Below are 230,686 nucleotides of genomic sequence, written 5' to 3' on the forward strand. Positions count from 1 at the left end.
ATAGAAGACATATTAATTATACTTCCTGTTTTTTGATCCGCCATTTGTACGGCAACTTTCTGTGTCAAATAAAAATAACTATTTAACTGCCAATCAATATTTTGCTTCCAAGAATCAAGAACAATATTCTCAAACTTTGTTCCCCAATCTTTAGTTCTTGGATAGGCATTATTAACAAGTCCATCTATTCTTTTATATTTTAATAGCACAATTTCTAGTGCTTTATCAATTGATGCACTATCTGTTATATCACAATATACATGGGATAAATCCTCGTTTGTTTCGTGATTGATTTCAAAATTGATACAAAATGCGCCTTCCAAAACAAGTCGATTAACAATTGCTCTTCCTAAAAGTCCATTACCCCCAGTTATTATTATTATTTTATTTTCTAGCCTACTATTCATCTTTGTAATACAATTTTTAATATTTCAATTGACTCTTTTAAAGAGTTTATTGGCATTTTATTTTCTCTTAAACAATCAATAAAATATCTTAATTGATAGATATAAGTTTCTTTTATCTCAAAATTATGTGCTTCAAAAATAGTCTTTTCATTATCATCTTTAACACAATTATTTATTAAATCAACTTTTAGGGTACCGTCATTAAGCACAAGCTCAATTGTTCTTTTAGGTCTTTTCCTATAATAGTTTAAAACAATATTTGTGGTAAAATTATCATATTGCAATATATAATTAGCATAATCAACGGCATCAATTTTTAAACTGGAAACATTTCTCAATGTTGAAGAGCTTTTGAATGGCATTCCAAATAACCAAATAACGTAATCTAGTTCGTGAAACAGATCTAAATGTACTCCTCCTCCCATTGCTGCATTAGCACTATATATTTGTCGAAAATCTTTTCCAGGCCGCCAATCGGGAAGATAAGATCCACAATACACATTAACTTCATTGATTATTAAGTTTTGATTGTGTATTTTATTTTTCAAGAATTCAATACAAGGATGAAATCTTAAATTACAAGCTACGTAAGTAACCAATTGTTTTTTTTCTACAATGTCTACAATTTTCTCTACACTTTCTAAAGTATGTACTGCAGGTTTTTCAATAAACAATGGAATATCATTATTTGATAATTTCTCAATAAACTCATAATGTAAATGAGTCGGATTTGAAATAATTGCAAAATCAAAAGAAACATTTACATTTTCAAGATTATAAAGGTTTTCTATTCCCTCTTCATATTGTGCATCTGGATTTGATCGCAATGCATAAATTTTTCCATAAATTTTCAAACTATGTAAAGCATCAATATGTTTTTTTGCAATAGATCCTAAACCAACAATCAGAATGTTCATAATTCGAAATCAAGTTTGTTATTTTTCAACAGGTATTCCATAAACAAAAAATCAATAGGGTGATCCAAATCAAAACAAACATGATCCATAGCATATATTAAAGATTTATCCGTAATGGTAGTCTTCAATCCAGATTCAAAAAAAGATCGTCGATACCAGTAGAATGATGCATTCAGGTCATATACTTTTGGTGCTGATTGACGGGTCATAATACTTCCGTCTGGATTTGTTTTAACTAGAGAATAAAAACCATTAGAATTTTCTTCAACCATATTAAAATAAGGATTTCTGGCTGCTTGATTTACGGAAAACAAATTCAAGGCTTCGGGATTTGCAACCATTAAATCTAATCCTTTTTCTATATCTTCCAAAGTTCGTAATGGAGATGTGACATCTAAATCCAAAACAAAATCATAATTCCCATTTATAAGGGACTCTTCATACAAAAGTAAATCTCTAATTGTATCTATTTTACCAGCAGTATCAGTGGCTAAATAATCTGGCCTTACATAATTTGTATTAACACCAAATTTTTCTGCAGTTCTTTTAATCAACTCATCATCTGTTGACAATCCTACTTTTGCATTAAACTTTGAACTTATTTTTTCTATCAAATCTATAGAATATGCTATAAGAGGTTTTCCATTTATAAGTTTGATATTTTTACCCGGTATTCCTTTAGACCCTCCACGGGCACAAATAGTTATTAATATATTCATTTTTTAAAATTTTATATTATGAATATCTATATGTGCCTTTTCAAAATCTTCATGTTTCCCAACATCCAACCAATATCCTGAAAAAGGAAACGAAATTACTTTTAGATTGTTTTTTAACAACACTTCCATTAAATCTGTTGCATTAAAAAAAGTGTTTTTTGGGATAAAATTCAACATTTCTTTTTTCATTAAATAAATACCTCCATTTGAATAATAGGTATAAATTGGTTTTTCTTTAAAACTTTTTACAGTTCCATTATCTGTTTCCAATACAGCATACGGAATATTCACTTGATAAGGAATTGTCAATACAGCAAAATCAGCTTTTTGTTTTATAAATTCAAGAAAAAACTGTTCATAGTCTATATTTGTGAGCAAATCAGAATTAGTTACAAGAACATAATTATGTTCAAAATTTTGAATTTGAGAAATAGCTCCAATAGTACCTAAGGGCTCTTTCTCCCAGACATACTCAATTTTAACATTTTTTTCATGTCCATTACCAAAATGATTTTCAATTTGTTCTCCTAAGTACTTTACAGAAATCCAAAAGTCATCTATTCCAAATAAAGCTAATCGATCAAGATTATGTTCTATAATGGCCTTATCTCCAACTTTTAAAAGAGGCTTGGGAATTGTATTAGTTAAAGGCTGCAATCTTTGTCCTCTTCCACCTGCCATGATTACTGCATCAATTGGTAAATATGATTTAATATTTCTAAAATTAATGACATTAACTACTCTATGATTTTCATCTACTATTGGTAAAATTCTAAAATCACCTTCACGATATTCAATAATTTTGCTTAAATTATTCTCTCCTTTAGTTATATATCTCGGATTCTCTTGGATAATTTCATTAATAATACTATCAATTGTAAATCCTTTTAATAATCCACGTCTTACATCACCGTCAGTAAGCGCACCAATTAATTTATCCTCTGCATCTACTACAAAAAGAATTGCGTCTTGAGATAATTCATTCAATACAAGTAGAGCTTCTTTTACTTTACTTCCTGAAAGAATTAAATGATCTTTATAAATTCTCATAAAAATTCTTTTACGATTTTAATTATATTATTGGCTGAATTATCTTTGATATATATATTTTCACCTTCGAAATCATCTAATTTAATTGCTCGATCAACAGCTAAAATAATAGCTGATTCTTCAAATGAACAATTTATAATATTTTTGCTTTGTGCTCTGCCTTTTTGTCTATTCCCAACATTTATAACGTATTTACCGAAAGAAGCCGCTTCTAATATACCACTTGAGGTGTTTCCAATTAAAATTTTAGAATAGTACATCGCAGAAAAATAATTAGTCTTACCAAAGTTTTCGATCAACAGTATTCGATTAGGCATTTCATTTTTTAACTTTTGAATCTCTTCCCTGTATATTGATCCTTGCGTATCTGCATTAGGCATTGTAATAATTACAAATATTTTTTCTGAAACTGTAGCCAATGCATTTTTCATCGCTTCAGCATATTGAACATTGTCTTGAGCTGAAACAGTTTCAGGATGAAAAGTGACCAAAGCATATTCTTCATTTGGGATTTTAAATTTGCTATAAAAACCTTTCTTTTCCAGAGGAGTAAAGCTTTTAATATCATTTAGGCTTAAAGACCCTACAGAAAAAACATTGTTAGATGTACCTGTTAACGATTCTACTTTTTCGCTAAAAGTATCTGTTGCAGTAAAATGCAAAAATGAAGCTAAAGTAATTTGATGGCGATAAATATTATCAATAGCTCCTAATGTAGTTTCCCCTCCGTGTATATGAGCAAACTTAACACCAAAAGGGATTCCTGCTTGTACTGCAGCACTCATTTCAAAACGGTCTCCTAAACAAAACACTAAATTATATGTGTTATTTTCCCAAAAATTTGCGAACTTCAAAACAGTCAAACCATAAGATGATGCTATCGATTGCTCATCATCATTTGAGATTAAAGAAGAAATTTTGTGAATACAATTATATCTATCTTTATTTATATCATTTAATGTATACCCATGTAATCTTGATAAATGAGATCCAAAGGCAATAATCTCAATTTCAAAAAAAGAATCATTTTTCATTTTTTGAAGTAAAGGAAGATATATCCCGTAATCTGCTCTTGAACTAGTTAGTACACCAATTTTCATTCAATATCAGAAAATAATAATTTATCAAATTTATTCTTATCAACAGTCAATTTTTTTCCTATTATATTTTCCCATTCCATTGGAGAAATCCCGTCTCCAGGCCTTAATGGAATAATATCATTATCAGTAATAGTACATCCTTTTAATAAATTTTTATTGATAAAAATGCTTTTCCTGGCAATCGCAATATTTTTAGTTTCACTTTCACTAGGTATTTTTTTTCCATCACCACTAATCGCTAGTTCGATATTGCGAATCGCTTTTACCATTTCTTTTAATTCATCTGGTTCTAATGAAGCTATATGATCAGGACCTGGTAACGTTCGATCTAAAGTAAAATGCTTTTCTATTATTCTAGCTCCCATTGCAACTGCTGCTATGGGTACTTCAATACCTAAAGTATGATCCGAATATCCTATTTGCACATCAAAAGTCTTTTTAATAGTCAACATTGCCTTAAGGTTAACATCCTTCATAGGAGTTGGATATTCTGTGTTACAATGCAGAATAGAAATTATTTCTTTTCTTAATCCAAATTTAATTAATACATCTAAAGCACTTTTGATTTCTCTTTCTGAACACATCCCCGTTGACATAACAACTGGTTTTCCACATAAAGCAACAGCTTTCAAGTAAGGATAATTTGTTATTTCACCGCTTGGAATTTTAAAAAAGGAAAGCCCCAAATCGTTTAAATAATTTACACCTTCTACATCAAATGCTGTCGAGAAAAATTTGATATTTCTTTCTGAGCAATAAGACATTAATTCTAAATGATCTTCATGACTTAATTCCAGATTTTTTAGCATAGTATACTGAGAATCGTCATCATTATGAATATTAATTCTCTGGTATTCAGCTTTTTTGGCTGATTTACTAACCAAATTATCTGCTTTAAATGTCTGAAATTTAACATAATCTACACCTGCTTGTACTGCAGCATCAACTAACTTTTTTGCCACATGAATCTTTCCATTATGATTAACACCAGCCTCTGCTATTATAATTACTTTATCCATATTTAGATTATTCTTCCTGGGTTTCCAACAACTTTTTTTCCATCAGGTATATCCCTTATTATAACTGAGCCTGCTCCTATAACAACATCTTTTCCTATAACAACGCCCTGTTTTATTACCGAATTGGCTCCTACAAAACTTCTTTCACCAATATTAACATTACCCGCCAAAACTGCACCAGGTGCTATATGAACTGCATCTCGCAATACACATCCATGTTCAATAATACAACCTGTATTTAAAATGACATTTTTACCAACTCTTGCAAAGGAGTTTACTGAAACATTTTTATTAATAAAACTGCCATTACCTATAACTGCATTCTTTGAAACATGAGCCGTTTTATGAATTATCGTTTGAACAGTTTTTCCCTTATCTTCAATTAAATTAGCAATATTTTGTCGTAATTTATTATTGCCTATACCGAGAACAAAAGAAAAATCATTTACCCATCCTACAAAATTTTCATTATTTTCAAATCCTAAATATTTGAGATTATAAGGGTTTGAAATTGCCTTTTCTTTGTCAGAATAACCTACAATATCAAAACCATTCTCTAAAATAGTTTCCGTTATAACATAGGCATGTCCTGAATATCCAATAAGAATTATTTTTTTATCTGACACTACTTGGAATATTTACAATTCGCTCTTCTAAAAATTTCGCATTGACTTGTTGATCTCTCTGACAATGTGTATACATCGGTAACCGATACATCAATTGCCAAATTGGTCTTGTCATTACATTATTGGAATTAGTCGTTTCCAAAAATAAATCTCGCTCAGTCTTATTTTCTAATTCAACACACATTAACCAATAATTGGCTTTTGTTTCAGGAGTTTCAGTTCTAAATTTCATACCATTGGTTGCAAAAAAAGATTCGTATTCTTTCGCTAATTTCCTTTTATTTTCTAAAAAACCATTTAATTGCTCTAATTGTGCACATGCTAAAGCGGCATTTAGATTAGGCATTCTAAAATTATATCCCATTTCATTATGTACATATTCATAAGGATGTGGAATTTTAGCTGTAGTTGTTAAATATTTTCCTTTTTCTCCTAATTTGATATCATTACTAACAATAGCTCCACCACCACCGCACGTCACTATCTTATTTCCATTGAATGAAAAAACTGCTAACTTTCCAAAACTTCCTGTTGGTTTTCCTTTGTATTCACTGCCTAATGATTCAGCAGCATCTTCAATTAATGGAATTTTCCAATTATTACAAACTGTTAATAATTCATCTAAATGAACTGGAAATCCAAATGTATGCATTGGTAAACAAGCGCTTATTTTTTTGCCAGTTTTTTTATTATAACATCCATCTTCCCGCAATTCTCCAAATTCCTCTAAAAATACAGCTACAGCTTTGGGAGAAAGTCCCATAGTATCCAAATCAACGTCTAAAAAAACAGGAGTGGCACTTTGATATGCTATAGCATTTGCAGTAGCAACAAAAGTTAATGCTTGTGTCAATACTTCATCACCTGCTTTTACGCCTATTAATCGCAAAGCTACCTGAATTCCGGCAGTACCATTAACAACAGCTACAGCTTTTTGTGTTTGTGTTATATGTTGCATCATTATTTCAAATTGATCTACATAAGCACCAACAGAAGACACAAAAGTAGAGTCAATAGTTTCTATTAGATATTTTTTTTCGTTACCTCCAAAATGAGGAATATGAAGTGGTATAAAATTTTCTGTTTTAAACTGCTCTTTTATAAAAGATATGGTTGAATTAATAGCGCTCATAATTACATTTTTGAATCTAAATATTTACCAGTCTCCTTATGTCCAAAATTTGGAATCATTATATGAAACAAATCAATTATTTCTTCTTTATCCCACTTTTTAACAGATTTCATAAATGTTATTTTAGTAGAAAATTCTTCCAGCTTTTCAGCTTGAAAATTAGGTTCATTTTTTACTACACCTAAATTTTCAAATCGATCCATGTCTAAAACTTCACTATCGGTAAAAAATTCTTCAAAATCTTTTTCTCCTGTAGTGTCACTTCCTGTAAACAAACAAGGCCATTTTTTTTGTTTAATTAAGTCTTCAACACTATTTCTGGCCTCTTCTTCTGAATCACATAAATAAGGTTGAAAACCAATTTCGTCTAAATATTTAATTGCTATATCAGCAAAAGATATCAAATGTAAGTTCTCGCTTAGTTTAGGGAAAAATATATCCCTGTTATCTCCAAATATGCAAGACATCAAACAAAGTTCACCCGATTCTTTTGGAGTGACAAAATATCGCTTAATATCATTTGGCGCCACAATTGGTTGCTTCTTAATGATTCGTTGATTAAAGCCATGTAAGAGAGAACCATCAGAAAAGGCCACATTTGCAAAACGAGCTGTAGATATTTTTATTTCCTTACTCTTACGCATTAAATACATCTCCATGATTCTTTTAGAGGCTCCCATCATATTGACTGGATTTGCAGCTTTATCTGTAGAAACACAAAAATATTTTTTTGTATTATTTTCTATTGCTTGCTGTAAAGTTTTTTCCGTATTAAAAATATTTACATCTATCATTCTCATTAATGTAAAAGGATCTTTTTCGCTGCGGACATGTTTTAGAGCTGAAAGATTTAATACATAATCATACTTTCCATCAGATTTAATAAATGCATCATATTCTACAGAACCAATATCTAAAGCAAAAGTCTGAAAGTCTCCATCAATATATCCATAAGAGCTACGTAAATCCCGAACCAATTCTACCATGTTGTTTTCACTGATGTCAACAACGTGTAATTTAGCAGGATTACGTTTAAATATTTCTTTAGTTACAGCCTGACCAATGGATCCAGCTCCGCCAATAACTAAAAAAGAAGATGTGGTAACAATTTTAGACAATTGATTTTCATACTTAAAAATATCTTTTTCAAATATTTCTTCTTCCCTACCTATCAATTTTAGAATATTCATTTAAATATATAGTTTTTTAGAGATCATTATTGAATTGACTTTATTAATTTTTTAATTATTAAAAAAATAATTATTAAAAAACCTGCCAAAAACCCTCCGATAATCAAGCCTTTTGCTTTACCAAATCGTTCTTTGGATAACGGCAAAATAGGCCTGTCAATAATTTGTATTAAAGGAGTTTCTTTACGTAAGGTAACTTTAGCTAACTCTGTCTGTTTAACTAATTCTGTTAAGATTGCTGTGTTTGCCTGAACATCAACTTGCCTTCTTACTGATGGTGTTCTTCGAACATTAAGAGCAGGATTTAAATTGAATGTATTATCATTCGCAACAGCAACTCCAGTAATTGCGCCATTAAGTTCTCCGCGAATAGAATCTGTTTGACGTTGTAAAATTGCCATATTCATTCTTGCTTTTTTACTTTTAGTAGCTACATAAAAATCAGATACTTGTTTAGCCAAAGCTTCGCAAAAATACTTTGCGAAAAGTTCATTTTGAGAAGTAACATCAATACTAATAATTGAAATTTTTTTATCTTTTTGAGCTACTACCAAACCTCCATTTGACAAACTTTCATACATCTTTCCCATAATGCTATCCTGAACGCGGGTATATAATTCCCTATTTGCATTTGGTAAAAATTCTAAACCTACAAGTTTCGGATTATCATTCCAGCTTTTACGCCACTTATTATTCTGAATATACATTTCAGCCAAAGAAATTGTCTTTCCTTCTACTATAACTGGAGACAATAATGTTTTTTCTACCATTGTACGGGATTTAAACAATTCCGTAAGATTTGATCCAGTAAAAATGCTTCCTCCGCTTCCTCCTAAATCAATGCCAAATGAACTAGCTAATCCAAGTGCTCCCCCCAATCCGCTACCGCCTTTTTCATCTTCTAAAGCAAAAGATAGTGTTGCTTTGTATATTGGTTTTTTACTATATGAATAAGCAAGTCCCAAAGCAGCACCAATTATACCTGCTGTCAAAATAATTTTCCATTTTGAAAGTAAATAGCTCCACCACTCTTTTCCTTTTTGCAATAATTCTTTCAACGAAATTTCATCACTTTTAATTGGCAAATTATTCTCCATATAGAATTTTACTTAAATGCTGTTACAATTAATAATGCTAAACTAGTCAAAACACTACCTATACTTACCCACTCTCCAGTACTCATTTTCTTCGTTTCCGGTTTTTCAGGTACCACAATTTGAGAATCAGGTGTAACTTTAGGATATGACCTAAAAAATAAAAACGAACCAGTTACAGAAGCCTTACCATTAGGGTAAATGATATATGCTTTTTTCTTCCATCCTTTACTATCAACTCCTCCAACAGCATTTATATAATATTTAAAGCCCTTACCACTTCTATATGGAATTTCAGAATTAAGCAATACATTTCCTGTAACTTTAACTCCTTCATTAAATGTGGATACTTCTATTTCATCATCGGGAAATAAAGTAACATTCGAATAATGTTCTTTGTCTTTTACTATTTTTTTCCAATCTAATGGAATAGTAGCATATTTTATTTCCTCTTTTAACTTTTTAGCAAGATCTTCTTTTAATGTATCATTTTTAGACAAATTCAAATCAATGCTTTCTAATTGATCTATTTGTTCTTGTTTGATTGGTCTTTTTATTCTCATCCCCTCTAAATTAGCAACAGATGTTAATCCTCCTGCACGCATAACCACGTTATAAACTGATTCTTTTTTATTAGCTAATACATATTTTCCCGGATAGGCAACTGCTCCACTAATTTTAACCATTTGTGGTTTTTCGTAAACAGCCATCCTTCTAATATTAATAACATCAAAAGGCTTTAAGACAAAGTTTTTAACTTGTTCATTATTATCTGCTGTTATTTCCAATTCCACTAATTCGATACGCTTTGGATTTGCGTCATCAATTTCGTCAGACTTAATCATTCTGGCAATTTCAACTCTTTTGGAAGCGGAACCAGTTAATCCTCCTACCTGAACCACTAAATCATTTAAGGTCAAATTTTCATAAAATTCATATTGGCCAGGATTTTTTACTTCTCCATCAATAGTAACTTTATATTCTTCTCTGAAATCAAGAATAGAATATACTGTCACTTCATCTTCTCTTTTTAATTCAATATCAGCGTCTAAATTTCCTGACAATGCACTTGCCAGATCAACATTAACTATTTCTGTAGTTAAATCAGATTTTAAACGAATAATTCTTGCCCTTTTAGTATAAGCATCTTCCTTAAGTCCTTCAGCTCTGGCAATAAGATCTGAAACTCTCATTCCTTCATTATAAGAATAATAATCCGGCCTAAAAACTGCTCCTTCTATTTTAATACGATTTTCAAATCGGTTCAAAATTTTAGTCACTTTAAAAACATCACCTGATTGTGGTTCATAAGAATCAAAATCACTTTCATTAATGTCATGAACTTTAAACTCTTTTCCTGTTTTTTGTAAAACCTTTACTGATGCAGTATAAGCAAATTCATTAAACCCAGAAGCGAAATTTAATAAATCTGTAAATTTTTCCCCTTTTTTCATTTCAAAAATACCAGGTCTCTTTACTTCTCCTTCAACTGTAACTCTTTGGGTATAAACCGGAATTCGGATTACATCGTTTTCTTTTAGACTTACATTGTCTGACTGATCACCTTTCACTAAGAAACGATAAATATCAATATTTTTATAAACTTTATTATTTCTAATTAATTCAATATTTCTATAACTCCCATTTTTTCCTGGTCCGCCAGCTAAATGCAATGCATTATACACAGTCGCTAAAGATGATATAGAATAATTACCAGGTTGTTTCCCTCCAACAATAGTAATTTTAATAGTTCTAATCCGACTTAAACTAACACTTACCTGAGACTGACCTGATCTTACAGTACTATAAACCTTTGCAATTGCTGCTTTAATTTTTTGAGTTGCTGCTTCAATTGAGATTCCTGAAACAGAAATTTGTCCTACATATTGAATGGATATCTTTCCTTCAACACTCACAGGAATACTCGCATTATATTCCTGTACTCCATAAACACTTACTTGCAGTTCATCTCCTGGCCCTAAAATATAATTCATTGGAGTTGCAAGATTTGAATCTGGTTCAAAATTTAAAGTTGGATTATCAAACAATTCCGAACCAAATATTAAAGCATTTACAGAGTCTTTAACTTTGTTATTTACAATTTTTTCCTGAGTTCGTCCTGAATCTTTTTTATTTGCATTAGTTCCTTCAGTATTTTTTTTTATTAAAGAACTTTCTGATTTCTCATTTACTCTTACTTTTAATTTTGCAAATTCTGCAGCACTCATACCTTTTGATAAAGCCATAGGTTCAGCTTGCTCAATAGTCATATTATTGCTTTGCAGTTGTGTTCTTATTTTAGCAATATCACTATCAGATAAATAATCGACTTTTACTGTACTCAAATCACTCGATTTCATTAAATCCTGAGCATTCCCCTGATACGAAAATAATATAAGAGTAAAAAACAATAAAAGAACAGTTGTTATTTTTTTCATATTTAATGATTTTTAATCTCGATTAAAAAATTAATTGGAAATAGAATTTATTATTTAAGAATATTGTTTTTTATAATAGTCTTTATAAGAACCTGAAGTTACATTTTTTAACCATTCTTCATTATTCAGATACCAGTTAATTGTTTTCTCCAAACCTTCTTCAAAAGTTACAGATGGTTTCCATCCCAACTCTTTATTAATTTTAGAGGCGTCAATTGCATAACGCAAATCATGTCCTGGCCTATCTTTGACGTAAGTGATTAATTCTTGAGATTTACCTTTTTCCCTTCCTAGTTTCTCATCCATAACCTGGCATAATAATTTAACCAAATCAATATTTTTCCATTCATTAAAACCACCAATATTATAAGTTTCATGGTTTTTTCCTTTATGAAAAACTAAATCAATCGCAATCGCGTGATCTTCTACAAATAACCAATCACGAGTGTAATTACCATCTCCATAAACTGGCAGTGGTTTATTATTAATAATATTATTGATAAAAAGTGGAATTAATTTTTCGGGAAAATGATAAGAACCATAGTTGTTAGAGCAGTTTGTTAAAACATACGGCAATCCATACGTTTCACCATAAGCACGTACAAAATGATCTGAACTTGCTTTTGAAGCAGAATAAGGAGAATTTGGATCATAAGGAGTGTCTTCTGTAAAAAACCCTTCTGCTCCTAAAGAGCCATACACCTCATCTGTACTAATATGATAGAATCTTTTGCCTTCAAAATTATCTTTCCATTGTTTTTTAGCAGCATTAAGTAAATTCATTGTACCAATAACATTTGTTTTCACAAAAGCTAAAGGGTCTTCAATTGAACGATCAACATGTGATTCCGCAGCTAAATGTAATACACCATCAAAATTATGGATTGAGAAAAGTTCATTTATAAAAACTTCATTTACAATATCTCCTTTGATAAAATTATAATTGGTTTTATTTTCAATATCCTTAATATTTTCCAAATTCCCTGCATATGTCAAAGCGTCTAAATTATAAATTTGATATTCCGGATATTTATTCACAAAACGCCTCACAACATGTGATCCAATGAAGCCCGCACCACCAGTTATAAGTACTTTTTTCATTTTTTTTAATTTAATAATTCTGAATTTTGTCTTTCTAACTCACAATATATATCTTTTACATCTTGTGAGCTTTCTTTTTGCAAAATCAAATTAGCTGTATCTGTATAAACAAAGATTGTATTTTTCAATCCCAAGAAAGTAGTGTGTTTATCACAGCCTATAACCATATTACCATTCTTATCGATTGGATGTCCTTTAGAAACTAAATAATCATAAACTGATTCAAACGATCCTAAATCAGACCAGGAAAATGATGCAGGAACAACTTTAATTTTCTTACTGCGCTCCATTACAGCATAATCAATACTAATCGATGGGATTTCTAAAGATGCTTCTAAATCCAAAAAACCTCCTTTGTTTGATTCCCAAACTATTTTAGATTTTTCATAAACTTCTGGCTGAAACTGTTTTAATTCATCCAGAAGTACACTGGCTTTAAAACAAAACATTCCACTATTCCATAAAAAGTTACCTTTAGCAATAAAATCTTTAGCTGTTGTTTCGTTTGGTTTTTCCCTGAATGAAAGTACTTTATCTCCCTTTGATTCTATATAACCATAACCTGTTTCTGGTTTGGTTGGAATAATTCCGAAGGTCACAATAAAACCTTCCTGAGCTCTTATAACTGCCTGACTTATAGCGCCATTATAATCTTCCATTTTATCAATAATATGATCTGATGGCGTTATTATCAATATATCATCCGGATTTGAAGCAAATGCAGCAAATGCAATTGCAGCAGCAGTATTTCTAGGAGTAGACTCAACGATATTGATGTATGAGGTTTTAGATTTCTCCATCACTTTACCGCTTAAGTGATGGTTGTCAACATTACCAACTACCATTACCTTATTTGCTAAATGACTGTTACGATTTACAGTAATCTCAAACAAAGATTTACCTTCAAATATTTCTAAATATTGTTTAGGCTGGCTTTTACGAGAAAGTGGCCATAATCTGCTGCCTACACCTCCAGTTAAAATAACATGAGTAATTGAATTATTTATTTCCATTTTTTTTAAAATAAAAAAAGGGTTTAAAAAAACTATAATCTATTATTGGCTATAGTTCCTAAAACTCCTTTTACATCATAAATTAAACTATTTATTTTTTGAATACTTAGAAAATCTAACTTTAAAAATTCAGAATGTGCTACACCTAAAACTATAGCATCAAATTTTTCTTTTGGAAGAACATTTATTGTTGTTAATCCGTATTCTTTTTTAACCTCTTTAATATCTGCTATTGGATCAAATATTGTAACAGAAATACCGTATTCTTTTAGTGCTCTGATAACATCTACAATTTTAGTATTGCGGACATCAGGGCAGTTTTCTTTAAAAGTTATTCCAAGCATTAAAAGTTCAGCATGGTTTACTGAAATTCCTTTTTTAATCATTAATTTGACTACTTGTGATGCTATATATTCGCCCATACTGTCATTTAAACGACGTCCTGCCAAAATTATTTCAGGATGATAACCAAATTCCTGTGCCCGTTGGGCTAAATAATAAGGGTCTACACCTATACAATGCCCTCCTACTAAACCTGGTTTAAATGGAAGAAAATTCCATTTTGTCGCTGCTGCTGCCAATACTTCCTGAGTATCAATATTCATTAAATTGAATATTTTAGCAAGTTCATTCACAAAAGCAATATTAATGTCCCGCTGTGAATTTTCTATAACTTTGGCTGCTTCTGCAACTTTAATGGTAGGTGCCAAATAAGTTCCGGCAGTAATAACAGATTTATAAAGTTCATCTACTTTTAGCCCTGTATCAGGAGTAGATCCTGAGGTAATTTTCAGAATTTTCTCTACTGTGTGTTCTTTATCTCCCGGGTTAATTCTTTCAGGTGAATATCCGGCAAAAAAATCTACATTAAATAGTAAACCTGATACTTTTTCCAGAACAGGTACGCATTGTTCTTCTGTAACTCCCGGATAAACAGTTGATTCATAAATTACAATATCATCTTTTTTTAATACTTTACCTACTGCTTCACTCGCTTTATATAAAGGAGTCAAATCAGGACGATTATTTTTATCAACCGGAGTTGGAACAGTTATAATAAAATAGTTACATGCTGCAATATCTTTAACATCTGAAGTACAATACAACCCTTTTGTTTGCAAGGGTCTATCAATTAATACTTTTTGCAAAATTTCATCTTCAACCTCTAATGTCGTATCAGTACCCAATTTTAAACTAGTAACTCTTGATTCATTAATATCAAAACCTACTACAGGATATTTTGTAGCAAATAAACGAGCCAAAGGCAAACCTACATAACCTAAGCCTATAACAGCTATTTGTATGTTATTATTCATATTTTTCCTTAATTTCGTCTATTATAAAGTATGGCTTCGCCATTCAAAGTCACATATTTTGACATGAATAATCCGGGAATTAGATTTCGGCAAATATAGAACAATATGTCAATTTAATCAACCCTCAAAATTTATAAATCAAAAAAAACAAATCTAAAATCCTGCAAGAAAATTCAAACACTTATAGCTCAACAAATAATAAAATTTTTTATATATAAAAAAAACAAAAAATCACTAAAATTAGTGACTTTCCGTTTTTGTAAGTTAAGCAAATTTTTTAATTTTATTATTATAAATCATGTATCTCTTTTTTATATTTCACCTTCAAAACACACCCTAACGATTCTAAAACCAATATATAATGTGTATTTGTCACTTCCTGAACAATTGCATCATGATTACTGAATATTCCGGTTTCTAATTTTATCTTATCCCCTTTTTTATAGGGAATTATTAAAACATCAGAGATATTTGTATTAGAAAGGCTCTTTTTTATTACTGCAATTTCATCATCACGAACAACAGCAGGTTTCCCCAACCAAAATAAATACCTAACTACTCCGGCTATTTGAAATACAGAATTTCTTTGTGCATCCGGCAATTGAACAAAAACATAAGAATTAAAAAGAGGGACTTCAACTTTTTTCTTTCTGTCAGACCATTGTTTTATCTGAGTAATTAAAGGACAATAGCATTCAATTCCTATTTCATTTAACTTTCCAGCTACTTTTTTTTCCCATTTAGGTTTTGTATAAACAACATACCAATTCATGTGATTTGTTTTTTTTTAAGAACCTATTCCATTGTAAATAAAACCAATTGACTTTAATTCTTTTGCATTTAGGATATTTCTTCCATCAAAAACAAAGGCTGGTTTATGCATAGAATCATATATTTTTTGCCAATCATATTTTATAAACTCATCCCATTCTGTAAGTATTGCAACAGCATGAGCTCCTTTGCAAGCTTCATAAGCATCTTCAAATGTGAGAACAGCATTTGTATTATCTGAAGGTTTTCTTGTTTCTAAATAATCTAAGTCGCTTAAAATTTTATTTCGTGATACTTTCGGATCATAAACTGAAATTTTTGCTTGTTCATTAATTAAATCATCTGCCACATATATTGCAGCAGATTCACGGGTATCATTAGTATCTTTTTTAAATGCCCATCCTAAAAAAGTTATTTTTTTATCGGCAACAGTATTATACAATGTCTGAACAATCTTATTTGAAAACCTTCTTTTTTGATAATCATTCATAATTATCACTTGCTCCCAATAATCAGCAACTTCATTTAGCCCATAAGACTTTGCTATGTAAACTAAATTTAAAATATCTTTTTGAAAACAAGAGCCTCCGAATCCAACTGATGCTTTTAAAAATTTCGAACCAATACGGCTATCCATTCCAATAGCACGAGCTACTTCATTTACATCAGCACCTGTTTTTTCACATAAATCAGACATTGCATTGATTGACGAAATACGTTGTGCCAAAAATGCATTTGCAGTAAGCTTAGACAATTCAGATGACCAAATGTTTGTCGTTAAAATTTTATCTTTACTTACCCAATTAGCATAAACATCAACCAGAGCTTTAATTGCTGTTTCACCATCAGGAGTTGAATCACCGCCAATCAAAATTCTATCCGGATTTAATAAATCCGTAACTGCTGTTCCTTCTGCTAAAAATTCAGGATTAGAAAGAATTTGAAACTGAACCCCATTTCCTGTATTATCCAAAATACTTTTTATCGCTTCAGCAGTCCGAACTGGTAAAGTTGATTTTTCGACTACAATTTTATTATCTTTAGAAACTTTAGCTATCTGTCTGGCACATAATTCAATATATTTTAAATCAGCAGCCATTCCTTTACCTTTACCGTAAGTTTTGGTAGGTGTATTTACTGAAATAAAAACCACCTGAGCCTCGTCAATTGCTTTTTCTACATTAGTTGAGAAAAAAAGATTTCTACCTCTTGCCTCAGCGACAATTTCTGAAAGACCAGGCTCATAAATGGGAATATTATCTGTATTTGGATCATTCCAATCTTTGATTCTTTGTTCATTCAAATCTACCACAGTTACTTTAATATGTGGACATTTTTGAGCAATTACAGCCATAGTAGGCCCTCCAACGTAACCAGCACCTATGCAACAAATTTTTGTAATTTTCATGTGTTCTATATTATCTTAATCTTTATTTTAAATTATCCCAATACCAGGCAATAGCTTCTTTTAATCCTTCTTCTAATGAATATTTTGGATTATATCCTAACATATTCTTAGCTTTGTTTATACTTGCCAATGAATGCGGAATATCACCAGCTCTGTTTTCCCCATATATGATTGGCACATCAGCTATTTTTGAATCAAATTCTGTTAAATATTTTTTTAAATATCCAACTAAATCATTTAGGGTATTTCTATCACCAAATGCAGTATTGTAAACTGTATTAATTGCATTAGGGTCATTAGATGAAATGGCCAAAGCATTCATCTGAATCACATTATCTATATAAGTAAAATCTCTTGAATAATTGCCATCTCCATTAATTACAGGACTTTCATAATTCATTAATTGCATTACAAACTTTGGAATTACTGCTGCATAAGCTCCTTCAGGATCCTGTTTTCTTCCAAATACATTAAAATAACGTAATCCGATAGTTTCCAGTCCGTATGTTTTACTGAAAATTTCAGCGTATAATTCATTTATATATTTAGTAATTGCATAAGGAGATAATGGCTTCCCAATTACATCCTCAACTTTTGGCAGTCCTTCAGAATCTCCATATGTAGAAGAGCTGGCGGCATAAATAAACCGTTTTACTTTTGCATCACGTGCTGATATCAGCATATTTAAAAACCCTGAAACATTAACGTCATTTGTAGTTATTGGATCATTTATTGATCTTGGCACAGAACCTAGTGCTGCTTGGTGCAATACATAATCTACACCTGAAATTGCTAAATTACAATCAATTATATTTCGAATATCGCCTTCAATTAATTTAAAATTCGGATTGGTTATAAAATCCTTTATATTATGATGATGACCAGTTGAAAAGTTATCCAGACAAATTACTTTTTGCCCTGAATTTAAAAAATATTCGCATAAATTAGAACCTATAAAACCAGCTCCTCCTGTTATTAAAATAGTATTTTGAAAGTCTGTTTTCATCTATTTTAATTATTTTTTATTGAATTTATTGAAAATACTTTTTAATAAACCTACTTTTTCTTCTTCTCCATAATATCCATTTGAATATGCTCCATAACCAGAGCCATAACCATATCCAGAACCATATTTTGCTTTATTTTCAAAACCATTCAATACGATACTCACATTATTCAACTCCCCTCTTTTAACACGGTTATTCAACAAAGTAATCATTTCCTTTCTTGTATAATTTTGTCTTACCACATATAAGGTAACATCACTAAATTGTACCAATTCAAATGCATCCGAAACAAGTCCAACAGGTGGCGTATCAAGTATAATATAGTCATACTTTTCTTTAAGCTCCTCAATTAACTCACCCATAGCTTCGCTTATAATTAACTCAGAAGGATTTGGAGGTATTGGTCCGGACAGAATTACGTCAAGACATGGAATTTGGGTTTTATTTACTATTTCGTCTAGGTTTTTTTGTTTAATTAGATAATTCACCACACCATTTGGATTTACAAGATTAAACTCTTCAGCTAATCTTGGTTTTCGCAAGTCCAACCCTATTATTACTGTTTTTTTCTCACTTAAAGCAAATACAGTCGCGATATTTATGGAACAGAATGTTTTTCCTTCACCACTAATAGAAGAAGTAATCATTAATGTTTTTGCTCCACCCAACTGCTTTTTTTTATATAAAAATTGCAACGACGAACGAATTCCTCTAAAAGCTTCGGATAGTGCTGATTTTGGTTTATGAAAAACAGCTAAACTGGTATTTTCTTTACTAATGCCTACAACCCCTATCAATGGAATTTGTGTCTGTTTGCTTATGTCTTCCGTGTTTTGAATAGAATTATTAACAAAGAAAAGTATAGAAATAACAATTAAAGGCATTAAAAGCCCTAAAAACAAAGCCAATATATAGTTAACAGAAGTCTTTGGCCCAATCAATCCTCCTCCAATATCTTTTGCCGGGTCAATAAAATGAATATCAGAAAGGTTAGATGCTTTTACAATATCTGCTTCATTTCTCTTTTGAAGAAAAGTACTATAAATGTTATCGTTTAAATCATATTTTCTTTTGATTTTTAATAACTCCTGTTGTTCTTCAGGAAGTCTTCTGATAGTGTTTTCTGCCTGACCTAATTTATTATTTACTAATGCTAAATCATATTGCAGAGACGATTTGGCACTAGCTATATTTTCAAGCAAAACATTTTTTACAGCCATCATCTGATTGTCAAAATCTTTAAAAATTTTATCACTTTTAACAGCATATGACATTTCAGAACGCTGAGTAGACAAAGCAATAAGCTTGGAAACATTTGTAACAATATTAGGATCTTCTATCCCAGCCACTGATGGTGCAGGTAATTTAGAATAATCAACACTGTTTTTTAAATATGCTTTTAAAGAATTATAATAGGCAATTTTTCTGGTCACAGCATCTTTTTCAACATCAAAATCTAAAATTTTATCTGAAAACTTTTCTCCACCTTGTTCTATTTCATATATATTTTTATCCTTTCTGAAAGATTTAAGCTCGTTCCCGTTTTCTTTCAGCATTGATTCCATAGCTACAAGTGTACTATCAATAAAACTTATTGTATTGGTTGCAAACTGATTTTTACCATCTAACTGAATCTTAATTAGCATTTTTACTGTCGAGTTCAAATACTCAACCATTCTGGCCTTATTTGTACCCTGCATAGATAATGTAAGAATCGAACCTGCTTTTTCATCTGTATCAATATTAATCCCACGGTAGCGAGATACTGTAGCATCAAAATCATTAAATCTTACAAAATATTCTTTCCCTTTATAAAATCCCGGATTATCAATTATTTCAAGTTTCCAATTTAAAAATGGTAAATTAACTTGTTCACCGACCTTATATTTTTTAATAAATTCAACGGGCTGAACTGCGGTAGTACTATAAGTATTATTAGAATAAGTAAATAAGGAAACTGAATTATTCTCAAATGGGATTCTGATTTCGTATTCATTTGGGCTTAAAAACTTAAGTTTGATTAATGAACCAACTAATTGAGGTTTTTTTTTATCAATATTAACATAAAAAGGAACTGCACCATAAACATCAATCATGTTATACTTGCCTTGTTCAAGGTAATCTATATAATACTGTAATTTATCTATTACCAGTTCATTATGTGATCTGGATTGCAAAATAGTAGAAATACCATTTACTTGATCCGATATTCCTCCCCAATTAAAAACCAAACTGGTATTAGAGGTAAAAAAAGGATTACTCTCTTCTTTAATCGAAATCAAAGTCTGCATTGAGTAGATCTTTTCCTTACGAATATTGACTTGGTAGGCAATAGTGAATGAAATAATTAAACTCACTAAAAACAATTTCCAATAACTTGCTATTTTTAACAAAAACCCTTTAAAATCAAAACTTGGATGATTTTCAAAAATCGAAAAATCTTTTATATCTAACATTTCTTGTATTTAGTTTAATTTTTCGACAATAAGTAAATTGTTGTTGCCAAAGATAACAAAGTTACAATTGAGCCTATAGATTGTATCCCTGTTTGGCCTGTACCCCAAGTTTTTTGCTTTAGTGGTTTTACATACACATAATCATTAGGCTGTAAGTAATAATAAGGAGATTTCATAACATTTACATCAGTGAGGTCAATATCATTAATTTGCACTCCTGTAGGGGTCTGACGTATTACGGTTACTGCCTTTCGATTACCAACAGTAGTAATATCTCCTGCATTTGCTATAGCTTCCATTATATTTACATGCTCCATATACAAGGTTTTAGTCCCTGTATTTCCTACTTCTCCATTTATTGTATATCTAAACCCTGCTAATTTTACGGTAACAAAAATATTTGCTTCAGCCTTAAAATATTCTTCCTGCAATTTTTTTTCAATTTTAAGGCGTACTTCTTCCAGTGTATAACCAATCACATTTATTTCACCCAAAATTGGCATTCTTATATTTCCGTGATCATCAACAGTAAATCCATTAAAATACAATCCTGATTCAGATTTATCACCATTCCCCCCTGCACCCTCTGAAGGTTTAAAAATAGAAACTAATTTAGGGTCTATTGCTTTAATATCTACACTCAGAACATCATTTACTTGTAACCTGTAAGGTTTTGATTCAACTGCTGAAACTGTAGTTTCATTTTCTGAAGCTCCCTTGTCTTGTAAATACACTAAATCTTTTACAGGAATGCATGACGTAAAAAGTGCACTAGTCAAGAGTAATATATAAAAACAGTTTTTTGTCATTTTTTAAATTTTATAAACAAATATAGCCATTCCTTTAATCTTCAGGAAATCTTACTTCATTTGTATTTATTAATTGTTTTTGAATGTTTTTTCGAAAGGCACACGATACAAAATACTTCTGCCAAGTGTTACTTCGTCTGCATATTCTAATTCATCACCTACTGAAATCCCTCGTGCTATTGTAGAAATTATGATTTCAGCATTAGCAATTTGTTTATAAATATAAAAATTTGTAGTATCGCCCTCCATAGTAGAACTTAAAGCAAAAATAATTTCAATAACTCTACCCAACTTTACTTTTTCGACCAAAGTTGTTATATTTAACTGACTTGGCCCAACTCCTTCAATTGGAGAAATCTTACCTCCTAAAACATGATAAATACCTTTATATTGTCCGGTATTTTCTATAGCCATCACATCTCTGATATCTTCAACAACACAAATAGTTTGATGGTTTCTTGATGAATTGTTACAAATTTCACAAATTTTTGTATCCGAAATATTGTGGCAATTTTCACAAAATTTAATATCCTCTCGCACATTCAGTAGTGCCTCGGATAAAAAAACTGTTTGTTCTTTGGGTTGTTTTAATAAATGCAAAACTAAACGTAAAGCTGTACGTTTACCTATTCCGGGTAATTGTGAAATTTCGCCAACTGCTTTTTCTATTAATTTTGATGAAAATTCCATAGGAATAAAAAGTACTATATTTTTAAATTTTCTGTTACTTTTGAATCATAAAACCAAGTTTTATCTTACAAGTATTTTCTTGAGAATTATTTTAGTCCCAGATAGAAACGACATTTATTTCTTTAAACATTAAAGACAAAGTATATAGCTGGAAACAGCTCCTTAAAAACTAATATTGATTTGTCGCCAACAAAACCAATGTACAGGCTGTCTCGAATTTGATATTATTAAGTTCCAGCAATTGATATAACTCAGGATTTTCTGTTCCCGGATTAAAAACTACACGTTTTGGTTGCGCTTCGATTATATAATTATAGTAATCACGCTGACGTGTTGGATTTAAATATAAAGTTACGGTATCTATATTTTTAACAGGAATGGCTTTAGTATAAATTTTTACTCCCGCAACTTCTCCCGTATTTTGTCCTATTGCCAGAACAGTATGCCCTTTTTGAGTTAACATATTTATTGCTTTAAAAGCGTAACGATCAGGTTTTGTTGTTGCTCCCAGAACCAAGGTTTTTTTATTTTTCATTGTTTTTAAATATATTACAAAAGTAATTAAAAAACTATGAATTCCTGTGCAATATTGATTTAGAGATAAAAAGAAAAAGCAATGTAGTAATATATACAAATTTGTAGTGAAATCTTAAAAATTGATTATTTTTACTGTATTAATCTAATCAATATGGATTTATTTATCTATTTATTTGCTGCTCTTTTTTCTGTCCTGAATCCAATTGGTACTGTACCTATTTTTGTTGGGTTAACTCATGATGATTCTCAAAAAGAACGCGACAGAATTTCGTTATGGACCGCTATAAATGTTTTCATTATTCTAATTGTCTCTTATTTTATTGGCCAATATGTATTGACCTTTTTTGGAATCAGTATTGATGCACTCCGAATTGCCGGTGGTCTTGTAATCTTAAATTCAGGATTTTCATTGTTATCTGGAAAAATAAGTAAAAAAAGAGGAATTAATAAAAAGGTAGAAAATGATGCACAAAAGAGAAATGATATTGCATTAACCCCATTAGCAATTCCAATGCTGGCTGGTCCGGGATCTATTTCTTTGTTAATTGCTTTTTATCAGGAACATCATGAAATGAAAGAAATAATAATTTCAGGTTTAGCTATTTTGGCAATAGCAATTACCATTTTTGTCATCTTAAAAAGCGCACATTATTTAGCTCGCATATTAGGAGCGTCTGGTATTGTTGCTATTTCGAGAATAATTGGTTTCATTGTAATCGCAATAGGAATTCAATATATTGTGAGTTCTATAGTTAATATCGTTAAGGGGAATTTGATGTAAATAGTTCATCAAAAAACACAAAGGGATAAAATATACAATTTTGTCCCTTTTTATTTCAAAAAAAATGATTTCTTAATTTCTTGGCAAGAAAACTTCCGCCATCATGCATCTCGCACTTCCACCACCGCAAGCTTCAATAGTATCTAAACTTGAACTTAAAATTTCAGCATGACTCTCTAATTGTGCAATTTGTTTTGCCGTTAAGCTTTGGTGTGCCGATGTACTCATAACAATATATTTTTTGTCATTTGTTCCCCGGACTTCTAACATATTACCGGCAAAATTATTGACTTGTGCTTCTGTTATTAAAATAACGTCTTTTTTATCTGCTTTTAAATTTTCTAAAACCATTTTACGCTCTTTTTTGTCATCTATACTATCCGCACAAATAACTGCAAAAGTTTCTCCCAAACACATCATCACATTGGTATGATAAATTAATTTTCTCTCACCATCAACAGTTTGAAAGGCTTCAAAAATAACCGGGGCATAATCAAAATCTTCGCAAAACTCTATAAACAGTTCTTCATCAGCACGAGGCGATAAAGCACAATATGCTTTCCCATTGGCTCTGTCTAAAAGCAGACTACCTGTTCCTTCCAAAAAAATGCCATCTTCTTCCGCCGAAGTATAATCTATTATATTATTAATTTCAAAACCCTTATCTTCTAAAATATCTAAAATATCTTCACGGCGTTCCTGACGACGATTTTCGGCAAACATAGGATACAAGGTAACATCCCCATTTTCATGAAATGAAATCCAGTTATTTGGAAAAATACTATCCGGTGTATCAGTGTCAATATTATCATCAATAACAGTCACATCTACTCCTGCGGCTCTTAGTTTTTCTACAAAAGCATCAAATTCTTGTTGTGCCTTTGCATTTACCGTACTTGGCAAGAGTCCATCTAATACTTTTTGATAATAATTATTTATTGCCGTTTGCTCATTCATTCGAAATGCAACCGGACGAATCATCACAATTGAATTTGTCGTTTGTTTCATATTTTTAATGTAAAATTAATCTCTGATTAAAGGCAAAGTAGAGCATCTCAGCAACCCTTCCTGCTTCGCAATTTCAGCATATGGAATTTCTTCAACTGTAAAACCGTTTGTTCGCAACCAGTTATTCAATCTGGTAAAGTTTTTTTCTGAAACTACTATGTTTTCATCAATTGAAAACACATTTGAGAACATATTGTACATTTCATTTCTTTCGATATGAAATAAATTTTCCTTTCCAAAAAGATTTACCAAATACATATAATCAGCTTCTTCACGGAAACCTCTTTTATAAATAATTCCTTTATCTTTTCCTACGGGTTGAAAACAGCAATCTAAGTGCAAAGCATTATCTCTGGCTTCAATTTTAGATTTAACCAAATCGAATTCTTTGACAATTTTATTTGGGAACAAATTTTTAATATAATTTACTCCCTCCATATTAGTCCTTGCTGTTATATAATCTTTATAATCACTTCCTTTATAAGTTCCTATAAAAATATGATCATTCCAAAGCATAACATCACCGCCTTCAATATGAACTTCTTCTGGCGGACGAACCACTTTTAAAGGGTTTATTTGATCAATTACATATTGAATTGCATCTAGTTCACGTTCCCTGTCTGGTAAAATATTTGATTTTATAAAGACATCATCAATTACAAAACCAATATCTCTGGCAAAAATTTGATTGTAATTCTCTATCATTTCCGGACGATAAACTTTTACATCATATTTTTGAAAAACGGCATTAAAAGCATCCATTTCAGCAACCATATCTTTTTCGAGAGGATACGTTCCTGCTTTAATATGTTCCAATGATTTGGGATCATAAGCCTCCTCTATAGATGGTGTTGGCCCATTATGAACGGCAGAACCCAAGACTACAGCGCGTAATCTTGATGTTTCGTTCTTTATATTTAATTGCAACATAAGTGTTAGATTTTGTTGCAAATATAAAAAAAGCTTCACAGTTAAGTGAAGCTTTCATTTTATTTATTTGACTTAAAATCTCTCAATGGATGACCAGTGTAAATTTGTCTTGGTCTTCCAATCGGCTCTTTATTTTCTCGCATTTCTTTCCATTGTGCAATCCAGCCTGGTAATCTTCCAATAGCAAACATTACTGTGAACATGTCTGTAGGAATACCTAAAGCTCTGTAAATAATTCCGGAATAGAAATCTACATTTGGATATAAATTTCTTGATTTGAAATATTCGTCTTCAAGAGCGGCTGATTCTAATTTTTTAGCAATTTCCAGAATCGGGTCTTCAACTCCTAATGTTTCTAATACTTCTTTAGCTGCTTTTTTTATAATTTTTGCTCTTGGATCAAAGTTTTTATAAACTCTATGACCAAATCCCATTAATCTAAACGGGTCGTTTTTATCTTTTGCTTTTGCTAAAAACTTATCCGTATCTCCTCCATCTTTATTGATGTCCTCTAACATTTCAAGAACTGCCTGATTTGCACCACCGTGAAGTGGTCCCCAAAGAGCAGAAACTCCTGCAGAAATAGAAGCAAATAAACCAGCATGGGATGAACCAACCATTCTTACTGTTGAAGTAGAACAGTTTTGCTCGTGGTCTGCATGAAGAATAAACAATTTATCCAACGCATCCACAACAACCGGATTAGCTTTGTAAGGCCCTGTAGGCAATTGAAACATCAATTGCATAAAATTCTCTACATATCCCTTTGTATTATCATAATAATTTAATGGATAACCCATTGATTTTCTATATGTCCAGGTAGCAATTACAAGAAACTTAGCCATTGTTTTACAAATGGCCTCATACATTTCTTTTTCATTATCTACATTAACAGCTTTTGGATTAAATGCCGTTAAAGCACTTGTCAATGCAGACAAGACGCCCATTGGATGTGCTGTTTTTGGAAAACCGTCAATGATATTTTTCATTTCTTCGTTTACCAAAGTATGCTTTTTAATATCATTTTCGAATTGCTCTAATTGTTGAGCCGTTGGCAATTCTCCAAAAATCAATAGGTAAGAAACTTCAAGGAAATTTGCTTTTTCAGCTAAGTCTTCAATTGAATATCCTCTGTAACGCAGAATTCCTAATTCTCCGTCTAAGAAAGTGATTTCACTTTTGCAGGAACCTGAGTTTTTATAACCAGGATCAAGAGTAATAATACCAGTTAAATCACGTAATTTGTTAATATCGATAGCCGATTCATTTTCGCTTCCTGTGATTACCGGAAGTTCAATTTTCTTACCATCTACTTCTAATGTAGCTATTTTTGACATAATATATCTGAAATAATTCTTTAAAATAATAATTTATCAAATCTAAGGAATTTAAGACTAATTAAAAAAGGAATAATGCCATGAATTTGTTAAAACTCCAAAAAAAAACCATTCGTTTATCACGAATGGTTTAAATCTACAATATAAGACTTACAATTATTTGATTTTAAAAGCATTTAGCCCTGGAAAATAAGCAGTGCTTCCTAATTCTTCTTCGATTCTTAATAATTGATTGTATTTTGCCATACGATCAGAACGAGAAGCGGAGCCTGTTTTAATTTGTCCGCAGTTTAAAGCTACCGCTAAATCTGCAATTGTATTATCTTCTGTTTCTCCTGAACGGTGAGACATAACTGAAGTATACCCTGCATTTTTAGCCATATTTACAGCTGCAATTGTCTCAGTCAAAGTACCAATTTGGTTTACTTTTACTAAAATTGAATTTGCAATTCCTTTTTCAATACCTGTAGATAAACGCTCAACATTAGTAACAAATAAATCATCTCCAACTAATTGAACTTTATGTCCAATTTTTTCAGTAAGTAATTTCCAACCATCCCAGTCATTTTCATCCATTCCATCTTCAATAGATATAATTGGATATTTAGCTACTAGTTCAGCTAAATACTCAACTTGTTCAGCGGATGATCTAACTTTACCTGTTTCTCCTTCAAATTTAGAATAATCGTATTTACCGTTTACATAAAATTCAGCAGAAGCACAGTCTAATGCGATCATAATTTCGTCTCCAAAAGTATATCCTGCATTTTCAACTGCTTTTTTGATTGTATCTAAAGCATCTTCAGTACCACCAGCTAAATTTGGAGCAAAACCACCTTCGTCACCTACAGCAGTACTTAAACCTCTATCGTGCAATACTTTTTTCAAGCTATGAAAAATTTCAGTTCCCATTTGCATAGCATGTGTAAATGAAGTTGCCTTTACAGGAAAAATCATAAACTCCTGAAATGCAATAGGCGCATCTGAGTGAGAACCACCATTGATGATATTCATCATTGGCACAGGTAATGTATTAGCAGAAACTCCACCAACATATCTGTATAATGGCAATCCAAGTTCATTAGCAGCAGCTTTTGCAGCAGCCAAAGAAACTCCTAAAATAGCATTAGCTCCTAATTTAGATTTATTTGGAGTTCCATCTAAATCAATCATTAATTGGTCAATCGTGTTTTGTTCAAAAACGGAAGTACCAACTAATTCTTCAGCAATAACAGTATTTACATTATTCACTGCATTCAAAACTCCTTTTCCTAAGAATGCTTTCCCTCCGTCACGTAGTTCAACAGCCTCATGTTCTCCAGTTGAAGCTCCAGATGGAACAGCAGCTCTTCCTAAAACTCCATTCTCTGTAACTACATCAACTTCAATGGTAGGATTTCCTCTGGAATCAAAAATTTGTCTTGCGTGAACTTTAATTATAATACTCATTATTTTTGTTTTTTATTAGTAAATTATATTTTTTTTTCGAAATTATAAAAATATTTAATATTAAAAACGTATTTTCAATATTAAATACCTTTATTTATTAACTATATCGTTTTAGCGGTAGCCTGCTTTATATTCTCTACAAACTGATCGAACAAATACGATGAATCATGCGGTCCTGGACTAGCTTCCGGATGATATTGTACTGAAAAACAATTCTTATTTTTCATACGCATTCCCGCAACTGTATCATCATTTAGATGTATATGTGTAATCTCTAATTCCGGATGATCTTCTAAAGCTTCTCTTTTTACAGCAAATCCGTGATTTTGAGAAGTTATTTCACCTCTGCCAGTAATAATATTTTTTACCGGATGATTAATTCCACGATGACCACCAAACATTTTATATGTTTTAACTCCATTAGCCAGAGCTATAACCTGATGACCCAAACAAATTCCGAATAATGGTTTATCATCTGCTATAATTTCTTTAGCAACTTGTATAGCACCAAATAAAGGATCTGGATCTCCAGGGCCATTTGACAAAAAGTATCCATCAGGATTAAACTCCGACAAATCTTTATATGTTGAATTATAAGGAAAGACTTTAATGTAACAATCTCTTTTTGCAAGGTTTCTCAAAATATTCTTTTTGATTCCAAGATCTAAGGCAGATATTTTATAAGTAGCATTTTCATCACCAAAAAAATAAGGTTCAGTAGTTGAAACTTTTGATGCCAACTCTAAACCTTCCATGTTTGGCACATTAGCCAATTCTTTTTTCAACTCTTCAATCGAAGTTCCGTCTGTACAAATAACAGCATTCATAGCTCCGTTATCACGAATATAGCTTACAAGAGCTCTTGTATCAACATCAGAAATACAGATTAAATTTTGTTTTATAAAATAATCCTCTAAACTTCCCGAAGCATCTTCTCTTGAATAATTAAAGCTGAAGTTTTTACAAACTAAACCAGCAATTTTAACGCTATCGGATTCAATTTCTAAATCATTAACACCATAATTTCCAATGTGTGCATTAGTAGCCACCAATATTTGTCCAAAATACGAAGGATCTGTAAAGATCTCCTGATATCCGGTCATTCCTGTATTAAAACAAACTTCACCAAAAGTTTTACCGCTAATCCCGATAGATTTTCCATGAAAAATAGTTCCATCACTTAGTAATAAAATGGCGCTTTGTCGTGTCGTGTATTTCATTCTTTAATTGTGTTGTTTTTTATCGTCTCCTAAACAAGCTGTAGCTGTTTATTTGTAATTAGATATTTTGCAAATTTACTTTTTTAAAAGAGTGCCTCCAAGATTTTTTAAAAATTTCATTAATAAAAATAAAACCTAAACTCTTAAATAAGTTAAATTCTGCTTTTTTTTTCTAAAAAAAATCAAAAAAAAAGGATAAACTAAAATTAGCTTATCCTTGGTTTCTATAGAATCATTACTTTCATAACTATTCAGAAGCTTCAGTAGTCGTTTCTGATTCAGCAGCAGGAGCTTCAGAAGTTGTCTCCTCAGCTTTTTTAGCTTTACCACCACGACGGCTTTTTGCTTTTTTAACTTCTTTTTTACCTCCATTGTAAAGTTCATTGAAATCTACAAGTTCGATCATTGCCATATCAGCATTATCCCCCAAACGATTTCCGACTTTAATGATACGAGTGTATCCACCTGGACGGTCTCCAACTTTAGCAGCTACGTCTCTGAATAAATCAGTTACCGCATATTTACTACGTAAGTAAGCAAAAACAATACGACGATTGTGAGTCGTATCTTCTTTTGATTTTGTGATTAAAGGCTCAACGAATTGTTTAAGCGCTTTAGCCTTAGCAACAGTAGTATTAATACGTTTGTGCTCGATAAGAGAACAAGCCATATTAGCCAACATAGCTTTTCTATGTCCAGTCTGTCTGCTTAAGTGATTGAATTTTTTTCCGTGTCTCATTGCTATTTTAAATTTAATCCCGCAAGCGGGATTGAATTATTCTTTATCTAATTTGTATTTAGCTAAATCCATTCCGAAAGTTAAATTTTTAACTGCTACAAGTTCATCTAGCTCTGTTAAAGATTTTTTACCAAAATTACGGAATTTCATCAGGTCATTTTTATTGAACGATACTAAATCACCAAGTGTATCAACTTCAGCCGCTTTCAAGCAATTTAATGCTCTAACAGATAAATCCATATCAACAAGCTTAGTTTTAAGCAATTGTCTCATATGCAATGACTCTTCATCATAAGATTCTGTTTGTGCAATTTCGTCAGCCTCGAGTGTAATTCTTTCGTCAGAAAACAACATGAAGTGGTGAATTAAAACTTTAGCAGCTTCAGTAAGTGCATCTTTTGGATTGATTGATCCATCAGTTTTAATTTCAAAAACTAACTTTTCATAATCTGTTTTTTGCTCTACACGGAAGTTTTCAATTGCATATTTTACATTTTTTACCGGAGTAAAAATTGAATCTGTAAAAATAGTACCAATTGCCGCATTTTGTTTTTTGTTCTCCTCAGCAGGAACATATCCTCTACCTTTTTCGATTGTTAAATCGAAGTTCAATTTGATTTTAGAATCTAAATTACAGATAACAAGGTCTGGATTCAGAACTTGGAAACCTGAGATAAATTTTTGAAAATCACCTGCTGTTAATTGATCTTTACCAGAAACAGAAATTGTAACTGCTTCATTATCGATATCTTCAATTTGACGTTTGAAACGTACTTGCTTTAGATTAAGGATAATTTCGGTAACATCTTCAACAACACCTGAAATAGTAGAAAACTCATGATCTACACCCTCGATACGAACAGATGTAATTGCATAACCTTCTAATGCTGAAAGCAAAACTCTTCTAAGTGCATTACCAACTGTCAATCCATAACCAGGTTCTAAAGGTCTAAATTCGAATTTACCTTCAAAATCGGTTGAATCGATCATGATAACTTTATCGGGCTTTTGAAAATTAAATATTGCCATAAATTTCGACTAAGTCAATTATTATTTGTTGTACAACTCTACGATTAATTGTTCTTTAATGTTTTCTGGAATTTGAAGTCTTGCAGGTACAGAAACGAAAGTTCCTTCTTTAAGATCTTGATTCCAAGTAATCCATTCATAAACATGACTTGAATTTGATAAAGAACGTTCGATAGCTTCTAAAGATTTAGATTTTTCACGAACAGCAACTTTATCACCAGGCTTAAGGTGATAAGAAGGAATATTTACAACTTCACCATTTACAGTAACGTGTCTGTGAGAAACTAATTGTCTAGCACCTCTTCTTGAAGGAGCAATACCCATTCTAAAAACAACGTTATCTAATCTTGCTTCACATAGTTGCAAAAGAACTTCACCAGTAACACCTTTAGTAGCTGATGCTTTTTTAAATAAACCTCTGAATTGTTTTTCTAAAATTCCATAAGAATATTTAGCTTTTTGCTTTTCCATTAACTGAACTGCATACTCAGATTTTTTACCTCTTTTTTTAGCCATCCCGTGTTGTCCAGGTGGGTAATTTCTTTTTTCGAAAGATTTGTCATCTCCGAAGATTGCTTCGCCAAATTTACGAGCAATTCTAGTTTTAGGACCAGTATATCTTGCCATTTCTAAAAATTAAATTTAAGGTAGAGATTATGAATTCAGGTCATATCCTTCGATAATCGTTTATTCTACCTTGTTATACTTAAATATATTATTAAACTCTACGTCTTTTTGGAGGACGACATCCATTGTGAGGCATTGGAGTAACGTCGATAATCTCTGTAACTTCAATTCCACCGTTATGAATAGAACGGATAGCAGACTCACGTCCATTTCCTGGTCCTTTTACATAAACCTTAACTTTTTTAAGTCCTGCCTCAAGAGCTACTTTACTACAATCTTCTGCTGCCATTTGAGCTGCGTACGGAGTGTTCTTTTTAGAACCTCTGAAACCCATTTTACCAGCTGAAGACCAAGAAATAACTTCACCTTTCTTGTTAGTCAAAGAAATAATGATGTTGTTGAAAGTGGCAGAAATATGAGCTTCACCCGTTGATTCAACGATAACTTTACGTTTTTTTGCAGTTGCTTTAGCCATATTACTTATTATTTAGTTGCTTTTTTCTTGTTAGCAACAGTTTTTCTTTTACCTTTTCTTGTTCTAGAGTTGTTTTTAGTTCTTTGCCCTCTTAAAGGAAGACCAGATCTATGACGGATACCTCTATAACATCCAATATCCATTAAACGTTTGATGTTCAAAGAAACTTCAGAACGTAATTCTCCTTCAATTTTGTAAAACCCAACTGCATCACGAATTGCTCCGATCTCGTCATCATTCCAATCTTGAACTTTTTTATCTTGGCTAACTTGAGCTTTCTCTAAAATCTCAATTGCTCTACTTCTTCCTAATCCGAAGATATAGGTAAGTGCTATAACACCTCTCTTATTTTTTGGGATATCTACCCCTGCTATTCTTGCCATAATTATCCTTGTCTTTGTTTAAATCTAGGATTCTTTTTGTTTATTACGTACAATCTCCCTTTTCTACGCACAATTATGCACTCGGGACTTCTCTTTTTTACTGATGCTCTAACTTTCATAGTGAATATCCTTTAATATCGATAAGTAATTCTTGCTTTTGACAAGTCATAAGGGCTCATTTCTAGTTTCACTTTATCACCAGGTAATAATTTGATGTAATGCATACGCATTTTTCCAGAAATATGAGCAATTACAATATGTCCATTTTCTAACTCTACACGGAACATCGCATTTGACAATGCTTCAATGATTGATCCGTCTTGTTCTATTGCTGATTGTTTTGCCATAAATATATTAAGCTACTGCTTTTCTATTTTTACCAGTCTTCATTAAACCATCATAATGTTTGTTTAACAAGTATGAATTGATTTGTTGAATAGTATCTATTGCAACTCCAACCATAATTATTAATGAGGTACCTCCAAAAAACATTGCCCAAGATTGTTGTACATCCATAATACTTACAACAATAGCCGGGAACACAGCAATCAAAGCAAGGAATAAAGATCCTGGGAAAGTTATTAAAGACATCACTTTATCAAGGAAGTCTGAAGTTTCAGCTCCTGGACGAACTCCAGGAATAAAACCACCACTTCTTTTTAAATCATCAGCCATTTTATTAGTAGGCACAGTAATCGCAGTATAAAAGAATGTGAATACAATAATTAAAGTTGCAAATACAAAATTATACCAAAAACCAAACATATTACTAAATGCACCAACAATAGATTGTGATGTATCTGATTTAGACAATCCAGCTACAGCAGCAGGAATAAACATAATTGCCTGAGCAAAAATGATTGGCATAACCCCAGAAGCATTAAGCTTAAGTGGAATCCATTGTCTATTACCACCAGCTAAATCTTGCTCGTAATCTCCTGTTGTTGTACGACGAGCATACTGAACCGGAATTCTACGTACTGCCATAGTAAGCAATACACAAGCAATAATAACTAACAACCATACAATAATTTCAATAACCAACAACATCGGACCACCGTTGTTATTCGTAACTCTGGTTGTAAATTCTTGTATAAAAGCTTGCGGTAGACGAGCTAAGATACCAACCATAATCAATAATGAAATTCCATTTCCAATACCTTTATCAGTAATTTTTTCTCCAAGCCACATAGCAAATATTGTACCTGTAACTAAGATAATAACAGAAGAAAACAAAAACTCAGGAGAGTTGAACCCTAGCAAAAATGCATTGCCAGGTAATGTTCTGTATAAATTGTAGATATAAGTTGGACCTTGAACCAATGTAATAGCAATAGTTAACCAACGTGTAATTTGATTAATTTTTTTTCTACCGCTTTCTCCATCGTTTTGAAGTTTTTGCAAATATGGAATCGCAATTCCCATTAACTGAACAACAATAGACGCAGAAATGTAAGGCATAATACCTAAAGCAAAAACTGAAGCTTTAGAGAAAGCACCTCCGGTGAACATGTCAAGGATAGATCCTAAACCATTTTTTGTTTGTCCCGCTAAACCAGTCAATTGAGTTGCGTCAATTCCAGGAAGCGTAACGTGTGCTCCAAAACGATATACTAAAAGCAAACCTAATGTAATCAGGATTCTGTTTTTCAGTTCTTCGATTTTCCAAACATTACTTATTGATTCAATAAATTTCTTCATACAATAGAAAAATTATATTGTTACGGCCTCTCCACCAGCAGCTTCAATAGCAGCTTTTGCAGTAGCAGTAAATTTGTGAGCAGTTACTTTTAATTTTGCTTTCAATTCTCCTCTACCCAAAATCTTAACGATTTCGTTTTTGGTAGCCAGACGGTTTGCTACGAAATCTGTCATTGAAACAGAATCAGTAATTACACCATTATCTACTAATAATTGAAGCGTATCTAAATTAACACCTTCGTATTCTTTACGGTTGATGTTTGTGAAACCAAACTTAGGCACACGTCTTTGAAGCGGCATTTGTCCTCCCTCAAAACCAATCTTTTTAGAATAACCAGAACGAGATTTTGCTCCTTTGTGACCTCTTGCAGAAGTACCACCTTTTCCAGAACCTTCTCCTCTACCTAATCTTTTATTTTGATTGTGTGTTGACCCTTCAGCTGGTTGTAAGTTACTTAAATTCATAACAGTATTTGTTATTTAGCTTCTTCGACAGAAACTAAGTGTTTAACTTTGTTTATCATCCCAAGGATAGCAGGGTTTGAATCATGCTCTACAACTTGTCCCATTTTACGTAGACCCAAAGCTTCCAAACCTCTCTTTTGAGAAAGAGGACAGTTGATTTTGCTTCTTACTTGTTTTACTAATAATTTAGCCATAATTTCCTTGAATTAACCTTTAAAAACTTTTTCTAAAGAAACACCTCTTTGTTTTGCAACAGTATAAGCGCTTCTCATTTGTAATAAAGCATCAAAAGTTGCTTTAACCACGTTATGAGGATTTGATGATCCTTGAGATTTAGATAATACATCGTGAATACCTACTGATTCAAGAACTGAACGAACAGCTCCACCAGCAATAACTCCTGTACCATGAGAAGCAGGAATTAAGAATACACGTGCACCACCAAATTTACCTTTTTGTTCGTGAGGAACAGATTGTCCATTCAAAGGAATTTTTACTAAATTTTTCTTAGCATCTTCTACTGCTTTCGCAATTGCTTCAGAAACGTCTTTAGATTTTCCTAATCCGTGACCAACTACTCCGTTTTCATCACCTACAACTACAATAGCAGAAAAACCGAAAGCTCTACCACCCTTTGTAACTTTAGTAACACGATTAACACTTACCAGACGATCTTTAAGTTCAAGACCACTTGGTTTTACCAATTCTACATTTTTGTATTTAGACATAATATATTAGAATTTAAGTCCAGCCGCTCTTGCGCCTTCTGCTAATGATTTAATACGACCGTGATATAAATATCCACCTCTATCAAAAGTGATGGTATCAATCCCGGCTTTTAACGCTTTCTCTGCAACTAATTTTCCAACAGCAGCAGCGATTTCAACGTTAGTACCTTTTCCTATTTCTTTTTCTCTTGAAGATGCAGCTAATAAAGTAACCCCATTTACGTCATCAATAAGTTGAGCATAAATTTCTTTGTTACTTCTAAATACAGATAGTCTTGGGTTAGTAGCAGTACCACTAATCGATTTTCTAATTCTGAATCTAATTCTCTGTCTTCTATCAGATTTTGTTAATGACATAATCTTATTTTTTAAGCTGATTTACCTGCTTTTCTTCTTAATACTTCACCCACAAATTTAACACCTTTTCCTTTATATGGCTCAGGCTTACGGAAACCTCTAATTTTCGCAGCAACCTGACCTAAAAGTTGTTTATCAAATGATGTTAATTTTACGATAGGGTTTTTACCTTTTTCAGATATTGTTTCAACAACTACTTCAGCAGCAACTTCTAAAACAATATTGTGAGAATATCCAAGAGCTAAATCTAATTTTTGACCCTGGTTTGAAGCTCTGTAACCAACTCCAACTAATTCAAGTTCTTTTGTAAAACCTTCAGATACACCAATGATCATGTTATTGATTAATGATCTGTATAATCCGTGTTTTGCTCTTTGGTCTTTATGATCAGACGATCTTTCTAATAGAACCTGATCGCCTTCAACTTTTACAGTAATGTCCGAAAACTCCTGAGTTAGTTGACCTTTTTTTCCTTTTACTGTAATGATACCGTCTTTAACTTCTACAGTTACACCGGCAGGGACTACAACTGGGCTTTTACCTATTCTTGACATCTTATTTAGTCTTTAAAATTAGTATACGTAACAAATTACTTCACCACCTACATTTAATTGTTTTGCTTGTTTTCCAGTCATAAGACCTTTAGAAGTTGAAACAATTGCAATTCCTAATCCGTTAAGGATTCTTGGTAATTTGGCAGCACCTGCGTATTTACGTAAACCAGGTTTACTAATTCTTTGGATATCTTTAATCACAGGCTCTTTAGTATCTTTGTCATACTTCAAAGCGATCTTGATTGAACCCTGAACAGAGTTGTCTTCAAATTTGTAACTCAAGATATAACCTTGATCAAATAAGATCTTAGTTATTTCTTTTTTTAGATTAGAAGCCGGAATTTCAACAACTTTGTGGTTTGCAGCCACAGCGTTACGAACTCTAGTCAAATAATCTGCAATAGGATCTGTATACATATGTATTTGATTGCGATTATGGTTTTCGGGAGATACTCATCTCCCGAACCTTTAATCAATTAAAATTATTTTTTGGTTTGCAAAAGTACTAACTTATTGCGAGATTACCAAGACGCTTTTTTAACTCCAGGAATTAACCCATTATTAGCCATCTCACGGAAAGTTACACGTGAAATACCGAATTGACGGATATAACCTCTTGGTCTGCCTGTTAACTTACAACGATTGTGCAAACGAACTGGTGAAGCATTTTTAGGTAATTTTTGTAAACCTTCAAAATCTCCGGCTTCTTTCAAAGCTTTTCTTTTCTCAGCATACTTTGCTACCGTTTTCTCTCTTTTCACCTCACGGGCTTTCATTGATTCTTTAGCCATGTCTTAATTCTTTTTAAAAGGTAATCCTAATTCAGCCAATAATGACTTTGCTTCCTTGTCTGTTTTTGCAGTAGTAACAAATGTAATATCCATTCCTGAAATTTTGTTTACTTTGTCAATATCAATTTCAGGGAAAATGATTTGCTCCAAAACTCCAAGGTTGTAGTTACCTCTTCCATCGAAACCAGTAGCTTTAATACCACTAAAATCTCTAACGCGTGGCAAAGCAGAAGTAACAAGTCTGTCTAAAAACTCATACATTCTTTCTCCACGTAAAGTAACTTTTGCTCCAATAGGCATACCTTTTCTCAATTTGAAAGACGCAACGTCTTTCTTTGAAATTGTAGATACTGCTTTTTGTCCAGTGATCTTTGTTAACTCATCAACTGCATAGTCAATAAGTTTTTTATCAGATACAGCTGCACCAACTCCACGGCTCAAAACGATTTTTTCAAGTTTTGGAACTTGCATCACGTTTGTATATCCGAATTCCTCTTTAAGAGCAGAGATTACTCTACTCTTATATTCTTCTTTTAGTCTAGGTGTATATGCCATTACTATAGTACTTGATTAGATTTTTTTGAAAATCTTACTTTCTTATCTCCCTCTACTCTAATACCAACTCTAGTTGTTTCCTTAGTTTTAGGATCAATTAGTGAAATGTTAGATATTTGTATAGAAGCTTCTTTCTTAACGATACCACCTTGAGGGTTTTTAGCACTTGGTTTTGTATGTTTCGAAACCATGTTTACACCTTCAACTATCGCTTTGTTTTTCTCACGGTAAACACGTAAAACTTTACCTTCAGCACCTTTATGGTCTCCAGCAATAACTCTTACGATATCTCCTGATTTTATTTTTAGCTTTATCATCTTAAAACGAATTAAAGCACTTCTGGTGCTAATGATACAATTTTCATGAATTGTTTTTCACGAAGTTCTCTTGCTACCGGACCAAAAACACGAGTTCCTCTCATTTCCCCTGCAGCGTTCAAAAGAACACAAGCATTATCATCGAAACGGATATAAGAACCATCAGCTCTTCTCACTTCTTTTTTGGTACGTACAACAACTGCAGTTGAAACAGCTCCTTTTTTAACGTTACCGTTAGGAGTTGCATCTTTAATAGATACTACAATCTTGTCACCAACAGAGGCATACCTTCTTTTGGTACCTCCTAAAACACGGATAGTTAAAACTTCTTTTGCTCCCGTGTTATCTGCTACTTTTAGTCTTGATTCCTGTTGTACCATAATTATTTAGCTCTTTCTAAGATTTCAACTAATCTCCAACATTTTGTTTTACTTAAAGGACGCGTTTCGCTAATTCTTACAGTATCTCCAATGTTACAGTCGTTTGTTTCGTCGTGTGCAACGTATTTCTTTGTTTTCAACACGAACTTACCGTATAATGGGTGTTTTACTTTTCTTACTTCAGCAATAACAATAGATTTATCCATTTTATTTGAAGTAACAACACCTATTCTTTCTTTTCTTAAATTTCTTTTTTCTTCCATCTTTCAGCAGAATACAATTATTGTAACTCTCTTTTAGTTAACTCTGTAGCTAATCTTGCAACTGTTCTTCTTACACTTCTAATTTGAAGCGGGTTCTCAATTGGAGAAATAGCGTGAGCCATTTTTAGGTCAGCATATACTTTCTTAGTTTGACTAAGTTTTTCTTGCAACTCCGCTGCAGAAAGATCTTTTATTTCTGATTGTTTCATAATATAAATTTAATTATGCTTCGAAATCTCTAGCAACGACGAACTTAGTTTTTACTGGAAGCTTTTGAGCCGCAAGACGTAAAGCCTCTTTTGCAACTGATAAAGGAACTCCTCCAACTTCAAACATAATTCTTCCGGGTTTAACAACGGCAGCCCAATATTCAACGGCACCTTTACCTTTACCCATACGTACCTCAAGAGGTTTCTTAGTAATTGGTTTGTCTGGAAATATTTTGATCCATAATTGTCCTTCTCTCTTCATAAAACGAGTTGCAGCAATACGCGCAGCTTCGATTTGACGAGACGTTAAGAACATTCCATCTTCATGTACAGATTTAATACCAAACATTCCATTAGAAAGTTCATGCCCTCTTTGAGAGTTACCTTTCATTTTACCTTTTTGTACCTTACGGTATTTTGTTCTTTTAGGCTGTAACATTTTTCTTTAGTTTAAAAATTTACTTTCTTTTACGAGCGTCTGGTTTTCCACCTTTATTAAAAGGCTTTCTGTCTCCTCTCGGAGAATCGCCACCTTTACCACCACCAGTTCCGGATTGTTTTTTATCCATTCCTGCAAGTGGAGAAAGATCTCTCTTTCCATAAACTTCACCTTTCATGATCCATACTTTGATACCCATTCTACCGTAAGTAGTATGAGCTTCAGCCAAAGCATAATCAATATCAGCTCTGAAAGTTGATAGAGGAATTCTACCTTCTTTGAAACCTTCTGAACGTGCCATCTCAGCACCATTCAAACGACCAGAAATCAAAACTTTGATACCTTCAGCGTTCATACGCATAGAAGCAGCAATAGCCATTTTGATTGCACGTCTGTAAGAGATACGGCTTTCGATTTGACGAGCGATGCTTGTCGCCACAAGATAAGCATCTAATTCAGGTCTTTTGATTTCAAAGATGTTGATTTGAACCTCTTTGTCAGTAACTTTCTTAAGTTCTTCTTTTAACTTGTCTACCTCTTGTCCGCCTTTTCCGATAATGATACCAGGTCTTGCAGTAGTGATAGTAACGGTTACAAGTTTCAAAGTTCTCTCGATGATTACTTTTGATACACTAGCTTTTGATAAACGAGCGTGGATATACTTTCTGATTTTGTGATCTTCGGCAAGTTTATCACCGTAATCATTTCCACCATACCAGTTTGAGTCCCACCCTCTGATGATACCAAGTCTATTTCCAATTGGATTTGTCTTTTGTCCCATGCTGCTTAAGAATTGCTTTGTGTGTTATTGATAGCTCCAAGCACGATTGTTACGTGGTTAGAACGTTTTCTTATTCTGTGTGCACGACCTTGTGGAGCTGGACGAAGTCTTTTCAACATCATTCCACCATCTACTCTGATCTCTTTAACAAATAACCCAGCTTCTTCTAAATTACCTTCACTATTTTTTTGCTCCCAATTGTTGATTGCAGATAATAATAGTTTTTCTAATTTTCTTGAAGCTTCTTTAGAACTGAATCTTAAGATGTTAAGTGCTCTTTCTACCTTCTGACCTCTTACCAAGTCCGCTACTAAGCGCATTTTTCTAGGTGAAGTAGGGCAGTTATTCAATTTTGCGAAAGCAATAGACTTATTAGCCTCTTTTCTCGCATCTGCTGTTTCTCTTTTACGAACTCCCATTGCTTCTTATTTTTTACCTTTATTTTTTGCTCCAGCATGACCTCTAAAAGATCTAGTTGGTGAAAATTCTCCTAATTTGTGACCTACCATGTTTTCTGTTACGTAAACTGGTACAAATTGACGACCGTTATGAACTGCGATAGTCTGTCCAACAAAGTCTGGAGTAATCATAGAAGCTCTAGACCAAGTCTTTACCACTCCTTTATTTCCGTTTTCAATGTTTTCCTGAACTTTCTTGTCTAACTTATAATGAACGAAAGGTCCTTTTTTTAATGAACGTGCCATATCTTATTATTTCTTTCTACGTTCTACGATATACTTGTTACTCGGGTTTTTCTTAGAACGAGTTCTATAACCTTTTGCTGGTATTCCATTTCTTGAACGTGGATGTCCACCAGAAGAACGTCCTTCTCCACCACCCATTGGGTGATCAACAGGGTTCATTGCAACAGGTCTTGTTCTAGGTCTTCTTCCTAACCATCTTGTTCTACCAGCTTTTCCTGACACAACTAATTGGTGGTCTGAATTAGAAACAGCTCCAATTGTAGCCGAACAAGTTAACAAGATCAATCTTGTTTCACCAGATGGCATTTTAATTGTAGCATATTTTCCATCTCTTGCCATTAATTGAGCAAATGTACCAGCTGAACGAGCGATTACCGCTCCCTGACCTGGACGTAACTCAATACAAGAGATTACAGTTCCTAAAGGAATTCTGCTTAAAGGCAATGTGTTACCAATTTCAGGTTGAGATTCCGGACCAGAAACTAATTTCTGACCAACTTTCAATCCGTTTTGTGCGATAACATAAGTTTTCTCACCATCAGCATAAGCTAATAAAGCGATAAATGCAGTACGATTTGGATCGTATTCGATTGATTTCACAGTAGCCGGAATTCCTTCTTTTGTACGTTTGAAATCAATAATACGATATCTCTGCTTGTGACCACCACCCGTATAACGCATGGTCATCTTTCCTTGACTATTTCTACCACCAGAGTTTTTTATCGGCGCTATCAAAGAGCGTTCCGGCTTATCAGTTGTAATGGCGTCATAACCATTCACAACTCTAAATCGCTGACCTGGGGTAATAGGTTTTAATTTTCTTACTGACATTTTATCTTAGATATTGTTGTAAAAATCAATTGTTTCTCCTTCTTGTACTTGCACAATTGCTTTTTTGATAGCATTTGTCTTTCCACTGATCAAACCACTTTTAGTGTATTTTGTAGTTCTGTCCGGTCTTACGTTCATCGTGTTAACTGAAACGATAGTTACTCCATAAGCAGCTTCGATAGCTTTCTTAATCTGAACTTTGTTTGCTTTTTTGTCAACAACGAATCCGAAGCGGTTTAAAACTTCACTTTCTTTGGTTACTTTTTCTGTTACTATAGGTCTAATTATGATGCTCATATTCCTATTATTTGCTTAAATTTTCTTCAATTAACTCCAAAGAACCTTCTAAAAGCACTAAATTATTAGTGTTTAAAATAGCGTAAGTGCTTAATTCAGAGCTAGTTACGACATTAGAAGCCTTTAAATTGCGTGACGACAAATATACATTTTTATTCGCTTCACCCAACACAAATAGAGATTTTTTATTTTCTAACCCTAAAGCTTTCAAAACGTTAATGAAATTTTTAGTGTTTGGAGCTTCAAATCCAAAGTCTTCAAGAACGATAATATTCGACTCTTTTGCTTTGATTGAGAACGCTGATTTTCTTGCCAATCTTTTCAAGCCTTTATTCAATTTGAATGAATAACTTCTTGGTCTTGGCCCAAAAATAGTTCCACCACCTTTAAACAATGGATTTTTAATACTTCCCGCACGAGCTGTACCAGTTCCTTTTTGTTTTTTAATCTTACGTGTACTTCCTGTCACTTCAGCTCTTTCTTTAGCTTTGTGAGTTCCTTGTCTTTGATTAGCAAGATATTGCTTAACATCAAGGTATACAGCGTGATTGTTTGGTTCAATTGCGAATACTGAATCAGAAAGTTGAACTTTTCTTCCAGTATCTTTTCCGTTGAAATCTAATACTTTTACTTCCATTACTTCTGAATGATTACATAAGAGTTTTTATGTCCAGGAACACATCCTTTAATAACAAGCAGGTTCTTTTCAGCCACTACTTTTAAAACTCTAAGGTTTTGAACTTTTACATTGTCTCCTCCCATTCTTCCAGCCATACGCATTCCTTTGAATACTCTAGATGGATAAGAAGAAGCTCCCACAGAACCTGGCGCTCTTAAACGGTTGTGTTGACCGTGAGTTGCTTGTCCAACACCACCAAATCCGTGACGTTTAACAACCCCTTGAAAACCTTTACCTTTAGATACACCTTGTACATCTACAAATTCTCCTTCAGCAAAAATAGAAACATCAATAAGATCTCCTAATTTTTGTTCAGTTGCAAAATCTTGAAATTCAACGACTTTTTTCTTAGCAACAGTTCCAGCTTTTTTAAAGTGACCTAAAGCCGCTTTAGTGGAATGTTTCTCGTTTTTGTCATCGAAACCAAGTTGCAACGCTTCGTACCCGTCAACACCTTTGGTTCTGACTTGGGTAACAACACACGGCCCAGCCTCGATTACTGTACAAGGAATGTTTTTCCCGTTTTCGTCGAAAATACTAGTCATGCCGATTTTTTTACCAATTAACCCAGACATAAATATTAATTATTAATTACTAAAATTCCCTTCAATTTGAAAACAACATAAATTTCCAAACAGGGAGTGCAAAAGTAGATATTAAAATTGAATATACCAAACAGTTACAAAAATTAAATGGCTCATTATCAAAATTCAAGAAACAAACTTATCCCTAATCCTATTTGATTTATTCAAAATAGCAGATTTCATATTTTTAACTTAGAACGATATCAGCCTTAACAATTCCTTAATCAACAAAATAAAAAACTTCCGCAACCGCCTAAATAAAAGACATTTCAACAAAAAAGAACATAATTGATTAAAAAGAAAACACTTCAACAATCACAAAAACAAAACTTTGCACAAACAAAAAAAAGCGAAACATTTCTGCCTCGCTTTTTTTATAAAATATAATAAAAAAATTATACTTTTATTTCTACTTCAACTCCACTTGGCAATTCAAGTTTCATTAATGCATCAATAGTTTTAGATGAAGATGAGTAAATATCAATCAATCTCTTGTATGACATTACTTCAAATTGCTCTCTCGCTTTTTTGTTAACGTGCGGAGAACGTAATACAGTGAAAAGTTTTTTGTGAGTTGGTAACGGAATTGGACCTGTTACAACTGCTCCAGTAGTTTTTACTGTTTTTACGATCTTTTCAGCAGATTTATCCACCAACATGTGATCGTAAGATTTTAGTTTTATTCTGATTTTTTGACTCATTTTCTTAAGAATTACGCGTTACCTTTTGCTTTTTTAATTACAGCTTCTGAAATATTAGAAGGTGTTTCTGCATAATGTGAAAACTCCATTGTTGAAGTAGCTCTACCAGAAGATAATGTTCTTAATGTTGTTACATATCCAAACATTTCTGACAAAGGCACATCAGCTTTAATAGTTTTAGCACCATTTCTGTCACCCATGTCATTAACCTGACCTCTACGACGGTTGATATCACCAACGATATCTCCCATGTTTTCCTCAGGAGTAATAACTTCCATTTTCATGATTGGTTCCAAAATAATTGCTCCAGCAGCTTTTGCTACTTCTCTATAACCCATTCTAGCTGCTAATTCAAAAGAAAGCGCATCAGAATCGACAGGATGGAAAGATCCGTCTGTCAAAGTTACTTTCAAACTATCCACTTGATAACCAGCCAAAGGACCAGTTTTCATAGCTTCACGGAAACCTTTTTCTACAGATGGAATATATTCTTTAGGAACGTTACCACCTTTTACCGCATTAACAAATTGCAATCCTACAGGAACTTTACCGTCAACTTCATCAGCCGGCTCAAGTGTAAATACGATATCACCGAATTTACCACGACCTCCAGATTGTTTCTTGTAAGTCTCTCTGTGCGTTGCACTTCTTGTAAACGCTTCTTTATATTCAACTTGAGGTTCACCTTGGTTTACTTCAACTTTAAATTCACGTTTCATACGATCCACTAAGATATCTAAGTGAAGCTCACCCATACCAGATATAATTGTTTGCCCTGAAGCCTCATCTGTTCTAACAGTAAATGTTGGATCTTCTTCAGCTAATTTAGCCAAAGCCATACCCATTTTATCAACGTCAGCTTTAGTTTTAGGTTCAATTGCAATACCAATTACCGGCGCAGGGAATTTCATAGACTCAAGAATAATTGGATGTTTTTCATCACACAATGTATCTCCAGTTTTAATATCTTTAAATCCAACGGCAGCTCCAATATCTCCAGCTTCAATATAATCGATTGGATTTTGTTTGTTAGCGTGCATTTGGTAGATACGAGAAATTCTTTCTTTATTTCCCGAACGAGTATTCAAAACATAAGAACCAGCATCTAAACGTCCAGAGTAAGCACGGAAGAAAGCTAAACGACCTACGAATGGGTCAGTAGCAATTTTAAATGCCAAAGCAGCGAACGGCTCTTTTACATCTGGCTTACGCAAGATTTTAGTTTGATCTTCTTCTAATAATTCAGCATCATCAGGATGAATCCCTTCGATACCTTCCTTATCCATTGGAGAAGGCAAATATTTACAAACTGCATCTAACATGAATTGAACTCCTTTGTTTTTGAAAGAAGAACCAGCAATCATAGGAATGATAGCCATATCCATAGTAGCAGCTCTTAAAGCTTTGTTGATTTCTTCCTCTGTAATAGAGTTTTCATCTTCCATGAATTTCTCTAAAAGATTTTCATCATAATCAGCAACTGCTTCAATAAGAATAGATCTGTATTCTTTAACTTCAGCTAACATATCCTCAGGAATTGGCACAATATCAAAAGTCGCTCCTTGAGTAGCATCATGCCAGATGATAGCTTGATTTTTTACTAAATCCACAACACCTTTGAAATCATTTTCTTCACCAATTGGCAAAGTAATTGCAACTGCATTTGATTTTAACATATCACGAACCTGTTGACAAACTGCCAAAAAGTTAGATCCTTGACGGTCCATTTTGTTTACGAATCCCATACGCGGAACCCTGTATTGATCTGCAAGTCTCCAGTTAGTTTCTGATTGAGGCTCAACACCATCAACAGCACTAAATAAGAAAACTAATCCATCAAGTACACGTAAAGAACGGTTTACCTCTACAGTAAAGTCAACGTGTCCAGGAGTATCAATAATATTAAAGTGATATGGCAAAGATTCAGGCAAAATTTTACCTTGCTCAGTTGGAAAATTCCATTCACAAGTTGTTGCAGCTGAAGTAATTGTAATACCTCTTTCTTGTTCTTGAGCCATCCAGTCCATTGTTGCAGCACCATCGTGTACTTCACCAATTTTATGTGATTTTCCAGTATAAAAAAGAATACGCTCAGTTGTTGTTGTTTTACCAGCATCAATGTGAGCAGCAATTCCGATATTTCTTGTATATTTTAAATCTCTAGCCATTTCTTACGAATTAAAATCTAAAGTGAGAGAAAGCTTTATTAGCTTCTGCCATCTTGTGAGTATCCATTCTTTTCTTAACCGCAGCACCTTCTTCTTTAGCAGCAGCTAAACATTCTGACGCTAAACGTTGTGCCATAGATTTTTCATTTCTTCTTCTTGAATAAAGTATTAACCACTTCATTGCCATAGAAATTTTTCTGTCTGGTCTAATTTGCATTGGAATTTGAAATGTAGCTCCACCCACTCTACGACTACGTACTTCTACGTGAGGCATAACGTTTGTTAAAGCATCTTTCCAAATTTCTAATGAAGATTTTTCTGAATCCTGCTTTTTAGACTCAATGATGTCAATTGCATCATAAAATACTTTGAAAGCTGTAGATTTCTTACCATCCCACATTAAGTTGTTCACAAAACGTGTTACCAATTGATCGTTAAATCTTGGATCTGGTAAAAGTGGTCTTTTCTTTGCCGCTCTTTTTCTCATGTCTTTTTTTTAATAAAAAGTTATAGGTCATCCGTTAAATGTTATGTTGTTACAGACTTCTACCAAAGTTTCAATCCCTAACCCTTAACTCCTAACCTCCAACTCTTAACGTTTTAAATTACTTTTTTGCTTCTTTTGGGCGTTTAGCACCGTACTTAGATCTTCTTTGCGTTCTTCCTGCAACCCCTGACGTGTCAAGCGCTCCACGAACGATATGATATCTAACACCTGGTAAATCTTTTACCCTTCCACCTCGCACTAATACTATCGAGTGCTCTTGTAGATTGTGTCCTTCTCCAGGGATGTAAGCATTCACTTCATTACCATTTGTCAAACGTACACGCGCAACTTTACGCATTGCAGAGTTTGGTTTTTTTGGTGTAGTAGTGTAAACACGCGTACAAACCCCTCTTCTTTGAGGACAAGAATCTAAAGCAACCGATTTACTCTTCTTAGTGATCTGAGTTCTTCCTGTTCTTACTAATTGTTGAATTGTTGGCATAATTAATACTAAAAATTTATTATGTATATTAAATTCCCGCTTTTTACGGGGTTGCAAATGTATAAAATATTTTTCACTATACAAATGTTAATCCATTAATTTTCAATAACATTATTTAAACTTATGATTTTCCAAACAAACAACAGATATTTGCAATATATTTAATAAATGCAATATTTAAAATTGAAACTATCTTTTTACATATTTATTTTTTTTCTTAGCGTCAACTGCCATGCGCAAAATTTTGAATTAAAAATTACTGGGATTAACACAAGAGAAAACCAAACAATTGATTCCTTAAATTACGCGACAACACATCCAAACATAAAATCCCTGATTGAAGAAAGCAACAACACTATACAAAAGCTTCATAAAAAAGGTTTTTTAGAAACTAAATTATTAGAAAACACCAAAATAAACGACTCCTCTTACAACTATAAACTGTCACTTGGACATAGAGTAAAATACACCTATATATATATAGGTAGGAATAACTCTTTTTTTGATCCATCTGAAACAAAAAATGACACTATAATTATTCCATATGAAGAAACCGAAAACTATATAAATCGAAAGATTTTAGAAGCCGAAAAACAAGGATTTGCCTTAACAAAAATAAAACTCAAAAATATCCAGAGAAAGAATATGATAATTTATGCGGATTTAAATTTTAATTCTGAAAAAAAACGCAGAGTAAATTCCATTATTATAAATTACATAAACAACAATTGGACAGATTATTTTCCCAAAGGGCATTTAAAACAACTTAATAAAAAATACATTAATAAGACTTTTAACCAAGAGGCAATTCAGGAACTTTATAGCGATATAAATAATTTCGAATTTGTAAATCAAACAAAGTATCCCGAAATATTATTCACGAGTGATTCAACAAAAATTTACACTTATCTGGAAAAAAGAAAAGCGAATACATTTGATGGATATATAGGATTTTCAAACAATGAGAATAAAAAATTAAATCTAAATGGCTATCTCGACATTTCACTACTTAACACTCTTCATGCCGGTGAGCAATTTTCGTTATATTGGAAAAGTGATGGTAATCAGCAAAAAACTTTTAACACTAAACTAGAAATTCCATACATTTTCAAATCATCTTTAGGAGTAAAAGCTCAATTAAATATATTTAAACAAGACAGTACTTTTCAAAATACTAAAACCGTAATTGATTTAGGTTACTATATCAATTATAATTCAAAAATATATTTTGGTTATCAATCTACTGAATCAAGTGATATTCAAAATGCTAATAACGCAACAATAAGCGATTTTAAGAATTCATATATTACTTCCAGTTATGATTATAAAAGACCCGACAATAATAACAATCTCTTTCCCAGGAAAATATTTTTAAACTGCACAATTGGATACGGAAAAAGAAACACTAATAATGAATCGGGAACACTTGAATCTAACAAACAACTTTTTACGTCGCTAAATTTATCTTATAATTTTAAGCTCAATGACAAGAGCTTTATTTACATCAATACACAAAATTATTTCTTGAAAAGCAGAAACTATATAACAAATGAATTATTTAGATTTGGCGGTTTAAATTCAATTAGAGGTTTTTCAGAAAACAGTTTGCAGGCAAACAATTCTCACTTACTTATAACAGAATACAGATATCTTACTACTTCGAATTTATATATTCACAGTATACTTGATTATGGAATATATCAGGATCCAACAACAATTACAAATACTAAAAAAGTAAGAAATTTACTATCTTTTGGTGCAGGATTAGGACTGTTGACAAAAAATGGTATTTTAAAAATACAAATAGCCAATGGCAGTACAAATAAAGGGGAAATAAAATTTTATAACAGTATATTAAATATTTGTTATAATGTTAAATTTTAACTGCTCATACAAAATCTTTAAGAAAAAACTTGGAATATTAACTAATTATTATGAGATTAGTGACACTAATTCAAAATATTTATTAATATGAAACCAATGTTTAATGGATTTTTAGTACTGTTATTAGTACTAATGGCGCAAATAACTCTTGCGCAAGAAAGAACTGTCTCGGGAATTGTTACCGATGATGCAGGCATGCCTTTACCGGGCGTAAGTGTATTAATTAAAGGTACAAAGACCGGAACACAAACAGATTTTGATGGTAAATATTCCATCAAAGTATCACCAAGTCAAGTTTTAATCTTTAGCTACATTGGTATGAGATCACAAGAAGTTGCAGCAAGCTCAGCCCAGGTTAATGCTAAATTATCAGGAGACACAATGCAACTTGAGGGAGTTGTTGTTACAGCATTAGGGATATCAAGAGAAAAAAAATCTCTAGGATATGCAACACAAGAAGTAAAAGGTGAAAGCCTGGCCGCAGTAAAGAGTGACAACTTTGTAAACTCTATTTCCGGTAAAGTTTCTGGTGTACAAGTAAAAAGAACAACAAATTTTGGCGGATCTACTAATATTGTAATTAGAGGAAATGCATCATTAACAGGAAACAATCAGGCCTTATTTGTGATTGATGGGGTTCCGGTAAGCAACAACAATTCCAACTCCAGAGATCAGGAACAATCAGGGGCTGGTTACGATTACGGAAATGCTGCATCTGACATTAACCCAGAAGACATTGAATCAATAAATGTACTTAAAGGATCAGCCGCCAGTGCATTATATGGATCCAGGGCAGCTAATGGTGTTGTAGTAATTACAACAAAAAAGGGAAATAAAAAAGGAAAAGGATATTCTATAACAGTAAATTCCGGAGTTAGCATGGGCTCTGTAGATAAAAGTACTTTTATAAAATATCAAAAACAATATGGCGCAGGATATGGCCCTTATTATGGACCGGATGAAGATTCTTACCTTGATCATAGAGATATTAATGGAGATGGCATTTTAGACAATGTAACACCATTAACAGAGGATGCTTCGTACGGACAAGCATTTGATCCAAATTTATTAGTGTATCAATGGGATGCTTTCTACCCGGAATCTCCAAATTACATGAAAGCAACTCCATGGATTAATGCAAAAAATGGCCCTATAACATTTTTTGAAAATCCTGTAGCCCTAACAAATTCTGTTTCGATAGATAAAGGTCTTGAAAATGGATATTTAAGGTTAGGAATTAATAATCTTGATCAAAAAGGACTTATGCCCAACAGTTCATTAAAAAGAAACACTGTTACCTTAAATGCATCAACCTTAATAAATGATAAGTTAACTGTAGCGGGATATGGTAACTTCACAAGAACAAGTACAATAGGCAGAAATACCACAGGGTACAATGACAATATTGCGGGTAATTTTAGACAATGGTGGCAAACAAACGTTGACATAAAAGATTTAAAGCAGGCTTATGAACTTACGGGAAGAAACGTAACATGGAATCCTAATGCCTATAACGACCCCAGACCAATATTCTGGGACAATCCTTATTTCCAACGCTATGAAAATTATGAATCAGACAGCAGAAGCAGGTTCATAGGTAATGCTTCTTTAAACTATAAAATTGCAAGCTGGTTAGATGCATATGGCAGGGTGTCTGTAGATACTTATGATGAATTACAAGAAGAAAGAAGAGCAGTTGGGAGTGTACCTTCAAATTTTGGTATCGGAACTGGCGGAGGTGATGGTAGTCTTAACAGAAACCCAGCTCCCTCAGGTTACTCAAGAAGAAATATTGGCTTCAGCGAATATAATTATGATTTCATGTTAAACTACAATACAAATTTAACAGAAAAATTAAACCTGAAAGGAGTTGTTGGTCTAAACGTTAGAAGAAGTTATTACAGCTCTATATGGGCTGCAACAAATGGCGGACTTGCTATACCTGGCCTGTATGCTTTACAAAATACAGCAGCTCCTATGCTGGCTCCAATAGAAAGGGACGAATCAATAGGAGTAGATGGTGTTTATGGAAGTGCTTCTTTAGGATATGATGATTATCTATACTTGGAAGGAACAATAAGAAGAGATCATTCTTCAACTCTTCCAGAAGCTAACAGCTCATACTACTACCCTTCTGTATCATCAAGTTTTGTATTTTCCAAATTTGTAAAAGCAGATTGGTTATCGTTCGGTAAAGTAAGACTTAACTACGCCGAAGTTGGAAACAGCCCTGGATTCGACAGAATCTTAGACACTTATGCCGTAAACACAGCTATAGGAGCCGGTTCTGCATCTGTAAAAGATACTAAAAATAATCCAAATCTAAAACCAGAAAAAACTAAAAGCTACGAGGCAGGTATAGAGCTGTCATTCTTTAAAAAGAGATTAGGATTAGACGTTTCGTATTACAAATCTAACTCAATCGACCAAATCATTCCTTTAAGACTAACATCTTCAACTGGTTACCTATACGAATTAATTAATGCAGGAGAAATAGAAAATAAGGGTATAGAGGTTTCTTTAAATGGAACACCAATCAAAACAGATAATTTCTCATGGGATGTTAATTTAAACTGGGCCAGAAACAGAAATAAAGTATTGAATCTTTTAGACGGTATCGACAATCTACAATTAGGTTCTTTTCAGGGAGGTGTTACAATAAATGCAGCAGTTGGCCAGCCTTATGGAGTAATCTATGGGACTCAATACACTTATTTAAATGGACAAAGAGTAGTCGATCCTGCTAACGGTCAATATATCAAAACTTCAACTTCTGATAACCCAATTGGAAATGCAAATCCAGAATGGACTGGAGGTTTAAACAATAAATTCACATACAAAAATTTCTCACTCGAGTTTTTAATAGATATGCAAAAAGGCGGGCAAATATTTTCATTAGACCGCTATTATGGTTTAGCAACAGGTTTACCAGACGATACAGCATTTATAAATGAACTTGGAAATCCTGTTAGAGATCCATTAACATCAGGAAGTGATAGCGGAGGATTTATTAATCCTGGTGTAAACCCTAATGGAAATGTAAACACAACCAGAATTGTAGCAAGTCGTTTTGGAGCTCAGGGATACAGAAGAGGATTACCAGATGAAGCATTTGTATATGATGCCAGCTATATTAAATTAAGACAAACTGCAATTTCTTATTCTCTTTCAGAAAAAGTTTTAAGAAATACATTCATGAACGGAATGACTTTAAGTGTTGTCGGAACTAACCTTTGGATTATTCACAAAAACTTACCAGATGCAGATCCGGAATCAGGATTAGGAGCAGGTAATTTACAAGGCTACTCAACAGGATCTTTACCATCTACAAGAGACATTAGCTTTAACATTAAAATCCAATTTTAAAATTAGAAATCATGAAAAAAATATTCTTTATTCTCTTCACGGCAACAATATTAGCATCTTGTTCCGATGATTTAGAGAAATTAAACGTAAACGTAAAAGACCCTGCGAATGTACCTGGAGAAGTTTTATTTACAAGTGCTCAAAAAAGTTTGGTAGATCAAATGATGAGTACTAATGTAAATGACAATATTTTTAGATTACTAAATCAATATTGGACAGAAACAGTGTATACAGATGAAAGTAATTACGATTTAGTTACCAGAACTATACCAGAACAGCACTGGCAGTATTTATACAAAGATGTACTAAAGGATTTAGATCAAAGTGCAAAAAATATTACTAATACCCCACTTGGATTAACCGAAAATCCATTGAATAAGTCAAACAAACTTGCTATAATCGAGGTTTTAAATGTCTATACTTACGCAATATTAGTAGAAACTTTTGGAGATGTACCATATTCACAGGCATTAAATTTAACTTATAAAACGCCTAAATATGACGATGGCTTAACAATCTACAAAGATTTAATAGTAAGATTAAACAAAGCTATAACAAACCTCAATACTGCAGGCGAAAGCTTTGGTGGTAATGACAGAATCTATGCTGGTGATGTTAGCAAGTGGATTAAGTTTGCAAACACACTAAAATTAAGATTAGGCATTATGATCTCAGACATACCATCTGAAGCGGCTCTTGCGCAAGCCACTGTATCTAGTGCAGCTCCACTTGTTTTTTCATCTAATCTTGACAATGCTGATTTCAAATACTTAACAGCGACTCCAAATACAAATCCTTTATATGTTGACCTTGTTGCGAGCGGTCGTTCAGATTTTGTTCCGGCAAACACATTAGTAGACGTTATGAATGATTTAAATGATCCAAGACGCTCTAAATATTTCGACAAGAATGTGGACGATCCGACCACTCCGGAAGTAGAATATATTGGCGGTACAAACGGAGGAAGCAATTCATTTCCGAATTTTACACATATTTCACCTACTCTTCAGGCGCCAGATTTCCCTGGAACTATTTTGGATTATGCAGAAGCTGAGTTTTTATTAGCAGAAGCAGCAGAAAGAAATCTATATGGTACTCCGGCAACAGCTGCTGCACATTATAATGCGGCTATTACGGCATCGATTTTAGATTGGGGCGGCACTGAAACAGAAGCAGTGGCTTATCTCGCAACACCAAATGTTGCATACGCTACAGCTCCGGGTACGTGGAAACAAAAAATAGGTACTCAAAGCTGGATAGCATATTACAACAATCCATTTGAAGGCTGGTCTACTTATAGAAGACTGGATTATCCAGTTTTAGTTGCTCCGGCAGATGCAGTTTCTGCAATTCCGGTTCGCTATACTTATCCAATTATAGAACAATCATTAAACAAAAGCAGTTATACTGCAGCAAGCCAGGCAATTGGCGGTGATAATGTCGAAACCAAATTATTTTGGGATAAATTTTAGAGAATATATTAAATTAAAGGTAAAAAGCCGCCTCTTTAGGTGGCTTTTTCTGTATTAAAAGTTATAAAAAAAACAATTGATGATGTTATTCTATATAATTTAACATTTACCAAAGTTCCAGTATATTTCATTATTATCATATTTGAAGCGATAAATTACGAATATTGAATTTGAACATGTTTATTAACACTAAAAAAACAATATCCTATTGTAAAATCATAATTTAACTAAAAAAAAAGCTTTTTATATTAGGATAGTTAACAAATTATTAAGAGTTTTGCGATACTAATTCAAAATATTAAAAAATGAAACTAAAGTTCAATGGATTCCTAGTACTTTTGTTAGTACTAGTAGCGCAACTTACTTTTGCGCAGGAAAGAGCTGTTTCAGGTATAGTTACCGACAATGCGGGAATGCCTTTGCCTGGCGTTAGTGTATTGCTGAAGGGAACAAAATCTGGAACACAAACTGATTTTGATGGTAAATTTACTATCAAAGTATCACCAAGCCAAGTTTTGGTATTTAGCTACATTGGGATGAAAACCCAAGAGATAGCTGCAACTTCTTCTGTAGTTAATGTGAAATTAGCAGATGCTGGTGCACAAGAACTTGAAGGCGTTGTTGTAACTGCATTTGGTATCAAAAGAGAGAAAAAATCTCTTGGTTATGCAACAACAACTCTTAAATCTGAACAGATTACTGCCGTAGTTAATACAAACCCATTTGAGACACTTTCTGGTAAAATCGCCGGTGTTGACATTACTGCTCCATCTCAACCAGGAGCTTCAACAAAAGTCATTATACGTGGTTTAAATACCATTACAGGAAACACTGGTCCACTTTACATTGTTGATGGCACTCCAATTAACAATAGTGCAACAGGTAGTGGTAATGATGGAGTTGCAACTACAACAAGATCTTATGATGCTGGTAGCGGTATTAGTGACCTTGACCCAAATAACATTGAAAGTATGACAGTTCTTAAAGGAGCTGCTGCATCTGCACTATACGGCTCAAGAGCTGGAGGCGGGGTAATCATCATCACAACTAAAAAAGGTAAATCAAACTCAGGAATTAAAGTTGACTTATTAGCTTCAACAGAATTCAGTCAAGTTGCAAGAGTTCCTCACTTACAAAATCAATTTGGACAAGGATGGAATGGTGTAGGATTTTCAGGATCTAACTCTTACAGTAATGAAAATGGTTCTTGGGGACCAGCATTCAATGGAGAAGTTAGACCTTGGGGAACAATATACAACAACAGTCAACAAATTAAACCTTATGTAGCATTAAATGACAACGTGAGAGATTTTTACAAAACTGGATCATTAGCAACACAATCTGTAACCCTTAGTGGTGGTGGTGATACGTCAGATTTCTCATTAGTGTTCTCTAATGTAAACAGTGATGGAGTTGTACCAACTGACGCTGATTTATATAAAAAACAATCTTTAGGATTTAACGGTGGCTTGAAATCAAACAAATTCACATTAAGAACATCTATCAATTATGTTTACAAAGACCAAGGTGTTGTAAATACAGGGCAAGGAGATGATGCTGGTCAAGGTTCAACTTTACAACAAGAATTATTACAAATTCCTAGAGATGTAAGTATTGTTGATTTAGCAGATTACAAAAACAATGTTTTTAATAATAATAGCTATTATTTTACTCCTTATGCTGGAAATCCTTATTTCGCAATAAACGAAAACAGTACAAAAGTATTAGGAAACAACATTTTTGGGAACGTAAATTTAAGTTATAAAATTACTGATAAAATTACAGCTACATGGCAAATTGGTGGTAATATCAGAAATGAAAGATTTAAAAGTTATGGAGCTATTGTAGATTATGAGCCAGGAAGCCCTCAAGACGGTAATAAAAACGTAATAGTTGGTGGAGTTACAGAAGGAAGATCAGAATATAGTGAATTTGACACTTTTTTTAATCTTAATTACAATACTAATTTAAGCGAAGACTGGACTCTAAATTTATTAGGAGGTTTCAATTATAACAAGAGAGAGACTGATGAACTATTCAATACAATTACCGGTTTAGGTATTAAAAATTACTATGAACTTTCTAACTCAGCATCAAGACCTGTAATCTTTCAGAATAACTCTTTAAGAAAAACAGGTGCTGTTTATGCATCTGCTGAATTTGCTTTCAAAAACAGGTATTTTGCTACTATTACAGGTAGAGAAGATGTAACTTCTACTTTACCAATTGGTAACAATGCTTACTTTTACCCTGCATTATCTCTTGGAGCCATTGTTATTGACAACGGAAGTACTTTCTTAAAATTAAGAGGCGCCGCTTCTAAAATTGCAAATGACACAGAACCTTATAATACAGAAAATGCATATGTACCTGGATCAGCAGCAGCAAATTTTGGTGTAATATCTTCTCCAATTGGAGGGGTAAGTTATTACGAAGCATCTTCAAGACTAGGAAACTCAGAATTGAAACCAGAAAGCACAGTTGAATATGAAGTTGGAGCAGAAGGATCTTTCTTCAAAAACAGAATTAGCTATGATATTGCATTATATCATAAAACAACTTCTGATGTAATCGTATACCTACCTTTAGATCCATCAACAGGATTTACATCTAAAGCTATCAACGCTGCAGATATTGTTAATAAAGGTATTGAATTATCTCTTACTGGAAGTCCAATCAAAAACCAAAACTTCACTTGGAATATTACCTACACGTTCACAAAAAACATGAACGAAGTTACTGAGATAGCTGAAGGATTTAACACTATTGATTTAGCAACTGGTTACTCAGTAACATACAGAGCTACTAAAGGACAGCCAATGGGTACCTATTACGCTTATGTCCCAAAAACAAATGCAGCGGGTCAAACTATTGTAAATGCATCTACTGGAATGTACGAACTTAGCGACGATATTCAACGTGTTGGAGACTCTCAACGTGATTTTGTAATGGGTCTGCAAAATACTTTTAAGTATAAAAATTTTAATTTAGGATTTTCATTAGACTGGAAAGAAGGTGGAGAAATGTATTCTTATACAAAAAGACTTGCTCATTTTACAGGAAATGGTATTGAAACTGCATATAACGACAGAAATACATTTATTGTTCCTAACTCTGTTAATGAACATGTAGATACAGCAACCGGTGCTGTAACTTATACGGAAAACATGACTCCTGTCACATTTGCAAAAATAAATTCATTTTATAATACTCAGGACAATCCAGCTTACGAAAATAACCACGTAATAGACAAAACTTTTGTTAGGCTAAGAGAGGTTACTTTTAACTATGATTTCCCTTCTTCATTAAGCAAAAACATGGGATTAAACAAAATTACACTGGGAGTTTACGCCAGAAATCTTTTTATGTGGACGCCAGGAGACAATCCTTATGTAGATCCGGAAGTATCAACATACGGAGCAACACGTTCAATTTCAGATTTCGGAGAATTTGGATCTAACCCATCACAAAGATCAGTAGGTGGGGTTTTAAAATTATCATTCTAAAATAAAATATAGAAAAATGAAAAAAATAGCAACATTAATAACAGCTCTTTTCTTATTAGTGTCATGTGACGAAACATTTGACATTAATAGAGATCCGGACTTATTGCCAGCGGGACAGGCTTACTCCACCATTCTTCCTGCCGGTATTGCAGGGGTTGCAGGAGCCCAAGGTTCTTATTATGCGATTATAGGAGGCTTTTGGTCACAATTCTGGACACAAAATACTACCTCAAATCAATACAAAGACGTAGATCAATACAGTATTGGAACAAATGATTATCAAGTTGGCTGGACAGCAATGTACGATGCTTTAAACGACATTAGAGTTGTAAAAGCAAAAGCATTAGCTGAAGGTAACTGGAACTACTTTTTGATAGCTACTGTACTTGAAGTACAAGCTTCACAAGTAATGACCGATTTGTATGATGATATTCCTTATGCTGAAGCTAACAATGTAAACATTTTACAACCAAAATTCAATACAGGAAAACAAACTTATGATTTAATGATAGCTGACCTAAAGTTAGCATTATCAAAAAATCTAAGTGCATCTGTAGGTGAAGTTCCTGCTAAAGATGATTTCCTCTTTAACGGAGATATGACAAATTGGACAAAATATGGTAATACACTATTATTAAAATTACATTTAAGATTAACTCAAGTAAATCCAGCACTTGCTGAATCGGGAGTTAAGGCTTTAATTGATTCAGGTGCTAAATTCTTGGATGTTGATGCTTCAATGCATAACTTCGAAAATGCTGACAGTAGAAGTAATCCTTTGTTTGAATCAGACAGAAGACAATTGAATACTACTTTAAATCTTAAAGCTAGTAAAACAATGTACTCTTTCTTAGACGAAAATGAAGACCCTCGTATAGCTAAATATTACGAAAATGGAGGAACTTCCACAGGAAAAGCTAACAATCAGGGTGACTTCTTAAACAATGCTACAGGTCTTTCTACAGTAATTTTAGCCGCTACAACTCCCGTATACTTCATTAGTGCCGAAGAAAGCTATTTTTTACAAGCAGAGGCTCTTACAAGATATTACGGCGGAGCTGGTGCTAAAGCAGCTTATGATTTAGGTGTTACTGCAAATTTCAGCAAATATTCACTTAATGCGTCTGCTTTTATAAATGCTGGAGGAAATTACGAATTCCCAGCAACAGGAACTGATGCTCAAATTGAAGCAATTATTACACAAAAATGGATTTCAAGTTTCCCTGGAAACGGCTACGAATCTTTCATTGAGCAAAACAGAACAGGCTACCCAAAAGTATCCAGTGTTCCTCAAACTAGTGCAAGCTATATTCCTGGACAATTTGCTGTGTCTGTACAAAGTGTACTTGACGATAACTTATTCCCTAAAAGAATTGTTTTACCAAATACGGTAAAATCGAGAAATCCAAATGCTCCAGCTTTAAAAGCAATAACTCTTCCGGTATGGTGGGACGTTAACTAAAAAACTAACTGATGAAAAAAATATTTATACAATTAATGGTGTTTAGCGGTCTGCTATTTACATCATGCTCAACGGATACTGACAATGTTTCAAAAGTCACAAACTATCCAGTTATTACCCTTAATGGTGACGCTACAGTATTTGTACCACTAGGTGGAACTTTTACTGACCCAGGCGTTGTTGCCCTAGAGGGAGGCGCTGAAATACCAACTGTAGTATCTTATGTAGGAAATTATAGAAAAGCCACAACACTTGATATTAACCAAGCAGATGAGTATACTCAGACCTATACTGCAGTAAATAAAGATGGTTTTAAAGCAACTTTAACCAGAAAAGTAATTGTTTACAAAACTGGCAACCTAATTAACAGTATTGAAGGCGTTTATCTTTCTACAACTAGAAGAAATGGTACATTACTACCTGCATCTCAAGGAAGTTCAGTAGACCAGAAATATGTCTATATCTGGAAAAATACTGATGGTACTTATGGAGTATCAGATGCTTTTGGTGGCTGGTATAGTATAGGAAGAAATATTGGCTTAACTTCTGCAACTCAAGGCGGAACAATTACTGGTAATATTGCAACTAATACGTTTACTTTTCCAGGGAACCCATTAGGGAATGCATACTTTGGAGGAGTTGCCAACATAACTGGATTAACTGTTAATGCTGCAACCAAAACACTTGTACTATCAACTTCTTGGGCTGCTTCTGCGACTACTAATTATAGCTTTGTTTCAACATTAACACAAGTACAACTTTAAAATTATTACAATGAAAAAATTAAAACTAAATATAAGACTTGTACTTGTAGCAATACTTGTACTTACTTCATTTACATCTTGTGATGAAGTAGGAGATACTGATCCGGGAGGAACCTCTGTCGAGTCAATGGCTGGAGATTGGTATATAACACTTACTGATTCTGATGGAGAGGTAGTAACGGATCATGCCCTACATTCAACATACAATACTGCAGCAAACGACAACACAATGTGGATTGACGATGCTAAAACCGGATATGTGATTAAATGTAAAGTTACTGTTGATGTCAAGTCTGAAACTTTTACCGCTACATCTGCAGAAAATGTACTGGACCCAGGTTCCACAGTAACTATTACTGAAGGAAAAATAGAAAAAGGAGCAGCGACTTCTAAAGGCGGACACAAAGTTGACAAGATATCTTTCAGAGCTCATTTTAGCTACGATGCCGCAGGCTATGACATTCTTTATGACGGTCACAAGAGAACTGGTTTCAAAGAAGATGAATATTAGATTTTAATTATAAAAAACTAAAACCACTCTGTTCATCCAGAGTGGTTTTTTTTTATAAAAACATTATACCTATATTTGCACCATGGAAAAAGAACATCAAATATTTGGAATCAGAGCCATTATAGAAGCGATTCAGGCAGGAAAAGAAGTAGACAAAGTATTTATACAAAAAGAAATTTCCGGAGAATTAATGAAGGATTTAATGAAGGTGATGAAACGCGCCAACATAAACTTCTCGTATGTTCCTGTAGAAAAGTTAAATCGTCTGACTCCAAATAATCATCAGGGTGCCGTAGCAACCATTTCACCAATTGGTTTTATTGATTTAGAACATTTAGTCGAATCAACTATTGAATCCGGAGCAAAACCATTGTTCTTAATATTAGATCAGATTTCTGATGCCAGAAATTTTGGTGCGATCATCAGAACTGCAGAATGTACAGGTGTAAACGGAATTATTGTTCAAAAAGCGGGTTCTGCTCCTGTAAATGGAGATACTGTTAAAACATCCGCCGGAGCCGTTTTTAATGTGCCTATTTGTAAAGTTGAACATATTAAAGATGCCATATTTTATCTTCAGGGTTCAGGAATCAAAACTGTTGCTGCAACCGAAAAAACTGAACAAAATATTTATGATCTTTCATTAAACGAGCCTGTAGCAATTATAATGGGTTCTGAAGATCGTGGAATAAACCCTTCGGTTCTTAAAATTGTAGATGAAAAAGCAAAACTTCCAATGTTTGGAACAATTGGATCGTTGAATGTTTCTGTTGCTTGTGGTGCTTTTTTATATGAAGCAGTCCGTCAGAGAACTTAATTACAATACGTTTTAAATTGACAATGAAATAATTTATCATATAAAGCAAATTCTTTTTATTTGCCTTCAATTGATAAAAAATATTTTACTGGTTTTCATGACAATGCTAAATAGTTTTTGTCATGAAATAACAGTATGTAAATCTTCTTCTATTTCTAAGATTATAAATCATAAACATAATTCTAAATAACAAAATCGACTATAAAATTTCGTCGTTTTTGTCAGTTTTACGAATGGTATAATTAACATGGAGATCAGAATTAAAATAAGTAGAAAGATTTTCTATTTCTTCATCTTCCACTTCCGTATTAACAAAATTACCTGTTTCATCAAAGTGTTTCATAAAAACATCATCTTGCGGATTAAAATCCGGTTTTTGCCAATCATAAACAATTGGTTTAGCATAATCAGGCGTTTTATAAAAAAGAGTTAGTACAAAACCGGCAATAAAACCAGCCAAATGTCCTTCCCACGAAATCGTATTGTCAATTTCCGGAAAAACATACCAAATCATTCCGCCATAAAGTAATACAACAGAAAAGGAAAGCGCTACTAATCGATAATAACCTGTTTGGATTCCTTTAAAAAAGATGAAACTTACTAAAACATAAATCAATCCACTGGCTCCGATATGATAATTTTCACGGCCAATAACCCAAGTAATTAAACCCGAAAATATAATTCCATAACCTATAACCGCAATAGACTGCTTTGAATAAAAAAATTGCAGAGCAGCTAACAATACTAAAAGCGGAATAGAGTTATTATACAAATGACTCAGATTCTCATGTATAAAAGGACTAAAAATAATTCCTTGTAAACCTGAAAAATCACGAGGGTATATTCCGTTTTGGTAAAAATCAAAATCAAAACGAATTTGAAACCAATATACAATCCAAAGAAAAAGGACAAAAAATACGGGAAGTCCAATAACAGCATTTGAGAATTTAAAATGATCGTCGTTCATAAGCTATAAGAATCTGTTCGTTAAATAAATATCAAAAAACTATCCAAATATAATTTACTGATAATTTGTCAGCTAACGCAAAATATTCTTAGATACGGATTTAGCCCTGATGGGAGCGGCATCCTTTTCCGGCTTCTTTTGCCGGGAAAAGATACAGCGGACAGCAGGTAAATAGCTCCTGAAAATTATAAAATTAAAATTGAAAATGGTAATTTTACAAAATGGAAGCACCTTTAGCAGAGCGTATTCGCCCACAAAAACTAGAAGACTACATTAGTCAAAGTCATTTGGTTGGACCAAATGGCTCTTTGACGCAACAAATTTCAAAAGGAATTATTCCGTCATTAATATTTTGGGGTCCACCGGGAACAGGAAAAACAACCTTAGCACAAATTATTGCCCAGGAATCAAAACGTCCATTTTATATTCTGAGTGCAATAAATTCAGGTGTAAAAGACATTCGTGATGTAATCGAAAAAGCAAAACAAAGCGGTGGTTTATTTACCACTAAAAACCCTATTTTGTTTATTGATGAGATTCACCGATTTAGCAAATCACAACAAGATTCTCTTTTGGCAGCAGTCGAAAAAGGCTGGATCACTCTTATTGGTGCTACGACTGAAAATCCAAGTTTTGAAGTCATTCCCGCATTATTATCACGTTGTCAAGTTTATATCTTGAATGCTTTTACAAAAGCCGATTTAGAAGCTTTATTGCAGCGCGCAATAAAAACAGATACAGAGTTAGCTTCAAAAAACATCGTTTTAAAAGAGACCGAAGCTTTGCTAAGGCTTTCGGGAGGTGATGGCCGAAAATTATTGAATATATTCGAGCTTGTCGTTAATGCTTCAGCAGATGAAGAAGTTATTATTACAAACGATCGTGTTTTTGAACTGGTACAACAAAACACTGTTTTGTATGACAAAAGTGGTGAACAACATTACGATATTGTTTCAGCTTTTATCAAATCGATTCGTGGAAGTGACCCTAACGGAGCCGTATATTGGCTAGCCCGAATGATTGAAGGCGGTGAAGATGTAAAATTCATCGCAAGAAGAATGCTGATTTTATCAAGCGAAGACATTGGAAATGCGAATCCTACTGCATTTATTATGGCCAACAATACATTTCAGGCTGTTGCAACAATTGGCTATCCCGAAAGCCGCATTATATTAAGTCAATGTGCCATTTATTTAGCAACATCTCCTAAAAGCAATGCTTCATATATGGCGATTGGAAATGCCCAGCAATTGGTAAAACAAACGGGCGATTTACCGGTCCCTATTCATTTACGAAATGCTCCGACCAAACTTATGAAAGAATTAGGTTATGGGGACGAATATAAGTATTCGCATGATTATGCCAATAATTTTGCTGAACAGGAATTTTTACCAGAGGCGATAAAAGAAACGGTTCTTTATAATCCGGGAAACAATTCCCGAGAGAACAGTAACCGCGAATTTTTAAAGAACCGCTGGAAAGATAAATATGGTTATTAAACTATATTTTATATTTAGAATTTAACTGACACTTTTTCAGATATCAATTTATCATTTTGGTAATATTCAAAAAACCACTGATTGTCTTTTGCATTTAAAGATCCCTGAATACCATCTTTTATTGCAATGAAAGAATCAGGTCGCGAAGTTTTAAGCAATTTCATAATCACTTTTGGGGTTTTATCAATTAATTGATATCCGTTTTCTGTTGGTTGCGCATACAGTAAATTCGGATCAGAAACATCAGCTACAGGGGCAGCAACTACAGTTGTAGTTACCACCGGAGTTGTTGCAACTGCTGTTGACATTTTTGAAGAAGTAACATTTGTTTTCCCATTGTATTTATACTTCAGCTTATTTATGGATACAAATGCGAAATCTAAGGATTCTCTGTAAGCAGTTTCATATTCTTTATCTTTACTTTTTCCTACTTCGGAAGTATAAACCACTTTACCAAAGCAGTCTTTAAATTCAACAAAAAGCTTTGTGATTAAAAAACCATTATCTTTTTTTACATCAGCATATAAAAGTTCACATCTATCCAGATATTCCGCCGGAAGCTGTTCATTTTCATAAAAAGCCTGAAAACCGGCTTTTATCAAATTTGATTTGGTCATTGTTGATAATCTATACGGATTTATACCTTTTGCAAAATCAAATTTTATAGGTACAATAACAGCTTTATAATCGTTAACCGACTGTGAAAAACCAAGAGCAGAAATAAAAAGTGTTATCAAAAAAAGCTTAATTTTCATAATTATAAATATTTTTTAAGTTCTAATAAATGATTTATTTGTTTAATATTTTCAGGGGCCTCAATTTTTTTATCATTAAAAAAAATAGCATCCAAGCCAGCATTTAATGCTCCGTTAACATCTGCATCCAAACAATCGCCAATCATTAGGCAATTTTTTTTTGGTGCCTGAGCCAAACGAGCAGCATAATCAAAGATAATACTATTTGGTTTTTTTACGCCAGCCAGTTCAGAATTTGTTATAGTATTAAAATATCCTGAAAGTGCCGCATTATTTATTTTTTTATTCTGCACATTTGCAAAACCATTCGTAATAATATGTAATTTATATTTTGGTTTTAAATACTCCAAAACTTCAATTGCCCCATCAAAAAGATGATTATTATCTGTTAGAAATTCTATATAATCATTTGCAATCTGATTAATATCATCATCTGAAATAACTATATTAAGAGCATCAAAAGAAAACCTGAGCCTGTTATAACGTAATTCCAAATGGGTAATTTTATCGTTTTGATATAATTTCCAGCAAGCCTGGTTTATAGGAACATATTTTTCAATAAAATCATTACAATTGATCCCGGAAAATCTATCCTTAAAAATGCGATTAAATGCCATTTCTGAATTTTTATCAAAATCCCAAAGTGTATGATCTAAATCAAAAAAAACATCTGTAATATTGGTATTCATAATTTAAAAAATTCCTTTATCTACAAAACTATAATATTTTGTTTCAGTAATAATCAAATGATCTAAAACTTTAACATCTAAACTATCTCCTGCCAGCTTTAATTTTTTTGTAATCTGTTTATCAGCCTCACTGGGCGCTAAATTTCCTGACGGATGATTATGACACAAAATCAAGCTTGTAGCACCTATTTCGAGTGCTAATTTAAAAACCAAACGAACATCGACAATAGTCCCTGAAATCCCGCCTTTACTTAATTGAGACTTTAAAATTACTTTATTTGAATTATTCAGAAAAAGCACCCAAAATTCCTCATGAGGAAGCTCACCAATAATAGGCTGCATGATTTCGAAAACTAATTTACTTGAAGTGATTTTTACCAATTCAACAGTGTCTTCGGCTCTTCGACGGCGGCCTAATTCAAGGGCAGCAATAATTGCAATAGCTTTCGCCTCCCCTATTCCTTTAAAATTCATCAATTGCGAGATCGACATTTTTCCTAGGGAATTTAGGCTATCTGCACCTGCCAAAATACGTTTACTTAAATCAACTGCAGATTCATTTCTGCTTCCGGAACTGATTAAAATTGCAATCAACTCAGCATCACTTAAAGCACTTTTGCCTTTGAGCATCAATTTCTCGCGTGGCCTGTCATCATCAGACCAGTTTCTGATAGGGAAATGTGTTGGTTCCATTGTCATAAAATTTAAATAATAGATTTACTCATACAGACACTATTCAACAAACCGACATAAGGCTCATAATTTTCTACAATTTTAAAACCTGCTTTTTGATATAAATTAATAGCTTCAGTTTGTTTGTATAAAGTTTCTAATATCAAAACTTCGAAACCTTGATTTTTTGCCTCTAATTCTAATTCCTTAATCACTAGCTGAGCCAGGCCTAAACCTCTTGCTTCGGGTAAAACAAACATACGTTTCAGCTCAACAGATTCTTTATTATATTTTTTGAAACAACCGCAGGCAACAGGTTTTTCATCTAAATAAACAATCAATACATTTTCATTAAACTCAATTAAATTATTACCCCAATAATCCTTTTTCAGCTCTGGATAGCGATCCCATAAATAAGCATCAAAAGTTTCTGTTAAAAATATAAAATCAGAGTTTTCACTGGTTGTTTTCTCAACTTTAATCTTTGCATTCATATAAAAATATCTTGTTTGGCTAAACTACATAAAAAAGAAGAAATTTCAGTCAAATTAAATTTAAATCCTATCTTAAATATGTTTAATTTTAAACAAAAAACGATGAAACGTATTTGTATCCTGTTAATGGTAGTGTTGTTTTATTCATGCAGTCAAAAAGGAAAAAATAAAACTTTATCATTCGCCCCTACACAAACAGTCAATACGTTTGAGGAAAAATTATCTAATGCTGCAATATCTATAATTAATCCTTCAATCGATTATGATCCTGCCTATTTTTCTATAAAATATCCAAATGGTGATATTCCGGAAAATAAGGGAGTTTGTACCGATGTAATTATTCGCTCCTATAGAAAATTAAATATTGATTTACAAAAAGAAGTACACGAAGATATGGCCGCTAATTTTTCTGAGTATCCAAATTTAAAAAAATGGGGAATGACAAAAACTGATACAAATATCAACCATCGAAGAGTTCCTAATTTAGAAGTTTTCTTTGAAAGAAGAGGAACAAAATTACCTGTTTCTGAAGATGTAAAAGATTATAAAACAGGAGAAATTGTAACCTGGATGATTAACGGGAAGTTGCCTCATATTGGAATTATCACCAATAAAAAATCAGAAGATGGTAAACGAAATCTTATTGTCCATAATGTTGGCGGCGGACAAGTTTTGGAAGATTGTTTGTTTGAATATAAAATTGTGGGGCATTATAGCTATACAAATTCCAAAACATAAATTCCAGATTCCAAAAACAAAAAAAATGCCAACCACAATAGTGATTGGCACATTATCTAATTTTCTAATTGACAAATTATCTAATTAATCAAACCCTTTACCTCATCAAAATTCAAACCTCCATAATTACCTGAACTCATCAAAAGCAATGCAGAGTTATCAAGATTTAACTTGAATAAATACTCTTTAAATTCTGCTGGGTTCGTATAAATAATCAAATCTTTTCTATTGAATGAACTTGCAATTTGTTCATAAGTAACTTCTTCCAATTGTTTAATTTTTACTGCATCCGGCGAATAGAAAACAACGGCAACATCTGCATATTCAAGAGCACCTTCATATTCTTTTAAAAATTCGGCATTTAAGCTGCTGTAAGTATGCAATTCCAAACATGCTACCAAAGTTCTGTTCGGATATTGCTCTTTTACAGCTTTGGTTGTTGCGGCTACTTTACTTGGAGAATGTGCAAAATCTTTATAAGCTACTTTTCCTTTACCTTCTGCAATTTTTTCTAATCTTTTCGAAGCTCCTTTAAAACTTGCAATTGCTTCATAAAAATCGGCTTCGTCCACACCCATGTTTTGGCAGATCCATTTGGCTCCGGCTAAATTATTCAGGTTATGTGCTCCAAAAACCTCGATTGGCATATCTCCTTCCGGTGTTTTTAATAAAGTAACACCATCACTAACGGTATATTCAGGTGTATGATATGCCAATTTACGAATCGGGTTTGTAGCAGCTTCAGAAACACGCTTCACTTCAGGATCATTTTCGTTATAAACCAAAATTCCGCCATTCGTAATTTTAGCAATAAAAATTTCAAACTGCTCAACATAATTCTCATACGTTGGAAACACATTAATGTGATCCCAGGCAATTCCTGAAATTAACGCTATATTAGGTTGATATAAGTGAAATTTTGGGCGTCTATCTATCGGAGAAGATAAATACTCGTCTCCTTCAAGAACCATAAAATCATTTTCCTCAGTAAGATGTACCATAGTATCAAAACCTTCCAATTGTGCGCCAACCATATAATCAACTTCGATATTATGATAATGCATTACATGCAGAATCATCGAAGTAATAGTTGTTTTTCCATGAGAACCACCAATAACAACACGGGTTTTATTTTTAGATTGCTCATACAAAAATTCCGGATATGAATAGATTTTTAATCCTAACTCCTGTGCTTTTAATAATTCCGGATTATCTGCTTTTGCATGCATTCCTAAAATTACGGCTTCAAGATCTGCAGTTATTTTTTCAGGAAACCAACCTAATTCAGCAGGTAAAATTCCTTTTTTTTCTAATCTCGATTTTGATGGTTCAAAGATTGCGTCGTCACTTCCTGTAACCTGATATCCTTTGTTATGTAATGCTAATGCTAAATTGTGCATAGCGCTTCCGCCGATGGCGATGAAATGTGTTTTCATTTAAAATTCCAATTTTTAAGTTCCAAATTCCGTTATTTCTCAGAATTTAGATTATTTGAGATTTGATTATTATGAGTCAAATTTTCTTTTTAATTCCTGTGCTTTTTTAGCATCTTTTAATTTGTTCAAATATAAATTATATAATTTTTGAAACGTAGTTTTTGATTTACCAATTTCATTCGCTTTTATATAATATTTTTCAGCTGCGGAGTATCTTTTAAAATATTCTTCAATTTTACCTCTTGACAGATATCCATCAACAGCCGATAACTGCAATAATTCATTTGAATATAAAATTGCCTTAGATTCGCTGCCGCCAAAAATCCCCGGTAAATTCAAATAATATTCCACTAATCCCCAACGGGCCTGAATATGCTTTGGATTTAGTTTGATTGCTTTTTCGAATGATTCTTTTACTTCATCTGCCATTCCCAAAGCTTTAAATTTATTTACTTCTGAAGCCCGCATTCCTAAAGCGCCCCCGTATTTAAAGAAATAATTTGCCTCAGTGGGCTTTAATTCCTTAAGTTTTTTATAATATTCTACTGCGTCTTTCCAGTTTTTATTATGAGAAGCAATATCTCCTAAATACTCTATTGATTTCACATCTGAAGGTTTGGATTTTAAAACCTCTTTAAAAGCAGTTTGTGCTTCATCAAACTTTTTTGCATGAAATAATTTTTCTCCTTTTTCGAAATTCGATTGTGACCATATTAAAATTGGCATAAGTAAAAATAGAAACAGGAGCTTTTTCATATCTCAAAAATAAGGAAATATTAAAGCGAACATTTGATTTTGAAGACAAATTACTAATTTGTACGAAAATTATTTTAATACTTCCCCAACCTTTTCTTCAAAATCGCCATCTATATATTAAAACTTTGCTATGAAAAATACATTACTTGCTTTCCTCTTACTTTCTTCATCTCTGTTTGGGCAACAAACTGATAAAAAATGGGACAAAGTTATAGCCCTGAAAATGAAGGTAAAATAAAATCTGCAAGTAAAATCGTTGATCAAATTTACAAGAAAGCCGTTTCAAAAAGAGATGAAGTACAAATGATAAAATGTTTTTTTTATCAATCAAAATATCTTCAGGTACTTGAGGAAAATGCAAAAAGCAAAATTGTAATTAATCTCAAGACTGATATTAATCGTGTTTCAATTCCATCCAAAGCAATTTTGAATTTAATTTATGCAAAATACCTAAAAGATTATTCGAATTATGATGAAGCATATGCAAATGTTGATAGTACTGCTGTTGCAGTTGATGATGCAGCTGCGGTAGTTGATAGTGCTGCAGTATTGATTGACAAGGCAGCTGCTACAATTGACACAGCGCTTGCAGTTATTGATACTGCCAATGTTGAATTTTCAGCTATTGATTCTGTAGCTGTTCCTAAATCAGATTATATACCACTGGAGATTACATCTGAAAATGATGTAGTACTTGCTTTTGAAAAAACATTAGAAAATGAAGAAATTCTAAAAACGACTCCATTACTTAATTATAAAGCTATTTTTGATTTTTCATTCTTAGAAAAGTTCAAAAAAGAAACTTTATATGATTATTTGCTGAAAGAAAACATTGCTTTTTATACCGAAAAAATACAATCTTGGAAAATTCAAGACAATGATTTCATTGATCATAAAGATAAACTCTTAGGCAATTCTGAATTATTTTTAAAACTCAATCTTAGTTTTGTTTCAGAAGAAAATGCTAAAAAAGTTTTATCTCAAAAACTGGAAGTAAGTAATCCATCATTTCAGAATCAATTTGAACGTGCAAAATTTTGCTATAGTCATTTGCTAAAATCTGATGAAACTTTCAAAATTTTTTTAGACAGATTAGAAAAAGAAATTCTGGATAAATATCTTATTCAAAATATAAAACTGCAAAAAGCAAATATCTTAATCGAAAAAGCTTCCAAGGAATTATATCCAAACAATAATATTGAAGCCCTTTCAATAATTGATGAGATTATAAAAATAAATGATCAGTCAAATGCATCAAAACTTGCTTCTTTTAAAAAGCAAGAAATTCTTTCAAAATTTCTATCTATCCAACTTCAAAAAAACAGTTATCAAAATGAAAACACCAGAGCCTACATTCGCTATAAAAATGTAAATCAATTAACGGTTTCTTTTTATAAAATTGATTTGTCTAAAAGCGTCAAATTCCACCAATTATCTGAACCTGGAAAAGACAGTTTAGTAAATTCAATTATTCATAAACAAAATAAAGTTAGTTCTGAAAATTATAATCTGATTAATAAGAACAATTATTATGCATGTTCTACAGAAGTACTATTACCAAAACTGCAAACAGGAAATTATTTGGTTTATTTTGAAAGTGATTCAGATCTAAAAGAACAAAAAGCACATGGCCATGAAATCATTACCATTTCGAATATTTCAGTACTTGTGTCAAAAAAGGATCAAACAGAAACTTATCAGGTTTTTGATCGAAAAACGGGAAAACCTCTCGAAAATGTTACCATAGAATTTGCAGATAAAATTTCTAAAACAGATTCAAACGGACAAGCATCTTTCCTAATTAAAAATGACGATTACTATTACAGACCAATTAAATTTTCTCATACGAATGACACTATTATTCTTCATAAAAATTATATCCCATATACTCAGAACTACAAAACCCCTGACAATGAAAAACTAAATGCAAAAGTTGAATTTTACTTAGATCGCGCCATTTACAGGCCAGGTCAGATTGTATATTTTAAAGGAATTGCATTTCAAAAAAATAAAAATAAAACATGTGTTATAACGAATACTTTATATAAAATTATTGTATCTGATGTAAACTATCAAAACATAAAAGAATTTGAAGTAAAAACAAATGAATATGGTTCTTTTTCTGGTGAATTTATTCTGCCTAAAACCGAATTGACTGGTAATTATCATATAAAAGCACATAGGCCAGATAACATCTCGGCAAACGAAATAGCATTTTGGAATAATACCGATTTTGAAAACTCTGCACATTATTTTACCGTCGAAGAATACAAGCGCCCAAAATTCGAAGTGACTTTTGAACCTAAAAAAGAAAGTTTTCAGATTAATAAGTACGTTAAAATAAAAGGAAATGCTAAGGCTTTTGCAGGAAGTAATATTTCTGATGCAAGTGTAAAATATACAGTAACAAGATATACGACTTATTTTAGAAATTATTATGGCCGTGAGAAAAATGAAGTTTTAGCTACAGGAGAAACAAAAACGGATGCTTCAGGAAAATTTACTATTGATTTCACAGCACTACCATCAAAAAACAATTCAAAAGAACAATTACCTATTTTTAATTATGAAATTGAAGCCACAATTACAGATATTAAGGAATTAGAAAAAATCACTTCTAAAAATAAATTAAAAACAGGAGATTTAGTTACTGTCAGATTAATTATTTCATCCAAAGAAGATATGGAATTTGTGCACTTAAAAGATATGAGAGCTTCTTGTTTTGAGCCTGTAAATTTACTTTCGGAATATCAATATAAGGATGGTTTAGGATATTACATGAGTACGAAAGACGCTGCAACACATTTCTTTTTTGACAAAATTGACAAAGGAACTTATGCATTGGAATATGATATTCGGGTAAATAACAGCGGTGAATTTTCAAACGGAATTACCACAATTGAGAGTATGTATGCTCCGGAATTTTCAAGTCATACTAAAGGAATTCGGATAAAAGTTAATTGATACTTTTAATCTAAAAAAAACATCCTCTTTTGTCAGGCTGAACGGAGTCGAAGGCCTTTTGAATCTTAGAGCCTTCGACTCCGTTCAGCCTGACAATCTTTTATATACAAATATAATATAAACCAAAAAACCCGACAATCTTAATTGTCGGGTTTACTTTTATGATAAAAATCAAATTATTTTACAATTGTCATTTCATCAATAATATTTTTAGCTCCGGCGTATTTGTCAATAATCCAAAGTACATAACGAATATCTACATTGATTGTTCTTTGTAATTTCGGATCAAAAATAACGTCTCCGGCCATCGCTTCGATATTTCCATCAAAGGCAACCCCGATTAATTCTCCTTTTCCATTGAGAACCGGTGAACCGGAATTTCCTCCTGTAATATCATTATCTGTTAGGAAATTAATTGGCATATATCCTGCTTTATCAGCATACTGACCGTAATCTTTTGCTTTGTTTAATTCTAATAAACGTGCTGGCAAATCAAATTCCTGATCTCCGGCTTTATACTTTTTCACCATACTTTCCATGGTTGTGTAGTTGTTTATTTTTGCATCATTGCGTGGGTCTGCAGGCAAAGCGCGAACTTTTCCATAAGTCAGTCTCAAAGTTGAGTTTGCATCAGGATATTTTATTGTGTTTAATTTTGATTCTCTCAAACCTTCAACCAATTTACGGTAAGCAGTTGCAAAACCATCATCAGCTTTTGCCTGATCATCGGTTTTAGCACGATATTTAGTAAGCAAATCATTCGAAATAATATACAAAGGATCAAGCGGAAGTGCAGCCGGCCTTGGATTTGCTATATACTCTAAAACTTTTTCTTTAGATGTAAAAAAACTGGTTTCAGTTGCTTTTGCTATATCAGCAGTAAAATCACCATTATTGACTGATTTCATTTTAGCAATTTGTGGAGCTAAACCATATTCAGCCGCTTTAGAAGCATACAAATTCAATTGTGCTGTTAATACGTCTTTTTCCAATGGAGCATAAAATTCACCATAAATACTTTCAACCATCGCATTGATTTTAGGCAACATTTCGGCTTTTTTTGCATCATTTTCCTTAGAGTACGCAATTAATGCGTTTCCTAAATTTGCCGGACCTGTTGCGTAAGCTGAAGTTCGTAAAAGCTGCATTAAGTAATTATCATGACGCGCTCTTAAATTCGTTTCTCTGTAATAATCATTAATAGTCGGAATTACATTTTCATACTTTTCTTTATTAGCCGGTTTACTTGCCCATTCGTAGAATTTATCTTCCTGTGCCGTTTTAACATCAACTGTCCCTGCTTTTGTCAATGCATCAATCATACCCTGACGGTTTTTCCAGTAATTTGCTGTAGAAGCATACTTAGACGCATATTGCAAACGAACTGTTGCGTCTTTGTCCATGTACTTTTTCATTTGGTCCATTCCGGTTTTTGCACCTTCAACCCAAGCAGGATAAGCAAATTTTATGTTTTGCTCGATTCCGCCAGCCGGCATCCAACGGTTTGTTCTTCCCGGATAACCTAAAATCATTGCAAAATCATTTTCTTTAACTCCTTTAATGCTTACAGGCAAATAATGTTTTGGCTTTAAAGGAACATTATCTTTAGAATAAGCTGCAGGATTTCCGTCTTTGTCCGCGTAAACTCTAAACATAGAGAAATCCCCGGTTTGACGAGGCCATTCCCAGTTGTCAGTATCTCCACCAAATTTACCAACGCTTTCCGGTGGTGTACCTACTAAACGAACGTCTGTATAATCCTGGTATACGAAATAATAGTACTCATTTCCCTGAAAGAAAGGACGAACTGAAACCGTATATTTTCCGCCTTCGTTATTTTCTTTTTCGATCAAAGCAATTTCCTGCTGAATGATTTTGTTTCTTTCTGTCTCTGTCATTGTATCATTTACTTTTGACAAAATTCTTTTGGAAACATCATCCATACGAACGAAAAAACGAACGTATAAAGATTTTGGTTTCATCTCAGCACTTTTTTCTTTTGCCCAAAAACCATCTTTCAAATAGTTCTGTTCAGCAGATGAAAGCTCAGCGATTGCATTATAGCCACAATGATGATTTGTTAGAACCAAACCTTCTTTAGAAACAATTTCAGCCGTACAGCCTCCGTTAAATTGTACAATAGCATCTTTTAAACTATGGTGATTAATACTGTAAATTTCTTCGGCCGTTAATTGCAAACCCATTTTTTGCATATCTCTATGGTTCAGTCTTTCGATAAACATCAAGAACCACATTCCTTCGTCAGCTCTTACGGGAAATGCCATCAGGCACATCGTAAAAAATAAGATTATTTTTTTCATATAATAATTGAATTAGTTTTGCGAAGATAATTCATTTTCATAATTATATCACCACATTAACCCTTAAAATTAAACATATAGCTTAATTTTTAATCATTTTTTACGAATTCAATATTTACAAAAACAAAAAGGTGTTCTGAAAACAGAACACCTTTTTAAAAAAAATTATTATTTTTAATCATTTAGCATTTTCCATAGCTTATCTTTTAAATCTGTCAGACCTTGTTGTGCTACGGAAGAAATAAACATATAAGGAATATCTTTAAAAGCAACATCTAATTCAACTTTTAATTCGGCTTTGAGTTCATCGTCCAGCATATCACATTTTGAGATAACTAAAAGACGTTCCTTATCCAGCATTTCAGGATTGTATTTTGTCAATTCGTTAACCAAAATATCATATTCTCCTTTAATGTCCGGCGTGTCAACGGGAACTAAAAATAATAAGGTTGAATTACGCTCAATGTGGCGAAGGAAATAATGTCCTAAACCTTTTCCTTCTGCGGCACCTTCAATAATTCCTGGAATATCCGCAATTACGAAAGATTGATAATCCCTGTATGCAACAATTCCTAAGTTTGGTTTTAAAGTTGTAAAAGGATAATCGGCAATTTTTGGCTTTGCAGAAGTTAATACAGACAATAAAGTTGATTTTCCTGCATTAGGAAAACCTACCAGACCAACATCTGCCAAAACTTTAAGTTCCAGAATAACATCCATTTCTACTCCGGGCAAACCTGGCTGTGCATATCTTGGTGTTTGATTGGTTGAACTTCTAAAATGCCAGTTTCCTAAACCACCTTTTCCTCCTTTTGAAAGGATTCTTTTTTCACCGTCTTCTGTAATTTCGAATAAGGTTTCTCCGGTTTCTTTATCTTTTACGACAGTTCCTAAAGGTACTTCGATAAATTTATCATCTCCGTCTGCACCTGTACTACGGTCACCTCCACCGTCTCCGCCATGTCCGGCTTTTACGTGACGGGCAAATTTTAAGTGAAACAATGTCCAAAGACTTTTATTTCCAACTAAATATACGTGTCCACCGCGACCACCATCACCTCCGTCCGGGCCTCCTTTTTCAATAAATTTCTCTCTATGTAAATGTGTAGATCCTTTTCCTCCCTTTCCGGAAGAAACATATATCTTAACATAATCTACAAAATTTCCTTCTGTCATTTTCTTTAATTTCAGAATTTAGATTTTAGATTTCAGATTGCTCCAAATCATATCCTAACTTCTATTGTTTTTACTCTTTTAGTGCTTTTATCAACACTTTATCAATCTTTACACCATCCATATCGATGACCTCCAACACAAATTTCTGCCAAATTAATTTCTCTCCTTCTTTTGGAATATGTGAAAGCTCGGTCATAATCATTCCGCTTACGGTGTTTACTTCGTAATCGTTTGTTAATTCATCTAACTCAAAATAGGTTAGAAAATCATGTAACGAATAATGTCCGTCTACCAGCCATGAACCGTCTTCTCTTTCGACAAGCTGAAATTCATCCTTATAAAAATCAGAGGCATCTCCCACTAAAGCTTCCAGAATATCATTTAAGGTTATAATTCCCTGAAAAACACCATATTCATCTGAAACCAAAGCATAGTGAACGCCTGTTCTTTTAAAATTTTCCAATGCTTTGTAAGCTGTGGTCTGTTCCATTAAATAAGGAGGATCTGTCATTATTGCCGATAAATCGAAATGGTCGCTTTCGATGTTGGCGAATATGTTTTTAAGCGTTACGATTCCGACAATGTCATCGTAGTTGTCATTGTAAACCGGATAAACAGTATGCAAATCCATCAAAACCAATTCTTTAATTTTTGATTTATCCGCATCCAAAGGCAGCATATCTACCGATTTTCGGTGAGTCATTAATGAATTTACTTTTCGATCACCAATATGGAAAACGCGTTCTACGATATCCTGTTCGATTTCCTGAACTTCTCCTCCTTCGGTTCCTTCTTTTATGATCGCTTTAATCTCTTCTTCGGTAACTTTACCATCTGCTGAGGGTTTTATCTGCAAAACATTCAATAAAAACTCTGTTGAAGTTGTCAATAACCAAATAAACGGTGCTGTGACTATTGAAACAATTTTCATTGGCAGTGCAACTGCTTTTGCTATCGCTTCAGGATAGTTCAGACCGATTCGCTTTGGCAATAATTCTCCCAAAACTAAAGAGAAAAATGTTAGAATGACAACCACAATCCCAACTGCCACCGAATGTGCATAAGGTTTTAAAATGGCAAACCCACCAACAAAAACTTCAACATCCATCGTGATTTTATCACCACTGTAAATACCTGTTAAAATTCCGATTAAGGTAATTCCGATTTGTACTGTTGATAAAAACTTGTTAGGAGAATTGGCTAAATCGAGCGCAATTCTGGCGCTTTTATTCCCTTTTTTTGCAGCTGTTTCCAATCTGGTTTTTCTGGCCGAAATCAGTGCGATTTCAGACATAGAGAAAACTCCGTTTAATAGTATTAGAAAAAATATTATTAGTATTTCCAATTTGTAGTTAATTCGTTATTGAATAGTCGTTAATATGTAATTTGTAACCTAAATGTTTATAGCCCTGATGGAAGAGAAAAGCCCGGAGCTAAAAAAACTAATTTTTCCTGCCAGAAAACAGCGACCGGCGGAAGCTCGTTTTATGGTGTGGAAAAATAGTTTTTTTAGCGAGGACTTGAAACGTACAGCTGGAAAAAGCTTCTACAAATTATCTATAACTGACGTTAATCGCTCTGTAATTTGTTCGACGGTGCCTATACCATCTACAGCATAAAACTTATTTTGATTTTTATAATATCCAATAAGCGGCGCTGTTTTTTCATTATATTCCTGATATCTTACACGAATTTTTTCTTCATCCTGATCATCAACTCTTCCACTTGTTTTTCCTCTTTCCAACAAACGTTTTATCAGGATTTCATCATCAGCCTCTAATGCAATTGTCGCTGTAACGCTTGAACCAATTGTTGGTAAAAATTTATCTAAAGCTTCTGCCTGCTCTAAAGTTCTTGGATAACCGTCGAATAAAAATCCTGCAGTATCCGGGTGTTTTTTTACTTCTTCAATCAACATTCCAGTTGTTACTTCGCAAGGCACCAACTCTCCATTATCCATAAAAACCCTTGCTTTTTTTCCTAAATCTGTATCATTTTTTAAATTAAAACGAAATATATCTCCAGTTGAAAGATGTGTTAATTTGTACTTTTCTTTTAAAAATTCTGCCTGAGTTCCTTTTCCTGCTCCCGGTTTTCCAAATAAAACAATGTTAATCATAATGCGAGTTGTTGTGTTGTTACTTCTTGATTATAAAGAAGTTTAAAGTGAATATATAGTTATGTGTGTTTTAATTATTCTGCTAATTTATATACTTCAGATAAATTTCTTCCTAAGCCATCGTAATCTAAACCGTAACCAACGATGAATTTATTTGGAATTCTGATTCCGACATAATCAATCTTAATATCTTTTTTATAGGCTTCAGGCTTAAAGAATAAAGTTGCAATTTTGAAATGCTTTACGTTTTGTGCCTTAAACATTGCTTTTAATTCTTCGATTGTGTTGCCGGTATCGATAATATCCTCAATAATAATCACGCTTCTGCCTGACAAATCCTGATTGATTCCAATTAATTCTTTAACGGTATTGGTAGATTCTGTTCCTTCATAAGAAGCCATTTTGATAAATGAAACCTCACATGGGCTTTTATATTTTTTCAAAAAATCGGCAACAACCATAAAAGCACCATTCAAAACACCAATAAAAATTGGAGTATCATCTCTAAAATCATCTTCTACTTGTGCAACTATTTTCGTTAAAGCAAAATCAATTTCTTTTGCTGAAATAAACGGAACAAATTGTTTATCGTGAAGTTGTATCATTATTTTTATGTTTAAAATAATGCGCAAAGATACAGAATTACAACCAAATGCAGGCATCAAAATATATCGTGAGTTATTTTTTTTCAGAATGTTAAATATCACTTAATATTTACAAAATTTCACTTTGAAATATTTTTTATTTTATTAAATTGTTGTTAGTTAAACCATTAACCCAAAACCACAATGAAAACAGTGACACAAATATTTTCAATATTGCTATTAACTTTAATGACAGCTTGTAACGGACAAGTCAAAAAAGAAGAAAAAGAGACTTTGGCAAAACAGCCCGGCAATATCGTAAAAACTGCTATTGGAGAAATTACCTTGCCTCCGCCGTACGCAACCGAATCTAAAACAAACAACAGCCGTGTGCTAAAATGGCCAGACGGTAAAACTCCAAAAGCTCCTGAAGGTTTTACGGTAACAAAATTTGCTGATGGTTTAGAAAATCCGCGTTGGACTTATATCGCTCCAAATAATGATATTTTTGTGGTTGAAAGCGGCACCAGAGCCAGTAAAAATCAAATTACTGTTTTTCGTGATGCGGATAAGGATGGGAAATTTGAGACCCGTAATGTTTTTATTTCAAACCTCAACCGCCCTTTTGGAATGCTTGTCCTGAAAGACTTTTTCTACATTGCAAATACAGACGGGCTTTACCGTTATCCTTATAAAAACAATCCTTTGAAACTGGAAACGCAAGGCACAAAAATCCTTGAACTTCCTGCCGGCGGCTACAACAATCACTGGACAAGAAATATAATTACAAATACTGACGGATCAAAAATCTATGTTTCTGTCGGATCCGGAAGCAATGTTGCAGAACACGGAATAGATAAGGAAATAAGACGCGCCGCTATTCTTGAAATTAATCCGGACGGAACAGGTGAAAAAATTTACGCATCAGGACTTAGAAATCCTGTTGGAATGGATTGGAATCCTGTTAATGGTGAACTTTGGACTGCCGTTAATGAGCGCGATGAATTGGGCGATGACCTGGTTCCTGATTATGTTACTAGCGTTAAAAAAGATGGTTTTTATGGCTGGCCTTATTCCTATTTTGGAAATATTTTGGACCCGAGAATGAAAGGCGAACGCAAAGATTTAGCTGCAAAAGCAATTGTTCCGGATGTTCCTGTTGGTCCTCATACTGCCTCTTTGGGTTTGGCTTTTTATGATAAAGACGCGTTTCCTAAAAAGTATAAAAACGGAATTTTTGTAGGTCAGCATGGTTCCTGGAACCGGGCAAAAATATCAGGTTACAAAGTTGTTTTTATTCCGTTTGCCAATGGAAAACCTTCCGGAAAACCCGAAGATTTTTTAACCGGATTTATTGCAGATGAAGCAAAAGCTGAAGTTTACGGCCGCCCTGTTGCTGTTACCGTTATGAATAATGGGTCACTTTTGGTTAATGACGACAGCGGAAATACGATTTGGAAAGTGACAGCAAACAAGTAAATTCAAAATTCCTAACTTTGCAATTATTCGAACACATAGAAACATAGATTTTTGTATTAAAAAGGTAATTTTAAAAAAACATGTTTTCACACATAGCTATGTATATTGCAGCAAGTGAAACGCCTTTATGCATAAACCAAAACTATGTCTCTATGTGTTAAAATTTGAGCCAACAGCTAAACCAAATCCTTTTATGCTTTTAAAAAAATATTGCTTTTTTCTTCTTTTAATTATTTTTCAAAACACTTTTGCGCAAGAAAAAAGTAAATCTATTGATACTGTAAAAACAGAAAAGCTGGAAGAAGTTATTATCAGTTCCTTTCATATTAATAAAGATTTACAAAATGCTCCGGCTTCTATTGGCATTTTATCCAAGAAAGATCTGCTGCAAAACAACACTACCGATATTAGCACGGTAATTAATACAATTCCGGGAGTTTTTATGCAGTCAGCAAATTTTACGACAACCCGAATTTCGATTCGCGGAATTGGCGCAAGAACTCCTTATGGCACGAATAAAATCAGGGCATTTTATGGCAGTATTCCGCTGACTTCAGGAAATAGCGAAACAGTGATTGACGATATTGATTTGGAGAATCTCAGCCAGATTGAAATTATCAAAGGACCACTCTCAAGCGTTTATGGCGCAGGATTGGGCGGTGCGATTTTAATTTCTCCACAACTTTCAAAAAAAGAAGGATCAAACGCAGGAATTAGTTCTGTTTTTGGCTCTTATGGTTTATTAAAAAACAGTTTGAATTATAGTTTGAATGAGAAGCAAGCCAGCTTAAATTTAAGTTACCACAAGCTGGAAACAGACGGCTGGAGACAAAACAGTGCTTATAAACGGGAAGGAATTACATTGGCAGGAGAATTGTTTAAGAAGCAAAACAGCAAGCTGACTTATTTTTCGAATTACACATATCTTAAAGCTTTTATTCCAAGCTCGATTAATAAAGCAATGTTTGAAAACAGTCCACAATCCGGTGCACCAACCTGGGTTGCTTCAAAAGGATTTAAAGAATACAAATCGACTTTAGCCGGATTGGCTTATGATTTTAAAATTAATGAAAACCTGAGTAGCTCTACATCGATTTTTATCAATTATAAAGACAGCAACGAACCAAGGCCTTTTGATGTTCTTCGCCAATATACTTTCGCAAGTGGAGCAAGAACTCAGTTTTCAGGAAATTTCGAAATTGGAGAACTGAAGAATCAATTTATTCTCGGAATGGAATATTTTACAGACAGTTACAATGGAAATACTTTTGAAAATTTATACAAACAAAACAACGGACAAGGCAGTTTACAAGGAAATCAACTGACTGAAACGGATCAAAAAAGGCATTTTTACAATATTTTTTCACAAATCAGATCGTTGCTTTCTGAAAAATTCGAACTTCAATTTGGTTTAAATTATAACAAAACACATTTTGAACTGACAAACTTCCTCCCGCAAAAAAATTCAACTGAAAAATACAGTTACGATGGAATTTTTTCGCCACAATTTTCTTTATTATTCAAACCCAATCAGCAAAAAACATTATATTTTTCAGCCAGCCGTGGATTTTCTTTACCGGCTACAGAAGAAACACTTACGAGCAACGGCACCATTAATCCTGATATAAAACCTGAAAGTGGTTATAACTTTGAAGTCGGCGGGAAACTCTATTTTTTCAATAAAAAACTTTATACAGAATTCGCTGTTTACAGAATGGAAATAAAAGATTTATTAGTTGCAAAACGAGTTGGTGATGATCAATATGTTGGTGTGAATGCCGGAAAAACATTTCATGAAGGAATTGAAATTACATTAAAACACAATTGGCAAATCAATAGCTTTTTCACTCTCAGCTCTTACATTGGAGCTTCTGTCGGAAAATATGAGTTCAAAGAATTTATTGATTACGAAAATGATTATTCGGGAAATAAATTAACTGGAGTTCCCTCAAATAAGGTGAATGCAGGTTTGTTTTTAAATACTCGCTTAGGAATTTATTTGAATGCTGATTATCAGTTTGTGGATGAAATTCCGATGAATGATGCCAATTCGATTTACTCTGATTCGTATTCTATTATCAATTTGAAAACAGGTTATCGCTTTGAAATCTTACCCGGTTTAACTACAAATCTTGCTGCCGGAATAAATAATATTGCCAACGAAAAATATGCTTCGTTAATTTTGCCAAATGCGGTTGCTATCGGAAATGCAACTCCAAGATATTATTATCCGGGACTTCCCGTAAATTATTACGGAACTGTTTCTTTAAATTATTTATTTTAGTTTCCCGTAATTAAATAGAATTATAAAGATGCCATCTGAACTGCAAATCAAACTGGATTACGTAAACGCCTACAGGGAAAATCGTCTGAAAGTTGCTCAGGAAGTTTTAGAAAATAAAGATTTATTTGAAGAATTAGCCTCGATTTGTTTTTCGCCGTCAGACAAAAACAACCATAAAGCCTGTTGGATTTTAGAATTTGTATCTTATGAAGAATTGATTTGGCTTCAGCCACATTTGGATTTTTTCTTCTCAAATCTGAAAGTTTTAAAAGATGAAAGTGCCATTCGACCAATTGCAAAAGTTACTCAGCTTTTAGTAAAATCTCATTATAAAAAAGATAGGAATTGCATTTTACTTTCCGAAGAAAATCTTCAGGATTGTATCGAGGCATCCTTTGACTGGTTGATAAATGATGTAAAAGTGGCCACAAAAGCCTATTCCATAAGAACTTTATATCTTTTAGGAAATCATTATGACTGGATTCATCCTGAACTGAAAATTATTCTGGACAAAGATTATGGCGATCATTCGGCAGCATATAAAGCGGTTGCAAAGGAAGTTTTGAAGAAAATAAAATAGCCACAGATTAAAAAGATTTGAATGATTTTTTAAAAAGTTTGCCACGAATTGCGCTAATTTTCTCTAATTATATTGTCTGTAGAGTGAAAGCTTGAAAAAATTCGTGAAATTCGTGAAATTCGTGGCAAAAAAAAGATTAAAAAGTATCTTTGCAAAAACACACAACAATGAATTATTTTTCTTCTGATTTTAAATTAGGAATATTAGGTGGCGGACAATTAGGCAAAATGCTATTATCTGACACCCGAAAATTTGACATTCAAACTTATGTTTTAGATCCAAGTGACGAAGCTCCGAGTAAAATTGCCTGTAATAAATTCTTCAAAGGCGATTTAATGGATTATGAAACGGTTTACAATTTTGGAAAACAAGTTGATGTTTTAACTTTCGAAATTGAATTAGTTAATCTTGAAGCTTTAACGCAATTAGAAAACGAAGGCGTAAAAGTGTACCCGTCCCCAAAAACCTTAAAAGGAATTCAGAATAAAGGAATCCAAAAACAATTTTACGCAGACAATACTATTCCGACAGCACCTTTTGAAAGATTTGAAAATTTAGACCATCTAAAATCTAAAATCAACGATATAAAATTGCCTTTTGTATGGAAATGTACAGAGTTTGGATACGACGGAAATGGCGTAAAAGTGATTCGTCAGACTTCTGATTTAGACAGTTTACCAAATGTAGAATGTATTGCAGAAACGATGATTCCGTTCAAAAATGAACTGGCCGTTATCGTTTGCAGAAATCCGTCTGGAGAAATTAAAACCTATCCGGTTGTTGAAATGGAATTTCACCCGGAAGCCAACCAAGTTGAATATGTAATCTGTCCGGCAAGAATCGACGAAAAAGTAGCCGAAAAAGCCAGAGCAATTGCTTTGAATGTTTCGGAGAAATTTAATCACGTTGGCCTTTTGGCTGTTGAAATGTTCCAAACCAATAACGATGAAATCTTGGTAAACGAAGTCGCTCCCCGCCCACACAATTCGGGTCATTATTCTATCGAAGCAAGTTATACTTCACAATTCGAAAATCATTTACGCGCGATTCTGGATCTTCCTTTAGGAAACACAGACAGCAAAGTTGCCGGAGTTATGGTAAATTTAGTGGGTGCCGAAGGTTTTTCCGGAGATGTAGTGTACGAAAACATCGAAACCATTTTAGGTTGGAATGGTGTTACACCCCATATTTACGGTAAAAAACAAACAAGACCTTTCAGAAAAATGGGTCACGTTACGATTGTAAATGAAGATATGGTTGAGGCGAGACGAATTGCAGAGGAAGTTAAGAATACGATTAAGGTAATTAGTATATAGTTTTCAGTCGCAGTTCACAACCTGAAACCTGAAACAAAACAAACAGTTTTAAACAAACAACAAAACACATGAGCAAAGTAGCCATCATCATGGGAAGTATCTCAGACATGCCAGTCATGCAGGATGCCATCGATATATTAAAACAATTTAATATTGAAGTTGAAGTAGATATTGTTTCAGCACACAGAACGCCGGAAAAATTATTCGATTTCAGTAAAAATGCACATACACGCGGCATTTCGGTTATTATTGCCGGAGCTGGCGGTGCAGCACATTTACCTGGAATGGTAGCTTCGATGTCGCCTCTTCCTGTAATTGGAGTTCCGGTAAAATCAAGCAATTCTATTGATGGCTGGGATTCTGTTTTATCTATTTTGCAAATGCCGGGTGGTGTGCCGGTTGCAACAGTTGCTTTGAACGGAGCAAAAAATGCGGGAATTCTGGCAGCTCAAATTATCGGAAGCCACGATAAAAAAGTATTGGACACTATTATTTCATACAAAGAAGAATTGAAAGCAGCAGTTAATAAAGCTGCCGAAGGATTGAAAAAATAAGATTATTTCGCAGAGATACACCAAGATAAAAACACAAAGATTCACTAAGATTTTTTCACATTTTTTATTGAGGAAAAACTTTGTGAATCTCTTTTATTTCTTAGCGAATCTTTGTGAAAAAACACACCTTAAACAACAAAGGCTTCACGTATTGTGAAGCCTTTTGGTTATAGTTTCATAATAAAGTTATGCCTCATTTTCAATTTCCTCCAATACAGATTCAAATTCATATTCAGTGATATCTTCTTTATTTATCCAGTTTTCTGACGTTACCAGATTATAATTAACATCGTCTTCTGTTGTCAATTCCCAAATAATACTATCGGCTTCAGGAAACGGAACGTTTTGCGACATTTGATCTTCAAATAATCTTTTAATCAGATTTCTGTCAGACAGGCCATTATTCAATAACTTCAAGATACTTTCTGCCGTTAGTTTTTGTACTTCTCCATCAGTTGGTGTCATAGAGAAATGAACAACAGACGCTTTTGCATTTGGAAACTTCCCATTGTAAGCCTTAAAAAGCAATTGATTGACATGAAATAATCTGCCTTGCATATGTATTTCCGGATATTCCTCACAGACTTTATCAATTAACATATTATTCGATATCTGTTCGATTTGTCCGGCACTTAATTCATCTCCCAATTTATATTCTAATACAATTTGTGCAGCTTCGTTAGGTTCGTAATCCGAAATTGCCATTTCTAATAACTCCGGCAAACTGCTTTTCTCGGCTGTAGCCCCATCCGGATAATTGAATCTTTGTAATAGCGTAACTAAATCCTCATCTGACCAATATCCTTCAACTTCATTCACCGTATCGATATTCTTTATTACAACTTGATAATTCATCGTTTTTATTTTTTACAATTATGACTAGCATTTTATAATGCTAAATACTATTTTTTCAATTTACGCTTTTAATATCTCCTACGGCAATAAATAACATATCTATAACACAATTTAAGAGGATTTTATGCCAAGAATCAATTTCATATAACCGATTAAATTTTTATAAATTACTATCTTTGGAATTCAAAATTTTGACTTCAATTAATAAAAAATAGTATATCATAATGAGTGTTTTACTTTCAAAATTCAATACCAAACATAACACAGCACCTTTTTCGCAAATTAAAATCGAAGATTATATTCCATCTTTTCAGGAAGGAATTGCTTTGGCTAAAGCCGAAATTGATGCCATCGTAAACAATCCCGAAGCGCCTACTTTTGAAAATACCGTTGTGGCAATGGATTATGCCGGAGATGTTTTAGATCGTCTTTCGAGTATTTTCTTTAATCTGAACTCGGCAGAAACGAGTGATGAGATGCAGAAAATTGCTCAGGAAGTTTCGCCTTTATTGTCTGAATTCGGAAATGACATTACGTTAAACGCCGCTTTATTTGCAAAGATAAAAGCCGTTTACGAGCAAAAAGAAAAGCTGAACTTAACACCGGAACAAACAACGCTTTTAGATAAAAAATATAAAAGTTTCTCCAGAAACGGAGCCAATTTGCCAGAAGACAAAAAGAATCAATTAAGAGAAATTGATAAGGAATTATCTAAATTAAGCTTACAATTTGGCGAAAATGTTTTGGCAGAAACCAATGTTTTTGAATTGCATTTAACAGATGAAAAAGATTTAGCCGGTTTACCGGAAGGTACAATTGAAGCCGCCAGATTATTAGCTAAAGAAAGAGAAAAAGAAGGCTGGATTTTCACTTTAGATCATCCAAGTTATGTTCCGTTTTTGACTTATGCAGATAATCGCGAATTGCGTAAAAAAATGGCGATTGCTTTTGGCGCAAGATCGTTTCAGAATAACGAATTCGACAATCAGGAGAATGTCCTTAAAATTGCCAAACTTCGTTTTGAAAAAGCCAATTTATTAGGATATAAAACACACGCACATTTTGTTTTGGAAGAAAGAATGGCGCAAAGTCCTGAGAAAGTTTTCTCTTTCCTAAATGATTTACTGGCAAAAGCAAAACCTGCAGCTCAAAAAGAATTTGCCGAATTAACTGCTTTCGCAAAAAAATTAGACGGAATCGAACAATTAGAAAAATGGGACGGTGCTTATTATTCTGAAAAATTAAAACAACAGCTTTTCAACTTAGACGATGAAAAACTGAAGCCTTATTTTCAGTTAGAAAAAGTTTTGGACGGAGCATTTACTGTTGCCCAAAAACTATATGGATTAACATTTACCGAAGTTTTTGACATCGATAAATACCACGAAGAAGTTACTACTTATGAAGTTAGAGATACTGAAAACAATTTAGTTTCCATCTTCTATGCTGATTTCTTCCCAAGAAAAGGAAAACGAAACGGTGCCTGGATGACTTCATTCAAATCACAATATGTAAAAGACGGTGTGAACGAAAGACCACATATTTCGAACGTTTGCAACTTTACAAAACCAACAGAAACAAAGCCATCCTTATTGACTTTTAATGAAGTAACGACTTTATTCCACGAATTTGGCCACGGTTTACATGGAATGCTGGCAAACACAACATATCCTAGTTTATCGGGAACTTCTGTTTTTTGGGATTTTGTAGAATTGCCAAGTCAGATTATGGAAAACTGGTGTTACGAACCGGAAGCTTTGGCTTTGTTTGCGAATCACTACAAAACAGGAGAAATTATTCCGATTGAATACGTTCAGAAAATCAAAGAAAGTGCAAGTTTTCAGGAAGGAATGGCAACGTTGCGCCAGTTGAGTTTTGGACTTTTAGATATGGTATGGCACGGACAAGATCCGACAAGCATTACCGATTTAAAATCTTTTGAAATCGAGCAATTTGCCAATACGCAATTATATCCTGACGTAAAAGAAAACGCTATGAGTACGGCTTTTTCACATATTTTTCAGGGCGGATATTCTTCGGGATATTACAGTTATAAATGGGCGGAAGTCCTGGATGCTGATGCTTTTGAATATTTTCAGGAAAAAGGAATTTTCAATAAGGAAGTAGCAACAAAGTTCAAAGAAAATGTACTTTCAAAAGGAGGAACAGAACACCCAATGATTTTGTACAAACGTTTTAGAGGTCAGGAACCAAAACCGGAAGCTTTATTGAAAAGAGCGGGACTTCTTTAAGATTCTTAAATATTCGACTTCAGATTATTAGATATGGAAACCGAGGTAGAAACGCCTCGGTTTTTTTATTTCAATTGATTAAAACACTACAAATAAATTTAACTATCTTCACAGCTTTCTTACTTTAATCTTACAGAATATAACTTGAAAAAACACTTAAAAATACTCGTTTATCCTTGTCTGATCGGATTAGTGGCTATCATTTCTGTGAATGGATATGTAAAGACCTCAACTAAAGAACACATTCATCATTCATTAAAAAGATTTCCAAAAAATGATATCGGAATTATTTTCGGTGCGGGAATCAGAGGAAACCAACCAACCAAGTATTTAAAAGACCGACTTGACGCCGGAATCTTATTATACAAAGCAAAAAGAATCAATAAAATTTTGCTTTCGGGAGATAACGGCCGTGAAGAATATGATGAATTGACCGTAATGAAAAATTACTGTTTTAATCATGGAGTTGATACAACCAAAATATTCATAGATTATGCTGGTTTTGACACATACTCAACGATGTATCGCGCTAAACATATTTTTAAAATCAAAAAAGCTACTTTAATCTCTCAGGAGTATCATCTAAACAGAGCGATTTATATCGGACAGCAACTTGGAATTAAATCGGTTGGATATTCGGCCAATAAAGGAGAATATGGAAGATATAAATATGTTTGTTTTAGAGAATACGGTTCGATTTTTAAATCTTTTTTGGATGTTTTGAGAAATCGAAAACCTCGTTTTTCAGGAAATCCAATTGACATTAATGGTCAATCAAATTATTCTAAGGAGGATAAACGATAAAAAATCCGAGGTAAAATTTACTTCGGATTTTTTCTTTATACTAATAATTTCAATTAATTATGCCCATTTAATAGTGTAAAGCTCAGCAATATTTTTTGGCCGTGTTTCTTTTCCATCAGCCGTTTCTTTGGTTTTAGAAGTGCTGGTTGTATTTATAATTGTCGTCGAACTTTTATCTCCCATTAAAATAGTCTTATCAACTGAAAATTCTAATCCATGATCGTGTTTAAGAAAAATATCTTGTTCTACAGTACTTACATGATCTCCCTGGATTGTTCCTGTTCCGGATGGTTTTCTATTTGCAGCATCAGGATCAACCTTAGCACCTTTGTTCCATGCTCTGCTGAAATATCCTCGCATATCGATAAGCATAGAATTTCCATTTTGTCCCCTCCCAAATCTATTATTAATCACAGAATTTAATCTGGAATAATCATTACTTAGTTCTGTTGGAGCCTGGCATAAAGACAATTCTTCGGCTGGAGGATTTTCGGTACCAATATATTGTTTGCGTTCTCCTATAATACCTTGCACAATACATGGTAAGTTTTCTAAAGCAATTAAACCCACATTCCCGTATACTTTTGAAACAGTAATCACAATCGATGGCGCCGCTGAACTAATTTTTATCCAAACAGATTTAGACGCCTTATTGACTTTTAATTGTACTTCAACTTCAAAATCTCCTATACCATTTTTCACAATAGTACTGGAATCAATACCATCTGAAAGTGTTATGCTTACATCTCCGGCAATATTTAGATTCAAAATTACTTTAACTGAAACTACTTTTTCCAAAAGCATTTCTTTCCAGCGGGGGAATTCATGAAGAGCTTGTTTAAAAATCATTAAGCTAGTATCTCCGCTTTTCTTAATAATGCAACGTTCTGTATTTTTATCAAAATTAATACTCCCATTTGCTCCCTGATCTTCATAACACCAACCATCAGGAATTCCGTAATTAAATTCAATTTGATTACTGAAATATCTGAAATCATAATTATATACAAGATTTCGTTGTTGCATGGCATACAACTGCTGCTCTATGGATCTGTTATTATCGAATGTTTCCATAAGGTTTTTAATTTTAAAAAAAGAGCCACTTAATATGTGGCCCTTTTAATACTTCTAAAGTTTTCCAGGGGTAACTAACCAGTCTCCTGTAGCTGTCAAAGTAATGGTTACCGCTAAGTTTTTAAAATCACTTAATGCAACTTTTGCAGACTTTCTCGAAATTGTTGCAATATCAGCAAGCTCATAATTTGTAAAAGAACCAGTAGCGATATAAAATGAAAACTTTGGTGTAATTGTATGGTCATCATTTGGAGATGGAGACCAGGTAACTCCTAAAAATCCATTTTGTGTCTGGATACCAAAGCTCATGTTACTATACCACTCTCCATTTTCATTTATCGTCTTGTTAAAATCATTAGACAATATACCAATAGTATTGTCTGGACTTTTTTGACCTTGCACAAGATTCAATTCCGGCCCTTTAGGAGGTGGGATAGTGGAGTATTTCGCTTCCCAAGTTTGTTTTAATTCAGCTTTTCTAATAATACTCGTATCAATTTGTACACCCAGATCTACCGCTTGGTTTGATGCACCAGCTCCCAATGAGTATTGAACAGGAATGACAAACTTATTTGTTCCTCCATAATTTGGCGCTACATTTAGAGTCGCAGATGAATTTGCAAAAACGGCGCTATCTGGCACACCAATTGGTTTTTCTAAAAAACACCAGAAATTTTTTGGATCACTACCTTCATTTTTTAAATAAATAGTATAATTGGTTACGGAATTTAATGCTTCTATACTTAACATAATTTATATTTTTTGGTATTTGTCCCTACTCATAGGCTTTTCGGGTTCCGCCTTGCATTATTTCCTGAATGCGGACAGTTCGATTTTTTAAGTGGTTATTCTTCCACTAAAATGGATTAACATTTTACTTCCCTTGAACTAGTATATCACATAATCCTTAACAATATCAGCTAAACAGATTATTTGCATCTTTTAGTTCTAAACCCGATATTAGACAATGATTTGGATTTCCTGGTATTGGAGCCTTCAAAACCCTTCCGCCTTTTTGTATTATCTTTTCGGCTGTTGATGTACGAGTTCCAAAAGCATGCATTGCCGGATCCATTCCTACCATAATTGCTGCAATATTGTTTGAGCCTTCAATGCTATTTACACTAGCATCTAATAATCGACCATGTTGGTCTACTTCTTCACTGGAAAAAGGTTTATGATTGGCATTTTTTAAGCCTCTAATTACGGTTCCTTTTTTAATATCTGCCATAATAATTCGTTTAATACTATTATAAGCTTCATGCTTACAAAGTTTTTACTAGCCACTAGACTCTCTAGTTGTTTTTAGCTATAATATCGAATAGATTTTTTAAACAAACTGTATCAATCAAACTGTACTTCTATTTTTTTGGAATAAAAATCCCATTTACATTGTTGAAAAGATTATTTTTTTCTACTCATGATTTAGTCATTTCCTAATCTGCAGTATCAGTCCATGATTTTTTTAGGTTTCAATTTGTACAAATTCCTGAATTCTAATAAATCAAAATTATAAGTTTATTCCTTCTTCATCTTGTACAGAATAAGCTACTTTTTATCAATTTGAATCATAGTTGTTTTCTTAATAAATCAACAAAAGGAAATAAAATGAAAGTATCCCTATATTTACTGGGAGAGCAGTCAAAACTTTGTTTGAAGGCATGAGAAAAATGGGCGGTATCAAAAAAACCTGCAAGAGATGCTGCTTCAGTAATTGATTTTTTTTCTAGTATTAGTAGCTCTGTAGCGTATTGAAGTCTTATATCACGTATCAGTCGTATGGCAGGGAATCCAAATAATGATTTCGTTTTTCGATTAAGATTTGATGAACTCATAAAAAGTTTATTGGATAAAATCTCAATAGAGAAAGCTTCGTTATCAAGATTATCAATGACAATAACCAGCAACTTTGCCAACCATATATATTCACTTTTTAATTGAATGAGTTTATTAAAGCATTTATTGCTTAAAGGAATTTTCCAATCATCTGGTTTAAATCCCGTAATTAATACATTTTGGCGATATACAGATGGGGAAACACCAAACTCTTGCTTGAATTTACGGCTAAAATTAGTTATGCCACTAAAACCGCAATGAAGAGCCGTTTCTTCGATGGAAAACTTATTTGCTTCCAAAATTTGCTTTGCCAGCTCCATCCTATAATGCAAAATGAGTTTCCCGGGTGAGAAACTCATTTGGTTTTGTATTTTCCGATTAAGTTGAGCTTTACTGATTTTTAATTGATCAGCTAGTTGTGAAACACCAAATGAAAGGTCTGTTTTTTTTCTTGTATAATTGCATCAATTTGCTTTAAAAAATCTGCATCAGAAAAATAGCCGCCTAAATTAAACATATTTTTTTCGCTTTCGAATTCTTTCATAATTAGTAGGTTTTTGGAGCAATAATTATAAAGAGAGATCTACAAAAGCTGAAAGTTTCATTAAAAAGCTTCTCTAAAAAATTTAGATATATCTTAATAAAAACCTTTGCTATGTATTTCTTATCTATCTCAAAAATAATATTAATCCAGTTTTTTTTGGTAGAAAAATGCTACAAAACAGACATAAACGGGTATAAGAAGCCGCTTAAAATGTTGCAAGATTTGCCGATAATTTAATAAAAGCCCATATTGCTATTTTTCATAAACAAACTTTCATTTATTTTTGAAAGTTTAAAAACTTTTACTTACATTTGCTTCATGACAATGAGCATTTATGCGATTTGCATTTGACCGTTTGAAAACAATAAAATCGACAAATGAAATTCAAAGAAGCAAAAAATAAGTTTGTACAAACCTGGGGAGCCTTAGGTTCTCAATGGGGAATTAATAAAACCATGGCACAAATTCATGCTTTGTTAATGATCTCGAACGAAGCTGTTTCGATGGAAGACATTATGGAGGAATTGCAGATTTCGCGTGGAAATACCAGCATGAATTTAAAAGCTTTAATGGATTGGGGAATTGTATATAAAGAATACAAAGCCGGAGAACGAAGAGAGTTTTTTACTGCCGAAAAAGATCTGGACGAATTAGCGGTAAAGATTGCCCGGGAAAGAAGCAAAAGAGAAATTAAACCTGCTCTCAAAATATTGAAAGAAGTTTCTACAATTGACGCGAGTAATTCGGCTGAAGAAAAACATTTTGTAGATCAGACTTCTAAACTGTATGATTTTGTTTTAAAGGCAGATAATATGTTAGACAAAATGACAGAATTTAATGAAAACTGGTTGGGACGTTTGGTTTTAAAAATCATGAAGTAAAAAAATTTAATCAAAACTTTCATTTTTTTCTGAAAGTTTAAAATAATCAATAACTATGAAAACATCTTTTAAAATAGTCGAAATCATAAATATCATTGCATTACTATTTCTATTACTTGGAGGATACGGATTAGCCATTACAGGAACATTACAGGTTATAGCTGCCATTTTCTTCTTGACAATCTTTCCAAAAAACAAATTAATTTATGTTTATTTCGGGTTGGTAATTCTCTTCTTTCTAATTTGGGATCGTCAAAGTATGGACTGGTTATTTGCATTACCAATAGCATTAATATTTTTTTTAACCTTCATTATTTACAATCAAAAAAAGAAATCATGAACATGACTATACCAAATTGGCTAATAATTCTAAGTGGAATTGGTCAAATATTTACAGCTCTTATCTATCCTTATATCCGTCACAATGTTTTTGACTGGTACAATGATGTAAAACAACTTAAACCTCTAAATCAGGAAATCGCCAAAACCTACGGAAGATATATTCAGGGATTAAATTTTTGTTTTGGATTAATAGCCATTGTTTTTACAACTGAATTAAAAGAACAATCTGCCTTGGCTGTTGCTTTGACCGGATTAATCGCTTTGTATTGGGTTGGCAAAGTTGCCACTCAAATAGCCTATTATCCAATGTACCAGATTCCGCAAAAATTGATATTTAAAGTTGGCAGCTATTGTATGAATGCTCTTTTTGTACTTTTTGCTTTAATTAATACTGCATTGTTTCTTTACAATTTAACCGGTCATTATAAATTATTATAATCATGAACCTCAACATCCCCGGGTATTTCATTTATCTCAGCATTACGATTTTTATTATTCTGAAAGTTGGAAAAGTATGCTACAACAACGGAAATATTTATGTCGCAGAATTAATTCCAAACCATGCAGACATCTGTCAAATAATCAATCAGGTTTTGCTTTTGGGATATTATCTTCTAAATATTGGCTATTGTGCGATGACTTTGATTTCCTGGCAGGAAATAGTATCGTTCCCACAATTGACCGAAATCATCTGCGAAAAAACGGCTGTCATTATTTTTATTATATCAGTATTGCATTATCTCAATATTATAATTATAACAAAATACATTCATAAATTAATTAAATAACAACAAAAATCAAATATCATGGAAACTACAAAAATCTTAATCGGTTACGGCATCTATTTACCAATCGCTTTATTCCTGACTTACTATGTTTCTAAAACACTTTTCAAAAACGGAAAAATATTTATGCTCGACATTTTTAAAGGAAGGGAAGATATTGCCGAGGCCACAAACAGACTTTTCGAAACCGGATTTTATCTTTTAAATATTGGTTTTGCCTTAATGATTCTGGAAATGAATTTATATGACAACAATTATCAGGAATTAATTGAGAAACTGAGCTACAAAATCGGCGGGTTTTCTATTTATCTTGGCATGATGTTATTCTTCAATTTATATTTCTTTTTTAGAGGAAAAAGAAAAGCGAAAGAAACGCAACAGGAAGAAAGATTGGTTTTTAAAGCGTAATTATGTACTCCAGAAACCTGGCAGGTTTTAAGAAACTGTCAGGTTAAAACCTCAACCCACATACAATGAAAAAACTCATCATCGCAGCCGGAACCGGATTCTTAGGAAAGGTTTTAGTCAATCATTTCAAAGATAAATTTGAAGAGATTGTAATTCTGACAAGAGGAAAATCTCAAACAATTGACGAAATAAAATATGTAAACTGGAATGCCAAAAATTTCTCTGGTTGGGAAAATGAACTCGAAAATGCAACCATTCTAATTAATCTTGCAGGAAAATCTGTTGATTGCCGTTATACAGAAAAGAATAAAAAAGAAATTTTATCGTCCAGAATTGAGAGCACAAAGATTTTGAATAAAGCGGTTTTAAATTGTAAAAATCCACCAAAACACTGGCTGAATTCATCAACGGCAACTATTTATCGTTTTTCTTTGGACAAACAAATGGACGAAGTTAATGGTGAAATTGGAAATGACTTTTCGATAAATGTGGCGCTTTCATGGGAAAAGGCATTTTTTAAAACTGAAACTCCAACTACTTTAAAACAGCTTTGCGAACTTCAATTGTTTTAGGTAAAAATGGCGGTGCTTTTATTCCGTTGAAGACTTTGGCCCAAACTGGCTTTGGTGGAAAACAAGGAAAAGGAAATCAATTTGTAAGCTGGATCCACGAAGAAGATTTTGCGAATGCGGTTGATTTTATTATCGAAAAGGAAATGACCGGAGTTATAAATGTTGTTTCTCCCGAACCAATTCCGAACTCAGATTTTATGATGAAACTACGAAAAGCAGTTGCCTTTCCTTTTGGAATTCCGATGAATCAATTCTTATTGGAAATTGGATCTTTCTTCATTCAAACAGAAACCGAATTGGTTTTGAAAAGTAGAAATGTAATTCCGAAAAGACTTTTAGAAAACGGTTTTAAGTTTAAATTTGACAATATTGATAATGTTTTTAAAAATTTATTAAGCAAATGACAACCATAAACCTCACCACAAAAATAAACGCATCGCAAAAAACTGTTTTTGATGCCTCAAGAAATATCGACATTCACCAACAATCAGCCAGTAAATCAAATGAAGTGGCAATTGCCGGTGTGACATCAGGACTAATCAATTTAAACGAGACCGTAACCTGGCGCGGAAAACATTTTGGGTTTTATCTTACCCATAAAAGCCGAATTACAGCAATGGATCTGTATGACTATTTTGTGGATGAAATGGAAGAAGGAAAATTCAAAGCCTTCAAACACGAACATTTTTTTGAAGAAAAAAACGGAGTTATCATAATGACAGATAAACTGCAATATGACACTCCGTTTGGCATTATTGGAAAATTATTCGATACTTTGTTTTTAAAAAATCATATGATCCATTTTCTTCTGGAAAGAAATAAAATTCTTAAAGAAGTTTCTGAAAACAATACAATCATATGATAATAAAATTGCTTTAGAGAAGCATTTAACAAAAAAAGATCATCTTGTACAGATGATCTTCCTAAATAAACAAACTCTTATTTTTTATTTATAACTCTATTCCCCAAAATAGAATTTCAATTAAGAATTTTACTTTATACTAATTCTTCCTGCAAATTTTTTGCTGCAGCAACCGGTACATTTTCAACTTGGTGTTGGTAATAAGAAAAACCTCCAGTCCCGTTCCATGCATTGTCGATTGCTAAATGAGCATCAAAATTAGCTAAAAAAGCACCAATTGCCGGTGGAGGGAAAGACTGAACATATTCACCTTGAAGACTAACTACTTTTGTGTATTGTCCAAATCCGGTTGCATATATTTTTCCTTTTACCTGAACAACTATATGACTATCCGGACCGTTTACGGCTTGTGTAATTACAACTGTACCTGATACAGAATTTTGTGATGGTACAACTACTAAGCTAAAATTTGCGATTGGAGCACCTGGCATTCCAACATTTCCGATTGTGCCTTTTGCTAAATAAGCTCCTGCTAATAAATTTTCCATGGTTGTGTTTTTTGTTTTTTTTCTTACTCGTAAGGCTTTTCAGAACCGCCTCGTTTTTTTAAGTGGGTTCTGCTCCACTCATTTTACTTACCATTCTATCTCTAAATAGAAACAGTATTTATTTTCTATACCAAAACTATATCAGATATTTAGCTTTAAATGAAAAAATGTTATGAAATGGAAATTCTTAGTTATGAAAGAGGCAAAAATGTTACAGCAATAGTATTATGATTATTGTTGACGAATGGAAGAAATAAGATTCAAAACTTTCAAACCCAAAACAATTAAGGCTATTCAAAAAATGAATAGCCCCATTATTATACAAATTGTCTGTTAAAATTAATTAACGTTAATGAAAGGGTCCCACATAAAATAACCAATAATAGCTCCGTTAGAATTATTTACCAAAGTAAAAGATAAAGTATATTGAATTTGTAAGCCAATTTTTAAAATTGTTCCAGATACTGTACTAACCTGATTTACAAATTTTGTTGGAGTGGTGGCTGGTGGATTACCAGTAGCTAAAAAAGCATAAGCTTGCCCTGAAGCATATGACAAAGGCGTATTAATAGATGCTGCCGGATTAAAATTTCCAGAATACAAATAAGGAGTTTGATCAAAATTATTATCAAATGTTGTTATTGCCCACTCTACAGTATCTCCGCCATTAGCAGAAATTTGCAACTCTGATTGTCCTTCAGTTCCATTAGATACTGAGCTATTAGGAGCAATCATGGAAATATAAACATTAGATGACGAATAAGATCCTAAATTAGTTGGTGATTGTAGCGTTCCTGCACTAAGTTTGCCATCAGCTACTTGTGAAGCAAGTGAAGCTCCATCTACTGCAATTAAAATATTAATTGTTGCCATGATATTATTTTTAATTTATTCCTACTCATAAGGCTTTTCAGATCCGCCTTCGCTTTTTACTGTGCGAAACAGTTCGTTTTTTTTAAGTGGGTTCTGCTCCACCTTTTTTTATTTGCTGTTTTAACTAAAGTTCCAGAATTAGTGTTTACAAAAAACACATAAAGACCTGAAAATCAAATTAAACAAATTGAAAATAAATATTGCTAGCTTTTATTTCTGATTCAAATTTATATCAGAGTTAAAAAAAATATGAGAAAAATGTTACAAGACAAGGATTCTTGGTTATAAGAAAGGAAAAAAAGAGTCTATTTGAAAATTAACTTATTAAAAAGAAGGAAAAATCAACACTTTAAGTAATATCAAAAAAATGGTAGTGAATAATCTAATTACAAAAAAACAATCATCAGCCACCAAAGAATCGGTACACTTTCGACCCAAAAAGAAGTATAATATTTAGATCGGTTTGGATTGGCAAACAATATAAATAACATCAGCATGATCACCATAATAAGATTAATGATGAGTTCATGAAGACTAAAAGTCAATATACCCACAATCCAAAACGGAACCAGAAGTGCAAACCCTAAAATTTTAGTACGCTTTACGCCGATAGTTTGCGGAACAGTTTGCAAATGTGGATCATCATTGGCCAAATCAATAATTTCGAAAACCAAAATCAATACAAAAACCAACACAAAACGTTGAATACATTTGATAAAAAAATTAGCTGTAAATGGAATTTCAGCATTTATTACAGGTAAAACCAAAGTCGCTCCTACCCAGCAAAGGGCCACGATATAAATTTTCACTCCTGCCCAGTTTCTGGCATTTCTACGATTTGGAAAAAACGGAAGTGTATAAAGTGCCGTTATGGCAAAAATTGCAACAGATACAATTTGGGTAATTCGTTTAAGATGGAAAAAATAATAACCAACCAAAATCACGGAAATAAAACTTAAAACAGCAATAATTTTTAACTGATTCCCAATCGGATTTTTTTTCACCCGAACCAGGGCATCATATTTAACAAAATTATACCCCACAATTGTTCCGAAAAAAACAAATAACGCCATCTGTTCATCATACTGAATATGAAATACATGAAACGTAATCCGTACTAAAGCATAACACGATAAAGCCACGTGGATACTGCTATTTAGGTAAAAATTGAATATCTGTTTCAATAGTTTCATCACTTAAATCTAATCAATTGTTAACAAATCAACTCATTAGTTGAAAAATTCATAAAAATTGAAGTTAAAAATACCCATTAAATTATTAATAATACTTAATTTTGCGCCACAAAAAAACAACACATTTACTATAAAATGTAATAAACCTGGTATACTTACTTTGCAAATTACATTCTTTTTAAAAAATAGATAGCTACAAATGAAAACAGATGCTTTTGCTTTAAGACACATTGGCCCAAGAGAAACAGATCTTCAACACATGTTAAAGACTATTGGAGTGGAATCGATTGAACAACTTGTTTATGAAACCCTTCCGGATGATATTCGTTTAAAAGCACCTTTAAACTTAGATCCCGCAATGACAGAATATGAGTTTGCCAACCATATTCAGGAACTGGGAAATAAAAATAAAGTATTCAAATCCTATATTGGTTTGGGTTATCATCCAACTATCGTTCCGGCTCCAATTCAAAGAAATATCTTCGAAAATCCAGGATGGTATACAGCTTACACACCTTATCAGGCAGAAATTGCTCAAGGTCGTCTCGAAGCTATTTTAAACTTCCAAACTACTGTTATTGAGTTAACGGGAATGGAAATTGCAAATGCTTCTTTACTTGACGAAGGTACAGCCGCTGCTGAAGCTATGGCTTTATTATTTGACGTTCGTACACGTGATCAAAAGAAAAACAATACAAACAAATTCTTCGTTTCTGAAGAAATTTTACCGCAAACTTTATCGATCCTGCAAACACGTTCAACTCCGGTTGGAATTGAATTAGTTGTCGGAAACCACGAAACCTTCGATTTTTCAAATGAGTTCTTCGGAGCCATTTTACAATATCCGGGAAAATATGGTCAGGTAAACGATTATACTGCTTTTGTTGCTAAAGCAAAAGAAAACGAAATCAAAGTAGCTTTTGCTGCCGATATTTTATCATTAGCTACCTTAACGTCTCCGGGAGAAATGGGAGCTGCAGTAGTTGTTGGAACGACTCAGCGTTTTGGTGTACCAATGGGTTATGGTGGTCCTCACGCTGCATTTTTTGCTACAAAAGACGAATACAAACGCTCTATGCCAGGTCGTATCATTGGAGTTTCTATCGATGTAAACGGAAATCGCGCTTTACGTATGGCATTAGGAACTCGTGAGCAGCACATTAAACGTGAAAAAGCAACTTCAAATATTTGTACTGCTCAGGTTTTATTAGCGGTTATGGCCGGCATGTATGCTGTTTACCACGGGCCAAAAGGATTACAATACATTGCAAATAAAGTTCACGCATCGGCGGTTACTGCTGCTGAAGCTTTAAATAAATTAGGCGTTTACCAAACCAACACGGCTTACTTTGATACTATTTTGTTAAAAGCAGATGCTCAAAAAGTAAAAGCAGTAGCAGAGAAAAACGAAGTAAACTTTTTCTATGTTGATGCCGATACCATTTCGATATCATTCAACGAAACAACTTCAATTGGCGATATCAACCAAATTATTGCCATTTTTGCCGAAGCTTTAGGAAAAGAAACTTTTACCGTTTCTGAATTAACTACTGCAAGTCAATTACCAGCTTCATTAGAAAGAACGTCGCCTTTCTTAACGCATGATGTATTCAACAATCATCATTCAGAAAGTCAGATAATGCGTTACATCAAAAAATTAGAGCGTAAAGATTTATCGTTGAATCATTCGATGATTTCATTAGGTTCTTGTACGATGAAATTAAACGCAGCTTCTGAAATGCTGCCTTTATCAATGCCAAACTGGAACAGCATTCACCCTTTTGCACCAGTTGAGCAAGCTGAAGGTTATATCACAATGCTTAAAAAACTAGAGGAGCAATTAAATGTAATTACGGGATTTGCCGGGACAACATTACAGCCTAACTCAGGAGCTCAGGGAGAATATGCTGGTTTAATGGCTATTCGTGCTTACCATTTGTCAAGAAACGAAGGTCATCGTAATGTATGTTTAATTCCTTCATCTGCTCACGGAACCAATCCTGCTTCTGCAGCAATGGCCGGAATGAAAATCATCGTTACTAAAACTACTCCGGAAGGAAACATTGATGTAGAAGATTTGAGAGAAAAAGCTATTGAACATAAAGACGATTTATCTTGTTTAATGGTAACGTATCCATCTACCCACGGAGTTTTTGAATCTTCAATTATTGAAATCACGAAACTAATCCACGACAATGGCGGATTAGTATATATGGATGGTGCCAATATGAACGCGCAAGTTGGATTAACAAATCCTGCTACAATTGGTGCTGACGTTTGTCACTTAAACTTACACAAAACATTTGCTATTCCTCACGGTGGTGGCGGACCTGGAGTTGGACCAATTTGTGTGAACGAAAAACTGGTTCCGTTTTTGCCAACAAACCCAATCCTAAAAGTAGGCGGTGAACAAGCGATTACAGCTATTTCATCTGCACCTTACGGATCAGCTTTAGTATGTTTAATCTCTTATGGTTACATCACCATGATGGGTGCCGAAGGATTAAAAAGTGCTACAGAACATGCTATTTTGAATGCTAATTATATGAAAGCCCGTTTCGAAGGACACTATCCAATTCTTTATACCGGAGAATGCGGAAGAGCGGCTCACGAAATGATTTTAGATTGTCGTGCATTTAAAGAAAACGGCATTGAAGTAGGTGATATCGCGAAGCGTTTGATGGATTATGGTTTCCATGCTCCTACTGTTTCCTTCCCTGTAGCAGGAACTTTAATGATCGAACCAACTGAATCTGAAGATTTAGCAGAATTAGATCGTTTTTGTGATGCTCTTATTTCAATTAGAAAAGAGATTGAAGCTGCTACAGCTGATGACAAAAATAATGTATTAAAAAATGCGCCTCACACATTGGCAATGTTAACTACTGACAACTGGGATTTCCCTTACTCAAGAGAAAAGGCAGCTTACCCATTAGAGTATATTGCTGAAAATAAATTCTGGCCATCTGTTCGTCGTGTAGATGACGCTTATGGTGACAGAAATTTAATTTGCAGCTGTGCTCCTATTGAAGCTTACATGGAAAACTAAAAATAAGTTTTATATAACATTAACCCCGACAAGTTTTAAAGCTTGTCGGGGTTTTGTTTTTTTTACCTTATGTTAAAACCTGAAACTTGAAACTTTTTTAACACGGCTTTCCCATTTCAATCGTTTGAAATCTCGGCAAAATATAAATTTCATTAAAAAATAAACAATATTTACAGTTAAAAATTATTATTTGACAATTATATGCATGCATAGTAATTTTTATGGTTGTAATTATTTTTTTATTTATAAATTAGCGTAAAATTTTTGGAAAAGGACTAATGAAAATAAAAATTATAGGCATCGGAAGTTATATTCCGCAGAAGGAAGTTAAGAATACTGATTTTGACAAACATATTTTTTTAAATGAAGATGGTACCCCTTTTGGATATCCAAACGAAGTTGTAATTAAAAAGTTTAAAGGAATAACCGGCATCGAAAACCGCCGTTATGCCGAAGATAATTATATCACTTCAGATTTGGCTTTTTTTGCTGCCGAAAAGGCAATTGCGAATGCCAATATTGACAAAGAGTCATTAGATTATATCATTTTTGCCCACAATTTCGGCGATGTAAAATCTGGTACTCATCAGTCGGATATGATTCCGAGTTTAGCGACCCGTGTCAAAAACAAACTGGATATTAAAAACCCAAAATGTGTGGCGTACGATATCCTTTTTGGATGTCCGGGCTGGATTGAAGGTGTATTGCAGGCCAATGCTTTCATCAAATCCGGAATGGCAAAAAGAGTCTTGGTGATTGGAGCCGAAACTTTATCAAGAGTGGTTGACGATCATGATCGTGATTCGATGATTTATTCTGATGGTGCAGGTGCTTCAATCTTAGAAGCTTCAGATGGCGAAACAGGTTTATTATCATACGAAAGTGCCACTTTTGCCAATGAAGAAGCTGGTTTTTTATACTTTGGTAAATCATATAATTTAGACTTGGATCCAGACATTAAATATATCAAAATGTATGGCCGTAAGATTTATGAATTTGCATTAAGCCAGGTTCCTTGTGCCATGAAAAGCTGTTTAGATAAAAGCGGAATTCCTATTGATGGGGTCAAAAAAATCCTGATTCATCAGGCTAATGAAAAAATGGACGAAGCCATTATTACCCGTTTTTACAAATTATACGACAAAACGCCGCCTGAAAACATTATGCCAATGAGTATCCATGATTTAGGAAACAGCAGTGTCGCAACCGTTCCTACTTTGTACGATTTATTAATTCAGGGAAAATTAGAAAACCACGAAATCAACAAAGGTGATGTAGTTATTTTTGCTTCAGTTGGAGCAGGAATGAATGTTAATGCATTTGTTTATCGATATTAAAAGAATATATTCAACAATATTAGATTAAGTTTTTTTTATGTAGTTGACATTTTACGCAAAGACGCGAAGTCGCAAAGTTTGAATTTAGTTACTTTGCGACTTCGCGTCTTTGCGAAAGATTTACTTTGCATTTTCTTATAACAAGTCCGCATTTTAAATGTAGACTTTTCATTTTCATTCAAATTAAAAAACACAAAAAAGAAGATAACTTTGTATATTTGCGACCTAATATAAAATCAAGAACGAGAGATTGCTTCGTTCCTCGCAATGACTATGTACGAAAAAACGTTTCCAAATAAAAGATTCAAACTTACTTTAGAATTTTTACAAAAGCATATCAAAACTTCTGAAACAATCCTTGACTTAGGAGTTGAAAATCCGTTTTCTAAAATCATGAAAGAAGCTGGTTTTTCAGTAAAAAACACCACCGGCGAAGATTTAGATTTAGATCAAAATGTATTGAAAACCGAAAAATCAGATGTAGTAACTGCTTTCGAAATCTTCGAGCATTTACTTAATCCGTTTACGATTTTAAACGAAATTCAATCAGACAAACTCTTGATTTCGATTCCGATGCGTTTGTGGTTTTCCCCGGCATATCGTTCCAAAACAGATATGTGGGACAGACATTACCATGAATTTGAAGACTGGCAATTAGACTGGCTTTTAGAAAAAACCGGCTGGAAAATAATCGACAGACAAAAATGGGCAAATCCCGTAAAAAAATTTGGCTTAAGACCGTTTTTACGCAGTTTTACCAATCGTTATTATATTGTTTACGCGGAAAAAGCCTAACGGCAAATTCCAAAGAATAAAATTCATGAAGTACTATATTGTTATACCAGCTCATAACGAACAGGATTTAATTGGCCTGACTTTACAATCTTTGGTTTCGCAAACGGTTTTGCCTTCAAAAATTGTGGTTGTAAACGACAATTCTACAGATAAAACAGAAGAAGTCGTTTTGCGATTTGCCAAAGACAATCCATATATTTCTGTTGTAAATAAAACCTCAGATGCGATTCATATGCCGGGAAGCAAAGTAATTCAGGCTTTTCAGAAAGGTTTTGAAACTCTGGATTCGGAATATGATATTATTGTAAAAATAGATGGCGATTTAATCTTTCCTCCTAACTATTTCGAAACAATTATCAAACACTTTCAATCCGATCCAAAAATTGGAATGGCGGGCGGATTTTGTTACATCGAAAAAAACGGCGATTGGATTTTAGAAAACCTAACTGATAAAGATCACATTCGTGGTGCACTAAAAGCCTACAGGGCAGCAACTTTTCAGCAAATTGGAGGTTTAAAACCTGCTATGGGCTGGGATACGGTAGATGAATTGCTTTGCAAATATTACGGCTGGAAAATAGTTACAGATCCTTCTTTACATGTAAAACACCTTAAACCAACAGGTGCCAATTACAACAAAACAGCACGTTACAAGCAAGGAGAAGCCTTTTTTACATTAGGATACGGTTTCTGGATTACAGCAATTGCATCAGCCAAATTAGCCCTGATGAAGAAAAAACCACTTCTTTTTTTTGATTACATAAAAGGTTTTTGGAAAGCAAAAAATGCTAAAACTCCTTTATTAGTTACCCCCGAACAGGCAAAATTCATTAGAAATTATCGTTTTCAGAAAATGAAACAGAAGCTTTTTTAGTTGCAAAACTTAAAAAACTGCAAACTCAAACTATTAACTGTAAACTAATCCTTAATTTAGCCAATATTTGTAAAAACTATGATGCTAATTCGTTATTTATCCCAATTAGGAAGATATTTTTTAATGTTGAAAGAAATTTTTAACAAACAGACCAAATGGTCTGTGATGAAAAAATTAATTTTCAAAGAAATCGATGATTTAATTATCGACTCTCTTGGTATCGTTTGTTTTATTTCTTTTTTTATTGGAGGAGTTGTGGCCATTCAAACCGCACTAAATTTAACTAATCCTTTAATTCCAAAATATTTAATTGGTTTTGCCACTCGTCAATCTGTGATTTTGGAATTTGCTCCTACTTTTATTTCGGTTATTATGGCGGGTAAAATGGGATCTTACATCACTTCCAGTATTGGAACAATGCGTGTTACGGAACAAATTGATGCTTTAGAAGTTATGGGTGTTAATTCATTAAACTATCTTGTCTTTCCAAAAATAGTAGCTTTATTGATGTATCCGTTTGTAATTGGAATCAGTATGTTTTTGGGTGTTTTTGGCGGATGGCTTGCTTGTGCGTATGGCGGATTTTCAACCAGTCAGGACTTTATTCAGGGAGCTCAAATGGAATTTATTCCGTTTCATATTACTTATGCTTTTATTAAAACTTTAATTTTTGCCATGCTATTGGCGACAATTCCCTCATTTCACGGATATTACATGAAAGGCGGTGCATTAGAAGTTGGTAAAGCAAGTACGGTATCGTTTGTCTGGACATCTGTTTGTATTATTCTTTTTAATTATATATTAACTCAATTATTATTAGGATAATGATAGAAGTAAAAAACATAGAAAAATCATTTGGTGACAGTAAAGTTTTAAAAGGCGTTTCAACAGTTTTTGAAACTGGAAAAACCAACCTCATCATTGGACAAAGTGGATCCGGTAAGACAGTTTTATTAAAGAGTCTATTAGGAATTCATACGCCGGACTCCGGAACTATTGAGTTTGACGGACGTGTGTATTCTGATTTAAATCCTGACGAAAAAAGAGAATTAAGAACCGAAATCGGAATGGTTTTTCAGGGAAGTGCTTTATTCGATTCGATGACCGTTGCTGAAAATGTAGCTTTCCCTTTAAGAATGTTCACCAATGACAACAGAGCAAAAATCAAAGAACGTGTTGATTTTGTTTTAGAACGAGTAAACTTGGTTGATGCACATACAAAATTACCATCAGAAATATCAGGAGGGATGCAAAAACGTGTGGCTATTGCCCGCGCCATTGTTAATAATCCAAAATACCTATTTTGCGATGAGCCTAACTCTGGTTTAGACCCCAATACATCTACTTTAATCGATAATTTGATTCAGGAAATTACAAAAGAATACAACATTACAACCGTAATCAACACACATGACATGAACTCTGTGATGGAAATTGGCGAGAACATCGTATTCTTAAAAAAAGGGTTAAAAGCCTGGCAGGGAACCAAAGAAGAAATCTTTAGAACAGATAACAAGGACATTGTGAAATTTGTATACTCTTCTAATCTGTTTAAAAAAGTAAGAGAAGCTTATTTGAAAGGATAAACCTTTAAATTCGACATCAAAAATCCCAAATTCTAATTGTCAAAACTGGAATTTGGGATTTTTAATTGTTACCCGGTAATAATTCTACCTCAGCATTTGGATTGAAAAGATAGGTTCTGCCTGAACTGATTTCAATACATTCGAAACGTTTGGTCCTAACCGCAATTTTCTTAAATATCTTACCATTCTGAATTCTGAAAACACTACCGTAGGGAATTTCAAAAATGTAATTTTTGTCGTTTTCTTTATCATATTGTTTTAAAGCCAATGACAAAGTTGTATCTGTATCGCTGCTTGCTGTGGGATTCTTAAAATGCCTCGCCAATAATGGTAACAAATGGGGTGGAAAAATCTCGGGACGAATAAAAGGAATCATCAATCTTTGAAAAGAATATTTCCATTCGTTTCCGTGAGGTTTTATATGTCGCCCGAATTTTTCGAAAGCAACCAAATGAGAAATCTCATGAATCAAAGTAATCAGAAACTTATATTTATTGAGACTTGCATTTACCGTAATTTCATGTTTCCCGCTCAATCCTTTTCTGTAATCGCCATGACGTGTCTGACGTTCATTAACGATTTTCAGATGAACCTGATTGGCAACAATCAATTCAAAAACGGGCTTTACAGCATGTTCCGGTATATATCTTGCGAGCGTTTCGTTCAATGTAATTATGAATTATGAAATATATTTTTGAATCAAATGAAATATTAAAGGACTTGGGCTCCGCTCAGCCTGACAACTAATATTTTAATTAACTAAGGATTCGTCGAAGAAACTTCCAAAACTTTTCCATTAAAATATTTATTTCCGTTAAGTGTAAAATCATAAATATAATTGGCCATTCCTTCAGCTGAAATTGGTGCCTGATATCCCGGGAAAGCTTCATTCAGCATTTCAGTCTGAACTGACCCTAGAGCTAGGACATTAAACGAAATTCCTCTTTCCTTATATTCTTCTGCTAACAATTCCGTTAAGGTAATTACTGCTCCTTTACTTGAACTGTAAGCGGCTAAACCTGCAAATTTCAGGCTTCCTCTCACCCCTCCAATCGAACTGATAGTTACGACATGGCTTCCTTTTTGAAGATAAGGCAAACAAATTCTGGTAAGATTCGCAACAGCAAAAACATTCACTTTGTAAATACTTTCAAAATCTGCCTGCGTTGTTTCAGCAAATGGTTTTAAAAGTAAAGCACCTGCATTATGCACAACAGCGTCTACTTTTTTCCATGCAGATGAAAGAAAATCCTCTACAGCATCTAATGCAGATTCATCAGCCAGATCAACAGAAAGACAAGTAACATTTTGATGTTCTAAAAGTGCCTGAGGAATTTTTCTTGAAATAGCCAGGACCTGATTTCCGGCATTTGCAAACTGTAAAGCTAATTCATAACCAATTCCTCTGCTCGTTCCGGTAATTATAATATTTTTCATGAAGCAAAAATAATCAAATCTTATAAAAGGTACGACTATTTATTCATTGTAATTTCTTGCGTAGAAGATGTTGTGATCTGTGTGACAGCAGGAAGGAACTCCTGAATAAAATTGGCCATATGTGGAATATCCATCACTTTAAATTCATCTGACGGATGATGGTAAAATTCGAAATTCTCAAAATCAAAAGTACTTATAGATTGACAAGGCTTTTTGAATGCTTCATAAAAAGAGTAATTATCTGACCTGTAAAACAATTGATATTCAGCTTCTTTTGGTAAAAACCCAATTGTGTTTTTACCAGTATATTCATTTATTTTCTGAGCCATATTCGATTTATCAAAGCCTGTAATATAGGCTAAGTAATCCCGTTTCATTGGCACACCGATCATTTCGATATTCAGCTGGGCATATAAATTAAAATCTTGCTTTTTAAGTTTTTGAACCAAACTTTTAGATCCTAACAATCCTTTTTCTTCTCCTGTAAAAAACACAACAAGAATACTTCGTTTATTTGATTTCATTTTGCTGAAATATTTAGCTATTTCCGCAACTGCCGTAACACCTGAAGCATCATCATTAGCTCCGTTATTTATTAGATCCGCTTGACCTTTGATCTTATCCAGACCAATATGATCATAGTGGGCACTTAAGACTACATATTCTTTTTTAAGAACAGGATCTGTGCCTTCCAGAACGCCAACAATATTAAAAGCAGGTGTTTTAAAGTTCGTAAGGGTATCACGATAAGAAGAAAAATAAGGTTTGACATTATTTTTCTTAAGAAAATCTTCAAGAAAAACAGCCGCCTTTTCAATTCCCTTTGTTCCGGTTTCACGGCCTTCCAATTCATCGGAAGAAAGATATTTTAAAAAACCTGAAACATCATTTTGCTCCACTTTATAAGCAACTTCAATAGATTCTGATGTTGATTTTGAGCTTTTTTCAGGTATGACAGAAACAGTAGATTTACAACCTAATAAAATAAATGGCAGAAGAAAATATATTTTTTTCATAAAGAATTGCATTAAATTACTGCATCTTAAACAATTAGCAGTATGGTTCAACATAAACTTCTGAAAAGTAAAAAAAATAATTGTAAAAAAACCCTTTCAAAGCTAAAAAAACTGAAAGGGTTGTATAAAAATCAAACTCTAATTATCCAGCAATAACAGATCTGGAAATTACAATTTTCTGAATCTCTGAAGTTCCCTCATAAATCTGGGTAATTTTAGCATCTCGCATAAAACGTTCTACGTGATATTCTTTTACGTAGCCGTTTCCACCATGAATCTGAACTGCTTCAACAGCCGTATCCATTGCCACTTGCGAAGCAAACAATTTAGCCATCGCTCCACTTACATCATAATTTTTATGCTGGTCTTTATCCCAGGCTGCTTTCATACATAAATGACGGGCCGCTTCGATATTAACAGCCATATCTGCCAATTTAAAAGCAATTGCCTGATGATTGCAGATTTCAGTTCCGAAAGCTTTACGTTCTTTTGAATATTTCAAAGCCAGTTCATAAGCTCCTGAAGCGATTCCTAAAGCCTGGGAAGCAATACCAATACGGCCTCCTGCAAGCGTTTTCATGGCAAATTTAAATCCGAAACCGTCTTCTCCAATTCTGTTTTCTTTAGGAACTTTTACATCACTAAACATTAATGAGTGTGTGTCTGAACCGCGAATTCCCATCTTTTGTTCTTTTGGTCCAATAGAAAATCCCGGCATATCTTTGGTCATAATCAAAACATTTATCCCTTTATGTTTCAATTCTGAGTGTGTTTGTGCAATTACCAAATATACTGAGGCTGTATTTCCATTAGTAATCCAGTTTTTTGTTCCGTTTACCAAATAATGGTCTCCCATATCTGTTGCAGTAGTTTTTTGTGAGGTTGCATCACTCCCTGCCTCTGGTTCACTTAAACAAAAAGCGCCATGAATTTCTCCAGAAGCCAAACCCGGTAAATACTTTTGTTTTTGCTCTTCGGTTCCAAATTCCTGTAATCCCCAGCAAACTAATGAATTATTTACAGACATTACCACAGAAGCTGAAGCATCAACTTTCGAAATTTCTTCCATAGCAATTACATACGAAATCGTATCCAAACCACTTCCTCCGTATTTAGGATCAACCATCATTCCCATGAATCCTAATTGCCCCATTTTTTTTACTTGTTCAGTCGGAAAAATTTGTTTTTCATCTCTTTCTATTACACCGGGCAACAATTCGTTTTGAGCAAAATCTCTTGCGGCTTGTTGAATCATTAAATGTTCTTCGGTAAGATTAAAATCCATAATCGTGTTTTTAGTTTTATTAAGTCTCTCTTTTTCTTCCTGTTTAGTGTAAAAAAAAGCTTTTCAAAGATAAATTTTAAATATGAATCAACAATGCGTGCATAATATTTTAAGCTTTAATCAAAAAATACTATAACGTTTTCGTGATAATTTTGAATTTTAAACTAAGAAAGGGAAATTATAATATATATTCTTTAAAAATTAAGATTAAAATTATCGATAAAAAAAATTAAGATTAAAAGCTTTAAGTAATCTATACTATAGAAAAAACCAACGGACATAAATATACGTATATAGAGGTAAATTAACTCCTACTATTTTGATTATTAAAGTAATAGATTTAAAATAAAAGAAAAACATATCACATTATTGCTTAAAATTTACAAATTAAGAGTACTTTTGCAAAAAAAACAAAACCACTAAGACACTATGAAAAAGATTTTACTATTACTCACATTCCTTTTAAGTTTACAATTTTTAAATGCGCAAAAAAGTTTAGAAGTAAACGGAGTAAATATACCAAGAACACTTGATTTTAAAGGAGAAACCCTAACTTTAAATGGTGTTGGGCAACGTTCAAAAATGTTTACTGATTTATATGTACAGGCATTGTATCTGTCCGTATTAACACAGGATCCTAAACTTATTTTAGACAGCGATACCGAAATGGCTATCAGAATACACATAACCTCATCATTAGTTACCTCGAAAAAGCTATCAAAAGCATTGGCAAAAGGAATGGAAAAATCTGTTGGTGAAGAAGGAATACTAAAATTGACCAAAGAAGTGCAGCAGCTTGAAGACTTAATAGGTAAAGAAATTACAAAAGCCGGTGATTTTTTTAACTTAGTATATAATCCTTTTGACAAATCATTGTGGATTTATAAAAACGACAGATACGAAGGAAAAATTGAGAGTTTTGAATTTAAAAAAGCATTTTTTGGTATCTGGCTTTCAGAGAATCCGGTTGATAAAGATTTAAAAGAAGAGTTATTGGGCAAAAACAACTAAATACATCTTTCATACATTTCTTCAATAATAGAGTATTCGCATTAATCTATTCTATATATTTGCCAAAAATAAACATATCTCATTAAAATGAAAGATTTATTGCAGCAATTTGAAAATAAGGAGCCGGAAATTGTTTTTAACTGGAAAGATTCTGAAACAGAAGCCGAAGGTTGGACCGTAATTAATTCACTTCGTGGAGGAGCTGCGGGTGGAGGTACCAGAATGAGAAAAGGCCTTGATATGAATGAAGTTTTATCACTTGCCAAAACCATGGAAGTCAAGTTCTCTGTTTCAGGCCCTGCAATTGGCGGTGCTAAATCCGGAATTAATTTTGACCCCAATGATCCTCGTAAAAAAGGTGTTTTACAACGCTGGTACAAAGCCGTTTCGCCTTTACTGAAAAGTTATTATGGAACAGGCGGTGACTTGAATGTAGATGAAATTCACGAAGTAATTCCGATGACGGAAGAGTGTGGAGTGTGGCACCCGCAGGAAGGTGTTTTCAACGGACATTTTAAACCAACTGAAGCTGATAAAATTAACAGAATCGGACAATTACGTCAGGGCGTTATCAAAGTAATTGAAAATCCTAAATTTTCACCTGATGTAACCCGCAAATATACTGTTGCCGATATGATTACCGGTTTTGGTGTTGCTGAAGCTGTTCGTCATTTTTATGCAACTTACGGTGGCGAGATAAAAGGCAAAAAAGCAATAGTTCAGGGTTTTGGAAATGTAGGCTCCGCTGCTGCTTTTTATCTGGCAGAAATGGGTGCAAAAGTAATTGGAATTATTGATCGTGATGGCGGATTAATCAAAGAAGAGGGCTTTTCGTTTGAAGAAATCAGGGCTTTATTTTTAGCTAAGGACGGAAACAAATTAGTTGCCGACAATATGATTCCGTTTGAAGAAATCAATTCAAAAATATGGACAATTGGTGCTGAGATTTTTACGCCATGTGCCGCTTCAAGATTGGTTACTCAAACTCAGATTGACAGTTTAATTGCAAACGGATTAGAAGTGATTTCTTGTGGGGCTAATGTCCCTTTCGCCGATAAAGAAATCTTTTTTGGATCTATCATGGAAGAAGTAGACCGCAAAGTCAGCCTGATTCCTGATTTTATATCGAACTGTGGAATGGCGAGAGTTTTTGCTTATTTCATGGAGAAAAAAGTTCAAATGACAGATGAGGCTATTTTTAACGATACTTCAGACATTATAAAAAATGCGATTGTAAAAGCACATACTTTGAATTCGTCTAAAACAAATATCAGTGCAACTGCTTTTGAAATTGCACTAAAACAATTAGTATAATTTTTTTATACTTCATTCTAAACGAGTCAAATCAGGTTTATAAATCTGTTTGGCTCGTTTTTTTATTTCTAAAATTTAATCTTTCAGGAGAAATAATATATTATTCTTTTTAGAAAATTTCCATTCTGCTTTTCTTAATACAAATCTTCTTTTAACCATAGCATCCTCATTATTAGATCTTTTTGTTTCATAATACATCATTTCTGTTATGAAATGCCGGATTTGTGGCATTTCCCTTTTGAGTATTCAAGTACTTTTATCAAAACCTTTTTATTGTTTGTTAATAGTTATCACTATTCGTAGTATCTAGCTAACTGCTTTAAATTGTTTTTATTACTAATCTATATAACCACAAAAATTATGAAAAAATTGAATTTATTATTCTTAACACTGACTTGTGCATTAGGAATTGCATCCTGCTCAGAAAATCAGCCATCTTCTGTAGTAGAAGAAAAGCTAACCAGCATGACCCATAAAGCTGCAGCTGCCCCCTGGGTAAAACAATTTGAAGAAACATTCAATGCAGGTTCTAATCTGTCCCAATGGACAAAAGAACAGCGGTCGGATTATAATTCCTGGTATTGCGATTATAACAGTTCTGTACCTACAACGCAATGGAGAGACGGAAAGCAATGTTTAGAAATTAAGACTACAAAATTAAGTGCCTATAAATACCAGTCCGGTTTTATCACTTCAAATTATCAATACAAGCCGGAAAACAACACAGAGTATATGCTTTCTGCTAATATTAAATTATTGGCGATGAATGGAACTACATACAAATCCTTTACTGATACTTATGGTGCCTGGCCTGCTTTTTGGTCTGTACAGGGAAATGCCTGGCCAACTCAGGGAGAAATTGACATTATGGAAGCGTACTCTTTTGCCCCAAATGCAAGCCGTTATACTTCAAATCTTTTTTACGGAACCTCTGCAGGCACCAATTTATTAGGAAACGCTGCAGAAAGAAATTACCCTGGCACATTTAATATTAACGGCAACAACGGCTGGCATTTATATGAATCATTTTGGAAAATAGTTAATAATGTTGCGACAGTAACTATAAAAGTGGATAATGTAACTATTGCCACCTATACAAACAATACTGTTTCTAATCTTAATCTGAACAATTTTGGGATGCATCGTATTACTTTAAATATGAACGTTGGATCAAAAGATTCTAATTTTATAGATCCTAACAAAATAAACTTATTTACCAGTGCAATCATGTGGGTTGATGATGTGACTGTATACAAAAGACCCATTTAAGTCTTTAAATCTCACTTTTTTGCTTTATGCAAAATAAATAAACTACAATTCCTTAACCACGAATTTTACAAATTTCAAGCATCAATTCTTTTCAGCCTTAGAAATGAACTCGCAAAAATTTGTAAAATTCGTGGCTTTTATTGTTCAAATTTATTATTGCTATAAGTAAGTTTATTAATTTATTTTACTCCAAAAGCTTTCAAGTAATAAACATTACCCATTAATAGTTTTAGGAGCAATTTTTACTTCTAACAATTTTTAGTACTTTTAAACGTTTTTTATTAATACAATTACAAATTCAGAATCAAAATGACTTCTACGGATTCTTCAGATAAAAAGAAATCACTATTAATCTCCACAGCAATTTATGGTGCCTTATTATTGCTGTTATTTCTTATACGTTTTTGGCCCCCATATAATCCGGAAAATAACGTAGCTCTGGCTTCTGGTGGCGGAGGCGGTGGAGTAACCGTAAATTTTGGAGACAGTGATTTGGGTTCTGGGGCGAATTATAAAAGTGAAGTTTTAGAAGTTAAAAACCAAGCCAAACAAGCACCTGCAAAAGTAAAAGCAACTCCTGACGAATCAATTATTACACAGGAAAACACAGCAACTGATAAAACAGACGTAGTGATTCCAACGAAAGAAAAACCTAAAAAGAACACTCCTGTTGTAAAACCGGAAGTAAAACCTGTTCCTCAAAAACCTAAAGTTTCCAATTCTACAAATGATGCTTTATCGAGCATTTTAAAAGGTTCCAATAAAGGTGGTGATGGTGATGATAAAGTTGCAGGTAATAAAGGAAAAGCTAACGGAAGTTTAGGATCCAACGGTTATTATGGAACCGGAGGTTCTGGTGGCGGGACTGGCGGAGGTAACGGTACTGGAAATGGTATCGGCACCGGAAGTGGTTACGGAGCGGGAAGTGGCGGAGGTTCCGGCGGTGGCTCAGGATACTCTTTAGGAAACCGTAAAGCATTATCTAAACCGGCACCTAAATATACTTGTAATGAAGAAGGAAAAGTGGTTGTAGAAGTTACAGTGGATCAAAATGGAAAAACAATAGGTGCAACGCCCGGAATAAAAGGAACAACCAATACGGCAAGTTGTTTACTGGAACAGGCCAAAATTGCGGCAATGAATACCAAATGGGCTCCGGACAGCAATGCTCCGGTAAAACAAACAGGGAAAATTATTTATAATTTCAGTTTGAATTAAAAGACTAATTTACTAATTGACACGGAAATTAGTTATGTGAAAAAGGTTTTCTGAAATATTCAGAAAACCTTTTTTTATTTGCTTTTTTGTCATTTCGACGAAGGAGAAATCACACTAGTAGCTCCGTTCCTAAAGTTGCCAATCTTTGTAGAATTACAAGTGTGATTTCTCCTCCGTTAAAATGACAATATTGAGAGAAGAACCAATATGTTTTTTTTTGCGTGAGGGATAGCAGCTGGCTACCGAAGTAGCGCGGATAGCCCGACCGGAATAAAAAAATGGGCCTATCAACATCCTGCTGATTAGCCCATTTTGTTTATTGTGGTCACGTCCAAATGATCATTTTACTTCGGATTTGTGGCGATTACAAATTTCAGATTGTTCTTTACTCCTATTTGTAATACATCAACCAAATCCTGTACTTGCAAATTAAACGGAATACGAACTACAACCGTCTGTTCTTTATTGTCTCCAATTTTAGACATCAGACTTGCTTCTAATTCTTCGAACTCGACTGGCTGTTTGTCGATGTAGAATTTTTTATCCTCGGTAACAGATAAACTAATTAATTGTTTATTCGTTTTTTCGTTAGATTTCGCTTTTGGCAAAGTCATCTTTATAACATTCGGATTTGCAAGTGTTGAGATAATAAGAAAAAACAACAGCAGGAAAAACATGATGTCACTCAATGATGAGGTCGCCACTTCGGCATGAAATCTTCTTTTTCTCTTAATAGACATACCTTATGCTCTTTGAATTATATTGACAAAAGCTAATATTTGTTTTTGGATTTTTAAGGCAAAATCATCAATTTTACCATTTAGAATATGATAAGCGCTATAGGCAATAATACCAACAATAAGCCCTGCTCCACTACTGATCATTTTCTCATACAATCCTCCGGAAATGTTTCCGATACTAATATTTTCTGTTACAGAAATACTGTAAAAAATCTTAATTACACCCGAAATAGTTCCAACAAATCCAAGGGTTGGCGCGATACCGGCAATAAGTCCGAGGTGCCCTAAACGGCTTTCCATTTCACCAATTTCGATATCGGCGGCGCGGTCCATGTTGGCTTCGATTTCGGCAATTGGCCTACCAATTACCAAAACGCCTTCTTTTAAAATGTTCGAAGCTGCAGTATCACTTCTTTCTACGATTGTTCTGGCCAATTCTATATTTCCGGCATTCAGTTTATCACCTACATCCTGCATCAGTCTATTATCAATTTTTGAAGCTTTTGCGATGTATAAATAACGTTCAATAATCACATAAAAAGTATAAAATAATAAAATGGCAATTGGTATTAAGAAAAAACCTCCTTTTAAAATAAATCCTAAAACTGAGATTTCGGTATTTGGTGCAATTTTTTCGATAACTACGTTAGATGCAGCATTTGCGATGGTATCTGTTTGTAATTGAATGAAGCTAAACATATATTAATTCTGGTTTATAATAATTAATTCTAAAAAATATTTCAAATTTGCAATAAAGATAATTTTCACTGTAATATTAAACTAATAAAATTGAAAATTATTTCAATTAACCCCTATTTTATTCGAAATGAACTATCAGGAAACCACAAATTGGATGTTTAATCAATTACCGATGTATCAGCTTCAGGGCGCTTCGGCATACAAGGAAGACTTGACCAATATAAAATTACTGGCGGCTCATCTTGATAATCCTCAAAACAGCTTAAAATGCATTCATGTAGCGGGAACCAACGGCAAAGGATCGACTTCTCATATGCTGGCTTCGATATTGCAGGAAGGAGGATATAAAGTTGGATTGTACACTTCGCCACATTTAAAAGATTTCAGGGAAAGAATAAAAATTAACGGTAAGGACATTTCAGAAGATTTTGTTGTTGAATTTATTGCTAAACACAAAACTTTTTTTGAGGCAAACGACATGAGTTTTTTCGAAATGTCTGTTGGTCTGGCATTCGATTATTTTGCTTCTGAAAAAGTTGATATTGCCATTATTGAAGTTGGTTTGGGAGGAAGATTAGACGCTACAAATATTATCACACCGCTGGTTTCGGTAATTACTAACATTGATTTAGATCATATGCAGTTTTTAGGAAATACGCCAAGAGAAATTGCGGGTGAAAAAGCCGGTATTATTAAACCAAATGTTCCGGTTGTGATTGGTGAATACACTCCGGAAACACAGCCTGTTTTTTTAGCTAAAGCCGAAGAAAACAATGCCCCGATTTATTTTGCATCCGATTTAATTTCAGAAGTTTTTCCTTCGGATTTAATTGGGGATTATCAATTTCATAATAAAAAAACAGTTCAGCAGACTATCGCGGTTTTAAATGCTCAAAATGAATTTAAGATTTCCATTGAGAATTTAAAAACGGGTTTACTAAATGTTTTCAAAAACACAGGCTTGCAAGGAAGATGGCAGCAATTAGGGAAAAATCCGAAAATAATCTGCGACACGGCACACAACAAACACGGCCTGGCAATTGTGATGAACCAGATTCAGAAAGAAAGTTTTGAAAACCTTCATATTGTTTTGGGAGTTGTAAATGATAAAGACCTGGATTCGATTTTGCCCCTTTTCCCTAAAAAAGCCCAATATTATTTCTGCAGACCGGAATCTTCAAGAGGCTTATCTACTGAAATACTCAAAGAAGCCGCTAAAAAATATGATTTGATTGGAGAAAAATACGATTCTGTTGAAGAGGCTTTTAATGCAGCCAAAAAGAATGCGGGACAAAATGATTTTATTTATGTTGGCGGAAGCACTTTTGTTGTTGCCGAATTGCCCTTGAACCAAGCAAATTCAAATTAGCATAAAAATGTTCAAAAAAAATACTTTTATAACAAATTCAATTCCAGTAAAATATAAATTTTAGTGCAAATAATATGAATTATTAATGCATTTTCTTTGGAGAAATGAAAAACTAACGTATATTTGCACTCGCAATAACGCAAGACATTGCAACCCGAAAGGGCGATTAGCTCAGCTGGTTCAGAGCACCTCGTTTACACCGAGGGGGTCGGGGGTTCGAACCCCTCATCGCCCACAGATTTAGAAATTCCTTAAGAAATTAAGGAATTTTTTTATGCTTTATGTTTTCTTGTGACTCACTGATACGGGCAGTCTTGCTGCTTAGGGATCAACACAATACCTGTCGAAGTATTCTTTTTTTGTGTCGTATTGTAAAACTTTATCATACATAATGTAACGGGTATATACAAATTAGCAGCAATGGCAGCACGACACCGTCAAAGGCGAATTATACCCCTACTATCTTTTTTCGGTGAGCTATACCCCAATCAGTAAGATTGCTGATTATGGTTTGTAGCGTATTGCCGTGTTCCGTAAGTTCATATTGAACTGTTATAGGTTGTGTATCTAAAACGGTTCGTTTTACCAACTGGTTTGTTTCTAATTCCTTTAATTCTTTGCTCAACATTCTGTTGGAAATTCCTTCTATATCATTCAAAATATCTGAAAATCGCCTTTTACCGTAACAGCAAATAGACGTAATAATAGCAATCTTCCATTTCCCATTCAGCACATCCATTGAATCCTGAACGGATCTCATTCTTTTCTTCTGTTCCTGTTTAAACTCTTCTATTTTACATCCCATAATGTTACTTAGTTACCTCTGTGTTACTGTTATTTTTAAGCACAAAGTTACTAAAAGTAACTTTAGCGATCTAACTTTGCCGTCAATCATTAAAAAATAAAAATGAATAGATTAAAAAACAAAGTAGCGGTTATTACAGGTGGTAATAGTGGCATTGGATTTGGCATTGCCCAAGAATTTAAAAATGAAGGTGCTGTAGGTGCTATTGTGGGCAGAAATCAGGAAACTTTAGATAGTTCTTTGGCGCAGCTTGGAGATAATTTTATAGCCATAAATGCCGATGTAACTAATCTTGCCGACCTGAAAAGAGTGTTTAAAGAAACATCTGTAAAATTTGGTAAAATAGACGTGGTTGTAGCCAATGCGGGTGGTGGAACTGTAGGAACTGTGGCAGATATTGGCGAAGCCGACTATGACAAGACAATGGATTTAAATCTAAAAAGTGTTTACTTCACTGTTCATAAGGCACTGCCTTATATGAATGATGGTGGTTCTATTATTCTTATAGGGTCAAATGCAGCACATCGGGCATATCCGTCTTTTACGCTTTATGGTGCTGCAAAAGCAGCTGTAATCTATTTTGCAAAAGGATTTTCAAGCGACCTTTTGGGCAGAAAAATTAGAGCAAATGTAATAACACCAGGTACAACAGATACACCGGCATTTGAAAAGTTTGTTCCCGCAGAACAAATTAAAGCTATAAAAAAACACTTTGCGGATGGAATGCCGATAGGCAGGATTGGGCAACCCTCTGACATTGGTAAAACAGCAGTTTTCCTGGCTTCTGATGATTCTTCGTTTATGCTTGGTGCTGAACTCCTTATTGATGGAGGCCTAACCTATTTGTCTAAATAATAATCCTAAATCGATTTGAATAATGAGTAAATTAAAAAACAAAGTAGCCGTAGTTACAGGTGCTTCAAAAGGAATAGGTGCATCTATCGCAAAACACTTTGCAGCAGAAGGCGCAAAGGTGGTTGTGAATTATGCCTCAAGCAAAGAAGGAGCAGATAGTGTGGTTAAGGAGATAATAAACAATGGGGGCATAGCCATTGCAGTACAGGGAGATGTATCAAAAGAAGCCGATGTAACCAGGCTGTTTGAAGAAACAAAGAAGGTTTTCGGTACATTGGATATTTTGGTAAACAACGCTGTATTCCAGCAATTTTTACCTATTGAACAGGCATCAGCAGAAGCTTTTTTTCATCAGCATTTTAACGTCAATGTCTTGGGTCCAATACTTACTATCCAGGCATCTTTGAAACTGTTTGGCGATAAGGGTGGCAATATCATCAATATCAGTTCAGGCGCAAGCAAATCACCGATGGCAGGAGTCTCTTTGTACTCTTCAACCAAAGCGGCATTAGATGCCATAACGATTTCTTTATCGAAAGAACTGGGTACAAAAAACGTTCGTATAAATTCTATTTTGCCGGGAGCTACAGAAACAGAAGGTGCAACTAATGCGGGTGTCACTGCTGGCAGTGAGTATGAAAAAATATTTGTTGCCAATACACCGCTTGGTCGTAGAGGTCAGCCCGAAGATATTGCTAAAGCTGTCGTATTTCTTGCTTCCGATGATGCAGCCTGGATTACGGGAGAACAAATTTCCGTTTCAGGTGGTATGTATGGTTTTTAAATTCAAAAACTCAAAAAGAATTAAAGACAATTGAACATCATTATTGGTTGACGGTGGTTTATATCAACTGCGCAAAATAAATCAGCAATAACCGCTACTTAGCACTAAAAGCCACGAATAACTCGTGTATCTGTGACTTTTTGATTTCGGACAAGAGCGTTAAATTACGGATGAAGAACCACTGCCGACGACAGCTGTTTTAACATCCCTCTTATTTTACCAATTATTCCTTTATATTTTCTAAAAACACCAAAATTGGTATTAAGTGTTCGATTGCTGTCCCTGACAGCCCGCCAAATAAAGCTTCAATGAAAATTGAGGCTTTTTTTTATGCTGTATAGCCCCATAAATACTAACTCCCCCAGTTTTATTGAGAATTTTAAGTTCGGAATTCTCAAATCATAATTACATACCAAAAAAATGATTTTCCATCAATTCCTTTACAGCTTTTGGAATATCATTTCTTTACACTATTTTTTAATTATTCATCATTAGAGTGTTTGATTGAACCCTGACATTCCATCGAAAAACAAATAAAATTTAACTTTAATAAAACTCTTGAGCTTTTATATTGTATTTCTTTGAACATTGCTGGGCATTTTAGAAAACGTGAGCATTAATTGACTATACAATTTCTAGAATTATAAGCTTTACCAGCTACAATTCTACTTCATTAATCTCTCAGCGTCATTCAATCTTTGCGCTACATTATTCCAATTTATAATATTAAATAAAGCATCAACAAAATCGGTACGTTTGTTTTTGTATTTCAAATAATAAGCATGTTCCCAAACATCGATTACCAGTATTGGAATTGCTCCCCATTGAGTTAGCTTTTCATGATTTTCACATTGTAAAACAACGAGGCTGTCGCTATAGGGTTGATAAGCTAAAATGCCCCAGCCATTGCCATCCACATTCTTTGAGGTTGCTGCAATTAATACTTTTAATTTATCGAAGCTTCCAAAGTTTTTTTCAATACGTTTTAGAAGATTACCAGTTGGTAAATTGCTTTTATTGGTCAGGTTTGTCCAAAAAATGGAATGTAATATATGAGAGGAAAAATGATACGATAATTTTTTAGTCCAGAAATCAACAGTTTCCAAATTGTTCTCATCCAAAGCTTTCCTGATCATCTGTAAATCCTTATTAGCACCTTTTACGGCACCGCCATGATGAAAAGTATAATGCAGGTGAAGTGTTTCTGCATCCATGTAAGGTTCCAGGAAATTTTCGTTATACGGAAGAGTCTGTTGAATATAATTACCATTAGCGTCTACTAATTTATCAATATTGTTATCAGCTAAATTTTTTGAAAAAGCATTAGTTGTGGGAAGCACCAATGCTGCTGCACCAAAAAGCGTACCCGATTTTAAAAAGTCTTTTCTGTTCATATTATTACTGATTTTATAATTACACCTAAAATAGCGGCTATAAGAATAATATAAGGTTCCTGAACTTTCTTTATATAAAGTAAAGCAAAAATACTTAGAAAAGCTATAAGCACAGTTGGGATATCTATAATGCTTCTTTTCGCTATTACGATGACTGATCCAACTAATGCTCCTACGACCGCAGCAGTAATACCATCTACAAACGCTTTGACTGGTTTATTTTGTGCAATTTTTTTAAATGACGGTGCCATTGCAATCGTAAAGATATAACAGGGTAAAAATGTTGCCAGTGCAGCGACTAAAGCTCCAAGGAATCCATTAACCAGATAGCCTATAAATCCTACTGTTATCACGACAGGGCCTGGCGTTATCATGGCTACAGCAACAGAATCTAAAAATTGCTGCTCTGTGAGCCATTGGTTTTCAACGACTACTCCTGAATGCAGAAACGGAACAATTGCAAGTCCACTGCCAAAAACAAATGTTCCGGCTTTAGCAAAGAAAAAGGCAATTTTTGTGAGCGTTGTACTTTCATAATTCCAAAAAGCAACCTGCAATAAAATTATTGAATTTACCGTTTTTCCATTCCACCATTTAGGCGGTGCTTTGACAATCATATATAAAATTCCCGTAGCTATAAATAATAGGACCTGCTCTTGTTCAGTCAGGAATGTGATGATTACAGCCAGGAAGAAAAATAGCCATAACAACCATTTTGATTTGAAAGATTCCAGATTGAATTTACCAATGGATTTTAACGTGAGTTTATAGGAACTTAAGGCAATAATTCCAATAACGGCGGCTCCTACACCATAGAAAACAGCTTGTATCCATGATAGTCCTCCATATAATTTATATACAATCCCCAGTAAAACTACCATTATAAAAGAGGGCATTACAAATGCAAATCCTACCAAAGTAGCTCCAAGAATTCGGTAATGTACAAATCCAAGATAGATTCCCAATTGTGCTGCCAAGGGACCGGGAGCCAACTGAGCCAGTGCCAGACCTTCTTTGTATTCTTCTTCTGAAATCCATTTTCGATCTTCTACCAGATCTTTGTGCATATAACCCACCAAGGCAACAGGACCACCAAAGCCAATGGCGCCTAATTTTAAGAAATAAAGCACTAGTGATCTTAAGCTATATTTTTGACTTTCTTCCATTACATGATTTTTTAAAAAGCAATTCCAAATTGTAAACCAACAGTAAATGTTGCCGGATGATCATTTCCAAAACGCACAGGCAGAGGCATAGCTACGAAGTAGCTGCTGTTTTTATTTTTTATTACAGTTTTGTTGATAACGGGTGTAAAACCATATCTGCCTGCACTTTCAAAAGCCATTCTTCCGGCAAAAGTATAGCCTTTTCCCAAAGCGACTAAAACGCCGGGATGAAATACTATATTAGTCACTTTGTCACTGTCACCCTGAGCCCTAATATTGGGAACGATTTCAAATGAAAAAAACCTATTTTGGAACTTTTCCAGATATTTATTCCGGTTGGAAAGCCCACCGCATAATAATCCCTAAAATTTAAATTGGTCTGTTCACTGGAAGTGGTAACTATGGGATGATAAATTCCAAAATATCCTGTAATTTTAGGATAGGTGTCTTGTGAAAAAGCTGATCTGCTTAAAAAAAGCAACATAAAAAGTACAATATGTTTCATAGGATTGGTATAGTTTAATTTCAATGAACAAAATTATATAGACTAAACCTATAGAAATAGAAGGTTATTTACTTTTTGTATCTGGATTACTTTTTTTGTGTTTTTTTTCGGTATGAAGATGGATTTTTACCAGTCTGAAGTTTAAAAATTCTTGTAAAATGACTCTGATCTGAAAAACCGGTCATATAGGCTATTTCAGTGAGTGTATAAGATGAATTTTCAATAAGTTTCACCGCTTTCTCAATTCTCAATTTCCTAATATAATCACCAAAATTGAGGTCTTCAAAATACTTGGAAAATTCTCTGGACAAATAAGACGGGTTTAATTCAAGATCATTTGAAATTTGTTTTAAATCGAAAGTAAACTGAGTGTCAATCTGATCCTGAATGATTTCTTTAAGTTCCTGTACCCACGAAGGTGTTTTTTTGTTTGATTTTTTTTCGGTTAAAATTTTTTTGTAAACCTCATGCAGGAGATTCTCAAAAGGACTGTTTTGAAGATGATTTTGCTTATGCAAATGCGTTGCCCAGCTATATAATGCATCATATATGACCATTCCGCTTTCCAATAGTTTATAATCATTGGTAATATTATAAGAAAGTCCGGCTGAAATCGCCCAAAGCCCGGCTGACTCTTTTGCAATATCATGTTTGTCCGTGTCGGCACCACGAACAATTTCTGCAATAATTTGTATGGCAGGATCTTCAATTTTATACTTTTTAACAATATAATCAAAAGTGCAATGCTCATTATAATGGGTAAATTCAACATCCGGAATGTCGAACGGAATGGCTTCAAGTTTTTTCGCTTTCATTAAGACCTCCGCAAAAGGCACATAAATAAATTCAGCCTCCTTGTCTACGAATTTCCTGATCAGCCAGGGACAGGCAATTCGATCTATTTTAGGTCTTTCTCTTGTAATCCACTTCATGTTGTAATAAATTTAAAAACTATAGATCAAATATATTCAATGGATTGTTTAAACTGAATTAATAATCTAATTTTATATTTGTAAATCTAATTAAACCCAAAATGGAATTTGTATTTATTCTTTTGGTAATATTCTTATGTACCTAATTATTTGTTTAAAAGGAATTTTCACTAGTAATAAACATAAATTCCACGGATAAACTTCTAAAAACTCTATAATAATTTTTTACTATATTTGACATGAACATTGGTGTGCTTGTTGAATTTAATATGCTTTATATTAGAATATTGACTAATGTTTGATTGCCTTTTATCAAACCCAAATTTTAAAAATGAAACAAAAACTAATAACTCTTTTATTTGTATTTACTGTTATAAATATATTTGGGCAAACGCCAATCATATCCGAAACTGGCAAAACTAATTCTTCTAATAATGAAGTTTTACCGCTGAATGATATAGTCACTAATAAAGTCATAAAGCCTCTTGCAAAAGTTCCATTAGATGAAGCTTTAATCCTAATTTATGATTATGACGGCAATCTTTTCGCATATGATTTAGAATCTGAACAAATTGCCTGGACTGTAAAAGCTACTGATGCCTTTACTGAAATGTGCGCAAATGCAGTGACACTACATGATGGAGTTGTGTATATTCCGTTTATTAATGGTGAAATTTTCGCAATTGATAACCAAACCGGTGCTGTTTTTTGGAAATCAAGATTAGGTAATAGTACAGATCAAATTATACTAAAAAATCAAGTTCCAATCATAAATGATGGAAAATTGTATATAACAGCTCAAAATAGTAACATTTATGCTCTTGATATAAAAGATGGCAGTTTAATATGGAAATACAAGCTGGATTCGGCAAATAATGATATTCCGGTTCTCTTTTTTGATAACAAAGTTTTTACCCGGAGCGGATCCAATTTCTACAGTTTTGAAGCAGATACAGGAAAGGTTCTTTATCAAAAAAGTTTTGAAGAACCTATATACGGAAAGCCTGTAACAGATGGCGAAAATGTATTTATAACAAATGAAAAAAATGTGCTTTTTGCCTTAAGTCCTAATACTTTGGATATTTTATGGCAATTTAAATTAGATGAAAACCAATATAATGTCAAGGAACGTATATTTTGCAAAGACAAAAAAGTATATTTTGCAGCGCAAGGCCCGGAAGTTTCTTCTATGTATGCTGTGGATTCAAAAACTGGAACCCAGATTTGGAAAACTGATTTTAAAGATGACAATATCGAATACATCATTGAGGAAAGCGATAATGTTTGGGGATATACCCGTAAGGGAAAACTTTTTCAATTAGACATAAATAATGGCGAAATAGCATTCGAAACAAAATTAACAACATTGCCTATTTCAAATCTTGAATTTCCCAATGATGATAATTTATTATATTATTATTGTGATGCCGGTTTAATCCAATTTGATTTAAAAGAAAAAGACGAAAACGTATATTATATGCGAACTTCTATTAAGGACAACATCTATAGCGCATATCTAAAAATAATTCGATAAAAAACTGTTTCAGTATTTAGACCGCTTCTTTTTTTGATATCTACTGGTTCTCCCATAAGTATTTCTCTATATCAAACTGGATACCAACTGATTATAAGCACTAATTACTCGATTAATTTAATAGCCTGGGCAGAATTCGAACTATTAAGGAATCTACTTTTAAGTTATCAAAAAAACAACTGATATCAAGTGTTCTGATATCCTACCAAAAACTCCTTAAAAAATTAGGGAGTTTTCTATGTTCAGTTATATTTCGGAAATTTTATTCCGAATCAATCCCCGCCACATCCTCCACAGGAACTCCCACAAGAGCTGCTACACGAACTTCCGCAAGAACTCCCGCAGCCAGATCCTCCGTTAGAACCTGCATTTCTGTTTATATAACCTGTTAATGGAATAAAAGAACTCACCAATATTACTTCTCCGTAAAGGAAATAATTCCATTGCCAGTCTTTTTCAGCTTCCATACTGATTTTCCCGTCTACAAAAGATAACGGAATTGCATTGCTAAACAGGTAATTTATTATTTTGTTTAAATAAAAATTGGATATTATTATTAAAGCAAAAAGTACAAGGACCAAATAGGTGATTGATTTATCTCTGGAAATTCCAGAAATAAGCCTGCTAAAACCAATGCTTAAAATTAATCCTAAAACCAGCATTGCAATTTTTATAATTTGCATGAATTGCTTAGAATCTGTAATTTTTTGCCTAATTCGAACAACTGCTTTTTCCAGCTGTTCGAATATTGGTTTTTGTGCTACTATTTTAAATAATTGAGGATACGGCATTGGTTCGTATTCTTTCATAATTTCAATGACACAATTTTCATATTTATTGTCAGTTAAATTTTCATCAATCAGGTTTAACCTATTATTACCTAAGACCTCGATTTTCTTATTGCTTATTAAATTATTTACAACTCCATGAATAACAAATTCCAGTTTATTATTTTGAAGAAAAACGAGTTCAAAAGGACTAAGATTTACTAAAATGAAATTTGATTTTATACTTTCAAAAAGTGAATTGAAAGCTGTTTTTACAAAACGCATTAACAAAACAATTATCGCCACAAACAATAAAATATAAAAAATCAAAAAATCAGGATTCTGAATTTGAATTAGAATGGGTTTGATAATATAATAAATTGGAAAAATGAAAACTGCAAATAATCCTAAAAACACTTTTTTGAGTGTACCCATTTCAATCTTGCTTTCATCCAAATGGAAAGAATCAAGTTCATTTGAATACTCCCAAATTTCTTTTGGCTGTTTTCCAAAATCCTGTTCATATAATTCTTTTATCTTTTCTTTAGCTTTATGGAATTTTTCTGCTTCAGATCGGTTATGAGTTGACGGAATATGTTCAATCCTTTTAGATAAAAGAGTGCAAAAATCAGAATAGGAAGTGGTAAAAATCAAGTGTTGATGCCAGACAATATCAACAATTTCTGAAGGTGAAACCATCTCATTTGAAATAGATGCCAGATACATGAATTTTTTATACTCAAGAATTGCTGTTTCAGTAAAATATATTGTCCATTTATTTTCAAATGCCAATCTTGTCAAAAATCCATACTCGTTATTAGGATTATCTAATTCAAATTTTAAAACTTCTTCCCAAAGTACTGCATTCATCAATATTGCTTTTTTTGGTTAATCTATTCAATTCTTTCAGCAAGTTGGACTCCAATAACGGTTTATAACTCCCTTTTAATAAACCTTCAATCGTTGATACAAACAACTATCTAAACCACTTTTTTCATCATCTAAAGTTATTAGTCAGCTTTTATTCAGCGCTAATATATAATTAATTCTACTACAAAAATTAATTACTTTTTTACACATTCCGCAAATTATTTTTATTGAAATTTTTCTTTGAATCATCAAAAAAATATTTCAGAAACAGGTTCATAAAGAATACAAACAGATCATTGGTCAAACAGAAAATTTAAAAATATTTGCACAACTTGTTTATATGTTTTCAGACCCACAATAACATCTATTAAACTAATTCGATATATTTGAGTCTATTAACAATTTAATGGCTAACAAATTATGAGAAAAAACAACGATTTAGGATTATTGATACTCCGTATCACAATTAGCGTATTAATGCTTTTACATGGTATTCCAAAATTAAGTGCCGGTTTAGAATTCATTAAAACGATGCTTACCGAAAAAGGGCTTCCTGATTTTCTTGCTTATGGTGTTTTTGTTGGTGAAATCCTTGCTCCAATTGCTATTTTAATTGGTTACAGAACCCGAATAGCAGCAGCTATATATGCTTTCAATTGTTTGGTCGCTATTTTAATGGTACATAGCTCAGAAATATTTTCTATGGGAGAACATGGAGGATGGGCTATAGAATTAATTGGCCTGTATTTCTTTGGTGCTTTGACTTTATTCTTTACAGGAGGAGGTAACATAGCCGTTTCAAAAAACAATAAGTGGGATTAATTTTTCCTAAAAATATAAAACGACAAAATTTATTACTTTAAAATAAATCATATTAGACACAATTACTAACCTTTAAACTTACCTGAATTTGCAGGTTTTCTTTTAAAAGTGATGTTTAGAGTACAAAAAAGCTCCATTATAAATGGAGCTTTTTACATAAATTTTTATTTTAGTTATTTATATTTTATCAAGTGTTATTTTCATCTCTTTGCTGTCTAATATCAATTTATCATTTGTTATCGTACTTTCATTAGGATATGGTGTACCTGTTTCGTCTTTGATTACTAAACTTTTCCCTCCTTTTGTTAGAATATACGTTCCATCTGTAATTTCTCCCTGTAAATAACCTGTTACATGTCCGTCTTCAGTAAATGTTAGAGTTCCATTTTTTAAAATTACATTTTTAACAGAATCCGAAAGTGGTACTTTTGCTTCTACGGTGGTAACTTTCCAGGAATTCACCAATTTGTTACGCCCTTTGTGACATGAAACCATTAATGTTGCTAATAATACAATCGCATAGACAAACAAGTTAGACTTTTTCATGATTTTTAGATTTAGGTTAAACATGAAACAAGTTACAAAAAAAATAAATTCAAAATACTAAAAATCAATTGTTTATAAAACTAAGCTTGCAAAAACATTCCAAATAAGCATTCCTTCTTTGGCGAAAAAGAGAATTTAATTCAACTTAAAAACATCTTCATATTTCACATAGTCTTTTCTGCTGATTGTATAAACAGGATTTCCATTTTCATCCTTAATGATTCCCATGCTTTCATCATCTGATTTTGGAAAATTAATTTGATAATTTCTTCCATCAGCTAATTGGATTCCGTAAGTAGAAACAGAATTTTCAATTTGCACAGAATTCTGACTGTACTCAAATTTTTCTTTTTTTCCGAAACTGTTCCTAACGATGAAATCTTTGGCATTAAAAACCAATTCAAATTTTGCACCATTGGAATCTGTAGCTTTCCAGGAACCACGATAGGTTTCCGAGCCACTGCATCCAAATAAAATTACTGCTAAAATTCCCAACAATGCGATACTTGTCTTTTTCATTTTTATAAGTTAATTAATTTAGATTTTAAAATTTATGTTTTGAGGTATTAACTAGTTTTAACTTTCAACACACTCACTTCCTCCAATTCTTTATCCCCAAATGTTTTTAGCACAATATAATACCATTTTTTATCAGCAACATCAACCTTAAAAACATCATTTTGTTTATGATTCCTGACCGCATTTTCGAAATCAGGAATCATCATTCCTTCTGAAAACCAACCAAGATCCCCGTCAGGGCTACTATCCATAGTGTGTTTTTTAGCTAAAACAGCAAATGAACTCCCCCTATTATATTCCTCTATAATCTTCGTTCTCGACTTTTCAATTTCTTTTAGCGAAAGTTTACTTCCATCCAAATAAATATAGCTCACTCGAAAAACTCGAACATTTTTTGCAGCAATTATTTTGTATGTAAATTCAATATCTGAAAAAACATCTCCTGGTTTCACATTAGAAAGTTTTGCAGAAAATTCGTCTGTATATATTCCTGGGATTATATTCATAAGTTGTGCTTCAAGATTTTGATTTTCCAGTACAAAATTCCTCGCATCGTCGATTGTGACTATTGGCTTTAATTTCTCTTTTATATTTTGTGCAAAGATTACCGATCCCATTAAAAAAGCAATAACTGTAAATGTTTTTATCATCTGGTACATTTTTGTATTTCTCTACTCAACTTGAAGCTTATCATTTTAAAACATCAAAAGAAGACCCCACGTAACTTAAAATTTCAACTTTATGTGTGCCGTCTAATCCGCTTTTATCTCTTTGTTCCTGAAAAGATTTAAAAGACGGAATGTTGAGGATTTGTTTTTGTATTTCTTCATTTTTGTAAGTTGAAAAATGAAGAAAAGTTATTCCGTCGTCCTGCAAATAAACATTATATCGAAATTCGGATGGATTTAATTTTTTGAAGTCTCTTAGAAACTTATTAATATTCTCTTTGTTTACTTCCACAAACTCAGGTTTTACTGTGTAGGATACTTTTACCGTTATCATATATATATTCTATTTTGTATGTCAGTTTTTTATTATTCATGCTAATATAATATTATTTTTATTACAAATTCTAAAAGTAAACCCAACCTTCTAAAAGTAAACTCAACCCAAAATTTGTTATGAAAACTGCTTTGCATGAGGGATGGAAATGGCATCGCCCAATTTAGAAAAACAAGGCTTTTTTGCCTTAGTTTTTCTAAATCGGGAATATAATGAACAGCCCGACCCTTGTGGTCATGCACAAATTTTAAACCCAATCAAAACTTAATTCCATAAAAAAAACTCCATCAGGTAATGGAGCTTTGTGTATTTTAATTTGTATCGGGAACAACTTCCGTTTCTTCCTCATCTCCTTTTTTACGCCAATAATTCGCAAGCAAAGAACCCGAAACATTCATCCACGGACTAAATACAGCTGAAGCCAATCCTAATGTGGCCAGTTTTCCCATCGAGCCTGCTAATCCAGAGGCCATTCCTCCGTTTTGGAGCCCCACTTCGAAAGCGATGGTCTGACTGCTTTTTTTGTCGAGACCGCTTAATCTGCTGAGCCAGTAGCCAAAAAAGTAACCCGCTCCGTTGTGCAGAACCGAAGCCAGGAAAAGCAAAAATCCAATCTGAATTAAATTATCCCTTCCGGCGGCTGTGGTCACCAACGTAAAATAAATGATTCCAAACATTGAGAAATACGGCATGATTGCATCAATTTTTGGATATGCTTTGTAAAGCCAATGGTATAATACACCTACGATAAAAGCACCACAAGTGAAATTGATGATTTCTAAAATATGTGAAGCGGTAGTGTCTTCGGCAATTGCGAATGCATCGCCGAAGAAAATAACGACAGCCAGCCAAAGTATTGAGATCGCAGTCAGAATATAGATTCTTGTTTTGGTGACAGCTCCATAATTTTTTAGAATATCGTGAATCATAGCTGCTGCCAAAGGCACAAGAACGATTTTAATGATTTCCATCATCATGTTGAATAAATGGACCTCAACCATAGTTCCAGCAAATATTTTCATTAAAAACGGCGTCATAATCGGCGCAGCCAATGTAGACATGGCCGTTACAGTAACAGATAAAACCAAATTCCCTTTAGCAATGTACGTCATCACATTAGACGCCAAGCCGCTGCTGCAGGAACCAATCAGTATAATTCCCGCAGCTATTTCAGGTTCGAAACCAAATGTTTTGGCAATGATAAAACCCATAATTGGCATAATGGTAAAGTGTCCCAATAAACCAATCAGTACGCCTTTTCCTGATTTTCGGATGCCTGTAAAATCCTCAATGCTCATTTGAGTTCCCATTCCAAACATTACCATTTGAATGATAATCAGAATGAGCCATTTGTTGCGCATATCGAAACTGCCCACGTGCAGGAAAAAGTCAGGATAGATTAGTCCGGCACAAACCGCAGTGATTATCCAAAACGTATATTGATACCCGCTTACTACTTTCAGATGTCCTACCCCAATGGCAATATTTGAAAATCCAAAGATTAATCCCAATTTCCAAAGTATCTCTATTTGCTGTAACCAGCCTAAACCGGCAACGATGAAAAATAGTGGGGCAGCCCAAAGAAAATATTTACGCATACAATTTGTTATAACTGTTATTAAAATTAAAAATAAAGCTCTGCCAGTTTTTTTATGGCAATGGCGGGACTTGCCAAAGTAGGCACTAATTTTTCTTCGGCACTCAAACCGTCGACAACTCTTGCCATTGAGGCTTGTGCCAAAACAATTACGTCCACTTCTTCCATTAATTCTTTTAATGCTTTGGCTACCATCTCGTCATGTCTGGCTGCGTCTCCACTCATTAAGGCTTCGAAAGCGCCTTCGCATAATTTAGAAGTAATCGTTGCATTTTTACCTGCCAATTCTGCTCTTCTTCTAACCAAATCGCTGGTTGGTTCCAAAGTGGTTGGCAAGGTTGCAATAACACCAATTTTATTGCCGATTTGAACTGCTTCATCTGCCATTGCCTGATCTACACGAATTACCGGAACTGTTGCCAATGTTGCAGCTGTTTCAATCGCTACACCAATAGACGAGCAGGTTACCAGAATTATATCGGCACCTGCGGATTCAGCAAGCTTGACATGGCTCACCACTCTGGAAGCCGTATTGGGCATTAATTTTCCTTTTTTGATTACGTCTTTTATCAGGCTGTCGTCGACTATATTGAATGTTTCAATTCCCTCTAAAAACTCATTACTCAATTGCTGAAACAACGGAACCAATGTTGCTGATGTATGTACGAAACCTAAAACTTTTGCACTCATAATTTTTCTCCTTTTAATACTTTTATAAAATAATCGGCAGTACCAACCTGACCGCCTTTAAAATTCATTTCTATTCCATTAACCCATTCATTGTCCGAAACTGCCTTGCAAAGCGGTGCTCCCGGTGCTATCGGCGCAATCATTTCCAGTGCCAGAATATCTAATTCTGAAGCAGCATAACTTGATGTATCGCCACCGGCAAAAAGGATTCTTTTAATTTTGACAGCCTTTAGCACCTCTTTGGTTATTTGTCCCAAAACACTTCCGTAAACCGTACTGCATTGTTTCTGAATGTCGTTTTCCAATACTCCTTGTGTTCTGAAATACGATTCGGTTTCAGCAATGCGCGGATCTTTTGAACCTGTGCTCGTGTGCAAAATCGTGCTTTTTCCCTGATTGAAATTGTCAACAATACGGGAAACGGTATTTTTTATAATTTCTGCCTGATTTTGCACATCAACAGCTTTGCTTGCTAATGCTATTTCCAAAAATCCGTTTTCGAGAGCGTATTCAATTTGACTTGATGTTACTGGAGAACAGCTTCCCGATAAAACAAGTATAGGCGAAACTTCTCCAGCCGATTCAAATGTTATTTCTTTTCCTATTATTTTTTGTGCTGCCCAATCCAATCCCAAAGCCATTTCGATTCCGGATGAACCTACTGAAAACAATGTCTTTTCGGTTGCCAATTGATTAAAAACACTTCCAATGGTTTTTAGATGTTCCAAATTGAATCCGTCAAAAAACAGGATTTCTGCTTTGTTGTTTTCTACCGATTCCAGAACTGCTGATGCGCCATTTTCAATTGTCGTTAAATTGACAAGATTGATGGATTTCTCCGTTTGCTTTGCTAAATGAATCGTCAAATCGCCTTCCAAAGCAGGTGTAACGGGATGTTTGCTCATGGATGGATGACGATCGATACGGTAAATTTCTCCGTTTCCGATCGTTCCCATTCGGGCAAACAGATTTCCAAAAACACAAAACCGTCCCAAATGTGGTGCTGAAGGTGAAACCAAAACTGTTTTTTGATTGAAGACTTCGCTTCCTATTTCGATTGCTTTTCCAATATTTCCGACGTGTGGCGCCGAATCGAAAGTGGAACAGACTTTATAATGAAAATGTGCGGGTTCAAAACTTTTCAGATTTTCAAAAGCACTATAAAGTTCTGTGCCCATTTCTGATAGTGACATCGACCTACTTTTTCCCGCCAGACCAATTGCCTGAATTCCCGGAAAACGATCTAAATCCTTTTGTGCGGGTTTTCGAAGAAAGAGAACCGTTTTCACTCCGGCCAATGTCAGGAATTCCAAGGCATCCGTAGAGCCCGTGAAATCGTCGCCATAATAGGCCAATAGCAATTTATCGTTCTTCATTATTTCGAAAATTTCTTTACCGATTCGGCAAATTCTGGATATTTTAAAGCCGTTTCTTCCACAGACAATCCGTCAACGGCTCCTGTCCATGCTTGCTGTAACGCGTTTACCCCGGCTTTTGGTCCCATTGGATGTGCCAAAATTCCGCCACCAGCCATATACAGCAAATCGGTACTTTGCGTTCTTCGGTAGGTTTCTACGGCTTGTCCTCCCCATTGTCCTGAAGACACGACGGGCAATATTTCGTATCCGCCCAAAAAGGGTTTCAAACAGGATTTTATCGAGGTCACCACCGAATCATCGGATTCCCAAAATTTATTCTGAATACCGTTGACGTGCAATTGATCAACTCCTGCCAGACGCTGTATTTTTTGATAGGCCGGAAATTCTATTCCCAATAAAGGATGTCGATTAAGCATTCCCCAGCCGTTTCTGTGACCGTGAATAACGAGTTCGCCCTGATCACAAATTTTCTTTGTTCCCGAAAGCCCTACACTGTTGATGCTGATCATCGCACAGCTTCCTTCTTCTTTTTTGATCAAATCATATTTGCGTTGCATCTCGTCAATTTCATCACTGATATTGAACGCATACATTACTTTTTTACCTGTTTTTTGCTCGTTGTCACGAATGACTTTCATAATCGCTTTCACCCTTTCGTCAAAAGGAGAATTCGCGGCTGAACCCATTAATTCGTCGTCTTTGATAAAATCGATTCCGGCATCAATCAATGATTTTACCAAAGCGACGGTTTCCTCCACGCTCATTCCGATGCTTGGTTTTATAATGGTTCCAATCATGGGTCTGTCGGTTACACCACAGGATAATTTAGAGCCTTTGATTCCGAATTTTGGTCCTTTAAAATGAGTTGCGAAAGAATCCGGCACTTCGAAATCCATTAATTTCAAACCCGTAAATTGCGTGATTTCGTATAGATTTCCCTGTAAAGTGCTAATCAGAACCGGCAGATTATAGCCAAAGTTCTCAATCGACCAACTTACTTTTACTCTTGCTTTTTGGTATTTTTTCCCGGGAATACTTCCGCCCGGAATAGAAGGTTCGTCTGCCAAATCCAATAACTGAATATCCTCCACTCGCGCCGCAAAGCGTTTTTTCAATTCTTCAGTTTCGCCCGGAACAGACACAAAAGTTCCCGAGGACTGCTCGCCCGCCAAAACCGCCGAAGCCTGTTCTACATCATAAGGGGTTTCTATAAGATATTCTGCAAACACTCTTTCCATTCTAATTTATTTTAAGATTCTAAATTAAAGGATTTTAAGGAAAGTAACTGTCCTGCTATGTGCTGGTTGAGGAGGGATTATTTTGAATGAGACAACAATAAATTTCTTTACTTTTATGACAAAACCTGTTAAACCCGCAAAATCTTTTCCATTTTTTTGCCTTTTGCCAGTTCATCTGCTAATTTATCTAAGTAACGTACCTGACGCATCAGCGTATTCTCGATTTCCTCAATGCGGTACCCACAAATTACACCCGTAATGAGCGAGGCATTAGGATTGAGATTGGCTTTTTCAAAAAAGTCTTTAAAGGTTATTTTTTCATCAATCAGTTCTTTTAATTTCTTTTCGTCATATCCTGTCAGCCATTCGATTACCTGATGCAATTCAGCTATGGTTCTGCCTTTTTTCTCCACTTTAGCAACATAATGTGGATAAACCGAAGCAAATGTCATTTGGGCTACACGTTCATTTTGTTTGTCGTTAGGTGTCATGGTACTCTTTGAATTTCAATTAATCTGATTACAATACGAATATACTAGTTTCTACTTAAATATTTATTCTGACAATATTTACTTTTTGTGCTGTTAACAAAGTTAAGATACTGCAACTTAATTATAATTTCTTTAGCACACATTACAAAATCAGATGGAAAAACAATTATCCCCGTTGCGTTTGAATTCGTATATTCGGCCATTATTTTGAAAAAAGAAAATGATTGCAAAATTGAATGAAAAAAAATCCTATCCATGGATTGTTGTTGGCTTGTTGTGGTTTGTCGCTTTATTGAATTATTTAGACCGACAAATGTTGTCAACTATGAAATCAGCGATGATGGATGACATTCCTGAATTGGCTAAAGCAGAAAATTTCGGTCTCTTGATGGCTATTTTCCTTTGGATATATGCACTTATGAGCCCCGTTTCCGGAATTATAGCCGATCGATTTAACCGAAAAAGAATAATCATAGCAAGTCTTTTTATTTGGTCCGGGGTTACTATGGCGATGGGTTATGCCACAACCTTCAATCAGATTTATATTTTGCGCGGCATTATGGGTTTCAGTGAAGCTTTTTATATTCCGGCTGCATTATCCTTAATTGCAGATTACCATCAGGAAAAAACACGCTCTTTTGCTATTGCCATTCATACCACCGGAATTTATTTAGGACAGGCGCTGGGCGGTTTTGGAGCCACTATTTCCAAACATTTTTCGTGGCATTTCAGCTTTCACTCCGTAGGTTTACTTGGGGTACTTTACAGTTTAGTACTGATCTTTTTTTTACAGGAAAAGAAAACTTACTTTTTTGATTCTGCAAAAAAGTCATCTATCCGTTATGAGTTCAGGCAAATGTTCAAAGGATTGGGAATGTTATTCGGTAATATTTCCTTTTGGGTTATACTCTTTTATTTCTCTGCACCAAGTTTACCGGGCTGGGCGGCCAAAAACTGGTTACCTACCTTATTTACTGAAACCTTACATTTAGACATGTCTCTGGCGGGACCCATTGCAACGGTAACCATTTCGATGTCTTCCTTTTTTGGTGTTTTAATTGGCGGTGCCATTTCAGACAGATGGGTGATGAAACATCTTAAAGGAAGAATTTACACCAGCGCTATTGGATTGTTTCTTACCATTCCGGCCTTGTTTTTATTTGGCTACTGCTGTGACACAGCAGCTATTATTTTGGGCGCTATTCTTTTTGGACTTGGATTTGGAATATACGACACCAATAATATGCCTATTCTTTGTCAGTTTGTTGCGCCTCGCTACCGTGCTACCGGATATGGAATTATGAATTTTACAGGTATTTCGGCCGGGGCAGTTATCACTGAGTTTTTAGGAAAAGCCGCTGATAATGGAGGAATGAGACACGTTTTTGTACTGCTGTTATTTGTAGTTGTGACTGCCATCGTTTTACAACTGGTTAGCCTGCATCCAAAAACTATAGATATGACTGAGGGAAATGAGGTTTGAGGTATTAAAAAAACCTGAAATTTTTTTTGACTTTTGATTATTTGAGTTTTTTATAGAGTAACTGCTTATTGATTGTTTTTCAAATGGTTTAATAATTTTTCTGGCTCCTGTCGATTATCCCAAAAACCCGTAATTATTATTTTTGAATGGTATTTTTGATAAAGGATACTATAATGACCAAGAGAAACTGCTCTGGTATTCTTAACCTCTGTTTTCTTTCCAAGATCAGGATTTAGTTTTAGTAAATCGGTTCGTTCCTTTATTTTTTGATTTAGCTTTTTAGCATACGTATTGCTTTTGTTTCTTTCAATCCAATATTCAAAAATGTGATTTCTTTGACGAATTGCAGTTTCAGTCCAAAATATATTTAACTGAGCCATTCCGAATCGCGTTTGTTCAGCTCAGATTCAGAAATGAATTTTCCGGTTTGAATGTCTTCTTCGCTCATTAACAACATTTCAATTTGTTCTGATGATAAAGAAATAATCTCTTCGGATTGTGTTGAATCAAAAATGCTATTTATGGCTTCCAACAATCTTTCGTTTTTAGTTGCTAAAATTCTGTCTATCAAACTATTTTTTATATTATCTAAAGCATTCATAGTTTCTTATTTTTTGTAAAGTTCGATATTTATTGTAAATTTTCCAAAGAACATTTTGGATGACTATGAATTTAGAATTATTTACTCCAATGATCAATTCGGGTGCTAACCAAAACGGAGTCGGAGTTGAAATTTACAATAAATGTTTTGGTTTCTACGGGATCAATATCTGTTCCGAAATCAGTATAAATTTCATATTCAAGCTGGATTGAATCTTCTGAACGTTCATTATAATTTCTTCCAAGTAATTTTTTTACATCATTGTATTTTATGCCTGGTTTTAAATAATTCTGTTTTAAATCCTGAATCATAAGCTCACGATGATTATAGTCTATATCATTACGAATTTTCCATTTTTTTTCTTCAAATTTTACCTGCTTTTGTTCGCAGGAAATCAAAAGAACTGAAATTATAAAAATTATTGTATGAAATTGTTTCATCATTATTTTATTGTCTTGCATTTATGAGCAGAAATAGATTCAATTTGAAAGATTACACAGCAAGGTAATTTTTGATTTGATTGTGTTCACGAGTGGGACGATCGCGCCAGCTTGCGAAAGTTTAATACAATTTCAAATGTCCTTCCAAACCCAATTCAACTATTTTTTGTAATGTTGAGAACAGGCTTACATTATTAGAAAATAGTGTCAACATTGAACTGGAAACACAATTATTTTAGATACATTTTCAACCAAAATTTACTATTACAAAATGTATGAAAATTATCTTGATAGTCAATCTCTTTCTGTTTTTGTTTTGGTTTAATATGTCTTTCACGTATAGAAATCTGCCTTATTTCAGGAACAATATTAAGATCATAAACACGGTTTAATGTAGAAATAACATATTCCGCAAAACATTTGCCTGCATTCAATTGTTTTGTTACATTATTATCTCCTTTTTTCAGCTCAATCAATAAAATATACAAATTGTTATTGTGCTCAGAAAAAATCATATAATCACAAAACAAAGTAACTTTTGCTTCTCCTCTATTAAAAAAAGGAAATAGTCCTTTTGGATAATCTTTTGCTGGTAGTGGTTTGTCAAAAGAAAAAGATAAATATTTCTTTTTATCACTAACAAACTCTATTTCCATTTTTTCTTGAAGTTCTTGAAGTTTTGTTATTTTATCTTCTTTAAAAAAATCATCTAAAATATTTGAGATATAGACTAATTTACTCATCTTCTCCACCATATTTTAATGTATAAAACAACTCTTCAGCAATCTTGTTCTGTTGTTCAATTGTTACATCTACAGATGGTATTTCGAAACCACTATCATCAATTTCTAAAGACTCAACTATAACTTGTTTATTGCTTCGTGATTTTAACGGATAATTAAAATAATGAACAGCAATATCTTCTTTTTGAATAAACTCATCTGCTGTATAACCATAAGATTTTTTAAGTGATTCTATTTCTGGCTTATCCGAAGAAAGCATAATTAAATTATTTAATTCTCTAACTACATAATCGCTATGTGTACTAATTAACAATCGGAATCCCTTATTGATTAAACGAGCAAATAATTTTGTTAAGATAATTTGATTATCAGGATGCAAATTAATTTCTGGTTCATCAATAATAATTAAATCATTATTTTGGGCAATGTGTTTTAAATATACTACTAAACTTGATAATGATTTTATTATAGAAGCTGTCATATGAATTGGTAAAACTCTCTTTGGAGCTTTATCCGCCTTAAACTGAATTTCTCCTTCACTAGTAATTTGTACTTTGCCGTGAAGTAATTCGTTTTCAATTTCCAAAGCAAAATCAAAAAACTTACTTGTTGTTTTTTTAGTTTCTGCTAAATCATCGGCAATCATTAAACCATCTTTTATAGGTAGCGGATATCTATTTGTTTTTTTAAATAACAAATCAAATCTATCAATCTTATTTTTTCCTGTCATAGCGTGAAAATGATCAACAGCTTCTTGTTTGCTTATAGAAAGTTCTTTACTAAATGTAAAAATAGAGTTTCTTTCAACTGGAAGAATATAGGTTGAGCCGATAGGATGTGTTGCTAACAGTGACAAAATAGATGAAAATAGAAAGAAATTTAAAGTATCAATATCTTTATTAGAAATTGTTTTCTCTTGAATCTCTAATACTAAAAAATCAGTACCTTTTGTTTTGCTAACTTCAATATCTATTTTTCGAATTGAAATTATAGCCTGAAATTCACAGTCAATAATTTGCTGTTTGAATTCTTCATTTGTTTCTCCAAAAGATATTTCAGTTTTTTCAAAATATTGCTTTGCTAAATCTACTCCAATGCCAAATAAACTATCAAAATTATCTTTAAAATTATCAATGATGCTTTTTCTATATGCATTTATAGCTTTAAAATTTATAATGTAATTGGTTTTTCTCTTTTCAATTAACTCCTTAGCCAAAGCTTCATCAGAACCAATATGTATTTGAGATTTCAGCAAACCATAAATCGCATAGGCCATGTATGTTTTTCCTGTTCCATTTGGTCCGCAAAAAACATTCAACTTTTTTGAAAGGTCAATTGTTCCTTCTTTTACTGCGCCTAATTCTTTTATATTTATTTTCATTTTCTTTCTCTTTGACATATTTATCAATAACACAAAAGTAGTAAATTTATGTTTGCTAATATTTCTTTACTCATAACAGAAAATATCCCACAAAAAAACTCCATTATCGCTAATGGAGTTTTCAATACAAATTATTTTCTAAAGTACTTATTCTACTTTTACAATTACTGTACTTGACATTCCGTTTACAGAAGAAGCCGTTAACTGAATATTTTCTTTCTTACCATTCGACTGAATGATGGCGATGCATTTACCATTGTATACTTTATAGGATGACGCTTTAAAAGAATCCAGATTAGCCTGATAACCGTTGTCGAGTCCAACCAGTTTTCCTCCTCCGGTTACTTCAAAATCGATTTTATGATCGGCATTCGGGATTAGGTTTCCATCTTTATCTGTGATGGAAACGGTTACGTAAACCAAATCGTAAGTATCGTTTTTTACGGTTGCTTTATCGGCTTTCAAATCTATTTTGGAAGCTTCTCCGGCGGTATGGATTTCCTTTTCCAAAACTACTTTTCCGTTCTTTCTGGAAATGGCTCTTAGGGTTCCCGGTTCAAATTTTACGCGCCACGAAATATGCAGATCGTCATTTTGTTTGGCTTTTTTGCCTAATGATTTTCCATTCATGAACAATTCTACTTCATCGGCATTGTTGTAATAGGCCCAAACATCGACTTCCTGATCTTTTTGCCAGTTCCAGTGCGGAAAAATATGCAAAACAGATTTCTTCGACCATTCGCTTTGGTACATATAGTAAACGTCTTTTGGAAAGCCTGCCAAATCTACGATTCCGAAATACGAACTTCTTGCGGGATACGGATACGGATCGGGTTCGCCCAGATAATCGAAGCCAGTCCAGATGAAAGTTCCAGCCATAAAATCCTGTTTTTTGATCGTTTTCCAATTTTCTTCGTGCGTTGCACCCCAATACGACTTCACCTGATCATAAGCCGAAACGGTCCAGTCAGCATTTCCGTCAAAAGGCGCGCCGTGTTTTGGTGGCCAGGCCTTAATTCCGTCCGAAGGAAAATCGTAATGTCCACGGGTTTCAAGTGCCGAAACACTTTCGGAAGCTAATATTTTTTTCCCTTTGAAACGAACCGGAAAGTCTTTATAATCTTCGTGTTTGTAATTGAATCCCAACAAATCCAAAGCGCCCGACTGGTAAATGAAATTTTTCTCGATAACATTCTCGGTCAAAGCACTCGTAACGGGACGAATGGTGTCAAGCGATTTTACGATTTGAGCCAATTCTCTGGTAATCGCAATTCCGGTGCTGTCAAATTGTTCACGGATTTCGTTTCCGATACTCCACATAATTACCGAAGGATGATTTCGGTCTCTTTTGATGAAATCTTCCAGATCCTGTTTGTGCCACGCATCCCAGTCTTTATGGTAATCGTTGGTCACTTTTTTCTTTTTCCAGACATCGGTAAACTCATCCTGAACAATAAATCCCATTTCGTCACACAACTGCATCATCTCCAAAGAATGCGGATTATGTGCCATTCGAATAGCATTAGCCCCCATTTCTTTCATGATTTTCAGTTTTCTTTTAACAGCGTGAATGTTCTCCACAGCTCCCAAAGCACCGTTGTCGTGATGCAGGCAAACACCTAATATTTTGGTTGGTTTTCCGTTTAATGAAAAGCCTTTTTCAGCATCGAAATTGAAAAATCGAAATCCTAAAGGCGTTTCGTAATTATCGACAGCTTTTGAATTTTCGTAAATCGTAGTAACAATTTTATACAGATTCGGATTTTCGGTATCCCACAATTTTGGCTGGTTTACGTTTAGATTGTGAATCTTTTTTGAGTTTGTATTGGCTCCGATTTTTTCTGTTGTTTTGGCATTCGCGACTTCTTTATTATTCGCATCCAAAATAGAAGTTACCAATTGGAATTCTTTTTCAGAATTTGTTTTATTTTCGATGGTTACCTCCAAATGTACCGATGCTTTTTCAGCCGAAACTTCAGGTGTTGTTACATACGTTCCCCATTTCGCAACATGCAGTTTTTCGCTCGCCACCAATCGTACGTTTCTGTAAATTCCGGAACCTGTGTACCATCTGGAATTGGGCTGTGCATCGTTATCGACTTTTACGGCAATGATATTTTCCTTTCCAAAATTTAAATATTGCGACAATTCATAGGTGAATGAAATGTATCCGTTCGGGCGTATTCCTAACGAATGTCCGTTAATGAATACTTCACTATTTTTGAAAACGCCGTCAAATTCTATCGAAACCGATTTGTTTGCCCAATCCGCAGGAACGGTAAAAGTTTTGCGGTACCAGCCTTTTCCAGCCGGCAAAAATGCCTGTGCCTGTTTGGTTTTACTGTCTTTATCGAAATTACCTTCGATGCTCCAGTCGTGCGGCAATTGCAAAGTTCTCCAATCGGCAGTATTGAAATTGGACTCGATTGCCGTTGGATAATCGCCTAATTTGAAGTTCCAGTTTTGATTGAAATCCTCGACGATTCTCGCATTTTTACTTTTTGATGCACAGGCAACTAAAAGCGATAATGCCAATACAATTGCTGTTTTTTGTAAAACGTTTTGATATTTTTTTACCATTGTAAATATTTTTAAAACCAAATAGCATAATAAGATTTTGAAAGTGTTTCTCGCAGATTTTGCAGATTTCGCAGATTTTTTATTCAATTAAATATATCAATTTTAGAATCTTTCTTCTTTACTCTTTTCTCTATTTTCTATTTTCTATTTTCTATTTTCTCTCTACTGAAACTCAAAAGAATCCAAAAGCAATCCTTTCATATCTTCTGATTCTATTGTGATTTTATAGATTCCTGCGTTGATGTAACCTCCGGAAGTTGTGTTTAATATCTTCCATTTTTCTGTTGCTGAAGGAAATTCAATCGTGTCATTTCGCATCAGGATTCCGTAGGCGTCTTCCATTTTGAATTTGACTTTCAAAGGTGTTTCGTTTTTGTTCATAAAACGGAAACGCATTAGGTAAATTCCCGCAACTCCGGGTTTTACTTCAAACTGAATGCTGTTTTTTGTTTTTTGTGTAAATTCGATGTAATCCGCTTTTTTGAAGTTTCCTTTTTCGATTCCGTTTCCTGTGGTTTTGGCGGTTTCAGCTTCCAAAAGTACAACGGGTCTTGAATCGTCTTTTTCACCCATATCGTAAGTTGGAACAACTGCGATTGAGTTATTTTCAAAGCTAACTTTTTCTGCTTTTTTGACTTTTTTATGGAAAACAGAAAATTCAATTTTATCTGAATTTTTAGCTGTTTCGGTCATTCTTTTGTAACCAGAAATAGAATCTTTTGATTGGGTAAACAGATAGATTTCTGAATCTTCTTTGGTTACAAATGAACCCGAAGATTTTGATTTTGATGAAATCTGCAAATAATCTGCTCCATAAACTTCAGCGGGTAATTGCGTAAAAACAACTTCGGAATCTGAATATTGTTTTGAATTGATATCCAGCCAGGAACCGATTTTAGTTTCTGAATTACTTACAACATTCTGAATATTCCTTGGCGAAGCCGAAGCTCCTTTTACCGTTTTATCTTTGGTGGCAATCGCAATTGCCGAAATAATAGCCTGACTCGCTTTTACATTCGGGAACGAGATAACAATTTTTCCGTTTTTACTTTTCACGACGAAGGTTTTCTTTAAAGCCGAATCGTGTCCGACTTCACTCCAGATATCCAAATCTTTCAGCACCACATTGTCATTGATGGCTACGTCAAACAAGCGCCACCCTTTGCAATCCAATCCGCCTCCGGTTCCGTACCAGGGTTCTGTAAAATATAATTCTAGCAGATATTCTCCGTCCGGAGCTGGGAATTCGTAACGGAGTTTGTCGATTCCGTATCTGAAACTCTGAAATAATTTCCAGTCTTTTGTTCCAGAAATTGGGTCGAAAGTGCTTCTTTGACTGGCAAAAAAATCAGGCAATTGCTTGAAATTATCTGTCCACGACAAAGAACCCCAGGTGTTTTCTCCGCTTTTGTGAACATCAGCCTGCCATAAATTTCCGAGAGAATCGGTGATTTCACTACCGCCACTATTGACTCTGTAAATGTAATTGTAGTTTTTTTGAGGCTGTAAAAGTGTTTCTTTTTTGGTTTCTAATGCTTTGAAATTAGGTGCTTTTGGCAAACTGTTCAAAACGATATAGTCTTTGGCAACGGCTTTTCCGTTTACATAACCCACAGCATACAAAACGTTGTATTGAATGTTGACATTGTTCCATTGAAAATGCTGTCCCAATCCCGGATTTTTTAGTTTACCCAATGATGTTTTATCGATATCATTGAACAATTCGACCTCATCACAATTGGAGTACACATCGATTCCGTTTTTGATTCCCGGAGCATCCCAGCGATTCGGCCAGGTGTGCGAAACGATATAGACCATTGGATTGGTTTTGTTGGAAACATAATTTGCGCGGTACATATAATAAGCATCCAGAGGTTCGCCCCAAATACTGAAAAGTCCTTTGTAATTGACGGGTCCAACTTTGTCTATATCACGAAATCCTTCACCGTTTTGCACGCGTCCCGGATTTTCGTGTGAAGCAAAAAGCCAGTTGAATTGTCCCGCAATTTTATCTTTTACCGATTCGGCTTCACGGACTTTGATTTCCATTAATTGCGAGAAACGGTTTTCGCTTAAAACTCCTTTTTGATCAAATTCGCCTTCGGTATGGAGGTCGTGTGAACGCCAGGCACCGTATTCTCCGTTTAGCAATTGCGTGCTCATTTCGACATCATAATTAAACGGATCGCCACCATAGGTTCCCGACCAGTTTTGCACGACATTCCAATCGGTTCCTTCACCTCCGTTGCAGGTTGTAACGATGCGTTGCGAAGCCGACATTGGATCCATTTCGCGGATGATTTGGGTACATTCTTCGGCAAATTCTTTTGGAATCGTGCTTTCGTTTTGCAAACCCCACATCACGACCGACGCATTATTTCGGCGTTCCTTAATCCATTCTCGTAATAAGGTTTTGAAATTCTCTTTGAATTCGGGTGTGTCGTACCAAATATGTGCCGAAAACTGACTCCAAAACAGGATTCCGTTTTGGTCCAGTTCTTCCTGATATTTTAGATTGTGAGGCTGATGTGCTTCGCGAAAAGCATTGAAACCTCCTGCTTTTATTTGTTCGATTCTGGAATGGATTTGCTCATCTGAAAATGAATGACTGTTTCCAATTAAGTGTTCGTATTCGCAGGTTCCGTTGATGAACAAAGGCTCGTCATTAATGTAAAAACGATTGTCTTTTCCGTCACGACTCACCGGCCAGCTTACCCAACGGATTCCGTAAGGTGTTTTTAATTCGTCTATTTTTTTTCCGTTTTCATAAATTGTAGTCACTAATTCATATAAATACGGATTGGCTGGCGACCATAATCTTGGATTTGCAAATTCTGGAAGTGTTTGTGCTATTTGTTTTGTTTCTCCTGAAGTGGTTTTGATATCACTTTTTACACTAACGACTTTCTTTCCGTTTTTATCAAAAAGGGTGTTTTCGATAGTTAGGTTTCGGTTTGAAGTTCCGTAGTTTTTGATTTCGGTAGTAATGTTCAGGATTGCTTTTTCTTTGGAAGTTGCTTTGTCATTCCAAATATGAACGCCGAAAGGTTCTATCCGAACTTCATCGGTAACGACTAAAGTTACAGGTCTGAAAATACCCATTGGCTGTGAGCCTTCCGAGAATCCCCATTCTCCCGAACAACCGCCACAAACCCAAGGCAAATCGGCAATGAATGACGGATGTGATGCTTTGACAATTATATCATTTGCTTTTTCGAAAGAAACTGCGTTGGTGATATCGACTGTAAAAGTGGTTCTTCCGCCTTTGTGTTCACCGACTTTTTTGCCATTTACCCAAACTGTGGCATAGGAACTTACGCCTTCAAAAAACAGGAAATGTCTTTTCCCACTGTCTTTTTTATCTAACTGTAGTGTTTTATGGTACCATGCCGTTCCATGCAGATTGCCGTGTTTGGTTCTTAGAAAACCGTAATACTGATCCCAATTGTGGGGTACGTTTACTTTTTGCCATTGTGTGTTGACTTTTGGATTTTGCACAAAAGTTTCTTCTTTTTCCGGAAGCTGATTTAAAACAATGGTTTCCCAGGAGGAATTCAGCGAAACTTCTTTACGAAACTTCGCCTGCCCCTTGCTGCTTTGACTCCATACAAAGCAAGCACCTACAAAAAAACAAAAAATAAAAAAAACTATTTTCTTCATACTTTATATTGAACCTTTTATTAAACCATATAAGTTATATAAGGTCATTTAAGTTGGATTCTTTATGCTCCTTTTGTCATTTCGACGAAGGAGAAATCTCCGTTAGTAACTCCTCAAAGAAATGTTGTCAATCTTTGTCGTGCATCTTGCGGAGATTGCTTCGCCAATTCGCTTTCGCTCATGTCCTCGTACCTCGGGATGACAAGATTGTGTTTTTTATTCTTAACCTTTATCCTCACGTCATGCGATTGCTTCGTTCCTCGCAATGACTCGTTTGTTCGCGTGAGGGATAGCAGTGGAGCTCTTTTTTTGATCCCGTAAAAAAACGGGATCAAAAAAAAGCGGGAACGTACAGCCCGACCCGAAGTTTTTCACGGAGGGTCACGCCCAAATTATCTTAATAAAACAACCAGTCTACCGCCCCTTTTTCGCCTTCGTCGATATAGCCGACATCACGGGTCGTAATGGTTTGATTGGCGTCGATGAAGCCCAAAATCAGGACTCTTCCTTTGCCCAAATCGAGTTTGTTTTCGCCCGGTTCGAAGGTGTAGGTGTGAATGTTGATTCGTGGCAATTCCTTTAAATTCATTGCGCTTGCCAGGATTACTTCGGCCTGACCGTGGGCATTTCCGGCTGCGTCTGTCTCCAGGCTTGGCGGGAATAAAAATCTTTTTTGGTCGGAATTGAAATAACCTACCACCAGTTTTACGGCTTTGTTGTTTTTGAATTTCAGGTGCGTTCCGTTTTCGTTTTGCGACGCTTCATCAAATGCAATTCCTTTTAGGTTTTGTAATTCAGGAGCTACTTTTATCAGTTCTGAAATTGGTGTTCCGTATACTTTTGTTCCGTTTTTGACTGCGAAAGTTCCTTTGCTATCGCTTAATAAAGTTACCTCAGCGGTTTTCCACGGCTTGCCTTCTTTGGTTACGATTTTACCGTCTTTGGATGATTTTAAAAGATCCAGATTTCGTTTGAAATTTGCCAATTCACGTTCGTAATGTGGTAATAATTCGGTCCATGTCTTGTTGTTTCCGTCGTCTCCGCCAATCGGGATACGGCGTTGTGCCGTCTGCATACTGTTGGCATACAAATAATGGTCTTTGGTTAAACCGACCAAATGCTCGTAATATTCGATGCTTTTTTCGAGATGCGGAAGGGCTTTATCCAAATCGGCAATTTCGTTGGAATAGCTGTAACGCAGGACCAGTAAAGCGGCTTTTACTTTCTCCGAAAAGAAATCGGCGAAAGCTTTATAAGCGTGCATATCGTTTTTAAGACGCAGGAATTCTTCCTTGTCTTTGGTTACTTTTGACTCGGCTTTGTCGATGGCTTCAACGGCCAATCTTCCATGTTCCGTGATTTCGGCAATGATCTGCGTTGGCAATTCACCTGAATGCGGTTGTTTGTTCCACTCTTTTTTGGCATACTCCAAAAGCAATTCTCCCGGAGGCCCGCAAGATTCGTGGAATCCCGGATAGACTCTCCATTTCGAAGGATTGACCAACTGGCTTTCGAACATTCCCAGCAATAAAGTTTGACGATTTCCTTCAGTGATTCCGAAACGTCTTAAAGTTTTTGGGGCAATTTCGCCAGATTCATCGTAGGCTTTTTGAATATTATTGGCTGCTTCTAAATCGGTTCCGTATTTAGCTGCCAGGTCTTTATCCCAATATTTAATTTCTTCGTTTCGATCTCTTTTGCTTTCCCACGCATATCTCGCCCAGGCTTTGTACCAAATCCAGTCACGATCCATTTCGAGCAATCGTTCGCCTGTTTTGGTTTTATCTGCCGAATACGGCCAGTCCCAATAAGATGCCTGCGGGTACAGGTGTAATGCGTTGGCACCGTGAACGCTGTGCATGGCTTTTACTGTTTTTTGGATAAAGTCTGGCGATCCGTAACGGAAAGGCTCCAAATTGGCCAAAATATGTACGTTTTCGATATGAATTGATTTTAAAGCACTTAACTGTTTGTGCGTTTCGCCCCAAGGTCCGCCCGGTGTGTAAGTCGTCAGGGATTCTCCGGTATATTTACTTTCTGTGTACAGGTTTTTATACAACGGAAGCGATTTTTCCATTACCAATGGTCCATCTGTATCGTGAGAACGCAGAATAATTGGCGGTTCATCTGTTCTTCCTAAGGCTTTCAGACCGTCCTGAACACCAGGAATAATGGTTTTGGTGAACCATTCCACATCATCATCGATGGTGTTGATGGCTTCTCCAAGGCAAACCAACAATCCAACGTTTGGATATTTTTCGATAAAGGCCGCAATTGATTTTCTGGTATAATCCGAAAGCAAAGGCGTTATCGGACGCGAACGATCCTGTGTTTTAATGTTATAATGCTCCGCAAATGGTTTGGAAACGATGATATTATAGAACATCTGGATTACCCAGATTCCTCTTTTGTTGGCTTCTACGGTCAGAAATTTATAAATTTCTTCGTTCTTTTTGAAATCTTCTTCGCTTACTTCCAATGCAAAAGGGTAATCTTTTAGTTTTACCAACGATGCAAAAGGGTGTCCGTTCCATAAATACAAAGAGTTCATTCGGTTTTCGACCATCATATCAAGGTACTTTGTCCATAGTTTTTTATCGTAAAACCAAGGAAAAGTTTCGGGTGTGTATGGGTATTCGTAAACGTCCCTGCCTGGAAGATAAACCGGTTTTTGCATTCCGATACAGGCTCCTCTCAAAACCATTTCGGGACTGTCGTCGATATTGATTTCTGATGGAATCTCACCAGCTGTTTTGATTTGGTCTGCCAATTCAAAAGCGCCGTACAAAGCACCGCTTGCATCTGTTCCTTCAATGAAAATGATGTTTTTTTGCGTGCGGATCTGAAAACCTTCTTTCTTGGTTAGTTGGCTGTCGTCTATTTTAGCCGTTTTGGCATTTTGTTTCCAGAAATCGGTTCCTTTTTGACCAATGACGATTACTTTATCTTTTGATTTTTTAGGGGCTTTGTCTGCAAAAGTGACTTTGAATCCTTTTGCAGTTGCGGTTTCTGATAATTTTTGAGCACCAAATTCGGCTCTTGGCGCTTTCGCATCACGAACAATGGTGATGTTTTGCGCTGATGCAAATGTGGTACATAGTCCTAAAAAAAGTAAGCTTAAATATTTCATTGTATTATGTTTTTGACCACAAATTGCACAAATTAGCACAAATTATAATCTTGTTTTTTGCCACAGATTAAAAAGATTTTCACAGATTTTAAAAATCCTTTTAATCTTTTTAATCTGTGGCTAAATGATTTTAATTCTGAAAAATTTTCTTCAAATATGCAACGTTTGCTCCGTAATTCGCTTTTACATTATGCACCTGCGTTACATCACGGGAGCGTTCTACGATTAGCCAGCCACTCCATTTCATTTCGTCCAGTGTTTTTTTGATTTTTGGCATATCGACATTTTTATCGTTTTCCAGCCAAACGTTATCTGTTGTGGAAGCGTGAATTTGTGCCAAATGTTTTTTGCCTAAAATCTTCAATTCGGTTGCGATATCTCTTCCGTTATCTACGGCATTCGCAAAATTGAAAGAGCTTTTGATGTGTTTACAGCCAATTTCTTCCAACAGTTTTTTCTCTTCGGTAGCATTTAGTGAAGTTTCAATGGCAATTATTCCTCCGATTTTACCGACTTGTTTGCCAGCCCATTTTAATCTTTCGATAATGATTGGGCGCAGTTCCGGATTTTTTGTCAAATCGCTTTCTGTTCCTAATGGAAGATAAGCTACTTTCACCTTCATATTTTTCATGGTTGCCACACAATCGTTAATCATACGGGCAATCGAATCCCTTTTAGCGAATGACTGTGCGTAAAATCCGGACATTGCGATGGAACTAATTCCAACACCTGTTTCTTTGGATTTATCCAGAAACTTTTGTCTTTCTATCGGGTCGCCCAGTTTGCTGTCGAAAGTGGGTCTTTTTCCCAAACCGCCCATATCGAGTTCGATTCCGTCTGCTTTTATTTCGCTTGCCAAACCGAATGCTCCGAGTTTTTGTCTTTTTAAAATCATCCAGTCGCAAACTGCCACTTTGTACTTTTGTTTTTTACTGGATTGTGCTGAAACTAGATTACTGAATGTTCCTGATAGAACAACCAACATTGCAACAATTAAGTTACTTTTTAAATAAGTTAAATTCATATTTATTATTTATTATTACCACACATTAAAAAAATAATCTGCTAAATCTGCTAAATCTGCGAGAGTAATTTTTCCCGCAGATTTAGCAGATTATGGAGATTTATCTATGGCAAATATTTTTACTCTTCTTCCGCTTTTACAGCTGTTACCACTTTCCCTTCATCACCCGGCCAGATTCCGTTTTTGATTGGAAGTGCTACCAATTTACTCGGATCAACTTTTACATATTTCAGTTTTTGTCTTCTCCAGGTGTACACGATATGCACCATTCCATCTGAACTCTGAATTATTGACGGATACGAATATTGGCTGATTTTTGAATCTTCCAAAACCAAAGTCGCTTTCCAGTTGATTCCATCATCTGAAATAGAAAGATTTAAAGGTGTTCTTGGTCCTTTAGATTCAGTCCCCGGAGGCAGGACATGGTTGTACACCAATAAATGTTTTCCATTTTTCAATGTTACCGCATCAGTTCCGGAGTTGTTGTTTGGCAATCCGAGCAATTCTAAATCCGACCAGGTTTTTCCGTTGTCTTTAGAAAAAGTGCTAAAAATAGCTCTATTTTTGGTTCTTCCAATCGCCTGAATGCTTCCATCTTTATGAAACAAAATACTTGGCTGAATAGCATTTATTTTTTGTTTGCCTCTTGAAATGGTATCGCCTAAAACCCAGGTTTTTCCGAAGTCGGGAGTGGATTCCATACGCAAGTGCCAGCCATTTCCTTCGGTACTTGAAGGAAGCAATAAGGTTCCGTTGCTTAATAAGACCGGTTTGTTTTTAATTGGTCCCAAGAAATCTTTACTTGGCATATCAATCTTATCAGACCAGGTTTTTCCGCCATCGGAAGAAGTTCTGTAAACGCCCCACCACTCGGATGGTTTTGGTCCAATTTTATAGAACAGCATCAAATCTCCACCGGGAATTTGGTACAAAACTGGATTCCAGGTTGGAAATCTTGTGCCGTCTTTCATAACACCATCTGCTACCTTAATGGGTTCACCCCATTTATCGCTTCCTTTTGGTTTTATAGCCGAATAAATACAAACATCCGGATGTCTTTCGTGTGATCCTCCAAACCAGGCCGAAACTAAATCTCCGTTGGTTGCTTCCACAATCGTTACGGAATGGCAGGAAGGATAAGGTGCTTTATCGTAAATGAATTCATCTACTAAAATTCCTTCTTTCCATGTCTTTTTTTCCAAAGCAGATTTACAGCTTCCCAAAAGTAGCAGTCCAAAAAAGGCGATAGTTATGTGTTTCAATTTCATTATTTATATTTTAAAATATTATAGTATTTATTTTCAATGTATTATACAAATATTCGAATGCAAAAATTTATTAAGTGTAAAAATGACACTAAATAATCAGACAAGCATCCTGTACTGTCCCGAATTATCTTATTGAAGCCTTAGATTTACTGTATAAGAACCAGATTCTAAAGTCAAGACAATGTTGTTGTTTTCTGTTTTATAAGAGGATGAAAACTTAGCCAGTTTTTGCTTGTTTACTGTTACCGATGAAGCATTTGTCGTTGGCAAATACACTACAGCAGATGAATTGGCCGGAATGGTAATTTTCCATTCTAAAGTGTTTTTATTTTTCTTCCAGTCGCTTTTTATCAGACCATAAATAGATTCGTAAGAAGCGTTTACAAAAGTAAGTCCCGCATTGAAATCTGGTTTCATAATGATTTGTTTGAAACCCGGAGTTTCTGGATTGCTCTTGATACCCGCCATATTTTCGTAGTACCAAATCAGTAAATCACCCAAAAGCATTACATGATTTTGTGAATTCATTGATGGGTCTGCCGTATTTCCGTTCCATAATTCCCAAATAGTTGTGGCACCATTTTCAACCATAAAGCCCCAGCTTGGGTAGGTTTTGTTGGAAGCCAGTTTGAAAGCCAAATCTCCCCTTCCGAAGTTTGTCAGCGTTCGCATCAGAAATTGCGTTCCGATTACACCTGTGCTGATATGACCGTTTTTGGTAACCTCAACTTCGTGAACCATATTTTGGAAAACCTTGTCAATTAGATTTTCAGGAACCAGCCTGAAAGCCAAAGGCAAGACATTTGCCGTTACAGTATTATTGGCGTAGTAGTTTTTTTCGGTATTTAGAAATTTGGCATTGAATGCTTTTTTGATTCTTGTTGTCAAATCATCATAATGTGCAATATCAGCATCTGCATTTGCGATTTTGGCAAACTTTTTCATAATTCCCAAAAGCTGATAATAAAACGCACTCGACAATAATTGTCCATCCGTTAAACGGGCAGGATCTTTGGAACGAATCAACTCTAATGATTCCGGGGGAACACACCAATCACCGTATTTGTCTTTATCCATTAAATCATTTTGCAGATAATTTTCTTCCATATAAACCATCCATTTTTTCATAGACGGGTATTGTTTTTTGATCACTTCTTTGTCGCCAAATTGTTGGTACAGCATATCGCCCACCGTGATATACGTTCCCGGCCAGGTCACATTATCACCGTAATAACGCCAGAACGCTGGTGCTACATCTGGTAATCCTCCATCTTGGGTTTGCGAATATTTAATATCATCGAGCCATTTGGCATACAAAGTCTGATTGTCGAATAAAAAACTTTCGCCATAAGCACCTGTAGTTCTATCTCCCAACCAAGGCTGACGTTCGTTTCGCTGTGGACAATCGATTGGCATTCCTTTGTAATTTCCGCTGATTCCCCACCAGGCATTTTTAAAAATCTGGTTCATCGTCGCATCCGAAGATTCGAAAGTTCCGGTTGTTTTGATATCGTCATAAACCACTTTCCCGACGAAATTATCCAAAGTTGGTTTGGTCGGAAAACCCGAAACTTCTACAAATCGAAATCCGTGAAATATAAAACGGGGTTCCCAAATTTCTTCACCTTCGCCTTTCAAAGTATAAACATCTGTCGTTTTCGCATCACGTAAATTGGCAATGTACAGCGAACCATCAGCCTGTAAAGATTCGGCAAATTTCATCGTGATCTGGTCACCACTTTTTCCTTTTACTTTCAGTTGCAACCATCCCACCATATTCTGACCCATATCCAAAATATAAGTTCCTTTTGAAGTCGGTTTTATGGAGATTGGTTTTACCTCGCCCATAATTTTCATATTCGGCATCATCTGTGCTTCATAAAAACCGCCCGGTTCCTGAACGTATCTGGCATTTACCCAGTTTTTATAGTCAAAATTAGTTGTAGCCCAGCCTTTCATTTCCTTGCGGGCATCGTATTCTTCGCCATCGTATTCGTTGTTGGACAAAATCGGTCCGTCAGTAGTTAATTTCCAGGTGTCGTCAGTTCGGATGATGTCTTTGGTTCCATCGGCGTATTCGACAAACAATTGTAAAGCCATTTTTGGGAAACCAAATGATTTTATTTTATACGGTTTGTAATCCTGACGCATCGCAAAAAAACGTCCGTTTCCTAAAATCGTTCCCAGCATGTTTTTACCTTCTTTCAATTGCGAAGTCACATCAAAAACATTGTATTTTACGTTTTTCGTGTAATCCGTCGGAACGGGTGCCAAAACCTGATCGCCAATTTTATTTCCGTTGATGTAAAGCTCATACAAGCCCATTCCCATAATATAAACCTTGGCCGATTTGACTTGTTTTTTCAGATTGATTTCTTTTCGCAAATAACGCGCAGACAATCTCGAATACTGGGAAACGCTGTCATCCTTCGACAATTTTTCATAGCCAATCCAGCGAGTCGATTTCCAGTCGGCATAGGTTAAAATTCCGATGCTGAAATGAGCGTTTTCTGCCGATTTAATTTCTCCTTTATTGGTAAAAACACTTACTTTCCAAAACGCATTTTGTCGATCTCCCAGCTTTTTTCCGTTGTAAATTATATTGACAGATCCGTTGCTTGTTACTTTTCCGCTATCCCACAAATCGGCTTTGTTCGCATTCAGGTTTTCTAAAGTCGAAGCAACCATAATTTGATAGGCCGTTTGTTTTACATCGTTCACATCCGACTTTATCTGCCAGCTCAAACGGGGTTGCACCACATCAATTCCTTCCGGGTTGTTCAGCATTTCGCATTGCAGATTGGTGACGCTGATTTTATTTTGGGCTTGCGCCGAAAATGTAAAAAGTGTAATGATGAATGTAAGATGTAAAAAAAACTTTTTCATTATTATATTTTTTAAACTGATTTTGCTATAATTTTTTTCTCACGCAGATTTAGCAGATCGAGCAGATTTTTTTTTCTCATTTTTGTCATTCTGACGAAGGAAGAATCTTCGCAATAAACTCCACAATCAAAATCGTCAATCTTTGTAGAGCCACTAATGGAGATTCCTCCTTCGTCAGAATGACAAACTAAGTAAAAATCCGTGCTTATCCGTTTTAATTTGTGTCATCCTTGTCTCAATTTTATTCCGATACTAATTTCTCCAATTTTTCTGAAACAGCAATTTCCTTACCATTCTTAAAAATCCTAAACCCTTTTCCTTTACCATATTTCTCCCCTGTTTTATCCCAAAGAATCGTAATGATATTCCCATGATACAACACATTATCCAGACAAAACCAATCCCATTTTTCCTGTGGAATTAACGGATTCACTTCCACCTTTTCATCTGCACTTGGACGCAAGCCAACCAATCCCGTAATTATCAAATCATTGAAAGTCGAGTGATTGTAGTAACGGCTTCTTTCCTTGTCACCCATCAGCCAATAACCTGTCGTTTCGTCCAGATATTCTCCAATGTATGGTTTCCCACGGTAATATTGCGACTGCACATACAATTCCATCTGCTTGAAATAATCCGTTTTGGCAACGAAAGTTTGATTGTAATTATTCAAAACATTCGCCAAAGCCGTCAAAGTCTGTGAACTCGCAAAGGGCCAAATCGCTCCGTCCCATTCGCAGGTTCCGGTTCCGTGAGTTCTAAAACGTGGGCTTCTGCGCTCGGCAGTAGTCAAACCAAAAGGAGCCGAAAACCCTTTTTCATCCTTAATCTGTTCCCAGGCTTTTTCAAAACCTTTGCCTTTTTGTGGCAGGTTAAAATACCACGGAATAAAACCAATTGCCTCTCTTACCTGCGCCAGCGTATCTTTTTCGGTAAACGTTTCAAAGAATTCACTTTTCTTATTCCATAATTTGTTTTCCACCAATTGTTGCAAAACATCAGCTTTGGCTTTAAATTTAGCCTCCACTTCTTTGTCGCCTTTCATCGATGCCATTTTTGAAATCGCCACAGCATTTCCATACATATAGCTGTTAATCGTCGGTCTTGCATTTTGTACTTTCCGCCCGCCACTCAACGATTCTTCCATACCATCCTTTACATCGTGTTGCCAAAACAAACCATCTTTACGCTGGCGGTCTTTTTCCCAAACGGCATAATCCGTCACCATATCCGGGTACAAATCCAATAAGAATTTTTCATCCTTATTCACCAAATAACGATTGTACAGCGCATCAGCCGTCCAACTACTGAATTTATACAATTTGTTCATCGGTTTTCCTTCATTGCCACGGTACCAAATTTTGACATCCTGCTCAATGTACTGCGGATCGTGCACCCAGCGAAATTCATTAATATGATGCCCCAGTGCACAAGCAATCAAATTGTATTTATCCGCATACGAACGATCTACTAAAAACTCGGTAATTCCGAAACCAAGTGGCGTTTTCTTGATGTGTTTTCGAGCCGTCCACCAACGATAATAATAAATCTCCTCAAAATTCTGCTGTGGACATTCAAACAACGGAACATTCTTTTCCATCCAAGTCCACGCACTGTCATTCGGAATCGAAAATTTCAGATTCTCGTCTTCCATAGTGTTGAAATAATCCACATAATGCTTGAAATTATCTGCTTTCAAAACAACCGAAGTTCCTTTTTTAGAATGCCCCGCACCCGATTTACATCCGCTGTTCAAAGCCGAAATCAGGATCACAATCGCCATTATTTTGTATTTAAATTGGTGTAACATATTCTATTTATTTTAATTTTATGGGCGTGACCCTTCGTGAAAAACTTCGGGTCGTGCTGTACGTTCCCGCTTCCCAATGAAAAATCGGGAGAGCTCCACTGCCATCACTCACGCGGACTAACAATCATATTTCTTCTCCTGCAAGGTCTTTTTTTGACCTTGTAGGTATTCAAACTCAACAAACATACCTACAAGGTTTGAAAAAAAACCTTGCAGGAAATATTAATTCGCCGAAAAACTATAAGTCTGCCCAGCTTTCATCTCCACATCGTATTCATTATACTTTGGCAATTGTACTTTAGGTAATTTAGCTTCATTGGAAATAATCGGTTTTTTCACTTCAACATCATAAAACAACGGATTTGGGTTTTTACCTTTTGCTTTTTTAAGCACAATTCCTTTATCAGCTTTCAAAGTGTTTTCCAATTTCAATCGGCAGTTCCCTCCTAATTTTGAGTACACTTTCAAAGTCGAAACTTTATTATTTTTCCAGGTCATATCGATTACAAATCCGCCTCGGGTTACCAAACCTTTGATACTTCCGTGTTTCCAAACCGTTGGTAAAGCAGGCAATAAATGAATCGCATCTTCCTGACTCTGCATCAGCATTTCAGCGATTCCGGCTGTACAGCCAAAATTACCATCAATCTGAAACGGCTGGTGTGCATCGAGCATATTTGGGTAAGTTCCACCGCCTTTTCTTTGGTCAGCGGTTACCAAATGCAACTGGTCTTGGATTAATTTATAAGCGTGATTACCATCTAATAATCTTGCCCATAAATTTACTTTCCAACCCATTGACCAGCCTGTCGATTCGTCTGTCCTGTAAATCAGCGATTGTTTGGCTCCTTCAAATAATTCCGGTGTTTTGATTGGCGAAATCTGATTACTCGGAAACAAGCCGTACAAATGCGAAACGTGTCGGTGATTGTCTTTCGGGTTGTCCCAATCGTCCTGCCATTCCTGCAACTGACTGTGTTTTCCTATTTTCATAGGAGGCATTTTTGCCAAAGCTTCGCTTAATTTTTTAGTATAATTTTCATCCGGAGCCACCAGTTTCGAAGCTTTGATCACATTCGAAAACAAATCAAAAACCAACTGATTGTCCATAGTTGTTCCCGAAGCAATAGTCGATTTTCCAGTTCCTCCAGCGTGTGTGTTTTCAGGAGAACTTGATGGTACTACTACCAAATATCCTGTATTTGGATCGGTTATCATAAAGTCCAAAAAGAAATCGGCAGCCCCTTTAATTATTGGATATATTTCTTTTAAATAATTGATATCGCCTGTGTACAAATAGCGTTCCCACAAATCTTGCGAAACCCAGGCACCACCAGTCATCCACATTCCAGACGCAGCCGAATCAACCGGAGCGGTCACGCGCCAGATATCAGTGTTGTGGTGTAAAACCCAGCCGTTCGCATTGTACATTGTCCTGGCTGTTTCTGCTCCTGTAACGCTCAATTCTTTTGCCATTTGGATAAAAGGCTCGTGCATTTCGGTAAGATTGGTAACTTCTGCCGGCCAGTAATTCATCTCGGCATTGATATTTGTGGTGTATTTACTGTCCCAGGGCGGAGTGACCATATCATTCCAGATTCCCTGCAAATTCGCTGGCTGACCTCCCGGCTGTGAACTTGAAATCAACAAATAACGCCCAAATTGAAAATACAGACTCGCCAATTGCGGATCAAATTGATTTTTGAAATCACGAATTCTTTCGTTTGTTGGTTTTTTGATAGCATCGTTTGAGCCTAAATCCAAAGCAACTCTATTGAAGAACTTTTGATAATAAGCAACATGTTCTTTTTTGATAGTTTCAAAATCTTTTGAAATAGCTTTTTCCAAATAAGATTTGCTTTTTGCTACTTCGTCTTCAGTAATATCCTGATAGTTTTTAAAATTGGTTGCTATCGAAATGTAAAGCGTTACCTCATCAGCTTTGTTGATGATTAGGATTCCGTTGCTTGCCGAAACTTCTCCGCCTTTATTTTTAGCTTCGATTCGTCCCTGAAATTTTACTTTTCCTTTTACGCCTTCAAAATTAGTCCCAACTCCCGAAAGGATAATTTGGTTTCCTTCCGTTGACGGAACGGTTTTGTCAATCGGGCTGTTCATAAAAACATTGGCCGTAATCTGTCCCGGCTGGCTTGCCGATAATTTCACGACAATCACCTGATCTGAAAAAGAAGTCAGTATTTCTCTGGTAAATTCTACTCCGTTTACCGTGTATTTTACTTTTGCCGTAGCGTTTTCGATATCCAAGTCACGGTAATAATTGGTGTATTTTTGATGTCCCGGAAATGAAATATAAGCACTTCCAAAAGTCTGATACGGCATTCCGTCGTTCGTTTGCGACATAATATCCTGTGTTGCCAAAGCCTGTGCTTCATCAAATTTACCTTCGAAAACCAGCTTTCGCACTTTTGGTAAAGCCTCAATTGATTTGGTGTGAGCGTTCGTATTTGGTGAACCTGCCCAAATTGTTTCTTCGTTCAATTGCAGACGCTCTACTGCGGGATCTCCAAAAACCATTGCACCCAATCGGCCGTTACCCAAAGGCAATGCTTCGTTCCAGATCGTAGCGGGTTTGTCGTACCACAATTTTAGTTCGCTTTTGCTTTGCGCTGTTGAGGCGATGGAAACAATTCCGAAACAGATTGCTGTAATTTTATTTTTTAAATTCATAGTTTATGGTTGATAGTTAATAGTTGATTGTTGTTGGTTAATCAAGTATTAAATTCATATTTTTTCATTCCTTAATTTCTAATCAAAAGACAAATATTCTTGAGTTACGAGAGTGCGTGAGGGATAGAAGCAAGCTACCGAAGTAGCGCGGATAGCCCGACGCAATTTGAGAAAGGGGGCGACTAAACGGTTTTGAGGGTTGCCCCCTTTTTCAAATTGGGTCACGCCCAAATATTACTTCTTGACCTCATACACTTTCAGATTTTTTTCTCCGAACATTTCATATAATTTATCGATGTCTTTTAGAGCATTTTTAGGCAGATTTTCGGCTTTGTTGCCAAAAACATATAATTTCTCGTAAGGTTCAATCACGCAAGTTGATTCGTCGATTTCGCCTTTTTCGTTCTTCACTTTGTTCAGATCCAGACCTAAATATTTCGCCATAAACGGGTACAACGCCATACGTTTTGAAACGCCAAAATCGTGACCTTCTTTGGCAAAATGGGCATTTTCTACCAGATTTTTTTTGCCGTAGAGTTCGTAAGTTCTTTGGATGAAAGGAAATTCCAGTTCGGGAACGGCCAGTGTCCAGTCTTTTCCGTCTGACACAATTAGTTGTGGTTTTGGTGCCATCATTGCGGAGATTTCCGCATTATTGGTTCCGTTTCCGCAAAGGTGGATTCCGCGACCGCTTTCGCAAGGACAACCACCTGAAAAATGCGAAGAAACCATCACCACGGGAGCCGAAACTTTGATTCTGTCATCCAAAGCGGCGAGGAACATTGTGTGTGAACCTCCGCCCGAACCGCCTGTAACGCCTACTCGCAAAACATCGGCATTTTTTATGGTCGCCACATAATCCAATAATCGGATTCCGCTCAGGACCTGAACGGTTGAGGCGATACTGTTTCGGTGGGTTTGTTCGGGAAACTGAAGCAGGGATTCGCCCCATGCAAATAAATCGTAACTCACCACAATCGCTCCCATTTTGGCCATTATTGCGCAACGGTACTGCTCGTCTTTTCTGTATCTTCCGTCTCCAAAATGCCCGTCAGGTGTTAAGATTATAGCCGATTTTTTATTTAATGGATACGGTTTGTAAATTGAACCCGTCGTGTAAACGCCCGGCAAAATTTCTAGCGCGATATTCTCGACGCTGTAATCTTTATAGATTCGTTTTGGGGTTAAAATGGGTTTTGATTTTGGTGTTGGCGGTGCTTTGTCCAAACCAAAAGACGTGATCATACAGGCTTTTATTTCTTTTTTTCTGGCTTCCCAATCAGAAACATTGGAATATAAAGTCGTTAAGTAATCTAAACGCTCTTTTCCTTTATCGACTGAAACTTTGTGGTTTTCATATTTTCGGATTTGGTATTTTCCGTCCGGTTGTTTGAAATACGTCAGTTCAAAAGGGACTAAAACGTTGGCCAGAGAAACTTCTAAATTTCCCTGTTCGATTCGCCAATCTGCATAGTCTAATTCTTTTCCTTTCAATAAACCACGGTCATCAATTACGGTGATTTTGAAAATGGTTTCAATGTTTTTGATGGTTTCCGTAACCGGTTTTCTGAAATTTGTATCAGAAGTGCATTGCGCGTTTGCAAGCGTCAATCCGAAAATTGAAGCCAAAAAAGCAAACAGTATTTTTTTAATTGTAGTCATTTTTAAATCTTATAATTTGCATTCAATTGTATATTTTCCTGAGCCTAATTTCAAATCTTTAGTCGGTTTCCCGTTGACTTTTATCTCTGAATTCTTTGCGATTGGCAATTTTATGGTCGCTGATGTATTCGCAGGAATCTCTACTTTCAGGATTAATTTTCCGTCTTTTTTCTCCCAGGCCGAAGCAATATTTCCGTAAATAGATTTGTACGTTGCTTTTACAAAAGTCATATCGCCCACGATTTCCGGCTGAATAAAGAAATGTTTGAAACCCGGATTTTGATCGTCGGGAACAATTCCGGCTAAACTTTGATAGAACCATTCTTCGATTTGTCCCATCATAAAGTGATTCCACGAGTTTCCTTTTCGCGGATCCCATTGTTCGGTTAAAGTTGTTAATCCGAATTTTATCTGAAAACCATAACCCGGTGCATCGTAATGATTGTTCATTTTATACATCGTTTCGTTTTCGCCGTTTCGTGCCAAAGCCTGAAATAAATAACGGTTTCCAACATCGCCTGTGGTTAGTCGATCGCCTTTGGCTTTGATATCGGCCAATAAATTCTGCATTACGGCTTGTTTGTATTGCGGTTCTACGATATCCATAAAAACAGGAACGGCGTTACTGAACTGACTGCTGGTTCCGTATTGTTTGGTTTCTGAATTAAAAAACTCCTTATTGAAAGCGTTTTTAATATCCGAAGTCAAGGTTTCGTATTTCGAAATATCTTCCGTTTTATTGAATAGTTTTGCCGCTTTTGCAACTAAACTCGCTCCATAAAAATAATGAGAAGTTGCCGAAAGTGCAATCGGACTGTTTTTAGAATATCCTGCTGCATGTGTTCCGTAATCGTACCAATCGCCCAATCCGTGAGAAACGATATGATTGGTGGCTTTGGTTCCCAAATAATCGACATACTTTTTCATTACCGGATAATATTTCTCAATTAATGAAGCATCGCCGTAATATTCGTAATACATCCACGGTAGAATCACACCTGTAACTCCCCATTCCGGTGAATCGGTAAAGTCGCCTCCAAAAACTACATATTCCGGAACGATGGTCGGAATTAATCCGTTGTCACGTTGCGAATCTTCAATGTTCCGCATCGTTGCCGGAATAAAACTTTCCAGATTGTAATTGAACATCAATCCAGGTCCGTTTAAATGAATTTCTTCCAGCCAGCCCAATTTTTCGCGTTGCGGGCAATCGGTGAAAACACTTTGAAAATTACTTTTTATAGCATTGTTAATCAACAAATGCGTTTTATTGAAAATATCATTGGACGATTCAAAAGTTCCTGCTTCACCAGCCGAATTGTAAATGAAATTTGATTTTAAATCTACTAATGTTGGCAGATTTTCATCTTTGTTTTCCTTATAATTGATGTTCTCAATCTGCACATATTGAAAACCGTAATAACTAAATTTCGGTTGCCATTCTTCAATGCCTTCTCCTTTCAGCGTATAATCGTAATAATACGGTTTTCCGGTTTTTCCCTGTCCGACAGTTCCGTCTTCATTCAGGCTTTCGCCTACCCAAACCCGAATGGTCTGTCCTTTCTTTCCTTTGACTTTTATGGTGGTAAATCCCGAAAGATTTTGTCCCATATTGAAAACAAAAAAGTTAGGTTTCCGTTCTTTTGCTTCCTTAACCTCGCATTGTTTTTGGATTGTAATTGGTGTTGTAATCTGTAGTCTCAAAACACCTTTTGGGGCTTCCTGAACAATTACTTTTTTCCAATTATTATCATTGAATCCAGTTTCATTCCAGCCTTTTTGTTCTAAATTGGCATTGTAATCTTCGCCTCCAAAAATACTGTTGTACGTGATTGGGCTTTTGCTGTATTTCCAGCTTTCATCTGATTGTATAATGTTTTCGGAACCGTCTTTATAAATGACTTTCATTTTGAAAAACAAAGTCGGCGGACCAAAACTTACATAAAATTTCGAATAGCGTTCAGCAAGCGTATTGTACATTCCGTTTCCTAATAGAACGCCGATTACATTTTCGCCTTTTTGAAATTGATCAGCGGTTAATTCATAGGTATTGAAATTGACGGTTTTGTCGTAATCTGTCCATAAAGGGGCAAACTCGCTATTGCCGATTTTCTTTCCATTAATGGTTAGTTCATAATGTCCCAAACCGGAAATATACACTACGGCTTCTTTGATTTCCTTGTTAACCGAAAAAGGTTTGCGAAGCATAATACTTCTGCGGGACAACGAGTCAGAAGCATTGATTAAAGCGTCTTTTTTCTGTCTGTTGAAAGTGGCGGTGTGGTAATTTCTGCCTTCCGGTAAATGACTGTCGGCTTTGGTAATCGCACCAATCCAGATTGGATTTAATGTGGAGGGTGCAATTCTGAAAGAAGCTGTTTTGCTCCAATTGGAAGATTTGTCTTTTTGATTCCAGACTTTGACTTTCCAAAAGTATTTGGATTCGGTTTTTAACGGATTTCCGCTGTATGTGATTTGAAGATTTTTGTTGGAAACTACTTTTCCGCTGTTCCAGATATCGCCTTCGTTTTTCTTCAATTTTTCTTCTGATGAAGCAACTAAAATCTGATACGCCGATTGTGTAACATTCTGTTCTTTTGAAACCAATTGCCAGCTTAATCTTGGTTGGTTAGTGTTAACTGCCAATGGGTTTTCTGTCATTTCGCATCTTAAATGCTCAGCAGAAATTTGTCCATTCGAAATGAAAGTTATCAGAAGACAAAAGAGGAATACTATTTTTTTTAAATTCTTCATGTTTTGTTTTTAGCACGCAGATTCAGCAGATTAGGCAGATTTTATTTTGTGAATTTTTAAATATTTCAATCTTTTAATCTTAAAATTTCTTAGTAACCAATGATTTAATATTAAAAACAGCTTCTGGGATTAATTTTCCAGTATCCGGTAAATCCGTGAAATCTGGAGTATCAGGTTCTGTGTCTGCATTTGGTGTGTAACGCTGATCGCCTGTGCGGAACATTATTCTTGAAATTCCATCAACCGGAGCATAGAATATTTTGTTGGTTTCTTTACCGTCATTCACTTTCACAGTGTACGAACGGGAAGTTACATCCAATTTGACTGTTATCGTATAATCTTTTCCTGCTTCATATTTACCAATTCCGCCGTGACGGGCTCCGTGTTTTACTTTTATTTCTCCATCCGAATCGAAAACGATGCGAATTGCAGGCAATCCTTGTTTGTTTTGGAATTCTACTTGCAATAATCCGTGATTATTTTGTTCGGGTTTTACGGTAAAAGTGGCTTCCATTTTTTGTGCAAACGGAATCACACGCTCCGCTCTTGAATAATCAAAAAAGTCCTGATCTCTTAAGGTCAGCCATTTTTTGCCGTCTGTTTTCTTTTCTATTTTGGTCGATGCCCAGGACAAATCATAGGTGTTCCATAATTTTAATTCTTCGCCGTTTGGCAAATCGTTGAAAACATCATTGGCGTTTTCTTTTACTTCGCTGGTCACAGGAACCGGTACCGAAGCCACCCAGATATCTTCTTTGTTGACGCTGTAACTTACCCAAAGTTTTCCGTCTGGAGGAGTTCCATCTCCTTCGTTTATTCCACGAACGTATTGCGGTCCGGCCGATTTGTAGTTTCCTCCGTAGCGCATCGGGCTTACTTCTCCGTGAACCAATAATAAATCTTTGTAATTCAGTCCGTCATCAGAAGTTGAAATTGCCAATGGCCAACGGTATTCTGATGGATTATAAACGGTTGCATAGCGATTATCTGAGGTTTTTTGTCCCCAGATTTTGGCGTTGCTGTTTACAAATCCAGGTGCTCTCAACGGAGTATATTCCCAGGTTTTTCCGTTGTCTTTACTTAAGGATGTTAAGGCAAATTTCCATAAACCGACTACGTTTCCGTTTGGCAAATGGTAATAATTGAACGCTTTGTATTGTTTTTTTAATGGAATTAAAGCATCATCACGATCAGCTTCTTCTACCCATTGTTGCATTAGTAAAGGTTTTGACATCAGTTCATCGCAGGCTTTGATGAATTTTTTGTCTTTGCTTTTGGTATAAAATGGGAAAGTTGTTGGCAACGGGTTTCCGGTTTTATTGTATCGGATAAAATAAATTGGACCATACGTTCCGTCTTTATAAATTTCTCTAACTACACGCCCAATTCCTTTTCCATCATTCGGGTCGTCTTTTTTGTCTAAGGCAACTCCGTAATAACCGGTTGCCAGCAATCTGTTGTCGGATGAAACATAAAAGCCCATACGCTGGTGCATAATCGCATCGATGTTTTTGGCAACGCCTTCTACTCCTTCTTTTTTGAATCCGTCAGGAACGTGATAAATAGGGAAAAGCACCGCTGGTTTTGTCCAGGTTACTCCATCTTTGGAAGTCATTATAAAAGTCTGGCTTGGCGGAATGTGTTCTCCGGACGGATCACTCAAATAATGCAAGTAAAAGGTATTGTTCCAATACGCCATCATTGGCTGATGGTTGTACGTCCAGCCAAATCCGTCTGCTTTTTCCAGATGTTCACGGCTCGCACGCATAATTTGGGTAGCGTGAACTCCAACCGCTGGACTTAATTGCCCGTGGTGGTAATCGATATTGGAAAGTGTTTTGCCTGTGTATCGTACGGTGTCATTTTGTGCCAATGCAGAGTTTACAGCTCCGCAAGTCAACAAGATTGCTGATGCGGTTGCGATATTGGTTTTTATGTTTTTAAATGCAATCATTGTTATTTTATTTATGTCACGACCTCAGGGTTATGAATCCTGCGATCGAGTAAATCCATTATTTTTTTTCAATTAATCCTTTTAGAACGTCTTCGGAAATAGTTGTAATCGTTCCGTGTTTGTGTCCTTCGGGAAGGGATATTTTTGAGGAAACATCTTCGAATTTTACAAAATCGGAAGTGCTTAAGGCTTTGTAATTTTTGGATCCGTAATTGTCATAATACAACAGCCATTTTTTACCGACTTTTACAACTGTTGGTCCTTCTGATAAATATTCGGTTAAGGGTTTTGACCTTTTTTCGAATGGTCCTAATGGCGATTTTCCGAAAGCGACTTCTATGTTACGCATCGGTCTGGTGTTGTCTTTTAGAACTAAAACGTACTCCTTTTTGCCTTTTTTTACAATTACACAATCGATGACACTGAAACCTGGATCGTAATATAATTTGGTATCCGAAAAGGTTTTGAAATCTTTGGTGGTTACGTAATACATTCTGTGGTTGTTTTTCTCGTCTTCTACGCCTTTTTCGAATCGGAATGGGATTGTGGAAGCCCAGATAATGATGTATTCTTTTTTGACATCGTCATAAAAAATTTCGGGCGCCCACACGTTTACGACTTCAGGCTCGTGTTTCATCACGGGAATGTATTCCTGTTTTGACCAATGAATCAGGTCTTTGGAACTGGCGTATCCAAATCCGTTTCCGCCTTTCCAGTCGGTTGTCCAGACCATGTGATAGGTTCCGTCTGCGCCTTTGGTGATGGAGGGATCACGCATTATTTTGCTGGCTCCAATTTCGGGTTTCAGGAATGAGCCTTCAAGTCCTTTCCAGTTGTAGCCGTCTTCGCTGTAGGCCAGGTACAAACCTTCTGTCGCAGGTTCCCGGAAAGATGTGAACAGATACAATTCTTTCTTTTTCTGGGAGTAGCTTACTACGAAAAGTGAAAGCGTTAATATGATGAATATCTTTTTCATTGTATGTTTGGTTTAATCTTTGTCAAAGTTTTGAACTTTGACAAAGATGTTTAAACACGAATTTTATTGTTTATACTATTCTGTTTATTATCATTTTTCTTTTGGATAATGACAAAAAAACGAAATGTACCTCTTTAGCCCCGATAGCAGTGGAAATCTCCCGATTTAGAAAAACAAGGCTTTTTTGCCATAGTTTTTCTTGATCGGGAATTGTAACGGATAGCGGGACGATGTTTCCTAAAATGCCCAATGTTTCTGCTCCTGAAAATAATTACGTTATTCTGTAATTGCTTTTTTATCCAGGTCTTTTCCTTTTTTCACAACTGTGGTCACATTGTTGAACACATTGTTTTTAAGGAAAATATTTTTGGTGTCTTTCCCGTTGGCTTCGATGAAAATATCGGTAGCGTTAAACGGAAAATTGTTGTTGATCATAATATTCGAAGCGTTGTCTATTTTGATAACCGGAACGCCTTTTATCGGTGTCGATGAACCTACGTTGTCCAGAATTAGGTTTTTGGCATCGCTGATTTTGAAAGAGGAACCCACGGTTGCATTGACTTTTACGTCGTGAAATTCGACATCGGTCGCCGTGTTTATGGTGAAGCCTTCCTTGCCGTCCATATTGATATTCGAGAACGTGATGTTCTGAATTGGCATTTCAACAATTCCGCGAACGAATCCGGCTTTGTTGACGTTTCCGCCTGTAACGTTGCTGATGTGGATGTTTCTGAAAATCGGCGTGCGCTCGGAAACGGGCTCTACGGGATTGTCTTTGTCGTAGAAAAGATCCAAAATAATGGCTTCTTCCTTGATGTTTTTCATCACGATATTGTCAACGCGAATGTCCTCTACCACTCCGCCACGACCACGAGCGGCTTTGATACGGATTCCACGATCGGTACCGTCGAAAACGCAGTTGGATATGGTGATTTTTTTGATTCCGCCCGACATTTCGCTTCCGATAACCACACCTCCGTGACCGCTTAACATTGTGCAATTTGTGATGGTAACATTTTCGGTTGCTTTCCCGTATTTACGACCGTCTGCATCACGTCCTGATTTGATGGTGATACAGTCGTCACCCACGCTGATGTGGCAGTTGGAAATGTGAACGTTGGTGCAGGACGAAGGGTTGATTCCGTCTGTGTTTGGGGAATGCGGATTGTTAATTGTGATTCCTGTTACGGTTACGTTGTCACAGAATTCAGGATTTATCGTCCAAAAAGGCGAGTTTTTGAAGGTTACGTCTTCGATTAAAATATTCTTGCAATTGTAGGCCTGGAAAAAAGAAGGACGGAAAAAGTGTTTGTCAATCGTTCTTTTATAGTAAGGCTCGTATACGATTCCTTTGTTTTGCTCGGTCCACATTTTTTGATATTTCGTTTCCGGAATTGGGCCTTTTGCGGTTTCGATTCGGTACACTTCATTCCACCACGCTTTTCCCTGCCCGTCAATTACGCCTCTTCCTTTGATGGTGATGTTTTCGACGTCTTTGGCATAAAATAATGGAGAGAATGACTGCATTACAATTCCTTCGTAACGCATTTCTACATACGGAAGGTAGTCATCGAAGTTCTCTGAAAATTTTAGAAGTGCTCCGGAATCCAAATAGATGGTGATGTTGCTTTTTAGTTTTAAAGCGCCTGTTAAATATTCTCCGGCTGGGAAAAATATGGTTCCGCCTCCGTTTTTAGATGCTTTTTCGATGGCACCCTGAATGGCTTCGGTACATTTTATTCCTTTGTTGTTTCCGCCTTCGTTGAGGATGTTTAGCCAGCCGTCATTTGCGAAAGCGGTGTTTAGTCCGGTTATGAAGAAAAGAATGATTATGATGTTTTTCATAGTTTGCGTTTTTTGTTTCTCGCAGATTTAGCAGATTGTGCGGGATTTTTTTATCTGCTTGATCTACTAAATCTGCGAGAGATATTATTCTCACTTTTGTCATCCTGACGGAGAAAGGATCTCCATTAGTAGCTCCACATGCTGAATAAACTTTGTGTTAGTTTCTTGCGGAGATCCCTCATTCCTCGGGATGACAATATTGTGGTTACTTCGAACTTAAAATTAAAACCCAGTCGTTTCCGTCTTCTTTTTTGCCGGAAGGCTGGAATTCTTTAGTTCCTTTGTTATCAAAAATCCCAATCTTTGTTTTTTCACCACTTCTTGGATTATACCATGTTGCGGTTACTTTATCTCCGGAAATTTTACCCATATTCACGGTAATTTTTCTTCCGGTATAGGTATAAATCAAAGCATAATCATTTCCTCTTGTCGCCACTTGGTAATCGTATTTTTTACCTTGATTGGCCACTAATGATTGATCCGGAACTCTTTCTAAATACGGAAATTCCAATATCAGATTTTTGATGTATACCATTTGTCCGGCTCCCGGTGCATTGATGGCGTCATTCCATAATTCTTTGTTACCGTAGGCAGGGCTGTCACCCTTTCTGAACATTTGCATTACGGCATTGTGCCCGTAAGTGTAACCTGCTCCACCTGCAAAAACGGACCAGTATCCATAACGACGTACATCACTGGCAGTCCATTTTGGCTGTAAGGTATCGTGCAGACCGTGTGGAATTCCTTCGTATGATGGTTCACCGTCAAGGGTTGGTTTGGTTGGTTTTAAGTCCCAGTCTCTTTGAACAAATTTGAAATTGTCTTCTTTGAATGAATTTTTCAAAGTATCCTGATCGTATCTTCTGTGACCGGACTGAAACATATTGAAATCCAGCCAGCTTGCATTATGAAAATTCTCTGAGGAATCGGTTCTTCCGAATGGGTGGAAAGTTACCAGCTGATCCGGATTACTGGTTTTTAAAGTACTTCCGAGTGCGTTCCAGATGTCCTGAAATTTGTCTCCGTAGGTATCGCCACCGTTCAGCCAGATTATATTGGTTCTTTTTTTATATCGATCGGCTAAAAATTTTGCATATTTTTCAACATCAGCTTTCGTTACTTTACTTTTAGCACTACTAATATTAGTTCCCCAAACCGGCACCATCGCAAGGTAGATTCCGTTTTTCTGGGCTACATCTAAAGTGTAATCTATGTGATCCCAATAATCGTATTCGGGAGCATCATTTGGATCGTTGCCGGGTGAAGTAATTTGCTGGGCCAGATTATCATTCATTAACGCCTGATCGCCATAAGCATTTACAGCATTGACATTATGCAAAACCATTACCTGAACGACATTGAATCCTTTCGCTTTTCGGTCTTCTAAATATTTAACAACGCCTTCTCTGTCCAGTTTTCCAAAAGTCAGCCAGCCTGTATCGCCTAACCAAAAGAAAGGTTTTCCATCTTCGGTAACAAAATAATGTTTGTTTTCGGAAACTTTAAGTTTTGGCAGGTTTTTGGATTGAGAAAATCCGCTTTGTGCTGTCAACATAAAGGGTAAACAAAGGGCGAATAGGTATTTAATTTTCAGCTTCATTATATTTATTTTTGCACGCAGATCCAGCAGATTTGCGCAGATTTATTTTGCTTATTCTTTATTTAACAGTCGTTAATTTTTCTTCACTACAAAAAGTACTTTTTCCTTGATTTCGGCTTGTGGAATTACGATTTTTTTTCCTCCGCTGATATTTGCTTTTTTGGTGATAGTTCCATTGGAAGCATTGATTGTGTATACTTCGAAAGTGCCTTTGTAATTTGATAAATCTATCGAAACATCCTGATCGTTTATCAGATAAAAAAGATAGGCATTGCCTTTATTTTCCAGTGTCCAAAGTGTATCTGAAAAAGTAGTTCCTTCTGCAAACTTCATACCACTCAGGGCAGAATGAAAGGCAGAAAGTTCAATTTTTGGAATATTTGCCAATGAAGCTCCGCCCATTAATGCAGCCCAGCCAAATCGTGGTGCTCCCATTGTGGAATACAGAACTGCTTTATCCGGATATTTTTCACGGTATTCGCGAACGGCACGATACACCTGGTCGTCTGTTTCTTTTCCGGTTTTGATTTTACGGGCGTGCTGGCGTGGGGCTAAATTTTTTCCGCCTTCTGGGGCATATAATGTTCCGTCTTCTCTGTAATACCAATATCTAATGTCAATTACATCAACGGTTTTGGCTCTTGTTTCATCATTTAGAATGGCATCCTGAACATCTTTTGTGGCACTTAGAGCGATTTTGGATTCGTTTTGATGTGACTTTTCATAGTTGGCTATGACATCAATCCAGAATTGCATAAAGCTTAACGGGCCTGTATATTCGGCACTTGTGAGTTGCAGAACGTTAGCGTTGTCTTTAAAGTTTTCCAGATTTTTTTCTATAAAGGCTACATGTAACTTTCTTATATCTGCATTTTTTACATCATAAAATTGTTCGGCAAGGAAAATCCTTTTGTCGCCTGCATACGGCGGTGGTTCCGGCAATCCGGTTGTGTTGATATTATTGGCCGGACGCCAAGGGGAACTTGCCCAATGTGCTCCGGCTTCTAAAATATTATGTTGAAAATAGGCTTCGTTTAATAAAATTTTATTTTTTTGACCGGCTAATTCTGCAAAGGTTTTCAATCGGTTCCAATACCAGGCGTTGTATATGGTCAAATCGTATTTGCTCAAATGATCCCAGGCAATTCCCTGTCCGCTTCTGTTGAAAGGCTGTTCGTAGAATGGTGCCCAGACATCAGCATCGATCCTGCGGATACGTTCGTGATCCGCCATTCTTTGCTCGTACCACAATCCGTAATTGTGATCGATTGCCGATTTATTGTTTTCGACTAAATAGTTTACTGTTTCTTCTAAATTATCTGTGTAGCCAACACCATAATGTCCGGGAACGAATCGGGTAATATGTGGTCTTGATTTTGCGATTTCAGATTCACGCAAACTGCCTCTCCACCACGGTACATCGACAACTTCTCCTGTAATTACTCCTTTTGAAGTGGTCAAAAATCCATTCGTTAAGGTGATTTTATCCGAGTTAGAAACAATTTCAGTATTGGATTTTACTTCGTCAATACGTTTTGCTTTACCATTATCAATCGAAATTGGATTCCTCGTTGATGCTTTAGTAATGAATTCTTTTAAAGTTTCGTTTAATTTATATGCTTCGGCTGTTAAAGCTGCTGCCTGTTCCAATGTAGGACTTGAAGAAGGTTCTGTACCCATGTCCATTATTTGGGCATCCATCGGTAATTTGCCCAAACGCTGTTCGAGCAAAGCATAAAATAAACTTCTTGGGCTGATGTGGTTGTTCACGTCTTTCCAGTGTCCGTTTCCTGCCCATTGCGCCCAGACTCCAAAAGCCCAATTGTTGGCTGTTGGCGGACTGTAATTTTCTATTTTGGATGCGGAAGTTTCCCAGATGACACTATTGGCAGCGTTCCAGCCTAAACCTCTTCCGTCCTGTTCTTTGTTTTTGAAACTGATAGCATTTCCATCAATTAAAGAAACATCGAAAAGGATTCCCGTTGCCCAGCTTCCAACAGATCCACTGAAACTATAAGGTTGATGTGATTCGCATTGTAAAAAGACATTTGGTCCAGCAGTGGCGTAACCTCCGACTACAAAATCATTGTATCCGAATTCAGAATAACATCTTTGAAATAAAGTTTGTTGTCCTTCTGTATAAAATGTATTTCTTCTAAAAGATGCAATTTCCGAAATTGGGTTCAGTGCCAGGCAATCTTCAACAGTGATTCTTTTGGCCGTTTTTAAAATTGAAACTGCACCGCCTGCAAACTGTTCAAAATTGACTTGTCGTACCCAAATATCTTCTGCATTTTCGATAGAAATTCCTGTCCATCTGTGCTGTTCGTCTTTTGGATTTGTGGTGTCATAATCAGATTTCAAAGTCAGATTTTCAATACCGACATTATTGATTCGGCCAGACCAAATGTAACTTATCACAGTTGATTTTGATAATTCTTCGTCCAAAGCATTCGTTAAAGGCGCATCAATAGTAATCTTATTTCCCTGAACTGCTATAATTTCCCTGTCGGCACGAATCACGAAATCATCGGCTTTCCAGCCAATCCATCCGCTTTCTCCTCCAAAATCATTCATTGACAAAAGATCAATCCATTTTTTAGAGATGGGTGTATTAATTACAATATAGTCTCCTTTTTTAAAGTTAGCTGCATTTTTTACTGCTAAAACAGTTGCTCCCAGTGGCGTGTAATTAGTCACTATTTCTGTTGTTTCTTTGAGAATCCGGTTGTTGATTCCACTGATATTGACAATTGCTTTTCTGTTGATTGAAGTTCCTAAAAGTACCGTTCCATTATTTCCTGAACCGCTTCCTCTTAATACAATTCCGCTTTCCTTGATATTGATTTCACCTGAAACTTTGAAGATTCCTTTGTCTAAAAGCACTGTTCCTTTAAAACCGTTTTTATCCGCTTTTAATTTGGCAACATAATTGATTGCTGTCTGAATTGTTTTTGTGGCTTCACCATCAATATGAGGTACAAAAACTTTAATGGCTACATCCGGAATAGCAACCGAAGAACCTTTGTAACCGGCAAAACAAAAATCAGGAATTTGGTTTCCTTTATTATCGGCAGTTAAAGAAAGTTTTCCTTCTTTGGATTTTGTAATATCGGGGAAATTATTCTGAGCTGTTCCTATTTGAATGCTGAAAAGCACCACGAGACCAGACAAAATTATTTTATTTTTTTGAAGAGAGATTATATTTTTTAGCTGGATGAAATTCACTTTAAAATAGTATTTGATAGATTTATTTTTATGTGATTAGACCTAACAATTTTAAAAAACTTGTCAGGTCTGAGAATTGTCAGGCTTAAATTTAAGACTTTATTGCAACAATCCTTTGATAGTTTTGCTAATGTATCGGTATTATTTTCGGTTTTTTCCAGTCGGTTTTGTTTTTTGGATAATTCCGTTAAAATACTTTTCGACATTGGTATATCCCTCTCCGTTAGAATCTTTATTGGCAATAGTCCTAACTTTTATCGATATAAAAAAAATATTTTTTAGAAATTATTGCCATCCTGACCGGAGTCGAAGGCTATTTACCTCAAAAGGGGCTTCGACTCCGCTCAGCCCGACAGCTATTTAAATTACCAATAAATTATTTAATTTTTCGCTTTAGCTTTTTCTCTTTCTTCAACACGTTTGTGCCAATCAGTACTTTCTTTGTTTAAATCATAACCTTGTTTGGATAAATAATTATTGATTCTTCCTTTGTATTTACCAAACCATCCGTGTTTTTCTTTAGATGAACCTCCGTCCATTGCGTGTTCTCTGGCTTCAACCAAAGCATTATAAATATATTCTTTTTGCTCTTTAGTCAAATTAGGCAGCATATCGTTATAACCGGCAACGGTAATAGGAAGTACGCCATAAGTCATTCCGTCTTTTACTTCGGTAATTTTAGCTTCATTCAACTGTGTTCCTAATTTCTTTAAATAAGCTTTATGCAATTTATCAATTGACTTATCCGCACTAGCTTTCAATTTTTCAATGGATGCGTTTTGTTTTTCCTTAGATAAAGTAGTATTATCTTTTACTTTTTTGATTTCGGCATCTCTTCCATCGTGAATTTTACTCAAATCGCGGAATTGTTGTGCAATAATATTGCTTACTGCTGTTTCTTTTTCTTTATTGCCCAAAGCCAGCTTCTCAACGATTTTAGTCGCTCTTTCGTTGGTCACTTTGATATATTCCGGATCTGCATACTGTTGTGCGTTGATTTTGCAAAAAGCAAACAGCAGGAACAATAGACTTAAACTTATTTTTTTTATTGACATAATTTTTAATTTTAATAAAATCTCAAGTCAAAAGTGATACGAGTTTTGACTTGAGATTTTTGAATTAATCTAATAAAGGCCTAACTAAAGTCTCCTTATTATTAGCTAGATCTTTCCAATCTACTTTTATCGCTGGGTTTACACCATTGATGTAGTCTTCAATATTAGCATAACCATCATTGTTTAAATCTCCTTTCGCATCTGAAGCATCATTTGGATTTAAACCGTATTTTTTCTCCCATTTGTCTGGCATACCGTCTTTGTCGGTATCAACATAGGGTTTTCCTTTGTATTCAGGATATCCGCCAACTTGAGAAATATCAGTTATGATTCCTTGTTTATAAGAATCTTTCGGTAAGCGTCTGTGTTCGAATTGATAGAACTCTTTTTTCTCCAATCCTTTTGCGTATTCAGGAACACCTGTCTTAACTGTTCTTACGATTCTTTCGTCTACTTTATCTCTCAATGGTAAAGTTGCTCCCACATTTTTCAGGACATACTCATAAGCTTCGTCAGCTTTCATGATTTTAGAAAACCAAGGCATTGGGAAAGGTGTGTCGCTTTTCATTTTATCGAAATAAGTTTTAGCTTCATCATACGTCATCAACTCTCCTTTTTTGTTTTCGATCTGAACACCGCCGTCCCAGTTGTCTTTGGTCACTTTTTCGTTATTGTTAACGATATTTCCAGTTACGTATGCTCTACCAAAAACCATATAAGGCAGTTTGCTTCTTCCTGATTCCGGTTTTAAAATTCTGTAGCTGATAGGCTCGTTTAAATTAGTTACCGGTCCTGGTTTGTAAAAGTTATTAATGATATTATAGTTGGCAGTGTAATCTCCACCATCTGTTGATCTGTTGTACCAGTTATAAACCACATTATTTACAAAATTGAAGATTCCATTCCAACCAATAGATGGATTTCTGCCTGCATTACTTGCCCACATATTTTTCATGAATGAACAATTTTCTCCACCTAATGTACTTCCGAAAGCATGATTGTAAGTGTCCAAAGCTTCTCCGAATAAACTGTTTTGGATTGTAATATTTACAGTCGGTTTCTTTTCGTCAGGGTAACCTGCGCCAGGGCTGTACATATGTCTGTACATAGACATATTTTCATCTAATCCCCAAGTTGCCGAAACGTGATCGATCATGATATTCCCAACAGGATTTCCTCCAATGGCATCATCACGACGGCCTACGAAAGTTTCTCCTCTACGGAAACGCATGTGTCTGATAATAACATCGTGTGTGTTGATCCAAACTGATTCTCCCGCTACGCAAATACCGTCACCAGGAGCAGTTTGCCCTGCAATAGTGATATAGGGTGCACGAATGATTAACGGACTTTTGATTTTTATAATTCCCGAAACATTAAATACTACAATTCTGGCTCCTCCTTGTTCGCATGCCTCACGCAAAGTTCCCGGTCCTCTGTCTTCAAGGCTTCTTACTATATAAACATTTCCTCCACGACCACCATAAGTGTACATACCTCCTCCTTCAGCTCCTGGAAAAGCAGGTATAGATGCCTGTGGCAAATCGTTAGGTCTTGATGCCCATGGAATAAAAGGTTTACCGTGTTTGGCTTCTTCTTCAATAATTACCAGGGCTTTTTCCCAGGCCTCGTCAGAAAGTCTGTTGGCTTCCTTGATAATTGCGTCTTGTTGTGCCTGAATCTCCGGACTTATTTTTGGGTATTGTGCAAAGCATTTTGCATTTCCCAAAATCAATAGAGATACGATTAATAATGCGGAATTTTTCATGTTAATTTTTAATTATGGTATTCGATTTAAACAAATCACCTGTATCTTTTTTAGGGAATACAGGTGATTATTTTTTATAATTTTTTTAATACTTAAAGAATTATTCTTGATAATTATAAGTCCCTGGAGCACCAGAATTATCTTTCCATCCTGTAGTTTGTAATAACCATGGATTTTGTGCTAAGGCTGCCTGATTAAGTCCCATAATGTAATAATTTGGTCTCCATAAAATAGGAGTTGCTACACCACTAACGTTATCCATAGGTGTCGGAGGAGAACGGAACTCGAAATTAGCAGTATAAAACGTTGCCAAAGCATTAATCTGAGTCTGAAAATTTGCTGCATCCGGATCTACCGAAATGCTTGCACGAGCAGCCGTTAAAGGATCTGTATTAGCTCCACTAGTACCATTTTTATAGTGTAAATAATTACCAACACGCTGTGTCCCATTTATTACCGGAATACCTAGTTTAGTATTTGTTGCATCATTAATTGAAGCATCATCACTGTAAAGCATCCAGCGTTGAACATCCCAAAAACGTTTTCCTTCGTATGCCAACTCAACTCTACGTTCATATAAACAAGCTTCAAGGGCTGCATATTTGTCTGCCAATGTCCCTATTCCATAATTATCTGCAGCAGGAATACCAACGCGATTTCTGATTTTTTTCAAATACACTAAAGTATTTGGAATATCTCCTTTTGCAGCATAACATTCGGCTATATTTAAAATTAATTCAGCAAAACGATATTCAATGATATCTGTACCGGAATATTGAAAGTTACTTATATTACCTACATTCGGACTTGACATTTTACGAATAAAAGCAGGGCTTGGAACATCATTACCCATACTATAAGCTACACCGGTAGTTGCATTTGTAGACCAACGGTATGCCCAAACGGTCGGAGCCACTACGTGAACTGCAGGAGCTACAATAGTATTAGAATATGGCCAGTAACTACCAGAGAAAGCAAAAGTTCTGTAAAAACGTGGATCACGATCTTTGAAAAACAGAAAATCATTATACCCATTAGTAGCAGTTGGACGCTTACCATCTTTCATCGGAAATAAATCAATCATTCCTTTCGGAGCATCAACACCGTTACCAGCTACTCCTCCCTGACTTCCAAGTCGAATCGACCTTTCCCAGGAATTGTTTGAATTTGTACCTAAATTACCAGTAGACAAAAGTCGAACTGTAATAGCTTCCGGATTAAAAGTATTATCAAATTGATAGAACATCTTTGCCCAATCACTCGCTGATGAGCCGTATAAGCTATGTCCTGCGGCCATTAACTGTGCCTCGGCATCTAAACCGGCTTTTAGGGCAGCATCCCAACGTTCATCTGAAGAATCCCAGTTCTTATTAAACAAAGGACTCGCATATGTTAACAAAACTCTTGATTTTTGAGCCATAGCAGCCCCTTTTGTAAAGCGTCCATAATCTCCTGCTCCCCATGTAGGAGGCAGTAAACTTGCAGCTAAATCTAGGTCTTTTACAATTTGGTTCACCACTTCAGTAACAGTAGCTCTCGGATGTTGTGTTGCCGGATTATCTGAACTTGCAACTTCAACTGAAGTTACAATTGGAACCCCCCCATATGTACGCATTAAATCGAAATATTGAATAGCACGTAAGTAGTATACCTGTCCTTTTATTCTATCACGAAAAAGTTGTGACAAATTAGCTCCTTTAGTATCCAGATTTTCCAACATGATATTACACTCCCTAATTCTGGTGTATGGTTCATTTCTATTAGCATCCGCTAAAGGTTGCCCATAATAACCCGGGGCATCAATTGCATTTTCCCAAGTGAAATTTGGATTAACCAAACTTTTATCATTGACATTAGAAGATATTCCTCCAATTTCTTCAGTATAAGAAGCCTGAGTGGTAGTGTACGAACCAACTACAGAAGCCATAGGAGTTTTATAGGCGTCAAAATAATCATAATACATGTTCGCTATAAACCAATTTACACGTTCTTCACTCTGAAAAAATTCATCATCAAAAAATGAATACTGTTTTTTCTCTTCCAAAAAATCATCACTGCAAGAAGCTCCAAAAACAAGCAAAAGTGCTAACGATATATATATATTAATCTTTGTTCTCATAATTTTTTAAATTTAAATTAGAATGTAATATTCAAATTAATTGACCATGTTCTAAGTGTAGGATATCTTGAAGAAGAAGTATCATACATATTGCGATAATGATCAGGATATGGATTATATAAATCCCAAAGGTTATTTCCCGTAACACCTAAAGTAGCTTTTTGAATACTTATTGTCTTAAGAGCCTCTTGCGGAAGATCAAATCCTACAGTCAGGTTTCTAACAGTACATCTAAAATTACTAACTTCCCAAAAATCTGATGGTGCAAAAGCAGTATCAGCCTGAGCCATATTAGGATACTTTCCGTTAGGGTTGTCAGTAGCGTCATACATGTCTGTCCAAAAACTTTCATGTGCCCAATCGTTATGAGCCGATGAAGTTCCTTGTTTAACCAAATCAAGAGAATTATATCCTCCCCACGAAGTAGCAATTTGAGTTTTAAAATAAACAGATTTATACTTCATTCCCAAATTAGTAGTAAAACCATATGTTCTATTACTTTTAGCTAATTTAATATAGTCTAAATTTTTGGCAATTTGACCATCTGCCTCAGCCTGAGTCCCTGTAGCCGGATCAAATGCACCACCTACGTCCTCATAAGCCAGCATCCCTTTTCTCATTAATGTAACATTGGTTATGCCTAAATAATTAGGTACTCCACCTGCTGCAGTTGCGTGTGTTGTTAAATAATTCCAATAGTTTGTAACATCTTCATCTGTACGCAAAATACCATCACCCGTAGAAGTGTCTTTCCATGTTCTGAATCCCCATACAGGTGTAAAAGTCGAATAACCTTCCTGAACGGTATTGAATGACGGATGTTGTACAGCTGCTCCCGGATATTTTTTATATTCGTTATCAGAAAAACCAAAATTCACTCCTACATTATAGCTAAGATCTTTTTTAATTTTATCATTCCAATTTAAACTAAACTCTGTACCCCAAGCATTAACAGCTGCATAATTTTGTTCTGCAAAAGCACCTCCTGTAGAAATTGGAGTTCCAACTTCACCGGCTAAACTTATCAACATATCTGTCGATTTATCATAATAATAATCAGCAGTAAATTGCAATCTGTTATTTAGTAAGGTTACATCAAGACCAACATTTTGTTTTAATGTAGTATCCCATTTCATATTTCTGTTTGGGGTAGTCCTTGGAGTAATTCCTCCTCCTAAAGTTCCTCCTCCAGTAGTTCCTCCTCCAGATCCAAACTGATATCCTTTATCTACAATAACGTCATAAAGAGTTAACCAACGCCATGTCTGAACATTATCTTTACCTGTTTTTCCAATCGAATAACGTATTTTTAAATTATCTACCCATGATACATTATCCCTAAACCAATTTTCTTTAGACATAACCCAACCCACCTGAGCTGAAGGGAAAAAAGCTGTATAATTCTCAGGTGCAAACTTGGTAGAAGAATCAGTTCTAAAAAGTAATTGTACTAAATATCTGTCTTTAAAGCTGTAATTAAGACGCCCTAAATTAGAAAGTGTCCCAGCTTCACCTTTTATTGCTTGAGAATTTGAACTAATTGTACCTGCCGATGTACTACCTCCTAAATAATCTTTTGAAGTCCCTTCGTAAGCTAAACGAATTGATTTGTAATTTGAATCAGAACGCTCTACACCAAACATTGCCTCAATATTATGGTTTCCAAAAGTTCTTGCATAGTTGATAAAAATGTTTGTCTGAATTAATTTATCAACATCTGTATTATAATAAACTCTTGAACCACGGGTATTAGTTTCTATAATATAATCTCCTGCTGGATTAGTTGAAGCATTATAAATAGTAGGATCAGCCACACCTGCCAAATGATTATCAGCAGTTTCATAATTTCTTATTCTGGCTAAATCATAAGGTAATTGAACCTGTTCTGTATTCGCACTAGACTGGTTTCTGGCATAACTTCCTTTAAGTGATAATCCTTTAACAAAAGGAACTTTATAATTCAAAGACAGGTTAACGTTATATGAAAATTCTTCATCAATCTGTTTTCCACTTCCTAAACTTGCAAAATAATTCCATCCTGCAATAGTAGTATTTGCATTTGCACTTCCCAGGTTACGGTCTGAACGAGCAATTGGAGACAACCAATAGTCTTTCCCTTCAACTGTTGTTTGCCACGGAATATATCTTGGCATATGCAATAAATATCCATAATCTGCCTGTTCCCCGGAAGCAAGAGAACCAAAACTGCTATCATTTAAATTTGCAGAAGATTTAGTAAACGATTTTTCGACATCAACAGTAGTTGCAGAAATCGAAGCAGAGAAATCTAAATTCTTAGTAACTTTAAGTGTAGTACCTGTACGGAAATTCCACTTATTATAATCCTGGTTTCCAAGATTTGCATCCTGCTTAAAATAAGTTATACCTGCAAAATAGGTTGCTTTATCACTTCCTCCACTTGCAGTAAGTGATTGTCTTTGCTGTACAGCCGGTTTCCATGCCTTATCCAGCCAATCATAATCCAAACCTTTCATTTGTTCTAACTCATTTGCCGAGAAATATTTAGCTGTATTAGTATCAAGATTAGAATTCAAAAATCTATTTTTCCAGATACCGTGCTCATAAGCATTCATTGTTTTACTGTGACTTACAGCATCATTTATAGAATACTGACTGTAGTAAGTAAATTTCAACTTACCATTTTGTCCTCTTTTAGTTTTTACAATTATCGCTCCTTGTGACGCACGAGAACCATAGATAGCAGCAGAACCATCCTTTAATACTGTTATACTATCAATCTCAGAAGGATCTAGTCTATTAAAAGTCTCTAATGTTGATCTGCCTGTAGTTGGATCAATTTGAACCATATCATCAATCACAATTAAAGGAATATTAGTATTTCCATCTTTTGAAAAACCAAAGGTTTGACGTATTTGAATAGAAGCAGCATCTCCAGGACGAGTAGAACCTCCGGATACAGCAAGTCCGGGAGTCAAACCTCTCAAAGATTCTGACAAATTTGAGACAGGCAAATCCTGAATTTCTTCTGGTTTTATTGTAGCTATCGCTCCAGTAACATTATTCTTTTTCTGTGTACCATATGCGACAACCACAATATCATCTAATACATTAGAGTCCTCTTGTAGTTTAGCATCTAAATTAGTACGTCCGTTTAATGGAATTTCAGCTTTTTTCATTCCAATGAAGGAAAAAACCAATGTTGCACCAGGCTTTACACTAATTTCATACCTACCACTGTAATCTGTAGAAACGGTGTTTTTTGTTGACTTTTCAGTTACGTTAACCCCTGGTAAAAGCAGTCCTGTATTATCAGTAACTGTACCGGTGATCTTAATTTGACTGCTTGCAGTTTGAGCATAAGTAATCATACTCGTTAATGCAAACAAAATAAAACTACATCTTTTAATAAGTGCTTGTTTCATAAATGTTTGATTTAGTTAATAGTTTAGGTTAGTTAGTTTATAAAAAAGTATTTATTACAGTTAAAGATAAGCGACATTTAAAAGAGACATTCCAATTATCACAAAAATTTTAAACGTTAAAAACACATTTATTATAGTCCCAAAAATATAATGATTGCCTATTAGAACTGTCCTGTTGCATCCTGCCTAAATATAATCATCAAAAAAATTAAGAGAAAAAAAACTATATCAATAAAAAAAAGCCTTACAAAATATAGGAAGCACAAAAAAGAAGATAAATTTTAGAATGGAATAGGCAACAATAAATAAGTAAGAAATAATCCCTAAAAACATATGGATTTAATAAAATGTTTACAAATAAACCAATCAAATATCCAAACAGAAATAATTAAGATTTCATTTTTTTACTCAATCGTTGTAGGAAAGTGTTTTGTTTTGAGTAAAAAAATCACGAAAACGTTTTATCTGTAAAATAAAATTTATTCAAAAAAGATATTAACAGCTAAATTTTTTAAAAGATAAATTCTTATTAATATCAAAAACTTGTTATTTGTTTTTCTAAATATAGTAGTGTCAAATATCAATTTCAATCAAGTTAAGGCTAAACTTTACAATTTTTTCATTGCATTAAACACCAATTTAGCTACTTCCTTACCTCCGGCAATCTGAAAATGAGTATTATCTTTTTGCCCATTAGGAAAAGCCTGGTATAAACCTGATTCAAAGTTCATAAAGTAATTTTGAGTTACATACTCCTGACCTTTGCTGGTGAAGAACTCAATAGACAGTTCATTCAAATCTATTAATTTAACGTTTAGTTCTTTTGCTACGTCCTTTGCTGCTTGCGGATATTCCCCATGAACATTGGTCAGCTTTCCTTCTTTCCATGGATAATTCCTGGCAACCGGAGTCAATACTATTGGCGTAGCTCCTTTCTCCCGGGTTTGATTGATAAAAAGGCGCAGGAATTCTTTATAGCCTTCGATGTTTACATAACGCTCTGTTTTTTCTTCTGATGCATCGTTATGACCAAATTGCATCATCACAACATCACCCTTTTGTAAGGAATTATAAACCGAAGCCCAGCGTCCTTCCTGAAAAAAAGTTCGGGTACTTCTGCCACCTTTAGCTCTGTCGTCTATCTTTACTTCTTTGGCATTTCCCAGAATATTTTTTAGCTGTTTCAAACTGTCCTTCTGAAAAAATGGCTGAAATACTTGTCCCCATCCTACCTGAGGAAACCTTTTGCTTTCATACTCTTTTTCCAATGAATAATCTGCCACTGTCGAATCTCCGATTAAGTAAATTGTGGTTACTTTAGATTTAAAATTAAAGCCACTTAAAACTAATAGGGCGAGAAAACCAAGTGTTGTTATTTTATAATTATTCATCATTGTATATTTTATAATTTAGGATTCCAGCCATTCAACACTTTATCCAAATCATATTTTTTAAGATCGGATTTTTTCAATTGATGTGACCAAGAAACTCTTTTGGAGATATCTTTTGCTCCTTCGCCTTTGCTTGCATATTCTGCGTAAAAAACTGTTTTTTCCTTCTCCGGGAAATTTTTATCTCCTTTCCACGGATTCCATCCTTCAGGGACAATATGGGAACCTAATTCTGTATTGATGAAAATCGTTTGTGCATAAGGTCTCCACGGACGTCCAAGAAAAACTTTATCTACCGTATTGTCTTTTGCTGTTAGTTTACAATCAACAAATACAAATCCGTATTTATCCTGTTGCGTAGTTGATGCTGCCGTAACATAAGAATTAGTAAGACTCTCGATAGTACAATTATAGAAATAAGCTGTTGCTGCACCAAAAATAAAATCGGTTGTACCGTTGATATAACAGTTTTCAAAATAATTTCTGGTTCCGCCTTTTGCCAAATACAGAGTATCCTGATTTCCTAAAATCGAACAATTTTTAACAGCAACTCTATCTCCTTCTGTATGCAGCGCTACTGCCTGGCCTACTTTACCGGATGTATTTTCTACAGTCAGATTTTCTAAAGAACAATCGTTGCCCTGAACCAATAAAGTATAAGAAGTATATGTACTGAATTTTGTATCTCCCGTAATATCAATTCCTCTGAAAGGTTTTCCGGAATAATCATTGTATGAAATAACCGTTTTCTCTTTGTCAACTCCTTTTAAGATAATGTTTCTTTTAAAAGCAGGAATCACTACTTTTTCATTATAAACCCCTGGCTTGATTGTAATAATAACCCGTTTTTCGGCATGATCCCTCACTTTATTGATAGCTTCCTGGATGGTTTTAAAATCTCCTGAGCCATCCTGAGCCACGGTTAATTCAAATCTATTGTCAGTTGTTTGTGCTGATATTATAACAGGACTAAAGAACAGAAGAAAAGCTATGATATGTTTCATAAGTTATAAAGGTGTAGTTAGTTTTTCAGGATATTTATTTCCATCAGCCATTGTTCGCAAAGGCTCGTCCATAAATTTGCTGATCCGGGATTATTTCTTAAAGCAATAGCATGACCTCCCTGATTAAAAATGTGCAGGCTCGAAGGAATTTTGTTTGCTAACAAGGCATCATAAAACAGCAGGCTGTTTTTTGGCGATACCGTTTTGTCATTAAAAGCGTGTGCAATAAATGTGGGCGGTGTATAATCACTTACCTGAAATTGCAAAGAATATTTTTTAATTAATTCTGCAGATGGATTTGGACCAAGCAAATTTTCTAAACTTCCTTTATGTGTTTCTTTACCCATATCGATTACCGGAGATATCAAAATCATAAAATTGGGTTTAAAAGAATAACTATCATATTCATCACCAATTAAAGAAAAATCATCTTTGATTGTTCCCAGACTTCCCGCTAAATGCCCTCCGGCAGAACAACCCATTACACCAATTTTATTGGTATCAATTTTCCAATCAATAGCATTTTTACGAATAATCCTCATCGCTCTTTCTGCATCTTGCAACGGTGCTTTTTCCCGTTCTTTAATATCTGGTGAAATTGGTAATCGATGCGTTAATACAAAAGCATTAATTCCCATGGTATTGAACCATTTTGCCAATTGAAAACCGCTAATATTATAAGACAAATGATGGTAGCCTCCTCCCGGAATTATCAAAACTGCCACTCCTTTATTCTCTTGATTGGAAGTAAAAAAAGCGTGAATACCCGGCATTCCTACCTGCATTACACGCTCATTATTAATACTGTCTTTTACAACTAATCCTTTGGAATTTGGCATCTTGCCTTTTGTCCAAAGCGGTATAAAATCCTGTGCCTGACTCTTAACAATTGTTATAAGCAACAGGGTCATTATTGTTTTTTTCATTTTAAAGTCAGCTTTATAAAGTAAAGTTTAATGTGACAACCACACAGACATTTCGCCTTTACCGTGATTTCCCCATGCAAAATAAGGAATTAATTTTATAGTAAGTTCCTTATTGTCCTTTACAGAAATCGGTTTGTACAATTTTTTATCCCAGGAATTATCCGGAGTAATTGATGAACTGGCAGTTATACTTAATAATTCTCTGTTGCCTATTTTGATAAAATCAGTGGTGAATTTAGAGTTTAAATCCAAAACTACATCGTTCACTTTTGCATTCGCAGGAAGCTGATCCGACTCTAAACAATACACAATTGGTCCTCTTTTTACGGCAACCTGATTTTTTACTTCTTCTACCAATGGATTAGCCTGCATCAATTCAACCGGCATTGGAATATTCAATTCAATGACATCTCCTTTTTTCCATTTTTGAGCTATTTTTTGATAGGAACCTGAAGCAATTACTTCATTGATATTTTTACTATTAACTGAAATCGTAGTTCCCTGACTCCATCCCGGAATCCTTAATAAAAAAGCATAAGACTCTTTTGGAGCTTTTACTATTTTCAAGGTTATTTTCCCATCCCAGGGATAATTGGTTTGTTGTGAAATTTCAATTTTTTCTCCGGCAGGTGTTGTTGCATTCAGATTGTTGCTTCCGTACAAATTTACATACAAACCTTCTTTCGAAAAACTATAAGCATAATTACTCACCTCAGCAATTGTTCTGGTTACATTTGGCGCACAGCAATTCGATAAGGCAATATAACCTTCACGCTCTTTGCTCCATCTTTGTTTAAAAGGTAAATCTTTAGAAACATTCAACGGATTATTATAAAAGAACTCCTTCCCTTCTAAACTGATTCCTGATAAAACGCTATTGTATAAAGCAAGCTCTACAATATCAGCATATTTGGCGTCAGCAGTAATCTGAAGCATTCTCCAATTCCACAAGACATTTCCAATGTTAGCGCAAGTTTCGGTATGAGCTGTAGCATTGGGCAATTGAAAAGGCCTTCCGTAAGCCTGATGAATTTTTTGAACATCAGTTGGATTATAAGAAGTCCCGTCTGGAGAAACACCATCATACAAAGAACCACAGGCACCAGTGATGTACATTTTTCTGTAAGTCACATCATTCCAAATAGATTCCAGATTATCCAGCAATTTCTTTTCTCCGGTTTCTGCATATAAATCGGCTACGCCTGCATATAAGTAATTCGCTCTTACGGCATGACCCATTGCTGTGGTCTGCTTTCTAAACGGAATTCTGTCCTGATTATCATCGGTTCCATCGTTTGTAGTTCCTCGAATGTCAATTAAATTATTCGCCAATTCCAGGTATTTTGGATTTTTCGTTGTACGATACATTTCGACAATTCCCATATAATGTGAAGGACAGATAGCATTTCGGGCTAACTCTGGCGAGGCTTTTTTGTAGAAATCATACAGAAAACCTGCAACCCCTTTAGCAATATCCAGAAAATTAGTTTTACCGGTCGCACGATAATGGATACAGGCCGCAGTCATCAAATGTCCCATATTGTATTTCTCGAAACCTAATTGTTTTTTTACTTCTTCCGGTCCCAAAGTTCCCCAACGTTCATCAATTAAAACAGGAGTATGTAAGTATCCGTCTTTGCGCTGTGCTTTTGCGAAAAGCGCAATCGCTTTATCCATTTCAGTATCGAGTTTTTTGTCTTTTGTTACCGCATATGTTGCTGCCATTCCTTCAAAAATCTTATAAAAATCACCATCATGAAAAGAAGGCCCTTTAAAAGTTCCTTTGCTTTCACCAGCAGCAATTTCGAAGTTTTTATAAGCATGCGAAATCGAATCATTATGATACAAATTCCACATATATGGCAACGTATTTTTGGTTTCCACATCAAATTGTTCTTTCCAAAAACCGTTTGTCCATTTCACATCTTGCAATCCTAAACTCTGTAATTTAGAATAAGGGCTATCAGAATTGGCAACCAAACCTTTATTTTGAGCAATTATCGCAGTTGAAAAAAGTATAGCTAATAATAAAATGATATTCTTTTTCATTTTCAAATTTTATTTAATTTTTAGAATCTGCTCAATCTGCAAAATCTGCGTGAAAAATAATTAGCACGCAGATTTTGCAGATTTTTTTATTCCTTATTTATTTAACAAAGAAATTCATAAGACGACTCATCGAATCTCCATCTTCATCTTTAACTGTGATGACAACAGAAGCAAATCCACTTTCTATAGCAGTAAACTGAATATCTTTTCCTTTCAAAATAATTTTACCGTTTTTAAGATCTGAGAAAGTGTAAACCGGCTTTTTCTCATATCCTTTAAAATAATCTGCTGTCGAAAATTCTTTCTTTTCACCTGAAGTGATGAAAAAATGGGGCTGTGCCATCCAGTCTAAATATTCATCCAATTGTGTAAAACCATCTTCATCTGTGTCTAAATTAGTATCAGCAAAATCTCCTGCTTTAGAATTTTCATTTAATCCTCTTGCTGTTTCCCACCAATTTGGCAATCCATCATGATCGGTATCCCAATCTGCAGAACGTGTTTGACTTGCATATTCACCCAAGTCTCCCAAATCTTTTTCAGAATCAATCATTCCGCTTAAACCGCTTTTGCTTCCTTTATAGGTAAAAGTACCTTTTAAAGTTTCATCAATAATTCGGTTATCATGTTTGTCAAAAAACGGTTCACTCGCACCAACATCCGAAAGTACATTTTTATAAGCTGCCTGAGCACTTTCTGTTTTTACATAAGATTCAAAGAATGGTTTATCAACAAAAGTCTCATATTCAACAATTTCTTTGTTTGAAATCGTCATTTTTCTTCCTTTTTCCTGAGATTTCTCATCAAAATAACCCGGCATTATATTTCCATTGAAATAATATCGCTGCATTCCTTTTCCAACTCCCTCATGCTGTGCATTTAATGCAACGAAAATATCTGTAGAAGCTCCCGGTTTATAATAATTGTTTACAAAATTCACTTCATTAGCACCTCCGTCAGTCGTTCTTTTTCCCCAGTTATACACAACATTATTAGTAATATCTACTCTTCCTGTGTAATATCCGTCTCCGTTTAAACCTCCGCCAATACTCCAGTTTCTTCCGTAATTATGTGCCAGTAAATTATGGTGAAAACTACCCACATCTCCACCAATGGTAGCGGCAAATCCGTGCATTTTTCCTTCCGGATATTTATCATGCCCTGCAACATTCAATGCTTCAGAAATTAAAGTTCGTTGCAGCGTAATGTTGTGCGCTCCACGTGAACTGAAAGATTCGTCAATTGTCCAGCTGATAGAACAATGATCTATAATACTATGATTGGCGCCGGTTAAACCCATTCCGTCATACGTTTTCCCACTTCCAATTCTCACTTTCAAAAATCGGATTATCCCATCATTACCTGTCAATCCAATCGGTGCTTTGCTAATCGTAATTCCTTCGCCCGGAGCCGTTTGTCCGGCAATCGTAATATATGGATTGTTTACCACCAGACGATCTTCTAATTTTATATTTCCCGAGACATTGAATACAATAGTTTTAGGACCGGTTCCTTCATTTACGGCAGCTCTTAAACTTCCCGGACCGCTGTCATTTAAATTCGTTACCTCAACCACTCTTCCTCCTCTTCCACCAACGGCAAAACGCCCGTATCCTTCAGCTCCGGGAAAAGCTAATTGTGCAGGTTTGAATGACCAAACAGCTCCTAACGTTGTATTTCCTTTTGCATCAACTTCATCAACACGCCAGTAATAGGTTGTCATACTGTACAAATCAGAAACTGCAAATTTAGTATCTGTTTGTTTTCCTTTAAATTCTGCTGATTTGTCAGTCGCAGCTGTAACGGCTTTTTTATCTGTTCCAAAGTATAATTTATGGGCAACAGCACCTTTTGAAGCGTCCCAATTTATCATAAAACTATCTCCAAGAACTACATGCTCATCTCCGTTTTCAGGTTTTGGAGTATGCGCTTGTTTTTTAAGATTTGGTGTATCAATTTCAAATCCGTTGATTACCATTTGCTGAATTGAATTAGCATCTTTCGAATCTAATTCAAAACGAACAACCACATTTTTCCCTTTCTGAGCATTAAATTCAATGTAAGCCGTTGCAGCATCAATAGTCGAAGTTGCTCTGTGGGTGGACGTCACAGTTTCAACCAATTTATTGTTTACATATATTTTTACAGGAGCATAAGATTTCCCTTCGATCTTATCAAAAGTATTGTGAAAAGTAAGTAATGAATGTTTCCCTGCTTTTAATCCGCTAATGGTAAGTTCCAAACTTTTATCGGTTACTAAACCGTCACTTGTTAATCGTCCGTAAAACGGCGCATTCATTCCGACTTTAAACCATTTCGATGAAAAATTTCCTTTTAATTTGAATGTTACATTATTAAAATATTTTTCAGCTTCGGTTTGTTCCGTTATTGGCCATGAATTATAATGAGGATCACTTACTTCTTCTGCTCTTCGTCCCGAAAAATCGAAATCGATTTTAACAATTTGTTTTTCAGTTGTTTTTTCAACTGATTGTGCCTGCCCGTTTGCAGACAAAAGCATTGCCAAAACAGCAGCACTTAGTAATTTCTTTATCATTGTAATTGGTAATAGTTAGTTTAATTTTTTCTTTTCTTCTATTGAAATCCCTAACAGATTTATAATGTCTTTTTCTCTTTCCTGAGGAACCACTTTAATAATTTTCATGATTCCGTTTTGAAGCTCAGCTTCTATAATAGTGTTTTGAGAGGCATGTAATTTAAAGTGGACGTTCCACTCTTTTGGCCAGGCCGGAAAAAGATATATTTTTCCATTCGCTTCCTGCAAAAGCATTTCCTGCATGCCAATCATTCCGGCCCCACCCCAGTTATGATCCGGAACCCAGTCAAAACCCGGTCCCCAAAAGGCAGGAAATCTTCTCTCTGAATTTGTCATTTTCAGTAAATTGTATTTTTTTGCTTCTTCGGTTAAACCTAATCTTGCAGCAAAAATATTATCTTGCTTCCAGCCAATATAGCTTCTGAACTTTATTGCATCTGTATCGTATTTCCAGGTATTTAAAGCAGTTTCTAAATCAGGTTTTCCTACTCCGTAAATTCCCCAAGGATACACAGGATACAATTGCGGCACTTCAGAGTTATTGATTCGTTCCCACGTTTTTGCCGGAACTAATACTTTATGATTTTCAATTTGACCAAAATTCAAAGGCGGAATTCGTTTTTGAAATTCTTTTAAATATTCGGTATCCTCTTTGGACAATTCTTTTGCCGAAAGGTTTAAAAGCTGTTGAGTAATTATGGTCAAAGCCGAAATCGTACTATTCGCATTATTAGCCATTTTATACGTTTCCGCTCCTGAACCGGGAAAAAGAATCAAATGTCCGTTTCCGTCTAATGCTTTTCTGCCTCTTTGCTTTGCCAGATATTGGTAATGCTCATCAAAAAAACGAAGACAGCTGATAATAAACGAATTGTATTTCTGAATGTTTTCTCCGGCAAATTCTTTCTGTTGCAGCATCATTTGGCAGAACTCAAAAACAGTGTCCCATTCATATTCCAACCAGGCATTGTATTCCATTCCCGGATCGTAATCTGCCGGGCGTTTCCATTCATATTCTGCTAGATTGGGTAATCCGAAATTTTCCAGTTGTTCTGTGAATGATGCTCCTCCGTGTTTCCAATAGACCTGCGATCGTAATTCGGCATTTTTCTGCAGACTTAAATAATAATCCAATTGCGATTTCATCATATCAAAATCACCGCTTTTTACCATAGGAAAGTAAACCAACCGTTGGTTCTGGGCTGTCATTGTTCCGCCGCCCCAATTTCTGAAATCAGGTGTGAAATTCAAATCGGGATTGGTAAAAACGGGATCGACCGTAAACAATCCGCCATTGAATTTTGTTGGATATTTTCCGTAGGCATTACACCCCAGCATATAACGGAACAACTGATAATTCTGCCCGATTTGATAAACCGAATCTTTTGTAGTGGAATTGCTTTTTTGGGTATAAATAAAACTGCGGCTCCAGAAATTATTCCACCATTTTATCGTGTTCTTTTCTGCCTCTTTTGATTTGATTTTATAGTCTGAAATTTGATTTTTCAAACCGTTATCCCAGGAATTACTATCCGATTGATTTGTGTATAAATGAATTTGTAAAGTTTGTTTTTTGGAAGGTTTCACACTCGACAAACTGAATCCTTTGAAATCTGTATTTTGATAAGTTCCCGAATAAGTTCCGCCCGGTTTTAGATTGTCTCCTGTCATAAATCCTCCGAAAGTCAAATTTGCCAACGGATTCAGCATTTGGTCTTTTACCGATTCCATTTTTTGCTGTTTTACAGCAACATCAAAAACGGTTTGTTGCCTGTTTTTGTGGTAAAATTCCACACCATTATTTTCGAATGCAATCGAATCCTTGAATGTTACAATTTCATCCTGTGGAGCCCATTTATAAGAATTGGCATTATTCGCTTTTCCTTTGGAATCTCGGTTTTTATGACGCCAGCTTTCATAAGAAGCTGTCATTTTTAAAGGCGTTTTACTCTCCAAATCCAGATGGATTACAGGTTTGAAAACATCTACCCAAAGTTTGATTTTGGTATCCTTCTGAGCAATCGAAATATAACCGTCTTTCAAAACCAATTCCTGACGAAATCCTTCATTATCGGTAAACGGATTGGGGATTAAACTCACTTTTATACGGCCTGATTTCAACAGAGTGTTATGCTCATCAAATGTTCCGCTACGTGAAAAATAAAAATACAAATCTCCTTTTTCTACCCAGACGTTCAAACCAATATCTCCGCCTCCCAACGGCATCGATTCTGATGAATTGTTGCTTTGTGTTTTCCAAATTGGGTTGTAATTTTCGAGCACAGGAGTTTGTGCTTTCGCGAAAAGCGTTGCAAAAAGAAAAAATATGAATATTGTGTTTTTCAAATTAATTATTTTAAATCTGCCTAATCTGCTAAATCTGCGTGCTAATTTTTTTCACGCAGATTCAGCAGATATTTTATTTTCTGTTTAAAAATATCCCTCTTATTTATTTAAACCTACCACTCATCAGTTCTAAAAGACGAAATTGGCAACCCACCGCCACTAAACAATTCCGCTTTCACAAAATCCTTAAACAAATACCGAATCGCTACAGGTTTGGCAACTTTGTCCGAAGTCAAAACCACCGATTTTCTGCGGACAACCGTTTTTGCCGGATAGAAAATTTTATCTTCTCCCGCCAATTCAAAACCGGTAACTTCTTTGTCATAAGAAGTTATTCCGTTTTCAACATTATCAAAAGAAACCGTTACGACACCATCTTTCATTTCCATCGATTTGTATTTCGGACTTTCAAATTCGAAACCTTCGATTCCGTAAGTTTTTGCCAAAGCCTGAAACGCCAAGCGGTTTCCGCCTTTTTCCTTGTCCATTGGGTGGATATTATTTTCCTCGCCAACATCCATCAAAACCGCCATTCCGGAATTTGGAATTTCCTTTGAAGCCTTCAGTTGTGCTTCTCTCAGATAAGCCGAATTGTATTTCTCCAGATTATCTTTCGGATGAAATTGCGCATAATTAAACGGAGCGATTTGGGCATAATAAAAAGGGAAATCGCCTTGTTTCCACAAGCCTCTCCAACTGCTGACCATCTTTTTCATCAAGGCTGTATATTCGTTTGCTCTTTCGTAATTCGATTCGCCCTGATACCAGATACAGCCTTTGATTCCGTATCCAATCACAGGCGAAAGCATTCCGTTAAATAAAGTCGTCGGAACACGATTCGGGTCTTTTGCCAGTTCTTCTTTCGTTGTTGGAATTTTGGCACTTGCAAAATCTTTCAGCATTTCCTGATTCATCCAGGCTTCCATACTCGAACCGCCGTACGAAACATGAATCAATCCAACCGGAACATCTAAAACTTCTTGTAAAAGCGATCCAAAATACCAGGCCATCGCACTAAAATTAGCCGTTGATTTTGGAGAAGCCACTTCCCATTTTCCTTCAAAATCGTCTTTTGGTTCTAAAACGGTAGCTCTTGGAACCGTGATTAATCGAATGTTTGGGTTAGTTGACCTAACAATTGTTTCGTTTCCGTTTTTTACAGGCTGTCCCTGAAAACCTTTCAAAGGCATTTCCATATTCGACTGGCCCGAACACAACCAAACTTCACCAATTAATACATTTTTTACCGCAATAGTTTCCTTTCCCTGATTAACTTCAATTATAAATGGACCACCCGCAGCCGGAGTCTGCAATTCCACTCTCCATTTCCCCTGATTATCAGCTTTGGTTTTATAGATTTTAGAATTCCATGACGTTTTTACACTTACATTTTCATTCTTATCCGCCCAGCCCCACATCGGCGCATTCGACTTTTGCTGCAGCATCATATTATCCGAAAACAATGCCGGGAGTTTGATTTTTGCATTGATTTGGAAGCTTGTGAATAGCATTGTAATCAATATAAATGTGTATTTAATATTCTTCATTTTATTTATCATTTGTATAACTCTTTTTTGAATTGCCTCCAGCTTTAGGAGGGATAAAATGTCTCCGATATTGGCTAAAGCCAAAAAGTACACAATATTTTGGCTAAAGCCACATTTCTATTCCTTACTATTCTCATCCAGCTAAAGCTGGACGCTATTCATTACATCTATTTTTCTTTAACAATAGTAACCGGTCCCAATAATCCCGCTTTCAACAATGGATTTCCTTCTAGTCTAAAAGGCGCTGTTGTCCACGTTAGCCTTTCTTCTTTTGGTAATTTCTCGTCGCCAATTAATCGGTTTGCCCAGGTATTGGTTACTTTAATTTCTATTGTATTTTTTCCTTTTTTTAAAGCTTCCGAAATATCTGCTTTATATGGAAATGTCCAGATTGTTCCGCAGTTGATTCCGTTTATTTTTACCTCAGCAATGTTGGCAATTATTCCTAAATCCATCCAGCATTTATCATTAATTTTTCCTTTCCAGATAAACTCTTTTTTATAGATTGCTGTTCCTGAATAATATTTAATTTTTTCGTCAGATGAAGTACTCCAATCAAACAATTTATTGGTTTTCACCACTTCTTTCGGACCTTTATATTCTGAATCAAATTGCAATTCCCAGTTTTCATCTAAAGTCTGAACCGTTTCAAATTCTATATCTTTTCCTTTTACCAAAACTTCTTTTGTTTCTTCTTTGAAAATCACAAAACCGGATTCATTCGCTTCTAAGTTTACGGAAACAATTGTTCTTGCATTTTCGATTTTCCAATTGGTTAAAGTTGTCGTTTTATCTGTCACGGGATTGTACCATTGCGGAATTTTTCCTGCTATTCTAAAAGAAGCTTCAAAAGATCGTTTTTCTTCTTTTTGATTGGAAAGAAAATAAATATCCTCGGTTTCAGATTTTCGATGTGTCCACGCTAAAGTTTCCGAATCGGCTCTGTTTAATTTTGGAAAATAAAGATCCTGCGTAATTCCTATTTCTGCAAAATCATTTCCTAAATACGGTAATTTAATAATTGTCCCTTTTCCAATTTTCCATAAAGATGAATTTGAGTTATTAGTCCAAATTTCATCAATTACATACTGCCATTTTTTTTGATCGGCTTCTGATTGTCTTCCGGGCTGTAGATTTGGTTTTTCGTCGATAAAAACGGTTGCTCCTTCTTTTACCAATTCCAATATTTTTTCGGCTACAGCCAAAGAAATCATTTTGTTTGGTGCCATTTTATGACTTCCCGGAAATAGTAAAGCTCCATATCTGATACTGTTGCTGAAAACTATTTTCCCGTTTTCAACTTTAGCATTATGTAATAAAACATCGGCATTGAAAGAATCATATTGATAGCCGTTCATTGCGTTTGTCCATTGCGACAAATCGGTTGAGTTTTTAGAAGAAGTCACTTCTTTCGGAATTTTAATCGAAGGCTGACCGTCATTTTTCAATCGAATGGCTTCACTTTCCAAACGCTCTTTTCCAAAAACATTCGGAATAAAAGACACTAATCGATCCGGAAGCACAGAACGCGAAGGCAAATCTTCTCCAATAAAAACTGCCAAATCAATTACAGGTTTTCCTTTTTGCAATTGAAACTGTACTCTCTGGCAATAATCTACCCAGGCTTTTCCGGGTTTCCACCAGGTTTGGTCTCTTTGAAAATAAGAGCCAACTCCGTCCAGAGTCATTCCTGGTTTTTTGTCCGTCCACGGATTATGCACAAAAACGTGGTAGAAAAATCGGTTGATTCCGAGGGCATAATTTCTGTCGGCCAATGTCTTCAAATTTCCGGGATGTTCGTCCCAATCCATTTTTAACTCGGTAAAAGCTTCAGCCTGAATAATATCTTTACCGTAAATATGTCCACCTGAAATTGCATCAAGCATATCGTTTGGTTTATCATGCGTCGGGCTTTTCAGCCAAAATTCACCACTCGGATAATCGATGTGTTTAAAATGCAAAAGTCCGTCGCTCATCATCGTTGGTGCCACATTTTCGGAACTGAATTTCACTCCTGCTTTTTTGGCTTCATCCGCTAGTGTGCCAAAAAAATTATCACAAACTAATTCTGCAATAGTTTTTCTTATATCATAAAGTGCTTTTTCCGAAGTTTGAATATCGTTTATCGGAATTCCCGCCATAACCGGTAAATAATCTACAATATCATAACCCCTGCGTTTTTTAAATTCCGCCTGAAAAACAGGTGACCAGTTTTGACTGCCACATTCCCAACTGTCCATATGCAAAATCTTAACCACTTTGGATGCCAGTTCAGGCCCGGCAGTTCTTAGCATTTCGCCAAACCAATGATCCAGCTGAAAACGGACTGCATCTACATTGAATTTATCAACTTCTAACCCTCTTCCTCCACCTGCGGTAGCATTTTCGTGACCTGTTGATGTATGTCCAAAACGTATAATTCGCCAATTTCCTTTCGAAGGAGCTTTCCAATTTAAAATGCCTGTTTCGTTCACAAACTTTGAAATATTAATCATTTTTGATTGCGGTACACAATCATTTTTTCCGATTTGTTCAACAGAAGTTTGCGGACTCAAACGCCAAATCGCTCCTGATTTTCCTTGATAATTATCGATCAAAGGTTCATTCGACAAATATATTTTAGCGACTTTCAATCCCTGATTCCATTTGGCAGGATCCAGATCTTCTGCGCCTGGTTCAGTTCCTTCGGGATCGTAAACAAACCTGAAATATTTGGCTTTTGTTGGAATGATGCTGTGTGTGTAAAACGCATCAATATCCTGCCAGCCGTGACGTGGTGTTGTTAATCGGCCCAGACTTTTAAAATTTTTACCATCATCACTTACGACAACAATCAAACGATGTGCCTGATAATTATTTCCTTTGGTTTCAATTTGAATCGATTTGCAGAGAAACGGCTCATCAAATTCATATTGAATCCAGCCTTTTTCCTTTAATCTAAATTGATCGTCTTTTTTTGAATCACTCAAAAATGAAGCATCAAAATCGCCAAGCGTAGAAGTGATTTTTGGACGATTTTGATTTGATGTGATATAACTTTCCTTAGCGGGAATTGCAAACACGGCGATATCTTTATAATAATCTTTGTAATGATTTGGAACTGGCAGCTGCAGATTTTTAAAGCTATTTCCATTTACCGTAACATCTGCCCAAACGACTTTTTGCATCGACATTTCAGGCGTTATCCAGGGTCCGCCGGCAACGGCAAAACCATCTGCCGGATGAAAGGCAATTTTGACCCCTAATCGGTCTGCTTCGGTTAAGGCAAAATATACCAAATCCCAAAATTCCTTACTTAATTGCAAAACCGGAGGATTCATCAATGGGGGGTTTGCCGGACCTTTTATAGTCATCAGATAAGCACCTCCAATTCCGGCTTGTTTCATCGCTTCCAAATCGGCTGTAATGCCGGTTTTTGAATAGGCACTTTGCATCCAATACCAATACACCCAAGGTCTTGAGGATTCGATTGTGGGTTGAAACTCCGTTCTTTCTTTCTTATGAATTTCCTGTGCGGAAATTATTCCCACAAAAAGTAACAAAAAGGCAGTCGAAAGTCGGAAAGCCGAAAGTCGAAAGTCTATTCTAAAAAGAAAAAGTTGTTTTTTGCTAGGCATTATTGTTATTATAACTTAATACTTAAATTTCTTCAAACTGCTTTCCAATTCATTTTTTGAACCTGTAAAAGGAGTCAAATAAAAACTATACTGATAATCTCCTGACTTGATTTGATATTGTTCCAACGGCTGAGCCACCAATGTCCAGCTGTCGTTTCCTCCCACTCCCATTTGGACTAAATCAATATTTACTGTCAAAAATCCAGGATCTTTTAAGTCATAAGTATGTGAAGCACCGCTTAAATTTTCCTGTGTATACGGCCACGCACTCATACTTAAAACTTTATCATCATTTACAATTAAAAAACCTTTGTTTTTCTGTGGTGTTGATAATGCCATCCATCTTACATCACAGCGGTTTCCGTTTTCCTGCGGTTTTGGATAATGCTCGATAAAATCATTTATTGGCAGTGAATATTTACCAACAAATGAGCCAAAACTTCTGTCGTTGTAGTTTTCTAATTCCCCTTTTCCGTACCACGAAATTTGGTCGAATTTTCTTTGAACGCCCATCTGCATTCCGATTTTTGGGATGTTTGGTAATTTATTCGATGCTTTCAAACTGTAATCTACTTTTATCGTTCCGTCTGGTTTGATGTTGTAAACCACATTTACAGTCGCGCTGTCTTTTATAATTTCGTAGTCGCTGGTGATTTTAATTTCCGAATCTGACTTGTCAATTTTGATACTCGTCAACTTTGGTTTGACTTTGTACCATTGTTTCAGAAGCTTTTGTGATTTCCATCCGCGTTTGTCATTATCAGTTAATGGTCTCACGAAATTTGGAAGCAAAGGCGCAAAAACCTGTTCTTCTCCGTTGAAAATATACGAACTCAAGGCTCCGTTTACTTTATTAATTTTGATATCGAAAGCTTTTCCTTTGATGTTAAAATCAGCATCAGATTCGGAAACATTTAAAGCTCCTTTTTTAGATTCCAAAACAACTGCTGCCTTTTTCAGCAGAAACTGATCTTCTGCAACAGCGTAACCTTTAGAAGCCCAAAGTTCATCCTTAGAAAGCTGGAATTCGATATTCAAAATGTATTCTGCATCAGATTTCATTTTTGGCAGATACTGACTTACATTCAAAGTTGTCGATTGTCCCGATTCTAAATTGAAAGGTTTTAAAATTTGTGTTTTAATTACATTTCCGTTTTCCAATATTTTCAAAACCGGAGTATAATCTGCCAAAGATTTTACAGCACTGCGATTTTTTATTTCTAATTGATTACCCTCTTTCAACGTTGAAGTTGCGGGCTGATAGACCCATTTGTTTTCAAAAAGCGAACCTTTTGGTTTTCCGTTAGAATCGACAATTCCTTTGGTATTGAAGTTTCCATCGTGGTATCTTTCGCCAAAATCTCCACCGTGCGCAAAATAATTCTGACCTGATCTTGAATCAAATTTTACTAATCCCTGATCTTTAAATTCCCAGATACAGCCTCCAATAACTCTTGGAAGCGAACGGAATTCATCCCATAATTCTTTTAAATTTCCAACCGAATTCCCCATCGCGTGTGAATATTCCACGAAGATAATTGGTCTCGTATCTTTCTTTTGATCCACCAAAAATTTAGGTGTAAAAATTCCCGGGTAAAATCGGCTGACCATATCGACATACGAATCATCCTGCGGATTTTCGAATCGGTAAGCGTGATCGATCGTTTTAGGATATCCCGGATCCAGCGGGTCGATGTAACCGTCTAATTTTGCATTTCCCTGTGCCGGCTCATAATGTACCGGACGTGTAATATCAAAATCGTGAACCCAGCCCGACATGGCAGCGTGATTTGGTCCTTTTCCGCCTTCGTTACCTAAACTCCACATTACAACCGATGGATGATTTTTATCTCTTTCGACCATTCGGGTCATACGCTCCAAATAAGCGTTTGTCCATTTTGGGTCGTTTGCTAATTTTCCGCCAATTCCGTGGGTTTCCTGATTGGCTTCGTCCATCACCATAATGCCGTACTGATCACACAATTCATAAAAATAAGGATCATTTGGATAATGGCTGGTACGAATGAAGTTGAAATTAAACTTCTTTATCGTCGTAATATCCTGTTTAATGTCTTCTCTGGTAACCGCTTTTCCACGGATTGGATTATGATCGTGACGGTTCACACCATATACATAAGTCTCTTTTCCGTTGATAAGCATTTTTCCGTTTTCTTTCGAAAATTCAATCGAACGGAAACCCACTTTACAGCTTTTGGCTTCGGTAATGTTGCCGTTTTTATCTTTTATCGAAATGACCATTGTGTATAGATTCGGTTCTTCAGTGCTCCATTTCTTTGGATTTTTAATGGTTTCCTGAAAGAATCCAAAGCGAACATTGTCCAGACGAGGATAACTTTCGTTGATCAGATCAATTACCGGTCTTTGAAGCGGTTCTTTGAACATTGCCGTATTATTGGCATCGTACAACTGAACATTCATAGTGTAATCTTTGACTTTTTCTCCAGTCAGATTTTCGACTTTTGGTCTTAGCTTGAAAACAGCATCTGAGTATTGCTTGTCTAATTTGGTTTGAACAAAGAAATCCTGAATGCGTAGTTTTGGCTCTGCCATAATAAAAACTTCACGCTGGATTCCGCTCATTCTCCAATGATCCTGATCTTCCAGATACGAACCATCCGCCCAGCGAATTACCTGAACTGAAACGACATTTTCGCCTTCTTTCAAATAAGGTGTAATATCAAATTCCGATGGCAGACAACTGTCTTCGCCATAACCCAAAAATTCTCCGTTCAACCAAACCTGAAAGCCTGAACTTACTCCGCCAAAATGCAAAGTCACCGTCAAATCTTTCCAATTTTCTGGAACGGTAAAACTTTTTTGATACGAACCAATGCCATTGTAATCTTTAGGAATATAAGGCGGATTTATCGGTCGAAACGGATACACCGCACTTTTGTAAATTGGATTGTCGTAGCCTTTCATTTCCCAGTTGGAAGGCACTTCAATTTTATCCCAACCCGATACATTCGTTTTGTAAAAATCTTTCGACGCTTCTTTGAGATTTACCGCATATTTGAAATCCCAATCGCCGTTAAGCATTTGGATTCGGCTTTTGGTTCTGTCGCCTTTTAAGGCATCTTCAATATTGCTATACGAATAAGCCGTCGCTCTTGATGGCTGTCTGTTGATGCTTGTAACTGTTGGATCTTCCCAAGGAGCGAACTCGTATTTTTTGTGTAATTCAGGAATTCCCGCAGGTTCGCCTGTTACGGATTGTGCCTCAATGGTACAAAAACTCAATAGAAACATTAGAATCGAAAATCGAAACCTTAGAAAATTATGAATATGAATTGACTTAAACATTTATCTGTATTTTATTTTTTATAGTTTTTTGTCATTCCGACGAAGGAGGGATCTTCGTTGGTTGCTCATGTTGCGGAGATTCCTCCTTCGTCGGAATGACAAACTGTGCGAGAATACTTTATTTCTTCTCTTTCTTTTCAGGGGATGCCACAAAATTCAATTGGCTTTTCCCTAAATCCTTAGAAGTTGCCACCGCAATTCCTCTTTGTTCTGCTTTGTTTACCGCACAATAAAAATGATATACGATTCCATCGTGTTTTACGACAAATGATTTGTGTGCAAACATATCGTCATACGGTTCTGATGACTGAATTAAATTGTCGCCTTTCCAATCGTTCCAATGGATTAAATCGTTCGAAACCGCAAAACGGTTAAATGCTCCCTGATCCCAACCCGTCCAGAAAGCTCCGAAATAAAACATCACCCAGGTGTCGTTGATTCTTTGAATATAAGCATCACCTGTAATTCCTTTATGATTGTTTAGCACTGGATTTTTTCCGAAGCGTTTCCAGGTTTTCATATCGTCAGAGACTGCCATTCCAATTCTTTCTGCTCCTTTTTGCGGTTTCAAACTATCGCCTCTCGCATTGTAATACATAACAAAATTATGTCCGGTCAATTTATCTTTGTCACGAATAACACTGTTTTTGTACATCGTGCTGTTATCCCACCAGCTTACGTCTTTGTCTTTTGGCGTTAAAACCGGATTTTCCAGTCTTTGAAATTCGTGTGGTTTTGTCGGGGATTCTTTGGTATAGGCCATTCCGATTGACAAAACTCCGGCCTCGTAACCTTTGCTGTCTCCGCCAAAATAACTCATCCAGTATTTGTCATCGTATTTTTCCCATTCGTAGCTTCCGCCCCAGGTTAGGTCTTGTAGTGAAATATATCCCGCTTTTTGATTGACATCCCAATGTTTTTCATTTTTTTCCGGCGCATTATTTAAATTTTGGTCGTCAAGAACCCCCTTTTTTATTTTATCGGTAGAAAAATCTTTTTCATTGGGGGTTTCTGAAAAAGACATTACTTTCCCCAAATGTTTCCAATGCAATAAATCATCGCTCTCGGCAAGCCAGGTTTCGTACCCTCTTCCATCGTAAATTAAATAGGTCATAAACCATTTTCCGTCTTTTCTGAAAACGCTCGGACAGTCCATTTTATAAGAGTTGTCCGTTGGCACCATTACCAAACCGTATTTGTAAGGCGTTTTGATTTCGTTGTAAATCTCCTGCATTACGGTTTCGTTGATTTCCCTTTTTTTATATTTGGTTGCACAACTGCTGACAAATACAATTGTTATCGCAATTATGAGATATTTAATTAAGTGCTTCATTTTTTGGTTTATTCTTGATAGTTTTCTCGCAAAGTCGCAGAGTTGCAAAGTTTTTTTTTCACGCAGATCCTGCAAATTTTGCTGATTTTTTTATCTGCTTTATCTGCAAAATCTACGTGAAATATTATTTTTCTTTTTTTAATTCTTCTAGACGAGAATTCATTACGTCTTTGTTCAGTTTTACTTTTACCATTCCTGTTGGGTGAAATCTTCTTTTCAGATCGATGGCGTTGTAAACGATGGTGTAAACATCATTTCCTTCGGGAATTAAACACAATGGTGTTCGCATAATATCCCACCATTTATCGACTTTGGTTTCTATTGGAAGATAGCGTGCTTCTCCCCAATTGATTCCGTCCTTCGAAAGTGAATATCCAATCATATTTGGTAAATGATGTCCCCAGCCTTCCGGACCTCCGTCAAAAACTGCAATATACAGACCGTTTGGTAATTGACTTACAATCGGATTTTCAACAAACTGCGGATGAATCGTTTTTATCGGTTCCAAACCTTTGTTTAATCTTGTCCATGGTCCTTCTAAACTTTTAGATTCTGCCAAAGCCACGAACCAGCCTTTACCTGATTTCTTCGGGTAATCTGCCCATGAGGCAAATGGATAAGCTCCGCTGTAAAATCCGAAATATTTATCGCCGACTTTATACGGAAAAAAGGAAGCTACACCCTGACGTCCTTCCCAAGGCTGTGAATCCAGACCCGGTTCCATAATGATGCCCATATCTTTGTACGGACCACCGATTCCGTTGATTCCTTCAACGGTTGATTCGCAACGCCAGATTCTTCCAAAAGAGTGATTCGGTTCTATTTCTTTGTGAACGGTGTAAGCCAAATAATAGCCGTACCATTTGTTTGCTTTTTCGTTGAAAACAGGCATATACGACCAGATTGCCGAACGTCGGTCGTTCATCGGATTATCATCTTCGGTAATGGCATAAACTCCGCTCGCCTGATAAATCGTGGATTCTCTTTTCCAGTGAATTGCATCTTTACTGGTCCAGTGTCCGATTTTGGTTTTGACACGATCGTAATAATAATCCACTCCTTTTTCTCCCGCTCTTTCGGTTGGAAACATATGATAGGTATCACCTACTTTTACCACGCGACCTCCTTCAAAACCTCCCTGAATATCTTCGGTTCCGGGCATTCCTTCGTCAATCACGGCTTTGTTTTCTCCGCCTATGATTTCGAAAAGCGGTTTTTCATCTGAAAATCCTTCGACGATAAATGTTGGATTCCAAAGTTTACCGTCTGGCAATTCTGCATTTCTGAATTCCAGTTTTTGAGAAGCTTTTACGACTCCTAAAACGGCGAATAATCCTTTTCCGGGATTGATGGTTTGTGTTCCTTTTGGATACGAAATTGCATAAATATTTACAAGAGGTAAACCTGTAATAGTCAATCCGTTTTCTAAAACTAATTTTGCATTTTGAAGTTTATCCCCTTGAAGATATTCTGAATTATTTTCGTTAAATACGCCAATCAAAACCTGAACAGATTCTTTGAATTTTAATTGTAAAGGCACATTTGTTCCGTTTTTATATGTTGCCAAAGGAAGTTCAACTCCTGTCAATCCTTGTAACCCGGGAGCAAGCTTAACAATATTGTGTTTGCTTCCTGAAAAAACGTGTGCGTATTGTGTTGTTTTGAAAGTTTTGTAATTGTTGACTACTTCAAAAGAAGCGGATTTCCAGGTTGAATTTTGTCCTTTTGCTGAAAATTGAAAGCACATCAAAAACAACAATACAGAAGTTATTGCTGAAGGATTAATGTGGTATTTTTTTGTTTTTGAAAACATGATTTATATTTTTTAAAGGCAACTAAATTTCTATAAACTTGTCATTCCGACGAAGGAGGAATCTTCGTAAGAAACTCGACAAGTATTTCCAATCTTGCGGAATATTGTCGCGGAGTTTTCTCGTTCCCCGAAATCACAAAACTATAGTTCTAATTTTTATGATTACGAATGTGATTCCTCCCCCGTCGGAATGACAAACTGGACGTTTACCAACTAAGGACTAATCACTAAGTACTAAGAATTCAAATCGCTTTATAACTCACTTTATATTCCACATTCGGTTTTACAATCAATTGGTATTTGTTTTTCGCCAATTCTGTAATCGTTCCTGAATTGGTTTTTGGTTTGCTTTTACTTTCGAAAACCAATTTTCCTTCACCTTCAGCCGCTTTTACTTTGATTTCTTTGGTACTACAATATACGGCAACTTCTCCATTTGGTGTTGGCACTTTTCCTTCCATCCATTGCAATCCACCTAAATTGGGTTTGATTTCATATTCAGCATAGCCCGGAGCAGTTGGTTTTACACCCAAATAATATTTCCCAAGCAAATAAATTGGACTGGAACCCCAGGCATGGCAAAGACTTTTTCCGTAAGGGCGTCCGTACATCGCTAAATGTTCTGTTCCTTTTTTGTTTGGATTGTATTCTTCCCAGAAAGAAGTAGCGCCCTCTTTTAGCATTCCGCCCCAATAGTCTTTCATTTCTTTCAGCACATAATCCTGCTCGCCCATAGCACACAAGGCTTCCAACTCGTAAAAACGCATGTAGGGTGTTGTGATTTGAAGGACATCTTTATTGAGCAACACCTTATTTTTTATACTTTGTTTTTGTTCTTCAGTAAAATAATTAAAGAAAATACCGAACATATTAGCATATCTGGTTACAATATCCTGTATTTTACCGTCGATGCGCTGGTGCTTCATCACGTTTTCTTTTTTATCCCAAAACACATCAAATAACTTTCTTTTTAAATCATCTGATAATTTTTGATACTGTTTTTGGTCTTCGTTTTCACCTGCAATTTCAGCACTAACTGCCATGGCTTCTAAGCTTCTCGCTAAAAGCATTTGCTCAAAACTAACCTCGCCAGTTTTTGGTAATCCGTTCGCCCAGTCAATAAAAACCCAGTCGCCTTCTAATGGTTCGAGGAATCCGTTTTTATTTCTTCTTTCTAAACAGAAATCCATAAGTGATTTCATTCGCGGATAAAAAGTTTTGATGAATTTCGTATCGCCTGTGTGTAAATAGTAATCGTAAACCCCCACAAACCAATACAGCGAATAATCCATTATGATATTAACATGAGCCGTCACAGGGTCTTTTCCTCGAAGAGCCAACAGTGTTCGTTCTACGGAAGCCGAATCAAAGAATAAATAATAATTCATTAAGTAACTTTGATAAGCATCGCCGGACCAAACCCAGCGGTCGCGTTTGATTCCGTCTATAAAAAATTCGCGGGAGGTTAAATGCATCGTGTAAGCCGACACATCCCAAATTTTATTCAATTGCTCGTCAGAAGATTTGAATGCACCACGATAGTCTAATGGCAAGTATTCATAAAGCATCGAAATAGAATCATATTTTACTCCTGCATCTGCCTGCACCTGAACATAGCGGAATGCTTTGGATTCTTCATGCGTATAGGTTTCAGACTGATTTCCATCAAAAGACAAATGATCTAAGGTTTCGCATTTGGCAGAATCCAGGGCTTCCTCACGGGATTCACCATAATAAAGTGCTACTTTACCTTTGCCTTTTAAACCGTGAATTTTAATATAACCAAAGGTTTCTTTACCAAAATCCACCAACTGACCAGCACCTGTTTTTTCTGTTTTTACAGCGTTCAAAGGTTTGGTTTTCAGTTTAAACTCAGATGGTTTATTCTCCGGTGAATCAAAATTCCAGGAACCAACAGGCATCCATGGTGTACCGGATTGTTGTGCTTTTCCGGCTTCATCAATCCAAAGTTTATCTTCATTAGTAACTTTCCAGGAGGCATTAGATTTAACATATTTACCATTAATATAAATAGCCGGCAACACTTCCTGATTATAAACTTTAAAGGAAATTTTGTGTTTTCCGGCAGGAATTTTTATCGATTTTGGCTGTCCGTAAACCTGAACACCATCTAAAAGTAATTGAAAAGATCCTTCCGAATAGATTTTTACCTCGTCCGGTTCCGGAATAGCTACTTCTGTTTGAAAAGTTACCAAGGCATAAGGACTATAATATTGCCAAAGCGGTGGAAATACTGCTTCGCGTTCTGTACGTCTAACCTGCATTTTATTGCTTAACCAAATTTCAAAATCACCCGGGTACCAAATCCAGGTCGCAGGCTTATTTTCCTGAGCAAACAGAGCAGAAGAAGAAAATAAAACTATAAAAACAAATAATTTTTTAAAATTTTGAAATCGATTTCGCATAAAAAAGATATTTTGGGTCTAAAAATAAGTGTTAGGTTTACATTTTACATCCTGTACTGTCCTGAAATAACAAATGCTCCCAGTTTTGGAAGCATTTTGAATATTAAATTGAAACGAATATTTTACTCGTCTATTTCTGTTTCATTGCAGACCGTGATGATGATTATATTTTTCTCGTGCAAAACTGTTACAGATTGACCGCAGTCAAAACCGATATCTTGAAGCCACTTCCCACAAAGACGAATTTCGGGGAACACAACATACCTATGATATGACCTTGAAATGTGCTTTTCATGCACCTTCAGCTGTCTTTTTCCTGATTGTTTAATTTTTTTTTCTTGCTTCACGGCACTAATTTCTTGCTACAATAATATAATTAATTATATTACAATGAAAATAAAAACGCATGAAAATATAATTTATTGTTATTTAACTATGATTTTCAAGTCATTAGAATTTTACGATATTTGCAGGAGAACTCAATAAATTAACACTGTGCCGAAAGTAAACTTAAATAGAATAAAATCCATCTTGGCTGAAAAAAACATAAGTAGCAAGGATTTAGCAAGTCATTTAGGCAAAACGGAATCAACTGTTTCCCGCTGGTGTACAAATGAGGTTCAACCATCTATTGAAACGCTTTACGAAATTTCTATTTTTTTAAAAGTGGATATTCGGGAATTGTTGGTATCTACTAAGAAGTAATAGTTATTTTCATTTATAATCTATTATGTCGTCACTTTCTTCACACTCTTTACATTTGTAATTAAAATCGTGTACAACAATTGGATAATTTTCACAGCCTTTATCGACTAACAAATAGTATTTATCACATTCATCAGAGCAAAATTCTTGAGATAGACTTTCTATTTTACCCTCTTCATCGTAAATTTCAAGCCATCTTTCAAATTTAGTTTCACGCTTCTGTTGTCTGCTATCGCTTTCATAGACTCTGTACATAATACCATTACAACTGTCAGATAAAACCTCTTCCGCTATTTTACAAATTGTCAGACCAACTCTTGAATCAAATGGAGGGCAATCGTGACTCAAACAATTGATAGTCATTTCAAATATGTCTTTACAACTCGAACAATATTCATCAAAGAATTTTTCTGAATATTCAAATTTAATATCAAAAACGCAAAAGCTATCTGTTACAAAATGATATTTGTTATTAGTCTTTTCCCATTTGTAAGGTTGTAAGTGTTTCATTAGAAAATATTTTTTACATATCGTAATTCCCGACTGGTTTTTATAGTTTAGCTGTTTACATCTCATAAATTGTATATTTTTTTCATTCAGCCAAAACACAGTAAAAAGATCTTTGCACTAAATTTGCAAGTGACTAAAGAAGTGTTTTAGTCACAGTACTTTTCCCCAAATTAATAAGTTTTATAGCTTCATTTATTAATATTTCGTTATCTTCATCATTTAAGAACTCTCTTTCGAATTTTGATAATTTACTTAATGCTTTTGGCGAAAATACTCTCGCAACCTTATTTCGAGGTTTAGTAATTTTGAGTAACGTCAAAGAAGGTTCAAACAAATTTTCGGTTTTATGAAACTCATTACTTTCTATTGTATAGAAATTCCCTGTCGCAAATTTTTCAGACTTCAAATCAATCAATTTTTGGTTGGAAGAATTGAGTAATAACCGGGATTTTTCATTTCTGAATTTTACATCATAAACAAATCCACTAGCATCATTCTCATAATGAGGTTCATAAAGATGATTCATAATTAATCCATATATAACAAAGGATTTGAAATTAAAAGAATGATCGTGAACTTGTAAATCATCATCATGGTTCTCATTAGTTTTTGTCCATAGGTGTAATCTTAATTCTTCAACAGGTGAAATATTACCAATTTTGAAATATTTAAAACCTAAAGGATGCTTTTGAAAACGGATTGTATCTTTATGATTTTCGAAATATATATTTAATTCTGAATATATTTGGATCGCATTAGAACTCTCAAAACCTTCGTTGATATTTTTTAAATTAAGCTCCATAAACCTATAAAACATTTAGACTTTTCAATTTCTTAAAACATTTCAAAGTGTTTAGTACGTCAATTTCAGCATTATGAGAGTCCTTTATCTGATAATCAAAAAGCTTATAATATAGCTCTGATAATTTAGGGTATTTGTAGCCATAATTATTAGGGATTTTACAATAGTTAATGGTAGATTTCATTGTACAAATTGCTGGCTTTCTAGAAAGAGGATTAGTTCCATAAAGCTTAATATAATACTCCCCTAATATACTTAAATCAAATTCCGTATTATGTGCAACTACATAATCACATATTTTAATATCCTCCGCTAACTTCTTAAGGGCATGGTGTAAAGGAAACATAACTTTGCGGGCAATTTCAAAATCAATATTTACAATTGAAGAATAGTTGCTTTCTTTAATAAAAGTAGTGTCAATGATAAATGAATTTTTTTTGAGAATTAATCCTTTTTTATTTGTAACAACCCAAGCAATTTGTATAATTTCAGGATACTGAGTATCATTAGCAGTCTTTTCAGGAAGCCCAGATGTTTCTATATCAACAATTAGATACATATCGTCCAGTAAATGCTTGGTAATATCCCTATCATCGCTAAAGTCGTTTACAAAATCAATTTTTGAACTAATTTTATTCATTACTCCACCATATCCTGTGCCAACTTGGATTTCATTAAAGTCTAAAAATTTATGAATAAAATCATATATGGTTTCTGTATCTAATTCTTCTGGTTTATTTTCTGGAAATCCATTATTTAAAAACGAATATTTATTTCCAGAACCGTGAACTGAAGGTGGAAGCACAGTATGCGTTTTCCATAAAAACTCGATTTTGTCAACATACTTTTCAAACTGCTTGTTAGGCGGAAATGCAGAAACCACATCATCTTCTTCACATTCATCAATTTTGTCACCAAGATAATAGATATGAAACCCATTCTTACTTCCGGATTGAACTACCCATTCGTAATCGGATGGTAATTTTAGTTCACGTAAAATTAGTTTTAGAAAATCTATATCGTTACAACCATCTATATCTATCACGACTAAATCGTTCCAATAAGTGAACGTTCCAATTCCAACACAATTAACCCAATCTAATTCATTTAAGTCATCAGTTTTTTGATTTGAATGAAACAAATTTGTCCATTCGTGACTAGGTGTTTTAAAATAACTTCTTGAATTTAAGTTATATTGATTAGGTTTATTAGTAATACACGAAATATTAAATCCTAATTCCTTGTATTTTGTTGCTAAAATTTTCATTTTTTCACTCATAAATTCAATTCAATGGTTTTACTATTGTAATGTCCTAGGAATTAATCTCCTCATTATTAACCTAATTTTGTGAACAGGTCTGACAAACCTACTATTTATTTTCTTTAAACTTATACAAATTTACATCGATTTTTAACACTTCATTTTTCAATTATTTCATAGAGCATAAAAAACGCTTCCTTATAAAAGAAGCGTTCTTGTTATTATATTTAATAAACTATCTAATTCCCATTAAAAATAAGATACAAACTCAAAATCACCAGACCCAATACAGTGAATAAAATCTTCACTTTCTTACTGGTTTTTGGAATATCCGTTTCATCTGAAAAATTGGTCTCCGGACTTTTATCCAACAAGGAAATGATAATCGCCGTTACCATTAAAACCGCAAAAATGTAAAAGGATATCAATAAAAAGTGTGGCCAGGCGGTGTAAACATCCGCAGGAAAAATCCATAAATACAATATCCCTACGAATAAACTAAAAGCTGAACCCCATGATAAAGTAGCGTTTACAGCTTTTTTGGTGGTGCGTTTCCAAAAGATACTCAGCAAAAACACCACAGATAATGACGGTGCCAAGAAGCCCAAAACGGCCTGAAAGATGTTGAATAAATTTTGTCCTTTTATATTGTCAATCGCTACTGCAATCAGAATGGCGAATACACATCCACCTGCAATTGTGATCCGTCCTATTTTAATTTGTTCCTTGATAGTAGCCACCGGATTGATTTTCTTTACGTAAATATCATTCGTAAAAACCGTACTCAAAGCATTCAATGAAGAACCAATTGTTCCTACCAAAACGGCAATCATGACACAAATCACCAAACCGTTCATTCCGCTTGGGAATAAATTCGTCACCATGGTCATATACGCCAAATCGGAGTTTTTACCCAATTCCGGAAACAAAACAGAACACAAGATTCCCGGTAAAATAAACAACGGCAACGCCATTACTTTCAGCCAGCCTATGAAGTTCACTCCCAATTGTCCCTGTTCCAGATTTTTGGCTCCCAAAACACTCTGCACCATCGATTGATCGGTACAAAAGAAAGCTACTGCGGCCACAGGATATCCCAATAAAATAGCAGGCCACGGATAGTGTGCATCATCTGCGGGCTGAACTAAATTCCAGAAATTAGAAGGGGTTTTGGCAATCAAAGCTTCGATTCCGCCTACTTTCTGCAAACCTAAATACGACAACGTAAGCGAAACGACAATCAACAAAATCATCTGAAAAACATTCACTTTGGCTATGGCTTTCAAGCCTCCAGCAAAAGTAAAAATTCCCGAAAAAATCACCAATACCGTCACACTCTGCCACATCGGGATGCCTAAAATCTGACGTACCAAAATACCTCCGCTAAACAATCCCAACGAAAGCCAGCTTACTAAAATTTTCACCATGGCATACCAGGCCAAAATCGTCTGCGTGCTGTCGCCATAGCGTTTTCCCATATATTCGGGCATCGTGCTGACTTTGCTCGCGATATATCTTGGTGCAAAAACGATAGCCAAAAGCAATAAAAACACAAAGGCGTACCATTCGAAATTTCCGGCTACAATTCCCGTTGCATAACCAATACTGGCAAAAGCCAACAAGGACGAAGGTCCTACATTGGTCCCCCACATATTGAACCCGATGTTGTACCAGTTCAGGGAATTTCCCGCCATAAAAAGCGTTTCGTTCTTCTTGCTTTGCTTCACGCTCACCACATAACCAATGATCAATAAAGTCACCAGATAAATAGCTACGATTATAAAATCTAAGGTTGTTAACTTATCGTAGATGCTGTTCATAGTCCGTATTCGTTAAGGACGTCAGCAATTTTTACTGGCAGACCGGTTTGTAAAGATTTATCCATTGCCTGAAGTAAAGCCACAGTTCCTATGCCTTCTTCCATATTTGGGTAGGCTTCAAAATTCTGTTCGATACTATCCACAAAATATTCTAAATAATTCTGGTATTCCCCGCCGTGGTGGCTTTGCCCTTCAAAACGGAAATAATATTTTATCGTACTGTCACCCCAGGTAATTACTTTTTCTTCGCCGGTTTTGTCCGTAATTGCATAACGCAATTCGTGATAATCAGCCTGACTCGCTCCTTCGGTTGCTCTTAGAATGGTGCTCATTCCGCTGTCACGCTGTGCCGGCTGAGTTGGTGAGGTATAAACTCCGCTTACTCTCGCAATCCTTCCGTCAGTCGCTTTGAAAATAAAATGCATCGTATCTTCGTTTTTCAAACCTGCAACAGCTCCGTTACTGCTGATCATTCCGTAACCCATTACTTCCTGAATGTTTGGCAGATACCAACGGATGAAATCTACGGGATGACTTAAACCGCCATACAGCCATTTGAAAGACTGCAGCAACGACCATTCTTTCTTTAAAAACCATCTGTGATCGGCGTGGTATTGCGCTTCAATCGTAATCAAATCACCTATTAATCCGGCTTCGTAATCGGCTCTTTGTCTTTTGGCCGGTTCAAAGAAACGCGAACTTTGACCAATGAAAACCTTTTTTCCGGTCGATTTGCTTAGTTCCAATAACTCTTTGGCATCTGATAAATCATCTATAAAAGGTTTGGTACACACTACATGTTTTCCGTGCAATAAAGCCTGCTTCACATGCTGGGCGTGTAAATGATCGGGTGTATAAATCGCGATGATATCAATGGATTCATCGTTTAATAAATCGTCATAATTGGTCGTGTACGAATGAAAATCGAATTCTTTTGCTCTTTGTTTGCAGATTTCTTCGTTTCTGTCGCACACTTTTACCAACTCAACTTTGGAGCTTGACAATGCCGCTGACATAGTGCTGCGACCTTCTCCAAGTCCAAGAATAGCTATTTTTAACATTGGTTATTTTATATTTTAAATAGTTAGTTTTAATTTTTTTTTCACGCAGATTACGCAAATTGAAAAGATTTTTCTTTGTTCTTTATTCTTTCCTCTATTTTCTCTTCCTAAATCTTCTTCAAAAATATCCAGGTTTCATCCGGTTTTGCGCCTTCGATTCCCGTTTGGTATTTTTTCATTAAGTTGTTCCAGTCGTTTACACGCGGATTGTTTTCGGTGGTTTTCGGATTCAGTTTATCCAAATTTTCTCCTTTTGGAATACTGATAACCAACATCAATTGTCTTCCGTTTTTGAAAACCTGCAATTGCTGAAAATCGGCATTACAGAAACCTTTGGCGATCTCCGGCCACTTTTCAAATTGAGTGGTGTGGTAATCAACATATTCTTTCTGCATTTTTTCGTCATCGACCAAATTGGCTGTCAAAACAATATTCTCCCATTCGGATACAGGTTTTGAATCCTTGCATCTTTCGAATTTTTGAAAGTCATACACCGGGTTTTCGTAGATTTTAATTTCCAATTTTGGAAAAGCCAAAGCCAGTTTTCGTTTCGTTCTTTCCGGCTGGTTCATCAAACCGTAAATCACCAGATGATTTTGCCATTGGTACAATTCTTCGCCTACAATTCGGAATCCTTTTATCGTAGATTTGATTTTTTCGATATCCAGATTCTTTCCGATTAATTCGATTGCTACGGATTTAGGCATTTCCTGCAATCCCCAGGCTTCGTCAATCACCACTTCTTTACCCAGTAAACTGTTGTATGGTGCACGAATTCCTGCGTTTTCTTTGATTTTTGGGTCAACAAAAGCATAATTGTCCTGCCAAATATTTCCTTTGGGACCATTATTATTTTTTAGGATTTTCTGAATTGGAATCCAGTTGTTTTTAATCGTAAAGCCCTGACTTCCTTCATCGGTATACAAATACAGCCATAAAAACGGATCGTGTGCATACGGACTGTTGTAGACTTTATCAATGTAGTTCTCCTCTATCCTGCTGTCTGGCTGTGATGAAAGGGTATAAATTCCAGCTACATCGTGCAAATGTTTGGCGTAATGATGAATTTTATTTCGCTGAATTTTATTGTTTCGCATCACATTGTCGGTGTGTGTCCAGCCCCAACCCATTGAAATTCCGCTGTAGGCTACATCCGAAATTTCGTTGTGTTCGATGGTCAGATTCTTGATAAAACCGGCTGCGATTCCTAAACATCCCCAGTCTTCATTGGCAACATTGGTAATTAAGTTATCGGCAATCAATTCATCCGAACAAACTATTCTTTCATCTTTTACGGTATAAGGCGAATGCGCCTCGAATGATTCTTCGGAGAAAACACCCAGATTGATTCCATTTCCGCCAATGTCTTTGAATAAATTTCCTTTAACAATATTATGATTGGTTCCTTTGTGCAAGTCCAATCCTGTGGAAGACAAATGCTCAAAACGACAGTTTTCGAAAAGGGTATTGTTGGCATAATTTACCTCAACGGCTGCTCTTGGTCTTCCCACCCAGCCTTGATTTTCCAAACTCGCCTGATTGGGTGTTCCGGGAATTTTTAATTTATAGGCATCCAATAAATACATTCCTGCCTGCAACGGAACGTGACCCTGCTGTGAAGGACGAAGCCAGTTACTGTACTGAAACGAAATTCCTTTGAAATTAAAATGATGTACCGGAGTATCCAGAGTTCCTTCGACTTTTACTAAATTTTCTAAAACCGGAACTGTTACTTTAGCCGAAGTCAAATCTTCACCCGTTCTCGGAATATAATAGATTTTGGCTTTTTTTCTGTCCAAAAACCATTCTCCTGGTTCGTTCAGCATTGAGATTCCATTGTTTAAATAGAAAGCTGAATTTCCATTATTTTTAGAAATCCATGGAGCTGGCCAAGGATGCTCGCTTTGAATTTTGCTTTCCGGCTGTTCGAAAGAAAGTCTGGCACTGTCTTTTTGTACTTCAATATGTTTGATTCGAAGATTGGCAATCGCCCACCATTGTACGATGAACATTTCCATTCCCGGTTCAAACTTAACCGATTTATCTTTGAAAGGAATCCAGCAGGTTTCTGTTGCAGCATCCCACGAAAGAATTCTGTCCATTTGGTTTCCGGCAGTGCTTTTCGCTCTGACAGCTTTTTTTCCGTTGACCCATAGCTGACGGTAATTAAGAATTTCACCGGCTTTTTCAGGAGCATCGGCTTCCCAAACAATTCTTTTTTTTCCGTTTATGGCAATTGCTGATTTTTTCCAGTTTTTGATTTCGATTCCACCGCTTAAGATTGGTTTGGCATTCGCATCGGATTCGATAGTTGTTGGACTATCAGCTGTTCCGGAATCTTCGGGTCTTATGAATAATGGTTCGTTTAAATAATAGGTTCCGTTCATTACAATAATTCGGATTCCATCTTTTATGGATGCATCTTTCAATCTACGTAATTCCCTTGCTTTTCTGACCGCCATATGAACCGTTGCCAATGGACTTGATTTTGTTCCGGCATTAGTGTCTTTTCCCTGAGGTGAAACCCAAATTTCAGCAGCGCCGGCTGAAAAAACAGTGAGTATTACGACAAGAACTACAAGTAATTTTTTAAAAGTGTTTAAACGCATTTATTTTTATTTTAAACTTTTTAGAGTCTTAGCTACATCAGGATTCAGTATATCGTACTAAAAATTTTACATCCTGAATAATTTTAACATTTCTGTTGAATATATGGCACAATTTAAAGTTAAGGGTAAATAAAAGTATCCTGTACCCACCTGCAATCCTTTATTTACTCGTACTTTTAAACATTCAACCTTTTTAATTCCAATTAATAATTCCCCAGTCAGAAATTATTGGAATGCTGAGGACCATTTTTGACTTATAAATATGAACAAATATTTTTATTAAATTTGTGCAATCGATTACATTATTGTATTTTCGTTTTTTAAGGACTTATTTTTTATATCTATAAAAAAGAATGACTAATATAAACATATTGTACTATTTCGGTATTTAAAAATTAAACTTACTAATTGAATAGGAATGAAAACTAATCCAACTCACTTTTTCCGTATGTTATTGGCGGTTCTAACCATAGGCTGTTCAGGAAATGCGGTAGCTCAAAAATCTAAATCCAATGATACTTACCAAAACATTGAATTTAAAATGGCGAAAGTCAAAGAACCATCTATTCCAAAAAACACTGTCAACTTAAAAGATTTTGGCGCTGTTAATGGAGGATATGTTTTAAATACAAAAGCTTTTGAGGATGCCATTAATTCGCTTTCAAAAAAAGGAGGCGGAAAACTAATCATTCCTCCGGGAATCTGGCTTACAGGTCCAATTATTTTAAAAAGTAAAATCGAATTACATGCTGAAACCGGAGCATTAATCAAGTTTTCTACTGATAAAAGCCTATACCCAATTATCGAAACCAGTTTTGAAGGATTAAACACCTGGCGCTGCATCTCTCCTATTTATGGTAAAAACCTTGAAGATGTTGCCTTTACAGGAAAAGGTGTTTGGGATGGTTCCGGAGAAGTCTGGAGACAGGTTAAAAAGAGCAAACTTACAGAAAGCCAGTGGAAAAAATTTGTTGCTTCAGGCGGAGTTCTTAATGAAAAGAAAGAAAGCTGGTATCCATCAGAAACATTTATGAAAGCTTCTGTAGGAGCGGATCAGAATGTACGTTTGGACTTAAAAACAAAAGAAGAATTTGAAGCGATTCATGATTTCTTACGCCCGGTGTTGGTAAGTATCCAAAACAGCAAAAGAGTGCTATTTGACGGACCAGTTTTTCAAAATTCTCCAGCCTGGAACATTCATCCGTTGATGATTGAAGATTTAATCGTTCGTAATGTAACAGTTCGTAACCCTTGGTTTTCTCAAAATGGTGATGGTCTTGATGTGGAATCCTGTAAAAATGTTATTGTTGAAAATTCAAGTTTTGATGTAGGTGACGACGCTATCTGTATTAAATCCGGAAAAGACAAGGACGGTCGCGACAGGGGTGTTCCTTGTGAAAATATTATTGTAAAAAACAATATCGTGTATCATGGGCATGGCGGCGTGACTGTAGGAAGTGAAATGTCGGGTGGGGTAAAGAATTTACACGTTTCCAATTGTTCTTTTATGGGAACTGACGTTGGATTGCGCTTCAAAAGTAACCGTGGACGCGGAGGTGTTGTTGAAAATATTTTTATCTCGGATATTTACATGACAGATATTCCATCGCAGGCTATTTCTTTTGATCTTTATTATGGCGGAAAATCTATTGCTGAAACTTTGGCCGAAGGTGGAAATACAGTTAGCTCGAAAAAAGTTCCTGTTGATGAAAAAACACCTCAGTTTAAAAATATCTCAATAAAAAATGTAACAATTGCCGGAGCTCAACAAGCTGTTTTTCTTCAGGGTTTACCTGAAATGAATTTAGAAAATATCGAAATCACTAATTTAATTGCCAAAGCAGAAAAAGGCTTTTCGATTATTGACGCTAACGGAATTAAAATCACTAATGCTAAACTGGATATCGAAGCAACGAATGTAATCGACATTTATAACGGCAAAAACATGTCGTTAAAAAATATTGAATTTAATTCGGCATCGCCAAAAGCTGTTACCATTAATGGGGAAGCTACTGAGAATGTTGAATTAATTTCTTCTGCAAGTTTAGATTTTTCCAAAAAAACTACCATTGGGGAAACTGTTCCAAAATCGGCAGTAAAATTATAATTGATTAAACCATTTAGCTTCTGTTATGTCTAAGTTTTAATAAAACAGATCACATAACAGAGCTCAACAAAAAAAATTACAATGAAAATATTCCAAAGACTGACCAAAAAGAAAAGTTTATGTTTCGTTATTATCCTCTTTTCATTTCTTTATACTGCTGCCCAATCAGATAAAGAAAGTAAGGTGGTGATCAGTACAAAACCATTTGGAGATGGTGTCAATCATTGGTATAACATCAAAGACAATAATAATATAGTTAATCCAATTCCGGATCAGCCTAAATATCCGGAATCTGAATATATAAAAATAGCTGACAACATTCTCTATTTTCAGAGAGATAATGGAGGATGGCCAAAAAATTATGATATGAGGGCCGTTTTGACCCAGGAGCAAATAAATGATGTGGTTAAGACAAAATCTGTTCTGCACACTACTTTTGACAATTCTACTACCTATACTCATATTTATTATTTAGCTCAGGTATATACACAAACTAAAGTCGAAAAATACAAAGATGCCTGTCTTAAAGGAATTGATTTTATTCTGGCAGCACAATATCCTAATGGAGGCTGGCCGCAATATTTTCCTTTAGAAAAAGGGTATAGCCGTCATATCACTTTCAATGATGGAGCGTATATGGGGATTATGAATTTGTTGGGGAAAATAGTTAATAACGATACTAATTTTGCTTTTGTAGATTCTGAAACAAAAAACGAAGTAAGTAAAGCTTATGAAAATGGAATTGACTGTATCTTAAAAACACAAATTTCAGATGATGGAAAACTTACTGCCTGGTGTCAGCAACATGACGAAATTACCTTATTGCCTACATGGGCCAGAAAGTTCGAACCGCCAAGTGTCAGTAATGCTGAAAGTGTTGATATTGTTTTATTTTTGATGAAAATAGAAAACCCAAGTGAACAAGTAATCCGAGCTGTACAAGGCGCTATTAAATGGTTTCAGGATTCTAAAATATACAATACCAGAGTAGAGACTTTCGAGGCTCCTGAATTTGACTCAAAATACAAAAAAGTTACCGATGACCGAAGAGTTGTTATTGATTCAACTGCACCGCCAATCTGGACACGCTATTATGAATTGGGAACAGGAAGACCTTTGTTTTGTGACAGGGACAGTGTATACTTATATTCATTGGCAGAAGTCAGTCGTGAGCGTCGAAGCGGTTATGCATGGTATACGTACAACCCTGAAAAAGCCCTGAAAAAATATCCGGAATGGCAGAAAAAATGGACTCCTGAAACTGATATTTTAAAACAATAAAAGAGATAAAAAAAGCGTGAAAATTTAAATTCACGCTTTTTTTATCTCTTTTTATTAATACGTTCCGTTTTGCATTTTGGTTAATATTTCCCGTATCTCAGCAGCAGTTACTTCCTCCACTTCTGTATTTAGAAATTTAACTGCTAACTCCTGAGTAGTTATTGCTTTATCCTTTTGTCCGTCTTTATAATACAATTGCGCCAGCGTATCTAAATAGTACGGGTTATTTTTGGTTACAATTAAACTGTATTCTGACCATTTGATAGCTTCTTTTATGAAATTGCTGTTTGCAGGCTTCAAAACCACTGTCCAGGCAACAGAGTTAGCCAGATTAGAATGATAATCTTTAAACGAACTCCACCCATCATAATTGAAATCAGAATCACTGTTTGCAGAAAATATTTCGTCTAATCTTTCAATAGCATTTCCTTTGTCTGTTGACAGGTAAGTATTGAAATAAGAATTAAATTCCCTTAAATAAGTGATATTATCAGGGGCATTTTCACTTTCTAAACTTAAATAAGCAAAATAATTTTTATAACAATCGTAGTTTCCTTTTCCGGCAGCAATCAATTTTTTATAAACAGCAATTGTTTTATTCTCATTTGCTTTTCCTGGATTACTTTCTTGTGAAAGAGAAATGTTTTGTTGTAAAGCTGATGAAATTTCGGAGCTTAGACTTCCCTTTAACAAAACTATTGCATGTCCATTCTCATCTTCTGCATTCATTTTTTCTATTGCATCATAGTGTTTTAACAAATAATCAATTGACAAGAAATCAGTATCATTTAAGATCCTGTCTTCATTAAATAATTGTTTGTAGTATCCTTGATTTTTGATTTCTTTTAAAATTGTTTCTGCTAAATATTTATTAGGCTTTGTATCTTTTTGATGTGCTTCGATTAATTTTTTCCAGGTTTGAGAAGCCTCTTTTTTATCCAGGGCAACTTTTACCAATTTAAAATTTCCAGTTTCTTCTTCAGTATTAACCTCATCTGATTGATAATCATATGGCAATTCATTTACGGCTACATTATTGAAAGCCAAAATCAAATCCGCATCTGTTGCTTTTTTATCTTTCATCACTTTATTAAAAGAATAAAGAATGTTTACTTTTTCTAATCTTTTATCAAAATAATAGTCAAACTCTGATTTTACATCTGCCAAACCAGATTTCACAGCAGCAAGAATATCTCCATCATTGTTCAAAATGATTATGCTTGGTTCATCAGTAAGCTTATTGGTTTTAAGCCATTTTTTATCTTCGTCAGTAGCCAGATAATAATTAAAACGATCGTATTCAGGATTGTAAACATCCAACATGTTATATCTGACTTGTATTTCCTGTTTCTTCAAAAATGAATCAAAATCAGTTTTCGCCGAAGGATTTTTACTATCAGCATAAACTACTAAAAACTTATTTTTAGCAGTTTTGGTTGCTGCAAGAGCATTTTTTAAATTGTTTTCGATTTTGAATTTAAAATCGAGTTTGGACTCAGGATAACTGTCGACAATTGCAGCAGTACTATCAACAGTAACATCATTTCCAAAATCTTCGTCCAATAAAGATTTTTTTCCCGGATAGGTCCAATTTGAAATACTTTGCTTCTCGATAGCAATAATATTTGAAACAGCAACAGGCGGAGTATCTTTTTCGCTTAAAAAAACTATTGGATCTTTTCCTGACGGTCCGGAAATTTTCAGCTCATTTGATTTTTCATCATAAAAGCCGGAAATTTTCAACTCATCTACAATATCAAAATCATATTTAATGGTCACTTCTGAAACGTCCTTTGGCAAAGCATATTTATAAAGTTTAGTTTCAGTTTCATATTCTTCGACTGCCAAATACAAATAATCTGTCCGGTCAATATCGAATTCTAAATCCTTATTTGTCCATTCAGGATCTAATTTTGTCTTAATATCTGAAATCCTTTGATATTGAACTGATTCAGATCCTTTTTGTGTTCCTATATAAAATGGATAATAGGAATTGTCTAAAAACTTAATTTTAATTTTCTTCGTATTTCTATTATTCTTAAAAGTAAGATTAAAAGCTTCGTTCGTGCTTTTATTTGGAACAAACAATAATGAATCGCCCTTAAGCTTATATTCACCGAAAGCCAGGACTAACTCATATTTATTACCCTCTAAAAAATTTAATTTGATTGTCTGTCCTTTGTTTGTTGATAAATATGTCCCTTTTTCAATACTTTTTGATTGGGAAAAAGAAGAAAACACTACACAAACAAACGCCAGGGAACTCCATATAAAATTGTGCATAATATAATTTTAGCTGTTAATATTAAGCGAAGGTATTTGATTATTACCGAAATCAAGTGCCTTAAATCCTAAAATAGATACTTAATAGATACTTAATAGATACTATAAATTATATTTCATTGAAAAGATAATGTAACGAGGCTGAACTGTATATTGCGAAACACGTGTTGAAAATTGTGAAAAGTTGTCATCATTGAGATATCTTGTATTCAGTAAATTTGTAGCTGCGATTTTATATTCCCATTTGCTGTTCTTTTTTTGGTAAATCAGGCTGGCACTTAAAAAATCATATTCATTGTCTACCGTTTTGCTTGAATTATAATAATGATAGAATTCATATTCTGAAACAAACGAAAAACTATTCAGAAAATAATAATCCAATCGGGCGAAAGGTTTATCAGTATTATATGTTGAACCGCTGTATTGATTAATTAAAAAGTTATAACCAAGCTCTATATTTGGAAGGTTTTTATAATTGGTTGACGCTTTTACAGTATAGCTTTGAGTAAAACTCTCTGTCGTGGTTAATTCTTCATTTTGAATGTTATTGAATTTTGACCAATTAAAACTCACATTTGCAGAAGCTTTATAATTCTTTAAAAATGAACGTCCATAATTTCCCATCCCGGAAAGAGTTTCATCTGCCAGATTAGAATTATAAGGTACCGAAGATTGATTAATTCCGGTAAAATCAGCTTTAGTTTTTATCGCATCAACTTTTCGTGTGTACGTTGCATTAGCAAAAATATTCTCGAAATTGAACATATTATATTTAAAATACCGCAGCGAATGTACCTGAGATGTCGCATTTTCCAAATAACGATTTCCTCTGAACAAACTGCTGTAATCTGATATAACATAACCCGCTGCCAATTGATTAATATCAGTAAAATCATTTGACAAAGAGAAATTATAGGTTAATGTTTCTGATTTTTTGATTTGATACAAGGCAAAAAAATCAGGCAGTACTTTTATAAAATTTTGAGAGTAGTCTGTCCCTGACTGCGTGTTTGTCATTCCGTATGAATGCACACTAACTCCAGGGGTGAGGGTAAACTTTCCTGTTAGAATTTTATAATGAAATCCTAAAAACACATCATCAAAATTGTATTTCACCCGATTGTTGTTTTCCGGATTATTCAAATCGTTTTTATCTCCGTTATCCAGAATCTGAAAAATATGAGAATTAAAATTCTGGTACGAATACGTATTTCCTAATGTAATATTGATGTTGCTTTTTGGCGTTACCATATAATAGTAATCCAGTTTGGCATCCAGTTTATTGGTTTTTACAAATCGATCCTGATTATAATCATTTCGGTCTTGTTTTGGATCGGTAATATATCCTGATAAATCATCATCATCAAAGGGCTGTGTTCGCAAATTAGCATTATAAAACGGATTTTCATCCTGATATAAATGCTGCATTTCGAAAGCAAAAATATTCTTGTCACTTTGGGTATAATACAAACTTACATTTTGGTTTATTGATGTTGGATCCTGCTTTTTGTTTGTGAAAATAGTTTCGGTTATAGATACATTATTTATTATTGATTCACGCAGCAAATCACTATCCTCTTCCTGTTTGGTCAATTTGGTCAGAATATCATAATCGAACTGCAGTTTTGTATTGGGTTTGTAACTTGAACTCAGTTTAAAAAGTCCCAGATTATTTTTCTGATGTGTCAGCTCTTCTCTGTTTTGCTGATTTCCGGAATCTAAAATTGTGGTTTGGGATTTAGTTTCCAAAATCGTTTTTGAAGTTGAAAGGATTCCAAAACCGCTAATACTCCATTCTTTTGTAACGGAATAAGCAAAATTGGTGGCCCCAAATTTAGTCTCGATTTCCTTGGCGCGATTATTTCGTAAAAGCGAAATTCCGATATCATTCGAAGAAACATTAAAATTGCTTCCGCCTTTTTTCATCATATTTTTAAATCCGCCGGTAAACTTAAAATAATCCTGTGCCGTAAGAGGTAATTCGCCAATATTATTAAAATTGGTAATCAGATTAATACTGTATTTTGGACTGTAATAAAACAATTTTGGATTAATAACATATCGGCTGTCCAATTCCCCAACACCAATTCCTGCCGTCATATCACCAAACCAAAAATTCTTTTTACCTTCTTTCAGCTTAATATTCATCGCCACATTATCCTGATCATTTTCGAGTCCTTTTAAAGCGCCGACCTCATTATAATTTCTTAAAACCTGAATTTTATCAATCGCATCGGCCGGGATATTTTTTACTCCCAATTTAGTGTCTCCATCAAAAAAATCTTTTCCTTCAACCATTAATTTAGACACTTTTTTTCCTTCTACTTCTATTTCTCCATCCGCATTTACCTCAACACCTGGTAATTTTTTCAATACATCTTCCAGTTTCCTTTCTGTCCCTGATTTAAAAGAATCTGCATTATATACAATTGTATCTCCTTTTATAGAAACAGGCATTTCGCGTACAATCTCTACTCCTTCGAGTTCAATCCCCACATCATCCATGGCAATATTTTGGGTTATATTCTCAGTCTTAGTCGAAATTTCTATTTCTTTTGATTTCATTCCGAGGTAACTAATTTTTACCGTGTATGACGTATTAGGCTTCAAAGTCAATTGAAACTTTCCTTTATCGTTGGTGATTCCATAAGAGTCCATTGCTTTAGTAACCGAATTTACAGCCATAATATTGGCCATTTCCAATGGATTTTTTTGCCCGTCCTGAATAAAACCATCAAAACGGATACTTTGGGAAAAAGAAACAGTAGTAACTAAAAAAGCGAAGAAACAAAGTATTTTGTTCATTAAAAGAAAATTATAATACGTAATTTTTCGAAACATTTTTTTTATCTCCCTATCATTGTAGGGCCTCCTGCACGGCCACGATTCATTTCTCTAAATTCTTTCATTTTTTTTATAACTGTTTCGTCATACTCTTTCTGAGAAATTTCTTTTCCTTTTGTTGGTGCTTTTATATCCACTTTTTCTTTCGCATTCAAAACAATTTTAGAACACAAAATTGTTGTTGTTCCATCATTAATTTCTAAAATCAAACCTGGCAGTCCCCAATAATTCTCAGGGCCCTGATTGATTGGGATTTCAGGCGAATACCATGCGGTTATTGTAATTTCTTTGGGGATCTCAAAGTTATCTTCAAAATTTGTTTTCTTTTCAGCAGTTTCTTTTTTAGCATCTTCCTTTTTTGCTTCAGTTTTTTTATCGTCATCGTTCTTAGGCCTGAAATTTCTGAAATCAGTTTTACTGGCTTCTCGAACAGCAGTTGCTTTATAACAGGTATAACCTCCAATTTGTTTGGTATCGGGTTCCAATTTCCAATTTAATTTCGGCAAAGAATCTTTAACCAAAAATTCTTTGCCCATAAATTCTTTATCTACCATATACATTTTACTTTTTACATCCTTGTAAAAAGTTCCGCCGCCACCCATCATAGAATTCATCATCATTCGCATTCCTCCCTGTTGTCCGGGTGCTTCTAGTTTTTCTTCTTCTTTATAAATAGAAGCCGATTTATTAAAATTCAGAATAAATGTTTTTTCCAGCATTTTTTTCATTCGTTCTTCTATATTCTTTTGCATTTCGGGTGTAATATCCCTGTTTCCACGCATTCCTTCAAACTTAGGCGCCTGGGTTTTTGACTCATAAACAGCCATGCCCTGAAAATCTTTTTGAGCTTGTAATTGATTAACAGCAAAAATTAAAAACAAATAATATGATATCTTTTTCATTGGTTTCTTTTAAAGTTGGGTAAATCCTATAAAACTTACATTCAAATGTATCATTAATTTTAAAAAGGTGAAAATGAAATATATAAACACTTATATCCTATCGACAGAGTGAGTTATTAATTAGACCATTAGAAACGAGTAAGGTTTAATGACAAAATTTTATCTGCGTAATCCATTTTTACTATAGTTTTTTGTAATTTGGCGTTTTAGAAAAAAACATGAGAAAAACAACCTGCAAAATTTTACTCCTATTGCTTTTTGCCTGTTTTATTTCAGTCGTTTCTGCTCAGAATAAAAAAATAAATATTCTTTCAACTTCCCATTTTACTATTGATGCTGATGAATTTCTAGGGTATGATTCTTTTGGATATTCTTATCAGATAAAAAATAATCTGTTTAGTAAAACAAAAGAAAATGAAGTCTTTGAATACAAAAATCTTTCATTAGGAAAAATCACTAAAGCCGATATCCTGAATCCCCTGAAAATAGTGTTGTTTTATGAAGATTTTAATAGTGTTGTCTTACTTGACAATCAATTGAATAAAATTGCTGAGATTAATTTTTCTCAAAACAGTATTCCTATTGTTGTTACGGCAATTGGAATGTCCTCTCAAAATCAATTATGGATTTACAATGCTTTGAATCAACAAATTGGACTTTTCGATTATTTAAAAAATGAATATAAAACCGTTTCTACTCCATTAACAGAAAATATAAAATCTTACCAGACTGATTTTAATACTTTTTATTGGGTAGATGAAAAATTAAATTGGTATTCCTGCGATATTTTTGGAAAAACAACCACACTGGGAAAAGTTCCGAATTTTGATAAAATACAGATTTTAAATTCTAAACAATACATTTTCAGCAAAGGTAATTTCCTGTATTTTAAAGACATTCATAATGATAATTCTGACACTTTTTCTGAAATTGAAATTTTAGAAAAAACCTTTGATAAATTCTGCTACAAAGACCAAATTTTATCTATTTTTACAGCCAAAGAAATCACAAATTATAAAATCGTAACACCGTAATGCACATAGCAATAGCAGGAAATATAGGAGCAGGAAAAACAACTTTGACTAAATTATTAGCCAAACATTTTAAATGGGAACCCCATTATGAAGATGTAGTTGATAATCCGTATTTGGATGATTTTTACCATCAGATGGAGCGCTGGTCTTTTAATTTACAGATTTATTTCCTGAACAGCAGATTTCGTCAGGTGCAGCAAATTCGTGAAAGCGGAAAAAAAATAATCCAGGACAGAACCATTTATGAAGATGCGTATATCTTTGCTCCCAACTTATATTCGATGGGATTGATGACAAGCCGTGATTTCGAAAATTACACTTCCTTATTTGAATTAATGGAATCATTGGTAAAAGCACCTGATTTATTGATTTATTTAAGAAGTTCAATTCCAAATTTGGTTGGACAAATCCACAAACGGGGACGCGAATACGAAAACTCTATTTCTATCGAGTATTTAAGCCGTTTGAACGAAAGATATGAAGCCTGGGTTCAAACTTATACCAAAGGAAAATTACTGATCATTGATGTTGACAATATTAATTTTGTAGATAACCCGGAAGATTTAGGAAACATCATTAATCGAATTGATGCTGAATTGAATGGATTGTTTTAGAATATACCTTTAAGAAAAAAAACAAAAATGCCTCTGAAATTCAGAGGCATTTTGTTTTGCAAATATATTTAATAATCAGAGTTAGGAATATCTTTAAAAAAGCTAACATGTCATTTACACAGTTAGCGAGATACTACCAAAATTTCATTTTATAAGCATCTGTATAATAGAAAAAATGTCTTTACTGAAACTATTTATGGCTTTATTTGTTTACCATTCAACATTTCCATTATAATTTCACCATTTAAGGCATTAATTTCTAAATTTACTGTTCCCTTATTCAGAATAGAAAATTTTACCTGATACATTGGTACTCCTTTTTTATAAATACCCACATCATTATTGTACCCTTCCCATCTGTTTACAAACATTAGTGTTGGGTCACTATCCTTATAATCTGAAACAATATCAACGTTATATTCCCTTTTTATTTTTTCTCTTAAATCATCTATTGAAAATTTATAAGGCAAATCATGATTAGTTTCTTTAACTAATTCTCCATTTTCATCATATTCTTTAGTAATACCAATTGGAAAAACATAAAAAATTTTAGTTTGTGATTTTAATTGTATATTTAAAAAATAAGCATTAATATATCTAAATGGAGAATTTTTTTTTCTAATATCTTCACTATAAGTTTTATCTTCATGAGGTCCCATTTGTCTAATTTCTGACTCATCTTCTAATTTAAAAATATATTCACCATATTTTTTATTCTCATCAAATTTTTTCTTATCAAAATATTTTATATTATCATGTTGTTGGGTTGTTATATTTTCTCTTTTTTCTTGACTTTTACACCCTATTGTATTAAAAAATAGTAATGCTAATATTATTTTTTGTATCATGATTATCTAACCTTAGATTTACAATTTTTCCATTGCTGGTGCCAATAGGACAATGTCTACTGAAACTATTTATGGCTTTATTTGTTTGCCATTCAACATTTCCATTATAGTTTCACCATTTAAGGCATTAATTTCTAAATTCATTGTTCCTCTGTTGAGGATAAGAAACCGCACTTGATACATTGGTACTCCTTTTTTATAAATACCCACATCATTATTGTACCCTTCCCATCTGTTTACAAACATTAGTGTTGAGTCACTATCCTTATAATCTGAAACAATATCAACATTATATTCCCTTTTTATTTTTTCTCTTAAATCATCTATTGAAAATTTATAAGGCAAATCATGATTAGTTTCTTTAACTACTTCTCCATTTTCATTATATTCTTTAGTAATACCAATAGAGAAACCATAGAAAGTTTTCTCCATTCCTTTTAGATTAAGAGTGTTTTTAAAATATATTTTATATAATTTGTATGGAGAGTCTACTTTTTTTTCTTCAACTTGTATTACATCTTGAAATATAACCCGGTATCTAGTATTATCAGATTTATAAAAAACATCATTTTTTCTTGATTCATATTTATGATCTTTTTCAAGTTTTTCATATTTTTTAATATCAAACTTTTCCATACTATCTTTTTGTTGAGTTGTTATATTTTCTTTTTTTTCTTGACTTTTGCAGCCTATTGCACTAAAAAATAGTAATGCTAATATTATTTTTTGTATCATGATTATCTAACATTAGATTTTATAATTTTCCACTGCCAGTGCCAAGTGGTTATTTTCGTATTATCAGGATGGGCTGCATCAGCATAAGACATAATATTGGTAGTCTCATACATATCAAAAATAAACTTTTTTGACGGAGTCGTTGTACCTCCGGGATGTGTGTGCTCTAATCCTAAACCATGAAGCCCTTCATGATTTAAAGTATAATCATTACGAATTGAAAATACAAATACATTTTTTTTGTTTATATCTTCTACCTGACCTAATGTCCCGGAATATCCCCTTCCCGGATAAACAACCATATCATAAGGAATATCTCCAAAGCAAAAAACTGTAAAATGGTTGGCATATTTCGTGGCATTACCGGGCTGCGCTAAAAATTGGGAATGTAAGTAGGTAAACATTTGCTTTCCTGGATAATCTTCATATAAACCACCATCCGTTGTGTCGGTTCTCGCTGCCAGACGCTCTTGTACAACCTTTTCATAAATAAATTTACCATACGTTTTTACTCCAGTTGTTGCATTTGTATTTATAGTAAAATTAGAATCTGTAGTTAAGTTAAATTCGTTTACACTTAAAGAATTTGAATAATCCTCAAATATCCCATTAATTAAAGATTGATGTAGTGCATTTTGTAAATTATCTTTCTCCGCTGAGGTAAAAGTACCTGTGTTTGATCTTAATGTCCCATTAATATTTGTTTTAACATTCACAAAAACAAACTTCTGCACTTTTCTGTTGGCAGCATCATTTGCCCCAACCATAATTTTACCCGCTAGTTTTTTCAAGCCCATCAATTCGGCAGGTGTCTTCCCATTACTTCCTTTCGGGTACGCATAAACTTTGATTTCCTGAGCGGTAGCAAATTCAGCAATGCATTTAATTTTTAAGGTATCTGTGGCTTTGCGTTTCACTCCAATGGTTTTATCGGCTATGAGAACCAGGTGAGCGTTGGTACCATCATTGCCATTTATTTCAAAATAAGTTTTATTAAACTCTACCCTAATTTGATCGGGCTCATCGGGACCATCAACTTGTATCAAAATTTTAAGCTCTGCTTCGCAAGGGGGTTTAGGTGTTGTGGTTATGCCATCGCTATACGGTTTTGGGAAAATATTGAGCCAGGGTATAAAATATTCAGCATCTGGCGGTACAACTTTTTTGACTGCTACCTTCTTATATTGTTTTTTTAAAGCTTTGAATGCCTCTGCCGGGGTTTCGTATTCCGTATTACTATCTCTGTGGGGTGCCTTGCCGTTCGGCGCTTCATAGCCATTTTTAAGTATAGTTTCATAAGCAGGTTCAGGAGTTAATGCCCCTTCGTCAATACGCAGCCAGTCAAAACCAAATTCGCCTTTATAAGTGGGTAAAGTCCTAAACTCAACGAGTGCCAAACTTATTTTATCTTCTTTTTTAGGAGCTACTTTATTTTTACCATGTTTTATCCCTCCTTTTTTGCCTACTTGAACAACTTGTTTGCTCGAGCTGTTCTCGATGCCTGTACCGGCAAATATTTTATGACTGCCTCCTGTAATTTCGGTAATATTACCGCCTACGAATCTTGTTCTACTCATAATTAAAACATTTTGCTTTTTTCTGCTGAATTGTTTTGTATATGCTCATCCGAATGTTGCTCCAAATTTTCCTTGCTGTGAGTTACAATTTTTTTATCACTAATAGTTGTTCTATCATTTTTTACTTCAGAATGTACATCTCCTTCAATAATTTCATTTAGCCCTCCTTTCACGTTCAATATACTATCGCCTCCAACAAAAACATTATTCATCATACCTACAGACATTGATTTGTTGGCTCCTGCACTTTCAATAATATCTAAAGTCGCTGACGAATTGATATTTTGCCCAGCTGTCATCGAAATATTTCCGCCTGCTGTAAAAGTCATATCATTTGGCGCATTTACATTGATATTACCTTTTCCGTCCATAAGATAAGTATTTCCGCTCGGGTCTTCGATTAAGATACTTCCCTCTGCATCGTTAAAGAGTATTTTGGTACCTGAACGTGTATGAATTACTTTCTTATCGTTTCCTGAGGAACTATACCCCGAACTTTCAAGACCGTTATAGTGTGCGCCGATAACATAGGGACTTTGTACATTGTCGCCTTCAAAAGCCACCAAAACCTCTTCACCAATTTCAGGAATAAAATAAAATCCCTTGCCTGCACCCGAGTGCGGCTGGATCATGCGCATCCAGTCGCTTGTCGTGTTCCCGCCTGCCCAGTTGTATTGCACTTTTACACGTCCGAGCCCATCAGGGTCGTTATTGTCCTTTATTTTCGCGGGCTGTGTTTCCGCTTTGGCAAATACATGCACATCCGTATAATGCGGTGCCGCTACATCGGCCGGAATGGCTTTGAAGTTGCAGGAATAATTGCCGTGTACCTGCGAGATATGTGATACTTCTATCACAATTAGTTCATGCTCCACCGTTTGGTTCTGAATCGTAAAAACCTGCCCAAGCCCTAACGGAAAATAGGATATCCCGCTGTAATACACACTATTGGCATCACTGCCTGCCGTCTGCAGTCTGGCCATTTCCTGAATTTCATCGCTGTTTTGGGCATTGGTTGTATAAGCGCCGATGCTTAGTTCTGACTGGGTAACGGTTCCCTGATTATGACCGACAATGGCGGAGAAACTGTCCTTGCTGCCTGTAGCAGTCCGGGCAGAAGCATTGCGGATATTAGATGCACCATTATAATCATAGCCTCCAAGGGAAATTTTATGTGCAGACATATTGGCCTGTATCTTAAAACTATGCAATGAAGCCCCATTGACCAGTTTTATGTTACTGGTTTTAGTCTGTCCGAACTGCATGCGCATTCCGTCAAAATAAAACCATTGCCCGTAACGTTTCCCCAGTCGTTTTAAGAATTCAAAACTGGTTTCATTATACTGGGCCATGCATTTGAATTCCTGCAGGTAAGTCGATTTTATGGATTCCCTTTGGTAAAATTCTCCCGGTCCTTCGGCCAAAATGCCCAGTACGATATCATCCATTCCACGCTGCTGAAAAGTCCTTGATTTTTTCATATCATCCAGAACAATAGTATGGCTGATGCCTTTTACGTGCAGGCCCACTGCGCTTCCATGCAGGTCCACGGAGGAAAGTTCCGTAATGATACCCTTGCTCATCAGCTTGATTCCGGTAAGGCTCTTGAAGGTAAAGATGACTTCGTCACCCAGATAGGTTCTCAATGCCTTTGCCTGGTCTGCCGGATTGATTATTGCCTTGCCTGTATACTGCCAGACAAAGGAAAAATGATGATGATCGGCCATCTTTTGCGATAGTTCCAAATCATAATAAACAACATTCTGGGTAAAACTTCCTATCGTGATATGAACCTGTTCAGAGAAATGTGCCATAAATTAATTTGTGTAAATCATTAGTAAGAATTTATTGTAAAAATAGAATTTATAATTACTTTTACAAATAATCTTCCGTTAATTTTGTATGTATTTTACTATATGGCAATAAAACTCCGAAGGACAATTTTTTGAGATAAATGTTTTTTGAAACATTAAATACTCATCAAAAAACCAATAAGGTTTTCTTTCTTATTCAGACCCAGTTTTTTTCTTAATCGATATCTCGCCAATTCTACCCCACCATTGGATATATTCATGATTTCGGCAATTTCCTTGGTTGACATATTCATCAATAAATAGGTTGATAAATCTAATTCCCTTGGC

At 34.9% G+C, this 230,686-nt stretch carries 198 protein-coding genes, 1 tRNA gene and 1 pseudogene (2 of these 200 only partly in view); 48 read left to right on the forward strand and 152 right to left on the reverse strand.

The window, feature by feature from the left end:
• The 21 genes from ACEN92_RS11560 to ACEN92_RS11660 all read right to left on the reverse strand — a co-directional run.
• A protein-coding gene (locus tag ACEN92_RS11560; protein ID WP_495638540.1) for an oxidoreductase crosses the window boundary here: on the reverse strand, positions 1-407 show its 5' portion. It extends 337 nt beyond the left edge of the window; the window shows 407 of its 744 coding nt (coding positions 1-407); the start codon lies at positions 405-407; its stop codon lies off the left edge, out of view.
• Positions 404-1,324: a Gfo/Idh/MocA family protein gene (locus ACEN92_RS11565; RefSeq protein ID WP_495638541.1), complete on the reverse strand. Its 921-nt coding sequence runs from the start codon at positions 1,322-1,324 to the stop codon at positions 404-406. The genes ACEN92_RS11560 and ACEN92_RS11565 overlap by 4 nt, the downstream gene beginning before the upstream one ends.
• Positions 1,321-2,043 carry an acylneuraminate cytidylyltransferase family protein gene (locus ACEN92_RS11570; RefSeq protein ID WP_495638542.1) on the reverse strand — a complete coding sequence of 241 codons (723 nt, stop codon included), beginning with the start codon at positions 2,041-2,043 and terminating at the stop codon, positions 1,321-1,323. Before ACEN92_RS11570 ends, ACEN92_RS11565 begins: the two co-directional genes overlap by 4 nt.
• A 3-nt stretch (positions 2,044-2,046) precedes the next feature.
• On the reverse strand, positions 2,047-3,093 hold the full coding sequence (locus tag ACEN92_RS11575) for a nucleotidyltransferase family protein (protein WP_495638543.1): 1,047 nt from the start codon (positions 3,091-3,093) through the stop codon (positions 2,047-2,049).
• A complete protein-coding gene (gene neuC / locus ACEN92_RS11580; RefSeq protein WP_495638544.1) occupies positions 3,090-4,193 on the reverse strand; it encodes a UDP-N-acetylglucosamine 2-epimerase in 1,104 nt (367 codons plus the stop codon). The genes ACEN92_RS11575 and neuC overlap by 4 nt, the downstream gene beginning before the upstream one ends.
• A complete protein-coding gene (gene neuB, locus ACEN92_RS11585) occupies positions 4,190-5,212 on the reverse strand; it encodes an N-acetylneuraminate synthase (protein WP_495638545.1) in 1,023 nt (340 codons plus the stop codon). Before neuB ends, neuC begins: the two co-directional genes overlap by 4 nt.
• Positions 5,213-5,214: 2 nt before the next feature.
• Positions 5,215-5,838 carry an acetyltransferase gene (locus ACEN92_RS11590; protein ID WP_495638546.1) on the reverse strand — a complete coding sequence of 208 codons (624 nt, stop codon included), beginning with the start codon at positions 5,836-5,838 and terminating at the stop codon, positions 5,215-5,217.
• Positions 5,828-6,970 carry a LegC family aminotransferase gene (locus ACEN92_RS11595; protein WP_495638547.1) on the reverse strand — a complete coding sequence of 381 codons (1,143 nt, stop codon included), beginning with the start codon at positions 6,968-6,970 and terminating at the stop codon, positions 5,828-5,830. The genes ACEN92_RS11590 and ACEN92_RS11595 overlap by 11 nt, the downstream gene beginning before the upstream one ends.
• 2 nt (positions 6,971-6,972) lie before the next feature.
• Positions 6,973-8,160: a UDP-N-acetylglucosamine 4,6-dehydratase gene (locus tag ACEN92_RS11600; RefSeq protein ID WP_495638548.1), complete on the reverse strand. Its 1,188-nt coding sequence runs from the start codon at positions 8,158-8,160 to the stop codon at positions 6,973-6,975.
• A gap of 26 nt (positions 8,161-8,186) precedes the next feature.
• Positions 8,187-9,218, reverse strand: a complete 1,032-nt coding sequence (locus ACEN92_RS11605; RefSeq protein ID WP_495638549.1) for a lipopolysaccharide biosynthesis protein — start codon at positions 9,216-9,218, stop codon at positions 8,187-8,189.
• A gap of 47 nt (positions 9,219-9,265) precedes the next feature.
• A complete protein-coding gene (locus ACEN92_RS11610; RefSeq protein WP_495638550.1) occupies positions 9,266-11,692 on the reverse strand; it encodes an SLBB domain-containing protein in 2,427 nt (808 codons plus the stop codon).
• Between the two features lie 54 nt (positions 11,693-11,746).
• Positions 11,747-12,793, reverse strand: coding sequence for a dTDP-glucose 4,6-dehydratase (gene rfbB / locus ACEN92_RS11615; RefSeq protein ID WP_495638551.1), 1,047 nt, complete (start codon positions 12,791-12,793; stop codon positions 11,747-11,749).
• 5 nt (positions 12,794-12,798) lie between these two features.
• The gene (locus ACEN92_RS11620; RefSeq protein ID WP_495638552.1) at positions 12,799-13,806 is read right to left on the reverse strand and encodes a mannose-1-phosphate guanylyltransferase; all 1,008 of its coding nucleotides are present in this window, start codon (positions 13,804-13,806) and stop codon (positions 12,799-12,801) included.
• 32 nt (positions 13,807-13,838) lie between these two features.
• Positions 13,839-15,122, reverse strand: a complete 1,284-nt coding sequence (locus ACEN92_RS11625) for a nucleotide sugar dehydrogenase (protein WP_495638553.1) — start codon at positions 15,120-15,122, stop codon at positions 13,839-13,841.
• Positions 15,123-15,411: 289 nt separating this feature from the next.
• A complete protein-coding gene (locus tag ACEN92_RS11630; protein ID WP_495638554.1) occupies positions 15,412-15,894 on the reverse strand; it encodes a UpxY family transcription antiterminator in 483 nt (160 codons plus the stop codon).
• Positions 15,895-15,909: 15 nt separating this feature from the next.
• Positions 15,910-17,301 carry a UDP-glucose 6-dehydrogenase gene (locus ACEN92_RS11635; RefSeq protein WP_495638555.1) on the reverse strand — a complete coding sequence of 464 codons (1,392 nt, stop codon included), beginning with the start codon at positions 17,299-17,301 and terminating at the stop codon, positions 15,910-15,912.
• Positions 17,302-17,323: 22 nt separating this feature from the next.
• A complete protein-coding gene (locus tag ACEN92_RS11640; RefSeq protein WP_495638556.1) occupies positions 17,324-18,307 on the reverse strand; it encodes an SDR family oxidoreductase in 984 nt (327 codons plus the stop codon).
• Positions 18,308-18,316: 9 nt separating this feature from the next.
• Positions 18,317-20,764 carry a polysaccharide biosynthesis tyrosine autokinase gene (locus ACEN92_RS11645; RefSeq protein WP_495638557.1) on the reverse strand — a complete coding sequence of 816 codons (2,448 nt, stop codon included), beginning with the start codon at positions 20,762-20,764 and terminating at the stop codon, positions 18,317-18,319.
• A gap of 14 nt (positions 20,765-20,778) precedes the next feature.
• The gene (locus ACEN92_RS11650; RefSeq protein ID WP_495638558.1) at positions 20,779-21,573 is read right to left on the reverse strand and encodes a polysaccharide biosynthesis/export family protein; all 795 of its coding nucleotides are present in this window, start codon (positions 21,571-21,573) and stop codon (positions 20,779-20,781) included.
• Between the two features lie 69 nt (positions 21,574-21,642).
• Complete coding sequence (gene recR / locus ACEN92_RS11655; protein ID WP_495638559.1) at positions 21,643-22,263, reverse strand: recombination mediator RecR; 621 nt, start codon at positions 22,261-22,263, stop codon at positions 21,643-21,645.
• A 169-nt stretch (positions 22,264-22,432) separates the two neighbouring features.
• On the reverse strand, positions 22,433-22,798 hold the full coding sequence (locus ACEN92_RS11660) for a CoA-binding protein (protein WP_495638560.1): 366 nt from the start codon (positions 22,796-22,798) through the stop codon (positions 22,433-22,435).
• Between the two features lie 153 nt (positions 22,799-22,951).
• Here ACEN92_RS11660 and ACEN92_RS11665 point away from each other — a divergent pair, with 153 nt between their 5' ends.
• Complete coding sequence (locus ACEN92_RS11665) at positions 22,952-23,581, forward strand: MarC family NAAT transporter (protein WP_495638561.1); 630 nt, start codon at positions 22,952-22,954, stop codon at positions 23,579-23,581.
• 72 nt (positions 23,582-23,653) lie between these two features.
• Here the strand turns inward: ACEN92_RS11665 and ctlX are convergent, their stop codons facing one another.
• The 37 genes from ctlX to rpsL all read right to left on the reverse strand — a co-directional run bounded on the left by ctlX (position 23,654) and on the right by rpsL (position 47,271).
• The gene (ctlX, locus tag ACEN92_RS11670; RefSeq protein WP_495638562.1) at positions 23,654-24,589 is read right to left on the reverse strand and encodes a citrulline utilization hydrolase CtlX; all 936 of its coding nucleotides are present in this window, start codon (positions 24,587-24,589) and stop codon (positions 23,654-23,656) included.
• Between the two features lie 15 nt (positions 24,590-24,604).
• Positions 24,605-25,519 carry a dimethylarginine dimethylaminohydrolase family protein gene (locus ACEN92_RS11675; protein ID WP_495638563.1) on the reverse strand — a complete coding sequence of 305 codons (915 nt, stop codon included), beginning with the start codon at positions 25,517-25,519 and terminating at the stop codon, positions 24,605-24,607.
• 59 nt (positions 25,520-25,578) lie between these two features.
• Positions 25,579-26,856 carry a citrate synthase gene (locus ACEN92_RS11680; RefSeq protein ID WP_495638564.1) on the reverse strand — a complete coding sequence of 426 codons (1,278 nt, stop codon included), beginning with the start codon at positions 26,854-26,856 and terminating at the stop codon, positions 25,579-25,581.
• A 156-nt stretch (positions 26,857-27,012) separates the two neighbouring features.
• Positions 27,013-28,305 carry a phosphopyruvate hydratase gene (gene eno / locus ACEN92_RS11685; RefSeq protein WP_495638565.1) on the reverse strand — a complete coding sequence of 431 codons (1,293 nt, stop codon included), beginning with the start codon at positions 28,303-28,305 and terminating at the stop codon, positions 27,013-27,015.
• A 101-nt stretch (positions 28,306-28,406) separates the two neighbouring features.
• Positions 28,407-29,525: a glutamine-hydrolyzing carbamoyl-phosphate synthase small subunit gene (gene carA, locus ACEN92_RS11690; protein ID WP_495638566.1), complete on the reverse strand. Its 1,119-nt coding sequence runs from the start codon at positions 29,523-29,525 to the stop codon at positions 28,407-28,409.
• 247 nt (positions 29,526-29,772) lie between these two features.
• Complete coding sequence (rplQ, locus tag ACEN92_RS11695; protein WP_495638567.1) at positions 29,773-30,264, reverse strand: 50S ribosomal protein L17; 492 nt, start codon at positions 30,262-30,264, stop codon at positions 29,773-29,775.
• Positions 30,265-30,300: 36 nt separating this feature from the next.
• Positions 30,301-31,293: a DNA-directed RNA polymerase subunit alpha gene (locus ACEN92_RS11700; protein ID WP_026109818.1), complete on the reverse strand. Its 993-nt coding sequence runs from the start codon at positions 31,291-31,293 to the stop codon at positions 30,301-30,303.
• A 21-nt stretch (positions 31,294-31,314) separates the two neighbouring features.
• Entirely contained in the window at positions 31,315-31,920 is a 606-nt protein-coding gene (gene rpsD / locus ACEN92_RS11705; RefSeq protein ID WP_310278805.1) for a 30S ribosomal protein S4, read from the reverse strand.
• 91 nt (positions 31,921-32,011) lie between these two features.
• On the reverse strand, positions 32,012-32,395 hold the full coding sequence (gene rpsK, locus ACEN92_RS11710; RefSeq protein WP_007803677.1) for a 30S ribosomal protein S11: 384 nt from the start codon (positions 32,393-32,395) through the stop codon (positions 32,012-32,014).
• Between the two features lie 8 nt (positions 32,396-32,403).
• Positions 32,404-32,778, reverse strand: a complete 375-nt coding sequence (gene rpsM / locus ACEN92_RS11715; RefSeq protein ID WP_031456033.1) for a 30S ribosomal protein S13 — start codon at positions 32,776-32,778, stop codon at positions 32,404-32,406.
• A 2-nt stretch (positions 32,779-32,780) separates the two neighbouring features.
• Positions 32,781-32,897, reverse strand: coding sequence for a type B 50S ribosomal protein L36 (ykgO, locus tag ACEN92_RS11720; RefSeq protein WP_072945378.1), 117 nt, complete (start codon positions 32,895-32,897; stop codon positions 32,781-32,783).
• Positions 32,898-32,909: 12 nt separating this feature from the next.
• Positions 32,910-33,125: a translation initiation factor IF-1 gene (gene infA / locus ACEN92_RS11725; RefSeq protein WP_007136545.1), complete on the reverse strand. Its 216-nt coding sequence runs from the start codon at positions 33,123-33,125 to the stop codon at positions 32,910-32,912.
• A gap of 7 nt (positions 33,126-33,132) precedes the next feature.
• Positions 33,133-34,479 (reverse strand): preprotein translocase subunit SecY, encoded by a 1,347-nt coding sequence (secY, locus tag ACEN92_RS11730; protein WP_495638568.1) that lies wholly within the window; start codon positions 34,477-34,479, stop codon positions 33,133-33,135.
• Between the two features lie 12 nt (positions 34,480-34,491).
• Positions 34,492-34,944 carry a 50S ribosomal protein L15 gene (gene rplO / locus ACEN92_RS11735; protein WP_017495009.1) on the reverse strand — a complete coding sequence of 151 codons (453 nt, stop codon included), beginning with the start codon at positions 34,942-34,944 and terminating at the stop codon, positions 34,492-34,494.
• Positions 34,945-34,955: 11 nt separating this feature from the next.
• A complete protein-coding gene (gene rpmD / locus ACEN92_RS11740; protein WP_017495010.1) occupies positions 34,956-35,138 on the reverse strand; it encodes a 50S ribosomal protein L30 in 183 nt (60 codons plus the stop codon).
• A gap of 12 nt (positions 35,139-35,150) precedes the next feature.
• On the reverse strand, positions 35,151-35,675 hold the full coding sequence (rpsE, locus tag ACEN92_RS11745; RefSeq protein ID WP_085950271.1) for a 30S ribosomal protein S5: 525 nt from the start codon (positions 35,673-35,675) through the stop codon (positions 35,151-35,153).
• Between the two features lie 3 nt (positions 35,676-35,678).
• On the reverse strand, positions 35,679-36,029 hold the full coding sequence (gene rplR, locus ACEN92_RS11750; RefSeq protein WP_042565878.1) for a 50S ribosomal protein L18: 351 nt from the start codon (positions 36,027-36,029) through the stop codon (positions 35,679-35,681).
• Between the two features lie 11 nt (positions 36,030-36,040).
• Positions 36,041-36,583: a 50S ribosomal protein L6 gene (rplF, locus tag ACEN92_RS11755; protein WP_495638569.1), complete on the reverse strand. Its 543-nt coding sequence runs from the start codon at positions 36,581-36,583 to the stop codon at positions 36,041-36,043.
• Positions 36,584-36,601: 18 nt separating this feature from the next.
• On the reverse strand, positions 36,602-37,000 hold the full coding sequence (rpsH, locus tag ACEN92_RS11760) for a 30S ribosomal protein S8 (protein ID WP_017495014.1): 399 nt from the start codon (positions 36,998-37,000) through the stop codon (positions 36,602-36,604).
• A gap of 104 nt (positions 37,001-37,104) precedes the next feature.
• Positions 37,105-37,374 (reverse strand): 30S ribosomal protein S14, encoded by a 270-nt coding sequence (rpsN, locus tag ACEN92_RS11765; protein ID WP_007803655.1) that lies wholly within the window; start codon positions 37,372-37,374, stop codon positions 37,105-37,107.
• Between the two features lie 3 nt (positions 37,375-37,377).
• Positions 37,378-37,929 carry a 50S ribosomal protein L5 gene (gene rplE / locus ACEN92_RS11770; RefSeq protein ID WP_007803652.1) on the reverse strand — a complete coding sequence of 184 codons (552 nt, stop codon included), beginning with the start codon at positions 37,927-37,929 and terminating at the stop codon, positions 37,378-37,380.
• Positions 37,930-37,931: 2 nt separating this feature from the next.
• Positions 37,932-38,246 (reverse strand): 50S ribosomal protein L24, encoded by a 315-nt coding sequence (gene rplX, locus ACEN92_RS11775; RefSeq protein WP_007803650.1) that lies wholly within the window; start codon positions 38,244-38,246, stop codon positions 37,932-37,934.
• An 11-nt stretch (positions 38,247-38,257) separates the two neighbouring features.
• Positions 38,258-38,626, reverse strand: a complete 369-nt coding sequence (gene rplN, locus ACEN92_RS11780; protein WP_007803649.1) for a 50S ribosomal protein L14 — start codon at positions 38,624-38,626, stop codon at positions 38,258-38,260.
• Between the two features lie 2 nt (positions 38,627-38,628).
• Positions 38,629-38,889, reverse strand: coding sequence for a 30S ribosomal protein S17 (rpsQ, locus tag ACEN92_RS11785; RefSeq protein ID WP_007803646.1), 261 nt, complete (start codon positions 38,887-38,889; stop codon positions 38,629-38,631).
• 17 nt (positions 38,890-38,906) lie between these two features.
• Complete coding sequence (rpmC, locus tag ACEN92_RS11790; protein ID WP_031456038.1) at positions 38,907-39,098, reverse strand: 50S ribosomal protein L29; 192 nt, start codon at positions 39,096-39,098, stop codon at positions 38,907-38,909.
• A 13-nt stretch (positions 39,099-39,111) separates the two neighbouring features.
• Entirely contained in the window at positions 39,112-39,537 is a 426-nt protein-coding gene (gene rplP / locus ACEN92_RS11795; protein ID WP_007803637.1) for a 50S ribosomal protein L16, read from the reverse strand.
• A gap of 19 nt (positions 39,538-39,556) precedes the next feature.
• Positions 39,557-40,318: a 30S ribosomal protein S3 gene (gene rpsC / locus ACEN92_RS11800; protein ID WP_007803635.1), complete on the reverse strand. Its 762-nt coding sequence runs from the start codon at positions 40,316-40,318 to the stop codon at positions 39,557-39,559.
• A 5-nt stretch (positions 40,319-40,323) separates the two neighbouring features.
• On the reverse strand, positions 40,324-40,737 hold the full coding sequence (gene rplV / locus ACEN92_RS11805; RefSeq protein WP_007803631.1) for a 50S ribosomal protein L22: 414 nt from the start codon (positions 40,735-40,737) through the stop codon (positions 40,324-40,326).
• Between the two features lie 6 nt (positions 40,738-40,743).
• Positions 40,744-41,022 (reverse strand): 30S ribosomal protein S19, encoded by a 279-nt coding sequence (gene rpsS, locus ACEN92_RS11810; protein ID WP_007803626.1) that lies wholly within the window; start codon positions 41,020-41,022, stop codon positions 40,744-40,746.
• A 6-nt stretch (positions 41,023-41,028) separates the two neighbouring features.
• Positions 41,029-41,853, reverse strand: a complete 825-nt coding sequence (rplB, locus tag ACEN92_RS11815; RefSeq protein WP_059114053.1) for a 50S ribosomal protein L2 — start codon at positions 41,851-41,853, stop codon at positions 41,029-41,031.
• A gap of 6 nt (positions 41,854-41,859) precedes the next feature.
• Positions 41,860-42,150 (reverse strand): 50S ribosomal protein L23, encoded by a 291-nt coding sequence (gene rplW / locus ACEN92_RS11820; protein ID WP_007803621.1) that lies wholly within the window; start codon positions 42,148-42,150, stop codon positions 41,860-41,862.
• A gap of 7 nt (positions 42,151-42,157) precedes the next feature.
• Positions 42,158-42,787: a 50S ribosomal protein L4 gene (rplD, locus tag ACEN92_RS11825; protein ID WP_495638570.1), complete on the reverse strand. Its 630-nt coding sequence runs from the start codon at positions 42,785-42,787 to the stop codon at positions 42,158-42,160.
• On the reverse strand, positions 42,787-43,404 hold the full coding sequence (gene rplC, locus ACEN92_RS11830; protein WP_007803612.1) for a 50S ribosomal protein L3: 618 nt from the start codon (positions 43,402-43,404) through the stop codon (positions 42,787-42,789). The genes rplD and rplC overlap by 1 nt, the downstream gene beginning before the upstream one ends.
• A 404-nt stretch (positions 43,405-43,808) precedes the next feature.
• Positions 43,809-44,114 (reverse strand): 30S ribosomal protein S10, encoded by a 306-nt coding sequence (gene rpsJ, locus ACEN92_RS11835; protein WP_007803605.1) that lies wholly within the window; start codon positions 44,112-44,114, stop codon positions 43,809-43,811.
• Between the two features lie 11 nt (positions 44,115-44,125).
• Complete coding sequence (fusA, locus tag ACEN92_RS11840) at positions 44,126-46,282, reverse strand: elongation factor G (protein WP_495638571.1); 2,157 nt, start codon at positions 46,280-46,282, stop codon at positions 44,126-44,128.
• Positions 46,283-46,292: 10 nt separating this feature from the next.
• A complete protein-coding gene (gene rpsG, locus ACEN92_RS11845; protein WP_007803600.1) occupies positions 46,293-46,769 on the reverse strand; it encodes a 30S ribosomal protein S7 in 477 nt (158 codons plus the stop codon).
• A gap of 118 nt (positions 46,770-46,887) precedes the next feature.
• Positions 46,888-47,271, reverse strand: coding sequence for a 30S ribosomal protein S12 (gene rpsL, locus ACEN92_RS11850; RefSeq protein WP_007136570.1), 384 nt, complete (start codon positions 47,269-47,271; stop codon positions 46,888-46,890).
• 183 nt (positions 47,272-47,454) lie between these two features.
• Here rpsL and ACEN92_RS11855 point away from each other — a divergent pair, with 183 nt between their 5' ends.
• From ACEN92_RS11855 to rlmB, 8 genes are all read left to right on the forward strand, one after another.
• Positions 47,455-49,155 (forward strand): BamA/TamA family outer membrane protein, encoded by a 1,701-nt coding sequence (locus ACEN92_RS11855; protein WP_495638572.1) that lies wholly within the window; start codon positions 47,455-47,457, stop codon positions 49,153-49,155.
• Positions 49,156-49,242: 87 nt separating this feature from the next.
• Positions 49,243-52,521: a SusC/RagA family TonB-linked outer membrane protein gene (locus ACEN92_RS11860; protein ID WP_495638573.1), complete on the forward strand. Its 3,279-nt coding sequence runs from the start codon at positions 49,243-49,245 to the stop codon at positions 52,519-52,521.
• Positions 52,522-52,532: 11 nt separating this feature from the next.
• A complete protein-coding gene (locus ACEN92_RS11865) occupies positions 52,533-53,993 on the forward strand; it encodes a SusD/RagB family nutrient-binding outer membrane lipoprotein (RefSeq protein ID WP_495638574.1) in 1,461 nt (486 codons plus the stop codon).
• Between the two features lie 305 nt (positions 53,994-54,298).
• The gene (locus ACEN92_RS11870; protein ID WP_495638575.1) at positions 54,299-57,499 is read left to right on the forward strand and encodes a SusC/RagA family TonB-linked outer membrane protein; all 3,201 of its coding nucleotides are present in this window, start codon (positions 54,299-54,301) and stop codon (positions 57,497-57,499) included.
• 16 nt (positions 57,500-57,515) lie between these two features.
• Positions 57,516-58,961 carry a SusD/RagB family nutrient-binding outer membrane lipoprotein gene (locus ACEN92_RS11875; protein WP_495638576.1) on the forward strand — a complete coding sequence of 482 codons (1,446 nt, stop codon included), beginning with the start codon at positions 57,516-57,518 and terminating at the stop codon, positions 58,959-58,961.
• 11 nt (positions 58,962-58,972) lie between these two features.
• Positions 58,973-59,725 (forward strand): BT_2262 family domain-containing protein, encoded by a 753-nt coding sequence (locus ACEN92_RS11880; protein ID WP_495638577.1) that lies wholly within the window; start codon positions 58,973-58,975, stop codon positions 59,723-59,725.
• 10 nt (positions 59,726-59,735) lie between these two features.
• On the forward strand, positions 59,736-60,236 hold the full coding sequence (locus tag ACEN92_RS11885) for a lipid-binding protein (protein WP_495638578.1): 501 nt from the start codon (positions 59,736-59,738) through the stop codon (positions 60,234-60,236).
• An 82-nt stretch (positions 60,237-60,318) separates the two neighbouring features.
• Positions 60,319-61,053, forward strand: coding sequence for a 23S rRNA (guanosine(2251)-2'-O)-methyltransferase RlmB (rlmB, locus tag ACEN92_RS11890; RefSeq protein WP_495638579.1), 735 nt, complete (start codon positions 60,319-60,321; stop codon positions 61,051-61,053).
• 199 nt (positions 61,054-61,252) lie between these two features.
• Here rlmB and ACEN92_RS11895 read toward each other — a convergent pair whose 3' ends face one another.
• Positions 61,253-62,020 carry a rhomboid family intramembrane serine protease gene (locus tag ACEN92_RS11895; RefSeq protein ID WP_495638580.1) on the reverse strand — a complete coding sequence of 256 codons (768 nt, stop codon included), beginning with the start codon at positions 62,018-62,020 and terminating at the stop codon, positions 61,253-61,255.
• A gap of 221 nt (positions 62,021-62,241) precedes the next feature.
• Between ACEN92_RS11895 and ACEN92_RS11900 the strand changes: the two genes are divergently transcribed.
• On the forward strand, positions 62,242-63,519 hold the full coding sequence (locus tag ACEN92_RS11900) for a replication-associated recombination protein A (RefSeq protein ID WP_495638581.1): 1,278 nt from the start codon (positions 62,242-62,244) through the stop codon (positions 63,517-63,519).
• Between the two features lie 14 nt (positions 63,520-63,533).
• Here the strand turns inward: ACEN92_RS11900 and ACEN92_RS11905 are convergent, their stop codons facing one another.
• Genes ACEN92_RS11905 through ACEN92_RS11920 form a run of 4 tightly spaced genes read right to left on the reverse strand, consistent with a single transcriptional unit; the run spans position 63,534 to position 66,129 of the window.
• Entirely contained in the window at positions 63,534-64,274 is a 741-nt protein-coding gene (locus ACEN92_RS11905; protein ID WP_495638582.1) for a hypothetical protein, read from the reverse strand.
• A gap of 2 nt (positions 64,275-64,276) precedes the next feature.
• Positions 64,277-64,963 carry a YjjG family noncanonical pyrimidine nucleotidase gene (locus tag ACEN92_RS11910; RefSeq protein ID WP_495638583.1) on the reverse strand — a complete coding sequence of 229 codons (687 nt, stop codon included), beginning with the start codon at positions 64,961-64,963 and terminating at the stop codon, positions 64,277-64,279.
• A gap of 3 nt (positions 64,964-64,966) precedes the next feature.
• A complete protein-coding gene (radC, locus tag ACEN92_RS11915; protein ID WP_495638584.1) occupies positions 64,967-65,656 on the reverse strand; it encodes a RadC family protein in 690 nt (229 codons plus the stop codon).
• Positions 65,657-65,667: 11 nt separating this feature from the next.
• Entirely contained in the window at positions 65,668-66,129 is a 462-nt protein-coding gene (locus ACEN92_RS11920) for a GNAT family N-acetyltransferase (protein ID WP_495638585.1), read from the reverse strand.
• Between the two features lie 102 nt (positions 66,130-66,231).
• On the opposite strand from ACEN92_RS11920, the gene ACEN92_RS11925 reads away from it, so the two are divergent.
• The gene (locus ACEN92_RS11925; RefSeq protein WP_495638586.1) at positions 66,232-66,867 is read left to right on the forward strand and encodes a DUF1287 domain-containing protein; all 636 of its coding nucleotides are present in this window, start codon (positions 66,232-66,234) and stop codon (positions 66,865-66,867) included.
• A gap of 80 nt (positions 66,868-66,947) precedes the next feature.
• Here ACEN92_RS11925 and ACEN92_RS11930 read toward each other — a convergent pair whose 3' ends face one another.
• The gene (locus tag ACEN92_RS11930; RefSeq protein ID WP_495638587.1) at positions 66,948-68,303 is read right to left on the reverse strand and encodes a UDP-N-acetylmuramate--L-alanine ligase; all 1,356 of its coding nucleotides are present in this window, start codon (positions 68,301-68,303) and stop codon (positions 66,948-66,950) included.
• Between the two features lie 69 nt (positions 68,304-68,372).
• The gene (locus ACEN92_RS11935; protein ID WP_495638588.1) at positions 68,373-69,029 is read right to left on the reverse strand and encodes a tetratricopeptide repeat protein; all 657 of its coding nucleotides are present in this window, start codon (positions 69,027-69,029) and stop codon (positions 68,373-68,375) included.
• A gap of 228 nt (positions 69,030-69,257) precedes the next feature.
• On the opposite strand from ACEN92_RS11935, the gene ACEN92_RS11940 reads away from it, so the two are divergent.
• Complete coding sequence (locus ACEN92_RS11940) at positions 69,258-72,023, forward strand: alpha-2-macroglobulin family protein (RefSeq protein ID WP_495638589.1); 2,766 nt, start codon at positions 69,258-69,260, stop codon at positions 72,021-72,023.
• A gap of 176 nt (positions 72,024-72,199) precedes the next feature.
• Here the strand turns inward: ACEN92_RS11940 and ACEN92_RS11945 are convergent, their stop codons facing one another.
• From ACEN92_RS11945 to hpt, 5 genes are all read right to left on the reverse strand, one after another.
• Positions 72,200-74,344, reverse strand: coding sequence for a S46 family peptidase (locus ACEN92_RS11945; RefSeq protein WP_495638590.1), 2,145 nt, complete (start codon positions 74,342-74,344; stop codon positions 72,200-72,202).
• Positions 74,345-74,518: 174 nt separating this feature from the next.
• Entirely contained in the window at positions 74,519-75,520 is a 1,002-nt protein-coding gene (obgE, locus tag ACEN92_RS11950; protein ID WP_495638591.1) for a GTPase ObgE, read from the reverse strand.
• Positions 75,521-75,590: 70 nt separating this feature from the next.
• Positions 75,591-76,865 (reverse strand): hemolysin family protein, encoded by a 1,275-nt coding sequence (locus tag ACEN92_RS11955; RefSeq protein ID WP_495638592.1) that lies wholly within the window; start codon positions 76,863-76,865, stop codon positions 75,591-75,593.
• Positions 76,866-77,066: 201 nt separating this feature from the next.
• Positions 77,067-77,639: an adenylate kinase gene (locus tag ACEN92_RS11960; RefSeq protein WP_495638593.1), complete on the reverse strand. Its 573-nt coding sequence runs from the start codon at positions 77,637-77,639 to the stop codon at positions 77,067-77,069.
• 74 nt (positions 77,640-77,713) lie between these two features.
• Positions 77,714-78,244 (reverse strand): hypoxanthine phosphoribosyltransferase, encoded by a 531-nt coding sequence (gene hpt, locus ACEN92_RS11965; RefSeq protein WP_495638594.1) that lies wholly within the window; start codon positions 78,242-78,244, stop codon positions 77,714-77,716.
• Between the two features lie 183 nt (positions 78,245-78,427).
• Here hpt and ACEN92_RS11970 point away from each other — a divergent pair, with 183 nt between their 5' ends.
• The 5 genes from ACEN92_RS11970 (at position 78,428) to purE (ending at position 84,436) form a co-directional block, all read left to right on the forward strand.
• Positions 78,428-79,702, forward strand: a complete 1,275-nt coding sequence (locus ACEN92_RS11970; protein ID WP_495638595.1) for a PQQ-dependent sugar dehydrogenase — start codon at positions 78,428-78,430, stop codon at positions 79,700-79,702.
• A 193-nt stretch (positions 79,703-79,895) separates the two neighbouring features.
• A complete protein-coding gene (locus ACEN92_RS11975) occupies positions 79,896-81,986 on the forward strand; it encodes a TonB-dependent receptor (RefSeq protein WP_495638596.1) in 2,091 nt (696 codons plus the stop codon).
• A gap of 28 nt (positions 81,987-82,014) precedes the next feature.
• The gene (locus tag ACEN92_RS11980) at positions 82,015-82,566 is read left to right on the forward strand and encodes a HEAT-like fold family protein (protein ID WP_495638597.1); all 552 of its coding nucleotides are present in this window, start codon (positions 82,015-82,017) and stop codon (positions 82,564-82,566) included.
• A gap of 167 nt (positions 82,567-82,733) precedes the next feature.
• On the forward strand, positions 82,734-83,882 hold the full coding sequence (locus ACEN92_RS11985) for a 5-(carboxyamino)imidazole ribonucleotide synthase (protein WP_495638598.1): 1,149 nt from the start codon (positions 82,734-82,736) through the stop codon (positions 83,880-83,882).
• A gap of 68 nt (positions 83,883-83,950) precedes the next feature.
• On the forward strand, positions 83,951-84,436 hold the full coding sequence (gene purE, locus ACEN92_RS11990) for a 5-(carboxyamino)imidazole ribonucleotide mutase (RefSeq protein WP_007803541.1): 486 nt from the start codon (positions 83,951-83,953) through the stop codon (positions 84,434-84,436).
• 186 nt (positions 84,437-84,622) lie between these two features.
• Here purE and ACEN92_RS11995 read toward each other — a convergent pair whose 3' ends face one another.
• A complete protein-coding gene (locus ACEN92_RS11995) occupies positions 84,623-85,291 on the reverse strand; it encodes a hypothetical protein (protein ID WP_495638599.1) in 669 nt (222 codons plus the stop codon).
• 224 nt (positions 85,292-85,515) lie between these two features.
• Here ACEN92_RS11995 and ACEN92_RS12000 point away from each other — a divergent pair, with 224 nt between their 5' ends.
• Positions 85,516-87,543: a M3 family metallopeptidase gene (locus ACEN92_RS12000; protein WP_495638600.1), complete on the forward strand. Its 2,028-nt coding sequence runs from the start codon at positions 85,516-85,518 to the stop codon at positions 87,541-87,543.
• A 144-nt stretch (positions 87,544-87,687) separates the two neighbouring features.
• Entirely contained in the window at positions 87,688-88,347 is a 660-nt protein-coding gene (locus ACEN92_RS12005) for a SanA/YdcF family protein (RefSeq protein WP_495638601.1), read from the forward strand.
• A gap of 57 nt (positions 88,348-88,404) precedes the next feature.
• Here ACEN92_RS12005 and ACEN92_RS12010 read toward each other — a convergent pair whose 3' ends face one another.
• From ACEN92_RS12010 to ACEN92_RS12030, 5 genes are all read right to left on the reverse strand, one after another.
• Positions 88,405-89,421 (reverse strand): hypothetical protein, encoded by a 1,017-nt coding sequence (locus ACEN92_RS12010; protein WP_495638602.1) that lies wholly within the window; start codon positions 89,419-89,421, stop codon positions 88,405-88,407.
• A gap of 54 nt (positions 89,422-89,475) precedes the next feature.
• On the reverse strand, positions 89,476-90,171 hold the full coding sequence (locus tag ACEN92_RS12015; RefSeq protein WP_495638603.1) for a RhiA family protein: 696 nt from the start codon (positions 90,169-90,171) through the stop codon (positions 89,476-89,478).
• Positions 90,172-90,337: 166 nt separating this feature from the next.
• A complete protein-coding gene (locus tag ACEN92_RS12020; RefSeq protein WP_495638604.1) occupies positions 90,338-90,652 on the reverse strand; it encodes a hypothetical protein in 315 nt (104 codons plus the stop codon).
• 337 nt (positions 90,653-90,989) lie between these two features.
• Positions 90,990-91,616 carry a helix-turn-helix transcriptional regulator gene (locus ACEN92_RS12025; protein WP_495638605.1) on the reverse strand — a complete coding sequence of 209 codons (627 nt, stop codon included), beginning with the start codon at positions 91,614-91,616 and terminating at the stop codon, positions 90,990-90,992.
• 53 nt (positions 91,617-91,669) lie between these two features.
• The gene (locus tag ACEN92_RS12030; RefSeq protein WP_495638606.1) at positions 91,670-91,801 is read right to left on the reverse strand and encodes a hypothetical protein; all 132 of its coding nucleotides are present in this window, start codon (positions 91,799-91,801) and stop codon (positions 91,670-91,672) included.
• A 377-nt stretch (positions 91,802-92,178) separates the two neighbouring features.
• Here ACEN92_RS12030 and ACEN92_RS12035 point away from each other — a divergent pair, with 377 nt between their 5' ends.
• The 7 genes and pseudogenes from ACEN92_RS12035 (at position 92,179) to ACEN92_RS12065 (ending at position 95,651) form a co-directional block, all read left to right on the forward strand.
• Positions 92,179-92,682, forward strand: a complete 504-nt coding sequence (locus tag ACEN92_RS12035; protein WP_495638607.1) for a GbsR/MarR family transcriptional regulator — start codon at positions 92,179-92,181, stop codon at positions 92,680-92,682.
• Between the two features lie 55 nt (positions 92,683-92,737).
• Positions 92,738-93,022, forward strand: a complete 285-nt coding sequence (locus tag ACEN92_RS12040; protein WP_495638608.1) for a hypothetical protein — start codon at positions 92,738-92,740, stop codon at positions 93,020-93,022.
• Positions 93,019-93,462, forward strand: a complete 444-nt coding sequence (locus tag ACEN92_RS12045) for a hypothetical protein (protein ID WP_495638609.1) — start codon at positions 93,019-93,021, stop codon at positions 93,460-93,462. The genes ACEN92_RS12040 and ACEN92_RS12045 overlap by 4 nt, the downstream gene beginning before the upstream one ends.
• A 2-nt stretch (positions 93,463-93,464) precedes the next feature.
• Positions 93,465-93,812: a hypothetical protein gene (locus ACEN92_RS12050; protein ID WP_495638610.1), complete on the forward strand. Its 348-nt coding sequence runs from the start codon at positions 93,465-93,467 to the stop codon at positions 93,810-93,812.
• An 18-nt stretch (positions 93,813-93,830) separates the two neighbouring features.
• A complete protein-coding gene (locus ACEN92_RS12055; protein WP_495638611.1) occupies positions 93,831-94,217 on the forward strand; it encodes a hypothetical protein in 387 nt (128 codons plus the stop codon).
• A 65-nt stretch (positions 94,218-94,282) separates the two neighbouring features.
• Positions 94,283-95,193 (forward strand): annotated as a pseudogene (locus ACEN92_RS12060) (TIGR01777 family oxidoreductase).
• Positions 95,190-95,651, forward strand: coding sequence for an SRPBCC family protein (locus ACEN92_RS12065; protein ID WP_495638612.1), 462 nt, complete (start codon positions 95,190-95,192; stop codon positions 95,649-95,651). The pseudogene ACEN92_RS12060 and the gene ACEN92_RS12065 overlap by 4 nt, the downstream one beginning before the upstream one ends.
• A gap of 134 nt (positions 95,652-95,785) precedes the next feature.
• On the opposite strand, the gene ACEN92_RS12070 is transcribed toward ACEN92_RS12065, so the two are convergent.
• The 3 genes from ACEN92_RS12070 to ACEN92_RS12080 form a co-directional block, all read right to left on the reverse strand.
• Positions 95,786-96,199 carry a DUF1842 domain-containing protein gene (locus tag ACEN92_RS12070; RefSeq protein WP_495638613.1) on the reverse strand — a complete coding sequence of 138 codons (414 nt, stop codon included), beginning with the start codon at positions 96,197-96,199 and terminating at the stop codon, positions 95,786-95,788.
• A 339-nt stretch (positions 96,200-96,538) separates the two neighbouring features.
• Complete coding sequence (locus ACEN92_RS12075) at positions 96,539-97,072, reverse strand: AidA/PixA family protein (protein WP_495638614.1); 534 nt, start codon at positions 97,070-97,072, stop codon at positions 96,539-96,541.
• Between the two features lie 386 nt (positions 97,073-97,458).
• Entirely contained in the window at positions 97,459-98,265 is an 807-nt protein-coding gene (locus ACEN92_RS12080; protein WP_495638615.1) for a UbiA prenyltransferase family protein, read from the reverse strand.
• A gap of 199 nt (positions 98,266-98,464) precedes the next feature.
• On the opposite strand from ACEN92_RS12080, the gene gcvP reads away from it, so the two are divergent.
• The 6 genes from gcvP (at position 98,465) to ACEN92_RS12110 (ending at position 105,906) form a co-directional block, all read left to right on the forward strand.
• The gene (gene gcvP, locus ACEN92_RS12085) at positions 98,465-101,314 is read left to right on the forward strand and encodes an aminomethyl-transferring glycine dehydrogenase (protein ID WP_495638616.1); all 2,850 of its coding nucleotides are present in this window, start codon (positions 98,465-98,467) and stop codon (positions 101,312-101,314) included.
• A 278-nt stretch (positions 101,315-101,592) separates the two neighbouring features.
• Entirely contained in the window at positions 101,593-102,651 is a 1,059-nt protein-coding gene (locus tag ACEN92_RS12090) for a 3-oxoacyl-ACP synthase III family protein (RefSeq protein ID WP_495638617.1), read from the forward strand.
• Between the two features lie 273 nt (positions 102,652-102,924).
• Positions 102,925-103,446 carry a class I SAM-dependent methyltransferase gene (locus tag ACEN92_RS12095; protein ID WP_495638618.1) on the forward strand — a complete coding sequence of 174 codons (522 nt, stop codon included), beginning with the start codon at positions 102,925-102,927 and terminating at the stop codon, positions 103,444-103,446.
• Between the two features lie 25 nt (positions 103,447-103,471).
• Complete coding sequence (locus tag ACEN92_RS12100; protein WP_495638619.1) at positions 103,472-104,320, forward strand: glycosyltransferase family 2 protein; 849 nt, start codon at positions 103,472-103,474, stop codon at positions 104,318-104,320.
• A gap of 78 nt (positions 104,321-104,398) precedes the next feature.
• Positions 104,399-105,145, forward strand: a complete 747-nt coding sequence (locus ACEN92_RS12105; RefSeq protein WP_495638620.1) for an MlaE family ABC transporter permease — start codon at positions 104,399-104,401, stop codon at positions 105,143-105,145.
• Entirely contained in the window at positions 105,145-105,906 is a 762-nt protein-coding gene (locus ACEN92_RS12110; protein WP_495638621.1) for an ABC transporter ATP-binding protein, read from the forward strand. The genes ACEN92_RS12105 and ACEN92_RS12110 overlap by 1 nt, the downstream gene beginning before the upstream one ends.
• A gap of 61 nt (positions 105,907-105,967) precedes the next feature.
• Here the strand turns inward: ACEN92_RS12110 and ACEN92_RS12115 are convergent, their stop codons facing one another.
• The 4 genes from ACEN92_RS12115 to ACEN92_RS12130 all read right to left on the reverse strand — a co-directional run bounded on the left by ACEN92_RS12115 (position 105,968) and on the right by ACEN92_RS12130 (position 109,644).
• Positions 105,968-106,573, reverse strand: coding sequence for a SprT-like domain-containing protein (locus ACEN92_RS12115; RefSeq protein WP_495638622.1), 606 nt, complete (start codon positions 106,571-106,573; stop codon positions 105,968-105,970).
• A 92-nt stretch (positions 106,574-106,665) separates the two neighbouring features.
• The gene (locus ACEN92_RS12120) at positions 106,666-107,343 is read right to left on the reverse strand and encodes an SDR family NAD(P)-dependent oxidoreductase (protein WP_495638623.1); all 678 of its coding nucleotides are present in this window, start codon (positions 107,341-107,343) and stop codon (positions 106,666-106,668) included.
• 35 nt (positions 107,344-107,378) lie between these two features.
• Positions 107,379-108,359 carry a M20/M25/M40 family metallo-hydrolase gene (locus tag ACEN92_RS12125; RefSeq protein ID WP_495638624.1) on the reverse strand — a complete coding sequence of 327 codons (981 nt, stop codon included), beginning with the start codon at positions 108,357-108,359 and terminating at the stop codon, positions 107,379-107,381.
• A 142-nt stretch (positions 108,360-108,501) separates the two neighbouring features.
• Positions 108,502-109,644, reverse strand: a complete 1,143-nt coding sequence (locus ACEN92_RS12130; RefSeq protein WP_495638625.1) for an acyl-CoA dehydrogenase — start codon at positions 109,642-109,644, stop codon at positions 108,502-108,504.
• Between the two features lie 429 nt (positions 109,645-110,073).
• On the opposite strand from ACEN92_RS12130, the gene ACEN92_RS12135 reads away from it, so the two are divergent.
• The 4 genes from ACEN92_RS12135 (at position 110,074) to ACEN92_RS12150 (ending at position 114,456) form a co-directional block, all read left to right on the forward strand.
• Entirely contained in the window at positions 110,074-110,655 is a 582-nt protein-coding gene (locus ACEN92_RS12135; protein WP_495638626.1) for a chalcone isomerase family protein, read from the forward strand.
• A gap of 87 nt (positions 110,656-110,742) precedes the next feature.
• The gene (locus ACEN92_RS12140) at positions 110,743-111,969 is read left to right on the forward strand and encodes a Glu/Leu/Phe/Val dehydrogenase dimerization domain-containing protein (protein WP_495638627.1); all 1,227 of its coding nucleotides are present in this window, start codon (positions 110,743-110,745) and stop codon (positions 111,967-111,969) included.
• 360 nt (positions 111,970-112,329) lie between these two features.
• Positions 112,330-113,238, forward strand: coding sequence for a glycoside hydrolase family 16 protein (locus ACEN92_RS12145; protein ID WP_495638628.1), 909 nt, complete (start codon positions 112,330-112,332; stop codon positions 113,236-113,238).
• A 309-nt stretch (positions 113,239-113,547) separates the two neighbouring features.
• Positions 113,548-114,456, forward strand: a complete 909-nt coding sequence (locus ACEN92_RS12150) for an energy transducer TonB (protein WP_495638629.1) — start codon at positions 113,548-113,550, stop codon at positions 114,454-114,456.
• A 344-nt stretch (positions 114,457-114,800) separates the two neighbouring features.
• Here the strand turns inward: ACEN92_RS12150 and ACEN92_RS12155 are convergent, their stop codons facing one another.
• Both ACEN92_RS12155 and ACEN92_RS12160 read right to left on the reverse strand, forming a co-directional pair.
• Complete coding sequence (locus tag ACEN92_RS12155; RefSeq protein WP_495638630.1) at positions 114,801-115,196, reverse strand: ExbD/TolR family protein; 396 nt, start codon at positions 115,194-115,196, stop codon at positions 114,801-114,803.
• 3 nt (positions 115,197-115,199) lie between these two features.
• The gene (locus tag ACEN92_RS12160) at positions 115,200-115,895 is read right to left on the reverse strand and encodes a MotA/TolQ/ExbB proton channel family protein (protein WP_495638631.1); all 696 of its coding nucleotides are present in this window, start codon (positions 115,893-115,895) and stop codon (positions 115,200-115,202) included.
• 127 nt (positions 115,896-116,022) lie between these two features.
• Between ACEN92_RS12160 and ACEN92_RS12165 the strand changes: the two genes are divergently transcribed.
• Both ACEN92_RS12165 and ACEN92_RS12170 read left to right on the forward strand, forming a co-directional pair.
• On the forward strand, positions 116,023-117,264 hold the full coding sequence (locus tag ACEN92_RS12165) for a bifunctional folylpolyglutamate synthase/dihydrofolate synthase (RefSeq protein ID WP_495638632.1): 1,242 nt from the start codon (positions 116,023-116,025) through the stop codon (positions 117,262-117,264).
• Between the two features lie 160 nt (positions 117,265-117,424).
• A tRNA-Val gene (locus ACEN92_RS12170) sits at positions 117,425-117,499 on the forward strand.
• Positions 117,500-117,712: 213 nt separating this feature from the next.
• Here ACEN92_RS12170 and ACEN92_RS12175 read toward each other — a convergent pair.
• Positions 117,713-118,069, reverse strand: coding sequence for a winged helix-turn-helix transcriptional regulator (locus tag ACEN92_RS12175; RefSeq protein WP_495638633.1), 357 nt, complete (start codon positions 118,067-118,069; stop codon positions 117,713-117,715).
• 102 nt (positions 118,070-118,171) lie between these two features.
• Between ACEN92_RS12175 and ACEN92_RS12180 the strand changes: the two genes are divergently transcribed.
• Both ACEN92_RS12180 and ACEN92_RS12185 read left to right on the forward strand, forming a co-directional pair.
• Positions 118,172-118,924 carry an SDR family NAD(P)-dependent oxidoreductase gene (locus ACEN92_RS12180; RefSeq protein WP_495638634.1) on the forward strand — a complete coding sequence of 251 codons (753 nt, stop codon included), beginning with the start codon at positions 118,172-118,174 and terminating at the stop codon, positions 118,922-118,924.
• A 22-nt stretch (positions 118,925-118,946) separates the two neighbouring features.
• Complete coding sequence (locus tag ACEN92_RS12185; protein ID WP_495638635.1) at positions 118,947-119,708, forward strand: SDR family NAD(P)-dependent oxidoreductase; 762 nt, start codon at positions 118,947-118,949, stop codon at positions 119,706-119,708.
• Between the two features lie 665 nt (positions 119,709-120,373).
• On the opposite strand, the gene ACEN92_RS12190 is transcribed toward ACEN92_RS12185, so the two are convergent.
• The 5 genes from ACEN92_RS12190 to ACEN92_RS12210 form a co-directional block, all read right to left on the reverse strand.
• Positions 120,374-121,102, reverse strand: a complete 729-nt coding sequence (locus tag ACEN92_RS12190) for a superoxide dismutase (RefSeq protein WP_495638636.1) — start codon at positions 121,100-121,102, stop codon at positions 120,374-120,376.
• Complete coding sequence (locus ACEN92_RS12195; RefSeq protein WP_495638637.1) at positions 121,099-122,268, reverse strand: chromate transporter; 1,170 nt, start codon at positions 122,266-122,268, stop codon at positions 121,099-121,101. The genes ACEN92_RS12190 and ACEN92_RS12195 overlap by 4 nt, the downstream gene beginning before the upstream one ends.
• Positions 122,269-122,279: 11 nt before the next feature.
• Complete coding sequence (locus ACEN92_RS12200) at positions 122,280-122,516, reverse strand: hypothetical protein (RefSeq protein WP_495638638.1); 237 nt, start codon at positions 122,514-122,516, stop codon at positions 122,280-122,282.
• The gene (locus ACEN92_RS12205; RefSeq protein WP_495638639.1) at positions 122,513-122,773 is read right to left on the reverse strand and encodes a hypothetical protein; all 261 of its coding nucleotides are present in this window, start codon (positions 122,771-122,773) and stop codon (positions 122,513-122,515) included. The genes ACEN92_RS12200 and ACEN92_RS12205 overlap by 4 nt, the downstream gene beginning before the upstream one ends.
• Positions 122,774-122,859: 86 nt before the next feature.
• Positions 122,860-123,705, reverse strand: coding sequence for a chromate resistance protein ChrB domain-containing protein (locus ACEN92_RS12210; protein WP_495638640.1), 846 nt, complete (start codon positions 123,703-123,705; stop codon positions 122,860-122,862).
• Positions 123,706-124,036: 331 nt separating this feature from the next.
• Between ACEN92_RS12210 and ACEN92_RS12215 the strand changes: the two genes are divergently transcribed.
• Positions 124,037-125,239, forward strand: a complete 1,203-nt coding sequence (locus ACEN92_RS12215) for an outer membrane protein assembly factor BamB family protein (RefSeq protein ID WP_495638641.1) — start codon at positions 124,037-124,039, stop codon at positions 125,237-125,239.
• Positions 125,240-125,511: 272 nt separating this feature from the next.
• Here ACEN92_RS12215 and ACEN92_RS12220 read toward each other — a convergent pair whose 3' ends face one another.
• Positions 125,512-126,876 (reverse strand): glycine-rich domain-containing protein, encoded by a 1,365-nt coding sequence (locus ACEN92_RS12220; RefSeq protein ID WP_495638642.1) that lies wholly within the window; start codon positions 126,874-126,876, stop codon positions 125,512-125,514.
• A 420-nt stretch (positions 126,877-127,296) separates the two neighbouring features.
• Between ACEN92_RS12220 and ACEN92_RS12225 the strand changes: the two genes are divergently transcribed.
• Positions 127,297-127,698 carry a DoxX family protein gene (locus tag ACEN92_RS12225; RefSeq protein ID WP_495638643.1) on the forward strand — a complete coding sequence of 134 codons (402 nt, stop codon included), beginning with the start codon at positions 127,297-127,299 and terminating at the stop codon, positions 127,696-127,698.
• 177 nt (positions 127,699-127,875) lie between these two features.
• Here the strand turns inward: ACEN92_RS12225 and ACEN92_RS12230 are convergent, their stop codons facing one another.
• The 9 genes from ACEN92_RS12230 to ACEN92_RS12270 all read right to left on the reverse strand — a co-directional run bounded on the left by ACEN92_RS12230 (position 127,876) and on the right by ACEN92_RS12270 (position 135,160).
• A complete protein-coding gene (locus ACEN92_RS12230; protein WP_495638644.1) occupies positions 127,876-128,244 on the reverse strand; it encodes a hypothetical protein in 369 nt (122 codons plus the stop codon).
• 135 nt (positions 128,245-128,379) lie between these two features.
• Positions 128,380-128,763, reverse strand: a complete 384-nt coding sequence (locus ACEN92_RS12235; protein WP_495638645.1) for a hypothetical protein — start codon at positions 128,761-128,763, stop codon at positions 128,380-128,382.
• A 47-nt stretch (positions 128,764-128,810) separates the two neighbouring features.
• The gene (locus tag ACEN92_RS12240) at positions 128,811-129,413 is read right to left on the reverse strand and encodes a peptidylprolyl isomerase (RefSeq protein WP_495638646.1); all 603 of its coding nucleotides are present in this window, start codon (positions 129,411-129,413) and stop codon (positions 128,811-128,813) included.
• Positions 129,414-129,453: 40 nt separating this feature from the next.
• Positions 129,454-129,765 carry a hypothetical protein gene (locus ACEN92_RS12245; protein ID WP_495638647.1) on the reverse strand — a complete coding sequence of 104 codons (312 nt, stop codon included), beginning with the start codon at positions 129,763-129,765 and terminating at the stop codon, positions 129,454-129,456.
• Between the two features lie 311 nt (positions 129,766-130,076).
• Positions 130,077-131,363: a bile acid:sodium symporter family protein gene (locus ACEN92_RS12250; protein WP_495638648.1), complete on the reverse strand. Its 1,287-nt coding sequence runs from the start codon at positions 131,361-131,363 to the stop codon at positions 130,077-130,079.
• A gap of 26 nt (positions 131,364-131,389) precedes the next feature.
• A complete protein-coding gene (locus tag ACEN92_RS12255) occupies positions 131,390-132,052 on the reverse strand; it encodes an aspartate/glutamate racemase family protein (RefSeq protein WP_495638649.1) in 663 nt (220 codons plus the stop codon).
• Positions 132,049-133,428 carry a four-carbon acid sugar kinase family protein gene (locus tag ACEN92_RS12260; protein ID WP_495638650.1) on the reverse strand — a complete coding sequence of 460 codons (1,380 nt, stop codon included), beginning with the start codon at positions 133,426-133,428 and terminating at the stop codon, positions 132,049-132,051. Before ACEN92_RS12260 ends, ACEN92_RS12255 begins: the two co-directional genes overlap by 4 nt.
• Positions 133,428-134,669, reverse strand: coding sequence for a ribulose-bisphosphate carboxylase large subunit family protein (locus ACEN92_RS12265; protein WP_495638651.1), 1,242 nt, complete (start codon positions 134,667-134,669; stop codon positions 133,428-133,430). Before ACEN92_RS12265 ends, ACEN92_RS12260 begins: the two co-directional genes overlap by 1 nt.
• A gap of 128 nt (positions 134,670-134,797) precedes the next feature.
• On the reverse strand, positions 134,798-135,160 hold the full coding sequence (locus ACEN92_RS12270) for a DUF2200 domain-containing protein (protein ID WP_495638652.1): 363 nt from the start codon (positions 135,158-135,160) through the stop codon (positions 134,798-134,800).
• 220 nt (positions 135,161-135,380) lie between these two features.
• Between ACEN92_RS12270 and ACEN92_RS12275 the strand changes: the two genes are divergently transcribed.
• Positions 135,381-136,643 (forward strand): MFS transporter, encoded by a 1,263-nt coding sequence (locus ACEN92_RS12275; RefSeq protein WP_495638653.1) that lies wholly within the window; start codon positions 135,381-135,383, stop codon positions 136,641-136,643.
• Between the two features lie 65 nt (positions 136,644-136,708).
• Here ACEN92_RS12275 and ACEN92_RS12280 read toward each other — a convergent pair whose 3' ends face one another.
• The 37 genes from ACEN92_RS12280 to ACEN92_RS12460 all read right to left on the reverse strand — a co-directional run bounded on the left by ACEN92_RS12280 (position 136,709) and on the right by ACEN92_RS12460 (position 205,899).
• Complete coding sequence (locus ACEN92_RS12280) at positions 136,709-137,023, reverse strand: type II toxin-antitoxin system RelE/ParE family toxin (RefSeq protein WP_495638654.1); 315 nt, start codon at positions 137,021-137,023, stop codon at positions 136,709-136,711.
• Positions 137,011-137,244, reverse strand: a complete 234-nt coding sequence (locus tag ACEN92_RS12285) for a hypothetical protein (RefSeq protein ID WP_495638655.1) — start codon at positions 137,242-137,244, stop codon at positions 137,011-137,013. The genes ACEN92_RS12280 and ACEN92_RS12285 overlap by 13 nt, the downstream gene beginning before the upstream one ends.
• A 77-nt stretch (positions 137,245-137,321) precedes the next feature.
• The gene (locus ACEN92_RS12290) at positions 137,322-137,687 is read right to left on the reverse strand and encodes a hypothetical protein (protein ID WP_495638656.1); all 366 of its coding nucleotides are present in this window, start codon (positions 137,685-137,687) and stop codon (positions 137,322-137,324) included.
• Between the two features lie 227 nt (positions 137,688-137,914).
• Positions 137,915-138,427, reverse strand: a complete 513-nt coding sequence (locus ACEN92_RS12295) for a hypothetical protein (protein ID WP_495638657.1) — start codon at positions 138,425-138,427, stop codon at positions 137,915-137,917.
• Positions 138,420-139,808, reverse strand: coding sequence for an AAA family ATPase (locus ACEN92_RS12300; RefSeq protein WP_495638658.1), 1,389 nt, complete (start codon positions 139,806-139,808; stop codon positions 138,420-138,422). The genes ACEN92_RS12295 and ACEN92_RS12300 overlap by 8 nt, the downstream gene beginning before the upstream one ends.
• Positions 139,809-139,955: 147 nt before the next feature.
• The gene (locus ACEN92_RS12305; protein ID WP_495638659.1) at positions 139,956-142,388 is read right to left on the reverse strand and encodes a glycoside hydrolase family 2 TIM barrel-domain containing protein; all 2,433 of its coding nucleotides are present in this window, start codon (positions 142,386-142,388) and stop codon (positions 139,956-139,958) included.
• Positions 142,389-142,550: 162 nt separating this feature from the next.
• Positions 142,551-146,048 carry a malectin domain-containing carbohydrate-binding protein gene (locus ACEN92_RS12310; RefSeq protein WP_495638660.1) on the reverse strand — a complete coding sequence of 1,166 codons (3,498 nt, stop codon included), beginning with the start codon at positions 146,046-146,048 and terminating at the stop codon, positions 142,551-142,553.
• A 397-nt stretch (positions 146,049-146,445) separates the two neighbouring features.
• Complete coding sequence (locus tag ACEN92_RS12315) at positions 146,446-149,178, reverse strand: alpha-d-galacturonidase (protein ID WP_495638661.1); 2,733 nt, start codon at positions 149,176-149,178, stop codon at positions 146,446-146,448.
• Between the two features lie 130 nt (positions 149,179-149,308).
• On the reverse strand, positions 149,309-150,202 hold the full coding sequence (locus ACEN92_RS12320; protein ID WP_495638662.1) for a sugar phosphate isomerase/epimerase family protein: 894 nt from the start codon (positions 150,200-150,202) through the stop codon (positions 149,309-149,311).
• 119 nt (positions 150,203-150,321) lie between these two features.
• Entirely contained in the window at positions 150,322-151,470 is a 1,149-nt protein-coding gene (locus ACEN92_RS12325) for a sialidase family protein (protein WP_495638663.1), read from the reverse strand.
• Positions 151,471-151,599: 129 nt separating this feature from the next.
• Positions 151,600-154,356, reverse strand: coding sequence for a glycoside hydrolase family 78 protein (locus ACEN92_RS12330; protein WP_495638664.1), 2,757 nt, complete (start codon positions 154,354-154,356; stop codon positions 151,600-151,602).
• 241 nt (positions 154,357-154,597) lie between these two features.
• Positions 154,598-156,166 (reverse strand): MGH1-like glycoside hydrolase domain-containing protein, encoded by a 1,569-nt coding sequence (locus ACEN92_RS12335; RefSeq protein WP_495638665.1) that lies wholly within the window; start codon positions 156,164-156,166, stop codon positions 154,598-154,600.
• Between the two features lie 222 nt (positions 156,167-156,388).
• Positions 156,389-158,854, reverse strand: coding sequence for a glycoside hydrolase family 95 protein (locus ACEN92_RS12340; protein ID WP_495638666.1), 2,466 nt, complete (start codon positions 158,852-158,854; stop codon positions 156,389-156,391).
• A gap of 234 nt (positions 158,855-159,088) precedes the next feature.
• A complete protein-coding gene (locus ACEN92_RS12345; RefSeq protein WP_495638667.1) occupies positions 159,089-160,516 on the reverse strand; it encodes an acetylxylan esterase in 1,428 nt (475 codons plus the stop codon).
• A 9-nt stretch (positions 160,517-160,525) separates the two neighbouring features.
• Positions 160,526-163,270, reverse strand: a complete 2,745-nt coding sequence (locus ACEN92_RS12350; RefSeq protein ID WP_495638668.1) for a glycoside hydrolase family 78 protein — start codon at positions 163,268-163,270, stop codon at positions 160,526-160,528.
• Positions 163,271-163,349: 79 nt separating this feature from the next.
• Entirely contained in the window at positions 163,350-165,224 is a 1,875-nt protein-coding gene (locus ACEN92_RS12355; protein WP_495638669.1) for a six-hairpin glycosidase, read from the reverse strand.
• A 58-nt stretch (positions 165,225-165,282) separates the two neighbouring features.
• Positions 165,283-166,200, reverse strand: a complete 918-nt coding sequence (locus ACEN92_RS12360) for a glycoside hydrolase family 43 protein (RefSeq protein WP_495638670.1) — start codon at positions 166,198-166,200, stop codon at positions 165,283-165,285.
• A 276-nt stretch (positions 166,201-166,476) separates the two neighbouring features.
• Complete coding sequence (locus ACEN92_RS12365; protein ID WP_495638671.1) at positions 166,477-168,045, reverse strand: glycoside hydrolase family 28 protein; 1,569 nt, start codon at positions 168,043-168,045, stop codon at positions 166,477-166,479.
• Between the two features lie 205 nt (positions 168,046-168,250).
• Positions 168,251-169,645, reverse strand: coding sequence for a glycoside hydrolase family 140 protein (locus tag ACEN92_RS12370; protein WP_495638672.1), 1,395 nt, complete (start codon positions 169,643-169,645; stop codon positions 168,251-168,253).
• 72 nt (positions 169,646-169,717) lie between these two features.
• The gene (locus tag ACEN92_RS12375) at positions 169,718-172,819 is read right to left on the reverse strand and encodes a DUF6298 domain-containing protein (protein WP_495638673.1); all 3,102 of its coding nucleotides are present in this window, start codon (positions 172,817-172,819) and stop codon (positions 169,718-169,720) included.
• A 434-nt stretch (positions 172,820-173,253) separates the two neighbouring features.
• On the reverse strand, positions 173,254-173,928 hold the full coding sequence (locus ACEN92_RS12380) for a DUF3826 domain-containing protein (protein WP_495638674.1): 675 nt from the start codon (positions 173,926-173,928) through the stop codon (positions 173,254-173,256).
• A 64-nt stretch (positions 173,929-173,992) separates the two neighbouring features.
• A complete protein-coding gene (locus ACEN92_RS12385) occupies positions 173,993-175,696 on the reverse strand; it encodes a polysaccharide lyase (protein ID WP_495638675.1) in 1,704 nt (567 codons plus the stop codon).
• A gap of 100 nt (positions 175,697-175,796) precedes the next feature.
• Positions 175,797-177,815 carry a RagB/SusD family nutrient uptake outer membrane protein gene (locus tag ACEN92_RS12390; protein ID WP_495638676.1) on the reverse strand — a complete coding sequence of 673 codons (2,019 nt, stop codon included), beginning with the start codon at positions 177,813-177,815 and terminating at the stop codon, positions 175,797-175,799.
• 17 nt (positions 177,816-177,832) lie between these two features.
• On the reverse strand, positions 177,833-181,219 hold the full coding sequence (locus tag ACEN92_RS12395; protein ID WP_495638677.1) for a SusC/RagA family TonB-linked outer membrane protein: 3,387 nt from the start codon (positions 181,217-181,219) through the stop codon (positions 177,833-177,835).
• Between the two features lie 608 nt (positions 181,220-181,827).
• Positions 181,828-182,613, reverse strand: a complete 786-nt coding sequence (locus tag ACEN92_RS12400; RefSeq protein ID WP_495638678.1) for a rhamnogalacturonan acetylesterase — start codon at positions 182,611-182,613, stop codon at positions 181,828-181,830.
• 8 nt (positions 182,614-182,621) lie between these two features.
• On the reverse strand, positions 182,622-183,614 hold the full coding sequence (locus ACEN92_RS12405) for a pectinesterase family protein (RefSeq protein ID WP_495638679.1): 993 nt from the start codon (positions 183,612-183,614) through the stop codon (positions 182,622-182,624).
• Positions 183,615-183,631: 17 nt separating this feature from the next.
• Positions 183,632-184,540 (reverse strand): alpha/beta hydrolase, encoded by a 909-nt coding sequence (locus tag ACEN92_RS12410; protein ID WP_495638680.1) that lies wholly within the window; start codon positions 184,538-184,540, stop codon positions 183,632-183,634.
• Positions 184,541-184,567: 27 nt separating this feature from the next.
• On the reverse strand, positions 184,568-186,589 hold the full coding sequence (locus ACEN92_RS12415) for an aceric acid hydrolase (RefSeq protein WP_495638681.1): 2,022 nt from the start codon (positions 186,587-186,589) through the stop codon (positions 184,568-184,570).
• 97 nt (positions 186,590-186,686) lie between these two features.
• On the reverse strand, positions 186,687-189,146 hold the full coding sequence (locus ACEN92_RS12420) for a pectate lyase family protein (protein WP_495638682.1): 2,460 nt from the start codon (positions 189,144-189,146) through the stop codon (positions 186,687-186,689).
• 15 nt (positions 189,147-189,161) lie between these two features.
• Positions 189,162-191,492, reverse strand: coding sequence for a DUF5703 domain-containing protein (locus ACEN92_RS12425; RefSeq protein ID WP_495638683.1), 2,331 nt, complete (start codon positions 191,490-191,492; stop codon positions 189,162-189,164).
• Positions 191,493-191,605: 113 nt separating this feature from the next.
• Complete coding sequence (locus ACEN92_RS12430) at positions 191,606-193,039, reverse strand: sialate O-acetylesterase (protein ID WP_495638684.1); 1,434 nt, start codon at positions 193,037-193,039, stop codon at positions 191,606-191,608.
• 167 nt (positions 193,040-193,206) lie between these two features.
• Positions 193,207-196,656, reverse strand: coding sequence for a glycosyl hydrolase (locus ACEN92_RS12435; protein ID WP_495638685.1), 3,450 nt, complete (start codon positions 196,654-196,656; stop codon positions 193,207-193,209).
• A gap of 15 nt (positions 196,657-196,671) precedes the next feature.
• A complete protein-coding gene (locus ACEN92_RS12440) occupies positions 196,672-199,980 on the reverse strand; it encodes a glycoside hydrolase family 2 TIM barrel-domain containing protein (RefSeq protein ID WP_495638686.1) in 3,309 nt (1,102 codons plus the stop codon).
• Between the two features lie 118 nt (positions 199,981-200,098).
• The gene (locus ACEN92_RS12445; protein ID WP_495638687.1) at positions 200,099-201,313 is read right to left on the reverse strand and encodes a glycoside hydrolase family protein; all 1,215 of its coding nucleotides are present in this window, start codon (positions 201,311-201,313) and stop codon (positions 200,099-200,101) included.
• Positions 201,314-201,437: 124 nt separating this feature from the next.
• Positions 201,438-203,126 carry a glycoside hydrolase family protein gene (locus ACEN92_RS12450; protein WP_495638688.1) on the reverse strand — a complete coding sequence of 563 codons (1,689 nt, stop codon included), beginning with the start codon at positions 203,124-203,126 and terminating at the stop codon, positions 201,438-201,440.
• Between the two features lie 242 nt (positions 203,127-203,368).
• Positions 203,369-205,552 (reverse strand): alpha-L-rhamnosidase-related protein, encoded by a 2,184-nt coding sequence (locus ACEN92_RS12455; protein WP_495638689.1) that lies wholly within the window; start codon positions 205,550-205,552, stop codon positions 203,369-203,371.
• A gap of 122 nt (positions 205,553-205,674) precedes the next feature.
• Positions 205,675-205,899: a SymE family type I addiction module toxin gene (locus tag ACEN92_RS12460; protein ID WP_495638690.1), complete on the reverse strand. Its 225-nt coding sequence runs from the start codon at positions 205,897-205,899 to the stop codon at positions 205,675-205,677.
• Between the two features lie 148 nt (positions 205,900-206,047).
• Between ACEN92_RS12460 and ACEN92_RS12465 the strand changes: the two genes are divergently transcribed.
• Positions 206,048-206,257, forward strand: a complete 210-nt coding sequence (locus ACEN92_RS12465; protein WP_495638691.1) for a helix-turn-helix transcriptional regulator — start codon at positions 206,048-206,050, stop codon at positions 206,255-206,257.
• A gap of 9 nt (positions 206,258-206,266) precedes the next feature.
• Here the strand turns inward: ACEN92_RS12465 and ACEN92_RS12470 are convergent, their stop codons facing one another.
• The 6 genes from ACEN92_RS12470 to ACEN92_RS12495 form a co-directional block, all read right to left on the reverse strand.
• A complete protein-coding gene (locus ACEN92_RS12470) occupies positions 206,267-206,767 on the reverse strand; it encodes a DUF6169 family protein (protein WP_495638692.1) in 501 nt (166 codons plus the stop codon).
• Positions 206,768-206,900: 133 nt separating this feature from the next.
• Positions 206,901-207,569 (reverse strand): hypothetical protein, encoded by a 669-nt coding sequence (locus tag ACEN92_RS12475; RefSeq protein ID WP_495638693.1) that lies wholly within the window; start codon positions 207,567-207,569, stop codon positions 206,901-206,903.
• A 4-nt stretch (positions 207,570-207,573) separates the two neighbouring features.
• Complete coding sequence (locus ACEN92_RS12480; protein ID WP_495638694.1) at positions 207,574-208,848, reverse strand: bifunctional DNA primase/polymerase; 1,275 nt, start codon at positions 208,846-208,848, stop codon at positions 207,574-207,576.
• Between the two features lie 221 nt (positions 208,849-209,069).
• Positions 209,070-210,650 (reverse strand): sodium:solute symporter, encoded by a 1,581-nt coding sequence (locus ACEN92_RS12485; RefSeq protein ID WP_495638695.1) that lies wholly within the window; start codon positions 210,648-210,650, stop codon positions 209,070-209,072.
• The gene (locus tag ACEN92_RS12490) at positions 210,647-211,711 is read right to left on the reverse strand and encodes a Gfo/Idh/MocA family protein (protein WP_495638696.1); all 1,065 of its coding nucleotides are present in this window, start codon (positions 211,709-211,711) and stop codon (positions 210,647-210,649) included. The genes ACEN92_RS12485 and ACEN92_RS12490 overlap by 4 nt, the downstream gene beginning before the upstream one ends.
• 107 nt (positions 211,712-211,818) lie before the next feature.
• Entirely contained in the window at positions 211,819-214,320 is a 2,502-nt protein-coding gene (locus ACEN92_RS12495) for a right-handed parallel beta-helix repeat-containing protein (protein ID WP_495638697.1), read from the reverse strand.
• Between the two features lie 418 nt (positions 214,321-214,738).
• Between ACEN92_RS12495 and ACEN92_RS12500 the strand changes: the two genes are divergently transcribed.
• Positions 214,739-216,427 (forward strand): glycoside hydrolase family 28 protein, encoded by a 1,689-nt coding sequence (locus ACEN92_RS12500; protein WP_495638698.1) that lies wholly within the window; start codon positions 214,739-214,741, stop codon positions 216,425-216,427.
• 81 nt (positions 216,428-216,508) lie between these two features.
• Positions 216,509-217,708 (forward strand): pectate lyase, encoded by a 1,200-nt coding sequence (gene pelA, locus ACEN92_RS12505; protein ID WP_495638699.1) that lies wholly within the window; start codon positions 216,509-216,511, stop codon positions 217,706-217,708.
• Between the two features lie 54 nt (positions 217,709-217,762).
• Here pelA and ACEN92_RS12510 read toward each other — a convergent pair whose 3' ends face one another.
• From ACEN92_RS12510 to ACEN92_RS12520, 3 genes are all read right to left on the reverse strand, one after another.
• Positions 217,763-219,991 (reverse strand): hypothetical protein, encoded by a 2,229-nt coding sequence (locus ACEN92_RS12510; RefSeq protein WP_495638700.1) that lies wholly within the window; start codon positions 219,989-219,991, stop codon positions 217,763-217,765.
• Between the two features lie 102 nt (positions 219,992-220,093).
• On the reverse strand, positions 220,094-222,796 hold the full coding sequence (locus ACEN92_RS12515; protein WP_495638701.1) for a carboxypeptidase-like regulatory domain-containing protein: 2,703 nt from the start codon (positions 222,794-222,796) through the stop codon (positions 220,094-220,096).
• Positions 222,797-222,837: 41 nt separating this feature from the next.
• Complete coding sequence (locus ACEN92_RS12520; RefSeq protein WP_495638702.1) at positions 222,838-223,737, reverse strand: GLPGLI family protein; 900 nt, start codon at positions 223,735-223,737, stop codon at positions 222,838-222,840.
• A gap of 218 nt (positions 223,738-223,955) precedes the next feature.
• Here ACEN92_RS12520 and ACEN92_RS12525 point away from each other — a divergent pair, with 218 nt between their 5' ends.
• Both ACEN92_RS12525 and ACEN92_RS12530 read left to right on the forward strand, forming a co-directional pair.
• On the forward strand, positions 223,956-224,771 hold the full coding sequence (locus ACEN92_RS12525) for a hypothetical protein (protein WP_495638703.1): 816 nt from the start codon (positions 223,956-223,958) through the stop codon (positions 224,769-224,771).
• Entirely contained in the window at positions 224,771-225,385 is a 615-nt protein-coding gene (locus ACEN92_RS12530) for a deoxynucleoside kinase (protein WP_007804896.1), read from the forward strand. Before ACEN92_RS12525 ends, ACEN92_RS12530 begins: the two co-directional genes overlap by 1 nt.
• A 194-nt stretch (positions 225,386-225,579) precedes the next feature.
• Here ACEN92_RS12530 and ACEN92_RS12535 read toward each other — a convergent pair whose 3' ends face one another.
• The 5 genes from ACEN92_RS12535 to ACEN92_RS12555 form a co-directional block, all read right to left on the reverse strand.
• Complete coding sequence (locus tag ACEN92_RS12535) at positions 225,580-226,233, reverse strand: hypothetical protein (RefSeq protein ID WP_495638704.1); 654 nt, start codon at positions 226,231-226,233, stop codon at positions 225,580-225,582.
• A gap of 69 nt (positions 226,234-226,302) precedes the next feature.
• Complete coding sequence (locus tag ACEN92_RS12540; RefSeq protein WP_495638705.1) at positions 226,303-226,968, reverse strand: hypothetical protein; 666 nt, start codon at positions 226,966-226,968, stop codon at positions 226,303-226,305.
• Between the two features lie 2 nt (positions 226,969-226,970).
• On the reverse strand, positions 226,971-228,545 hold the full coding sequence (locus tag ACEN92_RS12545; protein ID WP_495638706.1) for a hypothetical protein: 1,575 nt from the start codon (positions 228,543-228,545) through the stop codon (positions 226,971-226,973).
• 2 nt (positions 228,546-228,547) lie between these two features.
• Positions 228,548-230,359: a type VI secretion system Vgr family protein gene (locus ACEN92_RS12550; protein ID WP_495638707.1), complete on the reverse strand. Its 1,812-nt coding sequence runs from the start codon at positions 230,357-230,359 to the stop codon at positions 228,548-228,550.
• 155 nt (positions 230,360-230,514) lie between these two features.
• Positions 230,515-230,686, reverse strand: the 3' portion of a protein-coding gene (locus ACEN92_RS12555) for a triple tyrosine motif-containing protein (RefSeq protein WP_495638708.1). The gene runs 2,708 nt beyond the window's last position; the window shows 172 of its 2,880 coding nt (coding positions 2,709-2,880); its start codon lies beyond the right edge, outside the window — the gene reads right to left on this strand; its stop codon occupies positions 230,515-230,517.

It is taken from the genome of Flavobacterium sp. Flavsp81 (genome assembly GCF_059491325.1).

Coding starts and splice junctions, on each gene's coding strand:
- pelA (WP_495638699.1), top strand. CDS start 216,509: ATGAAAATATTCCAAAGACTGACCAAAAAGAAAAGTTTATGTTTCGTT.
- ACEN92_RS12210 (WP_495638640.1), bottom strand. CDS start 123,705: ATGAAGTGGATTACAAGAGAAAGACCTAAAATAGATCGAATTGCCTGT.
- ACEN92_RS12120 (WP_495638623.1), bottom strand. CDS start 107,343: ATGAAAAATATTATAATTACCGGAACGAGCAGAGGAATTGGTTATGAA.
- ACEN92_RS11635 (WP_495638555.1), bottom strand. CDS start 17,301: ATGAAAATTACAAAAATTTGTTGCATAGGTGCTGGTTACGTTGGAGGG.
- ACEN92_RS12050 (WP_495638610.1), top strand. CDS start 93,465: ATGAACCTCAACATCCCCGGGTATTTCATTTATCTCAGCATTACGATT.
- ACEN92_RS12350 (WP_495638668.1), bottom strand. CDS start 163,270: ATGAAGAATTTAAAAAAAATAGTATTCCTCTTTTGTCTTCTGATAACT.
- ACEN92_RS12340 (WP_495638666.1), bottom strand. CDS start 158,854: ATGAATTTAAAAAATAAAATTACAGCAATCTGTTTCGGAATTGTTTCC.
- ACEN92_RS12480 (WP_495638694.1), bottom strand. CDS start 208,848: ATGAGTGAAAAAATGAAAATTTTAGCAACAAAATACAAGGAATTAGGA.
- ACEN92_RS11645 (WP_495638557.1), bottom strand. CDS start 20,764: ATGTTAGATATAAAAGATTTTTCGATTTTTGAAAATCATCCAAGTTTT.
- ACEN92_RS12235 (WP_495638645.1), bottom strand. CDS start 128,763: ATGAAAAAGACAAGTATCGCATTGTTGGGAATTTTAGCAGTAATTTTA.
- ACEN92_RS11910 (WP_495638583.1), bottom strand. CDS start 64,963: ATGAATACCAATATTACAGATGTTTTTTTTGATTTAGATCATACACTT.
- ACEN92_RS12130 (WP_495638625.1), bottom strand. CDS start 109,644: ATGGATTTTAATCTTACCGAAGAACATTTAATGATTCAACAAGCCGCA.
- ACEN92_RS12105 (WP_495638620.1), top strand. CDS start 104,399: ATGATGCTAATTCGTTATTTATCCCAATTAGGAAGATATTTTTTAATG.
- ACEN92_RS12420 (WP_495638682.1), bottom strand. CDS start 189,146: ATGATAAAGAAATTACTAAGTGCTGCTGTTTTGGCAATGCTTTTGTCT.
- ACEN92_RS12175 (WP_495638633.1), bottom strand. CDS start 118,069: ATGGGATGTAAAATAGAAGAGTTTAAACAGGAACAGAAGAAAAGAATG.
- ACEN92_RS12185 (WP_495638635.1), top strand. CDS start 118,947: ATGAGTAAATTAAAAAACAAAGTAGCCGTAGTTACAGGTGCTTCAAAA.
- ACEN92_RS11925 (WP_495638586.1), top strand. CDS start 66,232: ATGAAACGTATTTGTATCCTGTTAATGGTAGTGTTGTTTTATTCATGC.
- ACEN92_RS11905 (WP_495638582.1), bottom strand. CDS start 64,274: ATGAAAATTAAGCTTTTTTTGATAACACTTTTTATTTCTGCTCTTGGT.
- ACEN92_RS12390 (WP_495638676.1), bottom strand. CDS start 177,815: ATGAGAACAAAGATTAATATATATATATCGTTAGCACTTTTGCTTGTT.
- ACEN92_RS11900 (WP_495638581.1), top strand. CDS start 62,242: ATGGAAGCACCTTTAGCAGAGCGTATTCGCCCACAAAAACTAGAAGAC.
- ACEN92_RS12035 (WP_495638607.1), top strand. CDS start 92,179: ATGAAATTCAAAGAAGCAAAAAATAAGTTTGTACAAACCTGGGGAGCC.
- rpsH (WP_017495014.1), bottom strand. CDS start 37,000: ATGTATACAGATCCTATTGCAGATTATTTGACTAGAGTTCGTAACGCT.
- ACEN92_RS12290 (WP_495638656.1), bottom strand. CDS start 137,687: ATGATGAAACAATTTCATACAATAATTTTTATAATTTCAGTTCTTTTG.
- ACEN92_RS11680 (WP_495638564.1), bottom strand. CDS start 26,856: ATGTCAAAAATAGCTACATTAGAAGTAGATGGTAAGAAAATTGAACTT.
- ACEN92_RS12230 (WP_495638644.1), bottom strand. CDS start 128,244: ATGAAAAAGTCTAACTTGTTTGTCTATGCGATTGTATTATTAGCAACA.
- ACEN92_RS12435 (WP_495638685.1), bottom strand. CDS start 196,656: ATGCCTAGCAAAAAACAACTTTTTCTTTTTAGAATAGACTTTCGACTT.
- ACEN92_RS11565 (WP_495638541.1), bottom strand. CDS start 1,324: ATGAACATTCTGATTGTTGGTTTAGGATCTATTGCAAAAAAACATATT.
- ACEN92_RS12080 (WP_495638615.1), bottom strand. CDS start 98,265: ATGAAACTATTGAAACAGATATTCAATTTTTACCTAAATAGCAGTATC.
- ACEN92_RS12305 (WP_495638659.1), bottom strand. CDS start 142,388: ATGGTAAAAAAATATCAAAACGTTTTACAAAAAACAGCAATTGTATTG.
- ACEN92_RS12125 (WP_495638624.1), bottom strand. CDS start 108,359: ATGAAAAAAATATATTTTCTTCTGCCATTTATTTTATTAGGTTGTAAA.
- ACEN92_RS12215 (WP_495638641.1), top strand. CDS start 124,037: ATGAAACAAAAACTAATAACTCTTTTATTTGTATTTACTGTTATAAAT.
- ACEN92_RS12275 (WP_495638653.1), top strand. CDS start 135,381: ATGATTGCAAAATTGAATGAAAAAAAATCCTATCCATGGATTGTTGTT.
- ACEN92_RS11895 (WP_495638580.1), bottom strand. CDS start 62,020: ATGAACGACGATCATTTTAAATTCTCAAATGCTGTTATTGGACTTCCC.
- ACEN92_RS12135 (WP_495638626.1), top strand. CDS start 110,074: ATGAAAAAGATTTTACTATTACTCACATTCCTTTTAAGTTTACAATTT.
- ACEN92_RS12445 (WP_495638687.1), bottom strand. CDS start 201,313: ATGAAGCACTTAATTAAATATCTCATAATTGCGATAACAATTGTATTT.
- ACEN92_RS11870 (WP_495638575.1), top strand. CDS start 54,299: ATGAAACTAAAGTTCAATGGATTCCTAGTACTTTTGTTAGTACTAGTA.
- ACEN92_RS12285 (WP_495638655.1), bottom strand. CDS start 137,244: ATGAATGCTTTAGATAATATAAAAAATAGTTTGATAGACAGAATTTTA.
- ACEN92_RS11575 (WP_495638543.1), bottom strand. CDS start 3,093: ATGAGAATTTATAAAGATCATTTAATTCTTTCAGGAAGTAAAGTAAAA.
- ACEN92_RS12260 (WP_495638650.1), bottom strand. CDS start 133,428: ATGAAGAACGATAAATTGCTATTGGCCTATTATGGCGACGATTTCACG.
- rpsJ (WP_007803605.1), bottom strand. CDS start 44,114: ATGAGTCAAAAAATCAGAATAAAACTAAAATCTTACGATCACATGTTG.
- ACEN92_RS12040 (WP_495638608.1), top strand. CDS start 92,738: ATGAAAACATCTTTTAAAATAGTCGAAATCATAAATATCATTGCATTA.
- rplW (WP_007803621.1), bottom strand. CDS start 42,150: ATGAGCATCATAATTAGACCTATAGTAACAGAAAAAGTAACCAAAGAA.
- ACEN92_RS11945 (WP_495638590.1), bottom strand. CDS start 74,344: ATGAAAAAAATAATCTTATTTTTTACGATGTGCCTGATGGCATTTCCC.
- ACEN92_RS11650 (WP_495638558.1), bottom strand. CDS start 21,573: ATGACAAAAAACTGTTTTTATATATTACTCTTGACTAGTGCACTTTTT.
- ACEN92_RS12240 (WP_495638646.1), bottom strand. CDS start 129,413: ATGATAAAAACATTTACAGTTATTGCTTTTTTAATGGGATCGGTAATC.
- ACEN92_RS12410 (WP_495638680.1), bottom strand. CDS start 184,540: ATGAAAAAAACAATAATGACCCTGTTGCTTATAACAATTGTTAAGAGT.
- ACEN92_RS12330 (WP_495638664.1), bottom strand. CDS start 154,356: ATGAAAAAGTTTTTTTTACATCTTACATTCATCATTACACTTTTTACA.
- ACEN92_RS11600 (WP_495638548.1), bottom strand. CDS start 8,160: ATGAATATTCTAAAATTGATAGGTAGGGAAGAAGAAATATTTGAAAAA.
- fusA (WP_495638571.1), bottom strand. CDS start 46,282: ATGGCTAGAGATTTAAAATATACAAGAAATATCGGAATTGCTGCTCAC.
- rpsM (WP_031456033.1), bottom strand. CDS start 32,778: ATGGCAAGAATAGCAGGGGTAGATATCCCAAAAAATAAGAGAGGTGTT.
- ACEN92_RS11640 (WP_495638556.1), bottom strand. CDS start 18,307: ATGAAAACAGACTTTCAAAATACTATTTTAATAACAGGAGGAGCTGGT.
- ACEN92_RS11885 (WP_495638578.1), top strand. CDS start 59,736: ATGAAAAAATTAAAACTAAATATAAGACTTGTACTTGTAGCAATACTT.
- rplX (WP_007803650.1), bottom strand. CDS start 38,246: ATGATAAAGCTAAAAATAAAATCAGGAGATATCGTAAGAGTTATTGCT.
- ACEN92_RS11570 (WP_495638542.1), bottom strand. CDS start 2,043: ATGAATATATTAATAACTATTTGTGCCCGTGGAGGGTCTAAAGGAATA.
- ACEN92_RS12300 (WP_495638658.1), bottom strand. CDS start 139,808: ATGAAAATAAATATAAAAGAATTAGGCGCAGTAAAAGAAGGAACAATT.
- ACEN92_RS11700 (WP_026109818.1), bottom strand. CDS start 31,293: ATGGCAATATTTAATTTTCAAAAGCCCGATAAAGTTATCATGATCGAT.
- ACEN92_RS12365 (WP_495638671.1), bottom strand. CDS start 168,045: ATGAAAAACATCATAATCATTCTTTTCTTCATAACCGGACTAAACACC.
- ACEN92_RS12155 (WP_495638630.1), bottom strand. CDS start 115,196: ATGTCTATTAAGAGAAAAAGAAGATTTCATGCCGAAGTGGCGACCTCA.
- ACEN92_RS11880 (WP_495638577.1), top strand. CDS start 58,973: ATGAAAAAAATATTTATACAATTAATGGTGTTTAGCGGTCTGCTATTT.
- ACEN92_RS11860 (WP_495638573.1), top strand. CDS start 49,243: ATGAAACCAATGTTTAATGGATTTTTAGTACTGTTATTAGTACTAATG.
- ACEN92_RS11985 (WP_495638598.1), top strand. CDS start 82,734: ATGAATTATTTTTCTTCTGATTTTAAATTAGGAATATTAGGTGGCGGA.
- ACEN92_RS12525 (WP_495638703.1), top strand. CDS start 223,956: ATGAGAAAAACAACCTGCAAAATTTTACTCCTATTGCTTTTTGCCTGT.
- ACEN92_RS11610 (WP_495638550.1), bottom strand. CDS start 11,692: ATGAAAAAAATAACAACTGTTCTTTTATTGTTTTTTACTCTTATATTA.
- rpsQ (WP_007803646.1), bottom strand. CDS start 38,889: ATGGAAGAAAAAAGAAATTTAAGAAAAGAAAGAATAGGTGTTGTTACT.
- ACEN92_RS12450 (WP_495638688.1), bottom strand. CDS start 203,126: ATGTTTTCAAAAACAAAAAAATACCACATTAATCCTTCAGCAATAACT.
- ACEN92_RS12335 (WP_495638665.1), bottom strand. CDS start 156,166: ATGTTACACCAATTTAAATACAAAATAATGGCGATTGTGATCCTGATT.
- ACEN92_RS12225 (WP_495638643.1), top strand. CDS start 127,297: ATGAGAAAAAACAACGATTTAGGATTATTGATACTCCGTATCACAATT.
- ACEN92_RS12045 (WP_495638609.1), top strand. CDS start 93,019: ATGAACATGACTATACCAAATTGGCTAATAATTCTAAGTGGAATTGGT.
- ACEN92_RS12540 (WP_495638705.1), bottom strand. CDS start 226,968: ATGATACAAAAAATAATATTAGCATTACTATTTTTTAGTGCAATAGGC.
- ACEN92_RS12325 (WP_495638663.1), bottom strand. CDS start 151,470: ATGAAATTGAAACACATAACTATCGCCTTTTTTGGACTGCTACTTTTG.
- ACEN92_RS12205 (WP_495638639.1), bottom strand. CDS start 122,773: ATGAAACATATTGTACTTTTTATGTTGCTTTTTTTAAGCAGATCAGCT.
- rpsL (WP_007136570.1), bottom strand. CDS start 47,271: ATGCCAACAATTCAACAATTAGTAAGAACAGGAAGAACTCAGATCACT.
- ACEN92_RS12475 (WP_495638693.1), bottom strand. CDS start 207,569: ATGGAGCTTAATTTAAAAAATATCAACGAAGGTTTTGAGAGTTCTAAT.
- ACEN92_RS12070 (WP_495638613.1), bottom strand. CDS start 96,199: ATGGAAAATTTATTAGCAGGAGCTTATTTAGCAAAAGGCACAATCGGA.
- ACEN92_RS12360 (WP_495638670.1), bottom strand. CDS start 166,200: ATGAAAAAGATATTCATCATATTAACGCTTTCACTTTTCGTAGTAAGC.
- ACEN92_RS12110 (WP_495638621.1), top strand. CDS start 105,145: ATGATAGAAGTAAAAAACATAGAAAAATCATTTGGTGACAGTAAAGTT.
- ACEN92_RS12090 (WP_495638617.1), top strand. CDS start 101,593: ATGAAAATAAAAATTATAGGCATCGGAAGTTATATTCCGCAGAAGGAA.
- ACEN92_RS11625 (WP_495638553.1), bottom strand. CDS start 15,122: ATGAATAATAACATACAAATAGCTGTTATAGGCTTAGGTTATGTAGGT.
- rpmC (WP_031456038.1), bottom strand. CDS start 39,098: ATGAAACAATCAGAAATAAAAGATCTTTCTGCAGCGGAGTTGCAAGAA.
- rplQ (WP_495638567.1), bottom strand. CDS start 30,264: ATGAGACACGGAAAAAAATTCAATCACTTAAGCAGACAGACTGGACAT.
- ACEN92_RS12020 (WP_495638604.1), bottom strand. CDS start 90,652: ATGGCAGATATTAAAAAAGGAACCGTAATTAGAGGCTTAAAAAATGCC.
- ACEN92_RS12395 (WP_495638677.1), bottom strand. CDS start 181,219: ATGAAACAAGCACTTATTAAAAGATGTAGTTTTATTTTGTTTGCATTA.
- ACEN92_RS12400 (WP_495638678.1), bottom strand. CDS start 182,613: ATGATGAATAATTATAAAATAACAACACTTGGTTTTCTCGCCCTATTA.
- rpmD (WP_017495010.1), bottom strand. CDS start 35,138: ATGGCTAAATTATTAGTAAAACAAGTAAGAAGCAAAATCAACTGTCCT.
- ACEN92_RS12520 (WP_495638702.1), bottom strand. CDS start 223,737: ATGAAAAAGATATCATATTATTTGTTTTTAATTTTTGCTGTTAATCAA.
- ctlX (WP_495638562.1), bottom strand. CDS start 24,589: ATGAAACAAACGACAAATTCAATTGTGATGATTCGTCCGGTTGCATTT.
- ACEN92_RS12440 (WP_495638686.1), bottom strand. CDS start 199,980: ATGTTTAAGTCAATTCATATTCATAATTTTCTAAGGTTTCGATTTTCG.
- neuB (WP_495638545.1), bottom strand. CDS start 5,212: ATGGATAAAGTAATTATAATAGCAGAGGCTGGTGTTAATCATAATGGA.
- ACEN92_RS12025 (WP_495638605.1), bottom strand. CDS start 91,616: ATGAGTTTCTCACCCGGGAAACTCATTTTGCATTATAGGATGGAGCTG.
- ACEN92_RS11960 (WP_495638593.1), bottom strand. CDS start 77,639: ATGATTAACATTGTTTTATTTGGAAAACCGGGAGCAGGAAAAGGAACT.
- ACEN92_RS12250 (WP_495638648.1), bottom strand. CDS start 131,363: ATGCGTAAATATTTTCTTTGGGCTGCCCCACTATTTTTCATCGTTGCC.
- ACEN92_RS12470 (WP_495638692.1), bottom strand. CDS start 206,767: ATGAAACACTTACAACCTTACAAATGGGAAAAGACTAATAACAAATAT.
- ACEN92_RS11665 (WP_495638561.1), top strand. CDS start 22,952: ATGGATTTATTTATCTATTTATTTGCTGCTCTTTTTTCTGTCCTGAAT.
- rpsK (WP_007803677.1), bottom strand. CDS start 32,395: ATGGCTAAAGCAACTGCAAAAAAACGTAAAGTTATCGTTGAATCAACG.
- eno (WP_495638565.1), bottom strand. CDS start 28,305: ATGAGTATTATAATTAAAGTTCACGCAAGACAAATTTTTGATTCCAGA.
- ACEN92_RS12345 (WP_495638667.1), bottom strand. CDS start 160,516: ATGACTACAATTAAAAAAATACTGTTTGCTTTTTTGGCTTCAATTTTC.
- carA (WP_495638566.1), bottom strand. CDS start 29,525: ATGAAATACACGACACGACAAAGCGCCATTTTATTACTAAGTGATGGA.
- infA (WP_007136545.1), bottom strand. CDS start 33,125: ATGGCAAAACAATCAGCAATAGAACAAGACGGATCAATCATTGAAGCA.
- rpsD (WP_310278805.1), bottom strand. CDS start 31,920: ATGGCAAGATATACTGGTCCTAAAACTAGAATTGCTCGTAAATTTGGC.
- ACEN92_RS12385 (WP_495638675.1), bottom strand. CDS start 175,696: ATGAAAAATTCCGCATTATTAATCGTATCTCTATTGATTTTGGGAAAT.
- rpsC (WP_007803635.1), bottom strand. CDS start 40,318: ATGGGACAAAAGACAAATCCAATTGGAAATAGACTTGGTATCATCAGA.
- ACEN92_RS12485 (WP_495638695.1), bottom strand. CDS start 210,650: ATGAACAGCATCTACGATAAGTTAACAACCTTAGATTTTATAATCGTA.
- ACEN92_RS12015 (WP_495638603.1), bottom strand. CDS start 90,171: ATGTTAAGTATAGAAGCATTAAATTCCGTAACCAATTATACTATTTAT.
- ACEN92_RS12415 (WP_495638681.1), bottom strand. CDS start 186,589: ATGAAAAAGAATATCATTTTATTATTAGCTATACTTTTTTCAACTGCG.
- ACEN92_RS12190 (WP_495638636.1), bottom strand. CDS start 121,102: ATGAACAGAAAAGACTTTTTAAAATCGGGTACGCTTTTTGGTGCAGCA.
- ACEN92_RS12430 (WP_495638684.1), bottom strand. CDS start 193,039: ATGAAGAATATTAAATACACATTTATATTGATTACAATGCTATTCACA.
- radC (WP_495638584.1), bottom strand. CDS start 65,656: ATGGAACCAACACATTTCCCTATCAGAAACTGGTCTGATGATGACAGG.
- ACEN92_RS12160 (WP_495638631.1), bottom strand. CDS start 115,895: ATGTTTAGCTTCATTCAATTACAAACAGATACCATCGCAAATGCTGCA.
- ACEN92_RS11630 (WP_495638554.1), bottom strand. CDS start 15,894: ATGAATTGGTATGTTGTTTATACAAAACCTAAATGGGAAAAAAAAGTA.
- ACEN92_RS12320 (WP_495638662.1), bottom strand. CDS start 150,202: ATGAATTTAACTTATTTAAAAAGTAACTTAATTGTTGCAATGTTGGTT.
- ACEN92_RS12310 (WP_495638660.1), bottom strand. CDS start 146,048: ATGAAGAAAATAGTTTTTTTTATTTTTTGTTTTTTTGTAGGTGCTTGC.
- ACEN92_RS12270 (WP_495638652.1), bottom strand. CDS start 135,160: ATGACACCTAACGACAAACAAAATGAACGTGTAGCCCAAATGACATTT.
- rplC (WP_007803612.1), bottom strand. CDS start 43,404: ATGTCTGGGTTAATTGGTAAAAAAATCGGCATGACTAGTATTTTCGAC.
- rpsS (WP_007803626.1), bottom strand. CDS start 41,022: ATGGCACGTTCATTAAAAAAAGGACCTTTCGTTCATTATAAGTTAGAC.
- ACEN92_RS11935 (WP_495638588.1), bottom strand. CDS start 69,029: ATGCCAATTTTAATATGGTCACAATCGAATTTCGAAAAAGGAGAAAAA.
- rplD (WP_495638570.1), bottom strand. CDS start 42,787: ATGGAAGTAAAAGTATTAGATTTCAACGGAAAAGATACTGGAAGAAAA.
- ACEN92_RS12055 (WP_495638611.1), top strand. CDS start 93,831: ATGGAAACTACAAAAATCTTAATCGGTTACGGCATCTATTTACCAATC.
- recR (WP_495638559.1), bottom strand. CDS start 22,263: ATGGAATTTTCATCAAAATTAATAGAAAAAGCAGTTGGCGAAATTTCA.
- ACEN92_RS12165 (WP_495638632.1), top strand. CDS start 116,023: ATGAACTATCAGGAAACCACAAATTGGATGTTTAATCAATTACCGATG.
- rplO (WP_017495009.1), bottom strand. CDS start 34,944: ATGAATTTAAGTAACTTACAACCAGCTGAAGGGTCAACACACAATCAA.
- rplR (WP_042565878.1), bottom strand. CDS start 36,029: ATGTCATTAACAAAATCTGATAGAAGACAGAGAATTAGATTCAGAATT.
- rpsG (WP_007803600.1), bottom strand. CDS start 46,769: ATGAGAAAAAGAGCGGCAAAGAAAAGACCACTTTTACCAGATCCAAGA.
- rpsN (WP_007803655.1), bottom strand. CDS start 37,374: ATGGCTAAAGAATCAATGAAAGCCCGTGAGGTGAAAAGAGAGAAAACG.
- ACEN92_RS11930 (WP_495638587.1), bottom strand. CDS start 68,303: ATGAAAACACATTTCATCGCCATCGGCGGAAGCGCTATGCACAATTTA.
- ACEN92_RS12180 (WP_495638634.1), top strand. CDS start 118,172: ATGAATAGATTAAAAAACAAAGTAGCGGTTATTACAGGTGGTAATAGT.
- ACEN92_RS11940 (WP_495638589.1), top strand. CDS start 69,258: ATGGGACAAAGTTATAGCCCTGAAAATGAAGGTAAAATAAAATCTGCA.
- ACEN92_RS12255 (WP_495638649.1), bottom strand. CDS start 132,052: ATGAGTGCAAAAGTTTTAGGTTTCGTACATACATCAGCAACATTGGTT.
- ACEN92_RS11875 (WP_495638576.1), top strand. CDS start 57,516: ATGAAAAAAATAGCAACATTAATAACAGCTCTTTTCTTATTAGTGTCA.
- ACEN92_RS11660 (WP_495638560.1), bottom strand. CDS start 22,798: ATGAAAAATAAAAAAACCTTGGTTCTGGGAGCAACAACAAAACCTGAT.
- ACEN92_RS12010 (WP_495638602.1), bottom strand. CDS start 89,421: ATGGAAACATTCGATAATAACAGATCCATAGAGCAGCAGTTGTATGCC.
- ACEN92_RS12405 (WP_495638679.1), bottom strand. CDS start 183,614: ATGAAACATATCATAGCTTTTCTTCTGTTCTTTAGTCCTGTTATAATA.
- hpt (WP_495638594.1), bottom strand. CDS start 78,244: ATGATACAACTTCACGATAAACAATTTGTTCCGTTTATTTCAGCAAAA.
- ACEN92_RS12495 (WP_495638697.1), bottom strand. CDS start 214,320: ATGCGTTTAAACACTTTTAAAAAATTACTTGTAGTTCTTGTCGTAATA.
- ACEN92_RS12295 (WP_495638657.1), bottom strand. CDS start 138,427: ATGAGTAAATTAGTCTATATCTCAAATATTTTAGATGATTTTTTTAAA.
- ACEN92_RS12195 (WP_495638637.1), bottom strand. CDS start 122,268: ATGGAAGAAAGTCAAAAATATAGCTTAAGATCACTAGTGCTTTATTTC.
- purE (WP_007803541.1), top strand. CDS start 83,951: ATGAGCAAAGTAGCCATCATCATGGGAAGTATCTCAGACATGCCAGTC.
- ACEN92_RS11865 (WP_495638574.1), top strand. CDS start 52,533: ATGAAAAAAATATTCTTTATTCTCTTCACGGCAACAATATTAGCATCT.
- ACEN92_RS11995 (WP_495638599.1), bottom strand. CDS start 85,291: ATGAATTATCAAGTTGTAATAAAGAATATCGATACGGTGAATGAAGTT.
- ACEN92_RS12355 (WP_495638669.1), bottom strand. CDS start 165,224: ATGATTGCATTTAAAAACATAAAAACCAATATCGCAACCGCATCAGCA.
- ACEN92_RS11920 (WP_495638585.1), bottom strand. CDS start 66,129: ATGAATGCAAAGATTAAAGTTGAGAAAACAACCAGTGAAAACTCTGAT.
- ACEN92_RS12280 (WP_495638654.1), bottom strand. CDS start 137,023: ATGGCTCAGTTAAATATATTTTGGACTGAAACTGCAATTCGTCAAAGA.
- ACEN92_RS12530 (WP_007804896.1), top strand. CDS start 224,771: ATGCACATAGCAATAGCAGGAAATATAGGAGCAGGAAAAACAACTTTG.
- ykgO (WP_072945378.1), bottom strand. CDS start 32,897: ATGAAAGTTAGAGCATCAGTAAAAAAGAGAAGTCCCGAGTGCATAATT.
- rlmB (WP_495638579.1), top strand. CDS start 60,319: ATGGAAAAAGAACATCAAATATTTGGAATCAGAGCCATTATAGAAGCG.
- secY (WP_495638568.1), bottom strand. CDS start 34,479: ATGAAGAAATTTATTGAATCAATAAGTAATGTTTGGAAAATCGAAGAA.
- ACEN92_RS11975 (WP_495638596.1), top strand. CDS start 79,896: ATGCTTTTAAAAAAATATTGCTTTTTTCTTCTTTTAATTATTTTTCAA.
- ACEN92_RS12150 (WP_495638629.1), top strand. CDS start 113,548: ATGACTTCTACGGATTCTTCAGATAAAAAGAAATCACTATTAATCTCC.
- rplF (WP_495638569.1), bottom strand. CDS start 36,583: ATGTCAAGAATAGGTAAAAGCCCAGTTGTAGTCCCTGCCGGTGTAACT.
- ACEN92_RS12075 (WP_495638614.1), bottom strand. CDS start 97,072: ATGGCAACAATTAATATTTTAATTGCAGTAGATGGAGCTTCACTTGCT.
- ACEN92_RS12245 (WP_495638647.1), bottom strand. CDS start 129,765: ATGATAACGGTAAAAGTATCCTACACAGTAAAACCTGAGTTTGTGGAA.
- ACEN92_RS12000 (WP_495638600.1), top strand. CDS start 85,516: ATGAGTGTTTTACTTTCAAAATTCAATACCAAACATAACACAGCACCT.
- ACEN92_RS12490 (WP_495638696.1), bottom strand. CDS start 211,711: ATGTTAAAAATAGCTATTCTTGGACTTGGAGAAGGTCGCAGCACTATG.
- ACEN92_RS11675 (WP_495638563.1), bottom strand. CDS start 25,519: ATGTTGCAATTAAATATAAAGAACGAAACATCAAGATTACGCGCTGTA.
- rplB (WP_059114053.1), bottom strand. CDS start 41,853: ATGTCAGTAAGAAAATTAAAACCTATTACCCCAGGTCAGCGATTTAGA.
- ACEN92_RS12510 (WP_495638700.1), bottom strand. CDS start 219,991: ATGCACAATTTTATATGGAGTTCCCTGGCGTTTGTTTGTGTAGTGTTT.
- ACEN92_RS11595 (WP_495638547.1), bottom strand. CDS start 6,970: ATGAGCGCTATTAATTCAACCATATCTTTTATAAAAGAGCAGTTTAAA.
- ACEN92_RS12550 (WP_495638707.1), bottom strand. CDS start 230,359: ATGGCACATTTCTCTGAACAGGTTCATATCACGATAGGAAGTTTTACC.
- rplV (WP_007803631.1), bottom strand. CDS start 40,737: ATGGGAGTTCGTAAAAGAGAAACAGCAGATGCGAGAAAAGAGGCTAAT.
- neuC (WP_495638544.1), bottom strand. CDS start 4,193: ATGAAAATTGGTGTACTAACTAGTTCAAGAGCAGATTACGGGATATAT.
- ACEN92_RS12220 (WP_495638642.1), bottom strand. CDS start 126,876: ATGAATGCAGTACTTTGGGAAGAAGTTTTAAAATTTGAATTAGATAAT.
- ACEN92_RS12515 (WP_495638701.1), bottom strand. CDS start 222,796: ATGAACAAAATACTTTGTTTCTTCGCTTTTTTAGTTACTACTGTTTCT.
- ACEN92_RS11620 (WP_495638552.1), bottom strand. CDS start 13,806: ATGGAAATAAATAATTCAATTACTCATGTTATTTTAACTGGAGGTGTA.
- ACEN92_RS12145 (WP_495638628.1), top strand. CDS start 112,330: ATGAAAAAATTGAATTTATTATTCTTAACACTGACTTGTGCATTAGGA.
- ACEN92_RS12140 (WP_495638627.1), top strand. CDS start 110,743: ATGAAAGATTTATTGCAGCAATTTGAAAATAAGGAGCCGGAAATTGTT.
- ACEN92_RS12315 (WP_495638661.1), bottom strand. CDS start 149,178: ATGAAATATTTAAGCTTACTTTTTTTAGGACTATGTACCACATTTGCA.
- ACEN92_RS12100 (WP_495638619.1), top strand. CDS start 103,472: ATGAAGTACTATATTGTTATACCAGCTCATAACGAACAGGATTTAATT.
- obgE (WP_495638591.1), bottom strand. CDS start 75,520: ATGACAGAAGGAAATTTTGTAGATTATGTTAAGATATATGTTTCTTCC.
- rplN (WP_007803649.1), bottom strand. CDS start 38,626: ATGGTACAACAGGAATCAAGACTAAAAGTAGCAGATAACACGGGAGCA.
- ACEN92_RS12455 (WP_495638689.1), bottom strand. CDS start 205,552: ATGCGAAATCGATTTCAAAATTTTAAAAAATTATTTGTTTTTATAGTT.
- ACEN92_RS12500 (WP_495638698.1), top strand. CDS start 214,739: ATGAAAACTAATCCAACTCACTTTTTCCGTATGTTATTGGCGGTTCTA.
- ACEN92_RS12095 (WP_495638618.1), top strand. CDS start 102,925: ATGTACGAAAAAACGTTTCCAAATAAAAGATTCAAACTTACTTTAGAA.
- ACEN92_RS12545 (WP_495638706.1), bottom strand. CDS start 228,545: ATGAGTAGAACAAGATTCGTAGGCGGTAATATTACCGAAATTACAGGA.
- ACEN92_RS11970 (WP_495638595.1), top strand. CDS start 78,428: ATGAAAACAGTGACACAAATATTTTCAATATTGCTATTAACTTTAATG.
- ACEN92_RS12265 (WP_495638651.1), bottom strand. CDS start 134,669: ATGGAAAGAGTGTTTGCAGAATATCTTATAGAAACCCCTTATGATGTA.
- ACEN92_RS12065 (WP_495638612.1), top strand. CDS start 95,190: ATGACAACCATAAACCTCACCACAAAAATAAACGCATCGCAAAAAACT.
- ACEN92_RS11980 (WP_495638597.1), top strand. CDS start 82,015: ATGCCATCTGAACTGCAAATCAAACTGGATTACGTAAACGCCTACAGG.
- ACEN92_RS12370 (WP_495638672.1), bottom strand. CDS start 169,645: ATGAAGCTGAAAATTAAATACCTATTCGCCCTTTGTTTACCCTTTATG.
- ACEN92_RS12380 (WP_495638674.1), bottom strand. CDS start 173,928: ATGTCAATAAAAAAAATAAGTTTAAGTCTATTGTTCCTGCTGTTTGCT.
- rplE (WP_007803652.1), bottom strand. CDS start 37,929: ATGGCATATACACCTAGACTAAAAGAAGAATATAAGAGTAGAGTAATC.
- gcvP (WP_495638616.1), top strand. CDS start 98,465: ATGAAAACAGATGCTTTTGCTTTAAGACACATTGGCCCAAGAGAAACA.
- ACEN92_RS12030 (WP_495638606.1), bottom strand. CDS start 91,801: ATGAAAGAATTCGAAAGCGAAAAAAATATGTTTAATTTAGGCGGCTAT.
- rplP (WP_007803637.1), bottom strand. CDS start 39,537: ATGTTACAGCCTAAAAGAACAAAATACCGTAAGGTACAAAAAGGTAAA.
- rfbB (WP_495638551.1), bottom strand. CDS start 12,793: ATGAAAAAAGTACTTATAACTGGTGGTGCGGGCTTCATTGGATCACAT.
- ACEN92_RS12535 (WP_495638704.1), bottom strand. CDS start 226,233: ATGATACAAAAAATAATATTAGCATTACTATTTTTTAATACAATAGGG.